Origin of the sequence: Jiangella alkaliphila, from assembly GCF_900105925.1 — a bacterium.
GTDB classification, from domain to species: domain Bacteria; phylum Actinomycetota; class Actinomycetes; order Jiangellales; family Jiangellaceae; genus Jiangella; species Jiangella alkaliphila.
The window spans coordinates 7,047,305-7,273,741 of record NZ_LT629791.1 but is presented as its reverse complement, the minus strand read 5'-3'; the positions used below and the strand labels follow the sequence as shown (position 1 = coordinate 7,273,741).

Below are 226,437 nucleotides of genomic sequence, written 5' to 3'. Positions count from 1 at the left end.
GCACGACGACCAGCAAGAACACCGTCCCGCCGATGACCAGCGCGGTCGCCAGCGCCTCGTCGACCCCCGGCGCGACCTGGCCGAACAGCAACAGCAGCGCGAACCCCAGCACCGCCAGCACCAGTGCGTCGAGCAGCAGCCCGAGCGCCCGCGACGGCAGTTTGGCCAGCCGCAGCTCGAGGGGGACGGCCTCGCCGGTCACCAGGTCGCTCACCCCGATAGTCTGCCTCAGGTGGACCTCGACGCGTTCGTCGCCGCGCACCGCGCCGAGTGGGACCGCCTCGAGCAGCTGGTCCGCCGCCGCGGCAAGCTGACCGGCCCGGAGGCCGACGAGCTGGTCGCGCTCTACCGGGCGGCGTCGACGCACCTGTCCACCATGCGCTCCGCCGCGCCCGACCCCGTCCTGCTCGGCCGGCTGTCGGCCCTCGTGGCCCGGGCCCGGACGGCGATCGCCGGCGCCCACGACCCCGGCTGGCGCGACGTCGTCCGCTTCCTCACCGTCGGCTTCCCAGCGGCGGTGTACCTCAACCGGCGCTGGTGGGTCGGCGCGGCCCTCGCCTTCGCCGTCGTGTCCGTCGCCATCGCCTGGTGGGTCGCCGCCAACCCCGGCGTGCAGGCGACGATCGGCGCGCCGGACGAGATCCGCCAGCTCGTCGAGCACGACTTCGAGGACTACTACTCCGAGAACCCGGCCGGCTCGTTCGCGGCGCAGGTGTGGGTGAACAACGCCTGGGTGGCGGCGGCCTGCCTCGCGCTCGGCGTCTTCCTCGGCATCCCGGTCGTCTACGTGCTCTGGATGAACGCCGTCAACGTCGCCGCGTCCGCCGGACTGATGGCCGCGGCCGGCCGGCTGGACGTCTTCTTCGGGCTCATCACCCCGCACGGCCTGCTCGAACTGACCGCCGTCTTTGTCGCGGCCGGCGCCGGGCTGCGGCTCGGCTGGACGGTCGTCGATCCCGGCCCGCGCAGCCGCGGCGAGGCGCTGGCCGAGACGGGCCGGGCCACGCTCGGCATGGCGCTCGGGCTGGCCTGCGTCCTGCTCGTCTCCGGCGTCATCGAGGCGTTCGTGACGCCGTCCGGCCTGCCCACGTGGGCCCGCATCGCCATCGGAGTGCTCGCCGAGGTGCTGTTCCTTGCCTACGTCTGGGTCTACGGCCGGCGGGCTGTTCTCGCTGGTGAGGTCGGCGACATCGACCGCTCCGCCCGCGCGGACACGCTGCCCGTTGCCGGGTAGTTGGCCGTCCCCCTGCTGCCCATTTTCTTAAGCCGTGGACCCGCGCCTCAAGTCCGACGCCTCTGCTGGTTGCGGTGGTCTGTGGTTGGGGGCTCTGGACTTGATCCGCGCGTCCCCGTTCTTAGTACGTGTTGGGAAAGTGGTTCGGCGTGCCTGCGTGACTGATGTGACGGACGTGGTGATTGTGGTGGTTCATGGACACGTCGTCGACACCGCGGTACCCGTCGGACCTGACCGATGCGCAGTGGGAGTTGATCGCGCCGATGGTGCCGGTGAAGCCGGGTGGGCGTCCGGCCAAGCATGCCCGGCGCCGGATCGTGGACGCGATCTTGTACGTGAATCGGACGGGTTGTTCGTGGCGGCAGTTGCCGCACGACTTCGCGCCGTGGGACACGGTGTACTGGTACTTCAAGACCTGGAACGAGGCCGGGGTGACCGACCGGATCCACGACGCGCTGCGCGCTCAGGTTCGTGATGGGAACGGGCGTGACCCGATGGCCAGCGCAGGGATCGTGGACGCCCAGTCGGTGAAGGGCGCGGACACCGTCGGGCGCGACAGTCGGGGCTACGACGCTGGTAAGAAGGTGAACGGCCGCAAACGCCACATCGTCACCGACACCCTCGGGCTGCTCATCGTGGTGCTGGTCACCACGGCCGGCCTGCAAGACCGCGTCGGCGCCCGCCCGGTGCTGGCGCGGGCGAAGATGGCCATGCCCTCGATCGCGCTGGTCTGGGCCGATGGCGGCTACGTCGGCAAGCTGATCGCCTGGGCCCAGCAGCACTGCCGCATCCTGGTCGACATCGTGCGCAAACCCGAGGGCCGGCACACCTTCGAAGTCCTCCCGCGCCGCTGGGTGGTCGAACGAACACTGTCCTGGCTGATGCGAACCCGACGCCTGGCACGCGACTACGAACGCCTCCCCGAACACTCCGAAGCGATGATCAAGTGGGCGATGATCGGCCTCATGACCCGACGCCTGGCACCCGCGCCCGGACGACGCCCATGGCAACCCGCGCACCCCAGATAGCACCTTTCCCAACACTTACTAAGAACTCGGCAGCTATCAGGGGGACGGGGGGAGTGTGGCGCCGGTCCTCACTCGCGTGGGGAGTACCTCACTCGCGTGAGGAACGGATGACGGCTGGATCGGTGCCGGGTGTGGTCGTTTGGCGGGTGAGGTGTGTCGGTGGCGGGTGAGGTCTCGCCGTCGTTGATGGGGGTGGTCGTCCTCGATGTCGGGAGCCGTGGTCTGCGGGGCTCGAGGACGTCTTTTGCCATCGAGGACGACCGCCCGGGTCGAGGGCCGGCTAGGCGAATCCCGGCGAACGGCGCAAATGGCCCGGGCTGTGCCCGGTTCTTCCCCGTCCCCCTGATAGCTGCGGCCTAAGAGAATGGGCAGCAGGGGGACACCCAACTAGGCAAACTCACCGGCGAAACCAGCATCAAAGCCGCCCACTGGCCTTCAACTCCAGGTAAGCGTCGGCGACGGCGGGCGGGAGATCGGCCGGCGGTTGATCGACGACGTGGACACCTCGGCGGGAGAGTAGCTCCGCCACCTGCGTACGGGCCAGCCGGTCGTGCTCGGCGGCGGCAGCGGCGTAGACGGCGTCGGAGTCGCCCCGGGCGGTCGCCAGCTCGGCCAGTCGCGGGTCGGCCACCGAGGCGACGAGGACGGTGTGTCGCCGGGTCAGTCGTTCGATCACGGGCAGCAGTCCCAGCTCGACGGCGCTGGAGTCGAGCCCGGTGACGATGACGACCAGCGCGTGCTGCCGGGCGCGGGTCAGGATCTCGGCGGTGAGCCGGCGGTAGTCGGTCTCCAGCAGCTCCGGCTCCAGCACCGCCAGCGCGCCGACCATCCGGCGCAGCACGTCGGTGGCGTCCAGCCGGGCGACGTCGGCGCGGACCTGGCGGTCGAAGGCGAGCAGGTCGACGCGGTCGCCGGCGCGGGCGGCCAGGGCGCCGAGCAGCAGCGCGGTGTCGATGGCGGCGTCCAGCCGCGGCTCGTCGCCGACCCGGCCGGCCGACATGCGGCCGGTGTCGAGGACGACCAGCACGTGCCGGTCGCGCTCGGGCCGCCAGGTGCGCACGACGACGCCGCCGTGCCGGGCGGTCGCGCGCCAGTCGATGGACCGGACGTCGTCGCCGCGGACGTATTCGCGCAGCGAGTCGAACTCGGTGCCCTGGCCGCGGACGCGCACCGCCGACCGGCCGTCGATCTCGCGCAGCCGGGCCAGCCGCGACGGCAGGTGCCGGCGGGCCTGGAACGGCGGCAGCACCCGCACGGTCCACGGGACGGCGTGCGAGCCCTGCCGCCCGGCCAGCCCGAGCGGGCCGAGGCTGCGCACCGTCACCCGGTCCGCGGGCCGGTCGCCGCGCCGGGTGGGCCGCAGCTGGGTCTCGATCAGCCGCCGCTCGCCGGCCGGGAGGTCGACGGTGACGCGGTCGGCGACGGCGCCCGCGGACGGCGGCCAGGCGTCGCGCAGCGGGCCGCGGACCCGGCGGCGGCCGTCGTTGCGGACGCTCAGCCGCACCGTCGCCGTCGTGCCCAGCCGGGCCGTGCGGTCGCCGTCGCGGGACAGCCGCAGCGCTCGCGGCGAGCCGGCCAGTGCCACGTCCACCAGGGCCAGCGCCAGCACGACCGCCGTCACCCCCAGGACGCCCGCCCATGACGGCGCCGCGGCCGCGACGACCACCGCGCCGATGGCCGCCAACGCCGCGGCCCGCCCCGTCAGGACCATCAGCGCGGGACGGGGACTGTGGCCAGGACCGTCTCGAGCACGGAGTCGGCGGTGACGCCCTCCATCTCGGCCTCGGGCCGCAGCGTCAGCCGGTGCCGCAGCGTCGGCCGGGCCAGCGCCTTGACGTCGTCGGGCGTCACGAATCCGCGCCCGGACAGCCAGGCCCACGCGCGGGCCGTCTTCAGCAGCGCCGTCGCGCCACGCGGCGAGACGCCCAGCTGCACCGACGGCGACATGCGGGTGGCCCGGCAGACGTCGACGATGTAGCCGAGCACGTCGGGATCGACCCGGACGGCGGTGACGGCGGCGCGCGCGGCCGCGAGGTCGGCCGGGCCGGCGACCGCCTGGACGCCGGCCGCCGCGAGGTCGCGCGGGTCGAACCCGCCGGCGTGCCGGCGCAACACGGCGATCTCGTCGTCGCGCTCGGACACCGTGACGGTGAGCTTGAGCAGGAAGCGGTCCAGCTGCGCCTCGGGCAGCGGGTAGGTGCCCTCGTACTCGACCGGGTTCTGGGTGGCGGCGACGAGGAACGGGTCGGGCAGCGCGCGCGGCTGGCCGTCGACGGAGACCTGCCGCTCCTCCATCGCCTCCAGCAGGGCGGCCTGGGTCTTCGGCGGCGTCCGGTTGATCTCGTCGGCGAGCAGCAGGTTGGTGAAGACCGGGCCCTCGGCGAAGGAGAACTCCGCCGTGCGCGCGTCGTAGACCAGCGAGCCGGTGATGTCGCCGGGCATGAGGTCGGGGGTGAACTGCACCCGCTTCGTCTCGACCTCCAGCGTCGCCGCGAGCGCCCGCACCAGCAGCGTCTTCGCGACGCCGGGCACGCCCTCGAGGAGCACATGGCCGCGGCAGAGCAGCCCGATGACCAGGCCGCTAACGGCGGCGTCCTGCCCGACGACGGCCTTCGCGACCTCCTGGCGGACGGCGGTGAGCGCTGCGCGGGCGGCGTCGGACGTGGGTGCGGGGGACTGCGCCGAGAACGTCACGATGGACGGGGATCCTTTCCGGTGGGCGTCGTGCGGGTGGCCCGGGGGACACCGGCAGCCCTATTCAGTCGGGTCATGCAATGAATCACGAACTCTCTCCTTTCGGCTTTCGCCCTGGACCGAGGGCTCAGGGGGACCTCCGGCCCCCCATCGCCCGCCGGTATTGCCTGACCCTCCGGCATTCTCCAGGGCGTCGAGGTCGTCGGCCAGCCGCACCAGGCCGGTGTCGTCGGCCGGCGGCGGGCCGGTCAGCAGCGCGGCGATCTCGGCGGCCGGGCGGCCGGTGCGAGTGGCGAGCGTCGTGACCAGGGCGTCGACGGCTCCCGGTCCGGTCTCGCTGGGCAGCTGGGTGGTCGCGGCCAGCCGGCGGATCGCGGCCGCGCGCAGCAGGCCGGCGGCGTGCTCGCGGGACCGGCCGCGGCGGTACAGCCGGGCCCGTCCCTCGGTCGTCTCGCTGGCCCGGACGACGACCGGCAGCGGCTCGGGCACCAGCCGGCCCAGCCGCCGGGCCCGCCAGAGCGCCGCCAGCAGCGCGGCGATCGCCAGCTGCCAGGCGCCGGCCCGGACCCAGCCGGGCAGCTGGTCGGTGAACGCGGCGGGCGTCTCGGCGCCCTGCTCCGGGATCGGCCGGTACCAGACCAGCTGCTCCGTCTCGCCGAGCAGCCCCAGCGCCAGCGCGGCGTTGCCGTCGTCGTCGAGGTGCTCGTTGGTCAGCGGGTCGGCGGTGCCGAGCAGCACGACCCGGCTGCCGCTCTCGGTCGCCGTGACCGCCAGCGCCGGCTCGCCGTCGACGGGGTAGCAGGCGGCGCCCGCGGACCGGCTGACGGAGCCGTCGTAGCCGAGCCCGCCCAGCCGCGCCGACCCCGCGCGCTCGGCGACCGGCAGGTCGCACTCGGGCTCGACCGAGCCCGGCTCGTCGACCAGCACCGCAGACAGCCCGGGCGCGTAGTCGGCGGCCCGCAGCTCCGCCGCCACCAGCACCAGCCGCGCGCCGGTGTCGACGAGGCGGTCGATCTGCCCGGTCGTGAGCAGGTCGGGCACCGTCACCAGCACGGTGTCGTCGGGGCCCGCGGCCGCCACGGCGTCGGCGTTGGTCCGCACCGGCCTGACGTCGACGCCCTGGTCGTCCAGCAGCCGCGCCAGCGCCCGCGCGCCGGGGTTGTCGACGCCCTCGGGGTCGAGGAAGCCGCGGCTGGCCCGGCTCTGCGCGATGCCCAGGATCACGGCCGTGAGCAGCAACAACACCACAACGGCGAGCGGCCGGCGCCAACGCCGCCACTGGTCGGCGCCGGTCGGGTCGAGCGACCGCGACTCAGGCGGCGCGGTGACGGCACTGCTCACCGCGGCACCGCCAGGACGGGCTCGTCGTCGGCCGGGTCGCGCCGGGGCTTCGCCTCGGCGACGGCGTGCTCGAGGTCGCGCAGCAGCCGGTCGTCGTCCTGCGTCGCGGCCGCGGCGCCGTAGCGGACGCCGTCGAACAGCCGGGCGCCGGCGTGCATGCCGCCGGCGGGCCGCGACAGCTCGCCGAGGACGGCGGTGGCCTCGCGCGCCGCCTCGTCGGCGGTGCGGCCGGCCCGCGGGTCGAGGACGCCGCGCTCCTCCAGCCCGGCGACGACGGCCCGGAACCGCTCGATGACGGCGGTGGTCCAGTCGCCGCGCGCGGCGGCGTCGTCGGCCGCGGCGCGGTACTCGGCGGCGCTGCGCGGACGGTCGGGCAGGACGGCGCCGGCCCGCTCGGCGGAGCGGCGGGCGAGCGGCCCGGCCCGCAGGATGACGAACGCGGCGAACCCGACCGCGAGGGCCACGACGATCGCCAGCCCGACCTGGCTGGACAGCGTGCCGGAGGCGGCGTCGAGGATGCGGTCGACCTGCTCGGCGAGCCAGCGCAGCACCCGCGTGACGATCGGGGTGTCGCGGTCGTAGGACGGCTGCGAGAGCTCCTGCCGGGCGAGGTCGCGGGCCTCGTCGCGGCCGAGGTCGACCGGGATCGACGCAGTGATCACGGCGGGCCTGGTGGCGCTCCGGTGCCGCCGCGGCCGTGCAGGTCGACGCCGGCGGCGCGGGCCAGCTCGATGTCGAGACCTTCACGCCGGATGCGCCGGTCGATGTACAGCAGGGCGACCGCGGCCGCCGTGAACGGGGCGGTGATGGCGGCGGCGATCATCAGCGCTAGCGTGTTCAAGGCGTACCAGGCAAGCGGCTCGTCGCTGATGGCGGTGTCGAGCATCGTCGGCACCCCGAACGGCACCGCCACGACCTGCTCGATCAGGAAGACGATGATCCTGATCAGCAGCAGGATGGCGAACACCCGCCACCACGACGTCGTCACCAGCGCCGCCGACCGGCGCAGCGCCTCGCGAATGCGGATCGGCCGCGTGGCGCCGCCGGTGGTCGTCGTCTCGAGCATCAACGCCGGCATCGACAGCGCGTAGCGGACGTACAGCCACACGGTCAGCGGAATGGCCGCCAGCCCGCCGAGCACGGCGACCAGCGCCGCGGCCGTGCCGCCGACGAGGCTCAGCAGGAGGGCCAGCACCACGACCCCGATGGTCGGGCTGAACCAGATGAGCGTGTAGAGCAGCGTCAGCCCCAGGAGCCGCAGCATCCTGCCCTTGGACGAGTTCCAGGCCTGGCGGATGGTGAGATCGCGGCCCAGCACCGCCTGCCCGACGACGACCGTCAGCACACCGGTGAGGAACACGGTCGCGAGCTGCGTGACGAGATAGCCGACCATGATGGCCGGAACCCGCTGCGCGAAGTCGTCGATCGCCTCGGAGTCGGACAGCCCGAGGTCGGGCTGCGTGATGCTGTCGCCGAACACCCAGGCCAGGATGAACCCGAAGAACAGCTGGGTCACGGCCGCCACGACGGCGGACAGGCCGAGCATGGCGGCGAGGTTGCGCCGGATCGTCGTGATGGCGCCGTCGAGGATCTCGGTCACCCCGAGCGGGCGCAGCGGGATCACCCCCGGCTTCACGTCCGGCGCCTGCCACGCCGGGCCGGGGCCGGACGACCACGCGCCGTAGCCCTGGCCGTACTGCTGGCCGGGGCCGCCCGGTGCGGCTGGCCCGCCCGGTCCGCCCGGTCCGTAGGCCGGACCCGGGCCGTAGCCGCCGGCCGGGCCACCGGGGCCGGTCTGGCCGGCTGGACCGCTCTGGCCGGGGGCGGCCGGGCCGCTGTACGTGGGTCCGCCGGGCCGGTCCCAGCCACCCGGCCGGCTCGCGGTCGGCTGCTGCCAGCCCTGCTGGCCGCGGGGCTGATCCCAGCCGCCGGTGTTCCAGCCGCGACCCGGATCGCCCGGCGCGTCGCCGCCCTGGTCACCCGGTGCTCCAGCGCCCGGCCCGCTCGTCCCGGCGCCGCCCGCCGCGCCCGGCTGCTGCGGCGACCAGCCCGGATATGGCGGCGGCTCCGGCGGACCGTCGGCCGGACTCGGCTGCGCGCGGGCCGCGTCGTCGCCGGAAGCGGGCGCGGTGTCGTCGCGCGCCGCGTCGTCATCCGGCGGAGGCGACCCCGCGATCCCGGACATCGGGCTCCCTTCTTCCGCACCGGCCGGCCGTTCCCGGCCGTCGCCGCCGCGTGCCTGCGACCCGCGGACACGCCGGTCTCAGCTCAATCCTGTCACGTCCCGCGACGACACTCAGACGACCCACCGGAGCGTCCCGGAGGCACGCTGATGAGCGACTTTTTCACTCTGAGGCCTCTTCGGTGTCACGATATGGACATGAAGGGACGTGTGCTCATCGTCGACGACGACACCGCGTTGGCGGAGATGCTCGGGATCGTGCTGCGCGGTGAGGGGTACGAGCACGCGATCATCACGCGCGGCGACGACGTACTTCCCGCCTTCCGGGAGTTCAAGCCGGACCTCGTGCTGCTCGACCTGATGCTCCCCGGCCGCGACGGCATCGACGTCTGCAAGGAGATCCGCGCCGAGTCCGGCGTGCCGATCGTCATGCTCACTGCCAAGAGCGACACCGTCGACATCGTCGTGGGCCTCGAGTCGGGCGCCGACGACTACGTCGTCAAGCCGTTCAAGCCGAAGGAACTGGTCGCGCGTGTGCGCGCCCGGTTGCGCCGCACCGACGACCCGAAGCCCGAGACGCTGCAGGTCGGTGACGTCGTCATCGACGTCGCCGGTCACTCGGTCAAGCGCGACGGTCAGCCGATCTCGCTGACGCCGCTCGAGTTCGACCTGCTCGCCTGCCTGGCCCGGCGCCCGTGGCAGGTGTTCACCCGCGAGGAGCTGCTCGAGAAGGTGTGGGGCTACCGCCACGCCACCGACACCCGGCTGGTCAACGTGCACGTCCAGCGGCTGCGCTCGAAGATCGAGCACGACCCCGAACGACCCGAGATCGTCGTGACCGTCCGTGGTGTGGGGTACAAGGCCGGACCTGGGTGAGCGGATGATCGGTCCCGTCAGCGGGGACGGCGCGGCGGCGGGCGCCGACGCGCTGTCGCGGTTCCTGCCGCGCCTGGCCCAGTGGGCGATGCGGCCGTGGCGGCTGGTCCGCGGCGCTTGGCGGCGCTCGATCCAGCTGCGGGTCATCACGGCGACGCTGGCGCTGTCGCTGGTCGTCGTGTCGCTGCTGGGCGTGACGCTGTCGCGGCAGATCACCGACGGGCTGCTGCAGGCGCACGCCGACGCGGCCGTCGCCGACGCCGCCGCGGGCGTCGACAGCGCCCAGCGCACGCTCGCGGTCTCCGACCGCCCACCCGACGAGCTGCGGCAGACGCTGACGAGCATCGTCGAGACGCTCGCGGCCAGCGGCAACACGTCCGCCGCGAGCGACCCGCTGTACGAGATCGTCGTGCTCGGCGGCGAGGGCGCGCGGACGTACCGTTCCGCCGTCAGCCCGCTGAGCGTTCCCGACGCCCTGCGCGAGCGGGTCGCCGACGAGGAGCGGATCTTCCGTACGTACACGTCGATGCGCTACCTCGACGGCCGAGAGGTGCCCGGCCTGGCGGTCGGCGGGCAGATCACCGACCCGTACGGCGGCGACTACGAGCTGTACTACCTGTTCCCGCTGACCGAGCAGCAGCAGACCATCGACCTCGTCCTGACGGCGCTGGCGACGGCCGGCGTGCTGCTGATCGTGCTGCTGTGCGCGCTGGCCTGGCTGGTCGCACGACAGGTCGTGACGCCGGTCCGGCTGGCGGCGCGCATCGCGGAGCGGTTCTCGGCCGGCAACCTGGCCGAGCGCATGGCCGTCCGCGGCCGCGACGACCTCGCCCGGCTGGCGATGAGCTTCAACCAGATGGCGGCCAGCCTGCAGCACCAGATCGGCCAGCTCGAGGATCTGTCGCGTATGCAGCAGCAGTTCGTCTCCGACGTCTCGCACGAGCTGCGCACGCCGCTGACGACGGTGCGTATGGCCGCGGACGTCCTGTACGAGTCGCGCGGCCAGTTCGACCCCATCACCGAGCGCTCGGTCGAGCTGCTGCAGGCCCAGCTGGACCGGTTCGAGGCGCTGCTCACCGACCTGCTGGAGATCAGCCGGTTCGACGCCGGCGCCGCCGCGCTCAACTCCGAGCGGTACGACGTCCGCGACGTCGTGCACAAGGTCGTCGACGCCGCCACGCCGCTGGCCGTCGAGAAGGGCAGCGAGCTGGTCGTCGACGTGCCGGTCGAGCCGGCGATGGCCGAGATCGACGCCCGGCGCATCGAGCGCATCGTCCGCAACCTCGTCGTCAACGCCGTCGAGCACGGCGAGGGCCACGACGTCCGCGTCACCGTCGCCGCCGACGACCACGCCGTCGCCGTCACCGTCCGCGACCACGGCGTCGGCCTGAAGCCGGGCGAGTCGTCGCTGGTCTTCCACCGGTTCTGGCGCGCCGACCCGGCCCGGGCGCGGACCACCGGCGGTACCGGGCTCGGGCTGTCCATCGCGCTGGAGGACGCCCGGCTGCACGGCGGCTGGCTGCAGGTGTGGGGCGAGCCCGGCGAGGGGTCGCAGTTCCGGCTCACGGTGCCGCGGCTGGCCGGCGACGACCTGCGCTCGTCGCCGCTGGCGCTGGTCCCGGAGGACGTCCGCGACGGCGGGCTGGTCGACGCCAGCGCCATCGGGGCGCCGTACCGCCGCATCGTCCCGGCCGAGAGCGACTCGCCTGTCACGTCGGCGGCGCCGCCCGAGGTCGAGCCCGCGCCGGCGGCGCCGTCCGCGTCCGCGTCGGCGGAGGAGGTGGGCCGGCATGCGTAGCCGCGTCGCCCTCACCGTCGCTGTGCTGGCCACCGCCGCCGTCGTCGCCGGGTGCAGCGAGATCCCGACGTCCGGTCCGGTGCTCGACGCGGGTGCCCCACAGCCGGACGAGCAGGACCGCTACATCGAGGTCATCGAGGCACCACCGCTGCCAGGCATGACGCCGCAGCAGATCGTCGACGGGTTCCTCCAGGCGATGGCCTCGTACCAGCCCGGCTACGAGACCGCCCGCGAGTACCTCACCGACGAGGCCGCCGCGGACTGGGACCCGTCCGCCCGGGTCGCGGTGCACTACGAGGCCAACCCAGTGGTCGAACCGCTCAGCGAGAACACCGTCCATGTGCGGACGACGCCGCGCGGCGAGGTCGGCGCCGACGGCGCGTTCACCGAGAACCCCGACCCGACGCAGCCGCCGGAGTTCGACCTGCAACTGCAGCAGGTCGACGGCGAGTGGCGCATCGCCAACCCGCCGCCGGGCATCCTGATCTCCGACTTCAGCTTCGAGCGCGAGTACCAGGCCCGCAACGTGTACTTCTTCGACCCGGGCTTCGAGGTGCTGGTGCCCGACGTCGTCTACCTGCCGCGCACCGCCAACGACGCGACCGCGACGCTGCTGGCCCGCAAGGTGCTGAGCGGCCCGACGGAGTGGCTGGCGCCGGCCGTCGCCACGGCCTTCCCCGACGGCGCGCAGCTGAGCATCGACGCCGTCCCCGTCGACAACGGCGTGGCGACGATCCGGCTGAGCTCGGACGCGGCGCTGGCCGATGAGGAGGCGCGCGAGCGGATGGTCGCGCAGCTCGCGTGGACGCTCGGCGTGCTGCCCGAGGTCGAGAGCGTCGACGTCCAGGTCGACGGCGTGCGGCTGATCCAGGGCGATCCGCTGTCGCCGGACGCCCCGCCGCTGAGCGGGTACGACCCGTCCGTGCTGCCGTCCGGCACGCCGCTGTACGCGATCGGCGAGACCGGCGTCGTGTCCGTGTCCGACGGTGAGATGACGCCCGTCCCCGGCCCGCTGGGCCAGCAGGCCGGCGCGAGCGAGGTGGCGGTGAACCTGGCGGCCAACCGCGGCGTCGTGATCAGCGCCGACGGGACCACCCTGCAGGCCGCCTCGTTCGGCGAGGACGAGCCGCTCGAGACCCTCTTCCAAGGCGCCGACCTCGTCTCGCCGGCCTGGGACCGCACCGACCTGGTCTGGGCCGTCGATCACGGCGCCGAGGGCCCCGGCATCGTCGTCGTCCGCCCCGACGGCCAGCCCGTCGCCGTCGACGCCTCCAGCCTCACCGGCGACGTCGACCGTCTCGCCATCTCGCCTGACGGCACCCGGGTCGCGCTGGTCATGGTCGGGGGCGAGGCGCTGGTCGCCAACGTCGTCCGCGACGCCGACAACGACGCCGCGATCCGCATCGACGCTCGTCCGCAGCCGATCGGCCCCGAGGGCGTCGCCATCGACGTCGCGTGGAGCTCCTCCAGCCCGTCCTGGAGCGCCGCCGACACCGTCGTCATCCTCCTCCGGACCGAGTCGAGCGCGGGTGAGGCGGTGCAGCCCTTCCACGCGGCGCTGTCCGGCCAGGAGACCCTCCCGCGCGGCGGCCTCCCCGCGGGGAATGCCTCGCGGGTCGGCGCCGCCGCCGGCCTGCCCGTCGTCCTCGAGTCCGGCGACGGCGTGCTGTACGTGCAGCGGTCCAGCAACGCGTGGACGGAGATCGGTCCCGCCCGCAGTCCCGCCTACCCCGGCTGACCAGCCGCTTCGCCCTCCCGCGGCCGGCGTGATCCGACCTTGTCGGACCCATGGTGCATGCTGGTTCCATGATCGTTTTCGCCGACTCCGCCGCCGCTCCGCCCGGCCGTGGCGCCGTCTCCTCCGCACCGGCCGGACGGCGCGGGCTCGCCCGCCTGCGTCACATCGTCGCCCGCGTGCGCCAGGCCTTCCGCCGCCTCGGTCAGGCGGCCGCTGACCTCGCCCTCGGCTGCGCCTGCGCCGGCTGCGGTGAGCATCCGGGCTTGCTCTGCCCGTCCTGCCGTGCCGCGCTGCTGGGTCCGGCAACGCGCGCCGCGACGGTCCCCGGCCGGCCCGACCTCCCGCTGGCCGGCGCCGCGGCCTACGCCGGCGCGGTCCGTGCCGCGATCATCGAGCACAAGGAGCGCGGACGCCTGCCGCTGGCCACCCCTCTCGGCGACGCCCTCGCCGTCGCCGTCACCGCCCTGCTCGCCACCGACGCCCCCTGCCACGCCGCAGACTCCGACATCCCGGTCCGCGGCGATCCCGCCCATGGCGACCGCGCCGTCGCGCTGGTCCCGGTCCCGTCGGCGCCCTCGGCGGTGCGCCGCCGTGGCCACGACCCCCTCCTGAGGTCGGCGCGCCGGGCCGCGGCGACCCTCCAGCGGTCCGGCCAGCAGGCCATCGTCGTCGCCGGGTTGCGCCACGGGCGGCGGGTGGCCGATCAGGCCGGCCTCGACCGGCGCGAACGTGAGGACAACCTGCACGGCTCGCTCGTCGCCACCAGGACCGCGAACCGCGCGACGCACGGCTGCTGCGTCGTCCTCGTCGACGACATCGTGACCAGCGGGGCGACGCTGCGTGAGAGCGCCCGGGCGCTCGAGGCCGCCGGCGTGCGCCCATGCGGGGCGGCGGTGATCGCGGTGGTGTGACGTCCGCCGCGGTTAGCAGAAATCGGGCGGTTCCACGTGTACGAAAGGCGACGAACGGCTAACGTTTGTGCATGGCACCCATTGTCGATCCTCGACCCCACGAGGAAGGCCGGGTGCGAACCCCGGTCCCCTGAGCGCGCGGGTGCTGCTCGACCGTCTGACCCACGACGACCGGGAGGTTTCGAGTGGATATCGTCATCAAGGGCCGTCACACGACCGTGCCGGAGCGGTTCCGTAGCCACGTCGCGGAGAAGCTCTCCAAACTCGACAAGATCGCCCACAAGGTCATCCGCGTGGACGTCGAGATCTCGGCCGAGGCCAACCCTCGACAGGCCGACCAGTCCGAACGGGTCCAACTGACCCTGCACTCGAAGGGTCCGGTCATCCGGGCCGAGGCGGCCGCCGCCGACCGGTACGTCGCGCTCGACCTCGCCACCGACAAGCTCGTCGCCCGGCTGCGCAAGGCCGCCGACCGCCGCCGCGTCCACCGGGGCAACCGCACGCCCATCTCCGTCGCCGCGGCCACCGCCGGGCTCGACGGCGCCGCCATCCCGGCGCAGCCGTCGCCCGCCGCGTCCGCGGCACCGGCCGCTACGGCCGTCACCGCACTCGAGGACGCGCCCGATCCCTACGCCGTCCCCGACACCGGCCCCATGGTGGTCCGTGAGAAGACCCACCGCGCCGAGCCGATGACGCTCGACCAAGCGCTCTACGAGATGGAACTGGTCGGCCACGACTTCTACCTGTACGTCGACGCCGAGTCCAAGATGCCCAGCGTTGTCTACCGGCGCCGCGGCTACGACTACGGCGTCATCCGTCTCGACGTCTGACCCGGCCCGACCCGCATCGGCACGTCCTCACCGAGGGCGTGCCGATGGCCGTTCCGGACCACCCCGACCCTGTCGGTACGCGCTGATAACTTCGCGCCATGGCCCGACGAGAGAAGCTGACCAACGCGGCGGCCCGGCGCGTGGCGCTCGCCGCCCAGGGGTTCGCCGACCCACGGCCGCCGAGTCCCGACCGGCGGGCCGTCCGCCGCGTCGTCGACCGCGTCGGCGTGGTGCAGATCGACTCCGTCAATGTGCTCTCGCGCTCGCACTACCTGCCGTTCTTCAGCCGGCTCGGGCCCTATCCGCGCGCCGAGGTCGACCGCGCCGCCAACAAGTCACCGCGCATGCTGTTCGAGTACTGGGCGCACGAGGCGTCCTTGCTGCCCGTCCGCACCCAGCCGTACCTGCGCGCCCGCATGGCCCGGGCCGACGAGGCCGCGTGGGGCGGCATGGTCCGCATGGTCCGCGAGCGGCCCGAGTTCGTCGCCTGGGTGCGCGACGAGGTGAAGCGGCTGGGCCCGGTCACGGCCGGCGAGATCGAGGACGACGCGCCGCGGGCGAAGGACAACTGGGGCTGGAACTGGTCCGAGGTCAAGAAGGCGATCGAGTACCTGTTCTGGGCCGGCGAGGTCACCGCGGCCGGCCGTAACGGCGCGTTCGCCCGGCTCTACGACATCCCCGAGCGGGTGCTGCCGCGCGACGTCCTGGCCGTCCCCACCCCGACGCCGGAAGAGTCGCACCGCGAGCTGGTCCGCATCGCCGCCCGCGCCCACGGCGTCGGGTCCGAGCAGTGCCTGCGCGACTACTTCCGCCTCCCGGTCGCCGGCGCCAAGGCCGCCATCGCCGACCTCGTCGACGCCGGTGAGCTGCTGCCCGTCACGGTCGACGGCTGGAAGCGCCCCGCCTACCTCCACCGCGACGCCCGCGTGCCGCGCCGGGTCGACGCCCGGGCGCTGCTGAGCCCGTTCGACTCGCTGATCTGGGAACGCGCCCGCACCGAGGCGCTGTTCGGCTTCCGGTACCGGCTGGAGATCTATGTTCCGCCCGACAAACGGGTGCATGGCTACTACGTGCTGCCGTTCCTGCTCGGCGACGCCCTGGTGGCCCGGGTCGACCTCAAGGCCGACCGTCAGGCCGGCGTGCTGCTGGTGCAGTCGGCCTGGGGCGAGCCCGGCTCGCCGGCCGACACTCCTGAGGAACTGGCCGACGAGCTCGTGTCGCTGGCCGGGTGGCTCGGCCTCTCCGGCGTGACGACCACCGGCCGCGGCGACCTCGCCACGCCGCTCCAGGAGGCCCTCCAGCGCGCCGCCGCCTGACGACCGCGCGGCGTGCCGGTTGACCGCCACGCGCCGCCCGCCCCGAAGTTGATCTTGGAGTCGTTCGGCCATCTAACGGGCATTTCGGACCGCAATTGCCGAAGAAGTCCAAGATCAACTCGGGCCTCGGGCCTCGGGCCTCGGGCCTCGGGCGCCTGGGGCGCATGATGCGGTTCGGGGGTGGCGTCAGGGGAGCGGGTCGTCGGAGAGCAGGTCGTACCAGTGCAGGTCGAGGACGATGCCGCCGCGGATCCGCTCGCCCGCCCGCTCCACGCCCGACGGCCGGAAGCCGGCCCGCTCCATCACCTTGCGCGACGCGTCGTTGCCGGTCACGTGGGCGATCACCAGGCGCCGCAGCCCCAGTCCGCCCGACTGCACCGGCGCGAACGCGTGCCGCGCCATCAGCCCGACGGCCTCAGTCGCCACGCCGCGGCCGCGCGCCGCCGGGTGCACCCAATAGCCGATCTCCGCACCGCCGTCGTGCGTCAGCAGGCCCATCAGCGAGAACGCCCCGATCGCCGGCCCGCCCTCGGGCAGCGCCGCCGCCCAGTGGACGCCCCGTCCGGCGGCCGCCTCCTCCTCGCGGTCGCGGATGTAGGCGCGCGCGATGTCGCGCGTGTACGGCGACGGCAGCCCGCCCAGCCAGTGCTGTGTGACGGGGTCGTTGCACGCCTCGACGACGGCGGCGGCGTCGGACTCCGCGAACCGGCGCAGCGCCACCCGCGAGCCGGTCAGCGTCGGGACGTCCAGCCACGGCGACACGGGGCGCATCGGCTCGCCGGCCGCCAGCGTCGCCACCCAGGTGTCCCGGCGGACGCCGCGCTGGGCGATGCCGCCGCGGACCTTGCCCTCGATTCGGAACCCGCACGCCCACGCCACCCGCCGCGACGCCCAGTTCCCGGCGACGGCCCGCCAGAGCAGGTGCGTCAGCCCGGGCCCGACGTCGGCGAACGCGTACTCGGCCACCAGCCGGACCGCCCGCGACACCAGCCGGCTGCCGCGCGCCTCCGGCCCCACCCAGTAGCCGATCTCGGCGGCGCCGTCGCCCCGCGCGCGCAGGCCGATCATCCCGAGCGCGACACGGTCCTCCGGCGAGCGGATGGCCCAGACGAGGTCCTTCTCGGTCTCCCAGCCGCCGGGCACGATGTCCTCGACGAAGCCCTTCGCGTGTTCGTGCGTGTAGGGCGAGGGCAGCGTGGTCCAGCGCTGGATCTCGGGGTCCTGGCACAGCTCGGTGATGCGGTCGATGTCGGCGGCCACCGGCACCGCGAGCAGCAGGCGCTCGCCACGGAGCTCGAACGGTTGCACGCCTTGCATCCTGCCCGCTGCCGCGCATCGAGGTCGAGTCGTTATCTTTTCCGTGACCCGACGTACCATGGGTCGACGGAGCCTCTGTACCTCCCCCGGAGCCACCGGGCGCGACGAACGCCCAAGCCCGCTGCATAGGAGTTGACCCGCGTGCCTGTTCTGCTCGACAAGATCCTCCGTGCCGGTGAGGGCAAGATCGTCAAGCGCCTCGAGGCGATCGTCAAACAGGTGAACAGCATCGAGGACGACTTCACCTCGATGTCCGACGACGACCTGCGTGGCCTGACCGACGAGTACCGCAAGCGGCTCGCCGACGGCGAGACCATCGACGACCTGCTGCCCGAGGCGTTCGCGACGGTACGCGAGGCGGCTCGCCGGGTCATCGGCCAGCGGCCCTACGACGTCCAGGTCATGGGCGGCGCGGCGCTGCACCTCGGCAACATCGCCGAGATGAAGACCGGTGAGGGTAAGACGCTGGTCGCCACGCTGCCGTCGTACCTCAACGCGCTCGCGGGCAAGGGCGTGCACATCGTCACCGTCAACGACTACCTGGCCCGCTACCACGCGGAGTGGATGGGCCGCATCCACCGCTTCCTGGGGCTCGAGGTGGGCGTCATCCTCAACGGCCTGACGCCGGCCCAGCGCCGCGAGGCCTACGCCGCCGACATCACGTACGGCACCAACAACGAGTTCGGCTTCGACTACCTGCGCGACAACATGGCGCAGCGGGTCGAGGACCAGGTGCAGCGCGGTCACAGCTACGCCATCGTCGACGAGGTCGACTCCATCCTCATCGACGAAGCCCGCACACCGCTCATCATCTCCGGCCCGGCCGACCAGCCGACCCGCTGGTACACCGAGTTCTCGAAGATCGCGCAGCGCCTGCGCCGCGACACCGACTACGAGGTCGACGAGAAGAAGCGCACCGTCGGCGTCCTCGAGCCCGGCATCGAGCGGGTCGAGGACTGGCTCGGCATCGACAACCTCTACGAGAGCGCCAACACCCCGCTGATCCAGTACCTCAACAACTCCATCAAGGCCAAGGAGCTGTACCGGCGCGACAAGGAGTACGTCGTCAAGGACGGCGAGGTGCTCATCGTCGACGAGCACACCGGCCGCATCCTCGGCGGGCGCCGCTACAACGAGGGCATGCACCAGGCCATCGAGGCGAAGGAAGGGGTGGAGATCAAGCAGGAGAACCAGACCCTGGCGACCATCACCCTGCAGAACTTCTTCCGCCTCTACGACAAGCTCTCGGGCATGACCGGTACGGCCGTGACCGAGGCCGCCGAGTTCGACAAGATCTACGGCCTCGGCGTCGTGCCCATCCCGTCGAACCGCCCGCTGGCGCGCCTCGACGAGGACGACGAGATCTACCGTACCGAGGAGGCCAAGTTCGACGCGGTCGTCGAGGACCTCGTCGAACGGCACCAGAAGGGCCAGCCGGTCCTTGTCGGCACCACCAGCGTCGAGAAGTCCGAGCGCCTGTCGCAGCTGCTGCGCAAGCGCGGCGTCCCGCACGAGGTCCTCAACGCCAAGCAGCACGATCGCGAGGCCGCCATCGTCGCGCAGGCCGGCCGGAAGGGCGCGGTCACCGTCGCCACCAACATGGCCGGTCGTGGTACCGACATCATGCTGGGCGGCAACCACGAGTTCATGGCGCAGGCCGAGCTGAAGCAGCGCGGGCTGGACCCCATCGAGGACGCCGACGAGTACAACGCCGCCGAGATCGCCATTCTCGAGAAGCTCGACGCGCAGGTCTCGGCCGAGCGCGACGAGGTCCGTTCGCTCGGCGGGCTCTATGTGCTGGGCACCGAGCGGCACGAGTCCCGCCGCATCGACAACCAGCTGCGTGGCCGGTCCGGCCGGCAGGGCGACCCGGGTGAGTCGCGGTTCTACCTCTCGCTGCAGGACGACCTCATGCGGTTGTTCAAGAGCGAGTGGGTCGAGATGATCATGCGGACGTTCAACCAGCCCGACGACGTCCCCATCTCGCACAAGCGGGTCAGCAACGCCGTCAAGAGCGCGCAGACGCAGCGCGAGGCGCAGAACTTCGAGATGCGCAAAGACGTCCTCAAGTACGACGACGTCCTCAACCGCCAGCGCATGGTCATCTACGACGAGCGCGTCCGGGTTCTGCACGGTGAAGACCTGCACGAGCAGGTCACCGGCATGCTCGACGACGCCGTCACCGCGTACGTCCAGGGCGCCACGGCCGGCAGCTACCCCGAGCACTGGGACCTCGACCAGCTGTGGACGGCGCTCAAGACGCTGTACCCGGTCGGCGTCACCGTCGAGGAGGTCGAGCAGGAGGCCGGCGGCCGCAACGCGCTGACCCCTGCCGGGCTCACCGAACGGCTGATCGAGGACGCGCATGTCGCGCTCCAGGCCCGCGAGGACGGCCTCACCACCGACGTCATGCGCGAGCTCGAGCGCCGGGTGCTGCTGACCGTGCTCGACCGCAAGTGGCGCGAGCACCTCTACGAGATGGACTATCTGCGTGAGGGCATCGGCCTGCGGGCGTTCGCCCAGAAGCAGCCGCTGGTCGAGTACCAGAACGAGGGCTACGACCTGTTCGTCGCCATGATGGACGCCATCAAGGAAGAGTCCGTCGGCCTGGTGTTCAACCTGGAGGTCCAGGTGCAGGCTCCGGGCGACGGCGCCGCGACGCCCACCGCGCCCGGTGCGCCGGTGGTGCAGGCCAAGGGCCTCGGCGGGGCGCAGCGGCCGCAGCAGCTCCAGTACACCGCGCCCACGGTCGACGGCGACGCAACCGTGCAGCGCCGGGTCGAGCAGGTGCGTCCGGCGGCGGCCCGTGGCGGCGGCCAGGCCGCAGCGGCGGGTGCGGCCGGTGCGGGCGCCGCTGTGGCGTCCGGCGCCAACGGCGAGCGAGGCACGCACGCCGCGTCGGCCGACGACGGCGAGATCGACTTCAGCAACGTGTCGCGCAACGCCCTGTGCCCGTGCGGCTCGGGGAAGAAGTTCAAGCGCTGCCACGGCGACCCGCGGCACGCGTCGCAGAGCTCGGAGCAGTCGGCGAACTGACTGCCGGGGGTCTTCGCTCGTTCGCTGACGGGCGGTGCAGGGGCGTTGTCACGCCGTTGCACCGCCCGTCAGACGTTGTTGGCGGGAAATGTGTCCCGCATACGGTTTCCGTCCGCTATCGTCCTTTGTGACGCTTGGTGATGCCGAGTGTCACATTCCCCGGACGGCGGATGGGAGGAGCGGCCGCTACCGGCCGCGCAGCGCACATGACTCTGACCTCGACCAGCCACCACCAGCAACGATCCCCTCGATCACTCACCAGAACGGCCGTCACGCTCTGCGTGGCGGCCGTCGTGCTGGTGGGGGCGGCCCTCGGCGCGGCGGCGGACGCGTCGGCGACGGAAACGACGGCGGAGTCGGCGGCCGACACGCCGTCGGCCGTCATCACCCTGGGCGACTCGTATTCGTCCGGCCTCGGCGCCGGCGGCTACGTCGACGACTGTGACCGGACGCCGCAGGCCTGGAACAACCTGATCTTCGGCAGCGCCGTGACCGACCGGACGCTGCTGGCCTGCTCGGGCGCCGCGATCCCGGAGCTGACACAGCAGGTGCAGCAGTTGGCGGCGATCCCCGGCGCCGGCGATCGGCTGATCACCGTCACCGTCGGCGGCAACGACGCCGGGTTCGCCGACGAGCTGATCAACTGCCTCACGTCGTTCTTCTCCTGCACCCGCCGCGAGGCCGAGCTGACGACGTTGATCAACAGCCTGCACCAGCCACTGGTCCAGCTGTACGACTCCGTGCAGGCGGCCGCGCCCGGCGACGAGGTGATCGTCGGCGGGTACCCGATGCTCGTCCCCGACCCCGCGGTCCGCGACGACTGCCCGGCGCTGACCGGCCTGCTGTCCGACTCCGAGCGGCAGATGCTCCGCCGTCTCGGCGTCCTGCTCAACGACGTCATCGACAACGCCGCCGCCGAAGCCGGCGTCGAGTCGGCGTCCGACGAGGTCGCGGCGGTGTTCAACGGGCACGAGGCGTGCGCCAACGCGTCCGGCGACTGGCTCTACGGCCTGAAGATCTCCTGGACCGACTCGACCGAGCCGACGACCGCGACTGCGACCGCCAGCGGGTCGCCGTACCAGCCGCAGTGGGACATCGTGTCGTCCTTCGTGCGTGACTCCTTCCACCCGACGGTGAACGGCCAGGCGGGTTACGCCGACGCGTTCGAGGAGGCCTGGGCCGCCCGCTGACCCTTCGCATCGCGCCGGTCGCCGCTGCTTCCTCGACGGCGGCCGGCGCGGCGCGGCGGGCCTGGCTCGACGAGGTCGAAGGCGGTGCACAGCCACCGGCCGTCGTCGGCCTCGAGACGCACGGCCACCGCCCGCGCCGCCCCACCCCACTGCACGACGACGCTCGCCTCGGCCACCGTGGGGGTGACGCGGCAGACCCGCAGCGCCCGGATCCGCGGCCGCTCGGCGGGCGCCTCGTCCTGGGCGATCGCCCGCCGAGCCAAGTCGCGGTACACGGGCTCGGCGGTCCACCGCACCAACTGCTGCAGCGGGCGGCGGCCGTGCAGGCACTCCAGCGCCGATCGGGCCAGCCGGGCGGTCCAGCGGCGCGGATCGGGCAGCTCGTCGGTGCCCGCACCGCCTCGTCGTGGGCCTCCTGTCGCCGCCGCCCGGCCGGCGGACGCCTCTGCCCCCGCGCCTGATGCGCGCATCGCCACCGCGCCGCCGGACGCCGGCGACCTGAGGGGAGGCGGCTCGGGGCCGGGGTAGCGCAGCCACAGGCTGTCCGCGGCCGCCGGCTCGTCGGCGTCGAGGGGCTGCAGGTAGTCCTCGAAGGCGAGGTCGGGCACGAGGTCGAGCGGCAGCGTGCCCTGAATCGGCGTCCCAGGGGCGGGCGGCCCGTCCGGCGGCCGCCGGACGCCGCGGGCGACGACGATGCCGAGCTCGTCGTCGAAGGGCGGCTCGGTGACCGGCGCCGGCAACAAGCACACCCGGCTCACGTACTGCTCCGGCGGAGCGGACGTCGCGGCCATCGATACCTCCAGAGGGGTGGGCGAACGGGCGTCACGAGCATCGAAACCGCCCCGCGCCAAGGGGTCAACGGGGTCGAGGAGTCGGGCAGTTTGCCCGCCCGTTCGGGCTAGTCGGGCAACCTCCGGCGGGCGCCGAAAAGGGGAACGGGCAACCGGCGGGGGCGAGCGGGCAAAAACGGTCGGTCACATTCCGAGCGTTGATGCGTGGCACGAACCAGTTTGTTACAGCAGAATCAACAGATGGAGGCCATTCGTCATGTGGGACCGCGACGGGGCCTGGTGCTCGGCGGTGGCGGAGTCCTCGGCGCGGCGTGGATGGTGGGCGCGCTGAGTGCCATCGAAGAGTCGACCGGCGCCGACCTCCGGTCCTTCGACTACATCCTCGGCACGTCCGCGGGCTCGGTGCTGGCCGCGCTCCTCGGGGCCGGGGTCGACGCCGGGCAGCTGCGCGACCACCAGCTCGGCAACCCCATCGGCGGCCCGCTGGCCGACCACGCCTGGGACTACGACACCGCCACCGGCGGTGCCCGTCCGCTGCTGCCGCGCCTCGGGGTCGGCTCGCCGGCCTTGGTTCGCCGCAACGTGCGCCGGCTGCGCCGGATGCCGCCGACCGCCGTCCTGTCGGCGCTGATGCCGGTCGGGCGCGGCTCGCTCGACGGCATCGGCGACCTGGTCGACACGGTGACGGGGCCGGACGCCGGGTGGTCGCCGCACCCGGGCGTGCGGATCGTGGCGATGGACTACGAGACCGGCCGCCGGGTCGCCTTCGGCCGGCCGGGCGAGCCGCGCGCGTCGCTGCCGCAGGCCGTCATGGCCTCATGCGCCATCCCGGGCTGGTTCGCGCCGGTCCACATCGGCGGGCACCGCTACGTCGACGGCGGCACTTGCTCGGCCACGTCGGTCGACCTGCTCGGCGGGCTGGGCCTGGACGAGGTCTACGTCGTCGCGCCGATGGTGTCGTTCGAGCTGGACCACCCGCGCGCGCTGCTGCCACGACTGGAACGGCGCTGGCGGCGCCGCTGCACCCGCCGCTGCCTGCACGAGTCGGCGAAGCTGCGCGCCGCGGGCACCGACGTCACGATCCTCGGCCCCGGCCCGGAGGATCTCGCCGCCATCGGCGGGAACGTCATGGACGTCGCGCGCCGGTTCGCCGTGCTGGAGACCTCCATGCGGACGTCCGGGGCGGCGCTCGCGCAGGGACGATCCTGGGCCGACGCCGGCTGAGCCGCTCGGGTCGCGTCACGAGGTTCGGGGGAACGCCCCGGGGCCGGACCGCCGTTGTGGAGGTACAGGTAGCGAGCCGAGGCTGTTGCCCATACCACGGAGGCGATACGCTTCGCAGCCGGTAGCTTCTACTTCAACGACAATCCCACCGGAGCGGTCGTCGGGCAGCAGCCATTCGGCGGAAGTCGGGCCAGTGGGACGAATGACAAGGCGAGTTCGGTGCAGAATCTTCTACGGTGGGCGAGGACTCGCGCACGAGTACGCCCGCATGGGCTGAGCCGAGAGATGAGAACACGAGGTGTCAAGCGTGATGGATGACCGGCTGTCGACCAGGCCGTATGTCGCACGAGCGGTGCGACTGCTCTCCCAGCCCCGCCGGAGTCCGGCGGACGGCGCCCTGGTCACCGCGGTAGCACTGAGGCTGGCCTCGCTCGACAGCGACAGCGAGACGGCCGAGCGCCTCGTCGCCGCGTCCGACCGGGTGATGGCCGGGGTCGCCGGCCTCATCGGCGAGCAGGCGCCGGCGTCGGACTGGAGCGACACCGCCGAGGCGCTGGCGCTGATGATCGCCGGCCGGCCGCTGCAGCGCGGTCACCTCATGGCGGCGCGGGCGACGCTCGGCACGGCCGACAAGGTCATCGACCTGTCCGACCGGCTGCGCCGCACCGCCGAGGAGCCCATCGACCGCGACGACCTCGGCCGCGCGCTGGCCATGGCCGTCACGGGCCCGGCCGAACTGGCCGAGGCGCTGCTCGAACGCGAGGCCTCCGACGCGACGCCCGCCCCGGCCGCCGAGGCCCCGGCGCCGCGGCAGCCCGGCCGCCGGGCCGGCGCCGCCGAGCGGAACGTGGCGCTGCGCGCCCTCGACGGCGGCGTACCCGGTCGTTGAAGCGGAGCAGGGAACCGGACCGTCCGCCGGGAGCAGCCCCGTTCGCTGGGGTCAGCGGCGGCCGGCCAGCCAGTCGTTGCCGACCCGCTCCTCGATTCTCGCCGCCTCGGTGAGCCCTTGGTGCAGCGCCTGCTCGATCTTGCCGCCGACCAGTGGGATCGACGCCTTCAGCAGGCCCTTGATCGTCAGCACCGTCGCCGCACCGTTGCGGACCAGCGTCATCGTGCCCGTGGCCCGCACCGGCGCCCCGGACATCTCCAGCTCGATGCTGCCCTCACGCGACCCGTCGGCGGCCGCCTGGCCCCACGTGTCCCGCTGCTTGATGTCGATGGTCTCGCCGACGAACCGGCGGACGAAGTCCGGGACGTCCGGGGGCATCACTCGCACCAGGTCGATGGTGACGCGGTCGCCGTCGCGGCGGACGGAGGCCGTGTAGCGGATCGCGTTGGCGGCCATGGTCTTCTTCTCGATGTAGGCCTCGTCGGTCAGCATCGCGAAGACCGCTGCCGGATCGGCGTCGAAGCGCAGCTCGCTGTACAGGTCCATGGCTCCACATCCTGACCCATACGCTGGCGACGTGACACCCGACCAGGAGATCAGCCCTCCGTCCGCCCATTTCGGCGAGGACGGTGCCCGGCTCAGCTATGGCACGTACCTGCGTCTCGCGCAGCTGCTCGACCAGCAGCGTCTCGAGACCGATGCTCACGACGAGCTGCTGTTCATCACCATCCACCAGGTCTACGAGCTGTGGTTCAAGCAGCTGCTGCACGAGCTGGAGTCGGCTCGGCAGGCGATGTTCGACGACCGCCTGTGGTGGGCGCGGCACCTGCTGACCAGGGTGCACGAGATCGAGCGGATCCTGATCGAGCAGGTCGGCGTCCTGGAGACGATGACGCCGCAGGACTTCCTCCAGTTCAGGGCCCGGCTGGCGCCGGCGAGCGGGTTCCAGTCGGTGCAGTTCCGCGAGCTGGAGTTCATCTCCGGCGCGAAGGACGCGGCGTTCCTGCGCCGGTTCCGGTCGCTGACGGAGGACGAGGCGGCCCGGCTGCGCCGCCGGCTCGAGGAGCCCACCCTGTGGGACGCGTTCCTGTGCGTGCTGCGCGCCCACGACCTCGCGGCCGGCAGCGACGACGAGATCAGCGCGTCCCTGCGCAACGCGGCGCACGATCGCGGCGGCTTCGGCGACGTCTGGGAGCTGGCCGAAGGGCTGATGACGCACGACGAGCTGGCCGCGGGCTGGCGGGCCCGGCACGTCACGATGGTCGAGCGGATGATCGGGACGAAAACCGGCACCGGCGGCTCGTCCGGCGCCTCCTACCTGCGCAGTCGCCTCGACTTCCGCTACTACCCGCTGCTCTGGGAGCTGCGCTCCTGGCTCTGATCATCAGCGATCGCAATAAGTGATCAAGGACTGCGATACCGGGGAAGCGGACACGGCGGCGAGCTACTAATGTTCGGAGAGGGTCCGGACAACGACGTCCGGTGTCTCGTTCCGGGGGTTGGTGGAAGATGCGCAATCGGCTCGACGAAGCCAAGTCCGAGCTGCTCGCCAAGGCGGCGCTGGTCGGCGACCGCGGGGGCCGCGACGAGGACGAGGCCTTCCTTCGCCGGTACTACCGGCACGTCACCGCCGAGGACCTGGTCGACCGCGACGTCGTCGACGTGTACGGGGTCGCCGCCTCGCACCGCCGGTCCGCCCAGTCCAGGCCCCAGGGCACCGCCGTCGTCAACGTCTACACGCCGACCATCGACGAGCACGGCTGGGCGTCCGGGCACACCATCGTCGAGGTCGTCATCGACGACATGCCGTTCCTGGTCGACTCCGTCACCATGGCGCTGTCCGAGCACGACTACGCGATCCGCCTCGTCGTCCACCCGCAGCTGGTGGTCCGCCGCGACATCACCGGCCAGCTGGTCGAGGTGCTCGACCTCAACGAGAACGACCCGCGCCGCGACCCTGGCACCGTCGTCGAGTCGTGGATGCACGTCGAGATCGACCGCACCGACGACCCCGACGACCAGGCCGCCATCGAGCGGTTGCTGCGCGACGTGCTCCGCGACGTCCGCGAGGCGGTCGAGGACTGGCCGCGCATGCGGCAGCGGTCCCTCGACATCGCCCGCGAGCTGGAGCATCCGCCGTCGTCGATCAAGTCGCCCGAGTCCGACGAGGCCCGCGAGCTGCTGCGCTGGCTGGCCGACGACCACTTCACCTTCCTCGGCTACCGCGAGTACCAGCTCGACCAGGTCGACGGCGAGGACGTGCTGCGCGCGGTCACCGGCACCGGCCTGGGCGTCCTGCGGTTCGACCAGGACCTCTCCGGCTCGTTCGGCAAGCTGCCGCGCGAGGTGCGGGCCAAGGCGCGCGAGAAGCAGCTGCTGGTCCTGACCAAGGCGAACTCGAAGGCGACGGTGCACCGCCCCGCCTACCTCGACTACGTCGGCGTGAAGACGTTCGACGAAGCCGGCGAGGTGGTCGGCGAGCGGCGCTTCCTCGGCCTGTTCACGTCCGCGGCCTACACCGAGAGCGTCATGCGCATCCCGGTGCTGCGGCGCAAGGTCCAGGAGGTCATCGAGCAGGCCGGCTTCGCGCCGTCCGGGCACTCCGGCAAGGACCTGCTGCAGGTGCTCGAGACGTACCCGCGCGACGAGCTGTTCCAGATCCCGCCCGAGGAGCTGCTGCCCACCGCGCTCGCCGTCGTGCACCTGCAGGAACGGCGCCACCTGCGCATGTTCGTCCGCCGCGACGACTACGGGCGCTACCTGTCGTTCCTCGTCTACCTGCCGCGCGACCGCTACAACACCGACGTGCGCGAGCGCATCCAGAAGCTGCTGCTGGCCGCCACCGACGGCGACTCCATCGACTTCACCGCGCGCGTCGGCGAGTCCGCCCTGGCCAGGCTGCACTTCGTCGTCCGCATGAAGCGCGACCAGGAGCTGCCCGTCATCGACGTCCCGGCGCTGGAGAAGCGGCTGGTCGGCGCCACCCGGTCGTGGACCGACGAGTTGTCCGACGCGCTGGCCGAGCAGGTCGGCGAGGAGGGCGCGGCGAAGCTGCTGCGCCGCTACCGCCAGGCCTTCCCCGAGGGCTACAAGGCCGACTTCCCGGCGCGGACGGCGGTGGCCGACGTCCGCCGCCTGGAGGACCTCCCCGCCGAGAACGGCCTCGGCATGAACCTCTACCAGCCGGTCGGCGGGCTGGCCACCGACCGCCGGTTCAAGATCTACCGAACCGGCGCGCCGATCTCGCTGACCCAGGTGCTCCCGATCCTGTCGCGCATGGGCGTCGAGGTCGTCGACGAGCGGCCGTACGAGATCATCCGGCGCGGCGCCGACGGCGAGTCGATCGCGTACATCTACGATTTCGGGCTGCGCTACCGCGGGCTGCGGGCGACCGAGGGCGACCGCCTCAAGGTCTTGTTCCAGGACGCGTTCGCCGCGGTGTGGCGGGGCGACGCCGAGAGCGACGGGTTCAACGCGCTGGTGCCGCAGGCGGCGCTGTCGTGGCGGCAGGCGTCGATCCTGCGCGCGTACGCCAAGTACCTGCGCCAGACCGGCACCACGTTCAGCCAGAACTACCTCGAGGAGGCGCTGTCGGGCCACGTCGAGGTGGCGCGCATGCTGGTCGACCTGTTCGAGACCCGGTTCGACCCCGAGCGCTACGGCGACGACGACGCCGGCCGGGCGGCACGCCGGGCGGCCGCCGAGCAGCTCACCGAGCGCGTCGACGAGGCGCTGAACCAGGTCGCCAGCCTCGACCAGGACCGCATCCTGCGGTCGTTCCTGCGGCTGGTGAACGCCACGCTGCGGACCAGCTACTACCGCACGACCGTCGGCGGCCCGCAGACGGTGACCAGCTTCAAGCTCGACTCCCGGTCGCTGCCGGACCTGCCCGACCCGAGGCCGGTGTACGAGATCTGGGTCTACTCGCCGCGGGTCGAGGGCGTGCACCTGCGCTTCGGTGCCGTCGCCCGGGGCGGCCTGCGCTGGTCCGACCGCCGCGAGGACTTCCGTACCGAGATCCTCGGTCTGGTGAAGGCGCAGGCGGTGAAGAACTCCGTCATCGTCCCGGTCGGGGCGAAGGGCGGCTTCGTCGGCAAGCGGCTGCCCGACCCCTCCGTCGACCGCGAGGCGTGGCTGGCCGAGGGCGTCGAGTGCTACAAGACGTTCATCCGGGCCATGCTCGACATCACCGACAACCGCGCCGCCGACCGCAGCGTCGTCGCGCCGCCGCAGGTCGTCCGGCACGACGGCGACGACCCGTACCTCGTGGTCGCGGCCGACAAGGGCACGGCGTCGTTCTCCGACATCGCCAACGACGTGTCCAAGGAGTACGGCTTCTGGCTCGGCGACGCCTTCGCGTCAGGCGGGTCGGCCGGCTACGACCACAAGGCCATGGGCATCACCGCGCGCGGCGCCTGGGAGTCGGTGAAGCGGCACTTCCGCCAGCTCGGCCGCGACATCCAGGCCGAGGACCTCACCGTCGTCGGCGTCGGCGACATGTCCGGCGACGTGTTCGGCAACGGCATGCTGCTGTCCGAGCACATCAGGCTGGTCGCCGCGTTCGACCACCGGCACATCTTCATCGACCCCGACCCCGACGCCGCGGAGTCCTACGGCGAGCGTCGCCGGCTGTTCGAGCTGCCGCGGTCGAGCTGGAACGACTACGAGCCCAAGCTGATCAGCGAGGGCGGCGGCGTCTACCCGCGCACCGCGAAGACGATCAAGCTGTCGGCCGAGGCCAAGCAGGCGCTGGGCATCGACGCGTCGGTCGAGACCATGACGCCGCCTGAGCTGATGCACGCGATCCTCGGCGCGCCCGTCGACCTGCTCTGGAACGGCGGCATCGGCACCTACGTCAAGGCGTCGACGGAGTCGCACGGCGAGGTGGGCGACAAGGCCAACGACGCCATCCGCATCGACGCGAGCGACCTGCGCGCAAAGGTCATCGGCGAGGGCGGCAACCTCGGCCTGACCCAGCGCGGCCGCATCGAGTTCGCCGTCAACGGCGGGCGCATCAACACCGACGCCATCGACAACTCCGCCGGCGTCGACACGTCCGACCACGAGGTCAACATCAAGATCCTGCTCGACGGCGTCGTGCGCTCCGGCGACCTCACCGACAAGCAGCGCAACGAGCTGCTGGCCGAGATGACCGGCGAGATCGCCGACCTCGTCCTCGCCAACAACTACGGCCAGAACATCGCGCTGGCCAACGGCGTCTTCCAGGCGGCGAACCTCGCCCACGTCCACCGCTCCTACCTCGCCAAGCTGGAGAGCGAGGGCAAGCTCGACCGCGAGCTGGAGGCGCTGCCGACCGACCGGCAGCTGGGCGAGCGCATGAGCGCCGGCAAGGGCCTGACCAGCCCGGAGCTGTCCGTCCTGTTCGCGTACACGAAGAACCTCATGTACGAGGAGCTGCTGGCCGGCCACATGCCCGACGACCCGTACCTCGGCGCCGCGCTGCACGCGTACTTCCCGAGCGCGCTGCGCGATACCTACGGCGAGGTCATCGACGACCACCCGCTGCGCCGCGAGATCATCACGAACGTCGTGGTCAACGAGCTGGTGAACACCGCGGGCTCGACGTTCGCCTACCGGCTGGGCATGGAGACCGGCGGGACGGTCGAGGACCTCGCCCGCGCGCACACCGTCGGCGGCGTCGTGTTCCAGATCCCGGAGTTGCTGGCCGCGGTGAAGGAGCTGGACAACGTCGTGTCGTTCGACGTCCAGACCCGCATGCGGCTGGAGGGTCGGACGATCACCGAGCGGGCCACCCGCTGGCTCACCGTCAACCGCCGGCCGCCGATCGACATCGCCTGGCAGATCGGGTTCTTCGAAGAGCCGATCGCCCGGCTGCTGCTGACGCTGCCCGAGGTGCTGTCCGGCCGTGAGCTGGACCTCTACCACGAGCGGCTGGAGGCGCTGCGCGCCGACGGCGTGCCCGAGCCGCTGGCCAACCGGGTGGCGGTGCTGCCGCCCGCGTACGCCGGGCTCGGCATGGTGGAGAACTCGCTGGCCACCGGCACCGACCTGCTCGAGGTCGCCCGGGTGCACTTCACGCTGGGCGCGTTCCTCGAGCTCGGCCGGCTGCTGGAGCGGATCATCTCGCTGCCGCGGCGCGACCGCTGGCAGACCATGGCCCGCGCCGCCCTGCGCGACGACCTCCACGCCGTGCAGGCGGCGCTGACGGCGCAGGTCATCCAGCACACGCACGAGGAGGCGGCGCCGCAGGACCGGGTCGAGGCGTGGGCTGGGCAGGACGAGATCGTCGTCGCCCGGACCCAGGGCATGCTCCGCGAGATCGTCGAGGGCGACAACTTCGACCTCGCCCGCCTGTCGGTCGGCCTACGCGCCGTCCGCGGCCTGCTCCGCCCCGACGCGACCTAGCCCATGATCATGTTCCCTCGCGGCGTGTCAGCGACCGCGAGGGAACATGATCATGGGGATGGTCAGCGGGCGGGGGCGAGCTCCCGCTGATCCGCCGGCTCGCCGTCAGGCAGGTACACCTCGGGCCGGCCCTCGACGTGCAGTTGCGGGAGCCGGCGCTCCAGCCAGGACGGCAGCCACCAGTTCGACCGTCCCAGCAGGTGCATGACGGCCGGGACCAGGAGCATCCGCACGACGGTGGCGTCGACCAGGATCGCCGCGGCCATGCCGACGCCGATGACCTTGAGGAACACCTCCGGGCTGGGGATGAACGCCGCGAACACCGCGACCATGATCGCCGCCGCGGCGGTGATGACCCGGCCGGTGCCGGCCAGCCCCTCGACGATGGCCCGGGCGTTGTCGCCGGTGCGCATCCACGCTTCGCGCATGCGGCTGATCAGGAACACCTCGTAGTCCATCGAGAGCCCGAACAGCACCGCGAAGACCAGCACCGGGATGAACGCCGGCATCGGTGTCTCGGTGTCGATGCCGATCAGCTGCCCGGCCCAGCCGCCCTCGAGGACCAGCGCGACCACGCCGTACGCGGCGGCGACGGAGAGCAGGTTCATCAGCGCCGCGGTGATCGGGATGACGATGCTGCGGAACGACACCAGCAGCAGGATCATCGACAGGATCACGACGCCGCCGATCAGTAGCGGCAACCGCTCGGCCGTGTTCTCCGTCGAGTCGATCGACGTCGCCGTCACGCCGCCGACGTGCACCTCGACGCCGGTGCCCGGGATCACGTCGTCGCGCAGGGTGTGGACGAGGTCCTCCGTCGCGGCGTCCTGTGGACCGGTCGTCGGCAGGACGGTGAGCAGCCCGGCGTCGCCGGCCTCGTTGACGACCGTCGGCATGACGGCGGCGACGCCCGGCGTGGCGGCGACCGCCTCGCTCAGCGCGGGCAGACCGTCGGCGTCAGTCGGGTCGTCCAGGTCGGCGACCAGCAGCAGCGGGCCGTTCGCGCCGGCGCCGAAGCCCTCGGACAGCAGGTCGTACGCCTGCCGCGCCGAGCGGTCCTCCGCGTTGTTGCCGGCGTCGGGGAAGCCGAACCGGACGCCGAGGAACGGCGCCGCCAGCGCCAGCAGCAGGCCGACGCCCACCACCGTCGCGATGATGCTGTGCCGGTCGACCAGCCGGCCCCAGCGCATCCAGGCCCGCGACGGCTCGACGTGGCCGCCCGCGGCCAGCTGCGCCGTCGCCTGCCGGCGCCGGCCGAGCGGGAGGCGGAGCCGGTCGACCCAGCGGCCGAAGAAGCCGAGCAGCGCCGGGAACAGCGTCGCGGCGGCCGCCATGACCACCACGACGGCGACGATGGTGACGAGCGAGGCGCCCTGCATGAACGTCAGGCCCATGGCGAACAGGCCGAGCATGCTCACCATGACGGTGCTGCCGGCGACCATGACGGCGCGGCCGGCGGTGTCCAGCGTCGCGATGGTGGCCCGCTCCGGATCGAGGCCGGCGGCCCGCCACTCGCGGAACCGGGTCACCATGAGCAGCACGTAGTCGATGCCCAGTGCGATGCCCATCATCGTCGCCAGCGCCGTCGACCAGTCCGGGACGTCGACCACCGCGGCGACCAGCCCGGTGAGCATGCCGCTGAGCGCCAGCCCGGCGATCGCGACGATCAGCGGGAGGCCGGCGGCGACCACCGTGCCGAACGTGATGAGCAGGATCACCGCGGCGGCCGCCATGCCGATCGCCTCGGAGCCGATCTCGCCCTGCTCCGCCAGCGCGACGGTCTGCCCGCCGAGCGCGATCTCCAGCCCCGGCCGCTCCGCGGCGTCGGCCATGGCCAGCAGTTCCTCGGTCTCCTCGACCGGCATGTCGTCGGGCAGGACGACGTCGAGGTTCACCGTCGCGACGAGGATGTCGCCGTCCTGGCTGATCCCGCCCGCCGTCTCGTAAGGATCGTCGACGGCGACGACGTGCGGCTGCGTGCGCAGCTGGTCGAGCAGTGCCGTCACGTCGGCCTGGACCGCGGGATCGGTGACGGCGGCCCCGTCCGTCCTCACCACCACGTCGATGGTGTCGCCGGACTGCGCCGGGAAGCGCTCCTCCAGCAGGTCCTGCGCCTGGCGCGAGTCCGAGCCCGGCGCGGAGTAGTCGGCGGTGAAATCGCCCGCGAAGGCCGCCGACAGCCCGAACGCGGCCGCGATGGCCACCACCCAGGCGGCGACGACCCGGCCGCGGCGGCGGTAGGACGCGCCGGCCAGCCGGCCGAGCACGCCGGGTCGTGGGGGATCGGCGGGTGGACGAGGCGCGCCGCCCCCGGCCGGGCCGTCGCGCCATTCGGCGGTGTCCGGCTGGTCGGCGCCGGATCCCTCAGGCGCCCCGGATCCAGGCGGAGTGGCGGGCCGCTGTCCGTCGTTGGTCGTGGACTCGTTCATCGTGCTGCCCCTCGGTGCGTTACGTGACGTGGCGTCATGACCGTTACTCGACATAACAAACACGATGCGGCTAAACTTGTCAAGAGTCTTCACATCTGTGACGATGCTTCACGCATCGCCGTATCGAGGGAACACAGCCATCGGGGCACACAAGGAGGTGGGCGCAGGTGGTAGGCCAGATCTCGGAGCCGGGCCGCGAGCCGGAGCGGCCGCCGTCCCGGCGAGAACGCGCTCGCGCCGCGACGATCGAGGAGATCAAGCAGACCGCGATGGGTCTGATGCGCGAGCAGGGCACGACCGATTTCCGGTTCTCCGACATCGCCCGGCTCATGGGCATGACGGCGCCGGCTCTGTACCGCTACTTCGCCGACCGCGACGAACTGCTCACGGCGCTGATCGTCGACGCCTATGACGATCTCGGGCAGGCGGTCGCGCAGGCACGCGACGTGGTGCCCGTCGACGATGCCGGGGGGCGGTTCGTCGCCGTCGCGCAGTCGTACCGCCACTGGGCACGCGACGAGCCGCAGCGGTTCGCACTGATCCTCGGCCTGCCCGTCCCCGGCTACCAGGCCCCCGAGGAGGGCCCGACGACCGAGGCGGCGCGGCGGGCGATGGCGCAGCTCAAGTCGCTGTTCTACGAGGCCGCGCAGGCCGGCGTCCTGGGCCGCCCCATGCTCACCGACGACGACGGCAGCCTCGCCCGGATGCTGGCCGGGCACCACGAGCAGAAGGACATGCTGACCGACGGCCCGCCGGTGCCGCCGGAGACCTTCCAGGCCATGCTGCACTGCTGGGCGAGCCTGCACGGCTTCGCCAGCCTCGAGGCCTACGGCCACCTCGACTTCCTCCCCGACGAGCTGCGCGACGCCATCTTCGACTCGAGCATCCGGCTGGTCGCCAAGGTCTCCGGCCTGCCCGAGCCGGGCCCGCCGGGCCCCGCCTGAGCCCCGCCGGGCGCGGTCGTTCGGGTCCGGGCCGCTGGAGCGCGTACCCTTGTGCGACGTGGCAGCACGTGACATAGACGCCGAGATCGCGGAACTCTCGCAGACCCTGGCCAGCATCGAGAACGTCCTCGACCCGGAGAAGATGCGCGAGCGCATCACCGACCTCGAGGCGCACGCGGCCGCTCCGGACCTGTGGGACGACGTCGAACAGGCGCAGCAGGTCACGAGCCAGCTGTCGTATCTGCAGGCCGAGGTGCGCAAGGTCACCGAGCTGCGCCAGCGCATCGAGGACCTCCCGGTCATGGTCGAGCTGGGCCGCGACGAGGCCGACGCCGACGCGATGGCCGAGGTGGAGCGCGAGATCGACGAGCTCCGCCGGGTGATCTCCGACCTCGAGATCCGCACGCTGCTGTCCGGCGAGTACGACGAGCGCGAGGCGGTCGTGACGATCCGGTCCGGCGCCGGCGGCGTCGACGCCGCGGACTTCGCGGAGATGCTGCTGCGCATGTACCTGCGCTGGGCCGAGCGGCACGGCTACAAGACCGAGGTCCTCGACACCTCCTATGCCGAAGAGGCCGGCCTGAAGTCGGCGACGTTCGAGGTCAAGGCGCCGTTCGCGTTCGGGACGCTGTCCGTCGAGGCGGGCACGCACCGGCTGGTGCGCATCTCGCCGTTCGACAACCAGGGCCGCCGGCAGACGTCGTTCGCGGCGGTCGAGGTGATCCCGCTGATCGAGACCACCGACCACGTCGAGATCCCCGAGACGGACATCCGCATCGACGTGTTCCGGTCGTCCGGGCCCGGCGGGCAGAGCGTCAACACCACCGACTCCGCCGTCCGCATCACCCACCTCCCGACCGGCCTCGTCGTGTCGATGCAGAACGAGAAGTCGCAGATCCAGAACCGCGCCGCCGCCATGCGCGTCCTGCAGTCCCGGCTGCTCCTCCTGCAGCGCGAGCAGGAACAGGCGCAGAAGAAGGAGATGGCCGGCGACGTCAAGGCGTCGTGGGGCGACCAGATGCGCTCCTACGTCCTGCACCCGTACCAGATGGTGAAGGACCTGCGCACCGAGCACGAGGTCGGCAACCCCCAGTCGGTGTTCGACGGGCAGATCGACGACTTCCTGGAGGCCGGCATCCGCTGGCGCAAGCAGCAGGAGCAGGCCGAGGCGCAGTGAGCCCACTGAAGCCCTACGGGAACCTTCGAGGCGCCACGCCGCGTTGGTTCTCCCAGCGTGCGGTCACATCCGGACGTACACTCACAGACGAGCTTCAGGCGGTCAGGGCCATCGCGGGAGCGTCTCACATCCACATCGGCGAGGCATCGTGATCCTTTTCGACAACGTCAGCAAGTTGTACCCGACGCAGAACCAGGCGGCGCTCGAGAGCCTGACCCTGGAGATCGAGAAGGGCGAGTTCGTCTTCCTCGTCGGGCCGTCCGGGTCCGGCAAGTCGACCTTCCTGCGGATGACGCTGCGCGAGGAGAAGCCGACGGCGGGCCGCATCCGCGTCGCCGGCAAGGACCTCCACCGCCTGTCGAACTGGAAGGTCCCGCACCTGCGCCGCCGCATCGGCACGGTGTTCCAGGACTTCCGGCTGCTGCCGAACAAGACGGTGTTCGAGAACATCGCGTTCGCGCTGCAGGTCATCGGCAAGCCGCGCCGCCAGATCAACCGCGACGTCCCCGCCGTCCTCGAGCTCGTCGGCCTGGACGGCAAGGAGGACCGGCTGCCCGACCAGCTCTCCGGTGGTGAGCAGCAGCGGGTCGCCGTCGCCCGCGCGTTCGTCAACCGGCCGCTGATCCTGCTGGCCGACGAGCCCACCGGAAACCTCGACCCGGGCACCAGCGTCGGCATCATGAAGCTGCTCGACCGCATCAACCGCACGGGCACCACCGTGGTCATGGCCACCCACGACCAGTCCATCGTCGACCAGATGCGCAAGCGCGTCATCGAGCTCGAGCACGGCAAGCTGGTCCGCGACCAGTCGCGCGGCGTCTACGGCTACACCCGCTGACGCCGCCCTTCGTCCCGACCCGCCGACCCGGAAGAAACCATGCGCTTCCAGTACGTCCTGTCCGAGATCACGACCGGCCTGCGCCGCAACCTGACGATGACCATCGCCCTCGTCATCGTGGTGGCCATCTCCATCGCGATGCTGGGCGCGGGCCTGTTGATCCGGTCCCAGGCCGACACCACCAAGGGCTACTGGTACGACCGCATCGAGATCTCGGTGTTCATGTGCAACGAGTTCGCGACCGGGGCCGGCTGCGCCGACGGTGCCGTCACCGACGCGCAGCGCGACACCATCCGGCAGACGCTGGAGTCGCACCCCGAGGTCGACGAGGTCTTCTACGAGAACCAGGAGCAGGCGTTCGAGCGGTTCAGCGAGCAGTTCGACGACTCCGACATCGGCGGCATCATCACGCCCGACCAGCTCCCCGAGTCCTTCCGCGTCGCGCTGCAGGATCCCGAGGAGTACGACGGCGTCGTCTCGGCTGTGTCCGGCCTGCCGGGCGTGCAGGAGGTCACCGACCAACGGCAGCTGCTCGAACCACTGTTCCGCACCCTCGACGGCTTTCAACTGGTGGCGTTCGCGATCACCGTCATCCAGATCATCGCGGCGGTCCTGCTGATCGGTAACACGATCCGGCTGGCCGCGTTCAACCGCCGCCGCGAGACCGGCATCATGCGCCTGGTCGGCGCGTCGAACTTCTACATCCAGCTGCCGTTCATCCTGGAGGCGGCGATCGCCGGCCTGCTCGGCTCGTTGCTGGGCGTCGTCGCCCTGTTTGTCGGCGTCGAGCTCATCGTCGGCCGCTTCATCGCGCCCAACCTCCAGTTCACCTCCTGGGTCGACAGCGCCGACGTCTGGTCCGCGACGCCATGGCTCCTGGTGGCCGGCGTGGTGTTCTCGATGCTGGCGTCCTTCGTCACCCTCCGCCGCTACCTGCGCGTCTAGCCTCAGCGCCGCGGCTCGTCGGAGTCCTGCTGCTCGCGCAGCCAGCCCGGCCAGAGCCGCTGTGCGACGTCGGTGCGCAGCCGCCCGCCCAGGTGCATCGACCGCCAGACGCCCCGGTAGCCGGGGAGGACCCCCGCCGCGACGATGATGTGCCCGACGATCACGGGTGTCAGCGCGAAGGTCGACCACTCGTGGATCAGCAGCATGCTCCCGCTGAGCGCGTCGCTGGGCAGCAGCGTCAGCCCGAGGCCGGTGAGCACGAGGACGAGCAGCGCCACCACCATGACGATGTTGGCGAGGCGCTGACCCGGGTCGAAGTGGCCGTCGTGACCGCCGAACCGGCCGGTGACGGCCGCCTTCGGCCAGTCGGCGAGCCACCGGCCGTCACCGCGGCGGTAGCGCAGCGTGTGCCGGACGAACGCCGCGATGCCGCGCGGCCCGAACACCGCCCACCCGAGCAGCACGGCGGTCAGCAGGTAGCCGGCCACCTGGTGGATCGTCATGTCGGGCTGGCCGAGCAGCCTGGCGGCGAGCGTCGGCCGGTGGTAGCCGTACAGGACGAACCACCAGCCGGTGGCCAGCAGCGTCAGCACGGTCAGGTAGACCCACACGTGCAGCCAGCGGGCGGCGCGGCCGTAGCGCTGGACGGTGTCCGGTCGCGGCCGGGCGGCAGAGGTCTCGGGCACGGTCGACTCCATCGTGGGTTCGGGTCAGGGCGAGCCCAGCGCCGATACGCCGGACGCGCTGGGCGTGAGTCGGATGGCGGCCGCGCTGATCAGCACGGTGACCAGCACCGTCGCCGGGACGGCCGCCGCCAGCCACCCGGCCGGCGGCGCGACGACGTCCGCGGCGTCGCCGCCGTTGAGCTGGAACAGCAGCCGGAGCAGCCCCATCCCGAGCGGGATGCCGACGAGCGCCGCGACGGCCGCCGGCAGCGCCTGCGCCACGACCAGCACGGTCGTCGTCTGCCGTGGGGTCGCGCCGAGCGCCTCCAGCACCTGCGTGGTCCGGCGCGACTCCAGCGCCGTCGACCACGCCAGCAGGACCCCGTTCACCACCGCGAGACCCGCGAGCGCGACGACGAGCCCGTACGTCACGCGGCGGAGGTCGGCGAGCAGGTAGGAGCCGTCGGCCAGGCCGCCGGCCGCGGCCGTGCTCTCCAGCGTCAGCGCCGCGACCACCATGCCGACGGTGACGGCGAGCCCGGCACTGGGCAGCAGCGCCCGCGCCGGGCGCCGGAAGGCGAACCGGAGGCCGAGCGCCGCCGTCGCCGGCAGCCGGGCCGGCGCACGGACCGCGGCGGCCGCGCCACCGGACGCCGACGGCGCGCCGGCCAGGGCGCCGGTCAGCGCGCCGTTCGTGCCCGCCCGCACGCCGCGCACGTACGCGGGCACCGCGGCCACCAGCGCGGTGGCCAGGCCGCCCAGCGCAGCCAGGCCCGTCTGCGCGCCGACGATGCCGGGACCGCCGGCCGTCTCCAGGGCGTCGCCGGCGTTGGCCGCCAGCACCGGCGCCACGAGCTCGCCGGCGACGACGGCGAGCGGCACCGCGGCCGTCGCGAGCACCAGCAGCTCGGTGACCACGACGAAGGCGCCGAACCCGGCCGAGGCGCCGACGGCGGCCAGCGCGGCGGCGCGCTCGGTCTGCTCGGCGAACCGGCCGCTGACCAGCACGACGGACGCCGCCGCCGTCAGGATCGCCAGTGCGACGGCGCCGGTCACGAGGACGACCCGGATCGTCCGGGCGTCGGCGGTGGAGGCGCTGCGGAACTGCTCCCACGGGACGACCTGGGGCCCGGCGTCGTCCGTCGCGCCGTACGCGCGGGCGAACGCGACCGCGCCGGCGGGGTCGTCCAGCCGCAGGGAGGCGACGACGCGCCGCTCGCCGGCCGCCGACGCCAGCGCGCCGGCCTCGGCCCGGGTGGTCCAGGTCATTGCCGGTTGGTGCCCGGGGTAGGCGGCCCATCCGCTGGTGACGGCAATGCCGACCACCTCGAGCCCGTTCGGCCCGATCGGCAGCCGGTCGCCGACGGTCAGGCCGCGGGCGCGCGCGAAACTGCGTTCGACGACGAGACCGCCGTCCGCGATCCACGTCCCCTCGGTGACCACGGGACGGTCGACCGGCGGGTCCGTCCGGTCGCGGCCGACCACATACACGTCGCCGGCCCCCGCGACGTCGTCGAAGCGCAGCATCGGGAACGGGCCGCCGACGCTCGCGACGCCGGCGGCCGTCGTGATGGCCGGCAGCGCGGCCGGATCGAGGGCGTGGACGACGGCGTGCGGGCCCGCGGTCGCCGCGAACGTGCCGTCCCACGGCGACTCGGCGGCGTCGTCGACGATCAGCGCCAGCGTGAGCGCGAAGGTGCTGGCGGCGATCGCGACGGCCATCAGGATCGCGCCGCCCGGACGGCCCAGCACGCTGTGCAGGGCGAGCCGCCAGACTGCGACGAGGTGCCCGCGCAGCCGGCCGGTCACCGCGCGCCGTCACCCTCGGCGCGACCGGCGAGGCCGGCCGGATCGGCGAGGCCGGCAGGACCGACGAGACCGGCCAGGGCGCCCAGGCCGGTCCCGCCGGCCGGACCAACGGTCAGCCGGGCCTCGCTGACGAGGGCGCCGTCGCGCATCGTCACCAGGCGGTCCGACGTACCGGCGACGCGGCCCTCGTGGGTGACCACCACGAGGGTCTGCCCGCCCGTCCGCAGGTCGCCGAAGAGCCGGAGCACCTCCGTGGTCGCGGCGCTGTCCAGGCTGCCGGTGGGCTCGTCGGCGAGGACGACGAGCGGCTCGTTGACCAGGGCCCGCGCGATGGCCACCTTCTGCCGCTCACCGCCGGACAGCGCGGCCGGCCGCCGGCCGGCGAGGTCGGCCGCCCCCATCCGGTCCAGCAGTCGTATCGCGGCCTTGCGGGCGCCGATCGCGGACCCGCCGGCGAGCAGGACCGGGAGCTCGACGTTCTCCGCGGCGGTGAGCTCGGGGACCAGATGGAACTCCTGGAAGACGAAGCCGATCGCGCGGCGGCGCAGCCGGGCACGGTCGCGCCGGGACAGCCGGTCGACCCGCTCACCGGCGATCAGCACCTCGCCCGAGGTGGGCAGGTCCAGGCCACCGAGCAGCCGTAAGAGGGTGGACTTGCCGCAGCCGCTGGCGCCGACGATCGCGACGGACTCGCCCGCGTGCACCTCGAGGTCGACCTCGTCGACGGCGCGCAGCAGCCCGGTGCCGCGGCCGAAGTGCTTGGTCAGCCGCCGTGCGGCGACCGCGCAGCCGGCCGTCAAGGGGGCCCTGCCTCGTCGCCGTGCCGTTCCCAGTGCCGCAGGCACACGTCGAGCCACTCCAGGTCGGCCTGCAGCCGCAGGATGGCGCCCTCGAGCAGCACAGCCGGCGTCGGCTCGGTCGACGACGCCAGCTGCGCCCGCTGCGCGTCGCCGAGGCGGCGGATCACTTCGACACGCTGCAGCTCGATCAGCCGGACCGGATCGGCCAGCCCGCCGGCCGCGACCACCAGCTTGAGGTGGAACTCGGTGGCCGTCTGCCGGTCCCAGTTGTGGTTCGACAGCCACTCCTGCACGCGGGCGTGGCCCTTGGCGGTCGCGGTGTACACCTTCCGGTCCAGCGCTGCCTCGCGTTCGACCCGCTCGACCTCGACGAGCTCGGCGCGCTCCAGGCGGCGCAGCGTCATGTACACCTGGCCGGTGTTGAGCGTGTCGCCGAGCGGGCCCAGCGACCGCTGCAGCCGGGTCCACAGTTCGTAGCCGTGACACGGCTCCTTCGCGAGAAACGCGAGCATGACGTCGAGCACGGAATACCTAACTGTTAGTCTGTAACGGTGAGCGGTCTAACAACAGCATCGCGATCCACCCCTGTCAAGCTCTCGACGAGCCTCGCCGCGCTTGCGCTGGCCGGGCTCTGCGCCGTTCTCGTCGCCGGATGCGGTGCCGACTCCGGCTCCGCGGCCGACGACGCCCCGGCGGCACCCGCCGAGGACACCTCCGGCGCGCCGGACGTGACCGGCGACCCCACGCCGTCCGAGGACGTGCCGGCGGACCCGCCCGCGGACCCGCCGCCCGACACCGCGGCGCCCGACGATCCGGCGACGTGCCCGGCCGGGACCTGGCGGCTGTCCACGCTGGAGCCCGCCGGGCCGGCCGGCGACCTGGTGTTCTCCGGCGGCGGCAGCCTGACGGCGGAGCTCACCGCGGACAACCGCTGGACGGTCGAGGACGACGGCTCGCTGCCGTTCCAGGTGACCCTCGACGTCGGCGGCACTCAGGCGACCGGAACGGCGACCGTCGTCGGCACCGCCGAAGGCCGCTACCTCGGCCAGGGCGAGGCGTACGAGTTCGTCGTCGACGACTCGAGCGGCAGCGTGCGACTGAGCGCGTCCGGCTTCGACGAGAGCCGCCCGATGCAGGACGTGGTGGCGGCCATCGTCCCGACCGGCCAGACGACCCTGACCTGCAGCGGTACGTCGCTGACCATCGCCGGCGAGACCGGGGTCTGGACGTTCACCGCCGTCGGCGAGGCCGGCGAGCCGGACCCCGGTACCGTCCAGGCAGCGCCGGGGGTCTTCGAGGAGGACGGCGTCACCGGCACCTTCGACTGCGCCGGCCAGGACATCGCGATCAACGGCGCCGGCGCGGCGATCGACCTCGTCGGCGAGTGCGGCACCGTCTCGGTGAACGGCGACGACGCCGACGTCTCGGTGCAGTCGGCGGCCTCGATCGTCGTCAACGGCGCCGGCTGCCGGGTCGTCTACCAGGGCGACCCGGACGTCGTCGTGAACGGGACGGGCTCAACCGCCGAGCGCGGCTGAGCCCGTCCCTCCCGTCGTCAGTCGGCCGAGCGGACCAGCTGGTTCTCGTCCTCCTCGGCCGGCTCACGGCGGCGTTCACCGTGGCCGGGCCACCAGGCGGCGTGCCCGATGAGTGCGGTGAGTGCTGGGGTGAAGAACATGGCCATGATGAAGGCGGCGACGGCGATGCCGAAGGAGATGGCGAAGCCCATGGAGACGAGGAGGGCGTTGCCTCCGAGCATGAGTGAGGCGAAGGTGCCGGCGAGGATGACGCCGGCGGCGGCGACGGTGGGTCCGGCGTGTCTGACGGCCATGGCGGCGGCTTGGCGTGGTTCGAGGCCGTTGCGGGCTTCTTCGCGTAGGCGGGCGACCATGAGGATGTTGTAGTCGGTGCCGAGGGCGACGACGAAGAGGTAGATGTAGATGGGCAGCATGAAGATGAGTCCGTCGTCGCCTTGGATGGTCTGGAACAGCAGCACGGTGGCGCCGAGGGTGGCGCCGAAGCCGAGCCCGACGGAGGCCATGAGGTACCAGGGTGCGACGAGGCTGCGCAGCAGCACGGCGAGGATGATCATGATGATGAGGGCGGCGACGGGGAAGACGACGGAGTAGTCGCGGTTCATCGCGTCTTGGAGGTCGACGAACACTGAGGTGGTGCCGCCGACGAGTGCTTCGGTGCCGTTGGGTGCGGCGTTGTGGGCGGTGTCGCGGATGGGTCCTTCGACGTTCTGCATGGAGGCGTCGGAGGTGGGGTCGGAGTCGAGCACGACGCTGTAGACGGCCGAGGTCCCGTCCTCGGACGGCACCGGGTCGGCGACCTGGGCGACCCCGGTCGCGTCACCGAGGGCGGCGCCGAAGTCGGTGAGGGCGGAGTCGTCCAGCTGGTCGCCGGTGGTGCTGTGCAGGAACACCGTGGTCGGGTCGGTCGCGCCCGGTGGGAGGCCGGTCTGGAGGGTCTCCAGCGCGACGGAGGACTCGGCGTCGGCGGGGACGCCGGTGTCGGACAGGTCGAACGTGGGCTTGAACCCGAACGCGAGCACGGTGAGGCCGGCGAGGACGAGGCCGGACACGACGGCGAAGCGGACCGGGTGGCGGCCCAGGGAGTCGCCGACGGCGCCGAACCGGGCGGCCTTGGGCTCGGTCTTCCACGCCTTGGAGGGCCAGAACACCTTGGTGCCGAGCAGCGACACGATTGCGGGGACCAGGGTGAGCGCGGCGAGCACAGTGACGGCGACGGCGATGGCCAGGGCGGGGCCGATGGAGCGGAAGATGCCCAGGGTGGACAGGACGAGCGCCATGAACGCGACGATGACGGCGCCGCCGGCCGAGGCGATGGCCTCGCCGGCGCGTTCGATGGCGTGGCTGACGGCGGTCTTGCTGTCCAGGCCCTGCCTGAGTGCTTCGCGGTAGCGGAACAGGAAGAACAGGATGTAGTCGGTGCCGATGCCGTAGAGCACCACGATCAGGATCACCGTGATGGACGAGTCGGCCTGCAGGTCGAAGGCCTCGTTGGCCCAGCCGATCAGCCCGGTCGCCACCTGCGAGATGACCGCGACCACGACGATCGGCATCAACGCGATGATCGGGCTGCGGAAGATGATCAGCAGCAGGCCCAGGATGAGCAGCACCGTGACCGCGCCGACGATCGCCTCGGCGTTGGAGGCCGCTTCCTGGGAGTCCAGGTTCTGCGCGGCCGACCCGGTAACGCCCATGCGCAGGCCGGTGCCGTCCAGCAGCGGTTCGGCCTCGTCACGCAGGTCACGGACGCTGTCGAGGATCTCTTCGCCGAACGGGTCGGCGTCCTGGGCCAGGCTGATGGTCGAGGTCTGGACCAGCCGGTTCTCCGACGGGTCGTTCGCGGTGAACGCGCCGAGCTCGGGCAGCCCGAGGTCGCCCAGCTCGCTCGTGATCCGCTCGACGTTCGCGACGTCGTCGTCGGTCAGCGGCTCGCCGTCGTCGCGGTCGAACACCATGATCGCGGCCGTCTCGGTGCGGTCCGGGAAGGCATCGGACTGCAGCTCGGCGGCCTGGATCGACTCGTAGTGGTCGGGCAGGAACTCTGCCTCGTCGGTGGTGGAGGTGAGGGCGGGGGCGGTGGCGATCACCGCGGCCGCCAGCACGACCCACGCGATGATGACCTGCCACGGATGACGGGCGACATAACGGCCCAGCGCAGCGAACATTCTCATTGCTTCATTTCTCCACTCAGCGGCGTCCTATGGTTCGCGACCACCATCGACGCCCGGGCTGACACCCTCCTGACACGCGCCTGACATGGCCGCTCTCAGCGGAAATGACAGTGATGTAGTTATCGCGGCCTCCTGCGCGGCCAGAGTGATTGGTGTTACGGTCATGCACGAGTGGTGCGAAGGGGGCCGCTGTGAAGGCTGTGACAAATGAGACGTCGTGGGTGCGACGGCTGACCGTGGTCGCCGTCATCGTCGGCGTTCTCTGCACCGGTCTGAACCAGGCCTGGGCCACGTCCGACGCCGAAGAGCGTCTGAAGGAGGCCCAGAACAGCCTGGCGCACGCCCAGGACGAGCTCGCCCACTCCACCCAGGCGCTCGCCGACGCCACAGCGGCGTACCAGGCGGCGACGGCGCAGCTGCCGGCCGCGGAGGCGACCCTGGCCACCGCCCAGCAGGGCGTGGCCACCGCGGACTACCAGCTCGAGGTCGCGCGCGGCGAGGTCGCGGCGGCGCGGGCGGCGGACGAGGCAGCGGCTGACAAGCTGGCCGAGGCGGAGCAGAAGGTGGCCGACCAGCTCGCGAAGATCGACGACGTCACCGAGCGGATCGACGGCAAGCGGGCGTCGATCAGCCAGGTCGCCGTGCAGGCCTACACCCGCGGCGTCGGCGCCGACCTCGCCAGCCTCACCATCCTCATGCAGGCCGACAGCATGGACGAGCTGGCCGCGCGCGCCGCGGCGTCGACGTCGGTGCTGACGGCCGAGAACAGCATCATGTCCGACCTCAAGGACGACCGCGCCGAGCTGGCCAACGAGCGTGTCGTCTTCGAGGACCTGGAGGCGGCTGCCGAGGTGGCCCGCCAGGAGGCGGCGGTGACGCTGCAGGCCACCGAGGAGCGCGAGCGGGAGGCCGAGGCCGCGCGCGCCGCGGCGCAGGCCGCCAGCGACGCCGCGGCGGCGGCGAAGGCCGAGGTCGACCAGCTGGTCGCCGCCCGCGACGGCGCGGTGACGGCGGCATCGGCCGCGCAGGTCGACGACCAGGCGCAGACGGCGGCGTGGGCGGCCGAGCGGGACCAGATCGAGGCCGAGATCGCCGAGATCCAGCGCCAGCAGCAGGAGCAGGCCGAGCAGGAGCAGGCCGAACAGGAGCAGGCCGAGCAGGACAACGGCGGCGGCGGTGGCGGAGGCGGCGGGGGCGGCTCCGGCGGAGGCGGCGGGGACGACGACAGCGGCGGCGGTGGCGGCGGCTCCGTGACGCTGGCCTTCCCGACCGCGAACCCGTACGTCACCTCGCCCTACGGCATGCGCGTCCACCCGGTCACCGGCGTCTACAAGCTGCACGACGGCACCGACTTCCGGGCCTACTGCGGCACGCCGATCCGCGCGGCCGCCGCGGGCACCGTCGAGTGGGCGTACTACCGGGGCGCGTACGGCAACCAGGTCGCCGTCGCCCACCCGGGCATGGTCACGACGTACAGCCACCTGTCCCGGTTCGCCGTCAGCGACGGCGAGAGCGTCGCGCAGGGCGAGGTCATCGGCTACTCCGGCACGACCGGCAGCTCGACCGCGTGCCACCTGCACTTCATGCTCTACGTCGGCGGCGAGCGCGTGAACCCGATGAACTACCTCGGCAGCTAAACGCAGTCGTCCCAACGGCCCCGGAAATGCGATCCTTGGGGCATGGCACGAGAGCGCGGACGCACCGTGGTGGCCCAGAACCGCAAGGCCCGCCACGACTACCACATCGACGACACCTACGAGGCCGGCATCGTCCTCACCGGCACCGAGGTGAAGGCGTTGCGGGCCGGCAAGGCGTCCCTGGTCGACGGATTCGCCGAGGTCCGCGACGGTGAGGTGTGGCTGCGCAACGTCCACATCCCCGAGTACGACCTCGGCACGTGGAACAACCACGCGCCGCGGCGGGCGCGCAAGCTGCTGCTGCGCAAGGACGAGATCAGCCGCCTCATCGGCAAGACCCGCGAGACCGGGTTCACGCTGGTGCCGTTGTCGCTGTACTTCAAGGACGGCTACGCGAAGATCGAGCTGGCGCTGGCCCGCGGCAAGAAGTCCTACGACAAGCGGCACACGCTGGCCGAGCGCGAGGCCAAGCGCGAGGCCGAGCGGGCCATGGCGAACGCCCGGCGCAAGCGCTGAGCCCGCGGTGAGTCCGTGGCGGCCGGTCCCGGCGGCGTCGGCCCTGCTCCTGGCGTTGACGCTGGTCGGCGGCTGTAGCGGCGACACCGCGGCGCCGTCGCCGTCGCCGTCTGCGCCGCCCTCGTCTGCCACTCCGACGCCTACGCCTACGCCTGCGCCGGCCTGGCCGCTGACCGGCCTGCCCGCGCCGTCGGCCGCCGACGCCGCGACGCCGGCGCTGGTCGTGAAGATCGACAACACCGGGTCCGCGGAGCCGCAGCTCGGCCTGGCCGCTGCCGATCTCGTCGTCGAGGAGCTGGTCGAGGGCGGGCTGACCCGGCTGGCCGCGCTGTTCCAGTCGACGATGCCGCCGGTCGCCGGGCCGGTGCGGTCGGTGCGCACCACCGACGCCGGCATCGCGCTGCCGGCTGGTGGCGTGCTGGTCGCGTCGGGTGGTGCGGAGCGGGTGCTCCGGGCGCTGGACGAGGCCGGTGTCACGGTGCTGACCGGCGGCGGCAACGGCCTGTCGCGCGACCACAGCCGGCCCGAGCCGTACAACGTCATGCTCGACCCGGCCGAGGCACTGGCCAGCCTGCCCGCCGGCATCGGCGTCGCTACCGGCCCCTATTTGCCGTGGGGCGCCGCACCCGCGGGTCAGCCGGTCGGCGGTGCCGACGTGAAGTTCTCCGCCGCCCGCACCTCGAGCTGGACCTGGTCCGACGGCGTCTGGGTGCTCGACCGCGACCACGCGGCCGAGGCCGACCGGTTCGGGCCGGCGACGGTGCTGGTGCTGCGGATCGAGCTGCGCGACGCCGGCTACGAGGACCCGGCCGGCAACCCGGTGCCCGAGACCGTCCTCGTCGGCTCTGGTGCCGCGACGCTGCTCACCGCCGGGACCGCCGTCGACGGCACCTGGTCCAAGGCGTCGCTGGCGGCGCCGCTGACGCTGGCCGACGCCGCCGGCGCGCCGCTGCACGTGCCGCCGGGCCGGGTGTGGATCGAGCTGGTCCCGCCCGGTGGGGGCGTGACTCTGCGCTGACCCCGCTGTGCCAGGCTGGCACGATGAGCACCGACGAGGACTGGGAAGGCCGGGTCGCCGCGGCCTGGGCGCTGATCGACGACCACGACGAGGCGAGCTTCGTCGCGCTGATCGACGGGCTCGCCGCCGAGCTGCCCGAGGGGAGCGCCGTCGCGGCGTTCGAGCGGGCCGCCGCGTTCGACTCGACCGGCCGGCCCGACCTCGCCGAGCCGCTCTACCGGCAGGCCCTTGCCGGAGCGCTGCCGGGCGAGCGCCGTCGGCGAGCGGTGATCCAGCTGGCCAGCACGGTCCGCAACCTCGGCCGGCCGCAGGAGAGCGTCGAGCTGCTGACCGCCGAGCTCGGCCGCGGCTCGGACCACCTGGACGACGCCGTCCGCGCGGTGCTGGCGCTGGCGCTGACCGACGCCGGCCGCGAGCGCGAGGCGGTCTCCGTCGCCGTCGGCGCGCTGGCTCGGCACCTGCCGCGCTACCAGCGCTCGATGGCCGCGTACGCCCGCCTGTTGGTGGAGCCGCGGAGCTAGGGTGTCCCGTGGATCCTCGGCGGAGCGGGTCGATGCCCAGGCGCCGTCCCGCTGCGTTGTCCCCGCCGGTGGTCGTCACCGCCGGTGATAGCCGTGCCACCCACGTTCATGGCACGACGCACGACGGTGATCTTCAAGGAATCGGCCAGCCGGCATTCTGGCCGGGCTGGTCAGGCGGCTCGGACGTGGTCGGGTGGGTCCTTGGGTGGGCCGGTGCGGCGTGATCCGGCTGCTGCGTCGAGGCGTAGTGGATCAGTGCCGACGGCGTCGACGAGGCGGTGGTAGATGTTGCGTCGTGGCTGTCGAGCGGGGTCGATCCACGGTGGCGGGATGAGCTCGGGGTGGCCGTCGGCACCGAGGCGGACGGTCCAGCCGCGGTGGTGGACGCTGCGGTGGTGGTGCCCGCAGAGCAGCACCAGGTTGTTCAGGTCGGTGGTTCCGCCGTCGGCCCAGTGGGTGATGTGGTGTGCCTGGGTCCAGGCGGCCGGGCGGGCGCAGCCGGGGAACGCGCACCCCTGGTCGCGAGCCACGAGCGCGACCCATTGCCCATGGGTCACCGTGCGGTGCTGCCGGCCCACGTCGAGCGGCACGCCTGCGGGGTCGGTGAGCACCCGGGAGACGCCGGCGTCGCAGGCCAGCCGGCGCAGCGCTTCGGGCGTGATCGGGGTGCCCCACATGGACACCGCTTTCGGGCAGCCGGGCTGCTTGCGCAGGGTTCCCAGTGACGCCGTGATGGTGAGGTGTGGCCGGGCTCCCCGTGCGCCCGGGAGCAGGTCGCCGGCGTCCATGGCCCGCCGGCACAGCTCGACCAGTGCGTCGCCCATCCGGGTGGCGTGTCCACGCGGATCCGCGGTGCCGTCGGCCGCGGGAGCCGGAGCGGCCAGCGCCGCCAGCGCGGTGGTGATCAGGTCGGCCGCTTCGGCGGAGAAGCAGCCGTAGGCCCGCGCGGTGCCGTCGCCGTTGTCGGCGAACCCGAACATCGTCGTGGCCTCGGCCCGCTCCTCGCCACGGTCGCCGTCCAGCCTGCCGTCGTCGTTCCGGTGAGGTTCGTCGGTAGCGGTGTCCACGCCGACGGCGGCGGCGTCCGTCGTCGCCTCACGTTCGCGCTGACCGGCCAGGTCGTGTGCTCCGGTGACCGCCGTGGCCAGATGGGAGCCGAGCCGGGCCAGGCTGCGCGGGTCGTGGCGGGTGGCGTGCACGGCGAGGAACGCCTCGCACTCGGCCCACACCATCGCGTCGATGCCGGCCGGCAGCCGCTTCAGCGCGCGCCGGATGACCTGCGCGTGCTCGACACAGACGCGGCCGTCGCGCAGGGCCCACGCCGTGCACGGCAGCAGGCGCCGAGCCGCCCGGGACAGCTCGCGCAACGCCGCCACCGGGACACCGAGGCCCGTCCGCGCGTCGGTGTCGACCGCGCCGTCGGTATCGGCCCGACCGGCCCCATCGGCGGTGGGATCGGGGTAGCCGGTGCGGTGGTGAGCGTCCACACCCGTCACGCCGCCAGCAAGGTGGACCAGGCGCGCGGCATCGAGGAGCGGGCCATCCACGTCAAGCAGGGCGGCCAGCTCGACCCGTCCCTTCGCCACACCATGGTCCAGCCGCAGCCGATCACGCAGCCAGTCCGCCGTCGACGGCGCCCCCACAGCCGAGCCGGCCCCGCGCCGGTCGGCCTCGCGAACCAACCCCAGGCCCAAAGAGGCCAGCCGCGCGGTGAGCGCCTCATGGGCCACCACCAGCCGGGCCAGCTCATCGGACCGCAGACCCCACGTGGGCGCATCGTCAACGCTGGAGATCGCCGACTCGACCGCGTCCAGCGCCACCACCAGCGGGTGGCCAGACGCTGCACGATCGGTCGAATCGAACATGCGAACTAGCATAGCCAGACCCACCGACAACGTCGCTTGGACCGGAGGCGGGCGTTCGAGGGCGGGCGATGGTCTAGAGCGTGCGCCGGGCGAGGTTCTCGGCCGGCGGGCCGGTGGGCGGTGCGGCTATCCAGGGACCGGTGCCCTCGCTCTGGTCCAGGACGTCGGCCTCGAACCAGGTGTGCTCGCCGGCCAGCACGGCCTTCGCCAGTGCCTCGTCCGGGCCGTCGGTGTTGTGCCAGAGCGCGTCGAACAGCCGCTCGACCCGCAGCCGGGCCTGCCGCGAGAACACGTCGGCCAGCTGGACGGCGCCGGAGTCGGGCAGCATGCGCGCCCGCACGCACGATGCCGCGATGGCGAACAGCTCGGCGCCGATGTCGACGATGCGGGCGAGGAAGCCCTGCTTCTTCTCCAGGCCGCCCTGCCAGCGGGCCATGCCGTAGAACGTCGAGCGGGCCAGCCGCCGCGACGCGCGCTCGACGTAGCGCAGGTGCGGTGCCAGCACGCCGAAGTCCTGGTACGACGTCGGCAGCTGGCCGGCCCCGGTGACCAGCTGCGGCAGCCACTTCGCGTAGAACCCGGTGGCTTTGACGGCGGCCTTCGCCTTGCCCGACAGCGCGACCTCGGGGTCGATGACGTCGCCGGCGGCCTGCAGGTGGGCGTCGACGGCCTCGCGGGCGATCAGCAGGTGCATGATCTCCGTCGACCCCTCGAAGATGCGGTTGATGCGCAGGTCGCGCAGGATCTGCTCCGCCGGGACGGCGCGTTCGCCTCGGGCCCGCAGCGAGTCGGCAGTCTCGTAGCCGCGTCCGCCGCGGATCTGCACCAACTCGTCGGCCACCAGCCAGGACGTCTCGCTGCACCACAGCTTCGCCAGCGCCGCCTCGATGCGGATGTCGCGGCGGCCGTCGTCGGCCAGGTGCGCAGAGAGGTCGAGGACCGCCTCCTGCGCGAACGACGTGGCCGCGATGTAGGAGAGCTTGTGCGCGACGGCGGCGTGCCGGCCGACCGGGCGGCCCCACTGGACCCGTTCGGCCGACCACTCGCGGGCGATCTTCAGGCACCACTTCGACGCCGCCGTGCACAGCGCCGGTATCGACAGCCGGCCGGTGTTCAACGTCGTCAGGGCGATCTTGAGGCCGTCGCCCTCGCGGCCGATGCGGTTCGCCGCCGGGACGCGGACGTGGTCGAGCCGGGTGACGCCGTTCTCGATGCCCTTGAGCCCCATGAACGCGTTGCGGTGCTCGACGGTGATGCCCGGCGCGTCGGCCTCGACGACGAACGCCGTCACGCCGCCCTTGCCGCCGTCGTGCGCGGGGACCCGGGCCATGACGACCAGCAGCTCGGCGATGACGCCGTTCGTCGTCCACAGCTTGGTGCCGCTGAGCTCGTAGGCCGCGCCGTCGTCCGTCGGTACCGCTTCCGCCGCGAGCCGGGCCGGGTCGCTGCCGACGTCGGGCTCGGTGAGCAGGAACGCGCTGATGGCGCCGGCCGCGCAGCGGGGGAGGAACGCGCGCTTCTGCTCCTCGGTGCCGAACAGTTTCACCGGCTCGGGCACGCCGATGGACTGGTGCGCCGACACCAGCGCGCCGATCGACGGGTGTACGCCGCCGACCAGCATGAGCGCGCGGTTGTAGCCGACCTGGGTGAGCCCGGCGCCGCCGTACTCGCGCGGGATCTTCATGCCGAAGACGCCGGCCCGCGCCATGGCCTTGATGTACTCGTCGGGGATGCGCGCCTCACGCTCGATGACGGCGCCGTCGAGCTCGTCGCAGACCCCGCGCAGCCGGGCCAGGAACCTCGTCGTCGCGGCCTCGTCCTCGGGCGACTGCGACGGATGCGGGTGGATGAGGTCGAGCCGGAACCGGCCGAGGTACAGCTCTTTCGCGAACGACGGCTTCTCCCACCGCGTCTCGCGGGCCGCCTCCGCGACTCGTCTCGCCTCCCGCTCGTCGACGTGCTGCGTGCGGGGCTGGGTGCTGGTCATGCGCGCCTCCTCCGTCGGTGGCGTCGTACCCCATGTTACCCGCTGGTAGCAGTTCGTGGCGATGCACAAACAGTTTGTGGTACGACCTGTTCGTGCATCAGTCCCGGTCACCGGCTGGCCCGACCTCGTAGGCCACGGGGAATCTCGCTCGCCCGTTCGGCGTTGAAGGCTGTAACCTGGGCAGACCTTCGGGCGAGCCCGGGGGTTGACAACTCCAGAGGGGCTGAGCGGTTTCGACTTCGTTCGTCGAACCAGGGGAAGCGGGCCGAGGAGGCCGCGTTAACTCGTTAACGCTCGCGGCAACCGTTACAAGTGCCAACGTCAAGCGCACTGACTTCGCTCTCGCCGCCTGAGGCAGAGTAGGAAGTCTGTCGACCCGGGTGTGTCTCCGCCCCGGTGTTCGGCATCATTAAGGAGACTCACCGACCGGTACGGTCACGGGACCGGTAGGGACACTTACGTGGCTGGGCTCGTCACGGTGAACTCGCCTGTGTGATCACCGGAGCCAAGTAGAGGCATAGCAGGCTGCGCCCGGAGAAGCCCTGGAGAAGCGTCGAAGGACCCGGGTTCGATTCCCGGCAGCTCCACACGCAAGCATCGGCACCCCCTGTGGGCCTGTTGACCAGTTGGTTTCGGGTCTGAGGGGGTGCCGATCGCGTTGAACGGGCGCGACCCGTACGAACCACTCTCCCAGCCGATGCTGGATGGTGCGGATCCGAACGCGCTCGATAGCAGTCGTCAGATCTGCTTGGGTCGTCCGGAGGCGTTGATCTTTCGTCTTCTTCTCGCCTCGTCCGTGTCGCGGCTTCGCGTCGGCAGGGTTCAGGGCGATCGTGACTGGGCATCTGTACCTCCACGGATGTGTTGGCAGCTCGCAAGCTGCGCGCTTCAGCGTCGAGTCCAGATCTCCGGGCGACTGGTGAGCTCCCAGCGAGATGACATCGGCCGCACCGATGCATGTAATATGCATGTATGACGGTGGCGCTTCAGATCAGAGATGTTCCCGACGAGGTGCGTGACATCATCGCGCAGCGGGCGGCTTCGCGCGGACAGTCGATGCAGGCATACCTGCTCGATGTGCTTCGACGCGAGGCGCGATTTGCGCGTAACGCCGTCGTGTTCGAGTCCACGGCTGCTCATCGTCAAGCGCTTCCTGAGGAGTTGAGCCCCGAGCGGATCGTTCGCGAGGGTCGTGATGGCGGCTTCCAGGTCGATCGCGGCACAGTTGCCGGATGATCGTCGTCGATGCGGAGGTGTGGGTGAGGGCATTGGTCGACGGCGGTCTCTCGGGTGATGCCTGCCGGCAGGCGCTGAGCGACGATCTCGAATGGGCGGCGCCGGCGCATACCCCCATCGAGGTCCTGAGGACCATTCGCGGGTACGAGTCCGCCGAGTTGATCACCACTGCCCAGGCTGACGCGTTCGCCAGCGCGGTCCGCGAGGTCGAGGTCCAGTACACGGAACCGGAGGCGTGGCTCCTCGCGATGATCTGGGACCGACGCCACAACATCAGCCCGTACGATGCACCCTACGTTGCGCTCGCCCAGCGTTACGGCGTGCCCTTGGTGTCACTGGATGAACGGCTTGGTCGCGCTGCTGCGACGCTCGGTGTCGAGGTCGTGATTCCCACCCTCGGCGAGCGCTGAGCAGCGGACTCAAGCAGCCAAGCCGCTGTCTGGACATCACTGGCATCAGCCCAGATGTCGGCCTTCGGGTGTGCTCGGACGCGGCCGGGTAGCAGACTCCACCCATCTTGACGAAGTACCGACGGTCGTCAATCTCGACGCCGTACGACACGTTGTCAGAGTGCCGCGTCCGTGCGCCGCAGGTCGCGAACGTGCCCGCGGCGAGCCAGGAACAGGGCCGGAAGCTCCACCCGCTCCGTTCGGGCTTTCGTACACGTCGGACCTCTCCGTCGTGATCTCCCGACCCGCTGAGAAGGGGTGGATTCGTGGTTCGCGCTCAGCGTTGTCGGTCACTCGGCCATTCGGTGAGGCCGCCTCCGGGTCCGCTCACGATCAGGTGCCCGTCGGGGCCGTTGATCGTCCAGGCTTCGTACTTCTCGTCGGGATCCACGTGCAGGCGGGTTCCGCCATCGAACTTGATGTCGAGGCCACCTGCCGTATCGACGTCGGCTGCCGTGATCCGATGATGCGCGAGCGGTCCGAGATGAACCGACAGGTCGGCCTCGGTGTCGGGGCCGGGAGAGGCCTGGACGGTGCCCGTGGGTGACTCCACCGTCAGCCTGCTTTCGATGGTGATCGTGTACCCGCCCGAGGTGCGCAACACGACGGTGAATCCGATGTCCTGGCCGGTCAACACTTCACCGCTCAGGTCGACGTTCATGCTCACGGGGTCCATCCATCCGGAACGGGGTAGGTGCCGTCGCTGTTGACGGGAATGTGGGTGTGCGAGTTCGGTCCGGGCTTTCCGTCCAAGCCGATCGGTTGTCCGTGCTCGTTGTAGTACCGAACGTAACCGTTGGGGTATTGCGCGGTCGGCTGCATGACGCGGAGCGAGTTTGCGTTCCCCGTCGATCCCGGAAGCTGATAGACGGTGCCGTTCCCGTTGTTCGCCGTTCGAGGGACCCAGCCGACCTGCGCTCCGGTCGGCAGGTCCACGGAGCCGGACGCGTCGGAGTATCGGACGGGCTGTCCCAGGTCGTTCGTCTCCCACAGTCGTCCGTCGAATTCGTAGACCGCGTTGGGGTGTGGTGAGTCGATCGCCTGGTCGAACGCCTCCCGGCTGGTGAACTCGAAGTGCGGCATAGGGAGGTCGTCGGCGCGGGCGACGATGTCGACGGTGCCGTCGATGACGTTGACGTCGATGCCGCGGCGGGCGAGATCGGCGATCTCCTCGGCGGTGAGCGCGCGCCGGGTCCACTTGCCGCCGGTGGCGCCCCAGCCCAGGAACGGGATGAGACCGGCGGCGGACAGGCCGGCATCGATGACGTTGCCCTCGGCGGCGTACCAGATCGCGTTGATCGCGTCCGCAGGCTCGCCGATGAACGGGATCAGGCCGAATCCGTCCAGGATCAGGTGGCCGATGTCGGAGATCGGGTTGGAGTCGCCCCGGCGTTCCTCGATCTCGGCGGTCTTGATGTTCACAATCTCTTGCACGTCGGCGGCGATGTCAGCGCCGATCTCGACGTCCCCGCCCTCGAACGGCGTGATGGCCGCGGCGATGGCCGCGTTGGCACCGGAGGCGTCGTCCACCGGCCATCGGCGGCGGGCCAGCACGTAGTCCAGAAACGTATCGACCTGCGCGGATTCGTCGCCGCCCTCGATGATGGAGGTTTCGCCCCCGTGGCTGCTGCCGAACAGGGTCTGGGCGGCCTCCGGGGTGCGCCCGACGGCGGCCATGATCCCGGCCAGCGGGTCGTAATACTCGGTGTAGCCGTCGGGCGCGCCTTCGTCGTCGCCGTGAACCGGGTCGATCGCCCCGAACCCGTCGCCGCCGTACTCCGGGTGGGCCCGCTTCCACCACATCTCGTCCTCGTCGAGCTCGCGTTCGTACTCGATCACGTCGGTGGCGAGGGTGGTGAGGAAGTCCGCGGAGAACGTGCCCCGGGAGACGATCAGCCCGAGGGCGCTGGCCTGGCCGGGGAGCTCCGGGTACTCCTCTGTGATCGCGGCCGACCACTGGTCGGCGTGGTCGTCGGGCAGGGCGAGGTCCCCACTGCCGAACGTGGCCATGCCGTAGGCGGTACCCAAGCCGTCGAGGACCGCTTCGTAGGCGTCGTCGAAGGCCTCGACGTCCTCGATGTTCCCGCCGGTCGTGGACGAGCCGGCCATCAGTCGCCGGGTGCTGGACGCGCCGAGGACGAAATCGGCCACCTCTTCCGGCGACACCGTGGTCGCGAGCTGGTGCGCGAAGTACGGGTCGGTGGCGTTCTCCTCGAGAAGCTCGACCAGTTCCTCCGGTGGCTGTCCCTCGTCGGTCTCCTCGATGAGCTCGGCCGCCCGGTCGGCCAGCTCGCGGGCCTCCTCCGGCGTCGTCGTCGGGATCATGGTCTCGTCCAGCTGGACGTACGTCTGAATGCCCGGCGTTTGCGCCTCGATCTGCCGGGCCAGTGCTAGCCGTCGGCGCACACCCGGCAGCTCGTCCTCGATCCACGTCTCCACCGCGTCGAGGCGGGTCAACTCCTCGGTGGACACCCAGACGTCGGTCATTTCCGAACTCAGCGTGCTGCGGTGCGAAGAGATGTTCTCCGAAGCGTTTTCCAGCGCCGTGACCAGCGCGGCCAGTTCGGCTAGGTCGATGGAGGCAACCGTCACAGCAGCCCCTGTCGCGTTCCTCGGTACTTTTCGCTATGCGAGCGGCTGCTCCTTCGTCGCGACGCCGACCAGTGCGCGAAACTCCCCTCGCCACCGCTCACAGATTCCTCCAGTGCGTCTGCCAGGAGTTCGGCTCGACCTCCTCCGGCTGGGACGCGATGATGTCGTCGAACCCGCCCAAGGCGCCGTCGGCGGCATTCGTCAGCGTGGTCTTGTGACCGGTTAGCTCGGTGTAGAAAGTGTCCGCGACGCTGCTCTGCCAGGCGCCGTTGTCCATGGCGGTCACGGCCGCGTCGAGATCACCCCTGAGACCGGTGGCCGCCGGCTCGGCGTCGCCCCGGTTCGCGCGCACAGCGGCCAGATAGGGGTTCGGCACCTTGTCCGGCATACGCCCCATGATGGCAGCGCCCGGAGGAATGTGGAACGGCCGGTGGCGGACGAGAACGCGGCGCACGACGACAGCGCGACCAGCGCGGAACGCGTCGTCGGCCTAGGAGTCTGAGGGGGTGCCGATCGCGTTGAACAGTCGTGACCTGTACGAACCACTCTCGCAGCTGATGCTGGACGGTGCGGATCCGAACGTGCTCGATAGCAGTCGTCAGATCTGCTCGGGTCGTCTGGAGGTGTTGATCACTCGGTTTCTTCTCGCTTCGGCTGTGTCGCGGCTTCGCGCCGTCGCGTAGGGCGCACGACCCGGGCGACCGCGCTATCGTCGTTCCGAATGCTGAGACAATGCCGGCGAAGCCAGGGGGTGACGCATTGACGATCTTTCGCGGGGCGGTGCTGGACACGCCTGAGAGCCCCTTCGCCGGAGGCACGTTGCGTTCGTCCTCGGACGAGGGCCTGGTGGTGCGCGACGGGGTCATCGTGGCGCGCGGGCCGTTCGCGGCGGTGCGCCGGGCGAACCCCGATGAGAGCGTCGTCGAGCTGGACGGGGGACTGCTGCTCCCAGGGTTCGTCGACACGCACGTCCACTTCCCGCAGGTGCGGGTCATCGGCGGTATCGGCCTGCCGTTGCTGGACTGGCTCGAGCGCCGGGCGCTGCCGGAGGAAGGTCGCCTGGCCGACACGGCCTACGCCGCGCAAGTGGCAAAGGACTTCGTGTCCGGCCTGGTGACCGCAGGTACCACCACCGCGATGGTGTTCGGATCGCACTTCGCCGCCGCGGTCGACGCGCTCTTCGAGTCGGCCGCCACCGTCGGGCTGCGGGTGACCAGCGGGCTCGTCGTCAGCGACCGCAACCTGCCCGTGGAGCTGCTCAGCTCGCCCGAGAAGGCGTACGAGGAGAGCGCCGGGGTCGCCCGCCGCTGGCACGGCACCGGGCGAGCCCGGTACGCCGTCACGCCGCGCTTCTCGCTGTCCTCCACCGACCCGCTCCTCGCGGCCTGCGCCGCCGTGCTCGACGACGTCCCGGGCGCGCTGTTCACGTCGCATGTCAACGAGAGCCTCGAGGAGATCGAGGAGGTGACGAGGCTGTTCCACCTGAGCACGTACGTCGCCACCTACGACCGGCACGGGCTCCTCGGCCCGCGCAGCGTGCTCGCGCACAACGTCCACCCGAGCGACGACGAGCTCGAGACGCTGGCCGCGCGCGGCGCGTCGATCGCGCATTGCCCGACCAGCAACGCGGCGTTGGGGAGCGGACTGTTCCCACTGACCCGGCACGTCCACCACGGCGTCCGCGTGGCCCTGGGCTCGGACGTCGGGGCGGGATCGGGCTTCTCGCTCCTGAAGGAAGGCCTGCAGGCGTACTTCACGCAACAAGCGCTCGGCGAAGACGGGTACGCGCTCTCGCCCGCCCACCTGCTCCACCTGGCGACGACGGCCGGCGCCGCCGCCCTCGACCTGACCGAGGTGGGTCATCTCTCCGTCGGGCAGCGGTTCGACGCGCAATGGCTGCGGCCGGCGCCGGGATCGACGTACGACGTGGGGCTGCGCAACGCGACCGGCCCGGAGGACGCACTGGGCAAGACGTTCACCCTCGGCACCGCGAACGACGTCGCCGCGGTGTGGATCGACGGCGAGGCCGTACGGCTCGTTGACCCGCAGCGACCCACCGGTTAGCGTGGATGACGCTTCATTCTCCCGTCGAGGAGGCCACCCATGAGGATGTCCCCGCTGGTTCCGGGCGACGTTCGCCGTCGGGTGCACTCGACCGCATGGACGCGGGGCCGCATCGCCCACGGCGCCTAGCTCACCTCCAGCTGCCGAATCACCCCCATCGAACCGATGGGGCGATACGACTTGGAGGTGCGCCCCTATGGCCGACATCGTCGTCAATGGCCAGCCGCGGGACCTGACCGGTGTCCCGCCACACACCAACGCCCTCGACTTCCTCCGCGCCTGCGGCCTGACCGGCGCCAAGGAAGGCTGTGCCGAGGGCGAGTGCGGCGCCTGCGCGGTGATGGTCGCCCGGCCCGCCGCCGACGGCTCGGCGACCGCCGAGTGGACGGCGATCAACTCCTGTCTCGCGCCGGCGGCGGCGCTGGACGGCCAGGAGGTCGTCACCGCGGAGGGCCTCGGTACGCCGGACGCGCTGCACCCGGTGCAGCATGAGATGGCGGTGCGCGGCGGCTCGCAGTGCGGGTACTGCACGCCCGGCTTCGTCTGCTCCATGGGCGCGGAGTACTACCGGACGGACCGGGCGCCGGCCGGCGACGGCGGTCCGCCCGACCAGTACCACGGGGCGAACGGCTTCGACCTGCACGCGATCAGCGGCAACCTGTGCCGTTGCACGGGCTACCGGCCGATCAAGGACGCCGCCTTCGCGCTCGGCTTCCCGGCGCCGGACGACCTCATCGCGCGGCGACGCGGGACGGCCGCGCCGGCGGTGCCGGCCACGCACCTCCGTGCCGACGATGCGAGGTTCGTCCGGCCCGCGAGCCTGACCGAGGCGCTGCACCTGCTCCGGGAGCACCCGGACGCCGTCATCGTCGCGGGCAGCACCGACTGGGGTGTCGAGGTGAACCTGCGCGGCCAGCGGGCCGGGCTGGTGGTCGCCGTCGATCGGCTGCCTGAGCTGCGCGGCTTCGCGGTGACCAATGCCGAGGTGCGCATCGGCGCGGCTCTGACGTTGACGGAGGTCGACACGCGGCTGGCCGGGCGACTCCCGCTGGTGTCGGCGATGATCGCGCAGTTCGCCTCACGACTGATCCGCAACAGCGCCACACTCGGCGGCAATCTCGGCACCGGCTCGCCGATCGGCGACGCTCCGCCAGCCCTGCTCGCCCTGGACGCCGCCGTGGTGCTGACCTCGGCCGACGCGACGCGGACGCTGCCGCTGGCCGACTACTTCACCGGCTACCGGCAGTCGCAGCGCCGTCCGGACGAGCTGATCACCGACGTGGTCGTGCCCCTGCCGGTGAGCGGGCTGACGGCGTTCCACAAGATCGCCAAACGACCGTTCGACGACATCTCCTCGGTCGCGGCCGGGTTCGCCCTCGACGTCGCCGGCGGCGTGGTGCGGACGGCGCGCATCGGGCTCGGCGGGGTGGCCGCGATGCCGATCAGAGCGCTCGCGACCGAGGCGGCGCTGGAGGGGCGCCCGTGGACCGCCGAGACCGTCGACGCGGCCGCGGCGGTGCTGGCGGCCGAGGGCACGCCGATCTCGGACCAGCGGGCGAGCGCGGCCTATCGCTCGGCGATGCTCGGCCAATCGATCCGCAAGCTGTTCGCGGAGGTGACACCATGACGACCATCGCCAGTCCTGTGGGCAGCCCGCTCAGCCGGCGGCCGGACGACGCCGTCGTCGGGGCGCCGCTGCACCACGAGAGCGCGGCCCTGCACGTCACCGGTCAGGCGCTCTACACCGACGACCTGGTCGGCCGCACCAGCAACGTCCTGCACGCCCACCCGGTGCAGGCGCCGCACGCTCATGCGACGATCACCAGCCTCGACGTCGCCGCGGCCTACGACGTGCCCGGCGTCGTCCGCGTGCTCACCGCCGCCGACGTCCCCGGCGTCAACGACGCCGGCATCAAGCACGACGAGCCGCTGTTCCCGTCCGAGGTCATGTTCCACGGCCACGCGATCTGCTGGGTGCTCGGCGAGTCCCTCGAGGCGGCACGGTTGGGAGCGGCGGCGGTCGAGGTGACGTACGCGCAGCTGCCCGCGCTGCTCACCGTCGAAGAAGCGATCGCGGCCGAGAGCTTCCAGGGAGCGCGCCCGACGCTCGCCCGCGGCGACTCCGCGGCCGGGCTGGGCCGGGCGACCCGCGTCTTCGAGGGCGTGACGTCGTTCGCGGGGCAAGAGCACTTCTACCTCGAGACGCACTGCTCGCTGGCCCTGGTCGACGAGAACGGCCAGCTGTTCGTCCAGTCGAGCACCCAGCATCCGACCGAGACGCAGGAGATCGTCGCGCACGTGCTCGGCGTCCCGAGCCACGCCGTCACGGTCCAGTGCCTGCGCATGGGCGGCGGCTTCGGCGGCAAGGAGATGCAGCCGCACGGGCTCGCCGCCGTGGCGGCCCTGGGCGCGACGCTCACCGGCCGGCCGGTGCGACTGCGACTGACCCGGGCGCAGGACATGACGATGACCGGCAAGCGGCACGGCTTCTACGCGACCTGGAAGGCGGGGTTCGACGACGACGGGCTGTTCACCGCGCTCGAGGCGACGCTCACGTCCGACGGCGGATGGAGCCTCGACCTGTCCGAGCCGGTGCTGTCGCGGGCGATGTGCCACGTCGACAACGCGTACTGGATCCCCGACATCACCGTGCACGGCCGCATCGCGCGGACCCACAAGACCTCGCAGACCGCGTTCCGCGGCTTCGGCGGGCCGCAGGGGATGCTGGTGATCGAGGACGTCATCGGCCGGTGCGCACCCGCGCTCGGGATCGACCCCGCCGAGCTGCGCCGCCGCAACTTCTACGTCGAGGGCCAGGCCACGCCGTACGGTCAGCCGGTCCGGCACCCCGAGCGGATGGTCGCGGCTTGGGAGCAGGTCAGCGCCACGTCGTCGCTGCCGGCCCGGCGGGCCGAGATCGACCGGTGGAACGACCGTGAGCCGCACCGCAAGCGCGGCATCGCCATCACCCCGGTGAAGTTCGGCATCTCGTTCAACCTCACGACGTTCAACCAGGGCGGCGCGCTGGTACACGTCTACAAGGACGGCTCGGTGCTGGTCACCCACGGCGGCACCGAGATGGGCCAGGGCCTGCACACCAAGATGCTGCAGGTCGCGGCCACCGCGCTGCGGGTACCGCTGGAGCGGGTCCGGCTGGCGCCGACGCGCACGGACAAGGTGCCGAACACGTCCGCGACGGCGGCGTCGGCGAGTGCCGACCTGAACGGCGGCGCCGTCAAGAACGCCTGCGAGCAGATCCTGGCCCGGCTGGAGCCGGTCCGCGACACCCTGCGCGACCCGTCGTGGGAGGAGCTGGTCCTGGCGGCGTACCGCGCGCGGGTCCAGCTCTGGGCCGCCGGTTTCTACAAGACCGAGGGGCTGAGCTGGGACGCCGCCACGATGACCGGTCACCCGTTCAAGTACTTCGCCTACGGCGCCGCGGTGACCGAGGTCGAGGTCGACGGGTTCACCGGGGCGAACACCACCCGGCGGGTCGACATCGTCCACGACGTCGGCGACAGCCTGTCGCCGCTGGTCGACGTCGGGCAGATCGAGGGCGGCTTCGTGCAGGGCGCCGGCTGGCTGACGCTGGAGGACCTGCGCTGGGACGAGTCCGACGGGCCGGGCCGCGGGCGGCTTGCCACGCAGGCGGCCTCGACCTACAAGCTGCCGTCGTTCTCCGAGCTGCCCGAGTCGTTCAACGTCGCGCTGCTGGACCGGGCGCACGAGGACGGTGTCGTCTACGGGTCGAAGGCGGTGGGCGAGCCGCCGCTGATGCTGGCGCTCAGCGTGCGCGAGGCGTTGCGCGACGCGTGCGCGGCGTTCGGCCCGGCCGGGCACTCCGTCGAGCTCGCCTCGCCGGCGACGCCGGAGGCGGTCTTCTGGGCACTCTCCGCTGCTCGCGCCGCCGGGGGTGCGTCATGACGACCTGGTTCGCGGGGGTGGCCGGGCTGCGGGCGGCGCGGGAGCCCGGCGTGCTCGTCACCGTGACGAACGTGCGCGGCCACGCGCCGCGCGAGGCCGGCGCCAAGATGGTCGTCTCCGCGACGTCGACCTGGGCGTCGATCGGCGGGGGCAACCTGGAGGCCGACGCCGTGACGCGGGCGCGCACGCTGCTGTCCGCCGGAGGTGCCAGGCCCGAGTCGTACACGATGAGTCTGTCGGACAAGGCGCCGGGACTGCACGGCGTCCAGTGCTGCGGTGGCGAGGTGACGGTACTGCTGGAGCCGCTGCCCGTCGTGCCCGCGGTCGCGATCTTCGGGGTGGGCCACGTCGGCCTGGAGCTGGCCCGGGTCCTCGCACGTCACGATCTCGAGCTGCACCTGGTGGACTCGCGCGAGGAGTCGCTGTCCGAGGCCGCCCTCGCTCCGCTGCAGGACGCGGTCGCGGCCGTGCACGTCCACCACATCCCGGTGATCCCCGAGCTGATCCTGGCCGAGCTGCCACCCGGCACCCGTGTGCTGGTGCTGACGCACGACCACGCCGAGGACTTCGCGATCGTCGACGCCGCGCTGCGCTGTGACCACCTCGGCGCGATCGGGCTGATCGGGTCGTCGGCGAAGTGGACGCGGTTCCGGTCCCGGCTGCTGGAGTCGCTGCCCGCCGAGGTCGTGGATCGGGTCGAGACGCCGATCGGGCTCGCGGGCGTCACCACGAGCAAGGACCCGGCCGCCATCGCGGTGTCGGCGGCCGCCGCGCTGCTGGCCGCGATCGAGCGGGAGACGACCCATGTCGGAGGGTGAGGCGTCCGGAGCCACGGAGCTGGCGGCGTCGTTGCTCGCGCAGCTCGACGCGCGGCTGGCGGCGGCGGACGCGGCGCTGGCCCGGGCGTATCCCGGGGCGCGGCCGGGGCGGCAGCCCGTCCACACGGTGTACGTCCCGGCGGACCGCCACACCGCCGGGCTGGTCCCGGCCTACGGCGCCGCCGCGCTGGAACTGCTGGACGAGCACGCGGACCGGTTCGCGGCGATCGTGCGCGACCCCGACCTCGTGGCGCGCGTACGTGCCAAGCTCGCCGCCGAACCGGTGGAGGACCTGCGGGTCGACTTCGAGGACGGCTACGTCGGCCGGACCGACGCCGAGGAGGACGCCGACGTCGTCCGCTCCGCAACAGCGCTGGCAGACAGCAGGGCGAAGGGCGAGGCGGCGCCGTTCGGCGGCATCCGCATCAAGAGCTTCGAGGCGGCAACCCGGGCGCGCAGCGTCCGGACCCTCACGTCGTACGTCGCCACGCTGGCCGGGGCCGGGCCCGGCGGCGGCCTCGGCGGCTGGGTCGTCACGCTGCCCAAGGTGACCAGCGTCGACCAGGTCGAGGCGATGGTCCACGCCTGTGGCGTGCTCGAAGCCGGGCTGGGCCTCGCACGGGGAGCGCTGAGGTTCGAGGTGCAGGTCGAGACGCCGCAGTCGATCCTCGGACCGGACGGGACCGCGCTGGTCGCGCGGATGGTCCAGGCCGCCGGGAGCCGGCTGACCGGGCTGCACTACGGCACCTACGACTACTCGGCCTACTGCGGCATCTCCGCCGAGCAGCAGTCGCTGGAGCATCCGGTGGCCGATCACGCGAAACTGGTGATGCAGGCGGCCGCGGCCGGCACCGGGGTGCGGCTGTCCGACGGCTCCACCAACCTGCTGCCGGTCGGCAGTGCCGACGAGGTCGCCGCGGCGTGGGCCAACCACCACCGCCTCGTCCGCCGGTCGCTGGAGCGCGGCTTCTACCAGGGCTGGGACCTGCACCCGGGGCAGCTGCCGACGAGGTACGCCGCGACCTACGCCTTCTACCGCCAGGGACTCGCCCGCGCGACGACGAGGCTGGCGGACTACACGCGCAACACCATGAGCGGCATCGCCGACGAGCCGGCGACGGCCAAGGCGCTGGCGGCGTTCCTGCTGCGCGCCGTCGACTGCGGCGCCGTCGACGAGGCCGAGGTCGCCGACGGCACGACGCTCGGGACCGATGCCCTCCACTCGCTGGCCAATCCCTAGGAGCAGCCGATGGCCCACACGCTGGGACTCAACCAGTACGGCAAGGCCGAGTCTCGCGTCGTCCGCATCGTCCGGGACACGCAGCGGCACGAGATCCGCGACCTGAACGTGTCGACGTCGCTGCGCGGCGACTTCGCCGACGCGCACATCAGCGGCGACCAGGCCGCGGTGCTGCCGACGGATACGCAGAAGAACACCGCGTTCGCCTACGCGAAGCTGCACGGCGTCACGTCGCCCGAGGACTACGCGCTGGCGCTGGGCGGGAGGCTGCTCGACGCCTGTCCCGCCGCGGGCGCGGCGCAGGTGCGGGTCGAGGAGTACGGCTGGGACCGCATCGGGGACCACTCGTTCGTCCGCCGCGGCGGCAGTGTCCGCACGGCCGTGGTGACGGCCGGGCGCGACGCCACGCACGTGCTGTCGGGCATCTCCGGCCTCGCGCTGCTCAACTCGACGGACTCGGAGTTCACCGGCTTCCTCAAGGACGAGTTCACGACGCTGGCCGAGGCCGACGACCGGGTCCTCGCCACATCGCTCACGGCGAGGTGGCGGCACACGGACGTGGACGGCGTCGACTGGAACGCCTCGCACGAGGCCGTGACCGCGACCCTGCTGCGGACCTTCGCCGGCACGTACTCGCGCGCTCTGCAGGAGACGCTGTACTCCATGGGCTGCGCCGTGCTCGACGCGCAGCCGGGGCTGGCCGAGATCAGGTTCTCAGCACCCAACCTGCATCACTTCCTGGTCGACTTCAGCGGCTTCAAGGTCGACGGGCTCAGCAACGACGGCGAGGTGTTCGTCGCCTCAGACCGGCCGTACGGGCTGATCGAGGCGCAGGTGACCCGCGACGACGTCCCACCCGCGGACGACGCGTGGCTGGCCGTGGCGGGGTTCTGCTGATGTCCGGCGTGGCGACGAATCGAGAGACGCTGCTCGGCTGCCTGTCCGTGCGGCGCTGGGCGGACGACGTGCTGGCCGGCCAGCCGTACGCCGACCGGGAGGCGCTGCTGGCGGCCGCCGATACCGCCGCCCGCGAGCTCACGGACGAGGAGCTCGACCAGGCTTTGGCGGCCCACCCACGGATCGGCGAGCGCGGCGGCGCGCAGTCGCAGCGTGAGCAGTCCGGTGTCGACCCGGCGGCCGGCGACACCGCGGGCCGGCTGGCGGCCGGGAACGCGGCGTACGAGCAGCGGTTCGGCCGGGTGTTCCTGATCCGCGCGGCCGGGCGCGACGCCGAGGAGATCCTCGGTGAGCTGGACCGGCGGCTGCGCAACGACGACCGCGCCGAGCGGGCCGAGACCGTCGACAACCTGCGCCAGATCGCGCTGCTGCGCTTGGAGGCGACGCTGTGAGCACGCTGTCCACGCACGTCCTCGACACCGCCGCCGGCCGGCCGGCCAGCGGCATCCGGGTCACGCTCGAGACCCGCGCCGGCGACCCGCTGGGCGAGGGCGTGACGGACGCCGACGGCCGGGTCGCCGCCCTCGGCCCGGATCGGCTGGACGCCGGCGACTACGTGCTGCGCTTCGACACGGCGGGCTCCTTCTACCCGGAGGTGGTCATCGTCTTCACCGTCGCCGACGCCGAGCAGCACTACCACGTGCCGCTGCTGCTCAGCCCCTACGGCTACACGACCTACCGTGGCAGCTGACCTCGACCTCGTGGTCCGCGCCCGGCGGGCCGTCGTCGGCGGGGCCGAGGTGCCCGCCGCCGTGGGCATCGCGGCCGGCCGCATCGCCGTCGTCACGACGTACGACGACGCGCCGCCGGCCGCCCGGACCGTCACGCTCGAGGACGACGAGGTGCTGCTGCCCGGCCTGGTCGACACCCACGTGCACGTCAACGAGCCGGGCCGGACCGAGTGGGAGGGGTTCGCGACGGCGACGCGCGCGGCCGCCGCGGGTGGCGTCACCACGATCGTCGACATGCCGCTCAACTCCGTCCCGCCGACCACGACCGTCGCCGCCCTGGAGGTCAAGCGGCGGGCCGCCGAGGGGCAGGTCTGGGCGGACGTCGGCTTCTGGGGAGGCGCCGTGCCGGGCAACCGGCCAGACCTGGAGGCGCTGCACCGTGCCGGGGTGTTCGGCTTCAAGTGCTTCCTGCTCGACTCCGGGGTCGACGAGTTCGGCCACCTCGAGCCCGACGAGTTCGCATCGGCGATGCGCGACTGCGCCCGGCTGGGTGCGCTGATGATCGTCCACGCCGAGGACGGCCGGTTGCTCGACGAGGCCGCGCTCGACGGTTCGCACTACGCGGGCTTCCTCGCCTCCCGCCCCGACGAGGCCGAGACGGCCGCGATCGGCCTGGTCATCGAGCAGGCCCGCGCGACCGGCGGCCGCGCCCACATCGTCCACCTCAGCGCGGCCGGGGCCGTGCCGGCGCTGCGTGACGCCCGCGCGGCCGGCGTCGACGTCAGCGTCGAGACGTGCCCGCACTACCTGACCTTCGACGCCGAGCACATCGCCGACGGCGCCACCGAGCTCAAGTGCTGTCCGCCGATCCGCGACGCGGCCAACCTGGAGGCGCTCTGGGCCGCGCTGGCCGCGGGCGACCTCGACTTCGTCGTCTCCGACCACTCGCCGTGCACCGCCGACCTCAAGGCACGAGGCGGCGGCGACTTCGGCATGGCGTGGGGCGGCATCGCGTCGGTCGAACTCGGGCTGCCCGCGGTGTGGACGGCTGCCCGGGCCCGGAGCCACTCGCCGGCCGACGTCGTGCGGTGGATGGCGACGGCGCCGGCGGACCGCGTCGGGCTGAGCCACAAGGGCCGCATCGCGGCCGGGGCCGACGCCGACCTGGTGCGGTTCGCGCCCGAGGAGGAGTTCGTCGTGGACGTCGCGAAGCTGCACCACCGCAACCCGATCTCGGCCTACGCCGGGCGCCGGCTGACCGGGGTGGTCCGCGAGACCTGGCTGCGCGGGCGGCCCGTCGGCGAGGCGCCGGACGGGAAGCTGCTTCGACGGGGGGAACGATGAGCTACCACGTGCCGCGAGGCGGGCTGCCGCCGCAGACCGCCCTCACCACCGACCGTGCGCGATTCACCGAGGCCTACGCCGTCATCCCGGCCCGCACGCTCAGCGACATCACCGTGTCCTTCCTGCCCGGGTGGGCGAACACCCGCCTCTGGGTGCTGGCCAGACCGCTGTCGGGCTTCGCCGAGACGTTCAGCCAGTACGTCGTCGAGGTCTCCGCCGGCGGCGGCTCCGGCCGCCCGGAGTACGACCCGCGGGCGGAGGGCGTGCTGTTCGTGGTGGACGGGTCGCTCACCCTCACCGTCGGCGGCGGCTCGCAGGTGCTGGAGCCGGGCTCGTACGCCTACCTCCCGCCCGGCACCGCCTGGACGATCGCGAACCAGGCCGAGGCGACCGCGACGTTCCACTGGATCCGCAAGGCCTATCAGCGCGTCGACGGCCTCGACGTCCCGCCCGCGTTCGTGACCCGCGAGCAGGACGTCACCCCGGCCGACACGCCCGGAACCGACGGCGCCTGGTCGACGACCCGCTTCGTGGACATCGCGGACCTGCGTCACGACATGCACGTCAACATCGTGACCTTCCGGCCCGGCGCCTCGATCCCGTTCCCGGAGACGCACGTGATGGAGCACGGTCTTTACGTCCTGGAGGGCAAGGCGGTCTACCTGCTCAACGAGGACTGGGTCGAGGTCGAGGCCGGCGACTTCATGTGGCTGCGCGCCTTCTGCCCGCAGGCCTGCTACGCCGGCGGGCCCGGGCCGTTCCGCTACCTCCTCTACAAGGACGTCAACCGGCACGTCGCACTCTGACGAGGAGGTTCTACGGACGACGTGATGACGGTCGGTGCGTAGCACGTGCTCCTGGTGGATGTGCCCTTAGGGTCAGGTTCGTGAACAGTATCGACTATAATGGTCGAGTACTTGACCCTTAGAACCATTGAGGTGTGCCGTGTCTCGACCTACTCCTGTCCGAGTGAGGGCTGCCGCGCAGGGTATCGGCGCGCAACTCGTCGCGTGGCGAAAGCTTCAGGGTCTTACTGCGGCCCAGCTGTCGGAGCGGGCCGGCATTGCCCGCGGCACGTTGCGCCGGATCGAGACGGGGGATCCCGGGGTGAGCTTGGAAGCGTTCCTCGGAGTGGCACGTGCCCTTGGCATCCTGGAGGCGATTGTCACGGCCACCGATCCCTACGAGACGGACCTCGGGCGCGCTCGCGCCGACGAGGTTCTGCCGAAGCGAGTGCGCTCGTGACTCGCATTTTCACCTATGTGGAGCTCGATGGCCGCACATTCACACCCGTGCTGGACCGTACCGTCGCCGTGGTCGCCGACGCCGCATAGGTGGAGCAGGCGGCGGTGCAACCGGGACGAGCTGGAGAGGGCCGAAGCGGCTGGTCAGGAAGTTTCTGACCAGCCGCTTCGTCGTGCGTCGACTACTTGTCGACCACCTCTTGCCGACGGCGGGCGGATGTCGGTCGTCATGATCGTGCGGCCGGCCGGGCGCGTCAGCGGCGTGGTTCCCAGCGGAACATCCGGCTGGCCAGCGCCACCGCGACGACCACCCAGCTCAGCGTGGGCACCAGCAGGATCAGGGAGTCCGCGACAGCGACGCCGCCGTCCCAGGCGTTGACGACCAGCTCGGTGGCCGAGCCGCCGGGCAGGATCCGCTTGAGCGGGGCGAGGTCCTCGGTGCCGGAGATGCCCACCCAGCTGGAGACCGCGATCACCGACAGGCTGATCGGCAGCGTGGTCACCTGGGCGTGTTCGGGTGAGTTGGTGAGTCCCGCGGTGGCCAGGGCCAGGCCGACCATCATGGCCAGCGTCGCCAGGACGGCCACCACCAGCAGCGCGGCCTGGGCCGGTTCGGACGCGACCACGCCCAGCACGATCAGGATCGCCGTCACCTGGACCACCGCGATGACGGTGACCGGCAGGAGCAGCCCGGTGAGGATCCCGACGTCACCTTCGGCGGTGGAGCGCAGCCGCTTGAGGAAGAGGTTCTGCCGGCGCGAGGCCAGGGTCGTCACGGCCGTCGTGTAGAGGCCGAACGCCATGACCGTGAACATGACGATCGCCGCGATGTAGCCGAGGCTGGCCGCCTCGGCGAAGATCTCGTGCCGGTAGACGAAGAACGCGCTGACGAAGACCGGGATGATGAGGCCGGTGACCAGCACGAGCCGGTTCCGGAAGAGCTGGATCAGCTCACTGCGAGCGATCGCGAGCATGGGGATGGATCCCTTCGTGGCAGAGGTTCGGGTGGGGTTCAGCTGCTGGTGATGGCGCGGAAGACGTCGTCGAGGCGGGTCGGGCCGGCCTGCAGTTCGCGCAGGTCCACCCCGGCGTCGTGCGCCCAGCCCAGCAGGTGGCGCAGGTCGTCCTGCAGGTTGAAGGTCTCGACGTGGAAGGCCCCGTTGGTGCGGGTGGCCTCGACCGGCGGCGTGGGGGCGCCGGGCGGGAGGGCGAAGCTGATCACCGACGGCAGGGTCTGCGTCAGCTCGACGACGGTGCCCTCACGGTGGAACCGGCCCTGGTGCATGAGCCCGATGCGGTCGGCGCGTTCCTGCGCCTCTTCCAGGTAGTGGGTGGTGAGCACGATGGTGGAGCCCTCCTCGCGCAGCCGGTCCACCGCGCCCCAGAGCGCGTCGCGGGACTGGATGTCAAGGCCGGTCGTCGGTTCGTCGAGGATGACCAGCTCGGGCCCGCCGTAGACGGCGGTGGCGAAGTCCAGGCGGCGCTTCTCGCCGCCGGAGAGCTGCGACACCGTGGTGCCGGCCTTGTGGGTGAGGCCGGAGACGCCGAGCACGCGGTCGACGTCGTCCTGGCGCCGGGTCAGGGTGCCGATGAGGTGGACGGACTCGCGCACCGTCAGGTCCGGGGAGAACCCGCTCTCCTGCAGCATGATGCCCATGCGCGGACGCACGGCGGCGCGGTCGCCCGGGCTGCGGCCGAAGACGCGCACGGTGCCCGACGCGGCCGCCCGGTGTCCCTCGATGACCTCCAGCGACGACGTCTTGCCGGCGCCGTTGGTGCCGAGCAGCGCGTAGAGCTCGCCGGGCCGGACCTGGAAGGACAGGTCCTTCACGGCGTGGAAGTCGCCGTAGCGGACGTTGAGGTTCTCGACCTCGATGACTGGTGTGGTGGACATGTCTCCATCCCACTAGCCGTGCACCGCTCCTGGTAGTGGCGTCGCATCACGTCCGCGCCATGACATTCCTGGCCCGCGCGTATGACGTGGCGTCACTGGCGTGCCGGGAGATCGCCCCGAATACTGGACGGACGATGTCCGAAGTCACCGAGCCGGCGCAGGGACGACTGCGCCAACTGAACCTCGTCATGGTGCTCCCGCTGGTCGCCGTCGGGGGCGTGCTGCTGGTGGCGGTGGAGGCCGACACCTGGTGGGACGCCGCGGTCCTGGGCCTGGGCGTCGTCGCGGCCCTGGTGGCCTTCGTGGCCTGGACGGCCGGTGACCTCGCCCGGGTCGCCGTGCCCTGTCTAGTCGTCACCGCCGGCGTCTGGCTCTTCGGCGCGCTGGTCGCCGACAGCGGGAAGGCGATCTTCGGTCTGTCCGTCGTGGGACCCCTGGTGGTCTCGCGGCTGGGCCGCCACCGGGGCGCGGCCGCCGTCGCCCTGGTCGGCTACGTCGCCGTCGTCGGCGCGTCGCGGTTCCTGGTGACGCAGGACGACCCACGCACCATGCTGATCCAGTACGTCATCGTCCCGACCGGCGTCACCGTCATCGTGACCGGGCTGATGTTCCCCAACAAGCGCTTCTACGACGTCGTGGAGGAGCTGGAGGAGGCGCGCCACCGCGAGGCGGAACTGGCGGTCGTGCGCGAGCGGGTGCGCTTCGCCAGCGACCTGCACGACATCCAGGGCCACACGCTGCACGTCGTGAAGCTCAAGGTCGCCCTCGCGCAGAAGCTGGTGCACCGTGACCCCGGCCGGTCCGAACAGGAGCTGCGTGAGATCCACGCCCTGGTGAGCGACACCATCACCCAGACGAAGGAGCTCGCCTACGCCCAGCGGCGGCTCAACCTCAGCGCGGAGCTGGAGAACGCGAAGAACCTGTTCGAGGCCGCCGGCATCGAGGTACGGATCTCCCGTGACGGCGACATCGACCCGCGGGCGAACGAGCTGCTCGGCCAGGTCCTGCGCGAGACGACGACCAACATCCTGCGGCACGCCCAGGCCCACGAGGTGCGGATCACGCTGACCCCGTCCGGCATCTCCATCGCCAACGACGGCGCGCCGGAGGGCCCGCTGGCGGCGCTCAGCGGGCTCGCCACGCTCAAGGAACGCGTGGCCGGCGACGGCGGCGACCTGACCGTCGAGCAACGGGACGGCTGGTTCCTGACCGCGGCGACGTTCCCGCCGTCCGCTCCCGACCCGTCCGCTGCCGAGCCACGGGAGGCTCCATGACCACCGTCGTGCTCGCCGACGACGAGGTGCTGCTGCGCAAGGCCCTCGCGGCGCTGCTGCCGCTGGAGGGCGACATCACGGTCCTCGCCGAGGCCGAGAACGGCGAGGAAGCCGTCCGCGCCACGCTGCGGCACCAGCCCGACGTGCTCGTCATCGACCTGGAGATGCCCGGTGTCGACGGGCTCGGCGCGGTCTCGGCGATCCGCCGGGTCCGGCCGGACCAGGTGATCCTCATGCTGACCCGACACGCTCGCCCGGGAGTGCTGCGCCGGGCCCTGAAGCTGGGCGTCCAGGGCTTCGTCAGCAAGTCCGCGGAGCCGGCGCACATCACGTCCGTCATCGCGACCCTGCACGAGGGCCGGCGCTGGGTCGACCCCGACGTCTCCGCCCTCGCCCTCATCGACGACAGCCCGCTCACCGACCGCGAGGCCGACGTGCTCCGCGCGACCGGGGAGGGGTACTCGGTCACCGACATCGCCGCCCAGCTGCACCTCGCGGAGGGCACCGTCCGCAACTACCTCTCCAACGCGATGCAGAAGACCCAGACCCGGACCCGGCACGAAGCCGCCCGATACGCCCGAGAGCACGACTGGCTGTGACGCCGTACGGCGACTCTCGATGTTGTCGCCGTACGGCGACAAGCTAGACTGTCGCCGTACGGCGACAGGAGGATGGCCATGCTGACGGTCCGAGAGGCTGCGGCCGCTGTGCGCGAGCTGCGAGCGAAGCAGGGCTGGAGCCAATCCGAGCTGGCGGCTCGCGCGGGTGTCTCTCGCTCCTTCGTGGCGGACTTCGAGGCAGGCAAGCCCACGGTCGAAGCATCGAAGCTGTTCGACGTCTTCCAAGCGCTTGGCTTCGAGATGGCGTTTCGGAGCCTCCAGTCGGGAGAAGTGCGTTGGTGACGGGACGGCACCTCGACGTCTATCTCGACGGGCGCTTGTCCGGAAGGCTCACGCAGTCCGCCAGCGGGAACGTGACGTTCGAGTATGACGAGGCCTACCGCGCGTCGGACGATGCGACGCCACTGTCGCTCTCGATGCCGCTCACAGCGGCGGTTCACAGAAAGCGCGCGGTCTTGCCCTACCTGCAAGGGTTGCTCCCAGACAGCGAGGAGGCTCTGGGGGCGATCGCACGCCGCTATTCGGTCTCCGCCAACAACCCGTTCGCGCTGCTCGAACACGTCGGCATCGATGCTGCCGGCGCAATCCAGCTCGTTCCCCCGGGCGAGACGGCTTCCGACGCGGTCCTCGAGCGCAAGCGCGTGCGCCGGGTCGACGACGACGAAGTGGCGACGATGCTGAGTCGTGTCGTCTCTGAGTACGCGGAGGGTGCGCCCTACTACGACGCGGGCGGTCGGTTCAGCCTCGCCGGGGCTCAGCCCAAGATCGCGCTCCACAAGCTGTCCGACGGCTCGTGGAGTGTCCCCGAAGACGCAACCCCCACCACGCACATCCTGAAGCCGGTCGCAGGGACCTTCCGGCGGATCGACGTTGTCGAGCAGATGACAATGCACGCCGCCCGGCTGCTGGGAAATCGCGTGGCCAGCTCGGAGCTCATGCGCATCGGCGAATGGGACGTCCTGGTCAGTGAGCGATACGATCGCGCAAGCGTGAACGGGCAGTGGCGGCGACTCCATCAGGAGGATCTCTGCCAAGCTCTCAGCGTTCCGCCGTCCAAGAAGTACCAGCATCTCGACGGCGGTCCAGGCGTTGCGGACATCGCCGGCCTCGTGCGCTCGCTGCCGTTGACGGCCGATCGTCGCTCGACGGGAACGGCGTTCTATCGCGCACTCGTGTTCAACGTGATCGCGGGGTGCACCGATGCTCATGCCAAGAACTACTCACTGATGTTGGAGCAGCGGTCCGTCCGGCTGGCGCCGCTCTACGACCTCTTGAGCTACGCCGCGTACTGGGACGGCTCAGCACGCCTCGACAGCGCCATGAGTGTCGGCGGCGAGTATCGCTTGCGCAGCATCTCGGCGGCGAAGCTCGAGCAGGCGGGGGCCATGTTCGGCGTCGACAGAGCCGAAGCCGCCGAGATCGTCGATACGACCAGGAAGGGCCTCTATCCCGCGTTCGAGTCGGCCCGCGCCGCCGTCGAGCGCGTGCGTGGGACGTCGGCTCTCGCGGTCGCCGATGAGCTCTTGTTCGGGCTGCGCAGGCTGCCGTTGGCCGTCGCCTGAGGCGAATTCCTATTGATATAGTAGGAATTCACACCCGGCGCGACCCGCGGATCTCGACGTCCCCGAGCCGGTCGACATCGTCAACGTCTTCCGGGCACCCGACGCCCTCCCCGGCCTCGCGCGGGAGGCCGTGTCGATCCGGGCCGGAGCGCTGCGGGTCGATCTCACGTTCCGCTCCTGCCGGACGTCTACTGGGCAGAGGCTGGAGGGAGAACGCAGATGAGCACACGTCACACCGTGGTCGGCACCGACCTCGGGCCGATCACCATCGTCGCCGAGGGCGACGCCGTCACCGGACTGTACTTCCGGCACCACATCCGCCGCCCGGCGCAGGAGACGTTCGGGCCGGAGGTGGCCGCGGCCGCGGACCTGCTGCTGGACGAGGCGGCGCGGCAGTTGCTGGACCACCTCGCCGGCCGGCGGCACGAGTTCGACCTGCCGCTGGCGCCCCGCGGCGACGCGTTCCAACAGGCCGTGTGGAACATCGTCGCGACCATCCCGCGCGGCGAGACGACCACCTATGGTGAGATCGCGGCGGCGCTCGGCGACCCGCGGCGAGCGTGGGACGTCGGGCAGGCCGTGGGCGCGAACCCGCTGTGCGTCTTCGTCCCGTGTCACCGCGTGGTCGGGGCCGGCGGCTCGCTGACCGGCTACGCCGGCGGGCTGAAGCGCAAGCGGGCCCTGCTGGAGCTCGAGGCACCCGCGCCGGCCGGCGCCGGGCGCCTGTTCTGACCGGAGATCTCCTCGTCCATGAAGCAGCCGTTCGAACGGGTCGTCGCGCAGCACGGGGCCACCGTGCTGCGGGTCTGCCGCGTCGTGCTCGGCCCGCACGACGCCGACGACGCCTGGTCGGAGACGTTCCTCGCCGCGCTGCGCGCCTATCCCGACTTGCCGGAGACGGCGAACGTCGAGGCGTGGCTGGTGACGATCGCGCACCGCAAGGCGATCGACGTGCTGCGGGCCGCCCGGCGCCGCCCGCTGCCGGTGGACGAGCTCCCGGAGGCGCCGACGGGACTGGGCGTCCCCGGCTCCGGCGACCCCGATCTCTGGGCCGCGGTGGGCCGGCTGCCGCCCAAGCAGCGTCAGGCCGTCGCCTACCACTACCTGGGCGGGCTCGCCTATGCCGAGATCGCGCAGCTGCTCGGCGGCACCGCCGACGCGGCCCGGCGAGCGGCCGCCGACGGCATCAAGAACCTCAGGAAGGAGCCGTCATGACCGACCGTCACGACGATGACGACGTCGCCGCCCTGCTGTCGATGCCCGTCGACGCCGACACCCTCGGCCGGCTGCACCGCCGGCTGGAGCACGACGCCGACCGGGCCGGCCTCGTCGACGTCGCCTACACCGTCGTCGACTCGCCGCTCGGGCGGCTGCTGCTCGCGGCCACGCCGAAGGGCCTGGTCCGGGTGGCGTACGCCAGCGAGGACCACGACCGTGTGCTGGAGAGCCTCGGCCAGAAGCTGAGCCCGCGCGTCCTGCGCGCCCCGCGCCGACTGGACGACGTCGCACGCGAGCTGGACGAGTACTTCGCGGGCCGCCGCCGTGCCTTCGACGTCGACCTGGACCTGTCGCTGTCGCGCGGATTCCGGCAGCTGGTGCAGCGGCACCTGCCGGAGATCGGCTACGGGCAGACCCGCAGCTACCGCGAGATGGCCGAGCTGGCCGGCAACCCCAAGGCCGTCCGCGCGGTCGGCACCGCGTGCGCGACCAACCCGCTGCCGGTCGTCCTGCCCTGCCACCGGGTGCTGCGCGCCGACGGCACCCTCGGCGGCTACATCGGCGGCCCCGCGGCCAAGACCGCACTACTGGAACTGGAGGCGGCATGAACACGTGGGCGGACCGGGTGGACGATGGCGACTGGGCCGCGATTACCCAGGAGTTCGACGAGTACGGCGGCGCGCTGCTGCCCCAGCTGCTGACGGCCGACGAGACCGCCGAGCTCCGCGCTGTCTACGGGCACGACGCGCTGTTCCGCAGCACGATCGACATGGGCCGGCACCGCTTCGGCCAGGGCGAGTACCGGTATTTCCGGGCGCCGTATCCCGAGCCGATCGAGCGGCTCAAGCAGGCGCTGTACCCGCGGCTGCTGCCGATCGCCCGCGAATGGTGGGGCCGGCTCGGACGGCCGGCGCCGTGGCCGGACACGCTCGACGAGTGGCTGGCGATGTGCCACGAGGCCGGCCAGACGAAGTCGACGGCGATCCTGCTGCGCTACCGCGAGAAGGACTGGAACGCGCTGCACCGCGACCTCTACGGCGACCTCGTGTTCCCGCTCCAGGTGGTCGTCAACCTCAACGAGCCGGGCGTCGACCACACCGGCGGCGAGTTCCTGCTGCTCGAGCAGCGCCCGCGCGCCCAGTCCCGCGGCACGGCGACGCTGCTGCCACACGGTCACGGGTACGTGTTCACCACCCGCGACCGGCCGGTGCGGTCAGCGCGCGGCTGGTCCGCCGCGCCGGTCCGCCACGGCGTCTCCGCGATCCGCTCCGGCGAACGCCACACCCTCGCCCTCGTCTTCCACGACGCCGCCTGACCGCACCCCCCGCCCCTGCCCCCGCCCGAGTTGATCATGGAAAAAGGCGGCTTCCCAGCGCCGGGAGACCCGACCTTCTCCATGATCAACGGGGCGGCAGGCGGCGGGGGACAGGGGTGAGGCGCGGCCTAGGGGGTGGCCAGGGCCTCGGTCGGGGCGAGGCGGGCGGCGCGGATGGCCGGGTAGAGGCCGGCCAGGGCGCCGATGACGAGCGTCGCGCCGACGCCGCCGGCCATGGCCCAGACCGGGACGACGGTGGGCCAGCCCTGCACCGACGCGTAGCCGGCGGTGACGGCGATGCCGGTCAGGACGCCGCCGCAGCCGCCGAGCGCCGAGAGCAGCAGCGCCTCGCACACGAACTGCAGCCGCACCTGGCCGCGGGTGGCGCCGAGGGAACGGCGCAACCCGATCTCGGCGCGTCGCTCCAGCACCGAGATGACCATCGTGTTCGCGACCCCGACGCCGCCCACCAGCAGCGCGACCGCGCCGAGGCCGAGCAGCAGCGCGTTCAGCGTGCTGTCGGCGGCCTGCTGCGCGACCAGGGCGTCGGACGGGCGGGCGACGTCGACCTCGTGCGGGGCCTCGGGGTTAGCGGTCGCCGCCAGCACGGCCTGCACGTCCTCGACGGAGTTCTCGTCCGACCGGGTGTACACCGTGGTCGGGAACCCGTCGAACCCGAGCAGCGACTCCGCCACCGGCCAGCCGACCAGCGCGGCGGTGTCGAGCTCGGGCGCGAGCGGCGCCGGCGCCAGCACTCCGATGACGGTGAACCAGTGGCCGCCGAGGTACACCAGCTGGGCCGGTCCGGCCGCGCCGACGCCGAGCCGGTCGGCCGTCTCGGCGCCGAGCACGACCGCCGGATACTGAGCGGTCGCGGCGTCGAGGAACGCGCCGCCGGCCACGGTCGCGCCGACGGTGTCGAGCAGCTGCAGGTCGGTGGCGAGGACGGCGATGCTGTTGGTCTCGCCGCTGGGCATGAGGTCGTTGCGGTACACGGCCGTGTCGGGCAGCAGACCGGTCGCCGTCACGCCGCTGACCGGGCCGATCTGCCCGATCATCCCGATCGACTCGGCCGGCAGTTGCGCGTCGTCGCCGAACAGGTCCTGGCCGGGGCCGACCGTCAGCAGGTTCGTGCCCAACGCGTCGAGCTGCTGGTTCAGCTGCTCCCGGCTGGAGGTCGAGATGCCGACGACGGCGATCATGGCGGCGATTCCGATCGCGATGCCCAGGGCCGACAGGAACACCCGGGTGGGCCGGGCCCGCAGCCCCGCGCCGCCGACCCGCACCACGTCGCGGAACCGCAGCCGCGCCGGCCGCAACTCGGTCGCGGCGCTCACGACGTCACCCGCTCGATCCGGCCGTCGCGCACCTCGACCCGGCGCGGCAGGCTCGCCGCGATGTCCCGGTCGTGGGTGATGATCACGACGGTGGTGCCGGCCGCGTGCAGCTCGCGCAGCAGTGCCATCACCCCGGCGCCGGAGGTGGAGTCGAGGTTGCCGGTCGGCTCGTCGGCCAGCAGCAGGGGCGGGTCGCCGACGACGGCGCGCGCGATGGCGACCCGCTGCCGCTCCCCGCCGGAGAGCTGGTGCGGCCGGTGGTCCAGCCGGTGTCCGAGCCCGACGCGCTCCAGCGCCGCCACCGCGCGCCGCCGCCGCTGCCGTAGCGGCGCACCGGCGTAGAGCAGGCCGTCGGCGACGGCGTCGACCGCGGGCACGCCGCCCGAGAGGTGGAACTGCTGGAACACGAAGCCGATCGTCTGCGCCCGCAGTCTCGACAGCTGCCGGTCGGTGAGGTCGGGCACCGGCCAGCCGGCGATCCGCACCGTCCCCGACGTCGGCCGGTCCAGCGTGCCGATGACGTTGAGCATGGTCGACTTCCCGGAGCCGGACGGCCCGACGATCCCGACCAGGTCGCCGGCGCGGATCGTCAGCGACGCGTCGCTCAGCGCCGCGACCCCGCCGGCGTACGTCTTCGACACGTTCCGCAGTTCGACGACGGCGGTCACGACGGCACCCCCACGACGGTCCCTTCGGCGATCCCATCGCCGCTGATTTCGACCAGCCCGCTCGCGAACATCCCGGTCTCGACCGGGACGAACTCGACCGTGCCGTCCTGGACGACCTGCACCGCGTAGCCGCCCTCGGCCAGCGCCACCAGCGCCGCGACCGGCACCGCGAGCACGTCCTGCACCTCGGCCGCCACCAGGTTCACGTCCACCGGAGCGGAGTCCAGCGTCCCGGCGGCAGCCGGGTCGGCCAGCGCGACCTCGACGGTGATGGTGGTCGTACTGGACTCCTCGTCACCGGTGTCGACGGCGGTCGCGACCGGGCTGACGCTCGACACGGCGCCGTCGACTGCGGTGCCGTCCGGCAGCAGGACCGTCGCGGCGACGCCCTCGGCCACCAGGTGCTGCTGCGCCGGGTCCAGCCCGACGACCACGACCGGCGTGGTGCCGGTGTAGGTGACGACCGACGCGGTGCCGCCCTCGCCACCCTCGCTACCGGCGCCGCCGAGCGTGGCGCCCACGGGCTGGGTGTGCAGGGCGATCCGCAGGTCGTGCGGCACGACGACGATCTCGTCGACGTCGACGGTGCCGGTCTCCTCGGTGCCGAGGTCCTCCTGCCACTCGCCGACCGCCTCCGCCGACGACCACGTGTACTCGTCGTCGACGGTGAAGCCGGTGTAGCCGAGCGCCGCCAGCGCCGCCTCCAGCTGCTGCACGTCCGGCCCCTCCACGCCCGGCTCCAGCTCCCGGTACGGCGGGACCGTGCCGTGGACGAGGACGACCGGCGCGCCGTCGATGGCGTAGACCGGCTGCCCCTGCGCGACGGTGGAGCCGATCGGCGCGATCCAGGTGACGGTGCCGCCGTCGGTCTTCGCCGGCAGCCCGACCGGCGCGCCGTACCCCAGCACGCCGGGCACCTGGACGGTCTGGACCAGGTCGCTGACGGCGACGGTCGCCGTCGCCGGCGGCGCCCCGTCCGGCGCCGGCGGGTCCGCGCTGGAGCCGCCGACGCCGCGCGCGGCCAGCCCGGCGACGGCGATCGCGGCGACCACCCCGGCCGGCACCAGGTACCGCCGCCTCACTGCCCGCCTCCGGCCGGCAGGACGTCCTGGCACGCCTCCAGCGCGGTCCCGAAGGCCGGGCTGGTGCGGTCGATGCCCTCGAAGAGACCCTCGCCGCCGGGCTGCGGGTCGGGGAAGTCGGGCAGCCCGTTCTCGCGCATGCAGTCGGCGAAGGCCTGGTACGCGTCCAGCTCGGCGGGGTCCGGCTCGGAGAGCGCGCCGCCGTCGGGCAGCAGGTCCTGGCAGGCCTCCATGGCGTCCTGGTAGGCCGGGCTGTCCGGGTCGACGCCGTCGCCCACCTGCGGGCGGCCGGTCGTGGGGTCGGGGTCGGCCATGTCGACGCCGTTGTCGCGCATGCACTGGGTGAACGCGAGTGGGCCCGGCTCCTCGCCGTCACCCGAGCCGGAGCCGGCGTCGCCCGAGCCCGTGCCGCTGTCGCCGCCGCTGTCACTGGGGCTGCCGGTGTCGGTCGGCCCGCCGGTCTCCACCGTCGCCACGCCGGGGCTGTCGCCGGCCTCGCTGCACGCACCCAGCCCGGCCACGCCGAGCAGCAGGAAGGCCACGGTCATCGTCATCCGTCGGTTCATCGAAGGTCCTCCGTCGAGTCACGCCGGCCCGTGCGACCGGGCGTGACTCCACTGAACCGAGCCGGCGATAACGCGGCCGTAAACCGGATCCGCGCGAGTTACGGCCTGGTTATGCGTGCTGAGCGACCATGGGACCATGCGCATCCTGGTGGTCGAGGACGAACTGATCCTCGCCGACGCCATCGCCGAGTGGCTGCGGCGCGAGTCGTTCGCCGTCGACGTGACCTACGACGGCGACGCCGCGCTGGAACGGCTGGGCGTCAACGAGTACGACGTCGTCCTGCTCGACCGCGACCTGCCCGGCACCCACGGCGACGACGTCTGCGCGTGGATCCTCGACTCGTCCGCGGCGCCGCCGCGCATCCTCATGCTGACGGCGGCGGCGGGCGTCCGCGACCGCGTCGGCGGGCTCGGCCTGGGCGCCGACGACTACCTCACCAAGCCGTTCGCGTTCGCCGAGCTGTCCGCGCGGGTGCACGCGCTGATGCGCCGAGCCCGGCCGGCGGCGCCGCCGGTGCTGGAACGCTCCGGCATCCGGCTGGACCCGTCGCGGCGCGAGGTGCACCGCGACGGCCGGCCCGTCGCGCTGGCCAACAAGGAGTTCGCCGTGCTCACCGAGTTGATGCGGGCCGACGGCGCGGTCGTCAGCGCCGAGCGGCTGCTGGAGAAGGCGTGGGACGAGCACGTCGACCCGTTCACCAACGTCGTCCGGGTCACGATGATGAAGCTGCGCCGCAAGCTGGGCGACCCGCCGATCGTCGAGACGGTGGCCGGCGCGGGATACCGGCTCCCGTGACGCGCTGGGGGCTGCGACTGCGGCTGACCGTCCTCTACGGCGGGCTGTTCGTCCTGGCCGGCGCCGTCGTGCTGGGCGTGACGTACCTGCTGGTGCGGCAGAGCCTGGAGTCGATCACCGAGCCGGACCGGGGCGCGTCGGAGATCGCCGAGCTGCGCGCCGCGGCCGCCGGCGAGGACGAGACGATGACGATGCCCGACGGCAGCGAGGTCAGCGTCGGCGACGTCGTCGCGCAGGTCGAGGCGGAGCAGCAGGCGCTCCAGGACGCGGCGCTGACGTCGCTGCTGACGTGGGGCGGGCTGGCGCTGCTCGGGGTCGGCGTCGTCGCGGGTGCGGCCGGCTGGCTGGTGGCCGGGCGCGCGCTGCGGCCGCTGCACGTCATCACCCAGACGGCGCGCCGGATCGCCCGGGCGGGCGGCGGCGGGCGCGGCCTGCACGAGCGCATCGCGCTGACCGGTCCCGACGACGACGTCAAACGGCTCGCCGACACCTTCGACCAGATGCTCGAGCAGCTGGACCGCTCCTTCGACGGGCAGCGGCGGTTCGTCGCGAACGCCTCGCACGAGCTGCGCACGCCGCTGGCGCTCAACCGGGCCCTGGTCGAGGTGGCGATGACCAGGCCCGACGCGCCCGCCGACACCCGGCGGCTCGGCGAGTCGCTGCTGGCCGTCAACCAGCGGCACGAGCAGCTGATCGACGGGCTGCTGACGCTCGCCGACAGCGAGAACGCCCTCGCCGAACGGTCGCCGGTGGACCTTGCGGCCGTGGCCGCACACGTCGCCGAGCAGGCCGCCACGTCGGCGGCCGCGGCCGGCGTCACGATCCGGCCGGCCGGCCTGCGCCCGGCCCCGGCGTCGGGCGACCCCGTCCTGCTGGAACGGATGGTCCAGAACCTGGTGGAGAACGCCGTGCGGCACAACCGGCAGGGCGGCTGGCTGGCGGTCTCGACGGCGACGGCGGACGGCTCGGCGCTGCTCACGGTCGAGAATACCGGCGGCCCGGTGCCGCCGTACGAGGTCGAGTCGCTGTTCCAGCCGTTCCGCCGCCTCGGCGACCAGCGGGCGGCGCCGGAGCGCGGCTTCGGCCTCGGCCTGTCCATCGTCCGCGCGGTGGCGCGGGCACACGGCGGCGACGCCTCCGCCCACGCCCGTCCCGGCGGCGGCCTGGTGGTGACGGTGCTGCTGCCGTTGCGCCGAGCGGACCCGGCGGGCGGGGAACCCACCGCGTCCGCGCGGCTCACACCACCCGCATCAGATCCGCCCCCGCAAAGCGCCGGCGACGGCCGTCGCAGTAGAAGGCGCCGCTGACGGTGTGCTGTCAGAGCGGGTCGCACGCAGTCTTGCCGGGTGGGGTCGGCGATCGTTGATGATCACCGCTGCCCACAGGGCCTTCGTTCACTGGAGACGCTCCGGCGAACGCCGCAGGTCTGGCGGCTGCGCCGGCCCTCCCCTCGGGCCGGGTTCGACACAGATGGGAATGGGGCTGACCAGCGGGCTGCGGCGCGGGCCGGTATGCGTATCAACGGCATTCGGTGCTGCGGGATATCGGTACTCGATTGCGCGGAGGAGAGGTAGGGCTCTGTGTTGGCGACGATCCGATGTTGGACGTCTATGATCATCCAGGATCCGTTGCGCCCCAACACCACCGATCCTGGATGCTCGCCGGCCGTGAGCCACCCAGGCTGGTGGCGAGTTCGCGATGGTGGCGCTGCCACCGTTCGTCGAGATCCTCCAGACTGAACGGCTGCCAGAACTCCGGCGTGGCGACCTCCAGCCACCGGCCGACTCGGCTGGTGATGACCACGTTTGGAATGCCCAGATGCTGTCGGCTGGCCACCGCTTCCGCGGCTCCACGCCGCATGTCGAACGAGGCGCGATCCTCGCGGTCGCCGTCGTGCATCACGAGCTTCGGTGGTTCGAGGTCCAGCGGCAACTGGACGTCGGAGGGATCGACGAGCACCAAGCCAGCCACCGTGTCCGGCCAGGTGGCCGTGAACACCAAAGCGATGATCGCTCCGATCGAGTGACCGACCAAGACGACCGGCTCTTTGAGCCCGACCGTCGCCAGCAACCGGCGCAGCTCATCGGCGGCATCCCCGTACGAGCGGGGCGCCGGAGCCGGCAGTGCATCGCTCTCACTGACGCCGGCGCGGGCATACGTCAGCACTCGCGCCCGCGTGCTGAGCGCGGCGATGGTGGCCGCCCACGCTTCGCCAGCGTCCCCCAACCCTGAGCTGAAGACCACGGTCGATGGGCCGTCGCCCGTGATCTCCGCAGCCAGTCTGTAATCGCCGACGTCGAAGAGCGTGGCCGACATGGATTGATCTTACAGCCGTTGCGCCTGGCTCGGGCACGCCTGCGACCCGGGTCGCTCCTCGTCCCGAGCGGACCCGGCGGTCAGTCCAGGCCGGGCACCCGGGTGAGCTTGTCGGGGTTGCGCACGCCGTCGATCGCGGTGATCCGCCCGGCGTCGACGGTGAAGGCCATGACCGTCAGCACGCCGTCGTCGTGGCGGACGGTGAAGCCGGGGGCGCCGTTGACGTCGGCCGGACGTGGGTCCAGCCGCGACGTGGCGTAGTGGAGCAGCGCCGACGCCACCCGGTGCGCGCCGCGCACGATGCGCGGCAGGGTCGAGACCTTGCCGCCGCCGTCGCTGCGCAGCACGACGTCCGGGTCGAGCAGCGCGATCAGCCCGGGCAGGTCGCCGCCGCGGCAGGCGGCCATGAAGGCGTCGGCCAGCTCGCGCTGCTCGGCGTCGGTGGCCGGGGTGCGCGGCTGCGCGCCCTCGACGTGGCGCCGGGCCCGTGAGGCGAGCTGGCGCACCGCCGCAGGCGAGCGGCCGACCACCTCGGCGACCTCCGGGAACGGCATGCTGAACACGTCGTGCAGCACGAACGCGGTGCGCTCGGCGGGGGAGAGCTGCTCGAGGACGACCAGCAGCGCCATGCTCACCGACTCGTCCAGCGTGACGCGGTCGGCGGGGTCCTGCTCGCGGGTCTCGACCAGTGGCTCGGGCAGCCACGTCCCGACGTACTGCTCCCGGCGCGCCCGCGCGCTGCCCAGGGCGTCGAGCGCCAGCCGGCTGACGGTGGTGGTCAGCCAGGCGGCGAGGTCGCGGACGGTGCCGGGGTCGGCCAGCCCGCGCAGCCGCAGCCACGCCTCCTGGACGCAGTCCTCGGCGTCGGCCAGCGACCCGGTCATCGTGTAGGCGACCCGCAGCAGCCGCGGGCGGTTGGCCTCGAACGACCGTGCCAGCAGCTCCTCGGTGTCGCGCGCGTCGCGGTCCGTCACTCCCATGCCCGTTTGACGACGTAGCCGAGCCCACTGTGACACGCGCATGTCACACCTCGCTCGGCTGCGTCGTCATCACCCCGTGACGACGCCACAGCTGAACCGCGAAGAAGAAGCCACGCAACCTCCCGGGCGGCCGGGGGTGTTCGTGCGCATCGCCGGGTTCGCCCACCGCCGCCGCTGGCTGGCGCTCGTCCTCTGGGTGGCGGTTCTGGCCGGCGTCTGGGTCGCCGCGTCGGTCGCCGGCGACGACTACCGCAACGACGTCTCGATGCCCGGCACCGAGTCGCAGGCGGCGGCCGACCTGCTAGCCGAGCACGGCGCCGGGCGGGCCGGCGACACGCTGCAGATCGTCCTGCACGACGAGAGCGGCCTGCAGGCGCCGGGCGTCGAGCAGCGGGTGACGGCGATGCTCGCCGAGGTTGCCGGCCTGTCGCGGGTGGACGGCGTCGTCAGCCTGTACGACGACGAGGCGGCGATCTCCGCGGACGGCACGATCGGCTATGCCACCGTCATGCTCGACACAGCGTCCGACGACATGCCGACGGCCGACACCGAGCGCATCCTCGATACCGTCCAGGCGGCCGAGGGCGACGGGCTGCAGGCCGAGCTGGGCGGCGACGCGGCCCGGCTGCTGGCCGAGGCCGAGACCGGCGTCGGCGAGATGGCCGGCCTGGTGGCCGCGATGGTGATCCTGGTGCTGATGTTCGGCACGTTCATCGCCGCCGGGCTGCCCATCACGATCGCCCTCTTCGCGGTTGGCTCGACGGTCGGCATCATCGTCCTGGCCTCGCACATCTTCACCATCGCGTCCTGGACGCCGCCGATCATGTTCCTCGTCGGCCTCGGCGTCGGCATCGACTACGCGTTGCTGATCTTCGCCCGCTACCGGGCCGAGTTGGTGCGCGGCGTCGAACCGGAACGGGCCACCGTCACGGCCATGGACGCCGCGGGCCGCTCGGTGTTCTTCGCCGGCTGCACCGTCATCCTGGCGCTGCTCGGCCTCACCGCCCTCGGCCTCGGCTCGATCCAGGGCATGGCGCTGTCCGTGGCGTTGACGGTGCTGATGACGATGCTCGCCTCGCTGACGCTGCTGCCCGCGCTGCTCGGCATCTTCGGCAACCGCTTCGCCCGCCAGTTCCGCGCGCGGGCTGAGAAGCGCAAGGCCAAGGGTAAGAACGAAGACGGCGAGCGCTGGCGCAAGCTCGCGTCGGCGGTACAGAAACGCCCGCTCGCTGCCCTGGTGCTGGCGGCGGTGCTCCTCGGAGCCCTCGCCTTCCCGGCGCTGAGCATCCGACTCGGCTTCAACGACGCGGGCAACGACCCGAGCGACTCCACCAGCCGGCAGGCCTACGATCTGCTCTCGGACGGCTTCGGCCCCGGGTTCAACGGGCCGCTGCTGGTCGTGACCGACGGCGGCGACGGCAGCGCCGACGACGCCGCCGCCGCGGCTGCGCAGGCGCTGGCCCAGACCGAGGGGGTCGCGGCCACCGCGGACCCGATACCCACGCCGGACGGCGAGGCCGCGACCGTCCTCGTCTACCCCACCACCTCACCGCAGGACGAAGAGACGACGGAGCTGGTCGGCACGCTCCGCGACGACGTGCTGCCGGGCCTGACGGCGGACAACGGCGCGGAGTACCTGGTCGGCGGGGCCACGGCCGCGTCCGAGGACTACGCGGGCAAGCTCGCCGACCGGATGCCGCTGTTCATCCTCATCGTCGTGGGGCTCGCGATCGTCCTGCTGATGGCGGTGTTCCGATCGGTCCTCATTCCGCTGAAGGCCGCGTTCCTGAACCTGCTCAGTATCGGGGCCGCGCTCGGCGCGATGAAGCTGGTCTTCCAGGACGGCGCGCTCGGCTTCGAGGGCGGGCCGATCGAGGCGTACGTGCCGGTGATGATCTTCGCCATCGTCTTCGGCCTCTCGATGGACTACGAGATCTTCCTGATCTCCCGGATGCACGAGGAATGGGTGCGCGCGGGGGAGAAGGACCCGTCGCGTGCCATACGGGAGGGCCTGGCCCACACCGGCGGGGTGATCACGGCGGCCGCCTCGATCATGATCGTGATCTTCGCCGCCTTCGTGCTCAGCCCGCAACGGTTGTTGCAACAGGCGGGCTTCGCCTTCGCGGTGGCGATCTTCGTCGACGCGGTCATCATCCGATGCATGGTCGTGCCGGCGGCGATGCAGCTGCTCGGCCGCCGCGCCTGGTGGCTGCCGGCGCCGCTGGCCCGGCTGCTGCCGAAGGTGGAGCTCGAGCGGTCCTGAGTCGACGGTTCAATCCGTCCTCGCGGCGGACACGTCGACGCACACGATTCCCTCGTTGCCGTCCTGGTCGGCGATCACGGTGAGCGAGGGTGCGTTGCTGTCATCGACGACGGTCCCACCCGCGGCGAGGGCGGCGGCGATCCTTTGCGCGGCCACTTCGGGCGCCACATAGACCTCGATGTGGAACCGCTGGCGCGGGGTCTCGTGTGTGTCGGCGTCGCCGAACCACAGGTTCGGTACCCGTCCCGTGGCGTCCCGGATTTCGTCGCTGGGGGACCCGTGGCCCTGGGCCTCGGCGCTCCCGGTCAGCAGGGCAGCCCACATCGGGGCGATGGTCGCGGACTGCGCCGTGTCGAGGCCGAGCTCGATGACGCTGACCGAGGCGGGGTCTGTGTCGATCTTGTGGTCGGCGGCGATCTCGGTGATCCGTCGCGCGAGGTCGACGTCCTGCTGGGTGACCCATTCGACGACGTGCTCGGTGCCCTCGGCGTCGCGGTAGATGGCGTCGTCGCTGATCAGCTTGAGGTCGACGTACCCGTTGCCGATCGACACGCTCGGGTGGTGTCCGATCGCGTCGCCCGCCTCGCCCACCGCGACGACGAATCGTGCGCCGGTGCCGAAGTCGTCCACCACGTAGCGGGCATGCAGTCCCTGGGCCAGCTTGCGCCAATCGGTCAGGTCGGCCGCGGCGATCTGTTCGCCCCTCAGCATGTCCATGGACGGCGACCGTAGTCCTGACTCAGGCCAATCGGCTAGCCGGACGCCGGACGGCGGGCGCTGCCCTGGTAGAGGCGGCGGTAGCTGGACGGCGTCAGCCCGCGCTCGCGGGCGAACTCGTTGGACATGTGGCTCTGGTCGTAGTGGCCGGTCGCCCGGGCGATCTTCGTCAGCGGCATGTCCGTGGTCGACAGCAGGTCGGCCGCGGCCATGAGCCGCACCTGCCGCAGGTAGCGATGCGGCGTCGTGCCGAAGTGGCTCTTGAACCTGCGGGTGAAGTAGCTCGGCGACATGGAGACGGCGTCGGCCAGCTCGGTGACGGTCAGCTGCCGGCCGTAGTCGCGGGCGATCAGCTCCACCGCCGCGGCGAGCGGGAACTCCTCGTGAGCGGCGGGGTGCCGTGGCGTCAGCGACCGGGTGATGCCGCCCAGGCCGACGATGCGCGGCCCGGCGAAGATCGGCCATTTGGTCGTGACGAACCAGTCGTACGAGCCGTCGACGTTACGCACCAATTCGACCAGATCGATCACGTGCTCGCCGCGCCGCAGCACCTTCTCGTCGTAACCCCGATAATGATCGACGAGATATTCCGGCGAGATGTCCTCGTCGCGCAGGCCGATGATCTGATCGGCACTCGCATAGCCCATCAGCCGCACGAATGCGTCGCTGCACATGATGAATCGGCGATGGTGATCTTTGGCGAAGAACAGCGTGCCGACTTCATTCACAGCTTGCATGGCGGCGTAGGAGTAAACCTCCGTCAGGTCGGCGTCGTCTGTCATGTGTCCGCTTTCGTCCACCCCAGCATCCACGACACCTCCACTGTCTGCCAGCCCAATCAGCCATGAGTTCAGGATTTTCCAATCATAGGGCGCTTCCTTACAAGCTGCCCAGGGGCGCCGGCGGGTAGCGTGCCGAGGCACCGACACAACGACGTGAAAGGCGGTGTGCGCACGCATGGTGGCACCAGAGGCGGTCGACGGAACGCGCGAACCCGGCATCTCCTTCGGCAGCTGGGCATTCTCGTTCGGACCGTTCTCCGGCCGTCCGTGGTCGTTCGAGGACGTGTGCCGATTCACCGCCGACGCCGGCTACGACGCCATCGAGATCAACGGATTCCGGCCGCATCCGCACGACGAGGACCTCGACTCCGACGCCGCATGTGCGGACCTGCGCCGGTTCGTCGACGACCTCGGGCTGGGCATCTCGGCGTACGCGCCGGACTTCACGACGGTGCCGCCGGCAGAGGCGCCGCTGGAGTCGTACCTGCGCCGGCTCGACTCCGTGCTCGCGTTCTGCCGGCGCATGGGCATCACGGCCGTCCGCACCGACACGGTGACCGGGCCGGACGCCGTCCCTCCCGATCAGGCGGAGGCCCGGTTCGGCCAGCTGGTCACCGCGTTCGCGGCCGGAGCGCGGCGCTGCGCGGACGCCGGCGTCACGCTGCTCTGGGAGTTCGAGCCCGGGTTCTGGCTGAACCGGCCCAGCCAGGTCGTCCGGCTGCTGACCGAGGTCGGCGAGCCGAACTTCCGCGTCCTCTTCGACACCGCGCACGCCTACACCGGCGCGGTCGCCGGCGCCCGGCACGGCGCCGCCCCAGAGCTGCTCGACGGCGGTGAGGTGGAGTACGCGCGCCGGCTGGCGCCATGGCTGGGACACCTGCACCTCATCGACAGCGACGGATCGCTGCACGACGACGACACCAGCAACCACCTGCCGTTCGGCACCGGCGGCGTCGACTTCGCCGGGGTGCTCGACGCGCTCGGGCCGGCCGTGGCCGGGCTGCCGTGGTGGACGGTCGACTTCTGCTTCTGCCCGACGACCGAGGCCGACGCCGGGCCGGCGGTGCCGTACGTGCGCAGCCTGCTCGACGCGGTCCGGTCCGGGCAGGCGGACGAAGTGGCGAGGCCATGACGTCCGCCGACGTCGTCCGGCCGGCGCCCGCACCGGCGGCGGGCCCGTCGCGTCCACGTCGAGGCCGGTCGGCCCGCGGCCGCGAGGCACTGGCCGGGTACCTGTTCCTCGCGCCGAACGCGGCCGGCTTCCTGCTCATGGGCCTGGTCCCGATCGGGATGGCGCTCTACCTGACCTTCACTGACTGGAGCCTGGGTGGCGACCCGGAGTTCGTCGGCGTCGACAACTACGAGCGCGCGCTGGACGACCCGCTGTTCTGGAAGGCGATGCGCAACACGCTCTACTTCTCGATCGGCGCCGTGCCGGTGGCCGTGGTGATCGCGTTCTTCCTCGCGCTGCTGCTGAACCAGGCGGTGCGCGGGCTGGCGATCTTCCGCACCGCCGTGTTCCTGCCGTTCGTGACGCTCACCGTCGCCATCGCCGTGGTCTGGACCTGGATCTACAACCCCGACGTCGGCATCATGAACTACCTGCTCGGCCTGGTCGGCGTCGACGGGCCCAACTGGCTGGCCGACCCGTCGTGGGCGATGCCGGCGCTCATCATCATGAGCAACTGGCGGGGGATCGGCTACCCGATGCTGATCTTCCTGGCGGCACTGCAGGCGATCCCGCGCGACTACTTCGACGCGGCCCGGGTCGACGGCGCCGGTTGGTTCCAGCGCATCCGGTACATCGTGATCCCGATGGTCTCGCCGGCGACGTTCTTCATCTTCGTGACGTCGTTCATCGGCACGCTGCAGGCGTTCGACCAGTTCTACATCATGACCGAGGGCGGCCCGGCGTTCAGCACGACGACGATCGTCTATTACATCTACCAGAACGCCTTCGTCTTCTCCCGGATGGGCTACGCCGCCGCCCTGGCGTTCTTCCTCTTCCTGGTGATCTTCGCCATCACGGCCGTTCAGTGGCGGCTCAGCAAGCGGTGGGTCTACGGGGAGGCACGACGATGACCGCGACCACCCAGGCCGCTGTGGCGGCCCCGCGGCGGCGCCGGCGCGGCCCGTCGGGACACACGATCGCGGTGTACGTGGCCTGCACGCTGGTCTCGCTGGTGTTCGTCGCACCGTTCGCCTGGATGGTGCTGTCGTCGCTGAAGAGCACCGGCGAGATCTACGAGTTCCCGCCGTCGATCCTGCCCCAGGAGTGGCGCTGGTCGAACTACAGCGAGGCCTGGAACGCGCTGCCGTTCGACCGGTTCTTCCTCAACAGCCTCATCGTCTCCGGCGTCTCCACCGCCGGCGCCGTGCTGACGTCGTCGATGGCGGGCTACGCGTTCGCCCGGCTCAGGTTCCCGGGCCGGGACAAGATCTTCCTCGGCTACCTGGCGACGATGATGATCCCGTTCCCGGTGCTGATGGTGCCGCTCTACATCATCATGCGGTCGCTGTCGCTCGTGGACAGCCTGGCCTCACTGATCCTGCCGGCCATGTTCACGGCCTGGGGCACCTTCCTCATGCGGCAGTTCATCATCGGACTGCCGACCGAGCTCGAGGAGGCCGCCCGCGTCGACGGCGCCGGCTTCGGGCGCATCTACTGGCAGATCGTCCTGCCGCTCATCACGCCGGTCATCGCGACGCTCGGGATCTTCACGTTCCTGTGGACGTGGAACGAGTTCCTGTGGCCGCTGATCATGATCAACACGATGGAGAACAAGACGCTCCCGGTCGGGTTGCTGGCCTTCCAGACGCTGAACCCGGGACGCACGCCATGGCACCTGATCATGGCCGCGTCGACGCTGAGTGTCCTCCCGCTGCTGCTGATGTTCATCGTCGGGCAGCGCTACTACGTCCGTGGCATCGCAATGACAGGAGTGAAGGGATGAACCGCGAGCAGAGATACGCGAGGACGCGGTCGGGCCTGCTGGTCCCCCGTCCGACGCGCCGTGGCTTCCTGGGCGGGGCGCTGGGCGCGCTCGCCGTCGCCGGACTGCCGTCGCTGGCCGGCTGTGGCTCCAGTGGCGGCTCCGGCGACCGGACCTCGCTGACCGACTGGCAGGCGTCGTCGTGGGAGAGCGCCGAGGAGATGGAGAAGTGGCTGCGCTTCACCGGCGAGTACTTCGACGCCGAGCAGCCCGACGTCGACTGGAACATCGACTACGGCATCCCGTTCAACGACTACTTCCCGACCCTGCAGACCACGATCGCCGGCGGCGGCACGCTCGACATGTGCTGGATGCACGGGCGCTTCGTGCCGCAGTTCGCCGCCGCCGGCCTGATCGAGCCGCTCGACGACCTGATCGACTCCGCGACGCCGGACGGCTGGCCGGACGAGTACTTCGCCAGCCAGATCGAGGGGTTCCAGTTCGACGGCCAGCAGTACGGCATGCCCTACGACATCGTCGCCGGCGGCATGTACGTCAACGTCGACTGGTTCGATCGGGCCGGTGTCGACCTGCCGACGGCCGACTGGACGCTCGACGACCTGCTCGAGGCGGCCATCACCCTGAAGGAGGCCGCGCCCGACCCCGACAACTCGTGGGCCATGACGCTGCCCGTCCACACCGTGCAGATGTACTGGCTGGTCCGCTCGTTCGGCGGTGACTTCTTCACCGACAACGGCAGCACCAGCCATCTCGCCGACGACGGCACGATCGCGGCCGTCCAGTACCTCGTCGACGCCATGCACAAGTACCGGGTGATGCCCACGCCGGGCGACCTCAACACCGTCGACGCGGGCGGGGCGGGCGACTTCGCGCTGTTCGGCTCCGAGCGGATCGCGATCCTCACCCAGATCAACGACTCCGCGTTCGTCATCGACGACTTCGTGCAGGGCAAGTTCGCCTGGACGGTGGCGCCCACCCCGCGCGGGCCGGAGGGCCGGTTCCAGCAAGTCGGCGGGTCGGCGTTCGCGTTGCCGTCGACCACCCGGTCGGCGGAGGTCAGCTTCGACGTGATGAAGCACCTGATGGCGAACCCGGACACGCTGCCGGAGATCTCCCGCATGGGGTCGCTGGTGCCGGCGCGGATCGGCTTCGGCGAGAACGCGTACCCGGCCGAGGACGTCGTCCCGCGGGAGGCGTTCGACGCGGCCTTCTTCGGCCCGGTCGAGCAGGACGGCGTCGTGCTCACCTTCCACGAGCGCTACGCGGAGTGGGAGGCGTCGGTGTACTCGGTCAAGATCGACGAGCTGTGGACCGGCAGCCGCGACGACGTCCCCGAGGTCATGCGGGAGATAGACGAGATGACCCAGGACCTGATCGGCTCCTGACGATTGCGAAGGAGGACGGGGTGACCGCCGACACGCCGCTGTACCGCCTGCTGGCCGCCGCGACCGAGTTGGTCTGGCTGACGACGTTGTGGCTGCTGGCCTGCCTGCCGGTGGTCACGGCGCCGGCGGCCACCACGGCGCTGTTCCGCCTGGCCCGCACCCGCTCGGAGGCCCGGGCCGGCGCCCGCGAGTTCGTCGCGGCGATGCGTTCGGGCTTTCGGCGCTCGACGGTGACCGGCGGCGGCTGGCTGGTCGCCGGTGCGGTCCTGGCCGGCGACCTGTGGGCGATCGCGGCGCTGCCTGACGCGATGCGCGTCGGCGCCGGTGCGGTGCTGATCTCCGTGCTCGTGGTCTACCTCGCCGCGACGCCGTACCTGTTCACAGCGCTCGCGGAGCCGGACCTGCCCGGGGCGCGGGTGGTCCGGCTCGCGGTGCTGGCCGCCCTCGGGACGCCGGGAACGGCCGTGCGGTGCCTGGTCGTCCTGGCCGCCGGCGCGACCGCGGTGGTGGTCGTGTGGCCGCTGGTGTTCGTCGTGCCCGCCGTCTGCGCGATGGTGCTGGCCCGGCTGTGCCACGCGCCGGCCACCGCCGCGACGACCCTGGTGGCCCGATGACCCGTCCGAACATCGTCTTCGTCCTGACCGACGACCACGCGGCGCACGCGCTGAGCTGCTACGGCAGCGCCGTGACGACGACGCCGCAGCTGGACCGGCTGGCGGCCGGTGGCCTGCGGTTCACCAACGCGTTCTGCACCAACGCGCTGTGCACGCCGAGCCGCGCGTCGATCCTCACCGGCGCCTACAGCCACCGCAACGGCGTCTACACGCTCGACGACAACCTCGACAACCGGCAGACGACGTTCCCGCGGCTGCTCCAGCAGGCCGGCTACCAGACCGCGATCGTCGGCAAGTGGCACCTCGGCCACGGCGAACGGCACGACCCGGCCGGCTTCGACTACTGGAACGTGCTGCCCGACCAGGGCGAGTACGTCGACCCCGAGCTGATCGAGCTGGGCACCCGCACCCGGCGGACGGGCTACGTCACCGACCTGGTCACCGATATCGCGCTGGACTGGCTGGACCGCCGCGACCCGGACCGGCCGTTCCTGCTGATGCTGCACCACAAGGCGCCGCACAGCCCGTGGGTCCCGGCCGACCGGCATCGCGACCTGTTCGCCGACCGGCCGGTCCCGGTGCCCTCGACCTACGACGACGACCACGCCGGCCGGGCCGAGGCCGCGCGCGTCGCGAAGATCCGCGTTGACACCCACCTCAGCGCCGAGGAGCTCAAGGCGCCGGTGCCCGCGGGCCTCACCTGGCCGGAGGAGCGGCTGTGGAAGTACCAGCGGTTCATCGCCGACTACCTGCGCTGCGTCGCGGCGGTCGACGAGTGCGTCGGCCGCGTCCTCGACCGGCTCGACGACGCCGGCCTGGCTGACGACACGATCGTCGTGTACACGTCCGACCAGGGGTTCTTCCTCGGCGACCACGGCTGGTTCGACAAGCGGTTCATGTACGAGGAGTCGCTGCGGATGCCGCTGCTGGTCCGTTACCCGCGGGCGCTGCCGGCGGGCGAGACGCGCGACGCGATGGTGCTGAACGTCGACTTCGCGCCGACCTTGCTCGACTACGCGGGCGTGGTGCGGCCGCCGGGGCTGCAGGGACGCAGCATCCGCCCGGTCTGCGAGCGGGGTGACGTCGACGGCTGGCGCGACGCGTTCTACTACCGCTACTGGGAGCACCTCTCGGCCATCTCGGTGTGCGCGCACTACGGCGTGCGGACCGGCCGGTACAAGCTGATCCACTACTACGGGGAAGGGCTCGGCACGACCGGCTCGAGCGACGTCTCGATGGCGCCGGAATGGGAGCTGTTCGACCTCCAGGAGGACCCGCTGGAGCTGGCCAACGTCTACGCCGACCCGCGCTACGACGACGTGCGCACCGACCTGACCCGGCTGCTGTACGAGCTGAAGGCCGAGGTGGGCGACGACCGATGAACCCGCTCCCGGACGACTACGCCGAACGCGTCTACGCCGGCGTGCTCGGCAAGATCATCGGCGTCTACCTGGGCCGGCCGGTCGAGGGGTGGACGCACGAGCGCATCCAGCGCGAGCTGGGCGACGTCGCGTACTACGTCCACGACCGGCTCGGCGTCCCGCTGGTCGTCACCGACGACGACATCGCCGGGACGTTCACGTTCCTGCGGGCGCTGCCCGACCACGGCGACGCCGCGGACCTCACGCCGGCCCAGATCGGCCGGACCTGGCTGGACTACCTGATCGAGAACCGCACCGTGCTGTGGTGGGGCGGCCTGGGCATGTCCACCGAGCACACCGCCTACCTGCGGCTCAAGCACGGCATCGCGGCGCCGGCCAGCGGGTCGGCCGCGACCAACGGCACCGTCGTCGCCGAGCAGATCGGCGCGCAGATCTTCATCGACGGCTGGGCCATGGTCGCCGCCGGCCGGCCCGAGCTGGCCGCCGGCCTCGCCCGCCGCGCGGCCTCGGTCAGCCACGACGGCGAGGCCGTGCACGCCGCGGCGCTGCTGGCCGCGATGGAGGCGCACGCGTTCGTCGAGAGCGACATCGACGCGCTGCTGGACCGCGGGCTGTCGGTGATCCCGCCGGACAGCGCCGTCGCGACGATGATCGGCGCGATCCGGGCCTGGCACGCCGCCGAGCCGTCGTGGCGGGCCGCCCGCGAGCGGCTGGACGCCGAGTACGGCTACCACCGCTACGGCGGCAACTGCCACGTCATGCCCAACCACGGTCTGATCGTGCTGTCGCTGCTCTACGGCGGCGGCGACTTCGACCGGTCGATGCGGATCGTGAACACCTCCGGCTGGGACACCGACTGCAACTCCGGCAACCTCGGCTGCCTGCTCGGCCTGCGCGGCGGCCTGGCGGCGTTCGACGGCGCGGACTGGCGCGGGCCCGTGGCGGACCGGCTCTACCTGCCGACCGCGGATGGCGGCCGCTGCATCAGCGACGCGGTCCGCGAGACGGCCGCGATCGTCGCGTCCGGCCTGGCGCTGGCCGGGCTGCCGCCGAGCCGGCCGAAGGACGGCGCGCGGTACGGCTTCGCCTTCCCGGGGTCGGTGCAGGGCTTCGCGGTGACGGCCGGCGACGGACGGGTCGGGCACGTCGCGGGGGCGCTGGCGGTGCGGGCGGACGGCGGCGAGGTGGTCGCGACGACGGACACCTTCATCCCGCCGGAGTACCCGGTCGACGACGGCTACGGGTTCGTCGCCTCGCCGGCGCTCTATCCAGGCCAGACGGTGTGGGCGGACGTCCGCCGGCTCGGCGACGCGCCGGTCGCGGCCCGGATCGCCGTCCGGCACTACACCGTCGATGACGAGGTGGTGACGCTGCCGTCGCCATCGACCACGCTGGGCCCGGGCGGCTGGACCCGGCTGTCCTGGACGGTGCCCGACACCGGCGGCCTGCCGGTCGCGGCGGTGGGCATCGCCGTTACCGCCGGCGCCGTCCTGCTGGACCGGCTGGACTGGACCGGCGAGCCGGCCTTTACGCTGCGGCCGCTGAGCGGACCGGGCACGATGTGGCGGCGGGCCTGGGTCGACGCGCTCGACCACGTCCGGCCGGCCGGCCCGGCCCCGTTCACGCTGATCCAGAACGAGGGCACCGGCCTGCGGCTGATCGGCGCCCAGGAGTGGGCCGACTACCGCGTCACGGCGACGCTCACGCCCGGCCTGACCGCGTCGTTCGGCGTCGTCGCCAGGGTGCGCGGGCTGCGCCGCCACTACGCCGTCGTCGTGGACCGGGCCGGGCGGCTGCGGCTGGTCCGGCGTCTCTACGACGAGGCGGCGGTCCTGGCCGAGCGGCGGCTCGACTGGCCGATGGAGCGGACCCACAGCCTCGCGCTCGACGTCGCGGGATCGACGTTGACGGCGCTGATCGACGGCGTCCCCGTGCTCACGGCGGACGACGACGCGCTGCCGTCCGGCGCCGCCGGGCTGTTGTGCGAGGAGGGCCTGGTCGAGGCCGCCGACGTCGTGATCGGGCCGGTGGGATCGTGACGCGCTCGGCCTTGACCGGTCCACCAGGACGAGAAGGAGTGATCATGCAGCAGGTCGGCGTCGCGGTCATCGGGTTCGGCTGGATGGGCCGGGCACACACCCAGGCCTACGACCGGGTGCGCCACCACTACCCGGACCTCGCGGCGCCCCGCCTGGTCGCCGTCGCCGACCCGGTGCCGGGCCGGGCGGCGCAGGCCGCGGCCCGGTTCGGGTTCGAGCGGGCCACCACTGACTGGCGCGAGCTGCTGGACGACCCCGCGGTCGCGGCGGTCAGCGTCACCGCGCCCAACTTCGAGCACCGCGAGCTCGGCGCCGCGGTCGCCGCGTCCGGGCGGCACCTCTGGATCGAGAAGCCGGTCGGCGTGACGGCGGCGGACACCCGGGCGGTCGCCGCGGCGGCCCGCGCGGCCGGCGTCGTCGCCGCCGTCGGGTTCAACTACCGCAACGTCCCCGCGGTGCTGGCCGCGCGCGAGCTGGTCGCCGGCGGCCGCATCGGCACCGTGACGCACGCGTCGGTACGGCTGCTCGGCGACTACGCCGCCGACGCCGGCGGCGCGTTCACCTGGCGCTACGAGCTGGAGCGGGCCGGTCACGGGGTGATCGGCGACCTCGGCTCGCACGGCGTCGACCTGGTCCGGTTCCTGCTCGGCGAGGTCGCCGAGGTGGTGGCCGACGGCGCGGTCTTCATCCCGCGGCGGCGCCGGCCCGACGGCGTCACGACCGGCCACGCGCGGGCCGAGACCGGCCGGCTGGTGGACGTCGAGAACGAGGACTGGTCGGCGGCCGTGCTGCGGCTCGCCTCGGGCGCGCGGGTGACGCTCGAGGTGAGCCGCGTCGCCGTCGGCCACCAGAACGACTACGGCTTCCGCGTCCACGGCACCGAGGGCGCGGTCGAGTGGGACTTCCGCCGGATGGGCGAGCTGTCGGTCACCCGCGGCGACGGCGTGCAGGACCTGCCGCTGGCGACGGTCTTCGCCGGGCCCGACGCGGGCGACCTGGCGGCGTTCCAGCCGGCGCCGGCCATCGCCATGGGCTACGACGACCTCAAGGTGATCGAGGCGGCCGGTTTCCTCGGCGCGATCGCCGGTTCCGGTGCGGTGACGGCGACCCTCGACGACGCGGTGGCCGCGGCGACGGTGCTCGACGCGATCGCCGCCTCGGCCGCCGAACGGCGCTGGGTCGGCGTCGACGCCGCGGCGGTGGCGGCGCCATGACCGACCTGTGCCTCGGCGTGATCGGCGCCGGCGTCATGGGCACTGACCACGCGCTGCTGGCGGATGGCTTCGTGTCCGGCGTCCGCGTCGCCGCCGTCACCGACGTCGACCATGACCGTGCGGCCGCGCTGGCCGGGCGCCTGGACGGCGCGCGGGTGGCCGGCTCCGCGGCCGAGCTGATCGACAGCGTCGACGCGGTCGTCATCGCCTCCGCTGACCCCACCCACGCCGAGCTGACGCTGGCCGCCGTCGCCGCCGGGAAGCCGGTGCTGTGCGAGAAGCCGCTCGCGCCAACAGTTGCGGAGTGCGCGGGGATCGTCGCGGCCGAGGAGGCCGCCGGGCGGCGGCTGGTCTCGGTCGGTTTCATGCGCCGGTTCGACCCCGTGTACGTGCGGCTGCGGCAGTCGATCGAGGACGGCACCGTCGGCCGGCCCGTGCTGGTGCACTGCCGCAGCCGCGGCGTCTCGTCCGCGCCCGGCGCCACCAGCGCTTCCAGCATCACCGGCTCGGCGATCCACGAGTTCGACACCGTGCCGTGGCTGCTGTCGTCGCCGGTCGTCGAGGTGGCGTGGTGGGCGCCGGACGGTGACACCGACGGGCTGCGCGACCCGCAGCTCATGCTGCTGCGCACCGCCGACGGCGCGCTGACGACGGTCGAGGTGTTCCTCAACGCCGGGTACGGCTACGACATCCGCTGCGAGGTCGTCGGCACGGCGGGCACGGCCGAGCTGCCGCCGTCCACCGACGTCGTCGGGCGCTACCCCGCCGACTGGCGGCCGCGGTTCGCCGACGCCTACCGGCTGGAGCTGCAGGCCTGGGCCGACGCCGTCCGGCGCGACGAGCCGCCGCCGCTGGCCGACGCCCGCGACGGCCTGCGCGCGACCCAGGTGGCTGCGGCGGCGATCGCCTCGATGGAGTCCGGCGTCCCCGCGGCGGTGCCCAGGGAGGCACATGCGGCACCGACGGCGACGCGGGGCCGGAGGTCTCGCCGAGTCGTCGGTCGAGGCCGATTGCCGACTGGAGCGAAGGAGGTGTCGCCGCATGAGCCGACCGACTGATGTCACGGTGAATGTCGCCGCTATCCGGCCCCGGCTGCCGGACCCGATGGACGCGCCGGTGCTGCGCTGGGGCGTGCTGGGCACCGGCTGGATCGCGGAGCGGTTCGTGGCGGCGCTGCGACGGAACACCCGCCAGGTCGTCACGGCGGTGGCGTCGCGCGACGGCGCCCGCGGCGCGGCCTTCGCCGGCCGGCACGGCATCGCGCGCGTGCACGACGACGCCGGCGCGCTGGCCGCCGACCCGGAGGTCGACATCGTCTACGTCGCGACGCCGCACCCCGCGCATGTCGGCGGCGCGCTCGCCGCCATCGACGCCGGCACGCACGTGCTGGTCGAGAAGCCGCTCGGCCTCGACGCCGCCGAGGCGACTCGCATCGCCGAGCGCGCGGCCGCCGCCGGCGTCTACTGCGCCGAGGCGCTCTGGACCTTCTTCCTGCCCCGCTTCGACGTCGTCCGCCAGGTGCTGGAGTCGGGTGTCATCGGGCCGCTGCGCACCGTGCTCGCGGAGTACGGCGAGTACCTGCCCGACGGCCACCGCGCCATGGACCCCGCGCTGGCCGGCGGCAGCCTGCTCGACCTCGGCATCTACCCGGTGGCGCTGGCCAGCCGGCTGCTGGGCGAGCCGCGCCGGGTGCTGGCCACCGGCGACGCCAACCGGTTCGGGGTGAACGCCCAGACCGGCGCGCTCGTGCAGGACGACGCCGGCGCGCTGGCCGTGCTGTACACGGGGCTCAGCGGCTCGACGCCCACGACCGCCACCATCGCGGGGACGCGCGGGGCGATCGAGCTGCCCGGCCCGTTCTACCAGCCCGGCGACGTCATCGTACGGACCTGGGCCGACGGCGAGATCCTGCGCTACACCGAGCCGGCCGTCGCCCACGAGGCGCTGTACTGGGAGGCGGCCGCCGTCGCCCGCGACGTCGCGGCCGGGCGCACACAGTCGCGGGAGCGACCGCTGGCCGACTCGATCGCCGCGCTGCGGCTGATGGACGCCGTCCGCGAGCGGCTCGGCGTCAGCTACGTCCGAACGAACGAAGGAGTCGCATGACGACGTCCATGAGGGCCGCGGCGATCACCGGGCCGGGCCGGGTCGAGCTGGTCGAGCAGGAGGTCCCGCGAGGCGGCGGCGACGTCGTCCTGGTGCGGATCCTGGTCGCGCCGCTGTGCACCGAGTTCAAGGACCGCCGGGCGGGCGCGGTGTCGGACCACCTCGGTCACGAAGCGGCCGGCGTCGTCGTCGACCCCGGCGGCTCGGACCGCGTGCGGGCCGGCGACCGCGTCGTCGTCATGCCGCAGTACGCCTGCGGGCGCTGCCGGCTGTGCCAGCGCGGCGAGCACATCCACTGCCCTGACCAGCGGGACGTGCTGGCCGAGACCGGGTCGCGGCACGGCATCGGGACGATCGCCGAGTACGTGCTCAAGCCCGACTGGCTGCTGCTGCCGGTGCCCGACGACGTCCCGCTGACGCACGCGGCGATGGCCTGCTGCGGCTTCGGGCCGTCGTTCACCGCGCACGACCGCATCGGCACGACGGCGCTGGACACCGTGGTCGTGTCCGGGTGCGGGCCGGTCGGCCTGGGCGCGGTCGTCCAGGGCACCGCCCGCGGTGCACGTGTCGTCGCCGTCGAGGGGCATCCGTACCGGGCCGAGCTGGCCCGCAAGCTGGGCGCGTCCGACGTCCTCGACCCGGCCGCGTCCGACGTGGCGGCGCGGGTGCGCGAGCTGACCGGCGGGTGGGGCGCCGACGGCGCGGTCGAGACCAGCGGGGCGCCGGCGGCCGCGGCCGCTGTTGCGGCGGCGCTGCGGGTGGGTGGGCACCTGTCGGTGGTCGCCTGGACCGACGAGGTGCGGCTGCCGAACCTCGTCCCGCTCGGCATCGACGTGCACGGCTGCTGGCACTGGAACCACCAGCTGCAGACGGACCGGATGTGGACGACGATCCGCGCCGCGGGGCCGGCGATCGACGCGATGGTGACCCACCGGCTGCCGCTCGCCGACGTCGCCGCGGCGATGGACGTCCAGGACACCGGCGAGTGCGGCAAGGTCCTGCTGTTCCCGTTCGGCGAGGAGGCGGCCCGATGACCGTCGTGATGCTGGTCGGGGATCCCGAGTACGACTCGCACCTCACCATGCCGTCGATCGCCGACGAGTGGCGCCGCCGGCTCGGCGTCGACGTGCGCGTGCACGCGTCGAGCGTCGTCGAGGACGAGCCGGACTTCCCGCTGTCCACGTTCGGCGACCTGTCCGACCTCGCCGACGCCGCGCTGCTGGTCGTCTACACCCGGTTCCGGCGCATCCCGGACGACGAGGTGGCGGCGATCGACGGCTACCTGCGCCGCGGCGGCGCCGTCCTCGGCCTGCGCACCGCCAACCACGCGTTCCGGCTGGCGGAGGAGTCACCCTGGCACGACTGGGGCGCGGCGTTCGGCCGCGACGTGCTCGGCTCGCCCTGGATCTCGCACCACGGCCACAGCTCGCGGACGGACGTGACGGTGGCCGGCGACGCGCCGGCCGCGCTGGTCGCCGGGCTGCCGCCGTCGTTCTGGGTGCGGTCGTGGCTGTACGTGACCGACCTCGCGCCCTGGTGCCGGCCGGTCCTGCACGGCGTCCCGGTCGACCCGGAGACGCCGCCGGTGCCCGGGCCGGTGGCCTGGTACGGCGACAACGCCGGGCGGCGCACGTTCCACACGAGTCTCGGGCACCCCGACGACCTCGCGGCGGAGCCCGTGCGCGACCTGCTGGCCGCCGGCGCCCGCTGGGCGGTGGGCCTGTGACGGTCGAGCTGGCCTACGAGGAGATCGGCGCCGGCCCGCCGCTGCTGCTGGTCATGGGGCTCGGGGCGGATCGCGCGGCGTGGGCGCCGCACGTCTCGCGGTGGGCGGACCGGTTCCGCTGCATCGTCGTCGACAACCGCGGCGCCGGCCGGTCGCCCGCGCCGCCGGGGCCGTACACGACCGCGGCGATGGCCGACGACTACGCCGCACTGCTCGCCGGCCTCGACGGGATCGGCGGCGGGGTCGACGTCGTCGGCATCTCGATGGGCGGCGGGATCGCCCAGGAGCTGGCGCTGCGGCACCCGGGTCTGGTGCGGCGGCTGGTGCTGGTGGCCGCCTGGGCGCGGGCGGGCGCGTACACCCGCGACGTGCTGGCCGGCCTGGCCGCCGCCCGCCGGGGACTGACCGCCGCCGAGTACGTCACCGCCCTGCAGTGCCTGATCTGGACGCCGGGCTGGTTCGAGCGCAACGCCGCCGACCTGGCCGCGGACCGAGACGCGCCGCAGGCCGTCGAGCCGGACGCGCTGGCCGCGCAGGCGTCGGCCTGCGCCACCCACGACACGCTGGACCGGCTGGCCGCGATCGCCGCGCCGGCGCTGGTCACCGCCGGCGTCCTGGACCGGTTCGTGCCGGTGCGGCTGAGCGCGGAGCTGGCCGCCGGGCTGCCGTCCGCCCGGCTCGAGCTGTTCGAGGACACCGGCCACGTGCACCACTTCGAGGACGTCGACCGCTTCAACACGCTCGTGGAGGACTGGCTCAGATGACCGAGGGGTACACCGCCCGGCACACCCTGCGCTACGCCTGCCAGACCTATAGCTGGCAGCTCAGCATCGACCGGTACGCCGGGCGGATCGAGCACATGGTCCGGGTCGCCGCCGCGGCCGGCTTCCAGGGCCTGGAGCCCGAGCTGGTCATGCTCGGCGACTCGTGGACGGCGCCGGGGCTCGCCGAGGTGCTGCGCCGGCACGGCATCGCGCTGGCCGCACTGGTGCTGGCGCAGCCGTGGCGGACGGCCACCGAGACCGACGCCGAGCGGGCCGCCGCCGACGTCGCCGTCTCGACGGCCGCCGCGCTCGGGGCCAAGCTGGTCCTCGTGCCGCTGCCCGGCCCGGACCGTTCCGACCTGTTCGAGCGGCAGCGCGCGACCATCGCCTGCATGGACGCCGTCGCCCGGCGCGCGGCCGACGCCGGGGTGTCGTCGACGTTCCATCCGAACTCGCCGCCCGGGTCGCTGTTCCGCACGGCCGGCGACTACGCCGTCATGGCCGAGCTGCTGCCCGAGCGGATCGGCTACACCCCCGACGTCGGGCACATCGCAAAGGGCGGCATGGATCCGCTCGACGTCGTCCGGCACTGGGGCGCGCGGGTCGACCACGTGCACGTCAAGGACCTCGCCGCCGACGGCACCTGGGCGCCGACCGGCGCCGGCGTCGTCGACATCGCCGGGGTGCTGGACCAGCTACGATCCACCGGCTACGCCGGCTGGGTCACCTTCGAGGACGAGTCACCGCAGGCCGAGTCCGACCCGGACGGCGCCGTCGTCCGGAACGCCGCCTGGATCCGAGACTGGGAGGAGCGCTGATGACCTCGCTCGACCTGAGCCGCGAGCTGCCCATCGCGGTCAACACGTTCGTCTGGCACTCGCCGCTCGACGACGCCGCACTGGCCGAGACGCTGGCGAAGATCGCCGGCTGGGGCTACGACGGCGTCGAGCTGGCGCTGGAGAACATCGGCGACTGGGACGCCGGCCGGGCTCGCGAGCTGCTCGACGCCCACGGACTGCGCTCGGTGATCGGCGCGGTGTTCGGGCCGGGCCGCGAGCTGGCCTGCGCGTCGGCCGAGGTGATCGAGTCGACCCGCGAGTACGTCCGCGCTGCCGTCGACGTCGCGGTCGCGCACGGCTCGCCGCTGGTCATCGGCCCCATGTACACGTCGGTCGGGCGCACCTGGCGGATGACCGCCGACGAGCGGCGCGCGGCCGTCCGGGAGTTGCGGGAGTCCTACGCGGTGCTGGCCGACTACGCCGCCGCCCGCGGCGTCCGGCTGGCCGTCGAGCCGCTGAACCGGTACGAGACCAGCCTGGTCACCACCACCGAGCAGCTGATGGAGATCATCGACCCGCTGCCCGCCGAGGCGGTCGGCGTCAACCTGGACACGTACCACATGAACATCGAGGAGACGTCGCTCGACGCCGCGTTCCGCCTGGCCGGGGACCGGCTGCTGCACCTGCAGGTCTGCGGCAATGACCGCGGCGCGCCGCTGCTGGACCACCTCGACTGGGACGGCATCCGGGCGAGCTTGGCCGCGATCGGCTATCGCGGGTTGCTGGGGTTCGAGTCCTTCACCGCCGACAACGCCTCCATCGCCACCGCCGCCTCGATCTGGCGGCCGTTCGCTCCCAGTCAGGACGAGCTGGCGCTGACGGCGTTGGAGCAGCTGCGCGCCTGGCGGGCCGGCTGGCCGGTGAGTTCGCCGGGGGTGTGACAGTTGGCCGTCCCCCTGCTGCCCATTTTCTTAGCCGGGGACGCGCGCCTCAAGTCCGGCGCCTCTGCTGGTCGCGGTGGTCTGTGGTTGGGGGCTCTGGACTTGACCCGCGCGTCCCCGGTCTTAAGAACGGGCAGCTATCAGGGGGACGGGTGGAGCGTGGCGACGGTCCGTGATGGTGGCGGTCGTCTTCGATGTCGGGGGTCGTGTTCTGGGGGTGTCGAGGACGGTTTCTGCCATCGAGGATGACCTTGGCCATTGAGGACGACGGTGCGGGTCCTGGTCTGGCGTTACGTCGTGGTCTGCCGTTACGCGAAATGGCGGATTCGGGGCTGGTGGCGTGACGGGGGACCAGGACGTGACGGCAGACCAGGACGCCAACTCACACCCAGGAAGCCAACGGCGCAAAGCCGGGCTGGCGTGCCTCCCACTTTCCGGACTGCGGACCTCATAAGGTCCGATCCGGAAAGGAGAAGTGTTCGTGGCGAGGAAGAAGGCAACATTCACGCCTGAGTTCCGCGAAGAGGCTGCTCGACTGGTGGTCGAGAATGACCGTCGTATTGCCGATGTGGCGCGTGAGATCGGCGTGGGTGAGACCACTCTCGGCAATTGGGTGAAGAAGTACCGAGAGGACCACGTCGGCGACGAGCCGCCGCTGGGGTTGTCCGAACGTGCGGAGTTGGCCGAACTGCGACGGCGGACGCGAGACCAGGAGATGGAGCTCGCGTTCCTGAAAAAAGCTGCCGCGTACTTCGCGAAGGAGCAGCGGTGAGCGAGAAGTACGAGTTCATCGCCGCCGAGTACGCGCACAATAGCGCCGACAATGTCAACGACGCTCCGTCTCTCAAGCAGATGTTCACCTGGCTGGGTGTGTCCAGGTCCGGCTACTACGACTGGCGGGACCGGCCACCGTCGGCGACCACGCGGCGGCGTGAGGAGTTGAAGCTCAAGATCGAGGCGTTGTTCGACCACAACGACCGCACCTACGGGTACCGGCGCATCCACGCCGAGCTGCTCCGCGGCGGCGAGCAGGCCGGGCCCGAGCTGGTCCGTGACCTGATGCGTGAGCTGGGCCTGGTGCCGTGCCAGCCGCGCCCGTACAAGATCACCACTATCCAGGGCGACGACCGGCCGGCCACCCCAGACCTGGTGCGCCGCGACTTCACCGCCGACGCGCCGGGAACGAAGCTGGTCGGCGACATCACCTACATCCACACCTGGGAGGGATGGCTGTACCTGGCGACCGTGATCGACTGCTTCAACAAAGAAGTCATCGGGTACGCACTCGCCGACCACATGCGCACCGAACTCGTCACCGACGCGCTCGACATGGCCGCCAGGAATCACGATCTCGCCGACCGCTGCATCCTTCACTCAGATCGCGGGACGCAGTACACATCGACTGACTTCTCAGCGAAGATCAAGCAGCTCGGGATGCGCGCTTCGCTCGGCAGGACCGGCATTTGCTACGACAACGCTCTGGCCGAATCGTTCAATTCCATGTTGAAGGTCGAGCGCGTCTACCGCACCGTGTACCCGACACGGAAGAAAGCCCGCGAGGATGTTGCGAACTACATCGAACTCTTCTACAATCGCAGACGAATCCATTCAGGGCTCGGCTACCGGACCCCGCACGAAGTCCGCAACGAACACCTGAATGGCCAGCTCGCAGCATAAGAGACCGCAAACGAAGCGGTCCGGAAAGCTCGGGGCAGCCCAGGCGAATGGTGCGGGCTGTGCCCGGTCCTTCCCCGTCCCCCTGATAGCTGCCGAGTTCTTAGACCGCGGACCCGTGGGTCAAGTCCAAGCCCCCAACCACAGCGAAGGCCGACACAGAGGCGCGGACTTGAGGCGCGGGTGCGCGGCTAAGAGAATGGGCAGCAGGGGGACGCCCAAACTCGGCAGCTCTCGCCAACTAGAGCGGGTCGGGGACCAGCCGGGCCCAGTCGGCGTGTGCGTCCAGGCGGCGCTCGATGTCGCGAACGGCCGCGACCGAGCGGCGGACGTGCTCGTAGGCGTCGCCGCCGACGCCGTAGGCCTGGATGCCCAGGGGGGCGTCGTAGCCCAGGTCGCGCAGCCGGCCGAGGAAGGCGAAGTTGTCGAAGTCGCCCTCGCCGACCGGCTCGATCGTCACCGGGAAGTACTGCCCGGCCAGCCGCCGGCTGCCATTGGTGTTGGCGCCGCGCAGGTACGGCGCGGCGCTGTCGAGCGCACCGAGGAACCCGGCGCCCTCCAGCGCGTAGACGTGGAAGGCGGGGAAGGTCAGGCCGAGCCGGTCGGTGTCGTACGCGCGGAGCAGCGCGAGCGCGTCGTCGACCCGCTCCAGCCAGAAGGCGAAGTGCGGGTACAGCCGCAGCTGCGCGCCCGAGCGGCCGGCCGCGTCCAGCGCCGCGTCGAGGAACCGGCGCGCGCCGGCGTCGTCGCCTGCGGAGAAGGCCAGCTCGATCGGGTGCTGACCGTACGCCTCGATCAGACCCAGCACCCGCGCCACCTCGGGTGCGTCCAGGGGCGCGGTGACGTCGACCGTCGTGTAAAGGGCGGCGACCTCGAGGCCGGTCGTCGAAGCGACCGCGTCGAGCCGGTCGAGGTCGGACCAGGCCCGCTCGCTCCACAGCGTCAGGTTGGTCGCGCCGCAGCCCAGCTCGGCCAGCATCTCGCACCGCGCCTCCAGCGAGTACGAGCCGAGGTGACTGTAGAAACCGACGTCCATGCCGTAGACGGTGAGGCTCACGAGACCACGCTCCCCGCCAGGGCGTCCAGCTCGACGGTGACCGGCTCGCCCGCCGCCGCGCAGTCGAGGACGGCGCGCAGCCAGGCGAACGTGAACAGCGAGCGGTGGGTGATCGCCCGCGGGTCCGCGCCGTCGCGCACGGCGGCGGCGATCCGGGCCAGCGGCCGGGCGTGGAAGCCGATCGGCGACGCCGCGAACCGGGTGGTGACGGTGTCCGGCTCGCCGTCGTCGTCGCTGGTCAGCCGCACCGAACCGTCGCCGAGCCAGTCCAGCCAGTCCCACGAGACCGCCGCACGGTCGCCCTCCAGCTGGACGAGGCTGCGCTCGGCGCCGTGGGTCGCGGCGGCCCGCTCGTAGCTGACCGGCACGACGGCGCCGGCGCGGGTGTGCACGTCGAACACGGCCCCGACGTGCTGCTCGGAGAGCGCGGACTGGTCGCCGAACGGCCCGCCGGTGATCGGCCCGGTCGCCCAAGCGTGCCGGACGTCGACCCGGACCGGGTCGAGGATCTCGTCGAGGACGGCGATGTCGTACGGGCCCCAGTCCATCATCACGCCGCCGCCGGCGATCCGTGGGTCGCGGAACCAGGCGGACTGGGTGAGCTGGTCGAAGCCGGTCCGGGCCCGCCGGAACGTGTTGACGAACGTGGCGTGGTACACCCGGCCGAGCGCGCCCGACGCGTCCAGCCGGCGGGCCGCCTGCGTGGTCGCGAGGTCGCGGAACCGGTCGTCGCACGAGGCCAGGATGCGGCCGGCGGCGTCGGCCCGGCGGGCGAGGTCGGCCGCTTCGTCGGCGGTGAGCGCGAGCGGCTTCTCGCACAGCGTGTGCAGCCCGGCGTCGAGCGCGTCGCGGACCAGCGCGTGGTGGCTGTCCGGCGGCGTCGCGATCACCGCGAGGTCGGACTCGTCGTGCCGCGTCGCGAACATCGACCGCGCGTCGGGATGGGGGACCGCCGCCGGGAAGGCCGCGACGAAGCTCGCCAGCGCCTCCGGGTCGGGATCGGCGACGTGCAGCTCGACCTCGCCGGTCAGGATCGAGCGGTCGGTGGCGGCCGTGGCATGCTCTCGGGCGATGTAGCCCGCACCGGCCAGGAACACCCGCGTCATCTGCCCTACTTTCTTTCGCGAAACTATCGCTAACGGATCGTAGGGTCGTAAGGTATGCACGTCAACATCCGCGAACTGAAGGGTGGCCCCGAGCGATGGCCGACACCGCCAACGACGTCGGCGACCGAGTGACGATCGCCGACATCGCGAGGATGGCCCGGGTGTCCGTCCCGACGGTCTCGAAGGTCATCAACGGCAAGCCCGGCGTCTCCGACCGCACCCGTGCCCGCATCACGGGGCTGCTGCGCGAGCACGAGTACGAGCCGCGCAGGTCGACGTCGACGAAGATGATCGAGCTGGTGCTCGGCGAGCTGACCAGTCCGTGGTCGACGGCGCTCGTCACCGCGGTCGAGGAGGCCGCGTTCGACCAGGGCATGGGGCTGACGCTGTCGCGGCTGCGTCCGGAGGCCGAGGACCGCTGGCTGGAGATGCTGGCCAACCGGTCCGTCGACGGCCTCGTCTTCGCCGTCGTCCAGGTGACCGCTCGGCAGCGCGCGCACCTGGAGGAGCTGCGGCTGCCGTACGTCGTGATCGACCCCGGCGAGGCGCCGGCCGGCACCCGCGTGCCGACCATCGGCGTCACCCACTGGCGAGGCGCTCACCAGGCCACACGTCATCTGCTCGAGCTCGGCCACCGCGAGCTGGCGATGATCGCCGGCCCAGCGGACGTAATGTTCAGCCAGGCCCGGGTCGACGGCTTCCGCGCGGCCGCGGTGGGGGCGGGCGTCGAGCTGCCGCCGGCCCGCGTCAGGCACACCGAGTTCGGCTACGACGCCGGCCGCGACGCCGCGCTGGAGCTGCTGGCCGCGTCGCCGCGCCCGACGGCGATCTTCGCCGCCTCCGACGAGCAGGCGCTCGGGGTGTACGAGGCGGCCCGGCTGCGCGGCGTCCGCATCCCCGAGGACCTCAGCGTCATCGGCTTCAATGACGCGCCCATCGCCGAGTGGGCGGCGCCACCGCTGACGACCGTCCGCGAGCCGATCCGCGACATGGCCCGGCTGGCCGTCGCCGCCATCCGGTCGCTCGCCGCCGGCGAGCCCGAGGTGCCCACCGTCGAGCTGGCCACCGAGCTCGTGATCCGGCAGAGCACCGCGCCCGCGCAACAAGTCTAGGCAACTTTCGCGAAAGGTTATTGACACCTCGCGAGACGGTCTGCCATCGTGGCGCGATGGCGAGGGGAGAACGGACTCCGCTCGGGACCGAGAGGTGTGGGCAATGAAGGCATCTACGGGAGCTGCCTGGCTGGCGACGGCGGCCGTCGCCGTCGCGCTCACCGGGTGTGGCGGTGACGACGACCCGTCCGCCGAGAGCGGCGGCGGTGGGGACAGCGGCGAGTCGATCACCTTGAACGTCTGGGGCTTCGCCGACCTCTCGGCCGAGCTCGTCGAGCAGTACGAGGCCGAGCACCCCGGTGTCGACATCCAGACCAAGATCAGCGACTACGACGCCGCCCACCAGACGCTGCTGACCGCGCTGGCCGCCGGGCAGGGCCCGGACGTCGCGCAGATCGCGGTCGACTACATGGGCGAGTTCGTCGGCAACTCGGCCGCCTTCACCGACCTGCGCGACTTCGGCGCCGAGGACATCGCCGGCGACTTCCTCGACTGGCGCTGGAACGCCGGCGTCGCCTCCGACGGTGCGGTGGTGGGCATTCCCACCGACGTCGGCGGCATGGCCATCGCCTACCGCACCGACCTGTTCCAGGCGGCCGGGCTCCCGACCGACCGCGGGCAGGTCGGCGCGCTCTGGCCGGACTGGGACGGCTACCTGGCCGCGGGCGAGCAGTACGTGGCCGCCACCGGCCAGCCGTTCGTCGACGCCGGCAAGGCGATCTTCCGCGCCGCGTCGAACCAGGCCGACGAGAAGTACTACGACGAGGACGGCAACCTGATCTTCGCCGACAGCCCGGCCATCCGCGAGGCGTGGGACTACAGCATGGCGGCGATCGACGCCGGCCTCTCCGCCGACCTCGCCACCTGGTCGCCGGAGTGGTTCGCCGGCATGGCCAACGGCGGGTTCGCGACCATCCCGGCGCCGGCCTGGATGCTCGGCACGATCGAGCAGCAGGCGCCCGACACCGCCGGGCTGTGGGACATCGCCACGCTGCCCGGCACCGCCGGCAACGACGGCGGGTCCTACCTCGCCATCCCGAAGGAGGCCCCGAACGCGCAGGCGGCCTACGACTTCATCACCTGGCTCGAGGCCCCCGAGCAGCAGCTGGCGCTGTTCGAGGCGACCAACACGTTCCCGTCGACGCCCGAGCTGTACACCAACCCGGCGGTCACCGGGCTGACCAACCCGTTCTTCAACGACGCACCGGTCGGCGAGATCTACATCGCCAGCGTCGAGAGCGTCCAGGGGTACCCGATCGGCGCCGACTCGCGCATCGTCGAGCAGCAGTTCGAGGCCGCGGTCGGCCGGGTCGAGCAGGACGCGCAGTCGGCCGACGACGCCTGGGACCAGGCGATCGAGGACGCCGAGCGGGAGACCGCCCACTGAGTGTCGCCCGGCCCCGGCCGTCCCCCGGGGCCGGGCTGACGCCGTCACGGAAAGGACGCCCGTGAGCTCTGCGACCCTTGCGCTGCCGGCGCGGCCGCGCCGACGCCGCCGCGTGGGCCTGGGCGAGAAGATCGCCCCCTACTCCTACATCGCCCCGTTCTTCCTGCTCTTCCTCGCCTTCGGCCTGGGGCCGCTGATCTACACCGGCTGGGTGTCGTTGCACGACTGGGAGCCGCTGCAGACCGAGCACGAGTTCGTCGGCCTGCAGAACTACCAGGTGATGCTGGAGGACCCGCGGTTCTGGAAGGCGATCCGGAACACCTTCTCGATCTTCGCCCTCTCGACCATCCCCGGGCTGATCCTCAGCCTGCTGCTCGCGTCGGTGCTCAACAACCGCAGCCTGCGGGTGAAGACGTTCTGGCGGATGGCGCTGCTGGTCCCGAACATCACGCCGCTGGTGACGGTCAGCCTGGTGTTCGCGTCGATCTTCGGCCGCGACTACGGCCCGGTCGCCTGGATCCTGCAGCTGCTGCACCTGCCGGCCATCGCCTGGGACGTCAACCCGTTCACCACGCAGCTGGTCATCGCGCTGATGGTGATCTGGCGCTGGACCGGCTACAACGCGCTCATCTTCCTGGCCGCGATGCAGGCGATCCCCGCGTCGCTGTACGAGTCGGCCGAGATCGACGGCGCCGGGCGGTGGGCCACGTTCGTCAACGTGACGCTGCCGATGATCCGGCCGACGATCCTGTTCTCGGTCGTGGTGGCCAGCGTCGGCGGGCTGCAGATCTTCGCCGAGCCGCTGCTGTTCACCGACCCGATGGGCGGCAACAACGGGCAGGGCCTGACGATGACGCTGTTGGTCTACAGCCAGGCGTTCGGCTCGCTGCACTTCGGCTACGCGTCGGCCATCGCCGTGGCGCTGTTGTTCATCGTGCTCGCGGTCGCGTTCGTGAACTTCCTGCTCACCCGGCTGATCAGGAGCGCCTGATGACGATCCACGACGCGCCCACCCGCCCGCCGGCCCGCCGCCCCGTCTCGCGGTCCGCGCAGCGGTCCAACCGGCAGGCCCGCGACCACCAGCGCCGGTCCCGCCGCGACGGCGTCTCCTGGTTCGGCTACCTCGTCCTGACGATCGGCGTGCTCGGCGCGCTCGCGCCGTTGTACTGGATGTTCGTCGTCGGCTCGAACGACAGCTCGGCGATCTCGCAGTTCCCGCCGGTGCTGGTGCCGGGCGGCAGCTTCTTCGACAACCTCTCCTTCGTCCAGGAGCGGGTGCCGTTCGCGCGGTCGATCCTCAACAGCGCGATCGTCGCGGTCGCCGTCGCCGCGCTGCAGGTGTTCTTCTGCAGCCTGGCCGGGTACGCCTTCGCCAAGCTGCACTTCCGCGGCCGGGGCGTGCTGCTGGTCGCCGTCGTCGGCACCATGGCGATCCCGAGCCAGCTCGGCATCGTCCCGATGTACATGATCATGTCGGAGCTGGGCTGGGTCGACAGCCTCCAGGCGCTGATCGTGCCCGGCGCGGTCTCCGCGTTCGGGGTGTTCTGGATGCGGCAGGTCGTCATCGGGTCGATCCCGGACGAGCTGATCGAGGCGGCCAGGGTCGACGGCTGCGGGACGTTCCGGACGTACCGGTCCGTCGTCCTGCCCAACATCCGCGGCTCCGCGGCCGTGTTCGGCCTGTTCACCGCCATGGCCGCGTGGAACGACTTCCTCTGGCCGCTGGTCATCCTCAACTCGCCGGAGCACTTCACCTCGCAGGTCGCGATCCAGCAGCTGCGCACCCAGTACACGATCGACTACTCGGTCGTCATGACCGCGTCGGTGATCGCGACGGTGCCGCTGCTGCTGCTCTTCCTCCTCGCGGGGAAGCAGCTCGTGGCCGGAATCATGGAAGGAGCCGTCAAGGGATGACCGCACTCACCGGAGCGGACGACGTCGCGGCCCTCGTCGAGCGGATGACGCTGGAGGAGAAGCTGGCCCAGCTGGTCGGCCTGTGGCTGGACGTCACCGACGGCCCCGAGGGCCCGGACGTCGCGCCGATGCAGCACGAGATGCTGTCGAAGGTGCGCGAGCTCGGCTACTACGTCGAGCACGGGCTCGGCCAGCTCACCCGGCCGCTCGGCAGCCGCGTGGTCCCGGCGGCGGAGATGACGGCGACGCTGGCCGGCCTGCAGGACCGCATCGTCGCCGGCAGCCGGTTCGGCCTGCCCGCGCTGGTGCACGAGGAGTGCCTGACCGGCCTGCAGCTCTACGGCGCGACGACGTACCCGGCGCCGTTGGCGTGGGGCTCGGCGTGGAACCCGGCGCTGGTCGAGGCCATGGGCCGGCGCATCGGCGCGTCGATGCGCGAGCTGGGCATCCACCTGGGCCTCGCGCCGGTGCTCGACCTCGTCCGCGACCCGCGCTGGGGCCGGGTCGAGGAGTGCGTCTCCGAGGACCCCTACCTCGTCGGCAGTGTCGGCGCCGCCTACGTGCGCGGCATCCAGGCCGAGGGGCAGGGCGCCACGCTCAAGCACTTCCTCGGCTACTCCGCCTCGCAGGCCGGCCGGAACCTCGCCCCGGTGCACGCCGGGCCGCGGGAGATCCTCGAGCAGATCGCCGTCCCGTTCGAGATGGCGGTCCGGCTGGCCCGCCCGGCCGCCGTCATGCACTCCTACGCCGAGATCGACGGCGTCCCGGTGGCGGCCGACCCGGCGCTGCTCACCGGCCTGCTGCGGGACCGGTGGGGGTTCAACGGCACCGTCGTCGCGGACTACTTCGGCGTCGCGTTCCTGCACACGCTGCACGACGTCGCGGCGGACCTGGAGGACGCGGCGGCGGCCGCGCTGACGGCCGGCGTCGACGTCGAGCTGCCCACCGGCAACGCCTACCTGGACCCGCTGCGCACGGCGATCGAGCGCGGCGCCGTCGACGTCGCGCTGGTCGACCGCGCGGTGGAGCGGGTGCTGCGGCAGAAGGCCGAGCTGGGCGTACTGGAGCGGCCGGTGCCGGCCGCCGGTGGCGTCGTGGACCTGGACCCGGCCGAGTCGCGGGCGGTCGCCCGTGAGCTGGCCGAGCAGTCGGTCGTGCTGCTGGCCAACGACGGCGGTGTCCTGCCGCTGGTCGGCGTGGGCACCGTCGCCGTCGTCGGGCCGAACGCCGACTCGGCCGAGGCGCTCATGGGCAACTACTCGTTCACCAACCACGTCGAGGTCCCGGCCGGGACGCCGCTGGGCATCCGGGTGCCGACGGTGCTCGACGCGCTGGCGTCCGAGCTGCCGGACGTCCGGCTGCTGCACGAGCCCGGCTGCGCCGTCCGGGCCGACCAGGAGGACCCCGGCGACGCGGCCCGCGGGATCGCGGCGGCCGCTCGGGCGGCGGCGGACGCTGATGTGGCGGTGGTCGTGGTGGGCGATCGCGCCGGGCTGTTCGGCCGCGGCACCGTCGGCGAAGGCAGCGACACCGACGACCTGCGGCTGCCCGGACGGCAGGGCGACCTCGTCGACGCCGTTCTGGACACCGGCACGCCGACGGTGCTGGTCCTGGTCACTGGACGTCCGTACCCACTGGAGCGGTGGGTGGGGCGGGCGGCGGCCGTGGTCCAGGCGTTCTTCCCGGGTGAGGAGGGCGGGCCGGCGATCGCCGGGGTCCTCGGCGGCCGGGTGAACCCGAGCGGACGGCTCCCGGCGAGCGTGCCGCGGGGGGTGGGCGGGCAGCCGTACTCGTACCTGCACCCGCGGCTGGGCGGGGCGAACGCGGTGTCGACCATCGACCCGGCGCCGCTCTACCCGTTCGGGCACGGCCTGTCCTACACGACGTTCGAGCACTCGGAGCTGACGGTCGCCGCGCCGTCCTGGGACACCCGCACGACGCTGACGGTGGAGTGCGTCGTCCGCAACACCGGGGACCGGGCCGGTGCCGACGTCGTCCAGCTCTACGTCCGCGACCTGGTCGGCAGCGTCACCAGGCCGCTGCGGCAGCTGCTCGGCTTCGCCCGGGTCGAGCTGGCGCCCGGCGCGGCCGCACGAGTGACGTTCGACGTCCCCGCGGACCGGCTGGCGCTGGTGTCGCGGGAGCTGCGCTGGCAGGTCGAGCCGGGCGAGTTCGACCTGACGGTGGCGCGGTCGGCCGCCGACACGGGCCTGACCCGGCGGATCGAGCTGACCGGCGACGTCGCCGAGTGCGGGCCGGACCGCGCGCTGCTGACCGGCGTCGACGTCCGGCCGGAGCCGCGATGACCGGCGTGCTGTTCGGGGCCAGCTACTACCACGAGTACCTGCCGGCGCCGCGGCTGGAGCGCGACCTCGACCTCATGGTGGCTGCCGGCTTCACCGTGCTGCGGGTCGGCGAGTCCACGTGGGCGTCGTACGAGCCGGAGGAAGGGAAGATCTCGTTCGACGCGCTGGCCGCCGTCGTCGACGCCGCCGCCGCGCGCGGGCTGCGCGTCATCGTCGGCACCCCCAGCTACGCGGTGCCGCCGTGGCTGGCCCGCCGCTACCCGGAGGTGATGGCGCAACTGCCGTCCGGCCAGGTGCTGCCCTACGGCGCGCGGCAGAACGTCGACTTCACGAACCCCGTCTACCGGCGGCATGTCGAGCGCGTCGTCCGGGCCATGGCCGAGCGGTTCGGCCAGCACGAGGGCGTCATCGGCTTCCAAGTCGACAACGAGATCGGCGTGCACGAGCTGGCCGCGCCCGCCGTCGTCGACCGGTTCCGCCGGCACGTCCTCGACGAGTTCGGCAGCGTCGACGCGATCAACGAGCGGTGGGGGCTGACGTACTGGAGCCACCGGCTGACGGACATCGAGGACCTGTGGGCGCCGGCCGGCAACACCAACCCCGGCTACGCGCTGGAGTGGGCCCGGTTCCAGGCCGGCCTGACGGTGGAGTTCCTCGCCTGGCAGCGCGACCTGCTGCGCGAGCACCTCGCGCCGCGGATGTTCGTCACCCACGACGTGGTCGGCGGCGACTCGCTGGGCAGCACCGCGGTGCGCGGGATCCCGGCGGCCATGGACCGCACCGCGGTGAACCTCTACTTCCCGCTGCAGGACGCGATCGCGCTGCCTGACGCGCAGCCCGAGGCGACGACCCCGCTGGCGCCGTGGTGGCTGACCGACCGGGGCGCCTCGACGATGCTCTGGCGCGGCGACATGGCGTACTCGCTGCGCGGGCCGCGGGGCGAGCGGTTCGCCGTCACCGAGGCGCAGGCCGGGTCGATCGGCGAGCACGCGACCAACGTCCCGCCGTACCCGGGGCAGCTTCGGCTGGTCGCGCACGCGCTGGTCGCCCGGGGCGCGGACCTGCTGGCCTACTGGCACTGGCACACGCTGCACTATGGCGCCGAGACGTACTGGGGCGGCGTGCTCGGCCACGACCTCGAGCCCGGCCGGGTGTACCGCGAGGTGGCGGCGCTCGGCGCCGAGCTGGGCGGGCCGGAGCTGGACCCGCTGGTGCCGGACGCCGACGTCGCGGTGCTGTCGTCGCGCGACAGCCTCAAGGCCCTGCAGTTCCAGCCGCCGCTGCTGGAGCCGGGCACCGACCGTGCCGACCCGCACAGCTACCACCGGATCTTCATGCGCTGCTACGACGCGGCCCTCGCCGCCGGCGCGCAGGTGCGGATCGTGCACGAGGACGGCGAGTGGGACGAGTGCCGGGTGCTCGTCGTCCCCGCCCTGTACATCGCCGACGACGCGCTGCTGGAGCGGCTGGTCGCGCACGCGCGGAACGGTGCGCACGTCGTGCTGACGTTCCGCAGCGGCTACGCCGACCAGTGGGCCCGGGTCCGGGCCGTGCGCGCGCCGGGGCCGCTGCGGGCCGCCGTCGGCGCCGGGTACGCCGAGTACACGACGCTCGCGCAGCCGGTCGCGCTGACCGGTTTCGGCTCCGGGTCGGCCGAGGGCTGGGCCGACCTGCTGGAGCCGGAGGGCGCCGAGGTGCTGGCCGGCTACGACCACCCGTTCCTGCGTCCGTACGCGGCGGTCACCACCAACGTCGTCGGCGCCGGCCGGATGACCTGGCTCGGCACCCTGCCGGACGTCGCGACGACCGGCCGGCTGGTGGCGTGGGCGCTGCGCGAGCGCGGCGTGCAGCCGGTCTCGTCCGCCTGGGGCGAGCTGCCGCCGTCGGTCCGGGTGAGCAGCGCCCGCCGGCCGGACGGGACCCGGCTCTGGTTCGTGGCGAACCACTCGTGGGACCCGGTGACGGTGTCCGCTCCCGGAATTGAGCTGGGGCCGTGGGAGTCCCGGGTGGTGGACGGATGAGGGCGGCGCGCTGGCACGGGCGTGGCGACGTCCGGATCGAGGACGTGCCGGTGCCAGTGCCCGCGCCGGACGAGCTGCTGGTCGAGGTGCTGTGGTGCGGCATCTGCGGCACCGACCTGGAGGAGTACCGCGACGGCCCGCTCACCATCCCCGTTCAGCCGCACCCGCGCCGCGGGACGCGGGCGCCGATCACGCTCGGCCACGAGGTGGCCGGGCGCGTGCACACGGCCGCCGCCGACGGCAGCGGCCCGCCGGCCGGTGCCGTCGTCGTCCCGGACGTCGTCATCGGCTGCGGCGCGTGCTGGTGGTGCCGCCGGCACGAGGAGGGCCTGTGCCCCGAGCTGGCGGTGCGCGGGCAGACCGAGGACGGCGGGCTGGCCCGGTTCATGCCGGCGCACGCGGCCACCTGCCTGGTGGTGCCGCCCGGCGTCGCACCGGAGTCGGCGGCCCTGGTCGAGCCGGCCTCGGTCGCCGTCCGGGCACTGCGCAAGGCCGGCGACCTGCTCGGTGCCCGCGTCGCGGTGGTCGGCGCCGGGACCGTCGGCCAGCTGGTGGCCCGCTGCGCGGTGGCCGCCGGCGCCGTCGTCGAGCTGGTGGTCGACCCGGTGCCGTCACGTCGCGAGTTGGCCGTCGCGCATGGGGCGCGGGCCGCCGCCGACCCCGCCGGGGCCGCCGGTGCGGGCGGGTACGACGCCGTGGTCGAGTGCAGCGGGGCCGACGGCGCCCTGCCACTCGCGCTGGACCTCGCCCGCCGCGGCGGCACCGTGGTCGCCGTCGGCCTGCGCGCGCGGCCGGAGATGCTCGACGTCGTCGGCCTGGTGCTCGGCGAGAAGCGGCTGGTCGGCTCAGCCGCGCACCTGTGGGACACCGACTGCGCGCCCGCGCTGGACCTCATCGCGTCCGGTCGGCTGCCGGTGGACGACCTGATCTCGCGGCGGGTGCCGCTGGAACGGGTCGTCGAGGACGGCTTCGGCGCGCTCGCGGACCGTGCCGGCGACGTGCTGAAGGTGCTCGTTGACTGCCGCTGAGCCGATCGCCGCGGTCGAGACGTTCGCGACCTCCGGCGGCGTGCGGAACTGGCTGTTCGTCCGGGTGACCACCGTCGGCGGCGTGCACGGCTGGGGGGAGGCGTCGACCGAGCTGTGGGACCGCACGGTGACCGCGGCCGTCGAGGAGCTGGGCGACCGGCTGACCGGCGCCGACGCGCTCGCCAGCGAGGCGGTCTGGCAGCGGGCCACCCGGCACGGGTTCTGGCGCGGCGGCGTCGTGCTGGCGTCGGCCGTCGCCGCGATCGACCAGGCGTTGTGGGACATCCGCGGCAAGCTGCTCGGCGTGCCGGTGTACCGGCTGCTCGGCGGTCCGGTGCGGGACTGGGTCGAGACCTACCGGCATGTCGGCGTCTACGATCCCGCCGCGCTGGGCGCCGAGGCCGCCGCGCTCGTCGCCGCCGGGGTGCGGACGATGAAGACCGGCGCGTGGGCGGCCGACAGCGCGCTGCCCGAGCCCGAGCGGCTGCACCGGCTGCGCGAGCGGCTCGCCGCCGTCCGCGACGCCGTCGGTCCCGACGTCGACCTGCTCGTCGACCACCATGGCCGGGCCCGCCCGGACGAGGCGATCCGGCTGGTCCGGGCGGCGGCGCCGTTCCGGCCGCGGTGGATCGAGGAGCCGGTCGGCCCGGAGGCGCCGGACCTGGTCGCGCCGGTCGCGGCCGAGGCGCGGGCGCACGGCATCTCCGTCGCGCTGGGGGAGCGGCTGTTCTCCCGCTGGGAGCTGCGCCCGGTGCTGGAGCGTCAGCTCGTCGACGTCGTGCAACCCGACCTGTGCCACGCCGGCGGCATCACCGAGGTGATGAAGATCGCCGCGCTCGCCGACACCTACCGGTGCGCGCTCGCGCCGCACAACCCGGCCGGGCCGGTCTCGACCGCCGCGGCGGCGCACGTCGCGATGGCCGCGCCGAACTTCACCATCCTGGAGTTCTGCCCGGACGAGCCGCGCCGCGCGGACGTCCAGCGCGAGCCGTGGCCGTACGACGGCGACCGGCTGACCGTGCCCGACCGGCCCGGGCTCGGCGTGGAGCTCGACCTCGACGCGATCCGCCGGGTGCCGCCCGGCCCGATCGCCGTCCCCGACCAGGCCTATGGCGCCGACGGCTCCGTGGCTGACGTATGAGGAGTGTGACGTGGCCCGAGCGGTGACGATGTGGGAGTTCTCCTGGCTGCTGCGACGCGGCGGCGACCAGCGCGAGTACGCCGACGCCGGCCGCGTCCTCGACGAGCTGGCCGAGCGCGGCTACGACTGCGTGCGCATCGACGCGTTCCCGCACCTGATCGCGGCCGACGCCCGCGGGCACGTCGCGACCGAGTTCCTGGTGCACCCGCAGCCGGACCACTTCATGTGGGGGCCGCACGGTGCGAAGGTGCGGGTGGCGGACCCGGCCGGCGCGCTGGCCGAATTCGTCGCCGGCTGCCGGTCCCGTGGCGTGACGGTGGCGCTGTCCAGCTGGTTCAACGCCGACGACGACCAGCGCCGGCTGGGCATCGCGACGCCCGAGGACCTGGCCCGGGTGTGGGACGAGACGCTGGCCGGGCTGGACCGGCGCGGCCTGCTGGACGCCGTCGAGTACGTCGACCTCTGCAACGAGTTCCCGCTGGACGACTGGCTGCCGGCCGCCCACGAGCGGATCTTCGGCCGCCTGGACGACACCGAGCCGAGCATCCCCGGCCAGGCCGTCGAGGGCGGCTGGATCTGGACGCCGCGGCAGCGGCAGGAGATCGAGCGCTACTTCGCCGCGGCCGCCACGCTTCGCTCGCGCTGGCCCGGGCTGCGGTTCACGGTTTCCGTCGCGCCGGTGTCGGAGTCGCTGTTCGACCTCGACTACGGCGCGCTGGACCTCGTCGAAACACACATCTGGCTGTCCAGCAACGTCGCCGAGTACGCCGCGCTGACCAACTTCTCCCTCGACGAGCACGGCTTCCCCGGCGCCTGGCAGCAGCAGGTCGACAGCCTCGACGACGTGTACTGGCCGCGGCGGTCGTACTGGCACGACGCGCTGGTGGCGGAGATGGAGCGGTGGGCGGCGCTGGCCGCGGCGGCCGGCCGTCCGCTCTGGACCACCGAGGGCTGGTCGCACATCCTCATGGACGACTTCGTGTCACCGGCCGGGCGGCACGCCTGGGACTACGTCAAGGCGGTCGCCGAGGCCGCCGTGCCGGCCGCGGTGCGCCTGGGCTGGGCCGGCATCTGCACGTCCAACTTCGCCGAGCCGCACTTCCCCGGCATGTGGGCCGACGTCGACTGGCATCGCCGGATGACCTCGCTGATCAAGGCCGGGTAGCGGCAGACTGGCGGCGTGCGCTTCGAGTTCGTATCTCGCCGGCCCGCCGGGCTGGAACGGTTCGTCGAGTCGGTGTGGTTCGCGCGCGGCCGCATCGACTACCCGTCCGAGCGCATCGCGCCCACCGGGTCCACCGTCGCGGTCGTGGTGCTCGGCGACCCGATCCGCGAGACGGCGGCCGACGGGGCCGGGGACACGCTGGTCACCGGCACCGGGTTCCTCATCGGGCCGCACGATCGCCCCGTCGTCAACGAGCCGCTGGGCGAGACCTACTGCGTCGGGGTGGTGTCGACGCCGGTCGGGTGCGAGGCGCTGTTCGGGCTGCGGCCGGCGTCGGTGCGTGGCCGGGTGGTGGACCTGCTGGAGGTGTGGCCCGGCGCGGCGCCGCTGCGGGCCGCGCTGCTGGGCGGCGGGACGCCCGACGCGATGCTGGAGCTGGTGTCGTCCGCGCTGACGGCCGGGCTGCGGCCGGTGCCGCCGTCGGTCGAGCGGTGCGAGCGGGCGGTCGCGGCGCTGGAGGCCGAACCGGCGCGGAGCATCGGCGCGCTGGCGGCCGAGCTGGGCGTCTCGCACGGCCACCTCGACAAGGAGTTCGTCCAGGTCGTCGGGGTCGGCCCGCGGGTGCTGGCGCGGATCCTGCGGCTGCGGGTCGTGCTGGCCGGCGTGGACGTCTACGGGCCGGTGCACTGGTCGGCGCTGGCCGCGCGGATGGGCTGGTTCGACCAGAGCCACTTCATCCGCGACTTCCGCCGGCACACCGGCGTGACCCCGTCCGCCTATGTCGCCGCGCAGCGGCGCAGCTTCACGCCGGAGCAGGCCGCGCCGGGGTTCGTCCCGGACGGATGAAATCCGTACAAGACCGGACCGGGCACCGGCGAGCACCCTGAGGGCCATGACCCGCGCCTTCGACGTCATCACCCTGATCGACCGCCCGGTCGCCGCCGTCTGGGCCGCGCTGACCGACTGGCCGCGCTGACCGACTGGCCGCGCGCCGCCGACTGGATGCCCGGGGTCGACGCGGTGCGGCCCGGCGGCGAGACCGAGGTCGGCACGACGCTGACCGTCCACGCCCGCGGCAAGGACCGCACCAGCACGATCGTCGCGCTCGAGCCGGGCCGCGCGGTGACGCTCCGATCCGTCCAGGGCGGCGTCACTGCCGACTACCGCTACACCTGCGAGCCCGCGGCCACCGGCACGACGGTGTCGCTCGTCGCCGACGTGCGGACGGCCGGGCTGTGGCGGCTGCTCGGCCCGCTGATCCGGTCCGCGATCCGCCGGGCCGACGCCGGCCAGCTGGATGCCTTCAAGCGTGCCGTCGAGACGCGGGTCTGACCCCTGCGCCACCGGGGTGCGTCAGGGGCTGCAGCCGCTCGTGGGTCCAGGCGCCGTCCGCTGCCGTGTACCGGAGCCGGCGGTGCAGCCGGGTGGGGCTGCCGTACCAGAACTCCAGCTCTCGCGGGACCAGCCGGTAGGCCGTCCAGCCGGCCGGGCGGGGGATCGGCGGGCCGGACTCGAGCAGGGCGCGGGCGCGCTCGTGCAGCTCGGCCTCGTCGGCCAGCGGCTCGCTCTGCCGCGACACGGCGCTGGCGACCTGGGCGTCGCGGGGCCGCTCGGCGAACATCCGGTCGGCCTCGGTTGTGGGGAGCTGCTCGACCTCGCCCGCGGCGGTGATCTGCTGCAGCGTCTCGCGCCAGTAGAACGTGACCGACGCCCATGGCTGCGCGGCCAGGTGGCGGCCCTTGCGGCTGCCGGCGGCGCCGGTGAAGACCAGCCCGCGCTCGTCGACCTCCTTGACCAGCAGCACCCGGCCGGCCGGACGGCCCGCCCCATCCGCCGTCGCCAGCACGACGGCGTTCGGCTCGCGCACGCCACGGCCGGCCGCGGCGGCCAGCCAGCTGCGCAGCAGCCCCAGCGGCTCGGCCGGCGGGTGGTCGAACTCGGGCAGCTCCAGGTCCGTCGCTCCACTGAGCGTCTGCGTCCGATCGGTCACCCGGCCAGGCTAACCGTCGCCACGATGTCGCCAATCGCGTCACGTAGAATCGAAGCGCTATGACGACGTCGAGGAAGGGCCGGCAGGCAGCGCAGGAGTCGCTGTCTCGTTGGCGTGCTCAAACGGCGGCGCAGAAGCGGACCGCACGCCATGCCGTCGTTGTCGATAGGGTCGTCAGCAGCATGGCGATGGAGAAGGAACCGGTCTCGGCGAAATGGACCCTGAAGGCGACGGCGAAGCGCAAGGTCTGACGCGCCGCTTCGGCACCACTCATGGCGAACTGACCTATGCCGAACTGGCAGATGCCATCGCCCCGCATCTCGAACGGCTGCTCGACCGTATCGCTGACGGAGAGTTCGCCGCGCGACCGTTCTCGGAGGCGCTCGCTCAGGAGTTCCATGTCGAGATCATCGGCAGCATCCTCCCCGACATCGCTGGTCGGTGGCGGAGAGAATCCGTTCGAGTCGGCATGCACGTGCCGCCAGAGCATTTCCTCGTCCCGATGCGGATGCGTCAGTACGCGGACAACGTCCGGACGCGTCTCGAGTTCGCGACCTCGCTGGATCTGCAGATCGAGTTGCTGGCCTACGCGGAGGGGGAATTCCTCCACGTCCATCCCTTCACGGACTTCAACGGGCGCACGATCCGCGCGCTGCTGAGCGAGCTGCTCGTGCGGCTCGACTTCCCGCCCGTCGAGGTGAGCGTCGAGCGCGGTACCGACCGATTCCGCGAGTACGGGACCGCGCTCGCTCACTATGACAACGGGCGTCTCGACGCGCTGATCGACTTCTGGTTCCGCCGGCTCGAAGAGGGCAGCTGACGATATCGCCCGGCGGGCTACCCGGTCTCCGACCGGCGCCGGGCGGCGAGGACGCGCTGGAGAATGACGAAGACCAGCAGGATGCCGCCGGTGATGATGGTGGTCATCTCCGGCCGGATGCCGCCGTCGCGGGTGATGAGGACGTTCATCAGGCCGAGCACGAGCGCGCCCACCACCGAGCCGAGGACGAAGCCGGTCCCGCCGGTGAGCAGCGTCCCGCCGATGACGACCGCGGCGATCGCGTCCAGCTCCCAGCCGATGCCGGTGATGTTCTGGGCGCTGCCCAGCCGGGACGTGTAGACGACGGCGGCGATGCCGGCGAGGGTGCCGCTGATGACGTAGATGCCCAGCTTCGTGACCGGCACCGGCAGGCCCATGAGGGTCGCCGACTGCTCCGAGCCGCCGATCGCGTAGACGGTGCGGCCGAACCGGGTCCGGTGCAGCACGACGAACCCGGCGAGGACGATGACGACGGCGGCGATGACGCCCGGCGTGATCACCAGGTCGTTCACCTTGTTGCCGTCGATGATCTTCAGCTGGGTGGCCAGCTCGCGGATCGCGGAGTCGTCGGCCAGCCGCTCCGGGACGGTGCTCAGCATCGACGCGAGCCCGCGGGCGAGGAACATCGTCGCCAGCGTCGCGATGAACGGCTGCACCCCGAAGTACTGAATGAGGACGCCCGACACCAGCCCCAGCGCCGAGCCGATCAGCACCATCACCAGCACGGCGGCGACCGGATGCCAGCCCGCGTTGGACAGCATGACCCCCGCGACGCTGCTGACGGCGATGACGGCGCCGACGGAGAGGTCGATGCCGCCGGTGAGGATCACGAACGTGAGGCCGACCGCGAGGATGATCAGGTGCGAGTTGTTGACCAGCAGGTTCGACAGCGTGCTGAACTGGACGATGCGCCCGTAGGCGGCCTCGCCGTAGATGATCATCCCGATGAAGATGAGCAACGCCGCCACCGTCGGCAGCGCGCTGAGGCGGGCGCCCAGCCGGTCGGCCAGCGAGGGGCGCGACGACGCCGGGCCGGGCGCGGAGCCGGTCGGCGGTCGAGTCGTGACGGTCATGCCGCAACGGCCTCCTTCTGCGACTGCGCCCGGAGGGCACGGCGGTGTCGGAACAGCGACCGGACGCGCTCGGACTGCAACAGGCAGAGCACGACGATCACGATGGCCTTGAACGCGGGCGTGGCCGATGCCGGGATGCCCAGGAACACGACCGTCTTGTCCAGCGTCGCGATCAGCAGCCCGCCGATCACGGCACCGCCGATGGAAAACTTGCCGCCGGCCAGCGACGTCCCGCCGATGACGACGGCGAGGATCGCGTCCAGCTCCAGCTGGTAGCCGGTGCGCGACACGTCCACCGTCATGACGCTGGCGGTCGCGAACACGCCGGCGACCCCGGCCAGCAGGCCGCTCACGGAGTACACCGTCAGCTGCAGGCTGCGCCGCTTCACCCCGGCGAGCCGGCTGGCGCGCGAATCCATGCCGATCGCCTCGAGCATGAGCCCGAGCGCGCTGCGCCGCACCAACAGCCACACCAGCGCGACGATGGCCATCGAGAGTAGGAACACGACGGGGATGCCGACGACGTAGCCGTTGGCCAGCCACGCGAACGAGTCGTTGTCGGCGGTGGTGTTCTGCCCGCCGGTGATGACCTTCGCGATGCCGCGGCCGGCCAGCATCATCACCAGCGTGCTGATGAACGGCTGCAGCCCGACCACGGAGACGAGGACGCCGTTCACCGCGCCCAGCACCGTCGCGATGCCCAGCGCGATCGCCAGCGTCAGCGCCGCGTCGCTGGTGGTGCCGTCCATGCCGCTGAGCAGCTCCATCGACACCGCGCCGGCCACGACCATGATCGAGCCGACGGAGAGGTCGATGCCGCCGGTGGCGACGACGAGGCACATGCCGACCGCGATCATCAGGATCGGCGCGGCGGCGCGCAGGATGTCGATGAGGTTGCCCGACAGGCGTCCGTCGTTGTAGCCGATGGAGAGGTAGCCCGGGTCGGAGCTGACGTTGATCGCCAGCAGCAGCACGATCGCGACGACGCCCCAGAACGCCTGGTTGCGCACGATCGCCCCGCGCTTGGCGGCCAGCCGCGCGGCCACGTCGGTCATTCGGAGTCACCTTCCTCGTCGTCGCCCTCGTCGGCGATGACGGCGACGATGGTCTCCGCCGTCACGTGCGGGCCGTTCTCCAGCTCGGCGAGCTTGCGGTGGTCCTTCATGACGATGATGCGATCGCTCAGCCGGACCACCTCCTCGAGCTCGGAGGAGATGAACACGACGGCCACGCCCTTGGCGGCCAGCGCCGCGACGGCGGCCTGGATCTCCGCCTTGGCGCCGACGTCGATGCCGCGGGTGGGCTCGTCGAGGATGAGCAGGTCCGGCTCGGTGGCCAGCCAGCGGCCGAGCAGCACCTTCTGCTGATTGCCGCCGGACAGGAACTTCATCGGCCGCTCCGGGTCGGCCGGACGGACGTTCAGCTCGGTCAGGTACTTGCGGACCAGGGTGTCCTGCTCCTTGCGCGACAGCGGCCGGAACCAGCCGCGCTTGGCCTGGACGGCGAGGACGAGGTTCTCCCGGACGGTGAGGTCGCGGATGATCCCCTCGTCGCGCCGGTTCTCGCTGGAGAACGCGATGCGGTGCGCGAGCGCCGCGGTCGGCGTGTGGATGTCGGTCTTCTTCCCGCGCAGCCACACGGTGCCGCTGTCCGGCCGGTCCGCGCCGTACAGCAGCCGCGCCAGCTCGGTCCGGCCGGAGCCGAGCAGCCCGGCGAGGCCGAGCACCTCGCCCTTGTGCAGCTCCAGGTCGGTCGGCTCCGACGAGCCCTTGCGGCCGAGGTCCTCGGCCCGCAGCAGCGGCTCGCCGCGCGGCTCGTAGTGGTGCGACTGCCGCTCGCTGCCCAGCGAGCGCAGCGTCGCGAAGTCCTTGCCGATCATCTTCGAGATCAGCGTGGTGCGGTCCAGCTCGCGGGTCGGGTATTCGCCGACGAAGGCGCCGTTGCGCAGGACGGTGATGCGGTCGCTGATCAGGTAGACCTGGTCGAGGAAGTGCGTGACGAACAGGATCGCGACGCCCTGGCCGCGCAGCCGGCGGATGACCGTGAAGAGGTGGGTCACCTCGTTGGCGTCCAGGCTGGAGGTCGGCTCGTCGAGGATGAGCACCTTCGGCTTGGTGACCATGGCCCGGCTGATCGCCACCAGCTGCTGCAGGGCCAGCGACAACGTGGCGAGCGGGCGGCGCAGGTCCAGCTGTTCGAGCCCGAGCGTGGCCAGGACCTCGGCCGCCGCCCGGTGTGTCGCCCGCCAGTTGATGCCGAACGGGCCGCGCACCTCGTGGCCCAGCATCACGTTCTCGCCGACGGACAGGTTGGCGCAGAGGTTGACCTCTTGGTAGACGGTGGCGACCCCGGCCGCCTGGGCGTCGGCGGTGCCGCTGAAGCGGCGCTCCTCGCCGGCGACCAGGATCTGCCCCTCGTCGATCTTGTAGACACCGGTGAGCGCCTTGATGAGCGTCGACTTGCCGGCCCCGTTCTCGCCCATGAGGGTGTGCACCTCGCCGGGGAACAGGCGGAAGTCGACATCGTCGAGGGCCTTGACCCCGGGGAACGAGATCGAGATGCCGGTCATCTCGACGATCGGTGGCGCTCCGGTCATGACGGCTCCCGGTTCCTCAGTACTTGCGGCTGGGCAGGGCGGCCGTCGCGGCCTCGGCCGAGTCGAAGACCTCGCTCGGCACCACGATGTACGGCTCGACCTCCTCACCGTCCAGGACCTGGTTGACGACCTCGAGTGCCGTCTCGCCGAACAGCGGGTTGTACTCGGCGACGAAGCTCAGCCGGCCCTCGGAGAGCGCCTCGAGCGCGGGCTTGGTGCCGTCGATGGTGGCGATCTGGACGTCGACGCCCGGCGTCAGGCCGGCCTCCTCGACCGCGATCGCGGCACCGAGACCCATCTCGTCGTTCTGCGCGAACACGATCTGGATGTCGTTGTTGTTGGCCCGCAGGACGGTCTCGAAGACGCTCTTGGCCTCCTCGGTGGACCAGTTCGCGGTCTGCGCGCCGATCTTGACCAGGCTGGGGACGGACTCGACGGTGTCGTCCCAGCCGCGGTTGCGCTCGTTGACGACGGAGACGCCGGCCGGGCCCTCGAGCACGAAGTAGTTCGCCCCGTCCGGGAAGGCCGAGACCGCCCACTCGGCGACCGACGTGCTGACCTCGTAGTTGTCCGGTGCGATCCGGGTGACGTAGAGGTCGGTGTCGTCCGGCTCGATGCCGCGGTCGATGAGGATGACCGGGATCTCGGCCTCCTGGGCGCGGCGCAGGGAGTCCTCCCAGCCGGCGCCCTCCGTGGCGGACAGCAGGATGACGTCGACGCCCTCGTCGACGAACGACGTGAATGCGTCGATCTGCGACCGCTGGTCGAGGTTGGTCGCGGGGGCGTACTTCAGCTCGAAGCCGGCCTCCTCGGTGAACGTGTCCTGGACGTTCGCCTCGTTCGCCTGGCGCCAGCCGCCCTCGGGGCCGACCGCGACGAAACCGACCGTGACGAGCTCGCCGCCGTCGTCGCCGCTGCTGGTGCTGGTGTCGTCGTCGCCTCCGCCGCACGCGGTGAGTGCGAGGGTCAGTGCCCCGGCAACCGCGAAGGCCCGTGCGACTCGTGGGGTGCTACGCATCGATCTCCTCCTTGAGACCCGTGCCTTCCGGCGTGGTTCGTGGCCTAGAACGGGCCAGATGTTACCGGGAACACACAGGTCGCGCAAGGAGTGAAATAGTACTGTCCGGCGTTACATAGTGCGAGGCCCGGCGGTTGATTCGCGCACGATCAGCTCCGGTGCGATCCGCGAGCGCCGCTCGGTGCTGCGGCCCTCGACCGCGGCGACGAGGATCTCCACCGCGAGCGTGCCGAGGGCGTGGAAGTCCTGCCGCACCGTCGTGAGCGTGGGCAGGAAGTGCCGCGACACCGACAGGTCGTCGAACCCGACGACGCTGACGTCCTCGGGGACCCGGATGCCGCGGTCGCGGAAGCCGTGCAGGATGCCCAGCGCCATCTGGTCGTTCGCGGCGAAGATCGCGGTGAACGGCGGCAGCTCGTCGAACGCGACGGCGAACTCGTAGCCGGAGTCCGCCGACCAGTTGCCGACGAACGCCGGCGGTATGTGTAGCCCGGCCTTCTTCAGGTGCGCGTGCCAGCCGCGCTCGCGCGCCCGGGCGTCCAGCCAGTCCAGCGGACCGGCCACGTGCACGATCTCGCGGTGGCCGAGGTCCATGAGGTGCTGGACGGCGAGCGTCGCGCCGAGTCGCTGATCGACTGAGGCGGTGAGGAAGTTGGCGTCGTCGTCGGCCTTGACGATCAGCGTCGGCATGCCGTCGGTCAGCTCGCGCAGCACGTCGACGGAGGACGCGCGCGGAGCGATGACGCAGAGCGCGTCGATGCCGTGCGCGGTCAGGTACGCGACGGCCTCGCGCGGCCGCACGCCGTCGTCGTCGGGAGAGGCGGCGACGGAGCTGACGGAGTAGCCGGCCTCGCGCGCGGCGTGCTCGACGGCGCGCAGCGTGCTGTCGGGCCCGATCTCGACCGGCCGGTCGACGATCACGCCGATGCGCCGCGACTTGCGGGTCGCGAGCGCCCGGGCGGCGCTGTTGCGCTGGTAGTTGAGCTCCTCGACGACGCGCAGGACCTTCTCGCGGGTCTCCGGGCGGATGTTGGGGTGGTCGTTGAGGACGCGCGAGACGGTCATGTGCGAGACGCCGGCGAGGGACGCGATGGACCGCAGGTTCGGCTTGTCGTCCGTGCTCCCGGCGTTCATCTTCCCTCCCACGCTCTGTGCGGCATCCGCGGCTGGACGGTGCCGGGACCCCGGCCGACGCCGGTCCGATCGTACGTCCCGGCGCCGTGACGTTACCGGGAACATTACGCTCGCGCCACCACCGTGAACGCGCCGAGCAGGGCGGCCGTGATTCTGCGTGCGATCAACGCAAGACTCCTCGCCATCGGATCCGGTTCAGGCAGCCTGCCGTCCGGCGGGGATCGTCACCATTGCGAATTGTGGCGATTTTTGCTCCGAACGCCTCCGGGCGCGGAAATCACCAGGACTTCTGGTGCTCCACCACGGCTGCATGCATGGTGAGGCGGACGAACGCCTCGTGACGTCCCCGACCCCAACGGCGCCTCACGCCCAGGACGCCAACAGCTGCCGCCCGTCGCCAGACTTGAGGCGCGCGTAGCCCGCGGAAGCAGCAGGAGCCTCATTTCCGGGGCGGTGGGGTCAGTCCTCGACGTGAGGTGCCATGCGGGCGTAGGAGTGCTCGATGTGGTCGAGCATGGCGGCGGCCGCGGCGGCGGCGTCGCGGCCGCGCAACGCGTCGAGGACGGCCTCGTGCTCGCCGGAGGTGTCCTGCTCGATGCCGTGCTTGAAGTACAGCCGGTAGAGGTGCATGTGCGAGCGCAGCCGGACGATGGCGTCGGCCAGCAGGTCGTTGCCGGAGTGCTCGGCGATGATGCGGTGGAACTGGGCGTCCTGGTCGGCGAAGTCGCGGTAGTCCTGGTAACGGGTGCCCTCGTCCTGCGCCGACGACGCGCTGGCCCGCATGTCGTCGGCCAGCTCCTGGAGCGCGGCCACCGTCGCCGGGGTCATCCGCCCGGCGGCGAGCTGGGCGGCGGCCGGCTCGAGGATGCGGCGCATCTCGAACAACTTGCGCAAGCCTTCGGCGTCGAGCAATGGCGCGGCGGTGTACCCGCGCAGCGGCCGCTTGACGACCAGGCCCTCGGACTCCAGCCGGGCCAGCGCCTCGCGGACGGGGGTGGGCGACACGTCGAAGTCGCGGGCGATGCCGTCGATGCTGACCTTGGCGCCGGGCTCGATGCGGTGATCCATGAGCAGGCCGAGGATGACGTCGTAGACGTCGTCGGCCAGCGCGCGGCGCTCGGGCACGAGACGTGCCGCGTGATCAGGGCCGATGGTCACAGCATCATCCTAACGAGACGAAGATCGAGAACTGTCCTGTCGCTGCCGGTCGAGGTCCCACACCTCCGGCAGCGGCGCGGGCCCGCCGTCGTCGCCGCCCACGAACCGGTCGACGAACCCGCCGATCTGCGCCTGCCACCGCTCGTTCGCCGGATCGTCGGCCAGTGCGGCCAACGCCGCGCCGAAGTCGTCGCACTCGACCAGGTGGAACAGCCGGTCGCCGACTCGCCAGATGGTCCACTCGTGGATCCCGACCCGCGCGAACGTCGCCACGAGGTCGTCCGGTATCCGCTCGTGCTCCCGGTCGTAGTCCAGCTCGCTCCCCGGTCGCAGCACAGAGTGCAACGCCACGCGCATCGCGTCATCCCTTCATCTCGGCGTCGATGGGCACGTCGGCCCGCAGCAGGCCGGCGTCGATCAGCTCCGCCCAGACGTCCGGGTCGACGGGCTCGGCTGCCAGCGCGGCGTTCCGGGTCACCTGCTCCGGCGACTCCGCCCCCAGCACGACGGTGGCGACCGCCGGATGGGCGAGCGGGAACCGCGCCGCCAGCACGGGCACCGTCGTGCCGTACCGCTCGGCGACCGCGGCGATGCGCAGGACCCGGCCGACGACGTCGCCCGACGCGGGCGTGTAGTCGTACCGCGCCGCCGGGTCCGGCCGCGGCGTCGCCAGTATGCCCGAGTTGAACACGCCCGCGGCCGCCACCGACACGCCGCGCTCGGCGGCCAGCGGCAGCAGGTCGTCCAGCGCGCTCTGGTCCAGCAGCGTGTACCGGCCGGCCAGCATGACGACGTCGAGGTCGGTGTTTCGGACGAACTCGGCGAGCAGCGCCGACTGGTTCATGCCGGCGCCGTAGGACCGGATCACCCCCTGCGACCGCAGCTCCTCCAGCGCCGGGAACGCGCCGTCCAGCGCCTCGCGGTAGTGGTCGTCGGGGTCGTGGACGAACAGCAGGTCGACGCGGTCCAGCCCGGTCCGCGCCAGCGTGTCCTCCAGCGAGCGGAGCACGCCGTCGCGGGAGTAGTCGCGGACCCGCCGCCGGGTCGCGGGCACGTCGAACAGCTCGTCGTCGCGCTCGCCGGCGTATCCGTCGTTGGGCACCAGCAGCCGGCCGACCTTGGACGACACCACGTACTCGTCGCGCGGGAACCCGGCCAGGCTGCGGCCGAGCCGCTCCTCGGCGAGGCCGAGACCGTAGTGCGGCGCGACGTCGAAGTAGCGGATGCCGGCCGACCACGCGGCCGGCACGCACCGAGGCCACACGTCGGCGGCCAGCGCCTGGTACAGGTCGCCCAGCGCGGCGACGCCATACCCGACCGGCCCGACCTCCAGGCCGCCCCGCCCGAACGCCCGCATCAGGCCACCCGCAGCCCGTCGAGCGCGTCCAGGTCCCAGGCGATGCCCAGCCCGGGTTCCGACGGCGCCACCGCGTCACCGTCGGCGACGGCCATCTCGGCGGTGGTGACGGCGCGCAGCTGCGGGATCCGCTCGACGTACAACCCGTTCGGGACCGCGCAGGTCAGCGACACGTGCAGCTCCATGAGGAAGTGCGGCGCCACCTGGACGTTGAACGCCTCGGCCAAGTGCGCCACCTTGAGCCACGGCGTGATGCCGCCGATGCGGGCGACGTCGACCTGGACGATGCTCGCGGCCTCGGCGGCGAGGTACTCGCGGAAGTGGCCCACGGAGTACATGCTCTCGCCGACCGCCACCGGGATCGTCGTCGACCGCGCCAGCCGGCGGTGCCCGGCGACGTCGTCGGCCGGCAGCGGCTCTTCCAGCCAGAACAGGTCCAGCGGCTCGAACAGCGCCGCCCGCCTGATCGCCTCGGCCGCCGTCATCGACTGGTTCGCGTCGACCATGAGGTGCAGATCCGGCCCGACGGCATCGCGCACGGCCCGCAGCCGTTCGGCGTCCTCACCGGCGTGCGGCTTGCCGACCTTGATCTTCACGCCGCGCAGGCCGCGCCGCTTCGCCTCGGACGCCTGGGTGACCAGCTCGTCGGGGGTGAGGTGCAGCCAGCCGCCCTCGGTGTCGTAGAGCGGGACCCGCGGCCGCGCGCCCCCGGCGGCCACCCAGAGCGGCAGCCCGGTCGCCCGGCAGCGCGCGTCCCAGACGGCGGTGTCGACGGCGGCCAGCGCCAGTGCCGTGATCGGCCCGACCGTCGTCGCGCGGGTCGCCGCGTACAGCGTCGACCACACCTGCTCGGGCCGGCCCGCGTCGAGGCCGACGAGCAGGCCGAGCAGGCTCTCGCGCAGCAGGCTGAGCACGGCCGCGCCGCCGGTCCCGATCGTGTAGCTGTAGCCGGTGCCGGTGACGCCGTCGGCGGTGCGCACCGTGACGAAGATCGTCTCCTGTTTGACGAAGGACTGGACGGCGTCGGTGCGCACCGTCTCGACCGGGACGTCGCACAGCCAGGCCTGCGCCTCGACGATCCGCAGCGTGTCGCGTGTGGTCACTAGCGTCCTCCGAATCCACCCATGCTGACGCCCTTCATCAGTTGCCGCTGCAGCAGCACGACGATGAAGAGCGAGGGGACGACGGCGATGGTCGACGCCGCCATGACGAGGTTCCACTGCGTGCCGTGCTCACCGGTGAACATCGTCAGGCCGAGCGGCACGGTGGCCTTGTCCTGCGTGTTGATCACGATGAGCGGCCACAGGTAGGAGTTCCAGTAGCCGATGAACGAGAACACCCCGAGCACCGACAGCGGCGCCCGCAGCTGCGGCAGCAGCACCGACCACAGCGTCCGCACGCGCGAGGCGCCGTCGATGCGGGCCGCCTCCTCGTACTCGACCGGGATGGTCAGGAAGAACTGCCGCATGAGGAAGGTCCCGAACGCCGTGAACGCGAACGGGACGATCAGCGCCGCGTAGGTGTCGACGTACCCGGCCTCGTTCATCATGATGAACAGGGGGACGACGAGCACCTCCTGCGGCAGCACCAGCGTGGCGACGTACAGCAGGAACAGCCGGTCGCGGTAGCGGAAGCGCAGCCGCGAGAACGCGTACGCCGACAGCACCGCCACCACGACCGACAGCGCGGCGCCGGCGACCGCCACGAAGAAGCCGTTCGCGATGAACCGGCCGAACGGCACCAGCGTCCACGCGTCGGTGAAGTTCCGCCAGCGCACCTCCGACCCGAGCGCCGACCCGCTGAACACCTCGTTCGCCGGCTTCAGCGCGGTCAGGAACATCCACAGGAACGGGAACGTGAAGATCAGCGCGACCCCGGCGACGGCGGCCGTGTTCAGCCAGGTCAGCGTCGTGCGGCGACGGTGCGCGCGGCGCCGCGTCGCGGCCGTCAGGACGTCACTTGTCATAGTTCACCCACCTGCGCTGGCCGGCGAACTGCACCGCCGTGACGAGCATGACGACGACGAACAGCACCCAGGCGATCGCCGACGCGTAGCCGAGCCGGTCGAAGGAGAACCCGTTGCGGTAGAGGTAGAGCACCAGCGTGTTCGTCGACTCGCCCGGCCCGCCCCGGGTCAGCACCTGGGCCTGGACGAACACCTGGAAGGCGCCGATCATCGTCATCGTCGAGGCGAAGAACAGCGAGGGCGAGATCATCGGCAGGATCGTGTAGCGCAGCCGCTGCCACGGGTTCGTCCCGTCGATGCGGCTGGCCTCCAGGATCTCCTTCGGGATCGAGGTCAGCCCGGCGGTGATGACGACGACGTTGTAGCCGAACGACTGCCACACCGACATCGCGATCACCGCCGCCAGCGCGAACCGCGAGTCCGACAGCCACGACTGACCGTCGACGCCGGCCCGCCCGAGCGCGGCGTTCAGCACGCCGTCGTCCGACAGCATGAGCCGCCAGACCAGCGCGTTCGCCACCATCGGCGTGATGACGGGCAGGAAGAACACCACCCGCCAGATGCCGGCGCCCTTCATCCGGGTGCCCAGCCACAGCGCGATCCCCAGCGCCAGTGCGAGGTTCAGCGCCGTGTAGACGACGGCGAAGAGCAGCGTGTTGGTCAGCGCGGTGAAGAACGCCGGGTCGCCGAAGAGCTTGCTGTAGTTGTCCAGGCCGACGAAGGCCGGCGTGCCGAACAGCGGCCACTCGTACAGGCTGATCACCGCCGACCCGCCCAGCGGCACCACGATGAACAGCACGAAGCCGGCCAGCCCGGGCGCCAGGAACAGCGCGGCGACCGCGGCGTCGTCGCGCCGCCGCCGTGTCTTGGGCGGCGGGTCCGGGTCGGACGGCGCGGCTGCCGCCGTCCGCGTCCCCGTCATCACCTCCATGCGATCAGCCGCCGACCGAGTCCTGGATGGTCCCCATGATCTCCTCGGCGCTGCGTTCGCCGCGGTAGCCCTCGACGCTGTACTGCGTCATCAGCGTCTCGACCTGGTTCCAGGTCGGCGTGGTGACCTGCGCCGTCGCGTTGCCCAGCAGCGCGGTGACGACGTCGGCGGCGCCGGGCGACTTGCCCTCGGCCCACGCCGGCAGCGCCTCGGCCCGCGCCGGGACGATGCCGCGGGAGGCCGCCAGTGACTCCTGCACGCCGGTGGACGTCAGCGCGACGATCGCCTCGAACGCCTCGTCCGGCCGGTCGCAGTTCGCCGCGATGCCGAAGCCCGACCCGGCGGTCATGCCGTGCGCCTGCCCGCTCGGCGACGGGACGATCGTCACGCCGAGGGTGAAGTCGGCCGCCTCGTCGAACGTCCCGTACATCCACGGGCCCTCGATCAGCATGTCGACCCCGCCGCTGGTGAACGCCTCCTGGGCGACGTCGGCGCCGTCGGCCGCGTTCGGCGCGTCGGCGATGCCCTCGGCCGCGACGAGGTCGAAGTAGTCCTGGATCTGGCCGACGAAGTCGGGGTTGGTGAGGTCCAGCCCGCCGTCGCCGTCGAGCCAGGACGTGTCGCCCGCGGTGGCCCACGCGGCCGGGATGAACATGCCCGGCGTGACGGCGAGCGCCTTGTGGTCGTCGGTGGTCAGCGCGGTCGCGTCGGCGAGGAACTGCTCGCGCGAGTACTCCGGCCCCGGCGGGGTGAGGCCGGCGGCGGTGAACGCGTCGACGTTGTAGAACAGCACGACCGGCTCGGCGTCGTACGGGATGGCCCGCAGCGTGCCGTCGACCGTCATGCCCTCGAGCATCGACTCGTCGACCTGCGACAGGTCGAAGTCGTGCTCCTCGACGAGGTCGTCCAGCGGCATCAGCAGGCTGTCCAGCTCCTGCGCGCGGGCCGCCTGTGTGGTGAGCAGGCAGGGCGTGTCGTCGCCGGAGAGCCGGGTCTTCACCTTGGTCCAGTAGTCCTCGAAGCTGGGTCCTTCGATGGTGATGTCGAGGTCCGGGTCCTCCTTCTGTGCCTCCGCGACGAACGACTCCCACTGCTCGCGGTCGCTTTGGCTGCTCACCCAGGTGTAGAGCTGCAGCGGGCCGCCGGCCGTCGACGTGCTGTCGTCGTCACCGCCGCCGCAGGCCGTCAGCGTGACGGCGAGTCCGGCGACGGCGGCCACCGTCGTGGTCAGGTGTCTCACGTGCATGGCTTCCTCCGTTGGAAGTCGATGGTCACTCGAACTCCACCGCGACGACGTCGACGAGCGCGCCGGTCGGCTCGGGAGCGGCGATGCGGATCTCACCGAGCGGCTCGGCGGTGTCGTCGCCGCTCACCTCGTGCACCTCGAACGCCACCTCGTAGGGCAGCGCCGCGCCGGTGCCGACCAGCCGGACGCCGGTGACGCGGCGCACGGGCAGCCCGCGCACGACGATCTCCTCGACCGGCCGGTTCACCAGGTGCAGGTAGACGACGCCGTCGCGGGCCGTGGTGGGCCCGTAGAAGTCGACGCCGGTGGCCGGGGCGGTGCCGACGACCGCCTCGGAGTGCGTGGCGAGCCAGTCGCCGAGCTGGCCCAGCCGCTCGGCCTGCGCCTCGACCAGGCTGCCGTCGCCGCGCGGTCCGACGTTGAGCAGCAGGTTGCCGCCCCGGCTGACGACCTCGACGAGGCTGACCGCGAGCGAGCGCGCGGACTTGTTCTTCGTGTCGCCGGGGCGGTAGCCCCACATCTGGCCGATCGTCAGGCACAGCTCCCACGGACCCTCCGGCGCGGTCAGCGGGAACGCCTGCTCCGGCGTCTTGTAGTCACCCTGCTCGGGCAGCCGCTCGTTGATGACGACGTCAGGCTGCAGGCTCTTGATCAGCGCGCGCAGGCCGGCGGAGTCCCACTCCTCGGGCGAGCGCTCCCACTCGCCGTCGAACCAGAGCAGGTCGATGGTGCCGTAGTTCGTGAGCAGCTCGGTGAGCTGGCCGCGCAGGTAGTCGAGGTAGCGGGCCCACTGCTCAGGGCTGGAGCGGCGGTGCCGGTCGGTGGCGACCGGCAGGCCGGCGTTCTCCGGGCGCCCGGCCGCCGGCCAGTGCTCGGCCGGGTAGGGACGGTCGGTGTCGGCGAACGCGGGGTAGTCGGGGTGGTGCCAGTCGGAGAGGCTGTAGTAGAAGCCGACCCGCAGTCCCTCGGCCCGGACGGCGTCGACGTACTCGCGCACGATGTCGCGGCCGAACGGGCCGTGCTCGACGCCGAAGTCGGAGTGCTTGGTGTGGAACATCGAGTAGCCCGCGTGGTGGCGGGTGGTGAACACGACGTAGGTGGCGCCGGCGTTCTTGGCGAGCTTTGCCAGCGTCGACGCGTCCCACTGCCGCGGGTCGAACATCGGGGCGCTGGACTGGTACTGCTCCACCGTCACTGGGTCCTCCGGCACGTCGACCCCCGGGATGATCGAGCGCCCGACCAGCGGCCAGGAGATCTCGATGCCCTGCTGGCTGGCGTGGTCCCAGTGGACGAAGATGCCCAGGCCGGCTCCGGTGAACCACTCGCCACCGGGGATCCGCGCCGGTTCGCGGACGATGCTGCTGATGGGGTCGGGCATCGAGTCTCCTCTTCGAGGCGCGTGTTTCCTATAGGGTAGAGGAAACAGGATGTGGGTCAAGAGTGGATTTTCCGGACCCCGGGAGTCGCGGGAAGGATGGGGCGGTGACTTCGAGTGACTGCCGACCGCAAGGTCTGACGTCAGTCTCAAATAGACCCGCGTGGCGGCCCCGGCCTGACCTGTGGACCCTCGACCCCGCCGTCCTCCACCTCAACCACGGCTCGTGGGGCGCGGTCCCGCGGGCCGCGCAGGAGGCGGCGGCGCGGCTGCGGGCGGAGAGCGAGGCGAACCCGGCGGCGTGGTTCCGGGCGCTGCCCGACCGGGTGGCGGCGGCGCGGCGCCGGCTGGCCGCGTGGGTGGGCGCCGACGAGGCCGGGTTCGCGCTGGTCCCGAACGTGAGCGCGGGCGTGACGGTCGCGCTGACGGCGGTGGACGTGCCGCCCGGCGGGCGCATCGTCGTCACGTCGCACTGCTACGGCGCAGTGCGGTTCGCGGCCGAGCGGTTCGCCCGGCTGCGCGGCGCGACCGTCGTCGAGGTGCCCGTGCCGCTGACGGCGTCGCCCGACGAGGTGGTGGCGCTGCTGGCGCCGGCCGTGTCCGGCGCTTCCGTCGTGCTGGTCGACCAGGTGACGTCCGCGACGGCGACCGTCTTCCCGGTGGCGCGGCTGATCGAGCTGTGCCGGTCGGCCGGCGTCCCGGTCATCGTCGACGGCGCGCACGGTCCCGGCCTGGTTCCTTTGCCGGTGCCGGAGGGCGCGGACTTCTGGGCCGGCAACTTCCACAAGTGGGCCTGCGCCCCGCGCGGCACCGCCGGCCTCGTCGTCGCCCCGCGGTGGCGGTCGCGGACGATGCCGCTGGTGGTGTCGTGGTCCGAGCAGGCGTCGCTGCCCGAGCGGTTCGACTGGCAGGCGACGGCGGACTACGTGCCGTGGCTGGCGGCCGGTGCGGCTCTGGACATGCTGGACGAGCTGGACTGGCCGGCCGCCCGTGCGGCGGTGTCGGCGATGCTGGCCGACGGTGCCGACGAGGTGGCCAATGCGGCCGGCGGCGAGGTGCCGGAACTGGCGGCCCCCGCCGCGACCATGCGCCTGGTGGCGCTGCCGCCGTCCGTCCGCGTCGAGGACAAGGCGGCCGAGGAGGCGCTGCGCCGGCGGATCGCCCGCGAGGCGGGCGCCGAGGTCAACGTCACCGTCCACGCCGGGCAGGCGTTCCTCCGGCTGTCGGCGCACGCCTACAACGGGCCGGGCGACTACGAGCTGCTCGCCGCCCGGCTTCCCGTCCTGTTTTAGCCCGCCAGTGCGTGGTGGGCCGACGGGCGCACGCGCCGGCCGAGCGCGACGAGCGCCAGACCGGCGACCGCCCAGGCGGCGAGCACCAGCACCGGGCCGCCGGCGGCGGCGCCGTCGAAGTACGACGTCGACCGCAACAGCGTGCCGCCCGCACCGGCCGGAAGCGCCTGGCCGAGCGCTCCCCACCCGGTCGGCAGCAGCTCAGGTGCCGACGAGACGCCGGAGATCGAGTTGCCGACCAGGAACATGATGACAGCACCGAGGCCGATGCCGGCCGGTCCGAGGAGCGCCACCAGGCCGGTGATGGTCAAGGAGATCGCGGCGACGATCAGCGCGATCGCCCCGGCGTTGGCCCAGGCACTGCCGCCGAGGGCGCCGAGCCAGGCCTGCGCGACCAGCGTCACGACCCCGCCGGCGGCCATGGCCGCGACCAGTGCGCCGGCCACCCGTCGCCACACGCCCGTCACCAGGAACGACATCAGGATGCCGACGACCATGCCGCCGAGCACCATCGGCAGCGCGGCCGCGGTGAAGGCGGAGCCGCGAGGGTCGTCGTCGGGCAGCGGGACGACGTCCTCGACCGCCGGCGCCGACTCCGGGGAGGCGATGCCGGCCAGCAGTTGCGCGACGACCGGGCTGCCCGCCGAGGCGGTCAGCAGCCGGGGTGGGCCGGCGGGCTCGAGGACGATCGCGCCGTAGACCTCGCGCTCCTCGATGAGTCGTCGGGCGGCGTCGGCGTCCGGTGCGCTCCGCAGGTCCAGGGCGCCCGGCATGGCCTCGTCGAGCTGCCGCTCGAGCTGGTCGGCGGCGGCCGCGGAGCCGACGACGGCGACAGGCACGTCGCGCGGCGCCGACTCGGCCGGCGGCCACGCGAACGCCGTCACGAGCACGCCGACGAGCACGGCGAAGCCGAACCCGAAGCCGATGACGCGCCGCCAGCTGGTCGGTCCGGCGGGCTGATCACCCGGGCCGGCCGTCGCGGGATCTTCGGTGGTGAGCTGGTCGAGTTCCATGGTGCTCCTTCTGGTCAGGGCCGGGTGCGGCGGATGAAGTCGTCGATGGCCGCCGCCACCTCGTCGGGCTTGTCCTCTTGCAGGAAGTGGTGCGCGTCGGTGAGGACGGTGTGGGGCTGGCCGGCGGCGCCCGGGATGCGGCCGCTCAACGCCTCGTGCCGGCCGCCGGTGACGTGGTCGTCCTCGCCGAACACGCACAGGAACGGGAGCTCCAGCGTCTCGAGCACCTCCCACGCCGCCTCGAACGCCGGCGTGGCCTCGTCGTGCGGGGTGAGCGGGATGAGCACGGCGAACCGGCGGGCGCCGTGCTGGTAGCGGTCGTCCGGGAACGGCGCGTCGTAGGCGGCCAGGACGGCCGGATCGAGCTCCGACGTCGTGAAGTCGGCCACGACGTCGGACAGGATGAGCGGGTTGGTGCGCTGGGTGAACTGCAGCCAGGTGGCGAGGTGCATCCAGCCCTCGGCGGGCAGGTCCTCGCGGCCTGTCTTCAAGCCGGTGTTCATCGCCACGACCCGGCGGAACCGGTGCGGGTGCTCGGCCAGCAGCCGCAGGCCGAGCGTGCCGCCCCAGTCGTGGCAGACCATCGTGACGTCGCGCAGGTCCAGCCGCTCGAACACGGCTTCGGTGAGCCAGTCCAGGTGCTGCTGGTACGTGTAGCGGAAGCGGTCGGTGGGCTTGTCGGACTTCCCCATGCCGACGAGGTCCAGCGCCACGCACCGGTGCCCCGCCGCCACCAGGGGCGGGATGACGTGACGGTACAGGTAGCTCCACGACGGGTTGCCGTGCAGCAGCAGGATCGTCTCCCCGGACGCTCGGACCGGCCACGCCGGCCGTTCGTCGAGGTAGTGCATGCGCACCGTGGTGCGCGAGCCGTCGCCGAGCCCGACCCGGAGGTAGTGCGGTTCGAACGGGTAGTCCGGCAGGCCGGCGAAGCGACGCTCGGGGGTCCGGAGCACCTTCGCTCCGGGCTGCGGGTGGGCAGCGGCCGCTGGGTGGGTCGATGCGGCGGCCAGCGTTCCGGCAGCCCCGGCGGCCGTCCCCGCGAGCAGCCTCCTGCGGTCGATCTCGGTCATGACGTTCTCCTCAGTTCGTGGTCGTGGTGTGGTCGTGACGTCGGTCGGGCCGGCGGGTCAGTGCGGCCAGGGCAAGGCACGCGAACGCCGACGCGGCGGCCACCGTCCGCGCGGAGTGGGCGATCTGCCAGCGGTCACGCAGGTACCGCGCCCGCGTTCGGCGACGACGAGCACCACCGTGGCGGCCAGCGCCGGAAGGAGGGTCGCGGAGGCCAGAGCGTCGAGCCGGTCGAGCTCCACCTGACGGACCTGCGTGTAGACGCTCGCGTCGAACGCACGCAGGCTGGTCTCGAGCACGAGGACTGCCAGCAGGAAGCCGGCGAAGAGTCCCGCGAACAGCAGGCTCACGCCGCGTGCGACTGTGGCGACAGTACTGGTCATCGCAGGGTCAGCGCCCCGCCAGTGAGCACGTAGGTCGAGGTGACCCCGTCGTGCTGCCGGCGACCCGGCAGGTCTGGCCGGCGGGGTCGAGCACGGCCGTGTTCCCGCTGACCGCGAACGTCCACCGGCAGCCGTCGCGCGTGTGAACGGACAGGGCGCCGGGACGCTCGGAGGTGACGGTGACGGACCCGGTCTGCGGCTCGGATCGCACCTGGACGGCGCCGTCCGAGCCGGCGGTTCGCAGGATGCCGACGTTGACGTTCGCCGCGGGATCCGCTGAGTCGTAGGTCCACGTTCCGACGAACCGCCTCGCGGGGTCCGGCGCGCTGCGGTCCTCCGCCCTGGTCCGCCTGCCGTTGTCGAGAGCGAACTCGTAGTCGCCGCTGGGGTGGTGGCTGATTCCGGTGATGGCCTCCTCCGCTCGCCGCCCGGCCGCGGTGATCGTCCATGACGTCAGGGTGTAGCCGGATCGGATGGTGGGGTTGAGGCAGTACTGCGGCGCCGGGTGCAGTTCGAGCGATCGCTGGCGGGCCACGAACTGCCAGGTGCAGCCCTGGTCGGTGCGGCCGATGACGGTGCCGTTGGCGGCCTGGGTGAGGACGATGCCGCCGACCTGCGGTAGCGAGACGACCGATCCCGCCGGCACGTGCGGGAACGGGCTCGCACAGCCGGGTTCCGCGGCCGGACACCGCAGTTCGGCGATGTTGATGCCGCGGTCGCGGTCAGGCTGGTCGTAGTTCCATCGCCCCAGGTGGCTTGCGACGTCGGGAGCGGCACCGGGCGCCGCGGCGGGCTCGGGCCCCGCACCACCGGCCGTGAGGCCGGCGGCCGACAGGGAGAAGGTCAGGATCAGCCCCAGGGCGAGGTGGTGGACGATTCGCATGGTGACTCCGTTTCGCATCAGTACGCGACGGCGACGGTCTGCCCGAACGTGACGGGCTGGTCGACGGCGTGGAGCAGAAACCCGGCGGCGTCCGCGCGGGAGATGCGCAGGCCGCGGCGGACGCTCTGGCCGTAGGCCGTGCGGTAGCGGCCGGTCGGCGGCTTGTCGGTCAGCAACGGCAGACCGACCGCGGTCCACTCCAGACCGCTGCCGCGCAGGAGGTCCTCCATCAGCGCGACGTCGGCGTAGTGCCGGCCCATGAACCGATTCGACAGCGGCGTCACCACGTACCGGATGAAGATCCCCGCCCCGGCATCCTTCGTCAGCCCGACGCCCGCGACCGCCGACTCGAGCGCCGCGGCGTCGGGTGCGGCCAGGTCGGCGACCTCGGTGCGGACCGGGCGCGTGAGTCCGGCGGGGTTGCGCACGATCGCGGTGACGTCGTGGCCGGCGTCGACGGCCTGCTCGAGGACGTGCCGGCCGACCCCGCCGGTGGCGGCGACGACGGTGAGCTTCATCGGCGATCCTCGAACGTGAAGGCGGCGGCGTGGTCCGCGACCCACTGGGCGAAGGCGACCGCAGGCCGGCCGAGAACCTTCTCGACGTCGTCAGAGGGCGGCTGCCGGGTGCCGGCGATCCGGGCGTACCTGGCCAGCAGCGCGGTGACGAACGGCTCGGGCAGGCCGTGCGCGACCATGCGCTCGGCGGCGACGCCGGGGTCGAGCTCCTCGTAGCGCAACGGCCGGCCGAGGACGTCGCCGATGACGCCGACCATCTCGGCGTGGGTGAGCGTCTGGGGTCCGGTCAACTCCACCCGCCGGCCGACGAGATCGTCGGTGAGCAGGGCATGCACGGCGACGCTCGCGATGTCGTGCTCGTGGATCGGCGATTCGCTGACATCCGGATACGCGTAACGGACGACGTCGCCGGCTCGGATCTGAGCGCCCCACATGGTGATCGCGTTGGCGGCGAAGAAGCTGGGACGGAGGCTGGTCCACTCCAACCCGCTGCCGGCGGCGGCCTCTTCGGCCTCCCGGTTACGATCGCCGGCCAGCCGCGACGGCTGCTCGGACGGGTCGTCGTCGATGTTGATCGCCGCCAGCGCCACGACCCGCCGCACCCCCCTTCGCCGGGCCAGGTCCACGAGGTCGGCTGCGCCGTCGCCCACGGCGCGGGGATGCAGGAACAGCGACGTGACGCCGTCCAGTGCATCCGCGACGGTGTCCGGCCGGGACGGGTCGCCCTCGACGACCTCGACGCCCGCCGGCAGCTCGGCCTCCGTCGCGTCGCGGCTGACTGCACGCACGCCGGCGCCCGCGATGCGCAGCAGGTTGATCAGGGGGCGTCCGACCCTTCCGGTCGCTCCGGTCACCAGGATCATGATGGTCTCCTCGATTACTCAACAACTCGTATAATACGAGAACCGTAACATCTACTTTGAGTTCCGTACCTTATGAGAGGCGTCACAGTCCGGGCTGCGATATCGTGCGTAGATGACCATCACGGCCGGTGACGACGCTGCCGCCGCGCGCCGCCGGCGGCGCCGGTCGGGTGCGGCGATCAAGGAGTCGATGCGCGAGCTGAGCGTCCAGCTGTCCCTGCTGAACCATCAGATCAGCGCGTCCTTCGACCTCCGCGACACCGACTTCGACTGCCTCGACGTCATCAAGCGCCACGGTCCGCTGAGCCCCAGCGCGCTGGCGCGGCGCACTGGCCTGCACGCCGCCACGTTGACCGGCGTCCTCGACCGCCTCGAACGGGGCGAGTGGATCGCCCGTGAGCGTGACCCCGCCGACCGTCGGGCCGTCATCGTCCGCGCCCGCCGCGAGCGCAACCCCGAGCTGTTCGGCAAGTTCGCCGGCATGAACAGCGCGATGGACGGCCTGCTCGCCGACTACACCCCGGACGACCTGGAGCTGCTCGCCGACTTCCTCCGGCGCACGGCCGACGCCGGCCGGGTCGCCACCGAGGCCCTCGTCGAGGACGGCCGCTGAGCCCTGTTCCGGCCACCCTCGCCGGTGTAGCGTCCGGCCATGGCGGACGCGCGGCTGCGGCGACGATCGGTGCTGGCCGGCGGCGCGCTGCTGGCCGCGGGCGCTCCGGCGCTGCTGGCCGGCTGCTCATCCGGCGACGACGGGGACGAGCCGGCCGCCGCGACGTCACCGCCGCCGCTGGAGGACCTGGACCTCTCCGACTGGGACGTGGTGCGTGCCCAGTTCGCCCTCGACCCCGAGCTCGCACACTTCGCCGCCTACGTGCTGGCCAGCCACCCGGCGCCGGTGCGGGCCGCCGTCGAGCGGTGGCGCGACGCGTTCGACGCCGACCCGGGCGGCCACCGTCGCCGGTGAGGTGGAGCGCGACGACGAGGTGCGGGCCGCCGCGGCCGTGTACCTCGGCGTCGACCCGGCCGAGCTGGCGCTGACCGGCAGCACGACGATGGGCCTCGCCCTCGTCTACCACGGGCTCGCGCTGCGGCCCGGCGACCACGTCCTCACCACGACGCACGACTTCTACGCGACCCACGAGGCGCTCAGGCTGGCCGCCGCCCGCAGCGGCGCCGAGGTCGAGCAGATCCCGCTCTACGACGACCCCGCCACGGTGAGTGCTGACGACGTCACCGGCCGGGTGGCCGCCGCGCTCCGGCCGGAGACCCGGGTCGTCGCGCTGACGTGGGTGCACTCGAGCACCGGCGTGAAGCTGCCGGTGCGCGGCATCGCCGACGCCGTCGCCGCGGCCAACGCCGGCCGGGCCGAGGCAGACCGCGCGGTCCTGGTGCTCGACGCCGTCCACGGGCTGGGCGCCGACGCCGCGCGCCCCGGAGACCTGGGCTGCGACGTGTTCGTGTCGGGCACGCACAAGTGGCTGTTCGGCCCGCGCGGCACCGGCCTCGTCTGGGCGTCGGCCGCCGCCGGCGCCGCGGTCGCGCCCATCATCCCGTCGTTCACCGCGCCCAGCTTCGGCAACTGGCTCACCGGCGACGACCAGCCCAGCCCGTTCGGCGCCGGCAACACGCCCGGCGGCTACCAGGCGTTCGAGCATCGCTGGGCCGCCGCCGAGGCATTCGCGTTCCACCAGGCCATCGGGCCGGACCGGGTCGCCGCCCGCACCGCGGAGCTGGCCACCCGGCTCAAGGACGGCCTCGCCGAGGTCGGCGGCGTCCGGCTGGTCACGCCGCGCGACCCGGAGCTGTCCGCCGGCCTGGTCTGCGTCGAGGTCTCCGGCCGCGACCCGTTCGAGGTCGTCGAGCGGCTGCTCGACCAGCGCATCGTCGCGTCGGTGACGCCGTACCGCGAGGCGTACGTCCGGTTCGGCACCAGCATCGTCACGACCCCGGACCAGGTCGACGCCGCCGTCGAGGCGGTCGCCGACCTCGCCCGTTAGCCGACTGCCGTCAGTACGCCGCCGCCCGCGAGGCCGGGCGCTCGACGTCCGCACCTGACCACAGCGCCCAGCCCAGCCAGGCAGCGCCGAGAGCGGCGAGCACCAGGCCCGGGTACAGCGTCACGTCGGGCAGCACGCCGCGCAGCCCGATCGGGACCGCGCCGATCCCGTAGAGCAGCACGCCCGGCGCCGGCACCAGCCGCGAGCGCAGCAGCGCCACCACGAACACCAGCACGCCGGTGAGGAACACCACCTGGGTGACGGTGAACATCGTCCCGGCCGGCCCGTCGACGAAGCCCTGCACCTCGTCGTCGGACAGGTACGGGAAGACGAAGTTGACGATGTACTCCGCACCGACCAGCCCGGCCAGGCCCACAGAGTTGAGCACGTAGCCCACCAGCCCGGTGCGGCCGGTCGCCGCCCGGACCCGCACGTACAAGGTCGTCAGCAGGAACAGCCCGAACAGTTGCGCCAGCGGCGCGAGCGCCCGGGTGAACTCGGTCGACGGGACGAGCTCGCCGCGGCGGGCGGCGTTGAAGCAGAGCGCGAGGCCGCACAGCAGGCCGGCGAGCCCGCCGAGGCGGCGGAGGGTGGTCACGGACATGGTCGCTCCCTGGGGTCGGATCGATGGGGTCGGTCCAGTCCTAGTGGCCGCCGCAGGTGCCGGGGCGGACCGGTAAGAACCCCCTAAGATCCGCGCTGACCAGTGCTTACGGATGTCTTACGGCGACCGCCGCGGCCATCGGCCCGGCCTAGACTCCGGACCATGGAGACGGCGCGGCGCATCCTGCTCGTCGAGGACGACGCCACGGTCGCCGAGGTGGTGGTGGCCTACCTGCGCCGCGCCGGGCACACCGTCGAGCACGCCGCCGACGGCGAGAGCGGGCTGCGGGCGTTCGCCGCGCGCCGTCCCGACCTGGTGGTGCTCGACCTCATGCTGCCCGGCGTCGACGGCCGCGAGGTGATCCGGCGGATCCGGGCGGCCGGCGCGGTCCCGGTGATCATGCTGACCGCGCTCGGCGCCGAGCACGACCGCGTCCACGGCCTGGAGCTGGGCGCCGACGACTACGTCGCGAAGCCGTTCAGCCCGCGCGAGCTGGTGCTGCGGGTCCGTTCTGTGCTGCGGCGGGGGAGCGGCGACGGCGCGGGGCACGAGCCGCTGCGCGACGGCGACCTCGAGCTGGACCCGCGGGCCCGCCGGGTGACGCGCGGCGGCGTCGAGGTGCGGCTCACCGTCCGCGAGTTCGACCTGCTCGCCCACCTGCTCGTCCATGCCGGCCAGGCGTTCACCCGGGCCGAGCTGCTGCGCGACGTCTGGGGGTGGGAGGTCGGCGACCAGTCGACGGTGACGGTGCACGTGCGGCACCTGCGCGAGAAGCTCGAGGACCGCCCCGACCAGCCGCGCCGCCTGGTCACCGTCTGGGGCGTCGGATACCGGTGGGAGCGGTCGCCGTGAGGGACGTGCTGGTGGTCGCGGCAATCGCCGCCGCCTACGGCGGGCTGGTGGGCGCCGCGGGGCTGGCGCTGCTGCCGGCGCTGCGGCGGCGGCCGGCCCGCACCGGCGTCGCGGTCGCGGTGCTGGTCGGGCCGGTCGCGATCGTGGTCGCGGTGGTCGGCGCCGGCGCGGCGATGTTCGTGTCCGGCTACGACGTCATGGTCGTGGTCGTCGCGGCGCTGGTCGCGGCCGTCGTCGGGCTGGCGATGGCGACGGTGCTGGCCCGGCGGCTGGTGGCCGGCAGTGCCGAGCTGACCGAGGCGGTGCGCCGGTTCGGCCGCGGCGGCGCGTTCGTCCGTCCGGCCGTCCCCGCGAGCACGGAGCTGGGCGCCCTGGCCGGTGAGCTGGACGCGGCGCTGACGGCGCTCGCGGAGTCGCGGCGGCGGGAGCGGGAGCTGGAGGCGGCCCGCCGCGACCTCGTCGCCTGGGTGTCGCACGACCTTCGCTCGCCGCTGGCCGGGCTGAAGGCCATGGCCGAGGCGCTCGAGGACGGCGTCGCGGCCGACCCGGACCGCTACCACCGCCAGCTGCGCGAGCAGACCGACCGCGTCACCCGGCTGGTCGACGACCTGTTCGAGCTGGCCCGGCTGGAGTCCGGCCAGGCGGCGCCCGCGTACGGGCCGGTGCCGCTGCCCGACGTCGTCAGCGACGCGCTCGCGGGGGCGACGGCGCTGGCGGCCGGCCGCGGCGTGACGGTGACCGGCGCGGTCCGCTCGGTGCCGCCGCCGGTTCACGGAGATGTCCGCGGGCTGGCCCGCGTGGTCGGTAACCTGCTGACGAACGCGGTCCAGCACACGCCGCCGGGCGGCGCGGTCGCCGTCGAGGTGTCGGCGGCCGGCGGCGCGGCGGTGCTGAGCGTCCGCGACGGCTGCGGCGGCATCCCGGACGGCGAACTCGCCCGGGTGTTCGACGTCGGCTGGCGAGGGTCCGCCGCCCGTACCCCGGGCGACGGCGGCGCCGGGCTCGGGCTGGCGATCGTCCGCGGCCTGGTCGAGGCGCACGGCGGCACCGTCACGGCGGCGAACACGGCGGACGGCTGCCGGTTCGAGGTCCGGTTGCCGGCCGGCTGACCACAATCCGGCCGTTCCGGTTGACATAGTCGCCGCCCGGTCTGAGAATTCGAACCGACCGTTGCGCCTGTTGAAATAGGTGACGAGTGGACGAGGGTCGGCTGGCCGGGCGGGTGGCGCTGGTGACGGGCGCCTCCCGCGGCATCGGCGCGGCGGTGGCCCGGGCGTTCGCCGCCGAGGGCGCGTCCGTCGCGCTCGGGTACGAACCGCGTCCCGACATGGCCGTCCTGGCCGAGGACCTCGCGACCGAGCTGCGCACGGCAGGCACCAAGGCCGTCGCGCTGTCCGCCGACCTCGCCGACCCGGACGCCGTCGAGGAGCTGGTCGACGGAGCCCGCGCGCACCTCGGCCCGCTGGACGTCGTCGTCGCGAACGCCGCGCTGTCGGCGCAGTCGTCGTGGCGCGACATCAGCGTCGCCGACTGGGACCGCGTCTTCGCCGTCAACCTGCGCGGCAGCTGGCTGCTCGCCCGGGCCGCCTACCCCGACCTCGTTGCCGGCGGGCGCGGCTCGATCATCACCGTCAGCAGCGTCATGGCCCGCACAGGGCAGGCCGGCGCGCTGCACTACACCGCCAGCAAGGCCGGCATCATCGGGCTGACCCGGGCGCTGGCCCGCGAGTCCGGCCCCGACGGCGTCCGCGTCAACGCCGTCATGCCCGGCGCCATCCGCACCGAGCACGAAGAGGCCCTCGAACCCGACCCCGACGCGGTGTTCGAGCAGATCACCGCCGTCCAGGCGCTGAAGCGCCGTGGCTCGGCCGACGACCTCGCCGGCGCCTTCGTCTACCTCGCGAGCGACGAGAGCGCGTTCGTCACCGGCCAGGTCCTCACCGTCGACGGCGGCTGGGTGTTCGGCTGACGTCCCGCTACTCGTCGGTGAAGATGTCCTCGATCGTCAGGCTCAACAGCTTGGCGAGACGGAACGCGACCGGAAGGCTCGGGTCGAACTTCCCCGTCTCGATCGCGTTGATCGACTGTCGCGACACGCCGATGCGTTGAGCCAGGTCGGCTTGCGTCCAAGAGCGTTCGGCTCGGAGTTCCGCGATGCGGTTCTTCATCGGTACCTGAGTCGGCCGATGACAAAAGAGATCACGTAGACGACTCCCAGCATCGCGGGGAAGAGCGCGAGGTCGAGGTCGCGGGTGACGAGGCCGGCGGCGTCGGCGACGGCGTAAGCGAAGCCGACGACCCAGCCCACGCCGAGGGTCACCGCCAGCGCATCCTGCATGATCTTGCGCTGGAGGTCGTCGAGTGCTCTGAGGAAGCGCGCGAAGGTGACGATCCAGGTGATGCCGACGAGAACGTTGACCGCGACCGCGGCCCAGCTCGCCGCCGGCCGCTCGTCCCACACGACCTCGGGGCCGAACCTGGCCGCTGCAAGGGTCGCCGCCCAGGCGAGGGTCCAGAGCACGAGCTGAGCGCTTGCCCTGTTCGACTCTCGATAGCTTGCGGTCTCGTTGTGTGCTTGCACGGGCCCGTCTCCCTCCGTCGTCGAGTCAAGTAGACTTGACCCGCCCTCATCGTGTCAAGCACACTTGACTCTTTCAAGCCACCGCCGCGGCGAAAGGCACCAACCTCGTGTTCATCTGGCACCTGCCGTCGGGCGCGCTCGCTCGGGCGACCTTGTCAGTCCTGGTCGATAGTGTGGACGTATGTTCGATCGAGGTGCGATGCATGAGCTGACCGGTCTGGTGGACCGGCTGGCCGCGCTGCCCTCGGCGGTGGTCGATGATGCCGAGCGCATCGACGTCATCGCGGCGCTGGAGAAGCTGAAGGCCGCCGCGGGCGCGGCCCAGGCGCAGATCATCACGCAGTTCGCCGCCTCACAGGAGGCCGCGAACACGGCCACGGGCGTGCCGGCCCGGCACGCCGCTCGCGGCGTTCCCGAACAGGTCGGGCTGGCACGCCGGGTCTCCCCGGCAGCAGCAGCCCGCCAGGTCACCCAGGCACGGGCGCTGATCGAACAACTGCCCGCCACCTTCACTCTGTGGCAGCGCGGCGAGATCTCCGAACACGTGGCCACCATCGTGGCGACCGAGACCTCCCACCTCGCCGCAGACGACCGGCAACTGGTCGACAAGCAGCTCGCCGGGCTGCTACCCACGCTCAGCCCGAAACGAGCTCATGCGGCCGCGCGACGGCTGGCGATCGAGGCCGACCCTCGCGCCGCGGTGCAGCGGGCCGGCCGGGCCCGCGAGGACCGCCTGGTGAGCATCCGGCCGGCACCGGACACCATGGCGGTGCTGTCCGCGCTGCTGCCGTGCGAGCAGGGCGTGGCCGCCTACGCGGCGCTGCGCCGCCACGCCGACACGCTCGTCGGCGCCGGCGACGGACGCAGCCGCGACCAGATCATGGCCGACACCCTGGTCGAACGCCTCACCGGCCAGGCCACGGCCGACGCCGTCTCCGCCGAGATCGGCCTGGTGATGACCGACGCCGCCCTGCTCGCCGGCGACGACACCGCGGCCGATCTCGACGACTACGGACCTGTCCCTGCCGAACTGGCGCGCACCATTGCCCGCGGGTGCGACACGGAACAGGCGCGAGTCTTCGTACGCCGCCTGTTCACCGACCCCGCCGCCGGCATCGTCACCGGCTGCGACCCGCGGCGGCGCCGGTTCGACGGTTCCCTGGCCAAGCTCCTCGTCTACCGCGACCGGACCTGCCGCGACCCGTTCTGCGATGCACCGATCCGCCATCTCGACCACATCCGCCCCCACGCCGCGGGCGGGGCGACAACGCCGACCAATGGGCGCGGCGTGTGCGAACGCGGCAACTACGTCCGACATATGCCCGGCTGGTCCATCCACCTCATCGACCCCCGCCGGCATGTCGTCGAAACCACCACGCCCACCGGCCACCGATACCGATCGACACCGCCACACGGCTAGCCTGGGCGCTCGTGTTCACCCGTGACGAGCGCACCGCGCTGCGCGACGCCCTGGTCGCGGCCGCCCGGGCCGACGATCGTATCGACGGCGCCGCGCTCACCGGGTCCGCGGCGCGTGATGCCGAGGACGGCTGGTCCGACATCCACCTCGCGGCACGGCGCCGTGGCGCACCTCGACGTCCCGCGCGGCGGCACCATCTACCGGGTGTTTCTGCTGGCCAGCACGTTGCAGGTGGACATCGCGTTCGCCCCGGCCGCTGAGTTCGGCGCCATCGCCCGACGTTCCGGCTGCTGTTCGGAACTGCGCGCGACGTGCCGGCCGCCGCTCCGCCGGAGGCCGGCGGGCTGGTCGGGATGGGCTGGCTGTACGCGCTGCACGCCCGGTCCAGCATCGAGCGCGGCCACGGCTGGCAGGCGCTGTACATGATCGACGGGCTGCGCGACCAGGTGGTCGCGCTCGCCTGTCTGCGTCACGACCTCCTCGCCCACCAGGCCCGCGGCGTCGACGGCCTGCCTGTGTCGGCGACGGATCCGCTGCTCGGCTCGCTGGTCGGCGCCCTCGACGACGACAGCCTGCGCCGCGCCTTCGCCGTCGCGACCGAGGCCCTGCTCACCGAGGCCGCCCACGTCGATCCCGACCTGGCCGAGCGGCTGGCCGGCCCGCTGCGCGCGATGACCGGCGGTCCCGGCTAGACGCCGGCGAGGAAGGCCAGGAGTGCCGGGTCGGCCGAGGTGAACCGGTCGACCTCTTCGCCTCCGTCGCAGCGGCAGAGGGCGACGGTGACGCCGGTGGTCGTGCGGGCGACGACGCGCCATTCGCCGCCCGCGTCCTCCCAGCGCGTCACCACGCCGACCGGGTCGTCGCTCATGCCGACAGCCTAGATGACCTATTCCAAGGGGTCAGTGGTCGTATGCGAGAAGGGATCGTTTGATCGGTTGGCCGGTGCGGTCGTTGTGCCAGATCGCCGCGGTCAGTGCCAGGACGCGTTGCGCGACGCGGACCCAGACCCCGGTCGGGGTGTGCCCGCCGTGTCGTTCCAGGTCCAGTTGGCCCTTGAACGTGTCGTTGATCGACTCGATGACCTGCCGCAACGGTTTGAAGAAGCGGACTCCGGCGCGTGGGCGTTCGCCCTTGCGGGCCGGGCGCAGCAGGTCCAGGCCGGCCTCGGCAAGCGCTGCTTCGAACTGGCGGCCGTAGTAGTTCTTGTCCGCGATCACGACCTGCCCGACGCGGGCGGTGCTCAGGTCGGGATCGGCGCCGAGCATGCCCAGCAGGGTCTGGCGTTCGTCGGCCTTCGCGCCGGTCAGGGCGAACCCGACCGGCAGCCCGTGCAGCGTGCACAGCAGGTGCAGCCGCAGTCCCCAGAAGAACCTGGAATGGGAGGCGCAGTAGCCGTACTCTGCCCACCCGGCCAGGTCCGAACGCTGCACCGTCTCCTTCGACCGGCCGCATTCGACCGGGGTGGAATCGACCACCCAGACGTCATCGGTCCACAAGCTGGTGTCGCGGGCCAGCGCCCCGACCAGCCAGCCGATCGTGTCGGCCAGCCGCCGCAGCCGCTTGTTGTAGCCGGGCTGCTGCGGCAAACACGGGAACAAATGCCGCAGGTGAGCGCGCGCATGACGCAGCCAGCGCGCTTCGGAGGTGAAGCCCAGCAGCGCCTGCATCACCGCCAACGTGACCAGCTCAGCGTCGCTGATCTTCGGTTCGATCCCCACCCGCGGCCGCCACGGCAACCGGTGCGGAGATTCGATCAACAGGTCATCGACCGTCACGTACAGTGCAGTCGCGAGGGTGTCCAGGTCTGTCTTCACAAACCGATCTTGGACACCCTCGCCCATGCCACTGCCTCACGACACGCACCCGACCCCTTGGAATAGGTCATCTAGGCGCGGTCCCGCTCGAACAGGGTGATCAGGACGCCCTCGCCGACGGTGCGCGACTCGGTGAGCCGCCAGCGAGTCCGGTCGGTGGTCTCGCCGAACAGCCGGCGGCCGTAGCCGAGCAGCACCGGGTAGGTCATGAGGTGCAGCCCGTCGACGAGGTCGTGCTCGAGCAGTTCCTGCGCCAGTCGGATGCTGCCGGCGACCTGCAGCTCGCCGTCGACCTCGGCCTTGAGCTTCGCCACCTCGGTGGCGACGTCGCCGCGCACTACCTGCGTGTTGTTCCACGTCGGGTCGGTGAGCGTGCTGGAGACGACGTACTTGCGCATGCGGTTCAGCTTGTCGGCCAGGACGCCCTCCTCGCTCGGCCAGGCGGAGGCGAAGCCGTCGTACGTCACCCGGCCGAGCAGCAGCGCCTCGCCCGCGAGCGCCTCGTCGGTCTTGAACTGCTCGCCCTCGTCGCCGCTGTCGAAGTCGAAGCTCCAGTTCTGGTACTTGAAGTCCTCGCCGCCGGGCGCCTGCACGACCCCGTCGAGGCTGATGAACTCGGTGACCACGATGCGACCCATGATCAGGCCCCCTGCACGAACTCGCGCAGCACCGGCGCGAGCACGTCGGCGGAGGTGGCGTGGTTCTCGCCCGGCACCGGCTTGAACGTCGCCGTCGGCAGCAGCTCGGCCAGTGCGCGCGGGCCGGGGATCAGCGCCGGCCAGGTGTCGAGACCGTGCATGACCAGCACGGGGACGTCGATCGACGCCCAGCGGTCGGCCGGCAGCGGGTTGCCCGACATCGTGGTGCCCATGATCCGGCCGTCGTAGGCGATGGTGGGCGCGATGCCCAGCATGACCGGCCAGAAGTCGCTCTGGTGCAGCCCCTCGACGTCCTCGGGGGAGGCGCCGGCGGCCGCCGTCATGAACAGGTCGACGGCGTCGCCCGGGCGCCCGGCCGCGTTGGCGGCGTCGAGGCGCTCGACGTAGTCCGACGGTAGCGGCGGGCGGATGTCGTCGACGACGAACGGCGGCTCGAACACCGCGAGGTGGCTGACCGGCAGGCCCGCCGCGACGGCGTCGAGCGCCAGCACGCCGCCGGAGGACCAGCCGAACAGGACGGCCGGGCCGCCGCCGGCGTGGTCGATCAGCGCGGCGAGGTCCTCGATCTCGCGCTCGATCGCGTACGGCGCGGTGTCGGTGCTGTTGCCGCGGCCGCGGCGGTCGTAGGCGTAGGTGGTGAACTCGTCGGCCAGCAGCCGGCCGGTCTCGGCGTTCAGCGGGTTGATCGCGGGGTAGGCGGTGGCGCCGTCGATCATGATCAGCGGCCGGCCGGTGCCGTAGGTGTCGAACGCGATGGTGGTGCCGTCTTTGGAGGTGATCGTGCTCATCTCGTGCTCCCCGATCTCGGTGATGGCTTGGAACTAGACGGTACAGTACTCGCACAAGTACGGAACTGTCTAGTACTCTGTTCGCGGGAGTGAGGAGCAAGCATGGTTCTGGACGACGTGGAGGAAGGGCGGACGGCGCGCAAGCGGCGGGCCATCCTCGAGGCGGCCACCGAGGTGTTCCTCCAGCACGGCTACATCGGCGCCAGCATGGACGAGGTGGCCGCCAAGGCCGCGGTCTCGAAGCAGACCGTCTACAAGCAGTTCGCCGACAAGGAGCACCTGTTCGCCGAGATCATCGTCGGCCGCACCGGCGCGCTCGGCGACCGGCTCGCCGCGGTCTACGCGACGCTCGACGACGCCACCGACGTACGCACGGCGCTGCGCGACGTCGGCGGGCAGCTGCTGCAGAGCCTCAGCCGGCCCGACGTGCTGCAGCTGCGCCGGCTGGTCATCGCCGAGGCGGATCGTTTCCCGGACGTCTCCGGCACCTGGTGGGAGCGGGCCTTCCACCCGTCGCTCGTGCTGCTGGGCGAGGCGCTGCAGCGGATGGCCGGCCGCGGTCTGCTGCGCGACCTGGACGACCCGACGCTGGCCGCCTACCACCTCGCCGGCCTCGTCATGTACAAGCCGATGAACCGGATGATGTTCGCCGGCACCGCCGCCGTGTCGCCGCCGGACGAGCTGGAGTACCTCGCCGACCGCGCGGCCGACGTCTTCCTCGCCGCCTACGGACGGTGACGCCCCGGCTGATCGTGCTCAACGGCCCGCCCGCGGTCGGCAAGTCGACGCTGGCCGCGCGCTACGCCGCCGAGCACCCGCTGACCCTGAACCTCGACGTCGACCGGATCCGCGACCTCGTCGGCGGCTGGCGCGAGAACCCGGGCGCGGCGGGGCTGCTGGCACGGGCGGTCGCCCTCGCGGCGGCGCGGACGCACCTGCCGGCGGGTCACGACGTCGTCGTGCCGCAACTGGTGGCCAGGCCGGAGTTCCTGGAGCAGCTGGAAGCGGTCGCGGACGAGACCGGGGCGGCGTTCCACGAGCTGGTGCTGATGGACGAGAAGGCGGCCGTCCTGCGCCGGTTCGCCGACCGCGCCCGGACGACCGCCGACGCGCCGCAGGCGGGGCCTGGCGAGGTGGTCGCGCTCTACGACCGCCTGACCGCGCTGCTGCCGCACCGCCCGCACGCCATCGTCGTCCCGGCGCCCGAGGGCGCCGTCGACGAGACCTACCGCAGGTTGCTCGCCGTCACCGCACCCGGAGGTCGGCCTGCGCACGCGAGGCCGCCACGATGACGTTCTGACGCTCGCGGCGGGTGAACCGGCCGCCTGCCACTCCGACGCGACCTGCTCGACGTGGGCGACGAACTCGCCGTGGCCACCGAACGGCGCGGCCGCCCAGACCTTGTCGAGGAAGCTGTCGCCGTCGAGCTTGAGGTGCGGGTAGAACGAGAACTGCCGCCAGTCCCGCGCCCGGTTGAGCGCCGGCAGCACGAGCGGGCCGTTGCTCGGTGCGCAGGCTGAACGGCATCGAGATGTCGACGCGGTCGCCCGGCGCCCACGTCCGGTCCAGTGTCAGGTACGTCCCCGGCTCGGCCGCGGCGTCGACGGCGGCGCCGTTCAACGTCACCGTTGAGCCGCGCGTTGCCCAGAACGGCACCCGCAGGTGGACGGCGAGCGGGCCGCTGCTGGTGGGTGCGTGCGTCGTCGCCGCTGCCGGGCGCGGCACCGGCACTGCCGGGGGCCATGGTGCCGACGGGAGCGGAGCGGAACGCCACAAGGCCCGAACCGCACGGCCGAGGGGGGCTCGGCCGGCGGATCGGGCCTCGTGTCCGGGGGGACCCGACGCCGGCGGGCGTGTCGTCACCGCCGACGCTGGTTTCAGCCTGCTGCCGCCGGCTAAATCCCCGGTAAGCCGCGCGTGAGAGCCTTCTCACCTTGCAACGGCACGCTCAGCCCTTCCGGCCGGCCCATTCGCGCCGGATGTGGCCGATGTGCGTGCGCATCAGCTCCTGCAGCTGCTCCGCCTCGCCGGCCTCGATGAGGTCGCACATCCGCTGGTGTTCGCGGGCGCTGGCGACCAGCTGACCGGACGAGGCGAGCGACGAGAGGCCGTAGAGGCGGGTCTGGGCGCGCAGTTCCTCGACGATGCGGACGAGGCGCTGGTTGCCGCTGGCCGAGAGCAACCGCACGTGGAACTCGCGGTCGGCGCCGATGTAACTGATCAAGTCGCTCTCGGCGGCGGCGTCGACGATGGCCGAGGCGAGGTTGCGCAGGTGGGACAGCTCCTGCGCGGAGATCGACGTGACGGCCTGGGCCGCGATGGGCGGCTCGAGCAGCTCGCGGATCTGGGTGATCTGGTCGAGGTCGGTCTCCGACATGTCGGTGACCTTGAAGCCCTTGTTGCGGACGACCTCGACCAGGCCCTGCTTGACGAGATCGAGCATCGCCTCGCGCACGGGGGTGGCGGAGATGCCGAAGCGCTCGGCGAGTCCGGGGGCGGAGTACAGCTCCCCGGGCTTCATCTCGCCGGACACGATGGCGCCACGCAATGCGTCGGCGACCTCTTCTCTGACGCTCATCCGCCGTGCGAAGGACGGCAGCGCCAACTGCCGTAGTTCAGCCATTTGTGGTCCCTCCGGTGTTGCACGGCGGCCGAACGTCACGGCGACGTCGCGTTCGTGCGAGATATCCCACCTCTTCAACCCTAAAGGAGAAAGCCCTCGGGAAAGGGATCCGTCGGGTCGAGGAAGTACTGTGCCGTTCCAGTCAGCCAAGCGCGTCCGGTGACTGTAGGTATCACCGCGGGAAGGTTTCCGACGGTCGACTCGCCGACGAGGCGGCCCACGAATCGGCTGCCGATCAACGACTCGTTGACGAAGTCGGTGTCGAGCGGGAGTTCGCCACGGGTGAAGAGCTGGGCCATGCGCGCCGACGTGCCGGTGCCGCAGGGTGAGCGGTCGAACCAGCCGGGGTGGATCGCCATGGCGTGCCGCGACCGGCGGGCGTCCGAGCCGGGGTCCACCAGCTGGACGTGGTGGCAGACGTTGATCTCCGGGTTCTCCGGGTGGACCGGCGCGTCGTGCTCGTTGACGGCGTCCATGATGGCCAGCCCGGCCGCGAGCAGCTGGTCCTTCTGGGCGACGTCGACACGCAGGCCGAGCTGGCCGGCGTCGACGATGGCGTAGAAATTGCCGCCGTAGGCGAGGTCGTAGGTGACGGTGCCCCAGCCGGGGACGTCGGCCTTCGCGTCGAGGCGGTCGGTGTAGGCGGGAACGTTGCGGATGGTGACGGACTCGGCGGCGCCGTCGCGGACGGCAACCTCGCAGACCACCAGGCCGGCCGGGGTGTCCAGCCGGATCGTGGTGACGGGCTCGCTCACCTCGACCATGCCGGTCTCGACCAGCACGGTGGCGACGCCGATGGTGCCGTGCCCGCACATCGGCAGGCAGCCGGACACCTCGATGTAGACGACCCCCCAGTCGGCGTCGGGCCGGATGGGGGGCTGGAGAATGGCGCCGCTCATGGCGGAGTGCCCGCGCGGCTCGAACATCAGCAGCCGGCGCAGGTGGTCGGAGTGCGCGATGAACCATTGGCGCCGCTCCTCCATGGTGGCGCCGGGGAAGGTGCCGACGCCACCGGTGACGACGCGCGTCGGCATGCCCTCGGTGTGGGACTCCACGGTGTGGAAGATCCGGTTGGACCGCATCGGCGAACTCCCTCGGCCGTCAGGAGTACTTCTCGGCGGCCTTGGCGGTCAGCTCGCGCACGGACGCCGCGTCGGCCGCCAGCATAGGCTGGCGCGGCGGCCGGACCGGTCCGCCGTTGCGGCCGATGACGTCCATCGACAGCTTGATGGCCTGGATGAACTCGGTGTTGAAGTCCCAGCGCAGCAGCGCGTGCAGGTCGCGGTACAGCGGCAGCGCGGTGTCGAGGTCGTGCGCCAGCACCGCGTGGTAGAGCTGGGCGCAGGCCTGCGGGAAGACGCTCGGGTAGCCGCTGATCCAGCCCTTGGCGCCGGCCAGGCCGACCTCGACGACGGAGTCGTCGGTGCCGATGAGGATGTCGAGGTCCGGCGCCAGCTCCCTGATCTGGTACGAGCGGCGGGACTCGCCGGTGAACTCCTTCACGCCGACGATGAGGCCCTCGTTGTACAGCTCGGCCAGCAGCGCCGGCTTCAGGTCGATCTTGGTGTCGATGGGGTTGTTGTAGGCCGACACCGGGATGCCGACCTTGGCGATCTCGCGGAAGTGCTCGATGACCGAGCGGTCGTCGCCGCGGTACGCGTTCGGCGGGAGCGCCATGACGACCGGCGCGCCGGCCTCGGCGGCCTGCTCGGCCCAGCCGCGCGCCTCGCGGGAGCCGTAGGCGCCGACGCCGGGCATGACCGTGAAGCCCTCGGGGGCGTTCTCGATGGCGACCTTCACCATGGTGGACCGCTCTTCGGGGGTCAGCACCTGGTACTCGCCGAGCGAGCCGTTCGGGCAGACGCCGTCGATGCCGTTGTCTGCGAGCCAGCGCACGTGCTCGGCGTACCGGTCGTAGTCGACCGACAGGTCGTCACGGAAGAACGTCGGGGTGGCAACCAGAACGCCGTGCCACGGCTTTTCACGACCGTTCATGTGAGGCTCCATTTCTATACTATATAACATTTCACTCAAGTGTGGAGAACGGGGACGATCGGGGCCAGGCGTCGAAACTACGTGCGCAGAATGCCGTCCACTCGTCGCGGAATACCGGGATTCGCGTCGCGCAGTTCCTCCGGCAGGACGTGTTCGGGGGCGTTCTGGTAGGCGATCGGGCGCAGCCACCGGCGGATGGACGTCGGCCCGACGGAGGTGTGCGTGCTGAGGGTGGCCGACGGGTACGGCCCGCCGTGCTGCATGGCCCACGTCACGGCGACGCCGGTCGGGAAGCCGCCGAACAGCAGCCGGCCGGCCCGCTGCCGCAGCGTCGCGTGCAGCCGATCGACGAGCTCGGTCTCGTCGTCGGCGGCGTGCACGGTGGCGGTCAGCTGGCCCTCGAGGCGGTCCAGCGCGGCGAGCAGCTCGTCGGTGTCGCGGTACTCGATGACCAGCGCGGCCGGGCCGAAGGTCTCTTCGAGCAGGTCGTCGGAGAGGTCGGCGGCGCTGACGGCGAGCAGCACCGGGCGGCCGAGCGCGGGGTCGTCGCCCCGGCCGTCACCGAGCGTGCGCAGCCGGGCGTCGGCGCGCCGCCGCTCGGTCTCGCGCTGGAAGGCGTCGCGGATGGAGTCGTTGAGCATGCGGCCGGCCGGGACCTCGGCGAGCTTCGCGCCCAGCGCGGCCCGCAGCTCGTCGCCGCCGGCGCCCGCGGGCGCGAACAGCAGCCCCGGCTTGGTGCAGAACTGGCCGACGCCCATGGTGATGGAGCCGACGTAGCCGGCGGCGAACTCCTGGGCCCGGCCGGCCGCCACCTCGGGCGTCACGACCAGCGGGTTCAGGCTGCCGAGCTCGCCGTAGAACGGGATCGGCCGCGGCCGCGCCGCGGCGAGGTCGGCCAGCGCCCGGCCGCCGCGGGTCGAGCCGGTGAAGCCGACAGCGCGCACGTCGGGGTGCTGGACCAGCGCGGCGCCGGCCTCGAGGCCCTCGATCAGGCCGAGCGTGCCCTCGGGCAGCTTCGCCTCGGCCAGCCCGGCCCGCATGGCGGCGAACGTGCGCCGGCTGGTCTCGGGGTGCGACGGGTGCGCCTTGACGACGACCGGGCAGCCGGCCGCCAGTGCTGACGCGGTGTCGCCGCCGGGCACGCTGAACGCGAGCGGGAAGTTGCTGGCGCCGAAGACGCCGACGACGCCGACCGGCACGAGCATGCGGCGCAGGTCGGGCTTCGGGCCCATCGGGGTGTCGCCGGCGTGGTCGACGGTGGCCTCGACGTACGAGCCCTCGCGCAGCACCTCGCCGAACAGCCGCAGCTGGTACGTGGTGCGGGTCAGCTCGCCGTTCAGCCGGGTGGCGCCCAGCCCGGTCTCGGTGTCGGCGGTGGAGACGATGGCGTCGCGGTCGTCCTCGAGCGCGGCGGCGACGGCCTCGAGGGCGTCGGCCCGGCCGGCGCGGCCGGCCTGCTCGAACGGCACGGCGGCCTCGGCCGCCGCGCCGACGGCGTGATCGACGTCAGACATGCATGAGCCTTCCCAGGTCGGTGCAGGTGGGGCAGCGGCGAACGGCCCGCCGAGTGCTTCCCGCAGAATATCTTAGTGACATGTGAAATGTCACTGTTGTCCTCGGCGGGTGGTCTCGCCCGCCAACCGGCCGAGCGAGATCGGAGCGGCGACCGGACGTTCGCTCACCCCTCTCAGGTCGGGCGCCGTACCGGTGGCCGACGCGGTGAGGCAGGCGGTGGCGTAACCACACACCCGTCCCTGACACCATCCCATGCCGGCCCGGCTCAGCAGCTTCGCGGTCCGCGCGTCGGTCGCGCCGAGCTCTCCGACCGCGGCCCGCACCTCGCCCGCGGTCACCTCCTCGCACCGGCAGAGCAGTGTGTCGTCGGCCAGCCAGCTCTGCCAGCCGTCGCGCACCGGGTGGACGGCGTGCATCGCCGCCGCGAACCGGCGCAGCGCCCGGCGGCGGCGTCGCAGCCGGGCCGGCACCTGCTCGGCACCTGCGGCCGCCGCCCCGGCGATCTCGCCCTCGACGACCGACAGCGGCGCCCCGCCCACCCCGCAGGCCTCGCCCGCGACGTACACGCCGGGCACCGACGTCCGCTGGTGCTCGTCGACCTCGGCGACGAGCGAGCCGTCGGCGGCGGCCCGGGTGGCGACCCCCAGCGCCAGCGGCAGCTCCAGCTGCGGCGTGAACCCCCAGCCGACCGCGACGGCGTCGCACTCGACGATCCGCTCCGACCCGGGCACGACGCGCCAGTCGTGGTCCAGTTTCGCGACGGTGACCGTCTCGACGACGTCGTCGCCGTGCGCGGCGACGATCGCCCGGCGGGCGTGGAACGGCACCCGGTGCCGGGCCAGGGCGGCGGCGTACCCGGCGCCCTCGGTGAGCTTGGCCGCCACCCGCGTGACCGCGCCGGCGTGCCGGGCCCAGCCGGTCGGCCGGTTCGCCTCGAACACACCCGCGACCCGGGCGCCGCGCGCGGCCAGCCCGGCCGCGACCGGCAGCAGAAACGGCCCGGTGCCGCCGACGACGACGCGCCGGCCCACGAGTACCTCGTTGCCCTTGAGCAGGGCCTGGGCGCCCCCGGCGGTGTACACGCCCGGCAGGTCCCAGCCGCGGAACGGGACCTGCCGGTCGTACGCGCCGGGGGCGAGCACCAGACTCCGCGCGGCGACTTCCGTCTCGGTGTCGCCAGCGACGGCGAGGACGGTGAACCCTTCGGCCGCGGAGCCGGTCACCGTCCACACGTGGTGGCCGAAGTACCTGGCCGCGCCGGCCGCGGCGGCGACCAGGGCACGGAACGTGCCGAGGTCGTGGTGGAGGTCGGCGACCGCGCCCAGGTCGCCGGGCCGGTGCCGCCAGTACTGGCCGCCCGGCTGCGGTCCGGCGTCGATCAGCGCGACCCGCGCCCCGCCGGCCAGCGCCGCGGCGGCCGCGGCCAGCCCGGCCGGGCCGGCGCCCACGACGGCGACGTCATACGGCGAGGTGGCCACGGCCGTCTCCCTCCTGCGTCCGCACGACCAGCGTCTCGGCCGCCGGGACCAGGCAGGCGCGCTGGCCGGGGACGTCGTCGACGACCACCAGGCAGTCGAAGCACACGCCGATGCCACAGAAGATGCCGCGCGGACGGCCCTCGCGCCGCGTCGTCCGCCACGACCGCACCCCGGCCGCGATCAGCGCCGCGCCGACGGTCTGACCGTCGGTGAACGCGACCGCGCGCCCGTCGAACTCGAAGGTGGCGCTCATGCGAACCGCTCCGGCCGGAACGGCGTCACGTCGAGCGAGGGCGTGTCGCCGACGATGAGCTGGGCGATCAGGTGCCCGGTGGCGGCGGCGAGGCCGATGCCGGCGCCTTCGTGCCCGCATGCGTGGAACAGGCCGGGCGCGCGTGGGTCGGCCCCGATGACCGGCAGGTGGTCGGGGCAGTACGGGCGGAAGCCGCGGTAGGCGCGGATGACCTGCACGCCGGCCAGGACGGGGAACAGCGCGACCGCCTGCGCGGCCAGCGCTCGCAGCACCCGGACCGACAGCGTGCGGTCGTAGCCGACCCGCTCGCGGCTGGCGCCGATGAGGATCGTCCCGGACTCGGTGCCCTCGACGACGGGCGAGGTCTGCAGGTCGGCGTCGTCGCTGGCGACGTCGGCGACGTACTCGGCCGCGTAGACCTTGTGCCGGACCAGCCGCGGCAGTGGCTCGGTGACCAGGATGAAGCCGCGGCGGGGCAGCACCGGCACGTCGACGCCGGCCATGGACGCGACCTCGCCGCCCCAGGTGCCGGCCGCGTTGACCACGGCGCCGGCGGGCAGGTCGCCGCCGGCCGTCTGGACCCCGGTCACGCGGTCGCCGGAGCGCAGGAACCCGGTGACCTCGACGCCGGTGCGCACCTGCGCGCCCTTGGCCCGCGCCGCCCGCAGCAGCCGGGCGGCCGCCAGCATCGGCTGGACCTGCGCGTCGCCGGGGTACAGCACGCCGCCGGCCAGCGACGGCGTCAGGTGCGGCTCGTGCTCGGCCAGCTCGCCGGCCGGCACGACGACGGACTCGACGCCGGCCGCGGCCTGGTCGGCGGCCAGCGCCACCAGCGCGTCGAACCCGCCCTGCGTCGACGCGACCACCAGGCCGCCCTTGGCGTCGTACTCGAACCCGCCGACCTCGAACGCCAGCTCCTGCCAGAGCCCGGAGGAGAGCCGGGCGAGGTCCAGCTCGGCGCCCGGCGGCTTGTCCGAGACCAGGATGTTGCCCTCGCCGGCGCCGGTGGTGCCACCGGCCACGGAGCCGCGGTCGACCACGGTGACCGACCGCCCCGACCGGGCGGCGTACCAGGCGGTGGCGGCGCCGACGACGCCGGCGCCCACCACCACGACGTCCGTGGCGTCAGTGGGCACCTGGCGGACCTCCGGGGGTCTCGCCCGCGGGGACCAGGTCGACGTCCTCCGGCTTCACCTCGTGCGGGGTGATCTTCCCGGCCAGGATGTCCTCGGCGTAGTGGCAGGCCACCTTGTGCCCGGTGACCCCCACCACCGGCAGCTCGCGCAGCGCCGGGCGCTCGGTGTCGCATCTCGTGGCCTGCTTCCACGGGCACCGGGTGTGGAACCGGCACCCGGCCGGCGGGTTGGCCGGCGACGGCAGATCGCCCTGCAGCAGGATCCGGCCGCGCGTCTCCTCGACGTTCGGGTCGGGTACCGGCACCGCGCTCATCAGCGCCCGCGTGTACGGGTGCAGCGGCCGGCGGTAGAGGTCGGCGGCGGGCGCCTGCTCGACGATGCCGCCGAGGTACATGACGGCGACCGTCTTGCTGATGTGCCGGACGACGGCGAGATCGTGCGCGATGACCATGTAGGTCAGCGAGAACCGCTCCTGCAGCTCCTTGAGCAGGTTGATCACCTGTGCCTGGATCGACACGTCCAGCGCGGACACCGGCTCGTCGGCGATGATCAGCGCCGGGTTGAGGGCCAGCGCCCGGGCGATGCCGATGCGCTGGCGCTGCCCGCCGGAGAACTCGTGCGGGTACCGGCGCACCACCGCCTCCGACAGGCCGACGACGTCGAGCAGCTCGCGGATGCGCTTGGCGTGCCCGGCCGATCCGCCGGGGAACTTGTGCGCCCGCAGCGGCTCGGTCAGCAGCGACTCCACGCTCTGCCGCGGGTCGAGGCTGGCCATCGGGTCCTGGAAGACCATCTGGAACTGGCGGCGGACGGCGCGCATCCTCCGCTCGCCGAGCGACAGGATGTCCTGGCCGTCGAGCCTCACCGAGCCCTTGGTCGGCTCGATCAGCCGCATCACCGCGCGGCCGAGCGTCGTCTTGCCGCAGCCGGACTCGCCGACCAGCCCGAACGTCGTGCCGGCCTCGATGTCGAGGTCGACGCCGTCGACGGCCTTGACGGCGCCGACGGTGCGCTGGAACAGCGTCCCGGCCTTGATGGGGAAGTGGACCTCGAGGTCGCGGACTTCGAGCAGGCTCACCGGGCCACGTTCCCTTCGTGCAGGACCACGTCGTCGCCGATCGGCCGCAGGCAGCGGACCGGATGCGGCACGATCGGCGTGCCGAGCTCGGCCACCGGCGGCGGGCCGGTGAGGCACTCGGCCACGGCCCGTTCGCAGCGCGGCTGGAAGGCACACCCACGGTCCCACGGGACGGTGTCGCGCGCGGAACCGGGGATGGTGTGCAGCAGGTCGGCCGGATCGTCGTCGTCGATGCGCGGGATCGACTGCAGCAGGCCGTCGGTGTAAGGGTGCGACGGCCGGCCGAACAGCTCCTTCGTCGCCGCCGACTCCACGATGCGGCCGGAGTACATGACGTGGACGTCGTCGCACAGCCCGGCGACGACGCCGAGGTCGTGCGTGATCATGACCATCCCGCAGCCGCTCTCGGCCACCAACGTGCGCAGCAGGTCGAGGATCTGCGCCTGGATGGTGACGTCGAGCGCCGTCGTCGGCTCGTCGGCGATCAGCAGCTTCGGCCGGCAGGCGATCGCGATGGCGATCATCACCCGCTGGCGCATGCCGCCGGAGAGCTGGTGCGGGTACTCGCCGAGGCGGCGGACCGGGTCGGGGATGCCGACCCGGCGCAGCAGCTGCTCGGACTCCGCCTTCGCCTCGCCCTTGCTCAGCCCGGCGTGCCGGGTGAGCACCTCGGTGAGCTGCCGGCCGACGGTGACCACCGGGTTCAGCGACGTCATCGGGTCCTGGAAGATCATCGCGACGTCACGCCCGCGGACGTCGCGCAGCGCGCGCTGGTCCATCGACGTCAGCTCGTTGCCGTCCAGCGTGACGGTGCCGCTGACCTGCACGCCGCGCGAGGGCAGCAGGCCCATGACGGCCAGCGACGTCACCGACTTGCCGGACCCGGACTCGCCGACGATGCCGAGGGACTGGCCCGCGGCGACGTCGAACGTGACGCCGTCGACGGCGCGCACCGGCGGCTGGCCGGACCGGGTGAACGTGACCGAGAGGTCGCGCACTTCGAGCAGGCTCATGCGGTCACCGCCGGAACTTCGGGTCGAGGGCCTCGCGCAGCGACTCGCCCACCAGGGTGAAGCCGAGCGCGGCGAGGACGATGGCCAGGCCGGGGTAGATCGCCAGCATGGGCGCCGACGTCAGCGTCTCCTGCGCGTCGGTGAGCATGCGGCCCCACTCGGGCGCCGACGGGTCACTGCCGGACAGGCCGAGGAAGGCCAGGCCGGCCGCCTCGACGATGGCCAGCGCCAGCGTCAGCGTGCCCTGCACGATGACCGGGGTGAACGAGTTCGGCAGCACGTGCCGGAAGACGATCGCCGAGCGCGAGATGCCCAGCGACCGTGCCGCCAGCACGTAGTCGGCGCCGCGCTGACCGAGCATCTCACCGCGCAGCAGCCGGGCGAAGATCGGCACGTTCACGACCGCGATGGCGATCATCACCGAGGTGAGGCTCTGGCCGAGCATGGCCGCGATGGCGATGGCGAACAGCAGGCCGGGCACCGACAGCATGATGTCGACGAACCGCATGACGAGGGTGTCGACCCAGCCGCCGAACGCCCCGGCGAGCACGCCGAGCGCGATGCCGGCGGCGGCGCCCAGCGCCAGCGCCACGACGCCGATCAGCAGCGACTGCCGCGCGCCGTAGATGATCCGCGAGTAGACGTCGCGGCCGAGCGGGTCGATGCCCAGCCAGTGCTCGGCCGAGGGGCCGGGGTACTGGCCGGGGCGGACCTGGTCCAGCCAGGAGTTGTCCGTGGGCGAGTACGGCGCGATCAGCGGCGCGAAGATCGCGACCAGCACGAAGACGGCGATGAGCGCCATGCCCACGACCGCCATCGGGTTGCGCACCAGCCGGCGCAGGGCCTCGCGGCCCTGGCTGCGCGGCTGCCGGGCCGGCACGGACTCCGGCGCTACCTCAGTGGCACTCATGTGACCCTCACCCGCGGATCGAGCAACCCGTACACGAGGTCGACGATCATGTTGATGACGACGTAGACGACGGCGATGACCAGGATGAACCCCTGAATGGTCGGGAAGTCGCGCTGCACGATGCCGTCGGCCATGAACTTGCCGACGCCCGAGAACGCGAACACGGTCTCGGTGAGCACCGCGCCGGCCAGCAGGACGCCGAGCTGGAGGCCGATGACGGTCGTGACCGGCAGCATCGCGTTCTTCAACACGTGCCGCCGGGTGATGGTGCCCGGCAGCAGGCCCTTGGCCTCGGCCGTGCGCACGTAGTCCTCGTTCACGACGTTGAGGACGGACGCCCGGGTGATGCGGACGATCACCGCGAGCGGGATGGACGCCAGCGCCAGCGCCGGCAGGATCAGGTGCTGGATCGCGTCCCAGCTGGCGTCCAGGTTGCCGGTGACGAGGCCGTCGAGCACGTAGAACCCGGTCGGATGCTCCGCCCGGGCCCGCGGGTCGGCCCGGCCGGCCGTGGGCAGCCAGCCGAGCTCGACCGCGAAGGCGTACTTGAGCAGGTAGGCGAGGAAGAAGATCGGGATCGTCACGCCCAGCAGCGATCCCGTGACCGCGAGGCTGTCGACCCAGGTGCCGTAGCGCCGGGCGGCCAGGTACCCGAGCGGGATCCCCACGCTGACGGCGATCAGCAACGCCGCGAGGGCCAGTTCGATGGTGGCCGGGAACCGGCGCACCATCTCGTCGATGACCGGCTGCCCGGTCTGCAGCGACGCGCCGAAATCGAGCCGGACGGCCCGCCCCAGGAACTGCAGGTACTGCTCCCAGAGCGGGCGGTCCAGGCCCAGCTGCGATTCGATCGCCGCGACGGCCTCCGGCGTGGCCCGTTCCCCCAACAGCGCTTGAGCCGGACCGCCGGGCAGGGCTCGGACCCACGCGAACAGCAGGACCGACAGACCCAGCAGGATCGGGACAAGTAGGAGGAGTCGCCGGACGATGAACCTCAGCACGTGTCGATCAGCCCTCGATGTCGATGAGGTCGAAGTCCTCCAGGCTGACCGGTGACGGCGTGTAGCCGGTGACGCCGGCGGCGAGCGCGATCAGCGGCTGGTTGTGGACGAACGGAACGCCGGGGATGTAGTCGTAGATCAGCTGGTTGACCTCCTGGTACATCGCCTCCCGCTCGGCCTGGTCGGTGATGCTCAGCGCCTCGTTCAGCATGCCCTGGATGGTCGGGTCGGCGAAGCCGAACTCCGGCCGGTCCTGGCGGAAGAACGTGCCGACGAAGTTGTCCGGGTCGGCGTAGTCGCCGGTCCAGCCGAGCAGATGCAGCTGCCCGAGGCCGTCGCCCTGGATGTTCTGCAGGTAGTCCGGCGTCCACGGCACCGTCTTCGGGACGATGGTGAAGCCGACCTCCTGCAGGTCCGCGGCGAACGACTCGTACACGGCCTGCGGGTCCGGCATGTACGGCCGGGACACGTCGGCGGGGTACCAGAACTCCAGCGTCAGGTTCGTCTCGCCGGACTCGGCGATCAGCTGACGGGCGAGGTCGGGGTCGTACTCGTAGCCCTCGATGCCGTCGTTGTAGCCCCACTGGTCCGGCGGGAGGAACTGGTTGGCGACGACGGCACCCTCGGGGTACGCCGCGTCGAGCAGGCCCTGCCGGTTCAGCGCGTGCGCGATGGCCTGGCGGATCTTCTCGTTCTGGAAGATCGGCAGCTTGTTGTTGAAGCCGACGTAGCCGACGTTGAAGGCCGGCCGCTCGACGACCTGGTCGCCGTTGCTCTCGATGGCGCCGATGTCGGCGGCGTTGACGCCCTCGTAGGCGTCGATCTCGCCGGCCTGCAGCGCCTGGAGCCGGGCAGTCGGGTCGGGGATCGGCCGGAAGATGATCTCGTCCAGCGCCGGCGCGTCACCCCAGTAGTCGTCGTTGCGCTCGAGCGTCAGACTCTCGCCGCGCTCCCAGCTGACGAACTTGAACGGGCCGGTGCCGGCGACGACCTCGCTGCCGAACCCACCGGTGAAGGTGAAGGAGTCGCCGGACATCTCGATGTCGGTGCCGCCCTCCTCGATCGCCTTCGGGCTGGCGATGGAGAACGGCGGCAGCACCAGGCCGGCCAGCAGCGCCGACGACGGCTCGGCGAGGGTCAGCGTGGCGGTGAACTCGTCGGTCGCCGCGCAGGACTGGTACCGGCTGGTGTCGGGCGCGGACTCGACCTCCTTGGTGGCGAAGCCGCCGAACACCGTCTGCCAGTAGTAGGTGATGTCACCGTTCTGCGCCGGGCCGGTGAAGTTGTACCAGCGGTCGAAGTTGAAGCAGACCGCCTCGGCGTTGAACGGCTCACCGTCGTGGAACGTCACGCCCTCGCGCAGGTGGAACGTGTAGGTCAGGCCGTCGTCGCTGACCTCCCACTCCTCGGCCAGGCCCGGAACGACCTCGGTGGTCCCCGGCTCGAGCGCCACCAGGGTCTCGTAGACCTGGTAGATGACGCGCAGCGACTCGCCGTCGGACACGTAGGCCGCGTCCAGGCTCCTGGGCTCCTCGGACGCGCCGAAGATGAAGGTCTTCGGGTCGCCGCCGTCGTCGCTGCCGGTGTCACCCGAGCCAGAGTCGTCGCCACCACAGGCTGCGGCCAGCAACCCCACGGCGGCGGTGAGGGCGAGCAGTCGCCCTGCCTTGCGGTGCACACGCATTGGTCCTCCTTGGTTCGACATGCGACAAAGCCGAGGGGGCGGCCAGAGCACACATTTACCACTACGCCGGACTCAGTGCGATGTGCTATTGCACTACTGTGTCCTAATCGTAACGCGGTCGAATGCCCCCTTTTGTCGGTGATTCAACGGGCGAATCCACGCCTGACGGCGGCCAATCGGCACGCGAGCACTCTTGTTCAACGTGACCGGTGACAGTACAATATTACCCTGCGATTCCGCCCGCCCTCCGAGGAGGATCTGTGTCTCCGACAGACGTTGGCAGCCGGCCGCTGGGCCGGGTGCGGGCGGCGCTGATCGCCGTGGCCGCGTCCGCGCTGCTCTTCCCGCAGCTCGCCGGCGCCGAGGACGCCCAGCCGTCCGGCGCCCCGCCGCTCGTCCCGATCGACCCGCAGGACTGGGACAACCAGTACGACCTCACCTGGGACGACTTCGTCCCGGTGCCGGGCGTCGACTGGACCGACCCGGACCGCGAGCCCACGGTCGACACCTGGCGGGCCGCGCTGGTGCTGGTCGACTACCCGAACCTGGACTTCCAGATCAGCCAGCCGGAGGGCTCGACCATCTTCGGCACCCCGATCGGCGTCGGCGACGTCCCGCGTGACGACGTCCCGGAGTTCTACGCCGGCCTGCTGAACACGCCGAGCGACCTCAACCACCGGCAGACGCTGAACTCGTACTGGATGGAGGACTCCTACGGCCAGTACGGCGTGGACGTCGACTCCTTCGGCCCGTTCCGGATGCCGCGCAACCACTTCGAGTACGGCAACCGGGACTACGGCAACGCCGCGAGCTGCCCGCCGAGCTACAGCTGCAACGGCAACTACCGGAACGACGCCCGGGCGCTGTACGAGGCGAACGTGCCGGCGGACATCCGCAGCCAGTACGACCTCGTCTTCTTCATGGGCGCAGGCCTGGACGAGTCGACCGCCTGGCAGGTGTTCGGGGAGATGATGTTCGACTCGCCCGAGGACGTGCCCGACGAGTTCGGCCCGCCCGCCGAGTTCGACCCCGGCAACGTCATGACGAACTGGATGCCCACCCGGTACATCCCATGGACGTCGTGGGCGGCCGGCTCGTTCACCTGGGCCAGCGCCGGTGGCGGCGCCGCCAACATGGCGGAGTCGTCCGGCACCGCCGGGTTCGCGCACGAGTTCACCCACCTCCTGGGGCTCGGCGACAACTACAACGGCGCGTTCGCGGTTCCGGCGCAGCGCACGTTCACCGGTCAGTGGGACATGATGAGTCAGGGCTCGTGGAACGGGCCGACCGGCATGCACACCCGCTGGAAGGTCCCGGCCGACGGCGGCTCCACCGTCGGGCCGCACCACAGCATCCGCAACAAGCTCGCGCTCGGGTTCATCGACGGCGACGACATCGTCGACCTCAGCCGCACCGGGCTGGCGTCGTCGGGCGTCGTCGTGGCGAAGGTGCGGGCGCGGGCGGCCGGCGTCCGCGGGGACGACCTGCTGGGCGTGCGGGTCACCTTCGACGGCGCCGCGCCGCTGGACCGCACGCCGCCGTGCCACCCGTCGACGGCCGGCCCCGAGTGCATGGGTCAGAGCGACTACACGAACTTCACGCTCGAGGTGGTGCAGCAGCTCGGCGTCGACTCCTACACCCCGGGCAACGGCGTGCTGATCTACAAGAACAAGACCGCGGGCGCCCAATGCGGCACCGCGCCGTGCTTCTCGTGGGTGATCGACTCCAACCCCGAGGACATCGGGATGGTCGACTTCTACCAGCCCGACGGCACCCCGCGCATGGTCGTCACGGGTGACCCGCGGCAGGTGAACGACGCGACGTTCAATGCCGGCACCCACTCCGGCACCGACTTCGAGTGGGTCGACGAGGACAACCGGCTGCACTTCTACGTCATCGACGTCGAGGAGGACGCGGACGGCGTGCGGACGTACACCGTCGCCGTCCGGTCGCTCGACGGCGCCGGCCCGCAGGAGCGCGGCGTCGCGCTGGAGCCGGGCGAGACCGGCCGGCACACCCCGGGCAGGGCGGCCACCTGCACCTTCCCGCTGGAGAACACCGGCGAGGCGGCCCCCGTCGACCCGGCGGCGCACCCCAGCGACGTCACCGACGAGGTGGCGGCCGACGTCTACCGGCTGTCGGTGACGTCGTCCGGCGCCGGCTGGGACGCCGAGCTGTACAACGAGCTGGCCGCGAGCCGGTTCGGCGCCGGCGTCGAGGTGCCCGTGTACGTCACCCGCACGCCGGGGGCGGCCCGCGAGACCACCGTCACGCTGACCGCCACCTCCGAGAGCGACCCGTCCGCGACGGCGACGGCCACCTGCGTGGTCGACGTCGCGGCGACGACGGTGCGCCGCTGAACCCACGTCCCGGGCGGCCGGGCGCTCTTCCGCAGCGCGCTCGGCCGCCCGGACGTGCCGGTCACCCCTCCGGATCCGGGGAGTGACGAGAACTGTGCAATGTCGTATTTTATTCGCCAAGCCGCTGCCCGTTCAGGGCGGTACGTGAGGAGAGCGCATGCGGATCAGGCTCAGCGGAACGAGCGTCGCGAGGCGGTGGCGGCTGGGACTGGCCGCGGCCGCGGTCGGGACGCTCGTCGTCGGCATGGCAGGCGCCGGGCAGGCGGCCCCGCCGGACTTCGAGGTCCAGCCGATCGACCCGCAGAACTGGAAGAACCAGTACGACATGACGTGGGACGACTGGACCGACATCCCGGGCACCGAGTGGAACGACCCGGACGCCCTGCCGAGCGAGCGCGGCCTGCGCATCGCCCTGGTGGCGGTGGACTTCCCGGACCAGCCGTTCGTCATGACGCAGGAGAAGAACAGCGACCTGTTCGGGAACCCGCAGATCGACCCGATCCCGCGCGCCGAGGTGCCGCAGTTCTACCACGACTTCTACATGGTCCCGAACGAGCACAACCAGGGCCGCACCATCCAGGAGTACTGGATGGAGCAGAGCCGCGGCCGGCTCGGTGTCGAGACCATGGACGTGTTCGGCGCCTACGAGATGCCGCGGAACCTGTTCGAGTACGGCCTGAACGAGTGGGACCAGGAGCCCGCCTGTCCCGAGGGCTTCAGCTGCGACGGCGACCTCGAGGACGACGCCGACGCGCTGTGGAAGGCCGACCTGGCGGCCAACGGCATCCCGTGCCCTGACAACCGCTGCGGTTACGACGTCCTGCTGCGGGTCTACGCCGGCTACGACGAGACCAGCATCTGGCAGGAGTACGGCGAGATGATGTTCAACACGAAGGAGGACATCCCCGAGGAGTGGGGTCCGCCGGAGTGGCTCGACCCGGACAACGAGATGCCGAACTGGGCGCCCACCCGCTACGTCGAGTGGACCTCGTGGCAGGCCGCGGCCCAGCAGTGGGGCCTCTCGTCGATCCGCCAGGCGGAGAGCTCGGGCACCATCACGCACGAGATGGGGCACTTCTTCTTCAGCATCGGCGACAACAACAACAACCCGTTCACCAACCGGCTGAGCCCGCCGCAGCCGTTCCACCGGGTCGGCTCGGCGCCGTGGGACATGATGGACCGCGGCTCGTTCAACGGACCCGGTGGCCACCACATGCGCTGGGTGATCCCGCCGAACATGGGCGGCTGGTCGCCGTCGGGCCTCATGGTCCGCAACAAGATGGTCGCCGGCATCGCCGACAACCTGGTGGAGCTCAGCCGGGAGAACCTGGCCACCACCGGTGTGGTCGTGGACGAGGTGACGGCGCGCGCGGTCGACCCCGGTGACGGCGGGACGTCGGGCATCCGGGTCCGGCTCGACGGCCCGATTGCGCCGGGCCAGTTCCCGGACCGCACGCCGAACTGCGACTACGACCTCGACCCGTTCTGTCACAACGAGCCCGTCGACGTGCAGTCCGGCCCGGGCGTGAACCTGCAGACAGGCTGGGACGACTACACGCTCGAGGTCGTCGACCGGATGGGCTTCGACTCGTTCAACCCCGACAGCGGCGTCATCATCGCCAAGAACAAGCCCCGCGGCACCAACACCTGCGGCTACAGCTGCTTCAACTGGGTCATCGACGCCAACCCCGACGACATCGGGCTGGTCGACTTCTACAAGCCCGACGGCACCCCCGTCATGGCCACCATCGCCGACCACCGTCAGCTCAACGACGCGGCCTTCCACGCCGGGCTGGACTCCGGCTCGGAGTACGAGTACGTCGACGAGGCCAACCGGCTGCACTTCTACGTCATCGACATCGAACGCGACGACGAGGGCGTGCTCACCTACACGCTGGCCGTCCGTTCGCTGGACGGCGACGGCGCGCAGGAGCGCGGCGTGGAGCTGGGCGAGGCCGAGGTCACCGGCATCCGCACCAGCCAGGCGGCGCAGTGCACGTTCCCGCTGACCAACACCGGCGAGGGCGCGGCGACGACGGCCGGGCACCCGACCGACGTCGGCGACAAGCTCGACAACGACGTCTACCGGCTCTCGGCCGACTCCAGCGCCAAGGGCTGGACCGCCGAGCTCGACAACGCGCTCACCACCGCGCGCGCCGGCGAGACGGTCGAGGTCCCGGTGTACGTCACGCGCGAGCCGTCCGCGGCTCGGAACACCACGGTCACCCTCACCGCGACGTCGGAGAGCGACCCGTCGGCCACCCAGCAGCTCACCTGCACGGTGGCCGTGAAGGACACCAACCCCCGGCGCTGAGGAGAACGCGCATGAGACCCATGAACCGAACGCTTCGTGCCGCAAGTCTCACGTTCGCCGCCGCGGCCCTGGTGCTCGGGCTGTCCGCCGGAACGGTCCAGGCCGATCCGAAGGACTTCGTCGTCGAGCCGATCGACCCGCAGAACTGGAAGAACCAGTACGACCTCACCTGGGACGACTGGGCCGACATCCCGGGCACCGAGTGGAACGACCCCGACGTCAAGCCCAGCGAGCGCGGCCTGCGCATCGCGCTCGTCGCCGTCGACTTCAAGGACATCCCGTTCGTCATCACCCAGCCGAAGGGGTCCGACCCGTTCGGCAACCCGCAGATCGACCCGATCGCGCGCGAGGACGTCCCGCAGTTCTACCGCGACTACTACATGGAGCCGAACGAGTACAACCACGGCCGCACCATCCACGAGTACTGGATGGAGCAGAGCCGCGGCCGGCTCGGCGTCGACGAGATGGACACTTTCGGCTCGTACCAGCTGCCGCGCAACCAGTTCGAGTACGGCCTCAACGAGGGCTGGATCCGCGACGCGCCGGGTGAGCACTGTCCGGAGGGCTACACCTGCAACGGCAACGTCGAGGGCGACGCCGACGCGCTGTGGAAGGCCGACCTCGCGGCGCGCGGCATCCCGTGCCCGAACAGCCGGTGCGGCTACGACGTCGTGCTGCGGGTCTACGCCGGCTACGACCAGACCTCGGTCTGGCAGGAGTTCGGCGAGATGATGTTCCAGACCAAGGAGGACGTGCCCGACGAGTGGGGCCCGCCCGAGTGGCTCGACCCGGACGACTCGATGCCGAACTGGGCGCCCACCCGCTACGTCGAGTGGACCTCGTGGCTCGCGTCGTCGCAGCGCTGGGGCAGCGCCTCCATCAGACAGGCGGAGAGCTCGGGCACCATCACGCACGAGATGGGGCACTTCTTCTTCAGCATCGGCGACAACAACAACAACCCGTTCTCGGACCGGCAGAACCCGCCGCAGCCGTTCCACCGGGTCGGGTCGGCGCCGTGGGACATGATGGACCGCGGTTCGTTCAACGGTCCGGGCGGCCATCACATGCGCTGGGTCGTGCCGCCGAACATGGGTGGCTGGTCGCCGTCGGGCCTGATGGTCCGCAACAAGATCCACGCGGGCATCCTGCCGCCGGAGAACGTGCTGGACGTCAGTCGCGAGGCGCTGGCCACCACCGGCCTGGTCGTCGGCGAGGTCACGGCGCGCGCCGTCGACCCGGGCGCCGAGGGGACGTCGGGCGTCAAGGTGCGCCTCGACGGTCCGGGGCCCGTGCCGGACCGCACGCCGTTCTGCAACTACGACGCCGATCCGTTCTGCCACACCGACCCGGTCGACATCGACAACCGCCCGGACGTGGTGAACAACCAGACCGGGTGGGACAACTACACGCTCGAGGTCGTCGACCGCATGGGCTTCGACTCGTTCAACCCCGACACCGGCGTCATCATCGCCAAGAACAAGACCAGTGAGGGCCCGGCCCGCAACACCTGCGGGTACAACTGCTTCAACTGGGTCATCGACGCGAACCCGCAGGACATCGGGCTGGTCGACTTCTACAAGCCGGACGGCACGCCGGTGATGGCCACCATCGCCGACCACCGTCAGCTCAACGACGCCGCGTTCCACGCCGGGCTGGACTCCGGGTCGGAGTACGAGTACGTCGACGAGGCCAACCGGCTGCACTTCTACGTCATCGACACGGAGCGCGACGACGAGGGCGTGCTGTCGTACACGCTGGCGGTGCGGTCGCTGGACGGCGACGGTGCGCAGGAGCGCGGCGTCGAGGTGGGCGAGGCCGAGGTCATGGGCCTGCGCACCAGCCAGGCGGCCCAGTGCACCTTCCCGCTGACGAACACCGGCGAGGAGGCGGCCACGACGACCGGGCACCCGGCGGACGTCGCGGACCAGCTCGACAACGACGTCTACCGGTTGACGGCCGAGTCCAGCGCCCAGGGCTGGACGGCGCAGCTGGACAACGCGCTCACGACGGCGCGGGCCGGCGACACCGTCGAGGTGCCGGTCTACGTCACGCGCGAGACGCCGGCGGCTCGGGAGACCACGGTCATGCTCACCGCGACGTCGGAGAGCGACCCGTCGGCCACCCGGTCCGTGACCTGTACCGTTGCGGTCCAGGACACCAACCCGCGCCGTTGATCGAGGGGACACAACTCGTGCGTGTAGCTCGTCGCGGCGTCGTGCTCGCCGTCGTCCTGCCGATGCTGCTGGCCGGGTGCGCCGGCTCCTCCAATGACGGAGGAGCCGGCTCCGGCGGGGACGTCGGCGTCGTGCGGGTGCTGATCCCGGACGGCAACCTGCGCCGGCTCGGCGAGCCGTGCAACGGGGCGGGCGCGTTCCGCTCCGTCCACGCCGAGGCGACCTTCACCGTCGAGGACGGCGACGGCGTCGAGGTGGCGCGCGGCGAGCTGCCGGGCGGCACCGCGGAGCAGATGATGGACGTCAGCTTCCGCGAGGGCATGCGGCAGCCGACGATGTGCGTCATGGACGTCGACGTCGAGGGCCTGACCTCGCCCGACGGCTACGAGTTCGTCGTCGGCGACGGCTTCACGGCGCCCATCGAGCCGAGCGACGACACGGAACTGATCGGAGAGGTGTTGATCTCGTGAGGCGCGTGCTGACCGGTGTGGTCGTCGCGGTGCTGGCGCTGGCCGGGTGTTCGGGGTCGGACGACCCGGCCGCGGTCTCGTTCGACCTGCCCGGCGAGGTGCCCGCCGACGTGACGTTCATCGACGCGCCGGCCGACGCGCCGCCGGCGCCGCCGTTCGAGCTCGACCTGCTCGACGGCAGCACCCTCGATATCGCCGAGCAGTGGGCGCAGCGGCCGGTCGTGCTGGTGTTCTTCGAGTCGTTCTGCGAGTTGTGCGCCCAGCAGCAGGCCGAGATCACCGAGCTGAGCGAGGAGTACCGCGACGCCGTCCTGTTCGTCGGCGTCGGCAGCGCGTCCAGCGAGGACGACGCCGCCGAGTACGTCCGCGAGCACGACATCGCCTACCCGGTCGGCCTGGACCCCGACGGCGAGACCTTCCGGCGCTACGGCGTCGACGAACCGCCGTTGGTGGCGCTGGTCTCCCGCGGCGGGCAGCTGGTCCGCGGCTGGCCCGGCGGCGTCGAGGACCTCGGCGCCCAGCTGACGGAATTCGTCGTCGCACCCGCCGAATGACCTGCCGGTTTTCCACCAGTTCAGGCGGGTAACATGTGATATGTTACTGCGGGCGGAGGTGACCATGGAACTCTCGATGCAGCAGATCCTGGAGAGCCTGGCGCAGCGGGTGGGCCGGCCCGCCGTGCTCGAAGACCGGTTCATGCGGCTCATCGCGTTCAGCTCGCACGACCGGCCGATCGACGACGTGCGGGAAGACTCCATCCTGCGCCGGCACGCCTCGGCCGAGGTGCGCGGCTGGCTGAAGCGGTTCGCGCTGCCGAACCTGCGCCGGCCGCTGCGGCTGCCGGCCAACCCCGAGCTGCACATGCTGGCGCGGGTCTGCGTCCCCGTCCTCTATCGCGGCAAGCTGCTCGGCCACCTGTGGTTCGTCGACGCCGACGGCAGCATGAGCGACGCCGACCTCGACGCGTGCCTGCAGGGCGCCGCGGAGCTCGGGGAGTGGCTGCACCGCGAGAGCGTGGCCAGCCTGTTCTCGTCCGCCCGGCTGGCCGACACCATGCACATGCTGCTCAGCAGCTCGCCGATGAGCGCCCAGGCGGCCCGCAGTCTCATCGACGCCGGCTACCTGCCGGCCCGCGACGGCGTGGTCGCCGTGGTGCTGCAGGGCGTGCCGCGCCGCACGTCCGCCGTCGACATCGAGGACGCCCTCGCCCAGAGCGTCGCCGACTTCCGCCGGGTGGTCCGCAGCGGCCAGGCGCTCGACCTCATCAACCGCGACCACGCCGTCCTGCTGCTCTCCTGCGCCGGCGACCACGACATCTACGTCGACGAGCGGGTCGAGACGCTGGTCGACCTGACCCGGTCCGCGCTGGTCGTCGGCGGCTCCGACGCCGCGCTGGTCGTCGGCGTGGGCAGCCGGCGCGGCGCGCTCGAGGAGGCGTACGCGTCGTTCCGCGAGGCCCGGATGTCCGCCGACGCCGCCCGCCTGCTGCCCGGCCTCGGCGACGTCGTGTACTGGTCCCGGCTGGGCATCCACCAGATCGTCGTCAAGCTGGCGTCGCTGGGCGAGGAGGTGCCGACCGTCCACCCCGGCCTCGGCCACCTGCTCGACGACCCTGACGCGCTGCCGCTGCTGGAGACGCTCGAGACGTACCTGGACGTCGCCGGCAATGCCCAGCTGACCGCCGAGCGGCTCAACCTGCACCGGACCTCGCTGTACTACCGGCTGCAGCGGCTGGAGCAACTGGCGCACACCAACCTCAAGAGCGGCGCCGAGCGGCTGGCGCTGCACCTGTCGCTCAAGGTCGCCCGGATGACCGGCCAGTACGCCCCGCGCCAGGCCGCCGCCGACTCGCCCCACGATCATCAGAGTTTCGTGGCGTGACAGCAGGGCGCTGACTGGCAGAGTGTCGCCATGCGCGACGCGCCGGACAGCGGGAGCCACGACTATCAGGTGTTGCTGACGGTCATCGCGGGCATCTCGCTGGCCGCGGCGGCGACCGTCCTGCCGGTGCTCATCGCCGGCCCGTACTGGACCTGGCTCTACTGGGCGAACGTCCTGCTGTGGGTGGCCGGCATCGCCGCGACGATCCTGGAGTACCTGGCCGTGCTGCACGGCTCGCGGTACTACCTGCGCCGGGTCGACCTCGCCGCGACGTCCAGCCTGGTGTTGGTGTTCCTCGCGCTGGCCGGGCTGTTCGTCGTCATCGGCATGGGCGGGGAGTGGCTGGCGCCGCAGTGGTTCGTGCTGTTCGCGATCTTCGGGGTGCTGTCGGCACTGGAGGCCGAGCACGGCCGCCGGGTGATCGTCCGGCACGCGGTGCGGCTGTACGGAGCGAAGGCGGTGCGGGCCTACGTGATCTCGCTGCGGCAGGTCGCGCTGCTCATGCTGGCCGCGTCGGCCGCGTCGCTGCTGTTCGCCGTGGCGTGGCCGGACCCGCCCTCGCTCGCGGTGTTCGTCGCGTCCGTGCTGGTGCTGGCCGGCGTGCTGGCGGCGAACGTCCAGCAGCATCGCATCCGGGTCGTGCTGGGCACTCGCTGACCAGCACGACCCGGATGGTGCGGGACGGTCAGTCCGTCGGCAGCTCCTCCGCCAGCGACACGAGCGCCGCGCTGACCAGGGTGCGGGCACCCGTGCCGGCGAGGTCCTCGGCGTGGCCGGTGAACCGCTCGAGCGCCCGCTCCGCCGCGCGGCCGGTGGACCGCTCGGCGATGTCGAGCTGCGCCCGCAGCCGCTGGTGCTCGCCCTGGGTGACGAAACCGTCGGCGCGGTAGCCGGCCAGCAGGTCCTGGGCGTTGTCATAGGCGACGTCCACCGAGGCCGACTTCAGCTCGACCTCGACGGTGACGGTGGCGTCCGGGTCGGTCTCGCTGGTGGCGGTGACGGTCAGCGTCGCCGTCTCGGAGGCGTCCTCGCCGGCGGTGGCGTACGCCCAGACCGGCACGGTGTCGCCGGCCTGCGCCGCCTTGATCTCGTACGGCAGGGTCACGTCCCAGCCCTCGCCCTCGACGGCCGAGGAGATCCGGTACACGTCCGAGCCGTAGATGCCGTCGCCGGCGTCGCCGGTGTTGGTCAGCGGCAGGTTCACCAGGGCGGTGGAGTCGCCGACGGCGAACGTGGCGGCCTCGCCGAGGGCGGCGCCGCGCTCGTACGGCCCGGCCGCATCGGTGTGCCGCACGGCGACGTCGTAGAACAGCTCGCCCGCCTGGTCGCGGTAGGTGTCCAGGACGTAGAAGTGCAGCTTGTTCGGCGCGTCGACGTACTCGTACTCGCTGCCCGACCCGGTGCCGGCGTGGAACGTCGCGTCGTCGAGCTGGCGCGGGTCGCCCTTGACGACCGGAACCGGCTCACCACCGGGCTCGCTGCCGTTGCCCGGCCGGTAGAAGTCGATCCGGCCGATGTCCTCGGGGTTCGCGTCGACCAGCCACGCCCGCGGCGAGCTCGCCTGACGCGACTGGCCGATCAGCACGCCGTGCCCGGCGACGAACGAGTCGTTGCCGACCCGCTCGACGACCTCGAGGTTGAACCGGTCCCAGGTGCGCTCCGGGAACCTCGGGTCGTGGACGACCAGCGGCGTGCAGAAGAACTGGTCCTCGACCCGTGCCTGGCAGGCGCCGTGGGTGAAGGTGTTGGTGAGCGACACGCTCAGGCCGACCATGTCGCCGTCGGGCACGTACTCGCGCGCCTTGATCGGCGTGACGGCGGGGCCCTGCTCGGCCAGCGACGCCTGGGTGATGTCGATGAACTCACCGGGCCGGACGACGCCGAGCCGGCCGCTGCCGGTGGTCTTGAAGTACAGCGTGTGGTGCGGGCCGAGCGACGAGCCGCCGGCGTTGGGGACCTGCCAGCGGTTGTGCGTGCCGCCGGGGCCGTTGAACGAGCCGCGGCTCATCATCTCCCAGTAGGCGGTGCCGGCCCGGCCGCTGGACGGGTCGAACGGGTTGTTGTAGTTGTCCGGCAGCCCGCGCAGGTGGCTGAACTCGTGCGCGAACACGCTGAGGCCGGAGTTCTCCGCCTGGGTGGACGTGCCCTGGCTGGCGTTCGGCCAGTGGTTGGCCGCCGACTGCCACGAGGTCCAGTCGACGTACCGGGTGCCGACGGCGTTCGGGATCGGGTTGCCGGCGGAGTTGAGGACGGGGCCCTCGGTCGCGCCGGGCGGGCCGAACTCGGCCGGGACGTCCTCGGCAGTCCGGAACATCATCTCGCCGAACTCCTGCCAGGTCGACGTCTCGTCGTGGCCGGCGGTGACGTAGAACCCGTTGTCGAAGCCGCACAGCGACGCGTTGCCCTGCAGGGTGCCCTCCGGGCAGCCGATGGCGTTGCGCCAGAGCTCGTTGCCGACGTGGCGAATGTTCCGGTCGCTGTAGTTGCGCCGCGCCGGGTCGACGATGCCCTCGCACCGGTCGCCGGCCGGGCAGGCCGAGTCGGGCTCGTCGCCGATCGCCAGCCCGAACTCGTCCATGCCGTACTCGTGCATGTTCTCGGGCAGCGTGTAGGGGCCGAACACCTCGACGGTGACGCCGATGCGGCCGTGACTGGTCTCCATCCAGTACCCGTGCAGCGTCTGGCCCTGGTTGTACTCGTTCGGGACGGCGTAGTAGTCGTAGTACCACTGGTTGACCTCGTCGGGCGACACCGGCGCCCACGGCGGCAGCGGGTTGCCGAACACGTGCGACTCGGGCTCCTGCTCGATGAGGAACTTCTGGTCGGCGAAGTCGAGCAGGATGACCGCGGTGCGGTACTGGCTCTCCGAGCCGGTGCTGGTGGTGTCCTGGTTCCACGCATCGGGCCGGATCTGCTGGTAGTCGTCCCAGGTCATCTCGGCCTGCTCTTCCCAGACCTGCTCGTCGACCGGGACGACCGGGCCGGTGGCGGCGTCGTCGGGCGCGACGCTCTCGGCGCCAGCCGACACGATGCCCGCCGATGCCGAGAGGCCCAGCGCCGCCACGCCGACGACCGCTCGCGCCCGCCAGGCCCGTCCCCGCCGCACGGATCGCCGTTCTGTACTCGCCGTCACCGAGACCTCCCAAGAGTCGACGCCGGGCCGCGGGCACGCGGTCCGGTCCGGCGACCGTAGGCCGTGGAACGACCGACGGTCACCGGACAGGTGCATGGAGATCTATCGCACTAGTCGGACATCTGTCGATAGGGCCGGACTCATTCGCCGCGGCCGCGGTTCTCGAACGTGACGCTGCGCGTCTCCTCGGTGTTGTCGTTGGCGTCGTTCGACCGGTACTCGATGGTGTGCGTGCCGAGACCGACGACCCGGAACGGCTCGGCGTAGGTGCGCCACGGACCGCCGTCCAGCCGGTACATGACCCGGTTCACGCCGGAGCCCCAGCCGTCGCCCGCCGTCAGCGTCACCGTCGGGTTGGTGTAGTTCCCGTCATCGCGGGCCGGCCGCTGGTTCAGCTCCAGCTCCGTCGCCGGCGCGTCGACCTCGATGGAGCGCAGCGCCGCCCGCAGGTCCGGGCGCGGGCCGATGTTCTCCTGCGGGTTCGTGGTCTGCGCTGTCCCGGTGGCCCGCAGCAGGTCGTTGATCTGCGCGGTCGTCCACGGGCCGAGGCCGACGGACATGACGTAGGACTGGACGGCGACGACGGCGTTGGTGACGATCGGGCCGGCGCCGGACGTGCCGCTGAACGAGCGCGAGTAGGCCCGGTTGTGGTCGTCGCCCAGCTCGGCGCAGAGCACGTTGCAGTAGCCGGTGGTGTAGATGTCCTGGCCCCAGCCCTGCAGGTCGAACCGCTGCCCGTAGTTCGAGAAGCTCAGCCGCGACCGCGCCGGGTTGGCCGGGCGCAGCCCGCTGCCGCCGGCGCCGACGAAGATCGAGCCGGAGTGCTGGACGGCCGGGTCGAACCACGTGACCCCGTTCAGCGTGTACATCGGGTCGTCGGTGTCCGTGTTGCCGTTGCCGCCGGTGAGCACGACGTTCGCGCCCATCGCCGTCAGCACCCGGTTGGCCTCGAAGACCGCCGGGATCCACTCCAGCGGCGCGTACCGGCTGCCGCCGAGCGGGCTGCCGGTCTGCTGCTCCAGCACCAGCGCGTCGCCGGGCCGGACGAACGGCTGGCCGGCTTCGTCGCGCAGGGTCGCGACGAACGCCAGAGCCGGGCCGGGCCGCCACGACGTCCGGCCGTTGCCGAGGTTCTCGACCGGCGAGATGCCGTACATGTCGACGTCCGGCACGCCGCCGGTCACGCCGTAGCCGTTGTCGCGGGCCGCGATCTCGCCGAAGACCGCGGTGCCGTGGTCGTCGCCGAACGTGTCGATGCGCACGAACCGGCCCCGGCCGATGTCGCTGGACCAGTCCAGCTGCAGGTCCTCGTGGAACGGGTTCCAGTTGTACTCGAGGTCGATCACCCGGAGGCCGGCGCCGCGGACCCGCGCGTCGCCGCGGACCAGCTCGGCGTCGGTGCCGTTGTGGGTGTCGGACGGGCGCAGGTAGCCCTGCAGCGGGGTGAGGTCCGGGGTCGGCTCGGCCGGCGGCGGGGCCGGCTCCGGCGACGGGTAGGCGTACTCGACCTCCGGCAGCGCGGACAGCTCGGCCAGGACGGCGTCGACGTTGGTGCCTGCGGGCAGCAGCGCCGTGTACCAGGAGGCGAGGTCGGGCAGCGGCTCGGCCGACCTGGCCTGCGCCTGGCTGGTGGCGGTGGCCAGGGCGGCCGCCTGCGCCGGCTCGACGAACGGAATGAGAGCGCTCACATCATGCCGGTCGAGGACGTCGCGGACGTCGTCCAGGCTCGCGCCCGTCGTGCTGCGCAGGGTCGCCTCGCTGCCGCCGCGGACGCGGTGGTCCTCGGCGAACTTGAGCTCCAGGCTGACCTCGGGTGCGACCGCCGCGGCGCCGCCCACGCCCGTGCCGTCGTCGCTGCTGGCGGTCACCCGCAGGGAGCTGGTCGACGGCGTCAGCTCGCCGCTCGCGGTCAGTCGCTGCTTGTCGACGTGCACGACGAGGTCGTCGGCGCCGTCGCCGTCGCCGTCGACGTCGTTGACGTGGCTGATGACGGCGCCCGCCTCGGACCGGGCCGGCGCGACGTCGCCGACGGTGAGGGTGGCGAGGTCGAGGTCGGTGACGTCCACGGCCGGGGAGCCGTGCACCGTCACCGGGATCAGGCCGGGGCCGGCGAGGTTGACGTGACCGGACAGCCCGGCCGAGACGTCGACCTCGATCTCGGGCCGGTCGGCCGGGCCGGCCTGGGCGGGTGGGGCCACGAGGGCGTAGCCGGTCACCGCGAGGGTGCCGAGCGCCACGCCCGCGCTGAGGCGTCGTGCCATGGGGGTCTCCTTTGTCGCCGCGGGGAGGACAGGGGATGACGCCCGAACTTAGGCAAGCCGGGATGAATGGTCACCGGGCATGTGTCTGAAACCCCGGTCGGCCGGGCCGACATCTGTCCTAGTGATGTCCTGGTGATGACGATGAGAGGTGTCTCACCGCTGGCTCACCGAGGGGCCCAGGCGGGTCCGGAACTCTCATCTGCAGAGAGCCGGCAGCACCAGCCGGCCGCTGCGAAGGGACAACACCCATGAAGCGCATCGCACTCGTGATCGTGGCAGCACTGTGTGCCGCGCTGCTCGGCGCGGTTCCCGCCCAGGCCGAGGAACGCACCTGCCGTGGCACCATCGGCGCCGTCACCGTCGACAACCTCCGCGTGCCCAGCAACGCGACCTGCACGCTGAAGGGCACCCGGGTCAAGGGCACGATCAAGGTCGAGCGCAACGCGACGCTCTACGCGACCAGCGTCCGCGTGGTCGGCAACGTCCAGGCCGAGAACCACAAGCACGTGTCGCTGAAGTCGTCGACGGTCGGCGGTAGCGTCCAGCTCAAGCAGGGCAAGACCGCCACCATCACGTCGAACCGGGTCACCGGCGACGTCCAGTCGTTCACCAACCGCGGCAAGCAGACGATCTCGTCCAACCGCATCAACGGCAACCTGCAGTGCAAGTCGAACGTCCCGGCGCCGACCGGCAGCGGCAACATCGTCCAGGGCAACAAGGAGGACCAGTGCCGCCGCCTCTGACCCCGTAGCGGCCCGGCACTGTCAGGCGGCGCCGCGGGCCTCCGCGACCAGCGCGCGGACCCGCGGCGCCGTCTCGTCCACGTACCGCTGAACGACCCGCGGGTCGCCGGTGAGCAGGATGAACGTGCTCACGCCGTCGTCCAGAGCCAGCTCGGCGAGCCGTTCCGCGGGCAGCTCCCCGCCGAGGTTGAGCAGCCGGCGGATCGCCGCCGGGTCCCGCCCGGCCTCCTCCGCCGCCTCGTCGATGACGGCGTTCCCGGCGGCCAGCGCCCCCGGCTCCAGCGCCGGCAGCGATGGCAGCCAGCCATCGGCCAACCGCCCGGTGAGCCGCAGCATCCGCGGGCCGTACGCGCCCAGCCAGATGCCCATCGCGTGCGCCGGCCGCGGCCCGCGCGCCGTCCCGGCGACCCGGTAGTGCCGGCCGCCCGCGTGGACCCCGCCGGGCTCGTCGACCGCCCACGTCGCGCGGACGATCGCGATCGCCTCCTCCAGCGCGTCGACCGCCTCGCCGGGCGTGCGCCGCGGCCCACCCATCGCCTCGATCGCGTCCCAGTGCCCGCCCGCGCCCAGCCCCAGCTCGAACCGGCCGCCGCTGAGCACGTCCAACCCAGCCGCCGCCCGGGCCAGCACCGCCGGCGGGCGCAGCGGCACCGGGTGCACGTTGCCGGCCAGCCGCACCCGCGTCGTGTGCGCGGCGACGAAGCTCAGCAGCGTCCAGGTGTCGAGGAACCCCGGGTGGTACGGGTGGTCCTGGAACGTGACGAGGTCCGCACCGGCCCGATCGGCCAGCCGGGCCAGGCCGACGACGGCCTCCGGACGGCCCGCCTCCGGCAGCACGTTGACGCCGAAGCGCAGGTCGTGTCCGTAGTCGGTCATGCGACGTCGCGGGCGGACAGCTCGAACGAGTCGCCGTCGATGCCCCAGGCGAGGACACGGCAGGCACGGATCCGCAGCCACGCGGCGTCGAACGGCATGACGCCGGTGATCCGGGCGCCGAGCTCCTCGCCGCCGTCAGAGAACGTCTCCGCCGTCCCGCGGATCTCGATGCCGCGCGGCTGCCACGGGTCGAGGCTGGCGAGGTCGTCGACGACGTAGGCGACCTCCGGGTGGGCTTGGGCGTCGCGGAACTTCCGGCTGCCGCCGAAGCCGGAGCCGGCGTGCCCGGCGACGACGACGGCGTCGGCCTGCGGGTCGTAGAAGACGCCGACCGGCGCGACGTGCGGCCGCCCGCCCGGTCCGACGGTGGCCAGCCGGCCGAGCGGCTGGCTCTCCAGATAGGCGATCTCGGCCTCGGTGAAGATGTTCGACATGGTCACGATGCTGCGTCCGGCAGCCGGCGGAAGGGGAGGCCGCGGTGAGGCTGGCACCGTCAGGGCCACCCTCGCCCGAAAGGTTTCCGTGGCCGGTACGGACGTCGGCGGTAGCCTGGGCACCGTGAGCGACAACGAGCTCGGCGCGTTCCTGCGCTCGCGGCGCGATGACATCACCCCGGCCCAGGTGGGAATGCCCGCCGGCCCGCGGCGGCGCGCGCCCGGGCTGCGCCGGGCCGAGCTGGCGATCCTCGCCGGCCTCAGCGTCGACTACCTCACCCGGCTCGAGCAGGGCCGCGACCGTCACCCGTCCGCTCAGGTGCTGGGCGCGCTGGCCGAGGCGCTGCAGCTGTCGGCGGCCGAGCGGGTGCTGCTGCGCAACCTCGCCAAGACCACCAGCGGCGACTTCTACTGCCCGTCGATCGAGTCGCCGCCGGCGTCGGAGGTCCGGCCGACGGTGCGGGCGCTGCTGAACCGGCTGGAGCCGGCCCCGGCGGTGCTGGTCAATCGCATCGGCGACGTGCTGGCGTGGACGACGGGGTACGAGCTGCTGGCCGAGCCGCTGGGCGTACTGGGCGGCGAGGCGCCGAACCTGGTCCGCTACCACTTCACCGACCCGCGGGCACGGGCGACGTACCCCGACTGGCACATCGTGGCCGACGCGCTGGTGGCCAACCTCAAGCTCGACTCCGGCCCGGATGATCAGCATCTCGCGGCACTGGCTGACGAGCTGACCGTGCTGGCCGGCCCGCCGTTCGCCTCCCGCTGGACGGCGCCGGCGGCCACCGCCGTCCGCACCGGCATCGACCGCGTCGTCCATCCCGACGCCGGCGAGCTGCGGCTGGCCTACGAGACGCTCGACCTCTCCGACGGCGAGCACCAGCGGATCCTCGTCTACCTCCCCGCCGACGAGCCGACGTCCGGTGCGCTGGACCGGCTGACCGGCCTTCGCCCCGGCTCCCTCCACGCCGTCGCCGGCTGACCGCCGCGCCCAGCTGGGCCCGCGTCAGCGGCGCTCGTTGCCGCGCTTGTAGTTGCCGGTCACCTTGGCCAGCAGCAGCTGCCGCTCGTGCTCGTCGGCGGCCCGCTCCAGCGCGGCGGCCAGCCGGTCCGCCTCGCGCCCGCCGACGGTGACGACGAGCCGGCCGCCGCGGCTGACGCGGATCGGCCCGGACTTGGTCAGCTGGTAGTCGAACGGGTCCTCGGCGAGCGGGTCGGTCACCTCGGTACCGTACCGGCCTGAGTGTGTCACATTTATGTGATACATTTGCGCCATGACGGCTTCTCATGAGCATGTGGTAGGTCTCCGCGAGTTGCGCCACAGCACGGGGGATGTCCTGGCGCGGGTGCGTCGTGGCGAGACCATCGACATCACCGAGAGGGGTCGGCTCGTCGCCCGGATCGTCCCGGTGGAGGACCGGTCTCCGGGGCCGGTCCTGACGGAACTGATCGAGTCCGGCCGCGTCCAGCCGGCCGAGCGGCCGGGGTACCGGCCACGTATGCGGTCCGGCGACGGCACCAATCGGCTGGGTGATGCGCTTGCCGCTCTGCGCGACGAAGAGCGCTGGTGAGCGTCTACTACATCGATACGTCGGCGGCGTTGAAGCTGCTGGCGGAGGAAGAACACTCCAGCGCCTTCGCGGAGTTCTACGACACCAACGCGTCGGCGTCGTGGGTGAGTTCGGCCTTGCTGCGCATCGAGGTCGTCCGCGCGGTCGTCCGCGTCCTGCCGTCGGCGCTCCCGGATGCGCGTGACCTGCTGACGGCGTTCGACTTCATCGCGATCGACGACGACATCGTCGAGCGTGCGATGGACGAGCCGGACCGCATGCTCCGCTCGCTCGACGCCATCCACCTGGCGACCGCTCGTGTTCTCGACGAAGACCTCGACGCCGTGGTGACCTACGACGACCGGCTTGCGGCAGCCGCGGCCGACGCGGGAATGACGGTGCTCCGGCCCGGCGCGTGAGCGTCTCACACGGTGAGGCCGATGGGATTCCAGTCGAACGTGGGCGGCAGCACGCCCTCGAGCGTGAGCAGCCAGCGCTTCACCTCGAGGCCGTTGCCGCCGGACCCGCCGCTGTAGCCGCCGAGCCCGTCGCTGGCCAGCACCCGGTGGCACGGGACGACGATGGGGATGGGGTTGGCGCCCATGATGCCGCCGATGGCGCGGGCCGGGACCCCGGTGCCGCTGCGGTCGGCCAGCCCGCCGTAGGTGACGGACGACCCGTAGCCGACGGTCTGGTGCAGCGTGCGCAGCACCACGGCCGACGCCGAGCCGGGGACGTGGCGCCAGTCGATCGGGACGTCGAAGTCGCGTCGCTGCCCGGCGAAGTACTCGGCCAGCTGGGTGAGCACCGGCGCGAGCCGCTCGTCGTCGTCGACCACCGGGAGCCGGCCGGAGCCGCGGCGACGTCCCCAGCCGACCGCGGCGAGCCCGTCGCGGGTGACGGCCACGCTGAGCTGCCCGACCGGGGTGTCGAGCCCGCCGACCGCCACGTCATCGCTCACCCGTCCATTCTGCCCGCCCCCACCGACAAGGTCCGGCTTGTGGAGGACCACCAAGCCTGCGGCGCGGCGCTGGTGCGAAATGCCGACTATGTGCCGGGGCGGCTCGTCCGTCAGAGTGGAGGCACACCGCCGCGGGTCTCCGCGGCGGACGCATGTCCAGATGGGAGAACTCGATGACAGGAAGGTCGCGACTGCCGGCCGCCGATCTCGCCCGGATCGCCGCGTTCGCCGCCCTGACCGCCGTCCTCGGGCTGCCCGGGTCGTTCCACCTCTTCGGCAACGCCGTGCCGGTGACCCTGCAGTCGATGGTGCCGCTGCTGGCCGGCGCGATCCTCGGCGCGAAACGGGGCGCGCTGTCGCAGCTGCTGCTGCTCGCGCTGGTCGCCGCCGGGCTGCCGCTGCTGGCCGGCGGACGGGGCGGGCTCGGCGTGTTCACCGGGCCGTCGGTCGGCTACCTCGCCGGGTTCGTGGTGTCGGCGTTCGTGGTCGGCCTGATCGTGGAGCGGTCCGGGCGCCGGCCGGGCATGCACTGGGTGCTGGTCGCGACGCTGCTCGGGGCCGCGACGACGCTGGCCATCGGCATCCCGGTCCAGTCGGCGGTCACGGGGGTGCCGCTGACTGAGACCTTCCAGCTGTCGCTGGCCTTCGTCCCGGGTGACGCGGCCAAGGCGGTGTTCGCGGCCCTGGTCGCGTCGGGTGCGCAGCGGGCCTACCCGGACGCCGCGCCGGCGGCCCGCCGCGAGCGGGTCGCGGGCCGCGCCGGGGGCGACGACGCGGGCACCGGGGGCGACGACGCCGGCGCCGGCCGGGCCTGAGACGCTGCGTCGATGCCGGTCTTCCGCGAGGTCTTGGCACACGCAGCGGCCCAGCCGCACCGGGTCGCCGTCCGGTACGGCGACACGGTGCGCACCTACGCCCAGCTGGCGCGCGCCGCCGAACGGTCCCGCCCGGACGTCAAGCCGGGCGCGCTGGTCCCGCTGGCCGGCGGCGACCCGATCACCCAGCTGACCGGGCTGCTGGCCGCCGACGGCGCCGGCGCGGTCCCGCTCGCCTGCGACCCGTCGTGGCGGACGGAGCACCGGCGGGCGCTGCTCGACGCGCTGCCGGCGACGGTCGACGACGCGGTGGCGCACGACCTGGCCTGGGCCGGGTTCACGTCCGGCAGCACCGGGCGGCCGCGCGTGGTGGTGCGGTCGCGGTCGTCGTGGACCGGGTCGTTCGCGGCGACCGGCCGGCTGACCGGGATCACCTCTGACGACACCGTGCTGGTGCCGGGGGCGCTGTCGTGGTCGCTGACGGCGTTCGCGGCGGCGCACGCGCTGGCGGCCGGGGCGACGGTGCTGCTGACCGGCGACTGGACGGAACCGGGGCTGCGGGCCGCCCTGCCGTCGGCCGATGTCGTCCACCTGGTGCCGCACCGGCTGGCCGCGGTGCTCGACGCGCGGCCGCGGCGGCTGCGGACGGCGGTGGCCGGCGGCGCCGCGCTGGGTACGGCGCTGCGCGACCGCGCCGCGGACGCGGGCATCGGCGTCGTCGCGTACTACGGCGCCACCGAGCTGTCCTTCGTCGCCGTGGACCCGGACGGTGCCGGGCTGCGGCCGTTCGAGGACGTCGAGGTCGAACTGCGGGCGGGCGAGGTGTGGGTGCGCTCGCCCTGGCTGGCGCACGGCTACCTGGGTGACGGCGGGCCGCTGCGCCGCGACGACGACGGCTGGGCGACGGTCGGCGACCTGGCCGACGACGCGCCCGGCCCGCTGGTGCTGCGGGGACGCGGCGACGGCGCGATCCTCACCGGCGGCGCGACCGTCGTGCCGGAGGACGTCGAGGCGGTGCTGGCCGCCGTGCCCGGTGTCGAGGGCGTCGTCGTGCTCGGGCTGCCGCACGCCGGGCTGGGCCAGGTGGTCGCCGCCGTCGTCCAGGGCGACGGCGTGCGCCGGGCCGCGCTGGAGACGGCCGCCCGCGCACGGCTGACCGCGGCGCAGCGGCCGCGCCGCTGGCTCGTCGTCGACGAGCTGCCCCGGACGTCGGCGGGCAAGCCGGCCCGCGCGCTGGTCGCCGGCCTGCCCGCCCGGCCGCTGACGTGAGCGCGCCGGTCGTCGTCGCGGCCCGCCGGACGCCCATCGGGACCGCTGGGAAGGCGCTGCGCGACGTGACGGTCGAGCGGCTGGCCGCGCCGGTGCTGACGGCGGTCGTCGACGACGTCTGGCCGCTCACCGCGATGCGCGGCGTCGACGACGTCGTGCTCGGCAACTGCCTGGGCCCGGGCGGCAACGTCGCCCGGGTCGCCGCGCTGGCCGCCGGGTTCGACGTCGCCGTGCCGGGCGTCACCGTCGACCGGCAGTGCGGTAGCGGGCTGGCCGCGATCCTGCAGGCGGGCCAGGCGATCCGGTCCGGCGACGCGCGGCTGGTGCTGGCCGGCGGCGCCGAGAGCGCGTCGACGGCGCCGCAGCGGTCGCACCGCGTGCCGCCCGCCGGCGGCAGCGCCGGGCCGTACGGCCGCGCGCCGTTCACCCCGCCCGAGTACGGCGACCCGGACATGGGCGTCGCCGCCGACGACCTCGCCGGCCGCCGCGGCGTCACCCGCGGCCGCCAGGACGCCTACGCCGCCGCCAGCCACGCGAAGGCACTGCTGGCCCGCGACGCCGGCCGGTTCGACGCCGAGCTGGTGCCGGTCGGCGGGCTGGAGCGTGACGACCGGCCGCGGCGGCTCGCGCCCGCGGTGCTGGCCCGGATGCCCGCCGCGTTCGTGCCCCGCGGGACGGTGACCGCGGGCAACTCGTGCGCGAACAGCGACGGCGCCGCCGTCGTCGCGCTCGTCGGCGAGGACCTGCGGGCCGGCCGCCCGGGGCTGCGGCTGGTCGCCGGCGCCGTCGTCGGCTGCGACCCGCGGCTGCCCGGCTGGGGTCCGGTGCCGGCCGTGCAGCGGGTGCTGACGTCCGCGCGGGTCTCGCTCGGCGACGTCGCCGCGGTCGAGATCGTCGAGGCGTTCGCCGGCCAGGTACTGGCGGTCACCGACGCGCTCGGGCTGGACCCGCTGCGTGGCGACGCCGAGATCGTCTGCGCCGACGGGGGAGCGCTGGCGCTGGGCCACCCGTGGGGCGCGTCCGGCGCGGTCTGCGTCGTGCGGCTGTTCACGCGGCTGGTCCGCGGCGGCGCGCCGGCCGGGACGCTCGGGCTGGCGACCGCGGCGATCGGCGGCGGCATGGGCGTGGCCGCGCTGTTCGAGGTGGTCCGGTGACCTTGCTGACAGGCGCCTACGTCGCCGGGACGTCGCCCGTGCACCGGGCGCCGGCCGGGCTGAAGCTGGTCCTGCTGGCGGTCGGCTGCACGGCGCTGGTGTTCGCGCGGTCGCTGCCGCTGGTGGGCGCGGCGGCGGTCGGTGTGGTGGCGCTGTACGCGCTGGCGCAGGTCGGGTGGCGCGCGGCGTGGGGGCAGCTGCGGCCGTTGCGCTGGCTGGTCGTGGTGCTGCTCGTGGTGCAGGTGCTGATCGCGGACGTCCCGACGGCGGTCGCGCTGACTGCGCGCCTGGTGCTCGCCGTCGCGCTGGCCGCGCTGGTGACGTTGACGACGCGGACGACGGAGCTGATGGCGGCGCTGGAACGGGCGTTGTCGCCGCTGCGTCGCTTCGGCGTCGACCCGGCCCGCGTCTCGCTGCTGATGTCGCTGGCGCTGCGCAGCGTCCCCGTCGTCGCCGGGATCGCCGGGCGGATCCGGGAGGCCCGCTGGGCCCGCGGCCGCGAGCGCAGCGTCCGCGCGTTCGCCGTACCTCTCGTCGTCGGCGTGCTGCGGCACGCCGACGCGATGGGTGAGGCGCTGCAGGCCCGCGGCCTCGACGACTGACGGGCTACGACGTGTGGCTCTTCTACTGCTTCCGTGAGTTCGCCGGGCCGCCGCGCCAGCCGAGGTACCGGCGGTCTGCCCGGCCACCCGCACCGTTTTGCAATGAGCACCTCCACGCACCACCCGTCCGCGGCAGCGAGGTCGGGCGTTGGCTCGGCTGACCACCGCCTTGGCACGGCTGATCGCCGTCGCGGCACCCGGAATGCCCCGTTCCGGGCGGTGACCAGCCGTACCAAGCTGTGCCCGGCCACGGGTGGTGCGCCAAGGTGCTCATTGCAAAGCGGCCGCACACCACCTGGAACCGGCCGACACCCGGTTCGACGAACATCATGGGCTACGACGAGACCTGGGCGATCCCGGGCACGCCGGTCTCGACGTGGACGCTGGCGCGGGTGCTGACTGGCGCGCCGGGCTGCCGCACGAACGGGACCACGCGGTAGTCGGTGCGCCAGGCGTCCGGGGTCAGCGTGCAGGTGGCGTAGCCGCGCTGGACGTTGTGGAACTTCATGTGCGGGTTCTCCGCAAGCCAGACACCGCCGAGCGGGTCCTGGTCGACGCCGTCGCCGCCGGCGCTGATCGACGTGGCGAGGAACTCGGTGCCGACGGTGGCCGACCCGGGGTCGTCGAAGTTCGCCTTGAGGTCGGCGGCGACGCTGCGGTGCGCGTCGCCGGTGATCACGACGAAGTCGTCGACGCTACGCTCGCGGACGCCGTCGAGCAGCCGGGTCCGGGCCGCCGCGTAGCCGTCCCAAGTGTCCATACCGAACGCCTGCACCGGGCCGGCCTCGTGGTCGGCCTGCATCATGAAGATCTGGTTCGCCATGACCTTCCACGTCGCCGGCGAGTCCGCCAGCCCGTCCAGCAGCCACGCCTCCTGCGCGTCGCCGAGCATGGTGCGGGCCGGGTCCAGGCGGTCGGCGCAGTCGATCTGCCGGCCGTCGCCGCAGGCCTGGTCGTCGCGGTACTGGCGGGTGTCGACGACGTTGACGTCGGCCAGCGTGCCGAAGCGCAGCCGCCGGTAGAGCTGCATGTCGGGGCCGACCGGCATCGACGCCCGGCGCAGCGGCATGTTCTCGTAGTACGCCTTCAGCGCGGCGATCCGCCGGGCCCGGAACACCTCGCCGCCCACGCCGCCGCCGTCGACGTCGTCGGCCCAGTTGTTGTCGATCTCGTGGTCGTCGAGCACCACGACCCACGGCGCGGCGGCATGCGCGGCCTGCAGGTCCGGGTCGCTCTTGTACTGGCTGTAGCGGATGCGGTAGTCGGTCAGCGAGAAGCACTCGACGGCGGGCAGGTGGGCGCGGCCGATGGTGCCGACGTTGGCGCCCTCGTAGATGTAGTCGCCCAGGTGCACGACGAGGTCGAGGTCCTCCTCGGCGAGGTGGCGGTAGGCGGTGAAGTAGCCGTCGGCGTAGTTCTGGCAGCTGGCGTAGGCGAAGCGCACCTGGTCAGGCGTCGCGTCGGCGGCCGGTGCCGTGCGGGTGCGGCCGACGGGGCTCAGCTCACGGCCGGCGCGGAACCGGTACCAGTAGTCGCGGCCCGGCTCCAGTCCGCCGACCTCCGCGTGCACCGAGTGCGCCAGCTCCGGCGTCGCCCGGACGGTGCCGGTCCGCTCGACCTGGCGGAACTGCGGATCGCGGGCGAGCTGCCACTGCACCGGCACCGCCCGCGGGCCCATCCCGCCGCTGCCGTCGGCCGCCAGCGGCTCCGGCGCCAGCCGCGTCCACAGCACGACGCCGTCCGGCAGCGGGTCGCCCGACGCGACGCCGAGCGTGAACGGGTTGTCGCGGAACAGCGGGTCGGCGCGGACCGGCGCGGCCGAGAACCCGGCCAGCGCGGCGGTGAACGTCAGCGCGCCGCCGCCGGTCAGGGCGAGGAACCGGCGGCGGTCGAGGGTGGACGGCGATGCGGGCACGGGCGACCTCCGGACGTGTGGGATGTCCGATCACATCACTCGTGGTCGCACTTCCGGTCGAGCCCGGAATGAACGCTCGGCGTCGCCTTGGTGAAGGCGCCGGTCGCTCACACCAGGGCCGTATAGGTCTTCCACGTGGTGGCGGTGCCGATCTGCACGCGTTGGGCGAAGGTGCCGTTGCTGCGGCCGGGGAGGAGGAAGAGCGCTCCGCTGCTGCCGCGGCCGATCATGTCGTTGTGCCCGTCGCCGTTGAAGTCGCCGACGCCGACGAGTGCGCTGTAGGTGCTCCAGGTGTTCACCGTGCCGATCTGTACGCGAGTACCCAACGTGCCGTTGCTCCGGCCGGGATGGTAGAAGAGCTTGCCAGTGCTCTCGCGGCCGATCATGTCGTTGTGCCCGTCGCCGTTGAAGTCGCCGACGCCGATAAGTGCGGTGTAGATGCCCCAGTTCGTGGCGGTGCCGATCTGCACGCGTTGGGCGAAGGTGCCGTTGCTGCGGCCGGGGAGGAGGAAGAGCGCTCCGCTGCTGCCGCGGCCGATCATGTCGTTGTGCCCGTCGCCGTTGAAGTCGCCGACGCCGACGAGTGCGCTGTAGGTGCTCCAGGTGTTCACCGTGCCGATCTGTACGCGAGTACCCAACGTGCCGTTGCTCCGGCCGGGAAGGTAGAAGAGCTTGCCCGAGTTCTCTCGGGCGATCAGGTCGCCGTGCTGGTCGCCATCGAAGTCCCCGATCGGGACGAAGGCCGTGTAGATGCCCCAGTTCGTGGCGGTGCCGATCTGGACGCGGGTTCCGAAGGTGCCGTTGCCGCGGCCGGGGAGGAGGAAGAGTGCTCCGCTGCTGCCGCGGCCGATCATGTCGCTGCGGCCGTCGCCGTCGAAGTCGTGTTCGGCGGCCGGCGGCGGGTTCAGCTGGGCCTGCGTCGCCGCGCGGATGGTGCCCAGCTGGGCGTAGAGGAGCTCGCCGGGGCATTCCGTGGCGACGCCGTCGCGATGCCCGGAGATCGTCGGCAGGGTCTGCTGGTTCGGGTAGGCGAACGTGCCGAGCGGGTCGACGTCGCCGAGACCGAACTTCCAGGCGAACAGCTGCGCGTAGGCGTCGATGACGGGCTGGCCGGGCTGGGTCGCGGTGAACTCGCCGAGCGCGGCGACCCCCACGGAGTAGCTGTTGTACCCCTCGACGTGCGCGCCGACGACGGCGCGGTCGATGCCGCCCCAGCGGCCCTCCCAGATGCGGCCGAACCGGTCGACGAAGAAGTTGTAGCCGATGTCGCGCCAGCCGCGGCCGGTGACGTGGTACTCGTAGATGCCGCGCAGGATGGCCGGAACGTCGGCCTCGGTGTAGGTGTTGGTGCCGGCGGTGTGGTGGACGAAGCCGCCCTCGACGTCGCCGTAGAGCGGATCGGTCTGCTCGCGCAGCGACTCGTCGGCGCCCCAGGCGGCCCGGCTGTGGATCGGGGGCAGGGGTGCGGCGGACGCCGTCGCCCCGGCTTCGGCCTGCGCCTCGGCCGGTGCCGGCGCCGCGTCCGCGGCGGCCGTGCCGGGGTCGATCAGCGTGAGCTCGAGGCCGGCGGGGACCTCGCCGTCCGGCGCCTCGACGCGCAGTTCGATCGCCTCGGAGCCGGGCACGACGACCGGGTCGGTGCCGCGGCGGGCGCCGTCCGCCTCCGGGGTGCCCGGGTCGGGCGCGTGGCCGTCGTCGTGCAGCTCGTACCAGTCCGTCCACGTGCCGTCGGCGCGGGCCCGGACGTGGAGGTGGATGTCGGACGGGCCCTCGGTGGCCGGCCAGGTGACGGCGGCGACGTCGAACGGGTCGGTCTCGATCGCGCCGGTACCGGGGACGGAGCCGTCCGACCGTGCCGTCGGGCCCGCCTCGGCGAGGAGGTCGTCGAGCGCGATCGTCTGGACGGCGGTCTCGGCGGTCTCGGCGGCCTCGGCGGCCTCGGCGGGTGCCGGGTCGCTGCCGCTGGCGGGCAGCGCGGTGAGGCCGGCGACGGCCAGCGTCACGACGGCGAAGGCGGCGGGGACGGCGCGCGGCCGCCGGGACACTACATTCCGGGGATGCATCGACACGAGGGTGAAATGTACCGGTTCGCGGCCCCCTGCCGGTAGTCCGTTCAGGCGGGGTGCCCGCTGCCGGAAGGAACGGCCGGTGACCGCGGGGTGAAGTCGTACTCGACGCCGGTGAGGCGTTCTGACTCGGCCCACAGCCCGCGCTGGGAGGCGGCATCGTGCGACGCGGGGCTGGACGTCACCTGTACCGGACTCCCGGTCCACTCGCCCCAGCCGTCCGGGCCGTAGTAGTCGCCACCGCGGACGGCCGGATCGAGGGCGGCCCGCAGCGGCGGCAGCGCGCCGTGTGCGGCGTCCTGGATCAGCCACGGGAGCAGCCGGTAGAACGGCCGGCTGGTGGCGATCCGGATCTGCGGTGGCGAGTGCCGCATCAGGTCGGTCCGGCTGCCGCCGGGATGGGCGGCGACGGCGATGGTGGCGGCCCCCGCGGCGCCCGCGGCTTCGAGGCGGCGTTGCAGCTCGTACGTGAACAGCAGGTTGGCCAGCTTGGACTGCGTGTACGCCGCCGTCGGCCGGTACCGCCGGCGCTCGAAGTGGAGGTCGTCGAGCTCGAGCCGGCCGGACTTGTGCCCGTTGCTGCTGAGGGTGACGACGCGCGACCCGGGCGTGCCGAGCAGCCGGTCAAGGAGCAGGCCGGTGAGCGCGAAGTGGCCGAGGTGGTTGACGCCGAGGTGCCGCTCGAACCCGTCGGCGGTCCGCTGCCGCGGCAGCCACATGACGCCGGCGTTGTTCACCAGCAGGTCCAGCCGCGGGTACCGCTCCCGGATCCGGGCCGCGGCGGCCCGGACCGACGCGAGGTCGCCGAGGTCGAGGGCGACGACGTCAGGGGCGACGACGTCCGGGGTGCGCGGGCCGGTGAGCCGCGACGCCGCGGCCTCCGCCTTCGCGACGTCGCGGCAGGCCAGCACGACGGTGGCGCCGTGCGCGGCGAGGACGGCGGCGACCTCGCGGCCGATGCCGGTGTTGGCTCCGGTGACGACCGCGGTGCGGCCCGCGAGATCGCCGACGCTGTCAGTGGTCCAGGGCGTGCTCATGCGTCCTCCATGGTTAGCTGCGGGTAGAATCGGGACGCGCGTTCCGCCTAGACGATACGGGACGCCCGTCCCGGTTGTCTACCAGGAGGAGTCACATGCCGGACGACGGCGCTCCCCGCCCGCAGCGGGCCGACGCCCGGCGCAACCGTGCCCGGGTCCTCGACGCCGCCATCGAGGCCTTCGCCGCCGAGGGGCTGTCGGTGCCGGTGCACGAGATCGCCCGCCGTGCCGGCGTCGGCACCGGCACCGTCAGCCGGCACTTCCCCACCAAGGAGTCGCTCTTCCAGGCGATCGTGCTGGCCCGGCTGGAACACCTGGTCGAGCGGGCCCGGGAGCTGGCCGCGGCCGAGCCGCCCGGTGACGCGCTGTTCGCGTTCATCCGGTTCATGGTCGCCGAGGGGGCGACGAACCGCGGGCTGGCCGACGCGCTGGCCGGCGCCGGCTTCGACGTCGAGCAGGCGGCCGCCGGCACCGGGCTCGACCTCACCGACGCCCTGAGCGACCTGCTGGTCCCGGCGCAGGCGGCCGGCACCGTCCGGGCAGACGTCGGAGCGGCCGACGTCAAGGCCCTGATCGAGGGCTGTCTGGCCCGCGAGCGCGGCGGCGCCGACCCGGCCGCCCGCGACCGCATGCTGGCCGTGACGGTCCGCGGCCTGCGATCCTAGGCGCGCGACGGGCCGTTCCGCGGCCGGCTGAACTCCTCGATCAGGACGGGGTACTGCTCGCGGCCGCGTCCGGCGGCGATCGCGCGATCGGCCATCGCCTTGATCAGCCTCGGCAGTTCGGCGTTGACACCCACCGCCTCGCTCTCCTCGATCAGATGGGTCATCGCCCGCACGTCGGTCTCGAGGGCCGACACCTCGGCCGGGTAGGAGCCGGCGTCGATCTGCTCGGCGTACCCGGGCAGCCAGTCGGCGACGCCGGCGGCGAGCTGACGGGCGAACGGCGCGTACGTGACGGCGTCGACGCCGGCCGTGCGGAGCAGGGCGGTGCCCTGGAGCCAGGCGTTGAGGACGCTCCACATCATGGCGAGGCCGGCGACGTCGTACAGCGACGCCAGCCCGTGGTCCGGGCCGAGGTAGGTGACGGTGCCGAGCGCAGCGAGCGTCGCCTCGTGGGCCTCGAAGTCCGGCCGCGGCCCGCTGTGCAGGATCACCGCGTCGGCGGTCCCGATCGCCGGCGGGACGGCCATGATCGCGCCGTCGAGGTAGCGGGCGCCGCGCTGCTCGGCCCATCGAGCGGCCTCGCGGGCCTGGGCCGAGTCGCCCGAGGTCAGGTTGATCACCGTGGCGCCGGCCAGGTCGACGTCGTCCCCGCCGAGCAGGTCGCGCACGGCCACGTAGTCGGTGAGGCAGACGATCGTCAGGGGACTCGCCGCGATGGCGGCGCCGGGCGACGGCGCCAAGCTCGCCCCGTCGGCGACCAAGTCGTTGGCCTTGGACGTCGTGCGGTTCCACACGGTGGTGGGATGCCCGGCGGTGAGGAACGCGCCGGCGAGGGCCTGGCCCATCAGGCCGAGCCCGAGGACGGTCACAGGTGTGTCGGTCGTGTCGGTCATGGCGGCTATCGTCGAGGTTGATACCGGTGTGAAGGTCAAGCGAGGGTTGCCATGCGGATCGGTGAACTGAGTCGTCGCACGGGCGTCAACGCCCATCAGCTGCGCTACTACGAGGCGCAGGGACTGCTGGCCGCTGACCGCGGCGCGAACGGCTACCGCGAGTTCGACGAGAGCGCCGTGCTGCGGGTGAAACAGATCCGGCACCTGCTCGGCGCCGGGCTCTCCTCCGAGGACATCGCCTACCTGCTGCCCTGCGCGACCGGCGAGGCACCGGAGCTGCTCGGGTGCCCCGAGCTGGTGGCCGCGATGCGCTCACGGCTGCGGCGGCTGGACGACCAGCTGGACCGGCTGGCCCGCTCCCGCGGCGCGCTCGCCGACTACATCGACGCGGCCGAGCGCCAGGGCGGCGAGAGCTACCCGCCGCTCGAGGCCGTCCCTGCCTGATCCGCCCGGCGGGCGAGCCCGCTCAGGCGGGGTCGAACCACCACGGGCTGCTGTAGGCGACGCCGAAGTCGTTGCAGGGGTGGCCGTCGGGGCCGGGCGTGCCGTTCGGCTGGGACGGGTCGGAGACGCGCAGGACGACCCAGTCGCCGTCGTCGCTGTCGAGCGGGACGGTGAAGCGCGTGACCCGGCCGGCCGCGGCCTCGACGACGTCGGCCACCTCGGGAGCGCCCTCGCCCGGACGGAGCACCTGGATGTCGAGGCGGTTGCCGGTCCACTCGGCGCCGCGGTCGAGGTCGACGGCGAAGCGGACGTCGCCGCGGGCGCGGCGGATCGAGCCGCCCATCGGCGCGCCGTCGGCCGTCGCGTCCAGCCGCAGGCCCGACGCCCGGGTGGCGAAGAACCGCCGCTCCGTCATCGCCTGGAAGACGGCGTCGCGGGTGTTCTCGGTGACCCACATGCCGGTGCGGCCCTTGCCCTCCGGGTAGCCCCAGTCGGTGCCGTGCTCGTCGGTGACGCCGGACAGCCCGGGCCGCCAGCCCGCGTTCAGGCAGGTCACCAGCGGTGAGCTGACGCCCTTGGCCCAGCCCTCGAAGAGGTAGTCGTCGTACCGGTTGAACATCTCCAGGCTGACCAGCTGGTCGTGCGCCTTCGGCTCGTACCGGAAGTCGTTGAACCGGCCCGGCTCGCGGCCCGGGTGGTTGAACCCGGCCAGCCCGTCGGCGCCGCCGTCGCCGATGCCGAAGAAGCCGTCCTCGCGAGTGAGCCAGCGGTAGAAGCCGCCCATCAGCGTCGCGTCGAGCACGTCGGTGTAGGCGTCGGTGAACCACACGTTGACGTGCCCGAGCAGCGGGTTCGTCCACTCGAAGCCGCGGATCGCGGTGAACAGGCCGGGCTCGTCGGCGGCGTCGGCGAGATCGCGGGTGCGCCGCCAGCCGGGGCGGCTCAGCCCGGTGATCTGGTTGACGCCGTCGGGCAGCAGCGGGTCGAGGATGCTCAGCACACCGTCGGACAGCGTCGCGTGGTCGGTCAGAGCAGCGACGTCGAGGCCGGCCGAGCGCATGGACTCGTAGGCCAGCGCGGGGTCGCCGGCGCCGTCGGAGAGCATCGTGTGGTTGTGCAGGTCGGCGTGGACGAGCGTGCGGCCACGGGTGAGGCGCGACGCGCGGACGGCGCCGGGCGCGCCGGACGCCGTGCGGGTGACCGCCGCGGACGAGCCTGACGCCGTCGCGGCCAGGATCAGGCCACCGGCGCCGGCGGCGAGGACGTCGCGCCGGCTGAGCCCGTCGGCGTGCTCGCCGTGCTCGTGCGGGTGCTCCTCCGTGTCGCTCATGTACCCGATCACACACCTTCCGTCGTCACCAGCAGGGGAAGCCGAGGTGTACGGCGTCGGAACACCGGCCCCTGGTGGCGGTGAAAATCGCTGGACGTCGCCCCGTGCCCGGGTGCTACTTTGCCATCGTCCCATTGCTCTGGATGAGGTGTGTTTTGTGACCCGGACCGCGCCGAGCGCGCCTCCCCGCATCGCCTAGCCGTGCCCTGGTGAGGCCGCTCGGCCTGCTCTTGCTGTCATCTCCAGACCTCAGCAAGGAGCATCCGGGTGTCCAGCGACGACCTCGATCAGCACTTCACCTGCACGTGGTGCGGGGCGACCGCCGCCCTCGCCCCTGACGGCCGCCGCGGCCACTGCCCGTCCTGCCTGCGCGTCCGCCATGCCGGGTGTGGCGGTTGGGCCGTCCCGATCTCCGTGGCGGTGCCGCGCACCGGCGACTGGGCGCTCGTCCACCGCTGCGCGGACTGCGGCGAGCTCTCGTCGAGTCCGGTGCGTTCGGACGACAACCAGCTGCTGCTGGTGCGCCTGGCCGTCCGCCCGCTGGCCGAGCCGCCGTTCCCGCTCGACGCGTTCAGTGCGTTCGGCGCGCTCTGAGGAGGGGGCATGCCTCGACGCTCGCGAGCGGCCGGCGACCGGCGGCGCCGTCCGCAGCGGCAGAAGGACGTGCTGCACGGTCACCGCGGCCAGGACTTCCGGTGCGTGGGATGCCGGCTCGACGTGTCCCTCGTCGCGCCCGGCACAGCGCACCGCAACCACTGCCCGAACTGCCTGGTCAGCCTGCACCTCGACCGGCGCGTCCCCGGCGACCGCGGCTCCGGCTGCCGGGGGCGCATGGAGCCGCTGAGCCTGACGACGCGGCCCGACGGCGAGTGGCTGCTCATCCACCGGTGCCTGACCTGCGACGAGCTCAGCGCGAACCGCGTCGCCGGCGACGACAACGCGCTCGCGCTGATGCGGCTGGCACTGCGGCCGATGGTGGTGGTGACCAGTGCCTTCGGCTCGCGTGCTGGTGGGAGCCGTTAGCCTCCTCTCGTGCTGGTGTTGGCGGTCGCGGCGTTCTCCGTCGCCTGGTGGCTGGGGCTGTACCTGGCCGGCCGTGATCCCGCCGACCCCGCGATGCGCCGCGCCGGGCTGGGGCTGGTGTCGTACGCGCTGGCCCTGGCGTTCGCGCCGTTCGACGGGTCGGTCGTCGACGCGCTCGGGTACGTGTTCGCGGGGATGCCGGCGCTGATCTGGACCGGCGTGCTGCTGGCGCTGCTGCCGGACGGCGCCGCGTGGCGGGCGCCGGCCGAGCGGGTGTGGCGGTGGGTGGTGCTGCCGCTCGGGGTGGCGGAGCTGGTGGCGGCCGCGGTGGCCGGGGGCGGCTGGGAGCCGCTGACCGCCGTGTTGGTGCTGCTGCCGCTCGCTGCCGCGGTGTGGCTGGTGCTGCGGGCGCTCGCGGGGCCGCTGCGGCAGCAACGCCGCCAGGGCGTCGTCGTGCTGGCGACGCTGCTGTTCGGGCTCGGCGTGGTGGCTGTGCTGGTGCCGATGGAGCGGCTGCCGGACGGTGTCGTGCTCGCGGCCGTCGGGATCGACCTCGTCGTGCTCGGCGTCGTCGTCGCGGTGACGAACGCGCTGGAGGCGGGCGAGGCGCTGGGCGCGGACCTGCGCCGCTCCGCCGTCGGGGCGCTGCTGGCGGCGGTGGTGTTCGGCGGGCAGGTCGGGCTGGTGGCGCTGGCGTCGGGGTCCTCCGACGCGCTGCGGGCGCTCGCTTTCGGCGTCGTCGGGGCCGCGGTCTCCGTCGTCACCCTGGCCAGCGCGGTCCAAGCGGGCGTGGACCGGCTGGCGTTCGCCGGGACGCCGTCGCTGCGGTCGCTGCGCGAGTCGCGGGCCGAACTGCGCGACGCGTCGGACGCGCTGCCCCGCCGCGACGACCGTGCGCGGCTGGCCGATCTCGACGACGACGCGTTCGCCCGGCTGGTGCGCGACGCGCTGCGCAACTACGGCGACCTCGGCAAACTGGTGGCCAGCCCGCTGCTCGCGCTGCCCGCCGTCGACGCCCGGCTGGCTCACGGCGGGCGGGCCGGCCACGACGGCCACGCGCTGGATCGCGCGACGGAGCTGAAGGCGCTGCTGCTGGAGAGCATCGAGCGGCTGCGCCCCCGCGACGCCGACTTCGGGACCAGTGACGAGTGGCGGTACTTCAACGCGCTCTACTTCCCGTACGTCGCCGGCATCCGCCCGTACCGCCGCCAGCCCGACCTGTCCGGCCTCGACGACACCTCGCGCCGGGCGTTCGACTGGCTGCGCCGCTACGTCCCCGAGCGGACGCTCTACAACTGGCAGAACGCCGCCGCCCGGGTCGTCGCGCACGATCTGCGCACCCGGACCGGCTGACCCACCGCCGCCGAACTGGCAGTACTTGGCAGTGCCAGGTCTGTGGTTGGCAGTGCCGTCCGGGCGACGGTCGTGGTGTCCGAACGACATCACGAAGGAGCTGGTCACCATGGCCACTGGCACCGTCCGTCACACGCCCGCCGTCGCCCGGATCCGGGAGACGCCGCTGCTGCGCTGGACCCTGGAGCTCGACGGCGTCGCCAACGTCCTGATCGGGCTCGCGTACGTGCTCGCGGCCGGCTGGATCGGCGACCAGCTGGGGCTGCCGACGGCGCTGCTCTACCCGACCGGCGCGTTCATGATCGCGGCCGGCGCCGTGCTGGTCGCCGTGTCGACGCGGCGGGAGGCGCCGGCGCTCTGGGTAGGCGCCATCGTGGTCCTCAACCTCGTCTGGGCGATCGACAGCGTGATCGTCGCCGCGGCCGGCTGGTTCGACCCGACCACCGCCGGGACGGTGTGGATCCTGCTGCAGGCCGGTGTCGTCGCCGTCCTCGGCGCCCTCGAGTGGGCCGGGCTCAACCAGGCCCGCCGCTGACTCCGTCCCCGCAAGACCCCACGGCTTCCGGCCCCGGCGCGTGTGAGCCCGCGCCGGGGCCGGTCCACGTCTGCCGTGAAAGTGGAACGAGCGAAGGCATTGCGCGCCTCTGGTTATACTTTTCGCAAGGAAAGTGTAACTAGCACTCTGGGGAGCACATGTCGTTCCACTTTCTAGGGCCCGAACCCGTGGAAGCGCAGCTTCAGCGGGTGCTCGACGGGCTGGCGGCCGGACATTCTCCTCGAGACATCGAACTGCTCAACGTCGACGTCAAGGAAGAACCAGGCCGCCGCGATCCGACCGGCGCGGTTCTCCCGGGGACAGCGGAGAACGAGGCCGCCGCGAAGTACCTCACTGGCGAGCTGGCCTGCATCGCGAACACTCCCGGCGCTGGCGCCATCATCCTGGGCGTCGCCGACGACGGGCAGCGCATCGGCACGGAGCTGAGCGAGGAATGGCTGCGACACCGCATCTACCAACTCAGTGAGCAGCGCCTGACCGTGAACGTTCGAGCCGGTGACCTGGGCGGAACTCGTGTCCTCGTCCTGCAGCCGCCGGAGGCGGTGGAACCGATCCGCTGGAGGGGCCGCATTCACTGGCGGGTCGCCGACAACTGTGTCGAAGTGGACGCGGCTACCTGGATGGCCGGCCGGTTGCACCGGAGTGGGTTCGACTGGTCGGCTCAGCCATCGGGGTATCGGCTCGACGACGTCCAGGCCAGCGCCATGGAGATCGCTCGCCGGTTTCTCGACCAGGCCGGAAGCGACCCAGCGGCGGCCGACCTCGCCGCGGCGACGGACAACGACCTGCTGCGTCGGCTCAACGTCGTCGATGGCGATGGCCGGCTGACCAACGCCGGCGCGCTGCTCTTCGTGACGACACGGGTGCCCGCCATCGACTACCTGCGCCGCGATCACCCGGGCGGTGACAGCACGATCCGCGTGCGTCGGGAGGGCCCGTTGCTGGTCCAATTGGCCGAGGTGGAGACGGCGGCCGCTGCGTCGAACGCCATCGTGCAGGTAGCTGAAGGGCTCGTCAGGGGACAGATGCGCAAGCTGCCGCAGTCCGCAGTACGCGAAGCGATCGTGAACGGCGTCGTCCATCGCGACTGGACCGCAGACGCACCGGTGGTGGTCGAGCACGTCGGCGATACGCTCACCGTCACATCACCAGGCGGGTTCATTGCCGGCATCACACCGGAGAACATCATCACTCACCCGTCCGCGCCCCGCTACCAGTCGCTGGCCGAGGCGGCCGCGTCGCTCCGACTGGCTGAGCGCGAGGGGATCGGTGTCGACCGCATGGTCGCATCCATGCTTGCCTTGGGCCATGAGCGACCGGAGATTTCCGAGTTGCCAGGACCATATGTCCGGGCCGTGCTCCTGGGTGGATCCCCTGATGAGTTCTGGATCGAATTCTTGGCCGATATCTCGCCAAAAACGCTGGCACGCGACGTTGACCTCCTCCTGATGCTGGATCACCTGTGTCGCCATGGCTGGATCGACTCGCTGCGAGCAGCACCGGTGATCCAGCGCGGAGAAGCGGAAGCGCGAGCCGCCCTCGGCCGTCTATCCGAGGCGATCTTCGTGGACCCCCTCGTGACCGAAGTGGCCGGCGTCCCGGCTGGCGAACCCATGGCCTGGCGATTGTCGGACGTCCTTCTCGAATGGCTGGAGCATCGGCTGGGCTACCGGCAGGGCGAGGCGCGCCAGCGCATGATTCTGGAGTGGGCGCGAGCACGCGGGCGCGTCTCTTCGACTGAGGTCGCCGACCTGGCCGGGGTGGCGCAGAACTACGCGGGAAAGCTGCTGACCGAGCTCGAACGGCAGGGCCGGTTGGAACCGGGACGGCCCAACCGCAGCGGCCGCGGCTTCTTCTATCGGCCCGTCGGTGGCTGACCGCGTGTTAAGCCGTCCCTCAGGGAACGCCGCTACGCTCGAACGGTGGTGACCCAGGACCTGCCCGCGGCCGGGACGGAGACGACGTCGCGGCGGCGGCTGAGCGCGGAGATCTGGATCGTGCTCGGGCTGTCGCTGGGGCAGTCGGCCGTCTACGCCGTCGTCAGCCTCATCGCCCGGCTGACCCGGCCGGAGCGGCTGAGCGACCAGACCGCCACGCTGAACGCGTCGCAGAGCACCCGCGAGTACCTCGACCTCACCTACCAGGTGCTGTCCATCGGGTTCGCGCTGGTGCCGGTCGCGCTGGCACTGTATCTGCTGTCCGGGCCGGGACGGTCGGCGATCAAACGGATCGGGTTCGACCTCGCCCAGCCGCGCCGCGACCTGCTGTTCGGCGCGGGGCTGTCGGCGGTCATCGGGCTGCCGGGGCTGGGCATCTACTTCCTCGGGCACGCGCTGGACCTGAACGTGTCGATCCAGGCGAGCACGCTGAACGCCTACTGGTGGACGGTGCCGGTGCTGGTGCTGTCGGCGCTGCAGAACGCCGTGGTCGAGGAGGTCATCGTCGTCGGGTTCCTGATGACGCGGCTGCGGCAGCTGGGCTGGGAGCTGCCGGCGATCATCGCGACTAGCGCGGTGTTGCGCGGCTCGTACCACCTGTATCAGGGCTACGGCATGGCCATCGGCAACATGCTGATGGGCGTCGTGTTCGCGTACTTCTACCATCGCACCGGCCGGGTGATGCCGCTGGTCGTCGCGCACTCGATCCTCGACATCGTCTCGTTCGTCGGCTACGACCTGTTCGCCGACGAGCTCGGGCTGCCGTGACGACGGGGTACTCGGGCGCGCCGCTGGTGCGCAAGCTCGGCATCAAGGCGGGGCACCGCGTCCTTCTCGACGGCGCGCCGGACGGGTTCGCGCTGGCCGACCTCCCCGACGGCGTCGACCTCGACCACCGCGCGGGGGCCGGCCCGTACGACGTCGTCGTCGCGTTCACGCCTGACCGCGCCACGCTGGAGCGGGAGCTGCCCGCCCACGAGGCCCGCATCGAGCGAGACGGCGCCGTCTGGGTCGCTTGGCCGAAACGGGCCAGCCAGGTGCCGACGGACATGACGGAGAACGTCGTCCGCGACGTCGCGCTGCCACGCGGCCTGGTCGATGTGAAGGTGTGCGCGATCGACGCGGTGTGGTCGGGCCTGAAGCTGGTGATCCGCAAGGAGAACCGCTGACGCCGTCACCGCGTCCAACCTGCATGAAGGCGCCACGGGCAGGGTGGGCGGTCGCCGCGGGCATGGTTCTGCTGGCGGTGGGGTGTGGTGAGACGGCGGCTGGTCCCGGTACGGGCGGCTCGTCTGGCGGCGGCGACGAGCCGGCCGGCGAGTGGCGGCCGGTCGCGGATTCGCCGCTGACGCCCCGCGAGGCGCCGCTGGCGGTCGCCGTCGGCGAGCGGATCCTGGTCATCGGCGGCAGCGACGGACCGCCGTGCCCGCCGAACGCCGACTGTGTCGCACCGCCGGCGCCGTTGCGCGACGGCGCCGCCTACGATCCGGCGACCGACGAGTGGACGCCTATCGCGACGGCGCCGGCACCGGTCGGCGGGGGTGTCGACACGTCGGTAGTGGTGGGCGACACCGTCTACGTGCTGACCACGATCTTCAACCAGGAGGGCACGACCACCAGGACGTTCCAGTCCTACGACGCGGCCGCGGACGGCTGGGCCGAGCTCACGCCGCCGCCCGGCTCCGAGTGGGTGTCCCTGACGGCGGTCAGCGATCGCGTCGTCGCCTACCGCGGCTCGCACGAGGACTACACTGGCGGGTCGTTGGAGCCGCTCGACCCGCTGCCGGCCGACCTCGTCCACGACCCGGCCACCGACACCTGGTCCGAGCTGCCGGTCGACCCGCTCGGCCCGTCGTACGACCGCCGGCTCGTCGGCTTCGGCGACGGCGCGGTGCTGCTGGCCAGCGACCTGGTCCCGAATCCAGGCCTCGACCCGCCGGTCGTCCACGCGGCGACGCTGGACCTCGCGACGGGCAGGTGGACGGAGCTGCCCGACGGCGACCTCGTCAGCGGGTACGGTTTCCGCCGCGTCGGCACCATGCTGGTCAGTGCCCTGGAGGAGTCGTCCGACGGCGGCGAGACGAACAACTGGGGCCGCGACATCCCGTACGGCGGCCTCCTCGATCCAGCCACCGGCACCTGGTCGACGCTGCCCGAGCGTGCCCATCGCGACCCGCTCGACGGGTTCATGATCCCCCTGGGCGATCTCAGCGGCGAGCGGACGATCGTCTCCGGCGCCTGGGTGCTCGACGTCCCGACGCTGACCTGGGGCCGGGTGCCCGAGCTTCCGGTCGACGAGCACCTGCAGGGCCAGTCGGCCGCGTTCGCCGACACCGCCGAGGGCGGCGTGGTGCTGCTGTGGGGCGGCTCCGCCTGGCCGCGCGACACGATGGCCGGCGGCGAGCCGGCCGCCGGCGGCGAGCCGGTCGCCGACGGCGAGCTGATCGCCGACGGCTGGATCTGGAACGTAGCGTCGTGACTCAGGCCCGCACCGGCTCGATCCGCCGGCGGCGGACCAGCAGCAGCACCGCCAGCACGACGTAGGCGGCGATGGCGGCGAGGCTGCCGGGGTAGGCCTCCTGGTCGACCAGGATCGCCGTCCCCGACAGCAGCGCGAAGTCGAACAGGCCGTGCAGGACGGAGTTGAGGACGTTGCCGCCGGACACCCGCCGGATCAAGTAGAAGAAGTAGCCGGCGAACGCGACGACCAGCGCCTGCCCGATGGCGCTCAGACCGCGGCCGATGACGTTGGACAGGTGCACGGCGCCGAAGATCAGGCTGGACCACAGCGCCACCTGCCCTTCGCGCAGGCCACGCCGCCGCAGCGTCGTCACGCCGAGACCGCGGAACATGCCCTCCTCGCCCCAGCCGACCATTTGCGTGGCCACCAGCAGGGCGAGGACGAAGCCGACGCTCTTGTCGGCCAGGTCGGCGTAGTCGACGGCCAGCGCGACGGCGGCCAGCAGCACGATCGGCACCGCCCACAACCAGCGCCGGACCGGCCGGTCGTCGGTCAGGACCGGCCGCCACCAGCGCAGCACGCCGACGACCGCGTAGGTGAAGACCAGCGCGGCACCCAGCGGGATCCACATGGTGACCATGACGTTCGACGCCGTGGTGAAGGCCTCGTCGGAGTCGATGCCGGCGAGCTCGGCGGCGAGCAGGCCGCCGCCCTGGATGATCGCCAGGTACACGATCACGATGATCAGGAAGCCCCAGACGGGCAGGCTGCGGCCCGATTCCGCTGTCATGATCGAACTCTAATGTCTTGTCCGCGTAACAACTCGGTCCTACGCTGCGCAGGTATGACCGACATGCTGGCCGGATATCGATTCGGAGCGGCATGGGACGAGGTCTACACGCCCGAGGGCGCGCCCCGGCCCACGTACGGCGGCCAGCACGAGGCGCTGACAGCGGCCGGCCCCGAGGTGCTGTCGAGCCTGGCCGCGTTCCTCGGCACGGTCTTCCGCGACCAGGGCATCACCTTCGACCACGAGGGCGTCGAGCGGCCGTTCCCGCTGGACATCGTGCCGCGCATCATCACCGCCGACGAGTGGGACGTGGTCGAGCGCGGCGTCGCGCAGCGGGTCCGCGCGCTGGAGGCGTTCCTCGACGACGTGTACGGGTCGGGGCTGGTGTTCCGCGACGGCGTGGTGCCGCGGCAGATGGTGGTGTCGTCGCAGCACTTCCACCGGCAGGCGTTCGGGATCCGGCCGCCGAACGGGGTGCGGGTGCACGTCTCGGGCGTCGACCTCGTGCGCGACGAGACCGGCGAGTTCCGCGTCCTCGAGGACAACCTGCGCACGCCGTCGGGTGTCTCGTACGTCGTCGAGAACCGGCGCGCGCTGGCCCGGGTGCTGCCGGAGCTGTTCGCCGGGCACCTGGTGCGCCCGGTCGCCGGCTACCCGGCCCGGCTGCTGGCGGCGCTGCGCGCGGCCGCCCCGCCCGGCGTCGAGGACCCGACCATCGTCGTGCTGACGCCCGGTGTCTACAACGCCGCCTACTCCGAGCACACGCTGCTGGCCCGGCAGATGGGCGTGCAGCTGGTCGAGGGTCGCGACCTGTCCGTCGTCGGCAACGAGGTGCGCATCCGCACCACCCGCGGGCACCAGCGGGTCGACGTCATCTACCGGCGGGTCGACGACGAGTACCTCGACCCAGTGCAGTTCCGAGCCGACTCCATGGTCGGCAGCCCCGGGCTGCTCAACGCGGCCCGGGCGGGCAACGTCACGCTGGCCAACGCGGTCGGCAACGGGGTCGCCGACGACAAGCTCATCTACACCTACGTGCCCGACCTCATCCGGTACTACCTCAGTGAGGAGCCGGTGCTGCGCAACGTCGAGACCTGGCGGCTGGACACGGCCGAGAACATCGCCCAAGTGCTGTCGAACCTCGGCGACCTCGTGCTCAAGCCGGTCGACGGGTCCGGCGGCAAGGGGATCGTCATCGGGCCGCAGGCGACGGACGCGGAACTGGCGACCCTGCGCGGGGCGGTCGAGGCGAACCCGCGCGGCTACGTGGCGCAGCGGCCGGTCCGGCTGTCGACGGTGCCGACGCTGATCGGCGACCAGCTCGCGCCCCGCCACGTCGACCTGCGCCCGTTCGCCGTCAACGACGGCCGCGAGGTGTGGGTGCTGCCCGGCGGCCTGACCCGGGTCGCGCTCCCCGAGGGCAGCCTGATCGTCAACTCCAGTCAGGGCGGCGGCTCGAAGGACACCTGGGTGCTGGCGTCGCCGGCCCGGCCCGAGGAGCCGGCCGGGCCGGCCGCCGGGGGCGAGAGCAGCGCCGTCCTGGCCGGATCCGACCTCACCGAGCCCGAGGCCGACCTGCCCGCCGGCGCCGGCGCGCCCGGCCTGGGCGATCATGTGGACGGACGGCGCCCGCTCGCCGTCCCGCCCGACATCGGCCCGTCCGAACCGCCGCGTGAGCAGCAGCAACAGCAGCAGCAACAGCAGCAGGGGAGGACGAACCCGTGCTGAGCCGCATCGCGGAGTCGCTGTACTGGATCGGCCGCTACCTCGAGCGGGCCGACGCGAAGGCCCGCGTGCTCGACGTCCACCTGACCCGCATCCAGGACGAGCCTGGCACCGATCAGGAGCGGCAGCTGCGCACCCTGCTCGCGGCGATGGGCGTCGACCCCGGCGACGGCCCGGTGATGCCGTCGTCGGTCGTCGGGCTGCTCGCGTTCGACCAGGAGTCGCCGGCGTCCATCACCGCGGCGCTGACGGCGGCCCGCGAGAACGCCCGCGGCGCCCGCGAGATCCTCTCCAGCGAGCTGTGGGAGGCGCTCAACGTCACCTGGCACGGCCTGGCCGAACGCCGCATGGCCGCCGCCGTGCTCGGGCCGCAGGTGTTCTGCCACTACGTCCGCGAGCGCACCGCGATGACCACCGGGCTGATCTCCACGACGATGGTCCGCGACGACGGCTGGCGGTTCCTGTCGCTCGGGGTGGCGCTGGAGCGCATCGACATGGCCGCCCGCATGCTGTCGACCCCAGCGCTGGCCGAGGGGCGGGCGTCGGTGCTGGCCGGGCTGCTGCGCAGCGTCGGCGGCCACGACACGTTCGTCCGCGTCTACCAGGGCGCGGTGTCGCCGGCGAACGTCGCGGAGTTCCTGCTGCGCGACCAGCTGTCGCCGCGGTCGGTCGCGTTCTCGCTGGCCACTGCCGAGACGCTGCTGCGTGAGCTGGACCCCGGCCTGGACGACCGCCTCGGCGTGGCCGACGGCGCCCGGCGCGCGCTCGGCCGGATGCGGCTGGCGCTGGAGTTCCGCTCGTCGGCGGAGTTGCTGGACGACCTCCCCAGCCTCATCGAGTCGCTGCTGCGGCTCACGTCGCGCACGTCCGACGAGGTCACCAGCCGCTACTTCGGCAAGTCGCTGCTGGTCCGCTGGGCCGAGGAGGCGCTGTGACGACGAGTCCCGCGGGCGGCTGGCTGCTGTCGGTGAAGCACCACACCGGGTACCGGTACGCCGCCCCGGTGGTCTCGTCGTACAACGAGGCGCGGGTGACGCCGCGCAGCGACCCGCACCAGCGGGTGCTCGACGCGACGGTCGAGGTCAGCCCGGCTGCGTCGCTGTACCGCTACGTCGACTTCTTCGGCTCGGTCGTGACGGCGTTCGACGTGCACGCCGCGCACTCCGAGCTGACGGTGACGGCGAGCTGCGTCGTGGAGACCGCGCCGGCGCCGGAGCCCGAGGCCGGCGAGCCGTGGCCGGTGCTCGCCGACCCGGACACCGTCGACGAGCTGGGCGAATACCTCACCCAGACGCTGCGCACCATGCCGGACGACGAGCTGCTGGCGGTCGCGTCACAGGTGCGTGACGCGGCGACGCCCGACGACGGCGCGCGGCTGGCCGCCGGCTGGACGCACGCCCGGCTCGCCTACGTCACCGGGTCCACCAGCGTGCACACCAACGCCGTCGAGGCGCTGGCCGAGGGCCGCGGCGTCTGCCAGGACTTCGCGCATGTGACGATCGCGCTGCTGCGGTCGGCCGGGGTGCCGGCGCGGTACGTGTCCGGGTACCTGCATCCGCGGTCGGACGCGGCGGTCGGCGAGACGATCACCGGCGAGAGCCACGCGTGGGTGGAGTGGTGGGCGGGTGGGTGGCGGGCGTACGACCCGACCAACGACTCGGTCCCCGGGCCGGGGCACGTGGTGGTCGCCCGAGGCCGCGACTACGACGACGTGACCCCGCTGCGCGGCATCTACCACGGCGGCGACAGCCAGGCCCTCGGTGTAACGGTCGAGGTGACGCGGCTGCGCTGACGCCGCGTCGGTGGCAGACTCCCGGAGATGAAGCACGCAGTGCCGGCGGGGGCGGGACTCGCGGCGGATGAGAAACCTCTCATCGGCGTCTCACCGTTCTCTCGTCCGAGATGCCGACCATGCTGAGCATGAAGTCCGCGGCCACCCTCACCATCACCGCGCTGGCGGTCGTGGCCGCCGGGATCTTCGGCGTCGGCGCCCTCCTCGCGGCGCCGTCGACCGGTGACGACTTCGGCGAGCCCGTCGAGGTCGGGCCGTCCAGTACCAGTACCGGCGCCGACGGCGGTTCCGGCGACGACGACCCGACGCGGGGGCCGTCGTCCACCCGTACGCCGACGCCCACGCCGACCCCTACCCCCACGCCGACCCCGACACCGACGCCGACTCCCACACCCACGCCGGACCCGCCCACCTCGGGCGACGGCGGAGGTGGCGGCGGAGGCGGCGGGCAGCCCGTCGACCCGGCCCCGCCGGTGCGTCCCGACCCCGGTGACGATGACGGCGACGACGATGACGGCGGCGGCGGCGACGATGACGACGCCGGCGGTGACGACGGGGATGATGACGACTGAGCCAGGGTCGTGACGATGCGGCCGGCGGAGTGCGCGTACGGGTGGCCGTACGCACCCGCGTGCTGGCCGCCGTCCTGGGAGTCGCGGCGATCGGCATGCTGGTGGCCGGCGTGACGTCGTTCCTCGTCCAGCGTGAGCGGGTCGACGCGCGCATCGACGACAACCTCGCCCAGGAGGTCGAGGAACTGCGCGAGTTCGCCGCCAACGGGATCGATCCCGACACCGGCGGTGACTGGACCACCGTCGACCGCTTCCTCGAGGTGGTCCTCACGCGCAACGTGCCCGACCGCGACGAGGGGCTGCTCGCCCTGGTCGACGGCGAGATCGCCTGGGAGGCGGCCACCGCCGTCGACGTCCGGCTGGAGGACGACGAGGAGTTCGTCGAGCTGGTCTCCGAGCAGGGCGGCACCACTCGGGTACGGCCGCGGTCGGTCGAGACCGAGACCCTCGGGCAGCTGCGGTACGTCACCGTGCCGGTCACTGTGCCCGACGACGACGCGCAGGGGCTCTACGTCATCGCGTACGCCCGCGAGCTGGAGCAGGCCGAGGTCGTCGACGCGTACCAGACCTTCGCGATCGTCGCCGTGGCGTCGCTGGCCATGGTCGGCGCCGTCGGCTGGCTGGTCGCCGGTCGGCTGCTGCGGCCGATCCGGCTGCTGCGCGACACCACCCAGCAGATCAGCGACACCGACCTGTCCGGCCGCATCCCCGTCACCGGCACCGACGACATCTCCGCGCTCGCGCGGACGTTCAACGACATGCTCGACCGGCTGGAGGTCGCCTTCGCCGGTCAGCGCGACGCCCTCGACGACGCCGGCCACGAGCTGCGCACGCCGATCACGATCATCCGCGGGCACCTGGAGCTGATGGACTCCGCCGACCCCGCCGACGTCGAGGAGGTCCGCGCCCTCGTGCTCGACGAGCTGGACCGCATGCGCGGCATGGTCGACGACCTCGTCATGCTGGCCAAGGCCAAGCGGCCCGACTTCGTCCACCCCCGCCCCGTCGAGCTGGACCGGCTCGTCGACGAGGTCCTCGACAAGGCCCGCGCCCTCGCCGACCGGAACTGGCGGGTCGATGCGCGGGTGTCGGCGACCGTGCTGCTGGACCCGCAGCGGATCACCCAGGCGCTGCTGCAGCTGATCTCGAACGCGGTGAAGTTCACCGCGCCGGGCGACGTCATCGCCGTCGGGAGCCAGCTCACCGGCGACGAGGTGCGGCTCTGGGTCCGCGACACCGGCGCCGGCATCGCCGCCGACGACCTGGAGCGCATCTTCGACCGGTTCGCCCGCGCCGACGTCGGCCGCGGCGTCGACGGCTCCGGGCTGGGGCTGGCCATCGTCCGTGCGATCGCCGAGGCGCATCGCGGCACCGTCACCGTCGACAGCAGCCCGGGCGACGGCGCGATCTTCACGATCGCGCTGCCCCCGGCCGGCACCGCGGCGGCTGACGACCTCGTGGAGGAGGAAGCGTAGATGAGCAGGATCCTGATCGCTGAGGACGAACCCCGCATCGCGGCGTTCATCGAGAAGGGGCTGCGCGCCGCCGGCATGACGCCCACCGTCGTCGCCGACGGCCGCGGCGCCTTCGACTACGCGATGACCGGCGGCTTCGACCTCGTCATCCTCGACATCGGGCTGCCGATCATCGATGGGTTCTCGGTGCTGCGGCAGCTGCGCGAGGCTCGCAACGAGCTGCCGGTGATCATCCTCACCGCCCGCGACTCCATCACCGACACCGTCGCCGGCCTCGAAGGCGGCGCCGACGACTACATGGCCAAGCCGTTCCGGTTCGAGGAGCTGCTGGCCCGGATCCGGCTGCGGCTGCGCGAGGACCGCGCCCCCGAGGCGATGGTGCTGCACCACGGCGGCCTGTCGCTGGACCTGCGCACCCGCCGCGCCACGGTGGACGGGCGGACGGTGGAGCTGTCGGCCCGCGAGTTCTCGCTGGCCGAGACGTTCTTGCGGCACCCCGGCCAGGTGCTCAGCCGTGAACAGCTGCTGAGCCGCGTCTGGGGCTACGACTTCGACCCCGGCTCCAACGTCGTCGACGTGTACGTGCGGTACCTGCGGCGCAAGTTGGGTAGCGAGCGGTTCATGACGGTGCGTGGGATCGGCTACCGCCTCATCAGCCCCGACTCCGAGGAGGACGGCCCCCCGCCGCCGCCCGCCCTCTGACGAACCCCCGCCACGCACCCACCCACTCAACTTGAGTGGGTGGGTGCGTGGACGTGGTGAGACCGGCGGGCGTCCCTGGGGGAGGGGACGCCCGCCGGTCTCGGTGGGAGGAGAGGTGGCTGGGTCAGCCGGCGGACGAGGCGCTGTTCGCCGACGCCGGGCTCGCGGGGCTGGCGGGGCTGGCGGCGGTCGCCGCGGAGGCGGGGCCGGCCGGGCTGTTGGCCGAGCTGGCCGACGCGGGAGCGGCCGGCGAGCTGGCGGAGTTGGCGCTGTTGGCGGAGGCGCCGGTCGACGCGGACGAGGGGGCCGGTGCGGAGGAGTCCGACGGTGCGTCGGTGATCCCGGCGGCCGGCGGCTGTGCCCCGTTGAGCCTGGGAGCGGCCACGGCGGTGCCGGCGCCGATGCCCAGCGCCGCCATCGTCCCGACCGCGAGCCACGTCTTCTTCTGGAGCTTCATCGTTTCCTCCTGTAACCGGGACGCCGGAAGATCTCCGGCGTCGTGTCCTGACATCACCAAGACTCGCGGTCGGTGATGAACCGGTCAGGAGAGCCGCATGAGAGCGTTCTCAGCCCCACCCGAAGCCCCAGCAGCGGCCGTGTCGAGCCAGCGCTGAGCGAGGTCGACGCGGTCGGCGGTGGACTGGGGCCAGTCCGGGTCCTGGGCCCGGTAAGGGCCGGTGGCCAGCGACAACGTCACGCCGGCGGCGCGCAGCCGGAGCTCCACCGGGTCCACCCGCCGCGACAGCACGGGCAGCCATTCGGTCAGGGCGGAACGGGCGCCGGCGGCCGCGGCGAACGGGCCGGTCGCGAGGACGGAGAGGTGGGCGAGCAGGCAGCCGAGGTCGTCGGCGCGGCGGCCGGGGCCGATGGTGTCGATGTCGAGCAGTCCGCTGACCACGCCGTGCTCGACGAACAGCTGGGCGTCGTAGAAGTCGCCGTGCGTCGGCACGACGCCCTCCCCGTCAGGCTCGCCGTCGTACGGCGCCAGCCTGGACGACACCGCCTCGGCCAGCGCCCGCACCCGCGGCCCCACCGACGGCGCGGCGGCGGCGATCACGCCGGCGAAGTGCTCCGCGTGCGCCGACCACGGCTCCCGCCGCGGCAGGCCGGCGACCTCGGCAGGCAGCCGGTCCAGCAGCGCGACCAGCTCACCCGGGTCGCGCAGCGCCGTCGTGCCCGACTCCAGGGCGACCCGCAGTGGCGTCCCGCGCAGCGGCGCCAGCACGATGATCCCGTCGTCGCTCCAGCCGAGGCTCTGCGGCACCGGGACGCCGGCCGCCGTCAGCACGCGGTGCCGGCTGTCGACGTCGCGGACCTGGCGCGGGCGCAGGACCTTGACGAACAGGCGGTGCCGCTCGGTGACGACCTCGACGACGGCGCGCTTGCGCGGGCGGTAGGAGACGACCCGCAGCTCGACGCCGTCAGGCGGAAGGCCGAGCCCGCGCAGCAGATCGCCGACGGACGACGGGAAGCAGGCGGCCGCGAGCCCCGGCAGCTCGGGGTCGAACGGGAAGCGCCACACCTGGACGAACCGGTCGCCGTCGGTGACGAACGGCCCGTCGGGCGGGCGCGTCACGGACACCGAGGCCGCCAGCGTCTCCTCCCGCTCGCCGTCGGGCCAGGCCACACGCGCGACGTACGACGCGGTCGTGCGGTCGCCGGGACGGTGGTCGACGTCGCGCAGGGACCAGCCGAGCAGCGTCCCGCGAGCCGGCGTCAGCGCGGCGTCGAGGATGTCGGGGACGGACGGGCCGGTCAGCAGCTCGAGGCCTGGGTCGGGGGGCGGTCCGGGCACGCCGGCCAGCGTGACCGCCGTTCATGAGCCCGTGGTGAGCCGACGATGAGACGGCTCTCATCCGCCGTGGCCGGGACGGACGAACCGCCGGCGAAACCCGCGGCGCCGCCGCCGCGCATCCGTCCGGACCCGCCGGTAAGCTGGCTCAGTCACATCGCATCGGGGGCCCGTTCATCGAGCGCGCCCCCTCTCGAAGGGAGCTGTGTCCGCCGTGTCGACGGACGCTTCAAGTCGCATACGTTCCGCACGCCACCGTGACGCCGGGCCGGGAGCCGGCCGATGACCGCCGCGGTAGCGATTCTCGCGGTCTTCGTCCTGACGTTCGGGACCGCTTACTTCGTCGCCCAGGAGTTCGCCTACGTCTCGGCCGACCGGGTCGAGCTCGCCCGCCAGCGCGACGCCGGCGACAAGCGGGCCGGGTCGGCGATCCGGGTCATGGAGCACCTGTCGTTCATGCTGTCGGCCGCGCAGGTCGGCATCACCGTCACCGGCCTCATCGTCGGTCTCATCGCCGAGCCGGCGTTCGCGCAGGTCGTGCGGCCGCTGCTGGAGTCCGTCGGGCTGCCTGACAGCGCCGTGCCGGGCGTCTCCGTCGCCGTCGGGTTCGCCGTCGCGACGATCATCCAGATGGTGCTCGGCGAGCTGTTCCCGAAGAACCTCGCGCTGGCCACGCCGGAGCGGCTGGCCAAGCTGCTGGCGCCGTCGACGCACGTCTACCTGGCCGTCAGCGGCCCGGTGGTGCGGCTGTTCGACAACTCCGCCGCGTGGCTGCTGCGCAAGGTCGGCATCGAGCCGGTCGAGGAGCTGCACCACGGCGCCACGCTGGAGGAGCTGGGCCACGTCATCGGCGAGTCCGAGGCGGGCGGCTCGCTGTCGTCGCAGCTGTCGGGCATCCTCGGCCGCGCGCTCTATTTCTCCGAGCACACCGCAGGCGAGGCCATGGTGCCGCGGCCGGACGTGCGCAGCGTGCGGGTCGATGCCACGGCGGCCGCCGTCGTCGAACTGGTCGCCACCCACGGGCACTCGAACTACCCGGTCCGGGGCGAGGAGACCGACGAGGTCGTCGGCGTCGTCGGCGTGCGCGAGCTGATGTACGTCGCGCCCGGCGACGTCGACACCACGCTGGTCGGTGACATCGCCCGCCAGCCGCTGGTGGTCCCCGACAGCCTGCCGCTGCCGGCGCTGGTCGAGCGCATGCAGGACGCCGGCGACGAGTTCGCCTGCGTCGTCGACGAGTACGGCGGCCTGGCCGGCATCGTCACGCTCGAGGACGTCTCCGAGGAGCTGTTCGGCGACATCACCGACGAGACCGACCAGCAGGCCGTCCCGGTGACCCGCGACGGCGACTGGTGGCAGCTCGACGCCGGGCTGCGGGTCGACGAGGCGGCCGCGCAGACCGGCCTGCCGCTGCACGAATCCGACGACTACGACACCGTCGCCGGCCTCATCGTCGCCGAGCTCGGCCGGTTCGCCGAGCCCGGCGACCGGCTGATCGTCGGCACCGAGGTCGACGGCCGCGACCTGGTCGAGATCGAGGTCGTGACGGTCGCGCGGCACGTGCCGGAGCTGGTGCGGCTGCACCGCCTCGGCCTCGTGCGCACCGACGGGAACACGGAGGCCACCCAGTGAGCCCGGTCATCGCGATCCTCGTCACCGCCGGTCTGCTGATCGCCAGCGCGTTCTTCGTCGCAGCCGAGTTCGCGCTGGTCGCCGCCCGGCGGCACCGCATCGAGCGGGCGGTCGCCGCCGGCCGGCGCGGCGCCAAGGCGGCGCTGTCCGGCATCCGCGAGCTGTCGCTCATGCTCGCCGGCGCCCAGCTCGGCATCACGATGGTCGTGGTCGGCCTGGGCATGGTGTCCGAGCCGGCCTTCCACCACATCCTCGAGCGGCCGCTGCATGCCGTCGGCATGCCTGACGGCACCGCCGACGTCCTCGCGCTGGTCATCGCGCTGACCGGAGTGACGTTCCTGCACGTCGTGATCGGTGAGATGGCACCGAAGTCGTGGGCCATCGCGCATCCGGAGCAGTCGGCGATGATCCTGGCGCCGCTGTTCAGGGCGTACGCGTTCGGAGTCCGCTGGCTGCTGGTGCTGCTCAACGGCGCCTCGAACCTGCTGCTGCGGCTGGTCCGGGTGACGCCGCGGGACGAGATCGTCACGATGCGCAACCGCGAGCAGCTGCACCAGCTGGTGCGCGAGTCCAATCGCCTCGGGCTGATCGGCGCCGACGACTACGGCCTGCTCACCCGCGCGCTGATCGCGCCGGAGCAGCTGGTAGGGACGGTCATGGTGCCGGCGAAGCGGATCGAGTGGGTCCCGGCGGCGGCCGGGCCGCAGGACGTCATCGACGTCGGACGGGGCAGCGGACACACCCGGCTCGTGGTCCGCGACGACGCCGGGACGGTGGTCGGCGCCGTGCACGTGCGCGGCGCGCTGACCGCCCGGGCCGCCGGCACGCCGTGGACCGCGGGCGCCGCCGCCCTGCCCGTCCCGCTCATCCCGGACGGCGCCGACCTCGCCCAGGCCGCCGACGTGCTGCGCGGCGCGCGGTCGCAGCTGGGCATCGTCGTCGACGCCGGCGGCGCCGAGGCGGGGCTGGTGGCCATGGACGACGTCGTGACGGCGGTGCTAGTGAACCGATGACGGCTGCGTGGGTCGCGTTCCTGACCGACTACGGGCTGGCCGACGGCTACGTCGCCGCCTGCCACGGCGTGATCGCCCGCATCGCGCCGGCGGCCCGGGTCATCGACGTGACCCATGAAGTCCCAGCACAGGACGTCCGGCACGGCGCCGTCGTCCTGGCCGACACGCTGCCGTACCTGCCGCCGTCGGTGCTGCTGGCCGTCGTCGATCCCGAGGTGGGCACGCAGCGCCGCGCAGTCGCCGTCGTCGCCGGTGAGCACGTGCTGGTCGGGCCCGACAACGGGCTGCTGCCGTGGGCGGCCGACGCGGCCGGCGGCGCGGCCCGGGCGGTGGAGCTGACGGCGCCGGAGTTCCGGCTGGACACCGGCGCGACGACGTTCGACGGGCGCGACGTGTTCGCGCCGGCCGCCGCGCACCTGGCCGCGGGCGCCGACCTGTCGGTGCTCGGCCCGCCGGTGGACGTCGCGACGCTGGTCCGGCTGCCGGATCCGTGGCTGCGGGTCCGCCCCGAGACCATCGAGGCCGAGGTGCACGTCGTCGACCGGTTCGGCAACGTCGCGCTGGCGGCCGGCGCCGCCGAGCTGACCGCGGCGGACCTGGACGAGCACGCGCGGCTGCGGGTCACCGTCGGCGAGCGGTCGTCGTACCTGCCGCTGGCGGCGTCGTACGCGGCGGTGCCCGAGGGCGATCCGGTGCTGCTGGTCGACTCCGCCGGACGGCTCGCGCTGGCGGTCAACCGGGGCAGCGCGGCGGCGGAGCTCGGGCTGCGGCCCGGCGACCGCGTGACGATCAGCTCGTAGCGTTCCACGGGCGGCGCCGGCCCCACACGTCGCCGCGCCAGGTGCGGGTGTGGATGAGCCCGACGGCGAGCACGCCCAGCGCGGCGGCCGTCCAGCCCGGCCAGGGGTGTTCGGCGACGTCGGCGAAGTACCAGGCGAGCCCGGCGATCACCAGGCCGCCCCACCCGACGACGACGTTGACGACCGCGCCGTCGCCGAAGGGGCTGGGGTTGGTGGTGCGGCCGGTGCTGCCCTCGACGTAGTACGGCAGGCCGTTGCCGGCGAAGAAGCCCGCGACGAACGCGAGCAGGACGGTGAGGATCATGTCGTCGCTCCATGGACCAGGGGAAGGATGACGGCGTCGGCCAGCCGGTCGAGGAACGCGTCGTCGAGCGGCTCGCCGGTGACGAACAGCCGGGAGAACAGCAGCGCCGAGGCGACCTCGGCGATCAGCTCGTGGTCGGGGGTGGTCGTGATCTCGCCGCGCTCGGCCGCGCGGCGCAGCGCCGGTGCGAACGCGTCGCGCTTCACGCCGATCAGCCGGGCCCGGACCGCCGCCGCCAGCGCGGGGTCGTCGCGCATCGCGGTCAGCAGGCCGAGCACCAGCGCGGCGCTCTCGCCGGTCAGCCGGTCGCGCATCGACGTCAGCAGCGCGAGCAGTTCACCCCGCAACGTGCCGGTGTCGGGCGCCGGCTGGTCGGCGGTGGCGGTGTGCCGCTCGATCGCGGCGATCACCAGCTCCGCCTTGCCCGACCAACGCCGATAGATGGTCGCCTTGGACGCCTTGGCACGGGCCGCGACGGCGTCCATGGTGAGCGACCCGTAGCCGATCTCGGCCAGCAGCTCCAGCGCCGCCCGCAGGACGGCGTCCTCGCGCTGCTCTCCCCTTGGCGGTGTCATCGGCGGGCCTCTAAGTGAACGAAACGGTTTCGTACATATTAGATGGCGGCGCGGCGGCTGCGCAAGCGGCGGCGTGTCGGGGCAGGTCGGGAGGTCGGCTGGCCGCTTTTGCAATGAGCACCTATACGCACCGGTGCGTATAGGTGCTCATTGCAAAGAGCGCCGACCAGGTTGCCCACGGCCGCGATGTCGAATCCGGGGCGGCGGCTCCGACGTACCGGTGAGAGCACTGGAGGCGAGCCGATGAAGTACCTGATCCTCATCTACCGCGACCAGCCCACGGGCGAGCCCTGCCACGAGGCGCATGCGGCGCTGACCAGCGACCTGGCCGTCGGCGGCGAGCTGATCGTGGCCGAGACGCTGGCCGACCCGTCGCAGACGAAGCGGGTGGACGCCGGCACGGTGGTCGACGGGCCGCTGCCGGGCGCCGGTGTGCAGCCGGCCGCGTTCTACCTGGTCGAGTGCGAGACCCTGGACTGCGCGATCCGGCACGCCGCGCGGACGCCGGAGGCCGCGGCCGGCCGGGTCGAGGTGCGCCCGGTCCTGGGCCGCGGCGGCCTGGAGATGTGACGTCACGCCACCTCGATCACCCGCTTGCCGCGGGCGTGCCCGGTCTCGACGGCGCGATGGGCGGCGGCGATCTCGTCCAGCGGGTAGCGACGGTGGACGACGGGGCGCAGCGCGCCGTCGTCGGCGTACCGGGTCAGTTCGACGAGGTCGGCGCGGCGCGCCTTGACCTGCACCACGCGGATCTGCGGCCCCGGCAGCAGTGCCGACGCGAGGGCGAACGGGACCGCCCGGGTCGCCGTCGTGGCCATCCGGCCGCCGCGGGCCAGCAGCCGCCGGTAGTCGCGGGCCTGCGCGCCGTGCAGGTCGGCGACGGCGTCGAAGGCGAGGTCCGCGCGTGGCAGAGGCGCGCTGTGGTCCAGGACGTCGGAAGCGCCCAGCTCGCGGCAGAGGCCGGCGTTGCCCGGCCCGGCCACCGCCGTGACCGCCGCGCCCATCGCCACCCCCAGCTGTACCGCCGCCGAGCCGACCCCGCCGGACGCGCCGACGATCAGCACCCGGTCGCCCGGCCCGACCCGCAGCCGGCCGGACCGGAACAGTGCGTCGCTCGGGTTCACACTCGCGCCGTGTACCCGGATCAGCACCTCCCGCGGGCCCGGCCGCGGCACGTCGACGGTGTCGACCCGCAGCACGTCCGGGTCGCCGTAGCGATGGTGCCGGGCCGCGCGCATCGTCGCCGGGATCACGCCGCCACCTCCGACGACGGTGCCGCCGCGGCCGCGGCCGCACGCTGCGCCCGCCGGACACCCAGCGCGAAGAGCGCGACCCCGCCGGCCAGCCAGCAGGCCAGCACCAGCAGCGGCCCGGCCGCGCCGGCGCCGTCGAAGTACGCGACCGAGCGCAGCAGGCTCCCGGTCGCGCCCGGCGGCAGCAGCTGGCCGAGCGTCCCCCAGCCGGCCGGCAACAGCTCCGGCGCGCTGGCCAGCCCGGACAGCGGGTTGCCGAGCAGGATCAGCGCCACGGCGCCGACCGCCAGTCCGGCGTTGCCGATCGCCGTCCGCAGCCCGAGGATCGCCCACGCGGTCGCCGAGATGCCCAGCGCCGCCGCGGCCGCCGTCGCCCAGTAAGCGCCGTCGAAGGTGCCGAACCCGAACCGCAGCAGCGCGGTCAGCGCCAGCCCGGCGACGACGGCGAACCCGGCGGCGCCCGCCGCCTGCCGGGCCGCCCCCCGGACGGTCATGAGCAGCACGATGGCCGCGATCCAGCCGCCGAGGGCCAGCGGCAGCGCGCCCGCGGACAGTCCAGCACCGGTGGGGTCGTCGGCCGGGAACGGGCGGACGTCGGTGACGGCGTCGGCGCCCAGCTCGGCGCCCAGGGCGCGGAGCCCGGTCGCGACGGCGTTGCCGGCGGCGCTCGCGACCAGCAGCTCGGCCGGGCGGCCGGTCGCGTCGAGCACGAACGCGCCGTAGACCTCGCGGTCGAGGATCAGCGCGCGGGCCTCGTCGGCGTCGGCGGCCGCGGTGACGGCGTAGCCGCGGGCGTCCAGGTCGGCGGCGACCTCGGTGACGGCCGCGGCGTCACCGGGCGCTCCGGCGACCGCCACCGGGACGTCGTGCGGCTCGGAGTGCAGCGGCGGCAGCGCGAACGCCGACAGCAGCACGACCAGCAACGCCGTCAGGCCGGCGACCACCGCGGCGAGCTGTCGCCAGCCGGGCGGTGGCGGGGAAGGGGTCGGTTCGGGCATCTCGTCCTCCGATAAGAAACGGTGCGTATCTTATGATGCTTGGACTGTAAGCTACAGGCGATAAGAAACGCAACGTCTCTTGGAGGGTGCGGTGACGGAGACCCGCCGGCGCGGCGAGGCGCTCGAGGCGGCCATCGTCGACGCCGTCTGGGCCGAGCTGGCCGAGTCCGGGTACGCCGGGCTCACCGTGGGCGCCGTCGCCGAGCGGGCCCGGACCAGCAAGGCCGTCCTCTACCGGCGCTGGCCGGGCCGGGCGGCGCTGGTGCTGGCCGCGATGGCGCACCATGCGCCGACGGCCGAGGACGTGCCCGACACCGGCAGCCTGCGCGGCGACCTGCTCGCGCTGCTGCGCACCATCGCCGCCGGTGCGTCGGTCCGCAGCATCGACGCGCTCTGGGGGCTGCTCGCCGAGACCGCGCGCGACCCCGAGCTGGCCGCGCTCGTCCGCGAGCAGCTGGCCGAGCTGCAGCGCAGCGGCCCGGTCGTCGCCATCATGGAGCGGGCGGAACGCCGCGGAGAGGTCGACCTCGCCCGCGTCTCGCCCCGGCTGCTGCGACTGGCGCCCGACCTCATGCGCAGCGAGCTGCTGGTCTACGGCGAGATCACCGACGCCGCCATCGTCGAGATCGTCGACGACGTCGTCCTGCCGCTCGTCGGAGTGTGATCCGCGTCGCGCCTGTCACGTCCCGCGGGCGGCGCGTGTCTCGTGTGCGGATCTTTTGACGCGACGCACCTGAGGTGGAGACACGATGGCGAGGAGATTGGCGGAGTTCGTGACGCGCCGGCGGCGGGCGGTGCTGGTCGTGGCGGTGCTGCTCGCACTGCTCGGCGGGGCGACCAGCACGTCGCTGTTCGGCAAGCTGTCGGCCGGCGGCTTCGACGACCCGGGGTCGGAGTCCGGGCTGGCCGCCGACCAGCTCGAGGAGACGTTCGGCCAGTCGCCGCCCAACCTGGCGCTGCTGGTGACGGCGCCCGGCGGTGTGGACGGCGCGACCGCGGCCGAGGCCGGGGTCCGGTTGACCGAGGGGCTCGCGGCCGAGGACGACGTGCGCGACGTCGTCTCGTACTGGGCCTCCGGACAGCCGCAGCTGCGCAGCGAGGACGGTGAACGCGCGCTCGTCCTCGCGACCATCACCGGCGACGAGACCGCCGCCAACGAGCGGGTCGGCGAGCTGGCCGACACCTACGGCGGTGAGGTCGCCGACGGGGTCGACGTCGAGGTGGGCGGCTACGCGGCGTTCTCGCACGAGCTGACCGAGCAGAGCGAGCGCGACGTCGTCACCGGCGAGCTGATCGTCTTCCCCGTGACGCTGATCGCGCTGGTCCTGGTGTTCGGCGGGTTCGTCGCGGCGCTGCTGCCGCTGGCCGTCGCGGCGACGACGTCGCTGCTGGGCATGGGGCTGCTGTGGGCGCTGGCCGAGGTGACCGACCTGTCGGTGTTCGCGGCGAACGTCGTGACGCTGGCCGGGCTGGGCCTGGCGATCGACTACAGCCTGCTCATGGTCAACCGGTACCGGGAGGAGCTGGCCGGCGATCGCACGGTGCCGGAGGCGATCCGGGCCATGCTGGGCTCGGCCGGGCGGACCATCGTGTTCGCCTCACTGACGGTGTGCATCGCGCTGGCCACGCTGATCCTGGTGCCGCTGCCGGCGATCCGGTCGATCGGGTACGCGGGTGTGCTGACGGCGCTGCTGGCCGCGGCCGCGTCGCTGTTGGTGCTGCCGGCGCTGTTCGCGGTGCTGGGGAGGCGGGTGGGGACGCCGCGGCTGCGGCGGCGCTCGTCCGGGCCGGACGGTGCGGACGGGGCCGGCGGGTTCTGGCACCGGCTGGCGATGTTCGTGATGCGCCGACCGCTGCCGATCGCGACCGTCGTGACGGCGGTCCTGCTGCTGCTCGGCGCGCCGTTCCTCGGCATGAAGCTGGGCTACCTGGACGAGCGGGTGATGCCCGAGTCGTCCGAGGCCAGGCAGGTCGCGGCGGCGATCCAGGCCGACTTCCCTTCAGGTGAGCAGGACGCGCTGCAGGTGGTGGCGCCGTCCGGGCTGGCCCAGCCGGGCGCGTACGCCGAGCGGCTCTCGCAGCTGGACCACGTCGGCCGCGTCGACACCGTCACCGGCAGCTACGCCGAGGGCGCGCAGGTGGCGCCGGCGTCGCCGCTGCACGAGCGGTTCGCCGCCGGCGACGCCGTCTACCTGTCCGTCGTGCCCGAGCCCGGCACCGTCGAGCAGACCCGCGAGCTGGTCGGCGCCGTCCGCGCCGTCGACGCCCCGGCCGAGACGCTGGTCGGCGGGGTCGCCGCGGTGGCCGAGGACGCCGACGAGTCGCTGCTGGACATGCTGCCGTGGGCGCTCGGCGCGGTCGGCCTGGCCATGGTCGTGCTGCTGTTCCTGCTCACCGGCAGCGTCCTGCTGCCGTTCCTCGCGCTGGTGCTGAGCACGCTCAGCCTGACCGCGACGTTCGGCGCGATGGTCTGGATCTTCCAGGACGGCAACCTGTCCGGCCTGTTCGACTTCACCGTCACCGGCACGACCATCTCGACGGTGCCGGTGATGCTGTTCGCGCTGGCGTTCGGCCTGGCGATGGACTACCAGGTCTTCATGCTGTCGCGGATCCGCGAGGAGTACGACCGCGGCGCCTCGCCGGTGGCTGCAGTCGCGCTCGGCCTGGAGAAGGTCGGCCGCATCGTGACGGCGGCCGCCGTGCTGATCTCGATCGTCTTCCTCGCGTTCCTCGTCTCCGACATCACGCTGATGAAGGCCTTCGGCGTCGGGCTGCCGCTGGCCGTCCTCATCGACGCGACGCTCATCCGCGGGGCCCTACTGCCGGCGACGATGCGGCTGCTCGGCGGCGCGACCTGGTGGGCGCCGGCGTGGCTGCGCCGCGTCCACGCCCGGTTCGGCCTGCGCGAGTCGGCGGACGACACCGCGCTGACCGAGCCGGTCGCCTCGGCGAGGTGAGGTTTCTGCGGGGGATTTGCCGAGTTGGGGGAGTGTGGCGACGGTCCTCACTCGCGTGCGGAGTACCTCACTCGCGTGAGCGTCGGATGGCGGCTGGATCGGTGCCGGGTGCGGTCCTACGGCGGGTGAGGTGTGCCGGTGGCGGGTGAGGTCTCGCTGTCGTCGCCCGGGTCGAGGCCGGCTAGGAGAATTCCGGCGAACGGCGCAAATGGTCCGGGCTGTGCCCGGTTCTTCCCCGTCCCCAGCAGGGGGACGCCCAACTCGGCAAACCCATTACCCGATCACGATCGCTCCGCCAGGGCGGCGGCGACGCGGTCGCGCAGGGCGTTGACCTCCTCGCTGGCCAGGGTCCGGTCGACGGGGCGGAGGGTCAGGCGGAGCAGGACGTTCACCTGACCCGGCCGGATCCCGAGCCGCTCCCGCGCCGCCGGCGGCAGGTCCGCGTACGGCGTCGTCGAGAGGACGGCGACCTCCTCGACGAGGTCGGCGTCGGGGCCGAGGGCCTCGCGGACGCGGTCGCCGAGGGTCTCGGCGTCGGAGCCCGCGGCGACGGCGACGGAGAGGTCGCGGCGGGCCGGCGGCAGGGCCGACACCGGCTGGTATGGCGTCAGGTCCAGCAGCTGCCCCGCCACCCGCGGGTCGGCCGAGCGGAGCAGCCGGATGTCCGGGATGCCCTTGCGCAGCATCAGCGCGCGGTCCAGCCCCATGCCCAGCGCCAGCCCGGACCACTCGGACGGCGACAGGCCGGCGGCGGTCAGCACCTCCGGCGCCGCGAGCCCGCACTCGGCGATCTCGACCGGGTGACCGTTGTGGATGGCCTCGACCTCGCGGCCGCCGGTGGTGTACGGGTGCGACGTCGCCGTCCAGCGCCAGTGCGAGCCGGGCAGGACGGCGTCGACCAGGGTCGTCACCAGCTGCTGCAGGTCGTCGTGGTCGAGGCGACGGCCGCCGTGGCGCAGCAGCCAGAGGTCCAGCTGGTGCGGCGTGCCGGTGTGCAACCGGTCGATGGAGTCGCGGCGGTGGCAGATGCCCGGCAGCACCAGCAGCACGTCCCGCGACGGCGGCCCGGCGGCCGAGGCCGCCATCGCCCGCAGCGCCGGCGGCACCCCGGCCGACGTGTGGCTGCGCAGCATCGTGGTGTCGCTGACGTAGCGGGTGTAGCGGACGTCGCGCGAGACCGCGTCGCGCTGGTACCCGAGGCGGTCGTAGTTGTCCTCGACGGCGACGACCGGCCGCGAGCGGAGCAGCCGGACGTCGGCGTCCCACCGCTCACCCAGCGCGGACGCGGCGTCGGTGACGAGGAGCTGCAGGGCGTGTGGGCCCTGCGCGGGATCGGTGAGGTCGCGCAGCGAGAGCGCGTCGACCAGGGCGGGCAGCGACAGCGGCTGCGGACGGCTGCCGGAGGCGACGAGAGAAGTGGACATGACCAGGCCTTTCGCGGAGGGCGTGGGGAGCGGGATGAGAACTCCCCCGGCCGGTCGTCCGCGGAGGGGTCAGGCGTGCGCACCCTCCGGGCGGCGGACGTTCGCCGACCGGGGGCCGCTAAACCAGCGCTGACCTGGCATGTGATTCAGGTTAGCCGATCGCGAGGTGATCGGCCAGGCGCGAGAGGCTGTCGTGCCAGCCCTTGAGGTGGTCGTCGCGCTGCTCCTCGGTGGGGTTGTGGCTGTGCGTCACGACCACCTCGGTGCCGCCCTGCTCCGACGGGGCCAGCCGGACGGCCACGCGGCTGGCGGGCGCGTTGTCGCCGTCCCACGACCAGATGAACGTCACCAGGCGGGGCCGCCGGATCTCGCCGAACAGGCCGCGCACGGCGACGTTGTGCCCGGCGGACAGGCCGGTGGTGCGGAAGGTGAACCGGCCGCCGGCTCGGGCGTCGACCTCGTAGATCGCGGCGAACGCCGGG

217 protein-coding genes, 1 other RNA gene and 3 pseudogenes (2 of these 221 only partly in view) are annotated in these 226,437 nt (G+C 72.5%); 129 read left to right on the top strand and 92 right to left on the bottom strand.

All coding sequences use genetic code 11. The annotated features are described in order from the left end of the window. Positions 1–214, bottom strand: partial view of an RDD family protein gene (locus tag BLV05_RS33505; protein ID WP_082155638.1) — the start only. Its footprint begins 650 nt before the window's first position; only the first 214 of its 864 coding nucleotides appear in the window; it begins with the start codon at positions 212–214; its stop codon lies off the left edge, out of view. 18 nt (positions 215–232) lie between these two features. On the opposite strand from BLV05_RS33505, the gene BLV05_RS33500 reads away from it, so the two are divergent. Next, entirely contained in the window at positions 233–1,234 is a 1,002-nt protein-coding gene (locus BLV05_RS33500; protein WP_046771471.1) for a stage II sporulation protein M, read from the top strand. A gap of 194 nt (positions 1,235–1,428) precedes the next feature. Next, complete coding sequence (locus tag BLV05_RS33495) at positions 1,429–2,262, top strand: IS5 family transposase (RefSeq protein ID WP_083421462.1); 834 nt, start codon at positions 1,429–1,431, stop codon at positions 2,260–2,262. 415 nt (positions 2,263–2,677) lie between these two features. Here BLV05_RS33495 and BLV05_RS33490 read toward each other — a convergent pair whose 3' ends face one another. From BLV05_RS33490 to BLV05_RS33470, 5 genes are read right to left on the bottom strand one after another with little or no spacing between them, the layout of a single operon-like run. Beyond that, the gene (locus BLV05_RS33490) at positions 2,678–3,973 is read right to left on the bottom strand and encodes a DUF58 domain-containing protein (protein WP_046769640.1); all 1,296 of its coding nucleotides are present in this window, start codon (positions 3,971–3,973) and stop codon (positions 2,678–2,680) included. Beyond that, positions 3,973–4,956: an AAA family ATPase gene (locus tag BLV05_RS33485; RefSeq protein WP_231948653.1), complete on the bottom strand. Its 984-nt coding sequence runs from the start codon at positions 4,954–4,956 to the stop codon at positions 3,973–3,975. The genes BLV05_RS33490 and BLV05_RS33485 overlap by 1 nt, the downstream gene beginning before the upstream one ends. Positions 4,957–5,016: 60 nt before the next feature. Next, the gene (locus tag BLV05_RS33480) at positions 5,017–6,297 is read right to left on the bottom strand and encodes a DUF4350 domain-containing protein (RefSeq protein WP_052762609.1); all 1,281 of its coding nucleotides are present in this window, start codon (positions 6,295–6,297) and stop codon (positions 5,017–5,019) included. Then, positions 6,294–6,959 (bottom strand): DUF4129 domain-containing protein, encoded by a 666-nt coding sequence (locus BLV05_RS33475; protein WP_046769638.1) that lies wholly within the window; start codon positions 6,957–6,959, stop codon positions 6,294–6,296. The genes BLV05_RS33480 and BLV05_RS33475 overlap by 4 nt, the downstream gene beginning before the upstream one ends. Continuing rightward, complete coding sequence (locus BLV05_RS33470) at positions 6,956–8,482, bottom strand: hypothetical protein (RefSeq protein ID WP_052762608.1); 1,527 nt, start codon at positions 8,480–8,482, stop codon at positions 6,956–6,958. The genes BLV05_RS33475 and BLV05_RS33470 overlap by 4 nt, the downstream gene beginning before the upstream one ends. 195 nt (positions 8,483–8,677) lie before the next feature. Here BLV05_RS33470 and mtrA point away from each other — a divergent pair, with 195 nt between their 5' ends. From mtrA to BLV05_RS33440, 6 genes are all read left to right on the top strand, one after another. Continuing rightward, on the top strand, positions 8,678–9,355 hold the full coding sequence (gene mtrA, locus BLV05_RS33465) for an MtrAB system response regulator MtrA (RefSeq protein ID WP_046769651.1): 678 nt from the start codon (positions 8,678–8,680) through the stop codon (positions 9,353–9,355). A 4-nt stretch (positions 9,356–9,359) separates the two neighbouring features. Further along, positions 9,360–11,153, top strand: coding sequence for an MtrAB system histidine kinase MtrB (gene mtrB, locus BLV05_RS33460; protein WP_052762607.1), 1,794 nt, complete (start codon positions 9,360–9,362; stop codon positions 11,151–11,153). Continuing rightward, positions 11,146–12,891 (top strand): LpqB family beta-propeller domain-containing protein, encoded by a 1,746-nt coding sequence (locus tag BLV05_RS33455; RefSeq protein ID WP_046769637.1) that lies wholly within the window; start codon positions 11,146–11,148, stop codon positions 12,889–12,891. The genes mtrB and BLV05_RS33455 overlap by 8 nt, the downstream gene beginning before the upstream one ends. A 68-nt stretch (positions 12,892–12,959) precedes the next feature. After that, positions 12,960–13,802 carry a ComF family protein gene (locus BLV05_RS33450; protein ID WP_052762606.1) on the top strand — a complete coding sequence of 281 codons (843 nt, stop codon included), beginning with the start codon at positions 12,960–12,962 and terminating at the stop codon, positions 13,800–13,802. 185 nt (positions 13,803–13,987) lie between these two features. Further along, complete coding sequence (hpf, locus tag BLV05_RS33445) at positions 13,988–14,632, top strand: ribosome hibernation-promoting factor, HPF/YfiA family (protein ID WP_046769636.1); 645 nt, start codon at positions 13,988–13,990, stop codon at positions 14,630–14,632. Positions 14,633–14,730: 98 nt separating this feature from the next. Beyond that, the gene (locus tag BLV05_RS33440) at positions 14,731–15,948 is read left to right on the top strand and encodes a winged helix-turn-helix domain-containing protein (RefSeq protein WP_046769635.1); all 1,218 of its coding nucleotides are present in this window, start codon (positions 14,731–14,733) and stop codon (positions 15,946–15,948) included. Between the two features lie 186 nt (positions 15,949–16,134). On the opposite strand, the gene BLV05_RS33435 is transcribed toward BLV05_RS33440, so the two are convergent. Then, positions 16,135–17,256 carry a GNAT family N-acetyltransferase gene (locus BLV05_RS33435; RefSeq protein ID WP_046769648.1) on the bottom strand — a complete coding sequence of 374 codons (1,122 nt, stop codon included), beginning with the start codon at positions 17,254–17,256 and terminating at the stop codon, positions 16,135–16,137. 150 nt (positions 17,257–17,406) lie between these two features. Here BLV05_RS33435 and secA point away from each other — a divergent pair, with 150 nt between their 5' ends. Both secA and BLV05_RS33425 read left to right on the top strand, forming a co-directional pair. Next, complete coding sequence (gene secA / locus BLV05_RS33430) at positions 17,407–20,301, top strand: preprotein translocase subunit SecA (protein ID WP_046769634.1); 2,895 nt, start codon at positions 17,407–17,409, stop codon at positions 20,299–20,301. A gap of 206 nt (positions 20,302–20,507) precedes the next feature. Further along, positions 20,508–21,491, top strand: a complete 984-nt coding sequence (locus BLV05_RS33425; RefSeq protein WP_160312758.1) for an SGNH/GDSL hydrolase family protein — start codon at positions 20,508–20,510, stop codon at positions 21,489–21,491. Here the strand turns inward: BLV05_RS33425 and BLV05_RS33420 are convergent. Next, the gene (locus tag BLV05_RS33420; RefSeq protein WP_052762604.1) at positions 21,452–22,282 is read right to left on the bottom strand and encodes an Rv3235 family protein; all 831 of its coding nucleotides are present in this window, start codon (positions 22,280–22,282) and stop codon (positions 21,452–21,454) included. The genes BLV05_RS33425 and BLV05_RS33420 overlap by 40 nt on opposite strands. A 240-nt stretch (positions 22,283–22,522) precedes the next feature. Here BLV05_RS33420 and BLV05_RS33415 point away from each other — a divergent pair, with 240 nt between their 5' ends. From BLV05_RS33415 to BLV05_RS33405, 3 genes and pseudogenes are all read left to right on the top strand, one after another. Further along, positions 22,523–23,506 (top strand): patatin-like phospholipase family protein, encoded by a 984-nt coding sequence (locus tag BLV05_RS33415; RefSeq protein ID WP_046769632.1) that lies wholly within the window; start codon positions 22,523–22,525, stop codon positions 23,504–23,506. A gap of 81 nt (positions 23,507–23,587) precedes the next feature. Continuing rightward, positions 23,588–23,824: pseudogene (locus BLV05_RS38940) on the top strand (hypothetical protein); the annotation flags it as partial. Continuing rightward, positions 23,814–24,395, top strand: a complete 582-nt coding sequence (locus tag BLV05_RS33405) for a hypothetical protein (RefSeq protein ID WP_152690824.1) — start codon at positions 23,814–23,816, stop codon at positions 24,393–24,395. The pseudogene BLV05_RS38940 and the gene BLV05_RS33405, both read left to right, overlap by 11 nt. A gap of 51 nt (positions 24,396–24,446) precedes the next feature. Here BLV05_RS33405 and BLV05_RS33400 read toward each other — a convergent pair whose 3' ends face one another. Further along, entirely contained in the window at positions 24,447–24,941 is a 495-nt protein-coding gene (locus BLV05_RS33400) for a DUF2505 domain-containing protein (RefSeq protein ID WP_046769630.1), read from the bottom strand. A gap of 31 nt (positions 24,942–24,972) precedes the next feature. Between BLV05_RS33400 and BLV05_RS33395 the strand changes: the two genes are divergently transcribed. Both BLV05_RS33395 and BLV05_RS33390 read left to right on the top strand, forming a co-directional pair. After that, positions 24,973–25,776: a tryptophan 2,3-dioxygenase gene (locus BLV05_RS33395; protein ID WP_197683458.1), complete on the top strand. Its 804-nt coding sequence runs from the start codon at positions 24,973–24,975 to the stop codon at positions 25,774–25,776. Positions 25,777–25,904: 128 nt separating this feature from the next. Next, positions 25,905–30,782: an NAD-glutamate dehydrogenase gene (locus BLV05_RS33390; RefSeq protein ID WP_046769629.1), complete on the top strand. Its 4,878-nt coding sequence runs from the start codon at positions 25,905–25,907 to the stop codon at positions 30,780–30,782. A 62-nt stretch (positions 30,783–30,844) separates the two neighbouring features. Here the strand turns inward: BLV05_RS33390 and BLV05_RS38935 are convergent, their stop codons facing one another. Together BLV05_RS38935 and BLV05_RS38930 are read right to left on the bottom strand one after the other, a co-directional pair. Beyond that, positions 30,845–32,314, bottom strand: a complete 1,470-nt coding sequence (locus BLV05_RS38935; RefSeq protein ID WP_407717017.1) for an MMPL family transporter — start codon at positions 32,312–32,314, stop codon at positions 30,845–30,847. A gap of 315 nt (positions 32,315–32,629) precedes the next feature. Then, positions 32,630–33,211: pseudogene (locus BLV05_RS38930) on the bottom strand (MMPL family transporter); the annotation flags it as partial. Between the two features lie 167 nt (positions 33,212–33,378). Between BLV05_RS38930 and BLV05_RS33380 the strand changes: the two are divergent. The 4 genes from BLV05_RS33380 (at position 33,379) to ftsX (ending at position 37,115) form a co-directional block, all read left to right on the top strand. Further along, positions 33,379–34,155 carry a TetR/AcrR family transcriptional regulator gene (locus BLV05_RS33380; RefSeq protein ID WP_052762602.1) on the top strand — a complete coding sequence of 259 codons (777 nt, stop codon included), beginning with the start codon at positions 33,379–33,381 and terminating at the stop codon, positions 34,153–34,155. Between the two features lie 58 nt (positions 34,156–34,213). Then, entirely contained in the window at positions 34,214–35,332 is a 1,119-nt protein-coding gene (gene prfB / locus BLV05_RS33375; protein WP_046769643.1) for a peptide chain release factor 2, read from the top strand. Positions 35,333–35,480: 148 nt separating this feature from the next. Continuing rightward, complete coding sequence (gene ftsE / locus BLV05_RS33370; RefSeq protein WP_046769628.1) at positions 35,481–36,170, top strand: cell division ATP-binding protein FtsE; 690 nt, start codon at positions 35,481–35,483, stop codon at positions 36,168–36,170. A 39-nt stretch (positions 36,171–36,209) separates the two neighbouring features. Next, complete coding sequence (gene ftsX / locus BLV05_RS33365; RefSeq protein ID WP_046769627.1) at positions 36,210–37,115, top strand: permease-like cell division protein FtsX; 906 nt, start codon at positions 36,210–36,212, stop codon at positions 37,113–37,115. A gap of 2 nt (positions 37,116–37,117) precedes the next feature. Here ftsX and BLV05_RS33360 read toward each other — a convergent pair whose 3' ends face one another. Genes BLV05_RS33360 through BLV05_RS33345 form a run of 4 tightly spaced genes read right to left on the bottom strand, consistent with a single transcriptional unit; the run spans position 37,118 to position 40,913 of the window. Then, positions 37,118–37,801 carry a cytochrome b/b6 domain-containing protein gene (locus tag BLV05_RS33360; protein ID WP_197683457.1) on the bottom strand — a complete coding sequence of 228 codons (684 nt, stop codon included), beginning with the start codon at positions 37,799–37,801 and terminating at the stop codon, positions 37,118–37,120. A 24-nt stretch (positions 37,802–37,825) separates the two neighbouring features. Beyond that, positions 37,826–39,589: an FtsX-like permease family protein gene (locus BLV05_RS33355; protein ID WP_046769625.1), complete on the bottom strand. Its 1,764-nt coding sequence runs from the start codon at positions 39,587–39,589 to the stop codon at positions 37,826–37,828. Then, on the bottom strand, positions 39,586–40,389 hold the full coding sequence (locus tag BLV05_RS33350) for an ABC transporter ATP-binding protein (RefSeq protein WP_063932573.1): 804 nt from the start codon (positions 40,387–40,389) through the stop codon (positions 39,586–39,588). The genes BLV05_RS33355 and BLV05_RS33350 overlap by 4 nt, the downstream gene beginning before the upstream one ends. Further along, positions 40,386–40,913 carry a PadR family transcriptional regulator gene (locus BLV05_RS33345; protein WP_046769624.1) on the bottom strand — a complete coding sequence of 176 codons (528 nt, stop codon included), beginning with the start codon at positions 40,911–40,913 and terminating at the stop codon, positions 40,386–40,388. Before BLV05_RS33345 ends, BLV05_RS33350 begins: the two co-directional genes overlap by 4 nt. Before the next feature lie 27 nt (positions 40,914–40,940). Here BLV05_RS33345 and BLV05_RS33340 point away from each other — a divergent pair, with 27 nt between their 5' ends. Beyond that, complete coding sequence (locus BLV05_RS33340; protein ID WP_152690823.1) at positions 40,941–41,927, top strand: DUF3060 domain-containing protein; 987 nt, start codon at positions 40,941–40,943, stop codon at positions 41,925–41,927. 17 nt (positions 41,928–41,944) lie between these two features. On the opposite strand, the gene BLV05_RS33335 is transcribed toward BLV05_RS33340, so the two are convergent. Next, entirely contained in the window at positions 41,945–44,095 is a 2,151-nt protein-coding gene (locus BLV05_RS33335) for an MMPL family transporter (protein ID WP_197683456.1), read from the bottom strand. A gap of 221 nt (positions 44,096–44,316) precedes the next feature. On the opposite strand from BLV05_RS33335, the gene BLV05_RS37380 reads away from it, so the two are divergent. From BLV05_RS37380 to BLV05_RS33315, 4 genes are read left to right on the top strand one after another with little or no spacing between them, the layout of a single operon-like run. Continuing rightward, a complete protein-coding gene (locus tag BLV05_RS37380; RefSeq protein ID WP_052763085.1) occupies positions 44,317–45,732 on the top strand; it encodes a M23 family metallopeptidase in 1,416 nt (471 codons plus the stop codon). Between the two features lie 42 nt (positions 45,733–45,774). Beyond that, positions 45,775–46,248 carry an SsrA-binding protein SmpB gene (gene smpB, locus BLV05_RS33325; RefSeq protein ID WP_046772246.1) on the top strand — a complete coding sequence of 158 codons (474 nt, stop codon included), beginning with the start codon at positions 45,775–45,777 and terminating at the stop codon, positions 46,246–46,248. A 7-nt stretch (positions 46,249–46,255) separates the two neighbouring features. Beyond that, a complete protein-coding gene (locus tag BLV05_RS33320) occupies positions 46,256–47,266 on the top strand; it encodes a DUF3048 domain-containing protein (protein ID WP_052763084.1) in 1,011 nt (336 codons plus the stop codon). 23 nt (positions 47,267–47,289) lie between these two features. Further along, complete coding sequence (locus BLV05_RS33315; RefSeq protein WP_046772245.1) at positions 47,290–47,787, top strand: tetratricopeptide repeat protein; 498 nt, start codon at positions 47,290–47,292, stop codon at positions 47,785–47,787. Between the two features lie 170 nt (positions 47,788–47,957). Here BLV05_RS33315 and BLV05_RS33310 read toward each other — a convergent pair whose 3' ends face one another. Further along, the gene (locus BLV05_RS33310; protein ID WP_160312831.1) at positions 47,958–49,652 is read right to left on the bottom strand and encodes an HNH endonuclease signature motif containing protein; all 1,695 of its coding nucleotides are present in this window, start codon (positions 49,650–49,652) and stop codon (positions 47,958–47,960) included. 73 nt (positions 49,653–49,725) lie between these two features. Next, the gene (locus BLV05_RS33305; RefSeq protein ID WP_046772243.1) at positions 49,726–51,639 is read right to left on the bottom strand and encodes an acyl-CoA dehydrogenase family protein; all 1,914 of its coding nucleotides are present in this window, start codon (positions 51,637–51,639) and stop codon (positions 49,726–49,728) included. Positions 51,640–51,858: 219 nt separating this feature from the next. On the opposite strand from BLV05_RS33305, the gene ssrA reads away from it, so the two are divergent. The 3 genes from ssrA (at position 51,859) to BLV05_RS33290 (ending at position 53,285) form a co-directional block, all read left to right on the top strand. Next, positions 51,859–52,229: a transfer-messenger RNA gene (ssrA, locus tag BLV05_RS33300) on the top strand. A gap of 382 nt (positions 52,230–52,611) precedes the next feature. Beyond that, positions 52,612–52,875: a FitA-like ribbon-helix-helix domain-containing protein gene (locus tag BLV05_RS33295; RefSeq protein WP_046772242.1), complete on the top strand. Its 264-nt coding sequence runs from the start codon at positions 52,612–52,614 to the stop codon at positions 52,873–52,875. After that, positions 52,872–53,285: a type II toxin-antitoxin system VapC family toxin gene (locus BLV05_RS33290; RefSeq protein ID WP_046772241.1), complete on the top strand. Its 414-nt coding sequence runs from the start codon at positions 52,872–52,874 to the stop codon at positions 53,283–53,285. The genes BLV05_RS33295 and BLV05_RS33290 overlap by 4 nt, the downstream gene beginning before the upstream one ends. Before the next feature lie 316 nt (positions 53,286–53,601). Here the strand turns inward: BLV05_RS33290 and BLV05_RS33285 are convergent, their stop codons facing one another. From BLV05_RS33285 to BLV05_RS33275, 3 genes are all read right to left on the bottom strand, one after another. Further along, a complete protein-coding gene (locus BLV05_RS33285; protein ID WP_052763082.1) occupies positions 53,602–53,985 on the bottom strand; it encodes a DUF6188 family protein in 384 nt (127 codons plus the stop codon). Positions 53,986–53,987: 2 nt separating this feature from the next. After that, the gene (locus BLV05_RS33280; RefSeq protein ID WP_046772239.1) at positions 53,988–55,811 is read right to left on the bottom strand and encodes a DUF6571 family protein; all 1,824 of its coding nucleotides are present in this window, start codon (positions 55,809–55,811) and stop codon (positions 53,988–53,990) included. Between the two features lie 202 nt (positions 55,812–56,013). Further along, positions 56,014–56,304, bottom strand: coding sequence for a hypothetical protein (locus BLV05_RS33275; RefSeq protein ID WP_152691070.1), 291 nt, complete (start codon positions 56,302–56,304; stop codon positions 56,014–56,016). Between the two features lie 371 nt (positions 56,305–56,675). Between BLV05_RS33275 and guaD the strand changes: the two genes are divergently transcribed. The 11 genes from guaD (at position 56,676) to BLV05_RS33220 (ending at position 68,179) form a co-directional block, all read left to right on the top strand. After that, complete coding sequence (gene guaD / locus BLV05_RS33270) at positions 56,676–57,980, top strand: guanine deaminase (RefSeq protein WP_046772237.1); 1,305 nt, start codon at positions 56,676–56,678, stop codon at positions 57,978–57,980. Between the two features lie 196 nt (positions 57,981–58,176). After that, complete coding sequence (locus BLV05_RS33265; protein ID WP_046772236.1) at positions 58,177–59,607, top strand: xanthine dehydrogenase small subunit; 1,431 nt, start codon at positions 58,177–58,179, stop codon at positions 59,605–59,607. Further along, positions 59,604–61,904, top strand: coding sequence for a xanthine dehydrogenase molybdopterin binding subunit (gene xdhB / locus BLV05_RS33260; RefSeq protein WP_046772235.1), 2,301 nt, complete (start codon positions 59,604–59,606; stop codon positions 61,902–61,904). Before BLV05_RS33265 ends, xdhB begins: the two co-directional genes overlap by 4 nt. Then, a complete protein-coding gene (gene xdhC, locus BLV05_RS33255; protein WP_046772234.1) occupies positions 61,901–62,722 on the top strand; it encodes a xanthine dehydrogenase accessory protein XdhC in 822 nt (273 codons plus the stop codon). Before xdhB ends, xdhC begins: the two co-directional genes overlap by 4 nt. Next, positions 62,709–63,962 carry a DUF6986 family protein gene (locus BLV05_RS33250; protein WP_046772233.1) on the top strand — a complete coding sequence of 418 codons (1,254 nt, stop codon included), beginning with the start codon at positions 62,709–62,711 and terminating at the stop codon, positions 63,960–63,962. Before xdhC ends, BLV05_RS33250 begins: the two co-directional genes overlap by 14 nt. Before the next feature lie 9 nt (positions 63,963–63,971). Next, positions 63,972–64,859 (top strand): factor-independent urate hydroxylase, encoded by an 888-nt coding sequence (gene pucL, locus BLV05_RS33245; RefSeq protein ID WP_046772232.1) that lies wholly within the window; start codon positions 63,972–63,974, stop codon positions 64,857–64,859. Positions 64,860–64,867: 8 nt separating this feature from the next. Further along, a complete protein-coding gene (gene uraD / locus BLV05_RS33240; protein ID WP_197683455.1) occupies positions 64,868–65,311 on the top strand; it encodes a 2-oxo-4-hydroxy-4-carboxy-5-ureidoimidazoline decarboxylase in 444 nt (147 codons plus the stop codon). Beyond that, complete coding sequence (uraH, locus tag BLV05_RS33235) at positions 65,308–65,610, top strand: hydroxyisourate hydrolase (protein WP_046772230.1); 303 nt, start codon at positions 65,308–65,310, stop codon at positions 65,608–65,610. Before uraD ends, uraH begins: the two co-directional genes overlap by 4 nt. After that, positions 65,600–66,934, top strand: coding sequence for an allantoinase AllB (gene allB, locus BLV05_RS33230; RefSeq protein WP_046772229.1), 1,335 nt, complete (start codon positions 65,600–65,602; stop codon positions 66,932–66,934). Before uraH ends, allB begins: the two co-directional genes overlap by 11 nt. After that, on the top strand, positions 66,931–67,740 hold the full coding sequence (locus BLV05_RS33225) for a bifunctional allantoicase/(S)-ureidoglycine aminohydrolase (protein ID WP_046772228.1): 810 nt from the start codon (positions 66,931–66,933) through the stop codon (positions 67,738–67,740). Before allB ends, BLV05_RS33225 begins: the two co-directional genes overlap by 4 nt. Positions 67,741–67,903: 163 nt before the next feature. Next, positions 67,904–68,179 carry a helix-turn-helix domain-containing protein gene (locus tag BLV05_RS33220; protein WP_197683454.1) on the top strand — a complete coding sequence of 92 codons (276 nt, stop codon included), beginning with the start codon at positions 67,904–67,906 and terminating at the stop codon, positions 68,177–68,179. Between the two features lie 253 nt (positions 68,180–68,432). On the opposite strand, the gene BLV05_RS33215 is transcribed toward BLV05_RS33220, so the two are convergent. After that, the gene (locus tag BLV05_RS33215; RefSeq protein ID WP_046772226.1) at positions 68,433–69,152 is read right to left on the bottom strand and encodes an ABC transporter permease; all 720 of its coding nucleotides are present in this window, start codon (positions 69,150–69,152) and stop codon (positions 68,433–68,435) included. A 38-nt stretch (positions 69,153–69,190) separates the two neighbouring features. Beyond that, positions 69,191–70,072 carry an ABC transporter ATP-binding protein gene (locus BLV05_RS33210; RefSeq protein WP_046772225.1) on the bottom strand — a complete coding sequence of 294 codons (882 nt, stop codon included), beginning with the start codon at positions 70,070–70,072 and terminating at the stop codon, positions 69,191–69,193. A gap of 134 nt (positions 70,073–70,206) precedes the next feature. Between BLV05_RS33210 and BLV05_RS33205 the strand changes: the two genes are divergently transcribed. From BLV05_RS33205 to BLV05_RS33165, 9 genes and pseudogenes are all read left to right on the top strand, one after another. Next, the gene (locus BLV05_RS33205; RefSeq protein ID WP_046772224.1) at positions 70,207–71,346 is read left to right on the top strand and encodes a sensor histidine kinase; all 1,140 of its coding nucleotides are present in this window, start codon (positions 70,207–70,209) and stop codon (positions 71,344–71,346) included. Beyond that, positions 71,343–71,945, top strand: a complete 603-nt coding sequence (locus BLV05_RS33200) for a response regulator transcription factor (RefSeq protein ID WP_046772223.1) — start codon at positions 71,343–71,345, stop codon at positions 71,943–71,945. Before BLV05_RS33205 ends, BLV05_RS33200 begins: the two co-directional genes overlap by 4 nt. Positions 71,946–72,023: 78 nt before the next feature. Next, a complete protein-coding gene (locus BLV05_RS33195) occupies positions 72,024–72,248 on the top strand; it encodes a helix-turn-helix domain-containing protein (protein WP_046772259.1) in 225 nt (74 codons plus the stop codon). Continuing rightward, entirely contained in the window at positions 72,245–73,528 is a 1,284-nt protein-coding gene (locus tag BLV05_RS33190; protein WP_046772222.1) for a type II toxin-antitoxin system HipA family toxin, read from the top strand. Before BLV05_RS33195 ends, BLV05_RS33190 begins: the two co-directional genes overlap by 4 nt. 61 nt (positions 73,529–73,589) lie before the next feature. Next, positions 73,590–73,751, top strand: a pseudogene (locus tag BLV05_RS38925) (hypothetical protein); the annotation flags it as partial. Next, positions 73,748–74,260 (top strand): methylated-DNA--[protein]-cysteine S-methyltransferase, encoded by a 513-nt coding sequence (locus BLV05_RS38330; RefSeq protein WP_046772221.1) that lies wholly within the window; start codon positions 73,748–73,750, stop codon positions 74,258–74,260. The pseudogene BLV05_RS38925 and the gene BLV05_RS38330, both read left to right, overlap by 4 nt. An 18-nt stretch (positions 74,261–74,278) precedes the next feature. Beyond that, positions 74,279–74,743: an RNA polymerase sigma factor gene (locus BLV05_RS33175; protein WP_046772220.1), complete on the top strand. Its 465-nt coding sequence runs from the start codon at positions 74,279–74,281 to the stop codon at positions 74,741–74,743. Next, a complete protein-coding gene (locus BLV05_RS33170; protein WP_082155762.1) occupies positions 74,740–75,354 on the top strand; it encodes a methylated-DNA--[protein]-cysteine S-methyltransferase in 615 nt (204 codons plus the stop codon). Before BLV05_RS33175 ends, BLV05_RS33170 begins: the two co-directional genes overlap by 4 nt. Further along, the gene (locus BLV05_RS33165; RefSeq protein ID WP_046772219.1) at positions 75,351–76,061 is read left to right on the top strand and encodes a 2OG-Fe(II) oxygenase; all 711 of its coding nucleotides are present in this window, start codon (positions 75,351–75,353) and stop codon (positions 76,059–76,061) included. The genes BLV05_RS33170 and BLV05_RS33165 overlap by 4 nt, the downstream gene beginning before the upstream one ends. Positions 76,062–76,189: 128 nt before the next feature. On the opposite strand, the gene BLV05_RS33160 is transcribed toward BLV05_RS33165, so the two are convergent. From BLV05_RS33160 to BLV05_RS33145, 4 genes are read right to left on the bottom strand one after another with little or no spacing between them, the layout of a single operon-like run. Beyond that, positions 76,190–77,398 carry an ABC transporter permease gene (locus tag BLV05_RS33160; protein ID WP_046772218.1) on the bottom strand — a complete coding sequence of 403 codons (1,209 nt, stop codon included), beginning with the start codon at positions 77,396–77,398 and terminating at the stop codon, positions 76,190–76,192. Next, a complete protein-coding gene (locus BLV05_RS33155) occupies positions 77,395–78,066 on the bottom strand; it encodes an ABC transporter ATP-binding protein (protein ID WP_046772217.1) in 672 nt (223 codons plus the stop codon). The genes BLV05_RS33160 and BLV05_RS33155 overlap by 4 nt, the downstream gene beginning before the upstream one ends. Then, the gene (locus BLV05_RS33150; RefSeq protein WP_052763080.1) at positions 78,063–79,148 is read right to left on the bottom strand and encodes a peptidoglycan-binding protein; all 1,086 of its coding nucleotides are present in this window, start codon (positions 79,146–79,148) and stop codon (positions 78,063–78,065) included. Before BLV05_RS33150 ends, BLV05_RS33155 begins: the two co-directional genes overlap by 4 nt. Beyond that, the gene (locus tag BLV05_RS33145; RefSeq protein ID WP_152691069.1) at positions 79,145–79,714 is read right to left on the bottom strand and encodes a hypothetical protein; all 570 of its coding nucleotides are present in this window, start codon (positions 79,712–79,714) and stop codon (positions 79,145–79,147) included. Before BLV05_RS33145 ends, BLV05_RS33150 begins: the two co-directional genes overlap by 4 nt. Before the next feature lie 136 nt (positions 79,715–79,850). Between BLV05_RS33145 and BLV05_RS33140 the strand changes: the two genes are divergently transcribed. Then, positions 79,851–80,510 (top strand): response regulator transcription factor, encoded by a 660-nt coding sequence (locus BLV05_RS33140; protein ID WP_172860746.1) that lies wholly within the window; start codon positions 79,851–79,853, stop codon positions 80,508–80,510. Continuing rightward, on the top strand, positions 80,507–81,817 hold the full coding sequence (locus BLV05_RS33135; protein ID WP_063932642.1) for a sensor histidine kinase: 1,311 nt from the start codon (positions 80,507–80,509) through the stop codon (positions 81,815–81,817). The genes BLV05_RS33140 and BLV05_RS33135 overlap by 4 nt, the downstream gene beginning before the upstream one ends. Before the next feature lie 307 nt (positions 81,818–82,124). Here the strand turns inward: BLV05_RS33135 and BLV05_RS33130 are convergent, their stop codons facing one another. Continuing rightward, the gene (locus BLV05_RS33130; protein WP_052763078.1) at positions 82,125–82,826 is read right to left on the bottom strand and encodes an alpha/beta fold hydrolase; all 702 of its coding nucleotides are present in this window, start codon (positions 82,824–82,826) and stop codon (positions 82,125–82,127) included. 80 nt (positions 82,827–82,906) lie between these two features. Further along, positions 82,907–83,806: a sigma-70 family RNA polymerase sigma factor gene (locus tag BLV05_RS33125; RefSeq protein WP_046772216.1), complete on the bottom strand. Its 900-nt coding sequence runs from the start codon at positions 83,804–83,806 to the stop codon at positions 82,907–82,909. A gap of 136 nt (positions 83,807–83,942) precedes the next feature. Between BLV05_RS33125 and BLV05_RS33120 the strand changes: the two genes are divergently transcribed. Next, positions 83,943–86,069, top strand: a complete 2,127-nt coding sequence (locus tag BLV05_RS33120) for an MMPL family transporter (RefSeq protein WP_046772215.1) — start codon at positions 83,943–83,945, stop codon at positions 86,067–86,069. 9 nt (positions 86,070–86,078) lie between these two features. Here the strand turns inward: BLV05_RS33120 and BLV05_RS33115 are convergent, their stop codons facing one another. Together BLV05_RS33115 and BLV05_RS36325 are read right to left on the bottom strand one after the other, a co-directional pair. Continuing rightward, entirely contained in the window at positions 86,079–86,786 is a 708-nt protein-coding gene (locus BLV05_RS33115; RefSeq protein WP_046772214.1) for a VOC family protein, read from the bottom strand. Between the two features lie 35 nt (positions 86,787–86,821). After that, positions 86,822–87,598 carry a helix-turn-helix domain-containing protein gene (locus tag BLV05_RS36325; protein ID WP_172860742.1) on the bottom strand — a complete coding sequence of 259 codons (777 nt, stop codon included), beginning with the start codon at positions 87,596–87,598 and terminating at the stop codon, positions 86,822–86,824. A gap of 145 nt (positions 87,599–87,743) precedes the next feature. Here BLV05_RS36325 and BLV05_RS33100 point away from each other — a divergent pair, with 145 nt between their 5' ends. The 16 genes from BLV05_RS33100 to BLV05_RS33025 all read left to right on the top strand — a co-directional run bounded on the left by BLV05_RS33100 (position 87,744) and on the right by BLV05_RS33025 (position 105,149). Continuing rightward, complete coding sequence (locus BLV05_RS33100; protein ID WP_046772212.1) at positions 87,744–88,700, top strand: sugar phosphate isomerase/epimerase family protein; 957 nt, start codon at positions 87,744–87,746, stop codon at positions 88,698–88,700. Further along, positions 88,697–89,650, top strand: a complete 954-nt coding sequence (locus tag BLV05_RS33095; RefSeq protein WP_046772211.1) for a carbohydrate ABC transporter permease — start codon at positions 88,697–88,699, stop codon at positions 89,648–89,650. The genes BLV05_RS33100 and BLV05_RS33095 overlap by 4 nt, the downstream gene beginning before the upstream one ends. Then, complete coding sequence (locus BLV05_RS33090; RefSeq protein WP_046772210.1) at positions 89,647–90,522, top strand: carbohydrate ABC transporter permease; 876 nt, start codon at positions 89,647–89,649, stop codon at positions 90,520–90,522. Before BLV05_RS33095 ends, BLV05_RS33090 begins: the two co-directional genes overlap by 4 nt. Beyond that, positions 90,519–91,907, top strand: a complete 1,389-nt coding sequence (locus BLV05_RS33085; protein WP_046772209.1) for an ABC transporter substrate-binding protein — start codon at positions 90,519–90,521, stop codon at positions 91,905–91,907. The genes BLV05_RS33090 and BLV05_RS33085 overlap by 4 nt, the downstream gene beginning before the upstream one ends. A 20-nt stretch (positions 91,908–91,927) precedes the next feature. Next, entirely contained in the window at positions 91,928–92,521 is a 594-nt protein-coding gene (locus BLV05_RS33080; protein ID WP_046772208.1) for a YesL family protein, read from the top strand. Next, a complete protein-coding gene (locus BLV05_RS33075; protein ID WP_046772252.1) occupies positions 92,518–93,903 on the top strand; it encodes a sulfatase family protein in 1,386 nt (461 codons plus the stop codon). Before BLV05_RS33080 ends, BLV05_RS33075 begins: the two co-directional genes overlap by 4 nt. After that, positions 93,900–95,942 carry an ADP-ribosylglycohydrolase family protein gene (locus BLV05_RS33070; protein WP_046772207.1) on the top strand — a complete coding sequence of 681 codons (2,043 nt, stop codon included), beginning with the start codon at positions 93,900–93,902 and terminating at the stop codon, positions 95,940–95,942. Before BLV05_RS33075 ends, BLV05_RS33070 begins: the two co-directional genes overlap by 4 nt. Positions 95,943–95,983: 41 nt before the next feature. Beyond that, the gene (locus BLV05_RS33065; protein ID WP_046772251.1) at positions 95,984–97,156 is read left to right on the top strand and encodes a Gfo/Idh/MocA family protein; all 1,173 of its coding nucleotides are present in this window, start codon (positions 95,984–95,986) and stop codon (positions 97,154–97,156) included. Then, positions 97,153–98,214 carry a Gfo/Idh/MocA family oxidoreductase gene (locus BLV05_RS33060; protein ID WP_063932641.1) on the top strand — a complete coding sequence of 354 codons (1,062 nt, stop codon included), beginning with the start codon at positions 97,153–97,155 and terminating at the stop codon, positions 98,212–98,214. Before BLV05_RS33065 ends, BLV05_RS33060 begins: the two co-directional genes overlap by 4 nt. Next, a complete protein-coding gene (locus BLV05_RS33055) occupies positions 98,198–99,262 on the top strand; it encodes a Gfo/Idh/MocA family protein (RefSeq protein WP_046772206.1) in 1,065 nt (354 codons plus the stop codon). The genes BLV05_RS33060 and BLV05_RS33055 overlap by 17 nt, the downstream gene beginning before the upstream one ends. After that, complete coding sequence (locus BLV05_RS33050; RefSeq protein WP_197683451.1) at positions 99,259–100,296, top strand: zinc-dependent alcohol dehydrogenase; 1,038 nt, start codon at positions 99,259–99,261, stop codon at positions 100,294–100,296. Before BLV05_RS33055 ends, BLV05_RS33050 begins: the two co-directional genes overlap by 4 nt. Continuing rightward, the gene (locus BLV05_RS33045; protein WP_046772205.1) at positions 100,293–100,988 is read left to right on the top strand and encodes a ThuA domain-containing protein; all 696 of its coding nucleotides are present in this window, start codon (positions 100,293–100,295) and stop codon (positions 100,986–100,988) included. Before BLV05_RS33050 ends, BLV05_RS33045 begins: the two co-directional genes overlap by 4 nt. Then, entirely contained in the window at positions 100,985–101,752 is a 768-nt protein-coding gene (locus tag BLV05_RS33040; RefSeq protein ID WP_082155757.1) for an alpha/beta fold hydrolase, read from the top strand. The genes BLV05_RS33045 and BLV05_RS33040 overlap by 4 nt, the downstream gene beginning before the upstream one ends. Beyond that, positions 101,749–102,570 (top strand): sugar phosphate isomerase/epimerase family protein, encoded by an 822-nt coding sequence (locus BLV05_RS33035; protein ID WP_046772204.1) that lies wholly within the window; start codon positions 101,749–101,751, stop codon positions 102,568–102,570. Before BLV05_RS33040 ends, BLV05_RS33035 begins: the two co-directional genes overlap by 4 nt. Continuing rightward, positions 102,570–103,472: a sugar phosphate isomerase/epimerase family protein gene (locus BLV05_RS33030; RefSeq protein ID WP_046772203.1), complete on the top strand. Its 903-nt coding sequence runs from the start codon at positions 102,570–102,572 to the stop codon at positions 103,470–103,472. The genes BLV05_RS33035 and BLV05_RS33030 overlap by 1 nt, the downstream gene beginning before the upstream one ends. Positions 103,473–103,953: 481 nt before the next feature. Beyond that, a protein-coding gene (locus BLV05_RS33025) for an IS3 family transposase (protein ID WP_407929292.1) occupies positions 103,954–105,149 on the top strand; the annotation gives its coding sequence in 2 pieces (ribosomal slippage) (positions 103,954–104,215 and positions 104,215–105,149; 1,197 coding nt in all). 238 nt (positions 105,150–105,387) lie between these two features. On the opposite strand, the gene BLV05_RS33020 is transcribed toward BLV05_RS33025, so the two are convergent. After that, a complete protein-coding gene (locus BLV05_RS33020) occupies positions 105,388–106,203 on the bottom strand; it encodes a sugar phosphate isomerase/epimerase family protein (RefSeq protein ID WP_046772733.1) in 816 nt (271 codons plus the stop codon). Next, entirely contained in the window at positions 106,200–107,309 is a 1,110-nt protein-coding gene (locus tag BLV05_RS33015; RefSeq protein WP_052763164.1) for a Gfo/Idh/MocA family protein, read from the bottom strand. Before BLV05_RS33015 ends, BLV05_RS33020 begins: the two co-directional genes overlap by 4 nt. A 95-nt stretch (positions 107,310–107,404) precedes the next feature. Between BLV05_RS33015 and BLV05_RS33010 the strand changes: the two genes are divergently transcribed. From BLV05_RS33010 to BLV05_RS32960, 11 genes are all read left to right on the top strand, one after another. Next, the gene (locus BLV05_RS33010) at positions 107,405–108,421 is read left to right on the top strand and encodes a LacI family DNA-binding transcriptional regulator (RefSeq protein WP_046772734.1); all 1,017 of its coding nucleotides are present in this window, start codon (positions 107,405–107,407) and stop codon (positions 108,419–108,421) included. Positions 108,422–108,524: 103 nt separating this feature from the next. After that, entirely contained in the window at positions 108,525–109,808 is a 1,284-nt protein-coding gene (locus tag BLV05_RS33005) for an extracellular solute-binding protein (RefSeq protein WP_052763165.1), read from the top strand. Positions 109,809–109,869: 61 nt separating this feature from the next. Further along, on the top strand, positions 109,870–110,799 hold the full coding sequence (locus BLV05_RS33000) for a carbohydrate ABC transporter permease (protein WP_063932657.1): 930 nt from the start codon (positions 109,870–109,872) through the stop codon (positions 110,797–110,799). Further along, positions 110,799–111,722, top strand: coding sequence for a carbohydrate ABC transporter permease (locus tag BLV05_RS32995; protein WP_046772735.1), 924 nt, complete (start codon positions 110,799–110,801; stop codon positions 111,720–111,722). Before BLV05_RS33000 ends, BLV05_RS32995 begins: the two co-directional genes overlap by 1 nt. Beyond that, a complete protein-coding gene (locus BLV05_RS32990; protein ID WP_046772736.1) occupies positions 111,719–114,028 on the top strand; it encodes a beta-xylosidase/alpha-l-arabinosidase in 2,310 nt (769 codons plus the stop codon). Before BLV05_RS32995 ends, BLV05_RS32990 begins: the two co-directional genes overlap by 4 nt. After that, positions 114,025–116,049 carry a beta-galactosidase gene (locus BLV05_RS32985; protein WP_046772737.1) on the top strand — a complete coding sequence of 675 codons (2,025 nt, stop codon included), beginning with the start codon at positions 114,025–114,027 and terminating at the stop codon, positions 116,047–116,049. The genes BLV05_RS32990 and BLV05_RS32985 overlap by 4 nt, the downstream gene beginning before the upstream one ends. After that, on the top strand, positions 116,046–117,077 hold the full coding sequence (locus BLV05_RS32980; RefSeq protein ID WP_046772738.1) for an alcohol dehydrogenase catalytic domain-containing protein: 1,032 nt from the start codon (positions 116,046–116,048) through the stop codon (positions 117,075–117,077). Before BLV05_RS32985 ends, BLV05_RS32980 begins: the two co-directional genes overlap by 4 nt. Then, positions 117,064–118,218, top strand: a complete 1,155-nt coding sequence (dgoD, locus tag BLV05_RS32975; protein WP_052763166.1) for a galactonate dehydratase — start codon at positions 117,064–117,066, stop codon at positions 118,216–118,218. Before BLV05_RS32980 ends, dgoD begins: the two co-directional genes overlap by 14 nt. 10 nt (positions 118,219–118,228) lie before the next feature. After that, positions 118,229–119,383: a cellulase-like family protein gene (locus tag BLV05_RS32970; RefSeq protein WP_160312840.1), complete on the top strand. Its 1,155-nt coding sequence runs from the start codon at positions 118,229–118,231 to the stop codon at positions 119,381–119,383. 15 nt (positions 119,384–119,398) lie between these two features. Then, entirely contained in the window at positions 119,399–120,229 is an 831-nt protein-coding gene (locus tag BLV05_RS32965) for a helix-turn-helix domain-containing protein (RefSeq protein WP_052763167.1), read from the top strand. A gap of 156 nt (positions 120,230–120,385) precedes the next feature. Continuing rightward, positions 120,386–120,715 carry an SRPBCC family protein gene (locus BLV05_RS32960; protein ID WP_046772740.1) on the top strand — a complete coding sequence of 110 codons (330 nt, stop codon included), beginning with the start codon at positions 120,386–120,388 and terminating at the stop codon, positions 120,713–120,715. On the opposite strand, the gene phzG is transcribed toward BLV05_RS32960, so the two are convergent. Beyond that, entirely contained in the window at positions 120,687–121,373 is a 687-nt protein-coding gene (gene phzG / locus BLV05_RS32955) for a phenazine biosynthesis FMN-dependent oxidase PhzG (protein WP_046772741.1), read from the bottom strand. The genes BLV05_RS32960 and phzG overlap by 29 nt on opposite strands. 59 nt (positions 121,374–121,432) lie before the next feature. Here phzG and BLV05_RS36775 point away from each other — a divergent pair, with 59 nt between their 5' ends. Both BLV05_RS36775 and BLV05_RS32950 read left to right on the top strand, forming a co-directional pair. After that, positions 121,433–121,624 carry a hypothetical protein gene (locus BLV05_RS36775; RefSeq protein ID WP_152691117.1) on the top strand — a complete coding sequence of 64 codons (192 nt, stop codon included), beginning with the start codon at positions 121,433–121,435 and terminating at the stop codon, positions 121,622–121,624. Further along, on the top strand, positions 121,588–122,193 hold the full coding sequence (locus BLV05_RS32950; protein ID WP_046772742.1) for a Fic family protein: 606 nt from the start codon (positions 121,588–121,590) through the stop codon (positions 122,191–122,193). The genes BLV05_RS36775 and BLV05_RS32950 overlap by 37 nt, the downstream gene beginning before the upstream one ends. Before the next feature lie 17 nt (positions 122,194–122,210). Here the strand turns inward: BLV05_RS32950 and BLV05_RS32945 are convergent, their stop codons facing one another. The 13 genes from BLV05_RS32945 to BLV05_RS32885 all read right to left on the bottom strand — a co-directional run bounded on the left by BLV05_RS32945 (position 122,211) and on the right by BLV05_RS32885 (position 136,050). Further along, complete coding sequence (locus BLV05_RS32945; protein ID WP_046772743.1) at positions 122,211–123,266, bottom strand: ABC transporter permease; 1,056 nt, start codon at positions 123,264–123,266, stop codon at positions 122,211–122,213. Next, the gene (locus BLV05_RS32940) at positions 123,263–124,321 is read right to left on the bottom strand and encodes an ABC transporter permease (RefSeq protein ID WP_046772744.1); all 1,059 of its coding nucleotides are present in this window, start codon (positions 124,319–124,321) and stop codon (positions 123,263–123,265) included. The genes BLV05_RS32945 and BLV05_RS32940 overlap by 4 nt, the downstream gene beginning before the upstream one ends. Further along, positions 124,318–125,862 (bottom strand): sugar ABC transporter ATP-binding protein, encoded by a 1,545-nt coding sequence (locus tag BLV05_RS32935; protein WP_046772745.1) that lies wholly within the window; start codon positions 125,860–125,862, stop codon positions 124,318–124,320. Before BLV05_RS32935 ends, BLV05_RS32940 begins: the two co-directional genes overlap by 4 nt. A 16-nt stretch (positions 125,863–125,878) precedes the next feature. Beyond that, positions 125,879–126,880 carry an ABC transporter substrate-binding protein gene (locus BLV05_RS32930; RefSeq protein WP_046772746.1) on the bottom strand — a complete coding sequence of 334 codons (1,002 nt, stop codon included), beginning with the start codon at positions 126,878–126,880 and terminating at the stop codon, positions 125,879–125,881. A 111-nt stretch (positions 126,881–126,991) separates the two neighbouring features. Continuing rightward, the gene (locus BLV05_RS32925; protein WP_046772747.1) at positions 126,992–128,014 is read right to left on the bottom strand and encodes a LacI family DNA-binding transcriptional regulator; all 1,023 of its coding nucleotides are present in this window, start codon (positions 128,012–128,014) and stop codon (positions 126,992–126,994) included. A gap of 459 nt (positions 128,015–128,473) precedes the next feature. Next, entirely contained in the window at positions 128,474–129,172 is a 699-nt protein-coding gene (locus tag BLV05_RS32920) for a GntR family transcriptional regulator (protein WP_197683450.1), read from the bottom strand. A 9-nt stretch (positions 129,173–129,181) separates the two neighbouring features. Then, entirely contained in the window at positions 129,182–129,529 is a 348-nt protein-coding gene (locus tag BLV05_RS32915) for an L-rhamnose mutarotase (RefSeq protein ID WP_046772748.1), read from the bottom strand. A gap of 4 nt (positions 129,530–129,533) precedes the next feature. After that, positions 129,534–130,529, bottom strand: a complete 996-nt coding sequence (locus BLV05_RS32910; RefSeq protein ID WP_046772749.1) for an aldo/keto reductase — start codon at positions 130,527–130,529, stop codon at positions 129,534–129,536. Then, positions 130,529–131,632 carry a mandelate racemase/muconate lactonizing enzyme family protein gene (locus BLV05_RS32905; protein ID WP_197683449.1) on the bottom strand — a complete coding sequence of 368 codons (1,104 nt, stop codon included), beginning with the start codon at positions 131,630–131,632 and terminating at the stop codon, positions 130,529–130,531. The genes BLV05_RS32910 and BLV05_RS32905 overlap by 1 nt, the downstream gene beginning before the upstream one ends. Next, on the bottom strand, positions 131,632–132,495 hold the full coding sequence (locus tag BLV05_RS32900; RefSeq protein ID WP_046772750.1) for a carbohydrate ABC transporter permease: 864 nt from the start codon (positions 132,493–132,495) through the stop codon (positions 131,632–131,634). The genes BLV05_RS32905 and BLV05_RS32900 overlap by 1 nt, the downstream gene beginning before the upstream one ends. Then, the gene (locus BLV05_RS32895; protein WP_172860740.1) at positions 132,485–133,417 is read right to left on the bottom strand and encodes a carbohydrate ABC transporter permease; all 933 of its coding nucleotides are present in this window, start codon (positions 133,415–133,417) and stop codon (positions 132,485–132,487) included. The genes BLV05_RS32900 and BLV05_RS32895 overlap by 11 nt, the downstream gene beginning before the upstream one ends. 13 nt (positions 133,418–133,430) lie before the next feature. Further along, the gene (locus BLV05_RS32890; RefSeq protein WP_046772752.1) at positions 133,431–134,672 is read right to left on the bottom strand and encodes an ABC transporter substrate-binding protein; all 1,242 of its coding nucleotides are present in this window, start codon (positions 134,670–134,672) and stop codon (positions 133,431–133,433) included. Between the two features lie 25 nt (positions 134,673–134,697). Next, positions 134,698–136,050, bottom strand: coding sequence for an alpha-L-fucosidase (locus tag BLV05_RS32885; RefSeq protein ID WP_046772753.1), 1,353 nt, complete (start codon positions 136,048–136,050; stop codon positions 134,698–134,700). 104 nt (positions 136,051–136,154) lie between these two features. Here BLV05_RS32885 and BLV05_RS32880 point away from each other — a divergent pair, with 104 nt between their 5' ends. Beyond that, entirely contained in the window at positions 136,155–137,339 is a 1,185-nt protein-coding gene (locus tag BLV05_RS32880; protein WP_197683448.1) for an aminotransferase class V-fold PLP-dependent enzyme, read from the top strand. Here the strand turns inward: BLV05_RS32880 and BLV05_RS32875 are convergent. From BLV05_RS32875 to BLV05_RS32850, 6 genes are read right to left on the bottom strand one after another with little or no spacing between them, the layout of a single operon-like run. Further along, positions 137,336–138,352 carry a hypothetical protein gene (locus BLV05_RS32875; protein WP_152691118.1) on the bottom strand — a complete coding sequence of 339 codons (1,017 nt, stop codon included), beginning with the start codon at positions 138,350–138,352 and terminating at the stop codon, positions 137,336–137,338. The genes BLV05_RS32880 and BLV05_RS32875 overlap by 4 nt on opposite strands. 14 nt (positions 138,353–138,366) lie before the next feature. Further along, the gene (locus tag BLV05_RS32870; protein WP_082155829.1) at positions 138,367–139,425 is read right to left on the bottom strand and encodes a haloalkane dehalogenase; all 1,059 of its coding nucleotides are present in this window, start codon (positions 139,423–139,425) and stop codon (positions 138,367–138,369) included. A 57-nt stretch (positions 139,426–139,482) separates the two neighbouring features. Continuing rightward, complete coding sequence (locus BLV05_RS32865; RefSeq protein WP_052763170.1) at positions 139,483–139,773, bottom strand: hypothetical protein; 291 nt, start codon at positions 139,771–139,773, stop codon at positions 139,483–139,485. A gap of 40 nt (positions 139,774–139,813) precedes the next feature. Continuing rightward, positions 139,814–140,689, bottom strand: a complete 876-nt coding sequence (locus BLV05_RS32860) for a hypothetical protein (protein ID WP_046772754.1) — start codon at positions 140,687–140,689, stop codon at positions 139,814–139,816. A 17-nt stretch (positions 140,690–140,706) separates the two neighbouring features. Then, entirely contained in the window at positions 140,707–141,207 is a 501-nt protein-coding gene (locus tag BLV05_RS32855) for an NAD(P)-dependent oxidoreductase (protein WP_046772755.1), read from the bottom strand. Then, a complete protein-coding gene (locus tag BLV05_RS32850; protein ID WP_152691119.1) occupies positions 141,204–142,073 on the bottom strand; it encodes an NAD(P)H-binding protein in 870 nt (289 codons plus the stop codon). Before BLV05_RS32850 ends, BLV05_RS32855 begins: the two co-directional genes overlap by 4 nt. Before the next feature lie 109 nt (positions 142,074–142,182). On the opposite strand from BLV05_RS32850, the gene BLV05_RS32845 reads away from it, so the two are divergent. From BLV05_RS32845 to BLV05_RS32840, 3 genes are read left to right on the top strand one after another with little or no spacing between them, the layout of a single operon-like run. Continuing rightward, positions 142,183–142,683 (top strand): MarR family winged helix-turn-helix transcriptional regulator, encoded by a 501-nt coding sequence (locus BLV05_RS32845; protein WP_046772757.1) that lies wholly within the window; start codon positions 142,183–142,185, stop codon positions 142,681–142,683. Between the two features lie 39 nt (positions 142,684–142,722). Beyond that, the gene (locus BLV05_RS37375) at positions 142,723–143,037 is read left to right on the top strand and encodes a hypothetical protein (RefSeq protein WP_197683447.1); all 315 of its coding nucleotides are present in this window, start codon (positions 142,723–142,725) and stop codon (positions 143,035–143,037) included. A gap of 1 nt (position 143,038) precedes the next feature. Continuing rightward, on the top strand, positions 143,039–144,070 hold the full coding sequence (locus BLV05_RS32840) for an aminotransferase class V-fold PLP-dependent enzyme (RefSeq protein WP_197683446.1): 1,032 nt from the start codon (positions 143,039–143,041) through the stop codon (positions 144,068–144,070). 10 nt (positions 144,071–144,080) lie between these two features. Here the strand turns inward: BLV05_RS32840 and BLV05_RS32835 are convergent, their stop codons facing one another. Beyond that, positions 144,081–144,674 carry a hypothetical protein gene (locus BLV05_RS32835; protein WP_046772758.1) on the bottom strand — a complete coding sequence of 198 codons (594 nt, stop codon included), beginning with the start codon at positions 144,672–144,674 and terminating at the stop codon, positions 144,081–144,083. Between the two features lie 162 nt (positions 144,675–144,836). Here BLV05_RS32835 and BLV05_RS32830 point away from each other — a divergent pair, with 162 nt between their 5' ends. From BLV05_RS32830 to BLV05_RS32820, 3 genes are all read left to right on the top strand, one after another. Further along, complete coding sequence (locus BLV05_RS32830; protein ID WP_046772759.1) at positions 144,837–145,526, top strand: response regulator transcription factor; 690 nt, start codon at positions 144,837–144,839, stop codon at positions 145,524–145,526. Then, on the top strand, positions 145,523–146,635 hold the full coding sequence (locus tag BLV05_RS32825) for a sensor histidine kinase (RefSeq protein ID WP_046772774.1): 1,113 nt from the start codon (positions 145,523–145,525) through the stop codon (positions 146,633–146,635). The genes BLV05_RS32830 and BLV05_RS32825 overlap by 4 nt, the downstream gene beginning before the upstream one ends. 86 nt (positions 146,636–146,721) lie before the next feature. After that, complete coding sequence (locus BLV05_RS32820; RefSeq protein WP_046772760.1) at positions 146,722–147,495, top strand: SDR family NAD(P)-dependent oxidoreductase; 774 nt, start codon at positions 146,722–146,724, stop codon at positions 147,493–147,495. A gap of 7 nt (positions 147,496–147,502) precedes the next feature. Here the strand turns inward: BLV05_RS32820 and BLV05_RS32815 are convergent, their stop codons facing one another. Then, positions 147,503–147,694 carry a helix-turn-helix transcriptional regulator gene (locus BLV05_RS32815; protein WP_046772761.1) on the bottom strand — a complete coding sequence of 64 codons (192 nt, stop codon included), beginning with the start codon at positions 147,692–147,694 and terminating at the stop codon, positions 147,503–147,505. Continuing rightward, positions 147,691–147,987, bottom strand: coding sequence for a hypothetical protein (locus tag BLV05_RS32810; protein WP_157524370.1), 297 nt, complete (start codon positions 147,985–147,987; stop codon positions 147,691–147,693). The genes BLV05_RS32815 and BLV05_RS32810 overlap by 4 nt, the downstream gene beginning before the upstream one ends. 319 nt (positions 147,988–148,306) lie before the next feature. On the opposite strand from BLV05_RS32810, the gene BLV05_RS32805 reads away from it, so the two are divergent. Genes BLV05_RS32805 through BLV05_RS37365 form a run of 3 tightly spaced genes read left to right on the top strand, consistent with a single transcriptional unit; the run spans position 148,307 to position 150,219 of the window. Next, entirely contained in the window at positions 148,307–149,527 is a 1,221-nt protein-coding gene (locus tag BLV05_RS32805; protein ID WP_063932658.1) for an HNH endonuclease signature motif containing protein, read from the top strand. An 11-nt stretch (positions 149,528–149,538) separates the two neighbouring features. Next, positions 149,539–149,787 carry a hypothetical protein gene (locus BLV05_RS37370; RefSeq protein ID WP_197683445.1) on the top strand — a complete coding sequence of 83 codons (249 nt, stop codon included), beginning with the start codon at positions 149,539–149,541 and terminating at the stop codon, positions 149,785–149,787. 51 nt (positions 149,788–149,838) lie between these two features. After that, positions 149,839–150,219, top strand: coding sequence for a hypothetical protein (locus BLV05_RS37365; protein WP_197683444.1), 381 nt, complete (start codon positions 149,839–149,841; stop codon positions 150,217–150,219). Here the strand turns inward: BLV05_RS37365 and BLV05_RS32795 are convergent. From BLV05_RS32795 to BLV05_RS32780, 4 genes are all read right to left on the bottom strand, one after another. Further along, positions 150,216–150,395, bottom strand: a complete 180-nt coding sequence (locus BLV05_RS32795; protein WP_046772763.1) for a hypothetical protein — start codon at positions 150,393–150,395, stop codon at positions 150,216–150,218. The genes BLV05_RS37365 and BLV05_RS32795 overlap by 4 nt on opposite strands. 31 nt (positions 150,396–150,426) lie before the next feature. Next, complete coding sequence (locus tag BLV05_RS32790; protein WP_157524382.1) at positions 150,427–151,341, bottom strand: IS982 family transposase; 915 nt, start codon at positions 151,339–151,341, stop codon at positions 150,427–150,429. 71 nt (positions 151,342–151,412) lie between these two features. Then, the gene (locus BLV05_RS32785) at positions 151,413–151,979 is read right to left on the bottom strand and encodes a dihydrofolate reductase family protein (RefSeq protein ID WP_046771135.1); all 567 of its coding nucleotides are present in this window, start codon (positions 151,977–151,979) and stop codon (positions 151,413–151,415) included. Positions 151,980–151,981: 2 nt separating this feature from the next. Then, positions 151,982–152,788: an alpha/beta fold hydrolase gene (locus tag BLV05_RS32780; protein WP_046771134.1), complete on the bottom strand. Its 807-nt coding sequence runs from the start codon at positions 152,786–152,788 to the stop codon at positions 151,982–151,984. 102 nt (positions 152,789–152,890) lie between these two features. Between BLV05_RS32780 and BLV05_RS32775 the strand changes: the two genes are divergently transcribed. Both BLV05_RS32775 and BLV05_RS32770 read left to right on the top strand, forming a co-directional pair. Continuing rightward, positions 152,891–153,526: a TetR/AcrR family transcriptional regulator gene (locus tag BLV05_RS32775; protein ID WP_052762868.1), complete on the top strand. Its 636-nt coding sequence runs from the start codon at positions 152,891–152,893 to the stop codon at positions 153,524–153,526. Next, complete coding sequence (locus BLV05_RS32770) at positions 153,523–154,080, top strand: AAA family ATPase (protein ID WP_046771133.1); 558 nt, start codon at positions 153,523–153,525, stop codon at positions 154,078–154,080. Before BLV05_RS32775 ends, BLV05_RS32770 begins: the two co-directional genes overlap by 4 nt. Here the strand turns inward: BLV05_RS32770 and BLV05_RS38920 are convergent. From BLV05_RS38920 to BLV05_RS32705, 13 genes are all read right to left on the bottom strand, one after another. Then, positions 154,034–154,513, bottom strand: coding sequence for a beta-L-arabinofuranosidase domain-containing protein (locus BLV05_RS38920; protein ID WP_160312792.1), 480 nt, complete (start codon positions 154,511–154,513; stop codon positions 154,034–154,036). The genes BLV05_RS32770 and BLV05_RS38920 overlap by 47 nt on opposite strands. A gap of 223 nt (positions 154,514–154,736) precedes the next feature. Continuing rightward, positions 154,737–155,411 (bottom strand): GntR family transcriptional regulator, encoded by a 675-nt coding sequence (locus BLV05_RS32760; protein WP_046771132.1) that lies wholly within the window; start codon positions 155,409–155,411, stop codon positions 154,737–154,739. A gap of 80 nt (positions 155,412–155,491) precedes the next feature. Then, positions 155,492–156,493 carry a proline racemase family protein gene (locus BLV05_RS32755; protein ID WP_046771131.1) on the bottom strand — a complete coding sequence of 334 codons (1,002 nt, stop codon included), beginning with the start codon at positions 156,491–156,493 and terminating at the stop codon, positions 155,492–155,494. A 19-nt stretch (positions 156,494–156,512) separates the two neighbouring features. Next, a complete protein-coding gene (locus BLV05_RS32750) occupies positions 156,513–157,406 on the bottom strand; it encodes a dihydrodipicolinate synthase family protein (protein ID WP_046771130.1) in 894 nt (297 codons plus the stop codon). Between the two features lie 77 nt (positions 157,407–157,483). Further along, positions 157,484–158,920, bottom strand: a complete 1,437-nt coding sequence (locus BLV05_RS32745) for an aldehyde dehydrogenase (NADP(+)) (protein WP_082155598.1) — start codon at positions 158,918–158,920, stop codon at positions 157,484–157,486. 90 nt (positions 158,921–159,010) lie between these two features. Next, on the bottom strand, positions 159,011–160,399 hold the full coding sequence (locus BLV05_RS32740) for an NAD(P)/FAD-dependent oxidoreductase (protein ID WP_046771128.1): 1,389 nt from the start codon (positions 160,397–160,399) through the stop codon (positions 159,011–159,013). After that, on the bottom strand, positions 160,380–160,652 hold the full coding sequence (locus tag BLV05_RS32735) for a (2Fe-2S)-binding protein (protein WP_046771127.1): 273 nt from the start codon (positions 160,650–160,652) through the stop codon (positions 160,380–160,382). Before BLV05_RS32735 ends, BLV05_RS32740 begins: the two co-directional genes overlap by 20 nt. Beyond that, positions 160,649–161,788 (bottom strand): NAD(P)/FAD-dependent oxidoreductase, encoded by a 1,140-nt coding sequence (locus tag BLV05_RS32730; RefSeq protein ID WP_046771126.1) that lies wholly within the window; start codon positions 161,786–161,788, stop codon positions 160,649–160,651. Before BLV05_RS32730 ends, BLV05_RS32735 begins: the two co-directional genes overlap by 4 nt. Next, positions 161,778–162,866, bottom strand: coding sequence for an ABC transporter ATP-binding protein (locus BLV05_RS32725; RefSeq protein ID WP_046771125.1), 1,089 nt, complete (start codon positions 162,864–162,866; stop codon positions 161,778–161,780). The genes BLV05_RS32730 and BLV05_RS32725 overlap by 11 nt, the downstream gene beginning before the upstream one ends. Further along, positions 162,863–163,879, bottom strand: a complete 1,017-nt coding sequence (locus BLV05_RS32720) for an ABC transporter ATP-binding protein (protein WP_046771124.1) — start codon at positions 163,877–163,879, stop codon at positions 162,863–162,865. The genes BLV05_RS32725 and BLV05_RS32720 overlap by 4 nt, the downstream gene beginning before the upstream one ends. A 4-nt stretch (positions 163,880–163,883) precedes the next feature. Next, positions 163,884–164,789: an ABC transporter permease gene (locus BLV05_RS32715; RefSeq protein WP_046771123.1), complete on the bottom strand. Its 906-nt coding sequence runs from the start codon at positions 164,787–164,789 to the stop codon at positions 163,884–163,886. Then, positions 164,786–165,790, bottom strand: a complete 1,005-nt coding sequence (locus BLV05_RS32710; protein ID WP_046771122.1) for an ABC transporter permease — start codon at positions 165,788–165,790, stop codon at positions 164,786–164,788. The genes BLV05_RS32715 and BLV05_RS32710 overlap by 4 nt, the downstream gene beginning before the upstream one ends. Before the next feature lie 7 nt (positions 165,791–165,797). Next, complete coding sequence (locus BLV05_RS32705) at positions 165,798–167,474, bottom strand: ABC transporter substrate-binding protein (protein ID WP_052762867.1); 1,677 nt, start codon at positions 167,472–167,474, stop codon at positions 165,798–165,800. A 260-nt stretch (positions 167,475–167,734) separates the two neighbouring features. On the opposite strand from BLV05_RS32705, the gene BLV05_RS32700 reads away from it, so the two are divergent. From BLV05_RS32700 to BLV05_RS32675, 7 genes are all read left to right on the top strand, one after another. Continuing rightward, positions 167,735–169,834, top strand: coding sequence for a M6 family metalloprotease domain-containing protein (locus BLV05_RS32700; RefSeq protein ID WP_160312791.1), 2,100 nt, complete (start codon positions 167,735–167,737; stop codon positions 169,832–169,834). 157 nt (positions 169,835–169,991) lie between these two features. After that, positions 169,992–172,148, top strand: coding sequence for a metallopeptidase domain-containing protein (locus tag BLV05_RS32695; RefSeq protein WP_046771120.1), 2,157 nt, complete (start codon positions 169,992–169,994; stop codon positions 172,146–172,148). Between the two features lie 11 nt (positions 172,149–172,159). After that, positions 172,160–174,322, top strand: a complete 2,163-nt coding sequence (locus BLV05_RS36320; RefSeq protein ID WP_152690943.1) for a metallopeptidase domain-containing protein — start codon at positions 172,160–172,162, stop codon at positions 174,320–174,322. A gap of 17 nt (positions 174,323–174,339) precedes the next feature. After that, positions 174,340–174,792 (top strand): hypothetical protein, encoded by a 453-nt coding sequence (locus BLV05_RS36770; RefSeq protein WP_160312790.1) that lies wholly within the window; start codon positions 174,340–174,342, stop codon positions 174,790–174,792. Then, a complete protein-coding gene (locus tag BLV05_RS32685; protein ID WP_082155596.1) occupies positions 174,789–175,346 on the top strand; it encodes a TlpA family protein disulfide reductase in 558 nt (185 codons plus the stop codon). Before BLV05_RS36770 ends, BLV05_RS32685 begins: the two co-directional genes overlap by 4 nt. A 64-nt stretch (positions 175,347–175,410) precedes the next feature. Next, positions 175,411–176,673 (top strand): PucR family transcriptional regulator, encoded by a 1,263-nt coding sequence (locus BLV05_RS32680; RefSeq protein WP_046771116.1) that lies wholly within the window; start codon positions 175,411–175,413, stop codon positions 176,671–176,673. A 30-nt stretch (positions 176,674–176,703) separates the two neighbouring features. Next, complete coding sequence (locus BLV05_RS32675) at positions 176,704–177,330, top strand: hypothetical protein (protein WP_046771115.1); 627 nt, start codon at positions 176,704–176,706, stop codon at positions 177,328–177,330. A gap of 28 nt (positions 177,331–177,358) precedes the next feature. On the opposite strand, the gene BLV05_RS32670 is transcribed toward BLV05_RS32675, so the two are convergent. Both BLV05_RS32670 and BLV05_RS32665 read right to left on the bottom strand, forming a co-directional pair. Then, complete coding sequence (locus BLV05_RS32670; RefSeq protein ID WP_160312789.1) at positions 177,359–179,806, bottom strand: M6 family metalloprotease domain-containing protein; 2,448 nt, start codon at positions 179,804–179,806, stop codon at positions 177,359–177,361. Between the two features lie 140 nt (positions 179,807–179,946). Further along, on the bottom strand, positions 179,947–182,067 hold the full coding sequence (locus tag BLV05_RS32665) for an OmpL47-type beta-barrel domain-containing protein (RefSeq protein ID WP_152690941.1): 2,121 nt from the start codon (positions 182,065–182,067) through the stop codon (positions 179,947–179,949). Between the two features lie 248 nt (positions 182,068–182,315). On the opposite strand from BLV05_RS32665, the gene BLV05_RS32660 reads away from it, so the two are divergent. Beyond that, a complete protein-coding gene (locus BLV05_RS32660; RefSeq protein WP_046771113.1) occupies positions 182,316–182,810 on the top strand; it encodes a hypothetical protein in 495 nt (164 codons plus the stop codon). A 21-nt stretch (positions 182,811–182,831) separates the two neighbouring features. Here BLV05_RS32660 and BLV05_RS32655 read toward each other — a convergent pair whose 3' ends face one another. Together BLV05_RS32655 and BLV05_RS32650 are read right to left on the bottom strand one after the other, a co-directional pair. Then, entirely contained in the window at positions 182,832–183,686 is an 855-nt protein-coding gene (locus tag BLV05_RS32655; protein ID WP_046771112.1) for an LLM class flavin-dependent oxidoreductase, read from the bottom strand. Continuing rightward, on the bottom strand, positions 183,683–184,120 hold the full coding sequence (locus BLV05_RS32650; protein WP_052762864.1) for a PPOX class F420-dependent oxidoreductase: 438 nt from the start codon (positions 184,118–184,120) through the stop codon (positions 183,683–183,685). The genes BLV05_RS32655 and BLV05_RS32650 overlap by 4 nt, the downstream gene beginning before the upstream one ends. Positions 184,121–184,244: 124 nt before the next feature. Between BLV05_RS32650 and BLV05_RS32645 the strand changes: the two genes are divergently transcribed. Continuing rightward, a complete protein-coding gene (locus tag BLV05_RS32645; protein ID WP_046771155.1) occupies positions 184,245–185,102 on the top strand; it encodes a helix-turn-helix transcriptional regulator in 858 nt (285 codons plus the stop codon). Positions 185,103–185,126: 24 nt separating this feature from the next. Here the strand turns inward: BLV05_RS32645 and BLV05_RS32640 are convergent, their stop codons facing one another. Further along, positions 185,127–185,342 carry a hypothetical protein gene (locus BLV05_RS32640; RefSeq protein ID WP_197683443.1) on the bottom strand — a complete coding sequence of 72 codons (216 nt, stop codon included), beginning with the start codon at positions 185,340–185,342 and terminating at the stop codon, positions 185,127–185,129. A gap of 52 nt (positions 185,343–185,394) precedes the next feature. Between BLV05_RS32640 and BLV05_RS32635 the strand changes: the two genes are divergently transcribed. Continuing rightward, positions 185,395–185,691, top strand: coding sequence for a type II toxin-antitoxin system Phd/YefM family antitoxin (locus BLV05_RS32635; RefSeq protein ID WP_046771110.1), 297 nt, complete (start codon positions 185,395–185,397; stop codon positions 185,689–185,691). After that, positions 185,688–186,089, top strand: coding sequence for a type II toxin-antitoxin system VapC family toxin (locus BLV05_RS32630; RefSeq protein WP_046771109.1), 402 nt, complete (start codon positions 185,688–185,690; stop codon positions 186,087–186,089). Before BLV05_RS32635 ends, BLV05_RS32630 begins: the two co-directional genes overlap by 4 nt. 5 nt (positions 186,090–186,094) lie before the next feature. On the opposite strand, the gene BLV05_RS32625 is transcribed toward BLV05_RS32630, so the two are convergent. Beyond that, positions 186,095–186,631, bottom strand: a complete 537-nt coding sequence (locus tag BLV05_RS32625) for a methylated-DNA--[protein]-cysteine S-methyltransferase (RefSeq protein WP_082155593.1) — start codon at positions 186,629–186,631, stop codon at positions 186,095–186,097. A gap of 173 nt (positions 186,632–186,804) precedes the next feature. Here BLV05_RS32625 and BLV05_RS32620 point away from each other — a divergent pair, with 173 nt between their 5' ends. Genes BLV05_RS32620 through BLV05_RS32605 form a run of 4 tightly spaced genes read left to right on the top strand, consistent with a single transcriptional unit; the run spans position 186,805 to position 190,471 of the window. Further along, the gene (locus BLV05_RS32620) at positions 186,805–187,446 is read left to right on the top strand and encodes a biotin transporter BioY (RefSeq protein WP_052762862.1); all 642 of its coding nucleotides are present in this window, start codon (positions 186,805–186,807) and stop codon (positions 187,444–187,446) included. A 12-nt stretch (positions 187,447–187,458) separates the two neighbouring features. Continuing rightward, a complete protein-coding gene (locus BLV05_RS32615) occupies positions 187,459–188,715 on the top strand; it encodes an AMP-binding protein (protein WP_052762861.1) in 1,257 nt (418 codons plus the stop codon). Beyond that, entirely contained in the window at positions 188,712–189,869 is a 1,158-nt protein-coding gene (locus BLV05_RS32610) for a thiolase family protein (protein ID WP_046771107.1), read from the top strand. The genes BLV05_RS32615 and BLV05_RS32610 overlap by 4 nt, the downstream gene beginning before the upstream one ends. Next, positions 189,866–190,471: an energy-coupling factor transporter transmembrane component T family protein gene (locus BLV05_RS32605; RefSeq protein ID WP_082155592.1), complete on the top strand. Its 606-nt coding sequence runs from the start codon at positions 189,866–189,868 to the stop codon at positions 190,469–190,471. Before BLV05_RS32610 ends, BLV05_RS32605 begins: the two co-directional genes overlap by 4 nt. 334 nt (positions 190,472–190,805) lie before the next feature. Here the strand turns inward: BLV05_RS32605 and BLV05_RS32600 are convergent, their stop codons facing one another. The 3 genes from BLV05_RS32600 to BLV05_RS32590 all read right to left on the bottom strand — a co-directional run bounded on the left by BLV05_RS32600 (position 190,806) and on the right by BLV05_RS32590 (position 195,489). Continuing rightward, complete coding sequence (locus tag BLV05_RS32600; RefSeq protein WP_082155591.1) at positions 190,806–192,386, bottom strand: alkaline phosphatase D family protein; 1,581 nt, start codon at positions 192,384–192,386, stop codon at positions 190,806–190,808. A gap of 107 nt (positions 192,387–192,493) precedes the next feature. Beyond that, positions 192,494–194,449 (bottom strand): FG-GAP-like repeat-containing protein, encoded by a 1,956-nt coding sequence (locus BLV05_RS32595; protein ID WP_083421459.1) that lies wholly within the window; start codon positions 194,447–194,449, stop codon positions 192,494–192,496. A 50-nt stretch (positions 194,450–194,499) separates the two neighbouring features. Continuing rightward, positions 194,500–195,489, bottom strand: a complete 990-nt coding sequence (locus BLV05_RS32590; RefSeq protein ID WP_046771105.1) for an oxidoreductase — start codon at positions 195,487–195,489, stop codon at positions 194,500–194,502. Positions 195,490–195,584: 95 nt separating this feature from the next. Here BLV05_RS32590 and BLV05_RS32585 point away from each other — a divergent pair, with 95 nt between their 5' ends. Continuing rightward, positions 195,585–196,154, top strand: a complete 570-nt coding sequence (locus BLV05_RS32585; protein WP_046771104.1) for a TetR/AcrR family transcriptional regulator — start codon at positions 195,585–195,587, stop codon at positions 196,152–196,154. On the opposite strand, the gene BLV05_RS32580 is transcribed toward BLV05_RS32585, so the two are convergent. Further along, complete coding sequence (locus tag BLV05_RS32580; protein ID WP_046771103.1) at positions 196,151–197,047, bottom strand: NAD(P)-dependent oxidoreductase; 897 nt, start codon at positions 197,045–197,047, stop codon at positions 196,151–196,153. The genes BLV05_RS32585 and BLV05_RS32580 overlap by 4 nt on opposite strands. 51 nt (positions 197,048–197,098) lie before the next feature. Between BLV05_RS32580 and BLV05_RS32575 the strand changes: the two genes are divergently transcribed. Then, a complete protein-coding gene (locus BLV05_RS32575; RefSeq protein WP_046771102.1) occupies positions 197,099–197,491 on the top strand; it encodes a MerR family transcriptional regulator in 393 nt (130 codons plus the stop codon). A gap of 22 nt (positions 197,492–197,513) precedes the next feature. On the opposite strand, the gene BLV05_RS32570 is transcribed toward BLV05_RS32575, so the two are convergent. Next, positions 197,514–198,821, bottom strand: coding sequence for a CehA/McbA family metallohydrolase (locus BLV05_RS32570; RefSeq protein WP_046771150.1), 1,308 nt, complete (start codon positions 198,819–198,821; stop codon positions 197,514–197,516). A gap of 267 nt (positions 198,822–199,088) precedes the next feature. Between BLV05_RS32570 and BLV05_RS32565 the strand changes: the two genes are divergently transcribed. The 8 genes from BLV05_RS32565 (at position 199,089) to BLV05_RS32530 (ending at position 206,169) form a co-directional block, all read left to right on the top strand. Beyond that, positions 199,089–199,415: an RNHCP domain-containing protein gene (locus BLV05_RS32565; protein ID WP_046771101.1), complete on the top strand. Its 327-nt coding sequence runs from the start codon at positions 199,089–199,091 to the stop codon at positions 199,413–199,415. A gap of 9 nt (positions 199,416–199,424) precedes the next feature. After that, positions 199,425–199,844 carry an RNHCP domain-containing protein gene (locus BLV05_RS32560; protein ID WP_046771100.1) on the top strand — a complete coding sequence of 140 codons (420 nt, stop codon included), beginning with the start codon at positions 199,425–199,427 and terminating at the stop codon, positions 199,842–199,844. 9 nt (positions 199,845–199,853) lie between these two features. Next, positions 199,854–201,197, top strand: a complete 1,344-nt coding sequence (locus tag BLV05_RS32555) for a hypothetical protein (RefSeq protein ID WP_046771099.1) — start codon at positions 199,854–199,856, stop codon at positions 201,195–201,197. A 109-nt stretch (positions 201,198–201,306) separates the two neighbouring features. After that, positions 201,307–201,732 carry a hypothetical protein gene (locus tag BLV05_RS32550; protein ID WP_046771149.1) on the top strand — a complete coding sequence of 142 codons (426 nt, stop codon included), beginning with the start codon at positions 201,307–201,309 and terminating at the stop codon, positions 201,730–201,732. A 188-nt stretch (positions 201,733–201,920) separates the two neighbouring features. Then, a complete protein-coding gene (locus BLV05_RS32545) occupies positions 201,921–203,630 on the top strand; it encodes an ATP-binding protein (protein ID WP_172860738.1) in 1,710 nt (569 codons plus the stop codon). Positions 203,631–203,675: 45 nt separating this feature from the next. After that, entirely contained in the window at positions 203,676–204,458 is a 783-nt protein-coding gene (locus BLV05_RS32540) for a CPBP family intramembrane glutamic endopeptidase (protein WP_197683442.1), read from the top strand. Next, on the top strand, positions 204,455–204,859 hold the full coding sequence (locus tag BLV05_RS32535; RefSeq protein WP_046771098.1) for a DUF3052 family protein: 405 nt from the start codon (positions 204,455–204,457) through the stop codon (positions 204,857–204,859). The genes BLV05_RS32540 and BLV05_RS32535 overlap by 4 nt, the downstream gene beginning before the upstream one ends. Positions 204,860–204,921: 62 nt before the next feature. Beyond that, a complete protein-coding gene (locus BLV05_RS32530) occupies positions 204,922–206,169 on the top strand; it encodes a Kelch repeat-containing protein (RefSeq protein WP_160312788.1) in 1,248 nt (415 codons plus the stop codon). A gap of 1 nt (position 206,170) precedes the next feature. On the opposite strand, the gene BLV05_RS32525 is transcribed toward BLV05_RS32530, so the two are convergent. Further along, positions 206,171–206,941, bottom strand: a complete 771-nt coding sequence (locus BLV05_RS32525) for a CPBP family intramembrane glutamic endopeptidase (protein WP_046771096.1) — start codon at positions 206,939–206,941, stop codon at positions 206,171–206,173. Positions 206,942–206,995: 54 nt separating this feature from the next. Here BLV05_RS32525 and BLV05_RS32520 point away from each other — a divergent pair, with 54 nt between their 5' ends. From BLV05_RS32520 to BLV05_RS32490, 7 genes are all read left to right on the top strand, one after another. Then, entirely contained in the window at positions 206,996–208,669 is a 1,674-nt protein-coding gene (locus BLV05_RS32520; RefSeq protein WP_046771095.1) for a circularly permuted type 2 ATP-grasp protein, read from the top strand. Further along, positions 208,663–209,601, top strand: a complete 939-nt coding sequence (locus tag BLV05_RS32515) for an alpha-E domain-containing protein (protein ID WP_046771094.1) — start codon at positions 208,663–208,665, stop codon at positions 209,599–209,601. The genes BLV05_RS32520 and BLV05_RS32515 overlap by 7 nt, the downstream gene beginning before the upstream one ends. Further along, a complete protein-coding gene (locus BLV05_RS32510) occupies positions 209,598–210,458 on the top strand; it encodes a transglutaminase family protein (RefSeq protein ID WP_046771093.1) in 861 nt (286 codons plus the stop codon). The genes BLV05_RS32515 and BLV05_RS32510 overlap by 4 nt, the downstream gene beginning before the upstream one ends. 128 nt (positions 210,459–210,586) lie before the next feature. Continuing rightward, positions 210,587–211,030 carry a hypothetical protein gene (locus BLV05_RS37360; protein WP_197683440.1) on the top strand — a complete coding sequence of 148 codons (444 nt, stop codon included), beginning with the start codon at positions 210,587–210,589 and terminating at the stop codon, positions 211,028–211,030. A gap of 41 nt (positions 211,031–211,071) precedes the next feature. Then, positions 211,072–212,505, top strand: a complete 1,434-nt coding sequence (locus BLV05_RS32500; protein WP_046771091.1) for a sensor histidine kinase — start codon at positions 211,072–211,074, stop codon at positions 212,503–212,505. Next, positions 212,506–213,207 (top strand): response regulator transcription factor, encoded by a 702-nt coding sequence (locus BLV05_RS32495; protein ID WP_046771090.1) that lies wholly within the window; start codon positions 212,506–212,508, stop codon positions 213,205–213,207. It begins immediately after the preceding gene. 47 nt (positions 213,208–213,254) lie between these two features. Further along, complete coding sequence (locus tag BLV05_RS32490) at positions 213,255–213,740, top strand: hypothetical protein (protein ID WP_157524368.1); 486 nt, start codon at positions 213,255–213,257, stop codon at positions 213,738–213,740. Between the two features lie 8 nt (positions 213,741–213,748). On the opposite strand, the gene BLV05_RS32485 is transcribed toward BLV05_RS32490, so the two are convergent. Continuing rightward, complete coding sequence (locus tag BLV05_RS32485; RefSeq protein WP_052762857.1) at positions 213,749–215,002, bottom strand: phosphotransferase; 1,254 nt, start codon at positions 215,000–215,002, stop codon at positions 213,749–213,751. Positions 215,003–215,281: 279 nt separating this feature from the next. Between BLV05_RS32485 and BLV05_RS32480 the strand changes: the two genes are divergently transcribed. Genes BLV05_RS32480 through BLV05_RS32470 form a run of 3 tightly spaced genes read left to right on the top strand, consistent with a single transcriptional unit; the run spans position 215,282 to position 218,444 of the window. Beyond that, entirely contained in the window at positions 215,282–216,631 is a 1,350-nt protein-coding gene (locus BLV05_RS32480; protein ID WP_046771087.1) for a hemolysin family protein, read from the top strand. Continuing rightward, positions 216,628–217,644, top strand: a complete 1,017-nt coding sequence (locus BLV05_RS32475) for a hemolysin family protein (RefSeq protein ID WP_046771086.1) — start codon at positions 216,628–216,630, stop codon at positions 217,642–217,644. Before BLV05_RS32480 ends, BLV05_RS32475 begins: the two co-directional genes overlap by 4 nt. Beyond that, positions 217,641–218,444 carry an SAM hydrolase/SAM-dependent halogenase family protein gene (locus tag BLV05_RS32470; protein ID WP_046771085.1) on the top strand — a complete coding sequence of 268 codons (804 nt, stop codon included), beginning with the start codon at positions 217,641–217,643 and terminating at the stop codon, positions 218,442–218,444. The genes BLV05_RS32475 and BLV05_RS32470 overlap by 4 nt, the downstream gene beginning before the upstream one ends. Here the strand turns inward: BLV05_RS32470 and BLV05_RS32465 are convergent. Further along, a complete protein-coding gene (locus BLV05_RS32465; RefSeq protein WP_046771084.1) occupies positions 218,434–218,748 on the bottom strand; it encodes a hypothetical protein in 315 nt (104 codons plus the stop codon). The two genes, BLV05_RS32470 and BLV05_RS32465, sit on opposite strands and share 11 nt — an antisense overlap. Continuing rightward, the gene (locus BLV05_RS32460; protein WP_046771083.1) at positions 218,745–219,323 is read right to left on the bottom strand and encodes a TetR/AcrR family transcriptional regulator; all 579 of its coding nucleotides are present in this window, start codon (positions 219,321–219,323) and stop codon (positions 218,745–218,747) included. The genes BLV05_RS32465 and BLV05_RS32460 overlap by 4 nt, the downstream gene beginning before the upstream one ends. A gap of 243 nt (positions 219,324–219,566) precedes the next feature. On the opposite strand from BLV05_RS32460, the gene BLV05_RS32455 reads away from it, so the two are divergent. Beyond that, positions 219,567–219,893 carry a YciI family protein gene (locus tag BLV05_RS32455; protein WP_046771082.1) on the top strand — a complete coding sequence of 109 codons (327 nt, stop codon included), beginning with the start codon at positions 219,567–219,569 and terminating at the stop codon, positions 219,891–219,893. Between the two features lie 2 nt (positions 219,894–219,895). On the opposite strand, the gene BLV05_RS32450 is transcribed toward BLV05_RS32455, so the two are convergent. Together BLV05_RS32450 and BLV05_RS32445 are read right to left on the bottom strand one after the other, a co-directional pair. Next, positions 219,896–220,576, bottom strand: a complete 681-nt coding sequence (locus tag BLV05_RS32450; RefSeq protein ID WP_052762856.1) for a quinone oxidoreductase family protein — start codon at positions 220,574–220,576, stop codon at positions 219,896–219,898. Next, positions 220,573–221,574 carry a hypothetical protein gene (locus BLV05_RS32445; RefSeq protein WP_046771081.1) on the bottom strand — a complete coding sequence of 334 codons (1,002 nt, stop codon included), beginning with the start codon at positions 221,572–221,574 and terminating at the stop codon, positions 220,573–220,575. Before BLV05_RS32445 ends, BLV05_RS32450 begins: the two co-directional genes overlap by 4 nt. Before the next feature lie 91 nt (positions 221,575–221,665). Here BLV05_RS32445 and BLV05_RS32440 point away from each other — a divergent pair, with 91 nt between their 5' ends. Further along, complete coding sequence (locus BLV05_RS32440; protein ID WP_197683439.1) at positions 221,666–222,238, top strand: TetR/AcrR family transcriptional regulator; 573 nt, start codon at positions 221,666–221,668, stop codon at positions 222,236–222,238. An 85-nt stretch (positions 222,239–222,323) separates the two neighbouring features. Then, complete coding sequence (locus BLV05_RS32435; RefSeq protein WP_052762855.1) at positions 222,324–224,531, top strand: MMPL family transporter; 2,208 nt, start codon at positions 222,324–222,326, stop codon at positions 224,529–224,531. A 281-nt stretch (positions 224,532–224,812) separates the two neighbouring features. Here the strand turns inward: BLV05_RS32435 and srmL are convergent, their stop codons facing one another. Next, positions 224,813–225,955 (bottom strand): PheS-related mystery ligase SrmL, encoded by a 1,143-nt coding sequence (srmL, locus tag BLV05_RS32430; protein WP_082155588.1) that lies wholly within the window; start codon positions 225,953–225,955, stop codon positions 224,813–224,815. A 151-nt stretch (positions 225,956–226,106) separates the two neighbouring features. Further along, a protein-coding gene (locus tag BLV05_RS32425) for an SRPBCC family protein (RefSeq protein WP_046771079.1) crosses the window boundary here: on the bottom strand, positions 226,107–226,437 show its 3' portion. The gene runs 122 nt beyond the window's last position; only the last 331 of its 453 coding nucleotides appear in the window; the start codon falls outside the window, past its right edge — the gene reads right to left on this strand; it ends in the stop codon at positions 226,107–226,109.

What these genes read in the sequence shown, in the direction of transcription:
- BLV05_RS33495 (WP_083421462.1), top strand. Translation starts at nt 1,429, where the DNA reads ATGGACACGTCGTCGACACCGCGGTACCCGTCGGACCTGACCGATGCG.
- BLV05_RS33490 (WP_046769640.1), bottom strand. Translation starts at nt 3,973, where the DNA reads ATGGTCCTGACGGGGCGGGCCGCGGCGTTGGCGGCCATCGGCGCGGTG.
- BLV05_RS33470 (WP_052762608.1), bottom strand. Translation starts at nt 8,482, where the DNA reads ATGTCCGGGATCGCGGGGTCGCCTCCGCCGGATGACGACGCGGCGCGC.
- mtrA (WP_046769651.1), top strand. Translation starts at nt 8,678, where the DNA reads ATGAAGGGACGTGTGCTCATCGTCGACGACGACACCGCGTTGGCGGAG.
- mtrB (WP_052762607.1), top strand. Translation starts at nt 9,360, where the DNA reads ATGATCGGTCCCGTCAGCGGGGACGGCGCGGCGGCGGGCGCCGACGCG.
- BLV05_RS33455 (WP_046769637.1), top strand. Translation starts at nt 11,146, where the DNA reads ATGCGTAGCCGCGTCGCCCTCACCGTCGCTGTGCTGGCCACCGCCGCC.
- BLV05_RS33450 (WP_052762606.1), top strand. Translation starts at nt 12,960, where the DNA reads ATGATCGTTTTCGCCGACTCCGCCGCCGCTCCGCCCGGCCGTGGCGCC.
- BLV05_RS33440 (WP_046769635.1), top strand. Translation starts at nt 14,731, where the DNA reads ATGGCCCGACGAGAGAAGCTGACCAACGCGGCGGCCCGGCGCGTGGCG.
- BLV05_RS33425 (WP_160312758.1), top strand. Translation starts at nt 20,508, where the DNA reads ATGACTCTGACCTCGACCAGCCACCACCAGCAACGATCCCCTCGATCA.
- BLV05_RS33420 (WP_052762604.1), bottom strand. Translation starts at nt 22,282, where the DNA reads ATGGCCGCGACGTCCGCTCCGCCGGAGCAGTACGTGAGCCGGGTGTGC.
- BLV05_RS33415 (WP_046769632.1), top strand. Translation starts at nt 22,523, where the DNA reads ATGGAGGCCATTCGTCATGTGGGACCGCGACGGGGCCTGGTGCTCGGC.
- BLV05_RS33400 (WP_046769630.1), bottom strand. Translation starts at nt 24,941, where the DNA reads ATGGACCTGTACAGCGAGCTGCGCTTCGACGCCGATCCGGCAGCGGTC.
- BLV05_RS33390 (WP_046769629.1), top strand. Translation starts at nt 25,905, where the DNA reads ATGCGCAATCGGCTCGACGAAGCCAAGTCCGAGCTGCTCGCCAAGGCG.
- BLV05_RS38935 (WP_407717017.1), bottom strand. Translation starts at nt 32,314, where the DNA reads ATGGTGACCCGGTTCCGCGAGTGGCGGGCCGCCGGCCTCGATCCGGAG.
- ftsX (WP_046769627.1), top strand. Translation starts at nt 36,210, where the DNA reads ATGCGCTTCCAGTACGTCCTGTCCGAGATCACGACCGGCCTGCGCCGC.
- BLV05_RS33335 (WP_197683456.1), bottom strand. Translation starts at nt 44,095, where the DNA reads ATGAGAATGTTCGCTGCGCTGGGCCGTTATGTCGCCCGTCATCCGTGG.
- smpB (WP_046772246.1), top strand. Translation starts at nt 45,775, where the DNA reads ATGGCACGAGAGCGCGGACGCACCGTGGTGGCCCAGAACCGCAAGGCC.
- BLV05_RS33315 (WP_046772245.1), top strand. Translation starts at nt 47,290, where the DNA reads ATGAGCACCGACGAGGACTGGGAAGGCCGGGTCGCCGCGGCCTGGGCG.
- BLV05_RS33310 (WP_160312831.1), bottom strand. Translation starts at nt 49,652, where the DNA reads ATGTTCGATTCGACCGATCGTGCAGCGTCTGGCCACCCGCTGGTGGTG.
- BLV05_RS33305 (WP_046772243.1), bottom strand. Translation starts at nt 51,639, where the DNA reads ATGACCAGCACCCAGCCCCGCACGCAGCACGTCGACGAGCGGGAGGCG.
- BLV05_RS33295 (WP_046772242.1), top strand. Translation starts at nt 52,612, where the DNA reads ATGACGGTGGCGCTTCAGATCAGAGATGTTCCCGACGAGGTGCGTGAC.
- BLV05_RS33290 (WP_046772241.1), top strand. Translation starts at nt 52,872, where the DNA reads ATGATCGTCGTCGATGCGGAGGTGTGGGTGAGGGCATTGGTCGACGGC.
- BLV05_RS33285 (WP_052763082.1), bottom strand. Translation starts at nt 53,985, where the DNA reads ATGAACGTCGACCTGAGCGGTGAAGTGTTGACCGGCCAGGACATCGGA.
- BLV05_RS33280 (WP_046772239.1), bottom strand. Translation starts at nt 55,811, where the DNA reads ATGACCGACGTCTGGGTGTCCACCGAGGAGTTGACCCGCCTCGACGCG.
- BLV05_RS33275 (WP_152691070.1), bottom strand. Translation starts at nt 56,304, where the DNA reads ATGCCGGACAAGGTGCCGAACCCCTATCTGGCCGCTGTGCGCGCGAAC.
- BLV05_RS33265 (WP_046772236.1), top strand. Translation starts at nt 58,177, where the DNA reads ATGGCCGACATCGTCGTCAATGGCCAGCCGCGGGACCTGACCGGTGTC.
- xdhB (WP_046772235.1), top strand. Translation starts at nt 59,604, where the DNA reads ATGACGACCATCGCCAGTCCTGTGGGCAGCCCGCTCAGCCGGCGGCCG.
- xdhC (WP_046772234.1), top strand. Translation starts at nt 61,901, where the DNA reads ATGACGACCTGGTTCGCGGGGGTGGCCGGGCTGCGGGCGGCGCGGGAG.
- BLV05_RS33250 (WP_046772233.1), top strand. Translation starts at nt 62,709, where the DNA reads ATGTCGGAGGGTGAGGCGTCCGGAGCCACGGAGCTGGCGGCGTCGTTG.
- pucL (WP_046772232.1), top strand. Translation starts at nt 63,972, where the DNA reads ATGGCCCACACGCTGGGACTCAACCAGTACGGCAAGGCCGAGTCTCGC.
- BLV05_RS33225 (WP_046772228.1), top strand. Translation starts at nt 66,931, where the DNA reads ATGAGCTACCACGTGCCGCGAGGCGGGCTGCCGCCGCAGACCGCCCTC.
- BLV05_RS33215 (WP_046772226.1), bottom strand. Translation starts at nt 69,152, where the DNA reads ATGCTCGCGATCGCTCGCAGTGAGCTGATCCAGCTCTTCCGGAACCGG.
- BLV05_RS33210 (WP_046772225.1), bottom strand. Translation starts at nt 70,072, where the DNA reads ATGTCCACCACACCAGTCATCGAGGTCGAGAACCTCAACGTCCGCTAC.
- BLV05_RS33205 (WP_046772224.1), top strand. Translation starts at nt 70,207, where the DNA reads ATGTCCGAAGTCACCGAGCCGGCGCAGGGACGACTGCGCCAACTGAAC.
- BLV05_RS33200 (WP_046772223.1), top strand. Translation starts at nt 71,343, where the DNA reads ATGACCACCGTCGTGCTCGCCGACGACGAGGTGCTGCTGCGCAAGGCC.
- BLV05_RS33195 (WP_046772259.1), top strand. Translation starts at nt 72,024, where the DNA reads ATGCTGACGGTCCGAGAGGCTGCGGCCGCTGTGCGCGAGCTGCGAGCG.
- BLV05_RS38330 (WP_046772221.1), top strand. Translation starts at nt 73,748, where the DNA reads ATGAGCACACGTCACACCGTGGTCGGCACCGACCTCGGGCCGATCACC.
- BLV05_RS33175 (WP_046772220.1), top strand. Translation starts at nt 74,279, where the DNA reads ATGAAGCAGCCGTTCGAACGGGTCGTCGCGCAGCACGGGGCCACCGTG.
- BLV05_RS33170 (WP_082155762.1), top strand. Translation starts at nt 74,740, where the DNA reads ATGACCGACCGTCACGACGATGACGACGTCGCCGCCCTGCTGTCGATG.
- BLV05_RS33165 (WP_046772219.1), top strand. Translation starts at nt 75,351, where the DNA reads ATGAACACGTGGGCGGACCGGGTGGACGATGGCGACTGGGCCGCGATT.
- BLV05_RS33145 (WP_152691069.1), bottom strand. Translation starts at nt 79,714, where the DNA reads ATGAACCGACGGATGACGATGACCGTGGCCTTCCTGCTGCTCGGCGTG.
- BLV05_RS33140 (WP_172860746.1), top strand. Translation starts at nt 79,851, where the DNA reads ATGCGCATCCTGGTGGTCGAGGACGAACTGATCCTCGCCGACGCCATC.
- BLV05_RS33130 (WP_052763078.1), bottom strand. Translation starts at nt 82,826, where the DNA reads ATGTCGGCCACGCTCTTCGACGTCGGCGATTACAGACTGGCTGCGGAG.
- BLV05_RS33125 (WP_046772216.1), bottom strand. Translation starts at nt 83,806, where the DNA reads ATGGGAGTGACGGACCGCGACGCGCGCGACACCGAGGAGCTGCTGGCA.
- BLV05_RS33115 (WP_046772214.1), bottom strand. Translation starts at nt 86,786, where the DNA reads ATGGACATGCTGAGGGGCGAACAGATCGCCGCGGCCGACCTGACCGAT.
- BLV05_RS33100 (WP_046772212.1), top strand. Translation starts at nt 87,744, where the DNA reads ATGGTGGCACCAGAGGCGGTCGACGGAACGCGCGAACCCGGCATCTCC.
- BLV05_RS33095 (WP_046772211.1), top strand. Translation starts at nt 88,697, where the DNA reads ATGACGTCCGCCGACGTCGTCCGGCCGGCGCCCGCACCGGCGGCGGGC.
- BLV05_RS33090 (WP_046772210.1), top strand. Translation starts at nt 89,647, where the DNA reads ATGACCGCGACCACCCAGGCCGCTGTGGCGGCCCCGCGGCGGCGCCGG.
- BLV05_RS33085 (WP_046772209.1), top strand. Translation starts at nt 90,519, where the DNA reads ATGAACCGCGAGCAGAGATACGCGAGGACGCGGTCGGGCCTGCTGGTC.
- BLV05_RS33075 (WP_046772252.1), top strand. Translation starts at nt 92,518, where the DNA reads ATGACCCGTCCGAACATCGTCTTCGTCCTGACCGACGACCACGCGGCG.
- BLV05_RS33070 (WP_046772207.1), top strand. Translation starts at nt 93,900, where the DNA reads ATGAACCCGCTCCCGGACGACTACGCCGAACGCGTCTACGCCGGCGTG.
- BLV05_RS33060 (WP_063932641.1), top strand. Translation starts at nt 97,153, where the DNA reads ATGACCGACCTGTGCCTCGGCGTGATCGGCGCCGGCGTCATGGGCACT.
- BLV05_RS33055 (WP_046772206.1), top strand. Translation starts at nt 98,198, where the DNA reads ATGAGCCGACCGACTGATGTCACGGTGAATGTCGCCGCTATCCGGCCC.
- BLV05_RS33050 (WP_197683451.1), top strand. Translation starts at nt 99,259, where the DNA reads ATGACGACGTCCATGAGGGCCGCGGCGATCACCGGGCCGGGCCGGGTC.
- BLV05_RS33045 (WP_046772205.1), top strand. Translation starts at nt 100,293, where the DNA reads ATGACCGTCGTGATGCTGGTCGGGGATCCCGAGTACGACTCGCACCTC.
- BLV05_RS33035 (WP_046772204.1), top strand. Translation starts at nt 101,749, where the DNA reads ATGACCGAGGGGTACACCGCCCGGCACACCCTGCGCTACGCCTGCCAG.
- BLV05_RS33030 (WP_046772203.1), top strand. Translation starts at nt 102,570, where the DNA reads ATGACCTCGCTCGACCTGAGCCGCGAGCTGCCCATCGCGGTCAACACG.
- BLV05_RS33015 (WP_052763164.1), bottom strand. Translation starts at nt 107,309, where the DNA reads ATGACGCGGGTGTTCCTGGCCGGTGCGGGCTACATCGCCCGAGAGCAT.
- BLV05_RS33010 (WP_046772734.1), top strand. Translation starts at nt 107,405, where the DNA reads ATGGCCGACACCGCCAACGACGTCGGCGACCGAGTGACGATCGCCGAC.
- BLV05_RS33005 (WP_052763165.1), top strand. Translation starts at nt 108,525, where the DNA reads ATGAAGGCATCTACGGGAGCTGCCTGGCTGGCGACGGCGGCCGTCGCC.
- BLV05_RS32995 (WP_046772735.1), top strand. Translation starts at nt 110,799, where the DNA reads ATGACGATCCACGACGCGCCCACCCGCCCGCCGGCCCGCCGCCCCGTC.
- BLV05_RS32990 (WP_046772736.1), top strand. Translation starts at nt 111,719, where the DNA reads ATGACCGCACTCACCGGAGCGGACGACGTCGCGGCCCTCGTCGAGCGG.
- BLV05_RS32985 (WP_046772737.1), top strand. Translation starts at nt 114,025, where the DNA reads ATGACCGGCGTGCTGTTCGGGGCCAGCTACTACCACGAGTACCTGCCG.
- BLV05_RS32980 (WP_046772738.1), top strand. Translation starts at nt 116,046, where the DNA reads ATGAGGGCGGCGCGCTGGCACGGGCGTGGCGACGTCCGGATCGAGGAC.
- BLV05_RS32960 (WP_046772740.1), top strand. Translation starts at nt 120,386, where the DNA reads ATGCCCGGGGTCGACGCGGTGCGGCCCGGCGGCGAGACCGAGGTCGGC.
- BLV05_RS36775 (WP_152691117.1), top strand. Translation starts at nt 121,433, where the DNA reads ATGACGACGTCGAGGAAGGGCCGGCAGGCAGCGCAGGAGTCGCTGTCT.
- BLV05_RS32950 (WP_046772742.1), top strand. Translation starts at nt 121,588, where the DNA reads ATGGACCCTGAAGGCGACGGCGAAGCGCAAGGTCTGACGCGCCGCTTC.
- BLV05_RS32945 (WP_046772743.1), bottom strand. Translation starts at nt 123,266, where the DNA reads ATGACCGTCACGACTCGACCGCCGACCGGCTCCGCGCCCGGCCCGGCG.
- BLV05_RS32940 (WP_046772744.1), bottom strand. Translation starts at nt 124,321, where the DNA reads ATGACCGACGTGGCCGCGCGGCTGGCCGCCAAGCGCGGGGCGATCGTG.
- BLV05_RS32935 (WP_046772745.1), bottom strand. Translation starts at nt 125,862, where the DNA reads ATGACCGGAGCGCCACCGATCGTCGAGATGACCGGCATCTCGATCTCG.
- BLV05_RS32930 (WP_046772746.1), bottom strand. Translation starts at nt 126,880, where the DNA reads ATGCGTAGCACCCCACGAGTCGCACGGGCCTTCGCGGTTGCCGGGGCA.
- BLV05_RS32925 (WP_046772747.1), bottom strand. Translation starts at nt 128,014, where the DNA reads ATGAACGCCGGGAGCACGGACGACAAGCCGAACCTGCGGTCCATCGCG.
- BLV05_RS32915 (WP_046772748.1), bottom strand. Translation starts at nt 129,529, where the DNA reads ATGCGCGTGGCGTTGCACTCTGTGCTGCGACCGGGGAGCGAGCTGGAC.
- BLV05_RS32910 (WP_046772749.1), bottom strand. Translation starts at nt 130,529, where the DNA reads ATGCGGGCGTTCGGGCGGGGCGGCCTGGAGGTCGGGCCGGTCGGGTAT.
- BLV05_RS32900 (WP_046772750.1), bottom strand. Translation starts at nt 132,495, where the DNA reads ATGACAAGTGACGTCCTGACGGCCGCGACGCGGCGCCGCGCGCACCGT.
- BLV05_RS32895 (WP_172860740.1), bottom strand. Translation starts at nt 133,417, where the DNA reads ATGACGGGGACGCGGACGGCGGCAGCCGCGCCGTCCGACCCGGACCCG.
- BLV05_RS32890 (WP_046772752.1), bottom strand. Translation starts at nt 134,672, where the DNA reads ATGCACGTGAGACACCTGACCACGACGGTGGCCGCCGTCGCCGGACTC.
- BLV05_RS32885 (WP_046772753.1), bottom strand. Translation starts at nt 136,050, where the DNA reads ATGCCCGACCCCATCAGCAGCATCGTCCGCGAACCGGCGCGGATCCCC.
- BLV05_RS32875 (WP_152691118.1), bottom strand. Translation starts at nt 138,352, where the DNA reads ATGGAACTCGACCAGCTCACCACCGAAGATCCCGCGACGGCCGGCCCG.
- BLV05_RS32870 (WP_082155829.1), bottom strand. Translation starts at nt 139,425, where the DNA reads ATGACCGAGATCGACCGCAGGAGGCTGCTCGCGGGGACGGCCGCCGGG.
- BLV05_RS32860 (WP_046772754.1), bottom strand. Translation starts at nt 140,689, where the DNA reads ATGCGAATCGTCCACCACCTCGCCCTGGGGCTGATCCTGACCTTCTCC.
- BLV05_RS32855 (WP_046772755.1), bottom strand. Translation starts at nt 141,207, where the DNA reads ATGAAGCTCACCGTCGTCGCCGCCACCGGCGGGGTCGGCCGGCACGTC.
- BLV05_RS32845 (WP_046772757.1), top strand. Translation starts at nt 142,183, where the DNA reads ATGACCATCACGGCCGGTGACGACGCTGCCGCCGCGCGCCGCCGGCGG.
- BLV05_RS37375 (WP_197683447.1), top strand. Translation starts at nt 142,723, where the DNA reads ATGGCGGACGCGCGGCTGCGGCGACGATCGGTGCTGGCCGGCGGCGCG.
- BLV05_RS32835 (WP_046772758.1), bottom strand. Translation starts at nt 144,674, where the DNA reads ATGTCCGTGACCACCCTCCGCCGCCTCGGCGGGCTCGCCGGCCTGCTG.
- BLV05_RS32830 (WP_046772759.1), top strand. Translation starts at nt 144,837, where the DNA reads ATGGAGACGGCGCGGCGCATCCTGCTCGTCGAGGACGACGCCACGGTC.
- BLV05_RS32815 (WP_046772761.1), bottom strand. Translation starts at nt 147,694, where the DNA reads ATGAAGAACCGCATCGCGGAACTCCGAGCCGAACGCTCTTGGACGCAA.
- BLV05_RS32805 (WP_063932658.1), top strand. Translation starts at nt 148,307, where the DNA reads ATGCATGAGCTGACCGGTCTGGTGGACCGGCTGGCCGCGCTGCCCTCG.
- BLV05_RS32795 (WP_046772763.1), bottom strand. Translation starts at nt 150,395, where the DNA reads ATGAGCGACGACCCGGTCGGCGTGGTGACGCGCTGGGAGGACGCGGGC.
- BLV05_RS32785 (WP_046771135.1), bottom strand. Translation starts at nt 151,979, where the DNA reads ATGGGTCGCATCGTGGTCACCGAGTTCATCAGCCTCGACGGGGTCGTG.
- BLV05_RS32780 (WP_046771134.1), bottom strand. Translation starts at nt 152,788, where the DNA reads ATGAGCACGATCACCTCCAAAGACGGCACCACCATCGCGTTCGACACC.
- BLV05_RS32775 (WP_052762868.1), top strand. Translation starts at nt 152,891, where the DNA reads ATGGTTCTGGACGACGTGGAGGAAGGGCGGACGGCGCGCAAGCGGCGG.
- BLV05_RS32760 (WP_046771132.1), bottom strand. Translation starts at nt 155,411, where the DNA reads ATGGCTGAACTACGGCAGTTGGCGCTGCCGTCCTTCGCACGGCGGATG.
- BLV05_RS32755 (WP_046771131.1), bottom strand. Translation starts at nt 156,493, where the DNA reads ATGCGGTCCAACCGGATCTTCCACACCGTGGAGTCCCACACCGAGGGC.
- BLV05_RS32750 (WP_046771130.1), bottom strand. Translation starts at nt 157,406, where the DNA reads ATGAACGGTCGTGAAAAGCCGTGGCACGGCGTTCTGGTTGCCACCCCG.
- BLV05_RS32745 (WP_082155598.1), bottom strand. Translation starts at nt 158,920, where the DNA reads ATGTCTGACGTCGATCACGCCGTCGGCGCGGCGGCCGAGGCCGCCGTG.
- BLV05_RS32735 (WP_046771127.1), bottom strand. Translation starts at nt 160,652, where the DNA reads ATGAGCGCCACCTTCGAGTTCGACGGGCGCGCGGTCGCGTTCACCGAC.
- BLV05_RS32720 (WP_046771124.1), bottom strand. Translation starts at nt 163,879, where the DNA reads ATGAGCCTGCTCGAAGTGCGCGACCTCTCGGTCACGTTCACCCGGTCC.
- BLV05_RS32715 (WP_046771123.1), bottom strand. Translation starts at nt 164,789, where the DNA reads ATGAGTGCCACTGAGGTAGCGCCGGAGTCCGTGCCGGCCCGGCAGCCG.
- BLV05_RS32705 (WP_052762867.1), bottom strand. Translation starts at nt 167,474, where the DNA reads ATGCGTGTGCACCGCAAGGCAGGGCGACTGCTCGCCCTCACCGCCGCC.
- BLV05_RS32695 (WP_046771120.1), top strand. Translation starts at nt 169,992, where the DNA reads ATGCGGATCAGGCTCAGCGGAACGAGCGTCGCGAGGCGGTGGCGGCTG.
- BLV05_RS36320 (WP_152690943.1), top strand. Translation starts at nt 172,160, where the DNA reads ATGAGACCCATGAACCGAACGCTTCGTGCCGCAAGTCTCACGTTCGCC.
- BLV05_RS32680 (WP_046771116.1), top strand. Translation starts at nt 175,411, where the DNA reads ATGGAACTCTCGATGCAGCAGATCCTGGAGAGCCTGGCGCAGCGGGTG.
- BLV05_RS32675 (WP_046771115.1), top strand. Translation starts at nt 176,704, where the DNA reads ATGCGCGACGCGCCGGACAGCGGGAGCCACGACTATCAGGTGTTGCTG.
- BLV05_RS32665 (WP_152690941.1), bottom strand. Translation starts at nt 182,067, where the DNA reads ATGGCACGACGCCTCAGCGCGGGCGTGGCGCTCGGCACCCTCGCGGTG.
- BLV05_RS32660 (WP_046771113.1), top strand. Translation starts at nt 182,316, where the DNA reads ATGAAGCGCATCGCACTCGTGATCGTGGCAGCACTGTGTGCCGCGCTG.
- BLV05_RS32655 (WP_046771112.1), bottom strand. Translation starts at nt 183,686, where the DNA reads ATGACCGACTACGGACACGACCTGCGCTTCGGCGTCAACGTGCTGCCG.
- BLV05_RS32650 (WP_052762864.1), bottom strand. Translation starts at nt 184,120, where the DNA reads ATGTCGAACATCTTCACCGAGGCCGAGATCGCCTATCTGGAGAGCCAG.
- BLV05_RS32635 (WP_046771110.1), top strand. Translation starts at nt 185,395, where the DNA reads ATGACGGCTTCTCATGAGCATGTGGTAGGTCTCCGCGAGTTGCGCCAC.
- BLV05_RS32620 (WP_052762862.1), top strand. Translation starts at nt 186,805, where the DNA reads ATGACAGGAAGGTCGCGACTGCCGGCCGCCGATCTCGCCCGGATCGCC.
- BLV05_RS32615 (WP_052762861.1), top strand. Translation starts at nt 187,459, where the DNA reads ATGCCGGTCTTCCGCGAGGTCTTGGCACACGCAGCGGCCCAGCCGCAC.
- BLV05_RS32595 (WP_083421459.1), bottom strand. Translation starts at nt 194,449, where the DNA reads ATGCATCCCCGGAATGTAGTGTCCCGGCGGCCGCGCGCCGTCCCCGCC.
- BLV05_RS32590 (WP_046771105.1), bottom strand. Translation starts at nt 195,489, where the DNA reads ATGAGCACGCCCTGGACCACTGACAGCGTCGGCGATCTCGCGGGCCGC.
- BLV05_RS32585 (WP_046771104.1), top strand. Translation starts at nt 195,585, where the DNA reads ATGCCGGACGACGGCGCTCCCCGCCCGCAGCGGGCCGACGCCCGGCGC.
- BLV05_RS32580 (WP_046771103.1), bottom strand. Translation starts at nt 197,047, where the DNA reads ATGACCGACACGACCGACACACCTGTGACCGTCCTCGGGCTCGGCCTG.
- BLV05_RS32575 (WP_046771102.1), top strand. Translation starts at nt 197,099, where the DNA reads ATGCGGATCGGTGAACTGAGTCGTCGCACGGGCGTCAACGCCCATCAG.
- BLV05_RS32570 (WP_046771150.1), bottom strand. Translation starts at nt 198,821, where the DNA reads ATGAGCGACACGGAGGAGCACCCGCACGAGCACGGCGAGCACGCCGAC.
- BLV05_RS32560 (WP_046771100.1), top strand. Translation starts at nt 199,425, where the DNA reads ATGCCTCGACGCTCGCGAGCGGCCGGCGACCGGCGGCGCCGTCCGCAG.
- BLV05_RS32550 (WP_046771149.1), top strand. Translation starts at nt 201,307, where the DNA reads ATGGCCACTGGCACCGTCCGTCACACGCCCGCCGTCGCCCGGATCCGG.
- BLV05_RS32530 (WP_160312788.1), top strand. Translation starts at nt 204,922, where the DNA reads ATGGTTCTGCTGGCGGTGGGGTGTGGTGAGACGGCGGCTGGTCCCGGT.
- BLV05_RS32525 (WP_046771096.1), bottom strand. Translation starts at nt 206,941, where the DNA reads ATGACAGCGGAATCGGGCCGCAGCCTGCCCGTCTGGGGCTTCCTGATC.
- BLV05_RS32520 (WP_046771095.1), top strand. Translation starts at nt 206,996, where the DNA reads ATGACCGACATGCTGGCCGGATATCGATTCGGAGCGGCATGGGACGAG.
- BLV05_RS37360 (WP_197683440.1), top strand. Translation starts at nt 210,587, where the DNA reads ATGAAGTCCGCGGCCACCCTCACCATCACCGCGCTGGCGGTCGTGGCC.
- BLV05_RS32495 (WP_046771090.1), top strand. Translation starts at nt 212,506, where the DNA reads ATGAGCAGGATCCTGATCGCTGAGGACGAACCCCGCATCGCGGCGTTC.
- BLV05_RS32480 (WP_046771087.1), top strand. Translation starts at nt 215,282, where the DNA reads ATGACCGCCGCGGTAGCGATTCTCGCGGTCTTCGTCCTGACGTTCGGG.
- BLV05_RS32470 (WP_046771085.1), top strand. Translation starts at nt 217,641, where the DNA reads ATGACGGCTGCGTGGGTCGCGTTCCTGACCGACTACGGGCTGGCCGAC.
- BLV05_RS32465 (WP_046771084.1), bottom strand. Translation starts at nt 218,748, where the DNA reads ATGATCCTCACCGTCCTGCTCGCGTTCGTCGCGGGCTTCTTCGCCGGC.
- BLV05_RS32460 (WP_046771083.1), bottom strand. Translation starts at nt 219,323, where the DNA reads ATGACACCGCCAAGGGGAGAGCAGCGCGAGGACGCCGTCCTGCGGGCG.
- BLV05_RS32455 (WP_046771082.1), top strand. Translation starts at nt 219,567, where the DNA reads ATGAAGTACCTGATCCTCATCTACCGCGACCAGCCCACGGGCGAGCCC.
- BLV05_RS32445 (WP_046771081.1), bottom strand. Translation starts at nt 221,574, where the DNA reads ATGCCCGAACCGACCCCTTCCCCGCCACCGCCCGGCTGGCGACAGCTC.
- BLV05_RS32435 (WP_052762855.1), top strand. Translation starts at nt 222,324, where the DNA reads ATGGCGAGGAGATTGGCGGAGTTCGTGACGCGCCGGCGGCGGGCGGTG.
- srmL (WP_082155588.1), bottom strand. Translation starts at nt 225,955, where the DNA reads ATGTCCACTTCTCTCGTCGCCTCCGGCAGCCGTCCGCAGCCGCTGTCG.